General features: G+C 45.1%; 214 protein-coding genes and 1 tRNA gene (2 of these 215 running past the window's edge). 128 read left to right on the top strand and 87 right to left on the bottom strand.

Annotation, left to right across the window (positions count from 1 at the left end; translation table 11 throughout):
- Both AAA946_RS19780 and AAA946_RS19775 read right to left on the bottom strand, forming a co-directional pair.
- Positions 1-1,266, bottom strand: partial view of a formate--tetrahydrofolate ligase gene (locus AAA946_RS19780; protein ID WP_338166477.1) — the 5' portion only. 483 nt of this gene lie to the left of the window's left edge; the window shows 1,266 of its 1,749 coding nt (coding positions 1-1,266); it begins with the start codon at positions 1,264-1,266; its stop codon lies beyond the left edge, outside the window.
- Between the two features lie 165 nt (positions 1,267-1,431).
- The gene (locus AAA946_RS19775) at positions 1,432-2,739 is read right to left on the bottom strand and encodes an inosine/guanosine kinase (protein ID WP_338166476.1); all 1,308 of its coding nucleotides are present in this window, start codon (positions 2,737-2,739) and stop codon (positions 1,432-1,434) included.
- A 208-nt stretch (positions 2,740-2,947) separates the two neighbouring features.
- Here AAA946_RS19775 and AAA946_RS19770 point away from each other — a divergent pair, with 208 nt between their 5' ends.
- Positions 2,948-3,895 carry a sensor domain-containing diguanylate cyclase gene (locus AAA946_RS19770; RefSeq protein WP_338166475.1) on the top strand — a complete coding sequence of 316 codons (948 nt, stop codon included), beginning with the start codon at positions 2,948-2,950 and terminating at the stop codon, positions 3,893-3,895.
- A gap of 46 nt (positions 3,896-3,941) precedes the next feature.
- Here AAA946_RS19770 and AAA946_RS19765 read toward each other — a convergent pair whose 3' ends face one another.
- Entirely contained in the window at positions 3,942-4,418 is a 477-nt protein-coding gene (locus AAA946_RS19765) for a CreA family protein (protein ID WP_338166474.1), read from the bottom strand.
- A 72-nt stretch (positions 4,419-4,490) separates the two neighbouring features.
- Between AAA946_RS19765 and AAA946_RS19760 the strand changes: the two genes are divergently transcribed.
- Both AAA946_RS19760 and AAA946_RS19755 read left to right on the top strand, forming a co-directional pair.
- Positions 4,491-4,991, top strand: a complete 501-nt coding sequence (locus AAA946_RS19760) for a hypothetical protein (protein ID WP_338166473.1) — start codon at positions 4,491-4,493, stop codon at positions 4,989-4,991.
- Positions 4,992-5,116: 125 nt separating this feature from the next.
- Positions 5,117-5,767, top strand: coding sequence for an HAD-IA family hydrolase (locus AAA946_RS19755; protein ID WP_338166472.1), 651 nt, complete (start codon positions 5,117-5,119; stop codon positions 5,765-5,767).
- Positions 5,768-6,212: 445 nt separating this feature from the next.
- On the opposite strand, the gene AAA946_RS19750 is transcribed toward AAA946_RS19755, so the two are convergent.
- Together AAA946_RS19750 and AAA946_RS19745 are read right to left on the bottom strand one after the other, a co-directional pair.
- Positions 6,213-7,649, bottom strand: coding sequence for a methyl-accepting chemotaxis protein (locus tag AAA946_RS19750; RefSeq protein ID WP_338166471.1), 1,437 nt, complete (start codon positions 7,647-7,649; stop codon positions 6,213-6,215).
- Positions 7,650-7,794: 145 nt separating this feature from the next.
- Positions 7,795-9,036, bottom strand: coding sequence for an aromatic amino acid transport family protein (locus AAA946_RS19745; RefSeq protein WP_338166470.1), 1,242 nt, complete (start codon positions 9,034-9,036; stop codon positions 7,795-7,797).
- Positions 9,037-9,543: 507 nt separating this feature from the next.
- Here AAA946_RS19745 and AAA946_RS19740 point away from each other — a divergent pair.
- Complete coding sequence (locus tag AAA946_RS19740) at positions 9,544-10,482, top strand: endonuclease/exonuclease/phosphatase family protein (protein ID WP_338166469.1); 939 nt, start codon at positions 9,544-9,546, stop codon at positions 10,480-10,482.
- A gap of 83 nt (positions 10,483-10,565) precedes the next feature.
- Here AAA946_RS19740 and AAA946_RS19735 read toward each other — a convergent pair whose 3' ends face one another.
- The 4 genes from AAA946_RS19735 to AAA946_RS19720 all read right to left on the bottom strand — a co-directional run bounded on the left by AAA946_RS19735 (position 10,566) and on the right by AAA946_RS19720 (position 16,057).
- A complete protein-coding gene (locus tag AAA946_RS19735) occupies positions 10,566-11,132 on the bottom strand; it encodes a PhnA domain-containing protein (RefSeq protein ID WP_338166468.1) in 567 nt (188 codons plus the stop codon).
- 179 nt (positions 11,133-11,311) lie between these two features.
- Complete coding sequence (locus AAA946_RS19730) at positions 11,312-13,759, bottom strand: VolA/Pla-1 family phospholipase (RefSeq protein ID WP_338166467.1); 2,448 nt, start codon at positions 13,757-13,759, stop codon at positions 11,312-11,314.
- A 22-nt stretch (positions 13,760-13,781) separates the two neighbouring features.
- A complete protein-coding gene (locus tag AAA946_RS19725) occupies positions 13,782-15,032 on the bottom strand; it encodes an outer membrane protein transport protein (RefSeq protein WP_338166466.1) in 1,251 nt (416 codons plus the stop codon).
- A 236-nt stretch (positions 15,033-15,268) separates the two neighbouring features.
- Entirely contained in the window at positions 15,269-16,057 is a 789-nt protein-coding gene (locus tag AAA946_RS19720; protein ID WP_338166465.1) for a M48 family metallopeptidase, read from the bottom strand.
- Between the two features lie 96 nt (positions 16,058-16,153).
- Between AAA946_RS19720 and AAA946_RS19715 the strand changes: the two genes are divergently transcribed.
- From AAA946_RS19715 to cutA, 5 genes are all read left to right on the top strand, one after another.
- Positions 16,154-16,585 carry a hotdog fold thioesterase gene (locus AAA946_RS19715; protein ID WP_338166464.1) on the top strand — a complete coding sequence of 144 codons (432 nt, stop codon included), beginning with the start codon at positions 16,154-16,156 and terminating at the stop codon, positions 16,583-16,585.
- A complete protein-coding gene (locus tag AAA946_RS19710) occupies positions 16,585-16,818 on the top strand; it encodes a DUF3389 family protein (protein WP_338166463.1) in 234 nt (77 codons plus the stop codon). The genes AAA946_RS19715 and AAA946_RS19710 overlap by 1 nt, the downstream gene beginning before the upstream one ends.
- A 63-nt stretch (positions 16,819-16,881) precedes the next feature.
- On the top strand, positions 16,882-18,618 hold the full coding sequence (locus AAA946_RS19705; protein WP_338166462.1) for an SgrR family transcriptional regulator: 1,737 nt from the start codon (positions 16,882-16,884) through the stop codon (positions 18,616-18,618).
- A gap of 2 nt (positions 18,619-18,620) precedes the next feature.
- Complete coding sequence (locus tag AAA946_RS19700; RefSeq protein ID WP_338166461.1) at positions 18,621-18,872, top strand: hypothetical protein; 252 nt, start codon at positions 18,621-18,623, stop codon at positions 18,870-18,872.
- Positions 18,873-18,883: 11 nt separating this feature from the next.
- Positions 18,884-19,204, top strand: a complete 321-nt coding sequence (gene cutA, locus AAA946_RS19695; protein ID WP_338166460.1) for a divalent-cation tolerance protein CutA — start codon at positions 18,884-18,886, stop codon at positions 19,202-19,204.
- Here the strand turns inward: cutA and AAA946_RS19690 are convergent.
- Positions 19,194-19,802, bottom strand: coding sequence for a DUF2238 domain-containing protein (locus AAA946_RS19690; protein WP_338166459.1), 609 nt, complete (start codon positions 19,800-19,802; stop codon positions 19,194-19,196). The genes cutA and AAA946_RS19690 overlap by 11 nt on opposite strands.
- Before the next feature lie 199 nt (positions 19,803-20,001).
- Here AAA946_RS19690 and AAA946_RS19685 point away from each other — a divergent pair, with 199 nt between their 5' ends.
- Entirely contained in the window at positions 20,002-20,841 is an 840-nt protein-coding gene (locus tag AAA946_RS19685) for an isopenicillin N synthase family dioxygenase (protein ID WP_338166458.1), read from the top strand.
- Between the two features lie 70 nt (positions 20,842-20,911).
- Here AAA946_RS19685 and AAA946_RS19680 read toward each other — a convergent pair whose 3' ends face one another.
- Positions 20,912-22,009 (bottom strand): mechanosensitive ion channel family protein, encoded by a 1,098-nt coding sequence (locus AAA946_RS19680; protein ID WP_338166457.1) that lies wholly within the window; start codon positions 22,007-22,009, stop codon positions 20,912-20,914.
- A gap of 219 nt (positions 22,010-22,228) precedes the next feature.
- A complete protein-coding gene (msrB, locus tag AAA946_RS19675) occupies positions 22,229-23,362 on the bottom strand; it encodes a peptide-methionine (R)-S-oxide reductase MsrB (protein WP_338166456.1) in 1,134 nt (377 codons plus the stop codon).
- A gap of 127 nt (positions 23,363-23,489) precedes the next feature.
- On the opposite strand from msrB, the gene AAA946_RS19670 reads away from it, so the two are divergent.
- The 4 genes from AAA946_RS19670 to AAA946_RS19655 all read left to right on the top strand — a co-directional run bounded on the left by AAA946_RS19670 (position 23,490) and on the right by AAA946_RS19655 (position 29,201).
- Positions 23,490-23,888 (top strand): OsmC family protein, encoded by a 399-nt coding sequence (locus tag AAA946_RS19670; protein WP_338166455.1) that lies wholly within the window; start codon positions 23,490-23,492, stop codon positions 23,886-23,888.
- A 5-nt stretch (positions 23,889-23,893) separates the two neighbouring features.
- The gene (locus tag AAA946_RS19665) at positions 23,894-24,775 is read left to right on the top strand and encodes a YdcF family protein (RefSeq protein ID WP_338166454.1); all 882 of its coding nucleotides are present in this window, start codon (positions 23,894-23,896) and stop codon (positions 24,773-24,775) included.
- Between the two features lie 121 nt (positions 24,776-24,896).
- Entirely contained in the window at positions 24,897-28,115 is a 3,219-nt protein-coding gene (locus AAA946_RS19660) for a response regulator (RefSeq protein WP_338166453.1), read from the top strand.
- A gap of 168 nt (positions 28,116-28,283) precedes the next feature.
- The gene (locus AAA946_RS19655) at positions 28,284-29,201 is read left to right on the top strand and encodes an alpha/beta fold hydrolase (RefSeq protein ID WP_338166452.1); all 918 of its coding nucleotides are present in this window, start codon (positions 28,284-28,286) and stop codon (positions 29,199-29,201) included.
- 98 nt (positions 29,202-29,299) lie between these two features.
- Here the strand turns inward: AAA946_RS19655 and AAA946_RS19650 are convergent, their stop codons facing one another.
- The gene (locus AAA946_RS19650) at positions 29,300-30,682 is read right to left on the bottom strand and encodes an MATE family efflux transporter (protein ID WP_338166451.1); all 1,383 of its coding nucleotides are present in this window, start codon (positions 30,680-30,682) and stop codon (positions 29,300-29,302) included.
- A gap of 97 nt (positions 30,683-30,779) precedes the next feature.
- Here AAA946_RS19650 and AAA946_RS19645 point away from each other — a divergent pair, with 97 nt between their 5' ends.
- A complete protein-coding gene (locus AAA946_RS19645; RefSeq protein ID WP_338166450.1) occupies positions 30,780-31,685 on the top strand; it encodes a helix-turn-helix transcriptional regulator in 906 nt (301 codons plus the stop codon).
- Between the two features lie 14 nt (positions 31,686-31,699).
- On the opposite strand, the gene trxC is transcribed toward AAA946_RS19645, so the two are convergent.
- On the bottom strand, positions 31,700-32,137 hold the full coding sequence (gene trxC, locus AAA946_RS19640) for a thioredoxin TrxC (protein WP_338166449.1): 438 nt from the start codon (positions 32,135-32,137) through the stop codon (positions 31,700-31,702).
- A gap of 236 nt (positions 32,138-32,373) precedes the next feature.
- On the opposite strand from trxC, the gene AAA946_RS19635 reads away from it, so the two are divergent.
- A complete protein-coding gene (locus AAA946_RS19635; RefSeq protein ID WP_338166448.1) occupies positions 32,374-33,462 on the top strand; it encodes a ketoacyl-ACP synthase III in 1,089 nt (362 codons plus the stop codon).
- An 89-nt stretch (positions 33,463-33,551) separates the two neighbouring features.
- On the opposite strand, the gene AAA946_RS19630 is transcribed toward AAA946_RS19635, so the two are convergent.
- Together AAA946_RS19630 and AAA946_RS19625 are read right to left on the bottom strand one after the other, a co-directional pair.
- On the bottom strand, positions 33,552-33,806 hold the full coding sequence (locus tag AAA946_RS19630; protein WP_338166447.1) for a putative hemolysin: 255 nt from the start codon (positions 33,804-33,806) through the stop codon (positions 33,552-33,554).
- A 157-nt stretch (positions 33,807-33,963) separates the two neighbouring features.
- Positions 33,964-35,421 carry a DUF3943 domain-containing protein gene (locus AAA946_RS19625; protein WP_338166446.1) on the bottom strand — a complete coding sequence of 486 codons (1,458 nt, stop codon included), beginning with the start codon at positions 35,419-35,421 and terminating at the stop codon, positions 33,964-33,966.
- Between the two features lie 182 nt (positions 35,422-35,603).
- On the opposite strand from AAA946_RS19625, the gene AAA946_RS19620 reads away from it, so the two are divergent.
- Together AAA946_RS19620 and AAA946_RS19615 are read left to right on the top strand one after the other, a co-directional pair.
- Positions 35,604-36,122, top strand: a complete 519-nt coding sequence (locus AAA946_RS19620) for an NUDIX hydrolase (RefSeq protein ID WP_338166445.1) — start codon at positions 35,604-35,606, stop codon at positions 36,120-36,122.
- 21 nt (positions 36,123-36,143) lie between these two features.
- Positions 36,144-36,803, top strand: a complete 660-nt coding sequence (locus tag AAA946_RS19615; protein ID WP_338166444.1) for a potassium channel family protein — start codon at positions 36,144-36,146, stop codon at positions 36,801-36,803.
- 6 nt (positions 36,804-36,809) lie between these two features.
- On the opposite strand, the gene AAA946_RS19610 is transcribed toward AAA946_RS19615, so the two are convergent.
- Positions 36,810-37,334 carry a DUF4174 domain-containing protein gene (locus AAA946_RS19610; protein ID WP_338166443.1) on the bottom strand — a complete coding sequence of 175 codons (525 nt, stop codon included), beginning with the start codon at positions 37,332-37,334 and terminating at the stop codon, positions 36,810-36,812.
- 128 nt (positions 37,335-37,462) lie between these two features.
- On the opposite strand from AAA946_RS19610, the gene AAA946_RS19605 reads away from it, so the two are divergent.
- Positions 37,463-37,945 (top strand): LabA-like NYN domain-containing protein, encoded by a 483-nt coding sequence (locus AAA946_RS19605; protein WP_338166442.1) that lies wholly within the window; start codon positions 37,463-37,465, stop codon positions 37,943-37,945.
- A gap of 12 nt (positions 37,946-37,957) precedes the next feature.
- Entirely contained in the window at positions 37,958-38,347 is a 390-nt protein-coding gene (locus AAA946_RS19600) for a nitrous oxide-stimulated promoter family protein (protein WP_338166441.1), read from the top strand.
- Positions 38,348-38,351: 4 nt separating this feature from the next.
- Here AAA946_RS19600 and AAA946_RS19595 read toward each other — a convergent pair whose 3' ends face one another.
- Positions 38,352-38,822: a DUF3429 domain-containing protein gene (locus tag AAA946_RS19595; protein ID WP_338166440.1), complete on the bottom strand. Its 471-nt coding sequence runs from the start codon at positions 38,820-38,822 to the stop codon at positions 38,352-38,354.
- A gap of 307 nt (positions 38,823-39,129) precedes the next feature.
- On the opposite strand from AAA946_RS19595, the gene AAA946_RS19590 reads away from it, so the two are divergent.
- On the top strand, positions 39,130-39,954 hold the full coding sequence (locus tag AAA946_RS19590; protein WP_338166439.1) for a hypothetical protein: 825 nt from the start codon (positions 39,130-39,132) through the stop codon (positions 39,952-39,954).
- Here the strand turns inward: AAA946_RS19590 and AAA946_RS19585 are convergent.
- From AAA946_RS19585 to AAA946_RS19570, 4 genes are all read right to left on the bottom strand, one after another.
- Positions 39,951-40,646, bottom strand: coding sequence for an EAL domain-containing protein (locus AAA946_RS19585; protein WP_445206113.1), 696 nt, complete (start codon positions 40,644-40,646; stop codon positions 39,951-39,953). The two genes, AAA946_RS19590 and AAA946_RS19585, sit on opposite strands and share 4 nt — an antisense overlap.
- 396 nt (positions 40,647-41,042) lie before the next feature.
- Complete coding sequence (locus AAA946_RS19580; RefSeq protein WP_338166437.1) at positions 41,043-41,831, bottom strand: lipase family protein; 789 nt, start codon at positions 41,829-41,831, stop codon at positions 41,043-41,045.
- Positions 41,832-41,910: 79 nt separating this feature from the next.
- On the bottom strand, positions 41,911-42,543 hold the full coding sequence (locus AAA946_RS19575; protein ID WP_338166436.1) for a hypothetical protein: 633 nt from the start codon (positions 42,541-42,543) through the stop codon (positions 41,911-41,913).
- Between the two features lie 57 nt (positions 42,544-42,600).
- Positions 42,601-43,245, bottom strand: a complete 645-nt coding sequence (locus AAA946_RS19570) for a helix-turn-helix domain-containing protein (RefSeq protein WP_338166435.1) — start codon at positions 43,243-43,245, stop codon at positions 42,601-42,603.
- A gap of 199 nt (positions 43,246-43,444) precedes the next feature.
- On the opposite strand from AAA946_RS19570, the gene AAA946_RS19565 reads away from it, so the two are divergent.
- The 4 genes from AAA946_RS19565 (at position 43,445) to AAA946_RS19550 (ending at position 46,342) form a co-directional block, all read left to right on the top strand.
- A complete protein-coding gene (locus AAA946_RS19565; protein WP_338166434.1) occupies positions 43,445-43,681 on the top strand; it encodes a DUF2164 domain-containing protein in 237 nt (78 codons plus the stop codon).
- 167 nt (positions 43,682-43,848) lie between these two features.
- The gene (locus AAA946_RS19560; protein WP_338166433.1) at positions 43,849-44,391 is read left to right on the top strand and encodes a cytochrome b; all 543 of its coding nucleotides are present in this window, start codon (positions 43,849-43,851) and stop codon (positions 44,389-44,391) included.
- Positions 44,388-44,957 (top strand): YceI family protein, encoded by a 570-nt coding sequence (locus AAA946_RS19555; RefSeq protein ID WP_338166432.1) that lies wholly within the window; start codon positions 44,388-44,390, stop codon positions 44,955-44,957. The genes AAA946_RS19560 and AAA946_RS19555 overlap by 4 nt, the downstream gene beginning before the upstream one ends.
- A gap of 341 nt (positions 44,958-45,298) precedes the next feature.
- Positions 45,299-46,342, top strand: coding sequence for a YadA C-terminal domain-containing protein (locus AAA946_RS19550; RefSeq protein ID WP_338166431.1), 1,044 nt, complete (start codon positions 45,299-45,301; stop codon positions 46,340-46,342).
- Between the two features lie 100 nt (positions 46,343-46,442).
- Here the strand turns inward: AAA946_RS19550 and focA are convergent, their stop codons facing one another.
- The gene (focA, locus tag AAA946_RS19545; RefSeq protein WP_338166430.1) at positions 46,443-47,891 is read right to left on the bottom strand and encodes a formate transporter FocA; all 1,449 of its coding nucleotides are present in this window, start codon (positions 47,889-47,891) and stop codon (positions 46,443-46,445) included.
- Positions 47,892-48,270: 379 nt separating this feature from the next.
- On the opposite strand from focA, the gene AAA946_RS19540 reads away from it, so the two are divergent.
- Together AAA946_RS19540 and AAA946_RS19535 are read left to right on the top strand one after the other, a co-directional pair.
- Positions 48,271-49,176 carry a LysR substrate-binding domain-containing protein gene (locus AAA946_RS19540; protein WP_338166429.1) on the top strand — a complete coding sequence of 302 codons (906 nt, stop codon included), beginning with the start codon at positions 48,271-48,273 and terminating at the stop codon, positions 49,174-49,176.
- Between the two features lie 126 nt (positions 49,177-49,302).
- Positions 49,303-49,782: a DUF1097 domain-containing protein gene (locus AAA946_RS19535; protein ID WP_338166428.1), complete on the top strand. Its 480-nt coding sequence runs from the start codon at positions 49,303-49,305 to the stop codon at positions 49,780-49,782.
- A 57-nt stretch (positions 49,783-49,839) separates the two neighbouring features.
- On the opposite strand, the gene AAA946_RS19530 is transcribed toward AAA946_RS19535, so the two are convergent.
- Positions 49,840-51,495: an ATP-dependent endonuclease gene (locus AAA946_RS19530; RefSeq protein WP_338166427.1), complete on the bottom strand. Its 1,656-nt coding sequence runs from the start codon at positions 51,493-51,495 to the stop codon at positions 49,840-49,842.
- 251 nt (positions 51,496-51,746) lie between these two features.
- Here AAA946_RS19530 and AAA946_RS19525 point away from each other — a divergent pair, with 251 nt between their 5' ends.
- Entirely contained in the window at positions 51,747-53,459 is a 1,713-nt protein-coding gene (locus AAA946_RS19525; protein WP_338166426.1) for a bifunctional metallophosphatase/5'-nucleotidase, read from the top strand.
- 386 nt (positions 53,460-53,845) lie between these two features.
- Positions 53,846-54,418, top strand: coding sequence for an SOS response-associated peptidase (locus tag AAA946_RS19520; protein WP_338166425.1), 573 nt, complete (start codon positions 53,846-53,848; stop codon positions 54,416-54,418).
- A gap of 358 nt (positions 54,419-54,776) precedes the next feature.
- On the opposite strand, the gene AAA946_RS19515 is transcribed toward AAA946_RS19520, so the two are convergent.
- The gene (locus AAA946_RS19515) at positions 54,777-55,025 is read right to left on the bottom strand and encodes a YgjV family protein (RefSeq protein ID WP_042495801.1); all 249 of its coding nucleotides are present in this window, start codon (positions 55,023-55,025) and stop codon (positions 54,777-54,779) included.
- A gap of 295 nt (positions 55,026-55,320) precedes the next feature.
- A complete protein-coding gene (locus AAA946_RS19510) occupies positions 55,321-55,638 on the bottom strand; it encodes a DUF496 family protein (RefSeq protein ID WP_006072802.1) in 318 nt (105 codons plus the stop codon).
- Between the two features lie 190 nt (positions 55,639-55,828).
- Between AAA946_RS19510 and AAA946_RS19505 the strand changes: the two genes are divergently transcribed.
- The 5 genes from AAA946_RS19505 (at position 55,829) to luxQ (ending at position 60,852) form a co-directional block, all read left to right on the top strand.
- Entirely contained in the window at positions 55,829-56,038 is a 210-nt protein-coding gene (locus AAA946_RS19505; protein ID WP_338166424.1) for a hypothetical protein, read from the top strand.
- 43 nt (positions 56,039-56,081) lie between these two features.
- Positions 56,082-56,747, top strand: a complete 666-nt coding sequence (locus tag AAA946_RS19500) for a YceH family protein (protein WP_338166423.1) — start codon at positions 56,082-56,084, stop codon at positions 56,745-56,747.
- A 47-nt stretch (positions 56,748-56,794) separates the two neighbouring features.
- Entirely contained in the window at positions 56,795-57,088 is a 294-nt protein-coding gene (locus tag AAA946_RS19495) for a GIY-YIG nuclease family protein (RefSeq protein ID WP_338166422.1), read from the top strand.
- A 69-nt stretch (positions 57,089-57,157) separates the two neighbouring features.
- Positions 57,158-58,261, top strand: coding sequence for an autoinducer 2-binding periplasmic protein LuxP (locus tag AAA946_RS19490; RefSeq protein WP_338166421.1), 1,104 nt, complete (start codon positions 57,158-57,160; stop codon positions 58,259-58,261).
- A gap of 17 nt (positions 58,262-58,278) precedes the next feature.
- Positions 58,279-60,852 carry a quorum-sensing autoinducer 2 sensor kinase/phosphatase LuxQ gene (gene luxQ / locus AAA946_RS19485; protein ID WP_338166420.1) on the top strand — a complete coding sequence of 858 codons (2,574 nt, stop codon included), beginning with the start codon at positions 58,279-58,281 and terminating at the stop codon, positions 60,850-60,852.
- 55 nt (positions 60,853-60,907) lie between these two features.
- Here the strand turns inward: luxQ and AAA946_RS19480 are convergent, their stop codons facing one another.
- The 3 genes from AAA946_RS19480 to yccS form a co-directional block, all read right to left on the bottom strand.
- A complete protein-coding gene (locus AAA946_RS19480; RefSeq protein WP_338166419.1) occupies positions 60,908-62,167 on the bottom strand; it encodes a hydroxymethylglutaryl-CoA reductase in 1,260 nt (419 codons plus the stop codon).
- A gap of 158 nt (positions 62,168-62,325) precedes the next feature.
- Positions 62,326-62,487, bottom strand: coding sequence for a hypothetical protein (locus AAA946_RS19475; RefSeq protein WP_338166418.1), 162 nt, complete (start codon positions 62,485-62,487; stop codon positions 62,326-62,328).
- Between the two features lie 228 nt (positions 62,488-62,715).
- Positions 62,716-64,896 carry a YccS family putative transporter gene (gene yccS / locus AAA946_RS19470; protein ID WP_338166417.1) on the bottom strand — a complete coding sequence of 727 codons (2,181 nt, stop codon included), beginning with the start codon at positions 64,894-64,896 and terminating at the stop codon, positions 62,716-62,718.
- 791 nt (positions 64,897-65,687) lie between these two features.
- Here yccS and AAA946_RS19465 point away from each other — a divergent pair.
- Positions 65,688-66,932: an MFS transporter gene (locus tag AAA946_RS19465; protein WP_338166416.1), complete on the top strand. Its 1,245-nt coding sequence runs from the start codon at positions 65,688-65,690 to the stop codon at positions 66,930-66,932.
- Between the two features lie 79 nt (positions 66,933-67,011).
- Here AAA946_RS19465 and ylqF read toward each other — a convergent pair whose 3' ends face one another.
- Positions 67,012-67,950 (bottom strand): ribosome biogenesis GTPase YlqF, encoded by a 939-nt coding sequence (ylqF, locus tag AAA946_RS19460; protein ID WP_042495838.1) that lies wholly within the window; start codon positions 67,948-67,950, stop codon positions 67,012-67,014.
- 272 nt (positions 67,951-68,222) lie between these two features.
- On the opposite strand from ylqF, the gene AAA946_RS19455 reads away from it, so the two are divergent.
- From AAA946_RS19455 to AAA946_RS19445, 3 genes are read left to right on the top strand one after another with little or no spacing between them, the layout of a single operon-like run.
- Positions 68,223-70,370, top strand: a complete 2,148-nt coding sequence (locus AAA946_RS19455) for a TonB-dependent receptor plug domain-containing protein (protein WP_338166415.1) — start codon at positions 68,223-68,225, stop codon at positions 70,368-70,370.
- Entirely contained in the window at positions 70,370-70,894 is a 525-nt protein-coding gene (locus tag AAA946_RS19450) for a YfiR family protein (RefSeq protein ID WP_338166414.1), read from the top strand. Before AAA946_RS19455 ends, AAA946_RS19450 begins: the two co-directional genes overlap by 1 nt.
- Positions 70,895-70,935: 41 nt before the next feature.
- Positions 70,936-72,807, top strand: coding sequence for a diguanylate cyclase domain-containing protein (locus tag AAA946_RS19445; RefSeq protein WP_338166413.1), 1,872 nt, complete (start codon positions 70,936-70,938; stop codon positions 72,805-72,807).
- Positions 72,808-72,848: 41 nt separating this feature from the next.
- Here the strand turns inward: AAA946_RS19445 and AAA946_RS19440 are convergent, their stop codons facing one another.
- Positions 72,849-73,751, bottom strand: coding sequence for a LysR substrate-binding domain-containing protein (locus AAA946_RS19440; RefSeq protein WP_338166412.1), 903 nt, complete (start codon positions 73,749-73,751; stop codon positions 72,849-72,851).
- Positions 73,752-73,866: 115 nt separating this feature from the next.
- Between AAA946_RS19440 and AAA946_RS19435 the strand changes: the two genes are divergently transcribed.
- The 7 genes from AAA946_RS19435 (at position 73,867) to AAA946_RS19405 (ending at position 81,072) form a co-directional block, all read left to right on the top strand.
- On the top strand, positions 73,867-74,814 hold the full coding sequence (locus AAA946_RS19435) for a DMT family transporter (RefSeq protein ID WP_338166411.1): 948 nt from the start codon (positions 73,867-73,869) through the stop codon (positions 74,812-74,814).
- 115 nt (positions 74,815-74,929) lie between these two features.
- Positions 74,930-77,074: an LruC domain-containing protein gene (locus tag AAA946_RS19430; RefSeq protein ID WP_338166410.1), complete on the top strand. Its 2,145-nt coding sequence runs from the start codon at positions 74,930-74,932 to the stop codon at positions 77,072-77,074.
- A gap of 10 nt (positions 77,075-77,084) precedes the next feature.
- Positions 77,085-77,570, top strand: coding sequence for a hypothetical protein (locus AAA946_RS19425; protein ID WP_338166409.1), 486 nt, complete (start codon positions 77,085-77,087; stop codon positions 77,568-77,570).
- Between the two features lie 150 nt (positions 77,571-77,720).
- The gene (locus tag AAA946_RS19420; protein WP_338163367.1) at positions 77,721-79,058 is read left to right on the top strand and encodes an IS4 family transposase; all 1,338 of its coding nucleotides are present in this window, start codon (positions 77,721-77,723) and stop codon (positions 79,056-79,058) included.
- Positions 79,059-79,145: 87 nt separating this feature from the next.
- On the top strand, positions 79,146-79,661 hold the full coding sequence (locus AAA946_RS19415; protein ID WP_338167204.1) for an RNA-binding S4 domain-containing protein: 516 nt from the start codon (positions 79,146-79,148) through the stop codon (positions 79,659-79,661).
- Positions 79,662-79,767: 106 nt separating this feature from the next.
- On the top strand, positions 79,768-80,511 hold the full coding sequence (locus AAA946_RS19410) for a phosphatase (RefSeq protein ID WP_338166408.1): 744 nt from the start codon (positions 79,768-79,770) through the stop codon (positions 80,509-80,511).
- A 150-nt stretch (positions 80,512-80,661) separates the two neighbouring features.
- A complete protein-coding gene (locus tag AAA946_RS19405) occupies positions 80,662-81,072 on the top strand; it encodes a cytochrome b562 (protein WP_445206124.1) in 411 nt (136 codons plus the stop codon).
- Positions 81,073-81,153: 81 nt separating this feature from the next.
- Here the strand turns inward: AAA946_RS19405 and AAA946_RS19400 are convergent, their stop codons facing one another.
- Complete coding sequence (locus AAA946_RS19400; protein ID WP_338166407.1) at positions 81,154-82,827, bottom strand: FAD-dependent oxidoreductase; 1,674 nt, start codon at positions 82,825-82,827, stop codon at positions 81,154-81,156.
- A gap of 208 nt (positions 82,828-83,035) precedes the next feature.
- On the opposite strand from AAA946_RS19400, the gene AAA946_RS19395 reads away from it, so the two are divergent.
- The 8 genes from AAA946_RS19395 to AAA946_RS19360 all read left to right on the top strand — a co-directional run bounded on the left by AAA946_RS19395 (position 83,036) and on the right by AAA946_RS19360 (position 90,676).
- Entirely contained in the window at positions 83,036-83,314 is a 279-nt protein-coding gene (locus AAA946_RS19395; protein WP_112478084.1) for an ArsR/SmtB family transcription factor, read from the top strand.
- 102 nt (positions 83,315-83,416) lie between these two features.
- Positions 83,417-83,833, top strand: coding sequence for a YeeE/YedE family protein (locus AAA946_RS19390; protein WP_338166406.1), 417 nt, complete (start codon positions 83,417-83,419; stop codon positions 83,831-83,833).
- Positions 83,834-83,842: 9 nt separating this feature from the next.
- Positions 83,843-84,286: a YeeE/YedE family protein gene (locus AAA946_RS19385; protein ID WP_338166405.1), complete on the top strand. Its 444-nt coding sequence runs from the start codon at positions 83,843-83,845 to the stop codon at positions 84,284-84,286.
- A 213-nt stretch (positions 84,287-84,499) separates the two neighbouring features.
- Positions 84,500-85,504 (top strand): efflux RND transporter periplasmic adaptor subunit, encoded by a 1,005-nt coding sequence (locus tag AAA946_RS19380; protein WP_338166404.1) that lies wholly within the window; start codon positions 84,500-84,502, stop codon positions 85,502-85,504.
- Between the two features lie 8 nt (positions 85,505-85,512).
- A complete protein-coding gene (locus tag AAA946_RS19375) occupies positions 85,513-88,701 on the top strand; it encodes an efflux RND transporter permease subunit (protein ID WP_338166403.1) in 3,189 nt (1,062 codons plus the stop codon).
- An 88-nt stretch (positions 88,702-88,789) separates the two neighbouring features.
- On the top strand, positions 88,790-88,978 hold the full coding sequence (locus tag AAA946_RS19370; RefSeq protein WP_338166402.1) for a YgaP family membrane protein: 189 nt from the start codon (positions 88,790-88,792) through the stop codon (positions 88,976-88,978).
- A gap of 68 nt (positions 88,979-89,046) precedes the next feature.
- A complete protein-coding gene (locus AAA946_RS19365; protein WP_338166401.1) occupies positions 89,047-89,382 on the top strand; it encodes a rhodanese-like domain-containing protein in 336 nt (111 codons plus the stop codon).
- Entirely contained in the window at positions 89,372-90,676 is a 1,305-nt protein-coding gene (locus AAA946_RS19360; RefSeq protein WP_338166400.1) for a TolC family outer membrane protein, read from the top strand. Before AAA946_RS19365 ends, AAA946_RS19360 begins: the two co-directional genes overlap by 11 nt.
- 10 nt (positions 90,677-90,686) lie before the next feature.
- Here AAA946_RS19360 and AAA946_RS19355 read toward each other — a convergent pair whose 3' ends face one another.
- Positions 90,687-91,616 carry an endonuclease/exonuclease/phosphatase family protein gene (locus tag AAA946_RS19355; protein WP_338166399.1) on the bottom strand — a complete coding sequence of 310 codons (930 nt, stop codon included), beginning with the start codon at positions 91,614-91,616 and terminating at the stop codon, positions 90,687-90,689.
- 284 nt (positions 91,617-91,900) lie between these two features.
- Here AAA946_RS19355 and nrdD point away from each other — a divergent pair, with 284 nt between their 5' ends.
- From nrdD to AAA946_RS19335, 4 genes are all read left to right on the top strand, one after another.
- The gene (gene nrdD, locus AAA946_RS19350) at positions 91,901-94,021 is read left to right on the top strand and encodes an anaerobic ribonucleoside-triphosphate reductase (protein ID WP_338166398.1); all 2,121 of its coding nucleotides are present in this window, start codon (positions 91,901-91,903) and stop codon (positions 94,019-94,021) included.
- Between the two features lie 37 nt (positions 94,022-94,058).
- Positions 94,059-94,529, top strand: coding sequence for an anaerobic ribonucleoside-triphosphate reductase-activating protein (nrdG, locus tag AAA946_RS19345; RefSeq protein WP_338166397.1), 471 nt, complete (start codon positions 94,059-94,061; stop codon positions 94,527-94,529).
- Positions 94,530-94,756: 227 nt separating this feature from the next.
- Positions 94,757-95,944 (top strand): amino acid aminotransferase, encoded by a 1,188-nt coding sequence (locus AAA946_RS19340; protein WP_338166396.1) that lies wholly within the window; start codon positions 94,757-94,759, stop codon positions 95,942-95,944.
- 41 nt (positions 95,945-95,985) lie between these two features.
- Positions 95,986-96,678, top strand: coding sequence for a putative ATP-dependent zinc protease (locus AAA946_RS19335; protein ID WP_338166395.1), 693 nt, complete (start codon positions 95,986-95,988; stop codon positions 96,676-96,678).
- Between the two features lie 75 nt (positions 96,679-96,753).
- On the opposite strand, the gene AAA946_RS19330 is transcribed toward AAA946_RS19335, so the two are convergent.
- Positions 96,754-97,290 (bottom strand): hypothetical protein, encoded by a 537-nt coding sequence (locus AAA946_RS19330; RefSeq protein WP_338166394.1) that lies wholly within the window; start codon positions 97,288-97,290, stop codon positions 96,754-96,756.
- Between the two features lie 239 nt (positions 97,291-97,529).
- On the opposite strand from AAA946_RS19330, the gene AAA946_RS19325 reads away from it, so the two are divergent.
- The 4 genes from AAA946_RS19325 to modC are packed head-to-tail and all read left to right on the top strand — an operon-like array spanning position 97,530 to position 101,603.
- Positions 97,530-99,002 (top strand): cobyric acid synthase, encoded by a 1,473-nt coding sequence (locus AAA946_RS19325; RefSeq protein WP_338166393.1) that lies wholly within the window; start codon positions 97,530-97,532, stop codon positions 99,000-99,002.
- A gap of 33 nt (positions 99,003-99,035) precedes the next feature.
- Positions 99,036-99,800, top strand: coding sequence for a molybdate ABC transporter substrate-binding protein (modA, locus tag AAA946_RS19320; protein WP_338166392.1), 765 nt, complete (start codon positions 99,036-99,038; stop codon positions 99,798-99,800).
- Between the two features lies 1 nt (position 99,801).
- Positions 99,802-100,494, top strand: coding sequence for a molybdate ABC transporter permease subunit (gene modB, locus AAA946_RS19315; RefSeq protein ID WP_338167202.1), 693 nt, complete (start codon positions 99,802-99,804; stop codon positions 100,492-100,494).
- Positions 100,491-101,603 (top strand): molybdenum ABC transporter ATP-binding protein ModC, encoded by a 1,113-nt coding sequence (gene modC, locus AAA946_RS19310; RefSeq protein WP_338166391.1) that lies wholly within the window; start codon positions 100,491-100,493, stop codon positions 101,601-101,603. Before modB ends, modC begins: the two co-directional genes overlap by 4 nt.
- A 41-nt stretch (positions 101,604-101,644) precedes the next feature.
- On the opposite strand, the gene AAA946_RS19305 is transcribed toward modC, so the two are convergent.
- Positions 101,645-102,082 carry a DUF3069 domain-containing protein gene (locus AAA946_RS19305; RefSeq protein WP_338166390.1) on the bottom strand — a complete coding sequence of 146 codons (438 nt, stop codon included), beginning with the start codon at positions 102,080-102,082 and terminating at the stop codon, positions 101,645-101,647.
- A gap of 214 nt (positions 102,083-102,296) precedes the next feature.
- Between AAA946_RS19305 and AAA946_RS19300 the strand changes: the two genes are divergently transcribed.
- Both AAA946_RS19300 and AAA946_RS19295 read left to right on the top strand, forming a co-directional pair.
- A complete protein-coding gene (locus AAA946_RS19300) occupies positions 102,297-103,280 on the top strand; it encodes a GGDEF domain-containing protein (protein ID WP_338166389.1) in 984 nt (327 codons plus the stop codon).
- 188 nt (positions 103,281-103,468) lie between these two features.
- Positions 103,469-104,422 (top strand): Solitary outer membrane autotransporter beta-barrel domain, encoded by a 954-nt coding sequence (locus tag AAA946_RS19295; protein WP_338166388.1) that lies wholly within the window; start codon positions 103,469-103,471, stop codon positions 104,420-104,422.
- A 5-nt stretch (positions 104,423-104,427) separates the two neighbouring features.
- Here the strand turns inward: AAA946_RS19295 and AAA946_RS19290 are convergent, their stop codons facing one another.
- On the bottom strand, positions 104,428-105,666 hold the full coding sequence (locus AAA946_RS19290) for a GGDEF domain-containing protein (protein ID WP_338166387.1): 1,239 nt from the start codon (positions 105,664-105,666) through the stop codon (positions 104,428-104,430).
- A 307-nt stretch (positions 105,667-105,973) separates the two neighbouring features.
- Between AAA946_RS19290 and AAA946_RS19285 the strand changes: the two genes are divergently transcribed.
- The 8 genes from AAA946_RS19285 to AAA946_RS19250 all read left to right on the top strand — a co-directional run bounded on the left by AAA946_RS19285 (position 105,974) and on the right by AAA946_RS19250 (position 114,172).
- Positions 105,974-106,249, top strand: coding sequence for an HlyU family transcriptional regulator (locus AAA946_RS19285; RefSeq protein WP_338166386.1), 276 nt, complete (start codon positions 105,974-105,976; stop codon positions 106,247-106,249).
- 321 nt (positions 106,250-106,570) lie between these two features.
- Positions 106,571-108,109 (top strand): Re/Si-specific NAD(P)(+) transhydrogenase subunit alpha, encoded by a 1,539-nt coding sequence (locus AAA946_RS19280; RefSeq protein ID WP_338166385.1) that lies wholly within the window; start codon positions 106,571-106,573, stop codon positions 108,107-108,109.
- 9 nt (positions 108,110-108,118) lie between these two features.
- Positions 108,119-109,522 carry a Re/Si-specific NAD(P)(+) transhydrogenase subunit beta gene (pntB, locus tag AAA946_RS19275; protein ID WP_338166384.1) on the top strand — a complete coding sequence of 468 codons (1,404 nt, stop codon included), beginning with the start codon at positions 108,119-108,121 and terminating at the stop codon, positions 109,520-109,522.
- Between the two features lie 279 nt (positions 109,523-109,801).
- Positions 109,802-111,196, top strand: coding sequence for a sensor histidine kinase VxrA (vxrA, locus tag AAA946_RS19270; protein ID WP_338167201.1), 1,395 nt, complete (start codon positions 109,802-109,804; stop codon positions 111,194-111,196).
- Positions 111,171-111,830, top strand: coding sequence for a response regulator transcription factor VxrB (gene vxrB / locus AAA946_RS19265; RefSeq protein ID WP_338166383.1), 660 nt, complete (start codon positions 111,171-111,173; stop codon positions 111,828-111,830). The genes vxrA and vxrB overlap by 26 nt, the downstream gene beginning before the upstream one ends.
- On the top strand, positions 111,830-112,708 hold the full coding sequence (locus tag AAA946_RS19260) for a DUF2861 family protein (protein WP_338166382.1): 879 nt from the start codon (positions 111,830-111,832) through the stop codon (positions 112,706-112,708). Before vxrB ends, AAA946_RS19260 begins: the two co-directional genes overlap by 1 nt.
- Positions 112,709-112,797: 89 nt before the next feature.
- Positions 112,798-113,943, top strand: a complete 1,146-nt coding sequence (locus tag AAA946_RS19255) for a conjugal transfer protein TraF (protein WP_338166381.1) — start codon at positions 112,798-112,800, stop codon at positions 113,941-113,943.
- Between the two features lie 76 nt (positions 113,944-114,019).
- Complete coding sequence (locus AAA946_RS19250; protein ID WP_338166380.1) at positions 114,020-114,172, top strand: YoaH family protein; 153 nt, start codon at positions 114,020-114,022, stop codon at positions 114,170-114,172.
- Between the two features lie 1,369 nt (positions 114,173-115,541).
- Here AAA946_RS19250 and yciH read toward each other — a convergent pair.
- Both yciH and AAA946_RS19240 read right to left on the bottom strand, forming a co-directional pair.
- Positions 115,542-115,853, bottom strand: a complete 312-nt coding sequence (gene yciH / locus AAA946_RS19245; RefSeq protein WP_042495943.1) for a stress response translation initiation inhibitor YciH — start codon at positions 115,851-115,853, stop codon at positions 115,542-115,544.
- 1 nt (position 115,854) lies between these two features.
- Positions 115,855-116,223, bottom strand: a complete 369-nt coding sequence (locus tag AAA946_RS19240; protein WP_338166379.1) for a DUF3319 domain-containing protein — start codon at positions 116,221-116,223, stop codon at positions 115,855-115,857.
- A 93-nt stretch (positions 116,224-116,316) separates the two neighbouring features.
- On the opposite strand from AAA946_RS19240, the gene AAA946_RS19235 reads away from it, so the two are divergent.
- Positions 116,317-117,273, top strand: coding sequence for a tyrosine-type recombinase/integrase (locus tag AAA946_RS19235; protein ID WP_338166378.1), 957 nt, complete (start codon positions 116,317-116,319; stop codon positions 117,271-117,273).
- Here AAA946_RS19235 and AAA946_RS19230 read toward each other — a convergent pair.
- Positions 117,270-118,265: a D-alanine--D-alanine ligase gene (locus AAA946_RS19230; protein WP_338166377.1), complete on the bottom strand. Its 996-nt coding sequence runs from the start codon at positions 118,263-118,265 to the stop codon at positions 117,270-117,272. The two genes, AAA946_RS19235 and AAA946_RS19230, sit on opposite strands and share 4 nt — an antisense overlap.
- Positions 118,266-118,427: 162 nt before the next feature.
- Entirely contained in the window at positions 118,428-119,066 is a 639-nt protein-coding gene (locus tag AAA946_RS19225; protein WP_338166376.1) for an SPOR domain-containing protein, read from the bottom strand.
- 266 nt (positions 119,067-119,332) lie between these two features.
- Here AAA946_RS19225 and AAA946_RS19220 point away from each other — a divergent pair, with 266 nt between their 5' ends.
- Entirely contained in the window at positions 119,333-122,017 is a 2,685-nt protein-coding gene (locus AAA946_RS19220) for a bifunctional acetate--CoA ligase family protein/GNAT family N-acetyltransferase (protein ID WP_338166375.1), read from the top strand.
- A 25-nt stretch (positions 122,018-122,042) separates the two neighbouring features.
- Here the strand turns inward: AAA946_RS19220 and AAA946_RS19215 are convergent, their stop codons facing one another.
- Positions 122,043-122,930: a LysR substrate-binding domain-containing protein gene (locus AAA946_RS19215; RefSeq protein WP_338166374.1), complete on the bottom strand. Its 888-nt coding sequence runs from the start codon at positions 122,928-122,930 to the stop codon at positions 122,043-122,045.
- A gap of 192 nt (positions 122,931-123,122) precedes the next feature.
- On the opposite strand from AAA946_RS19215, the gene AAA946_RS19210 reads away from it, so the two are divergent.
- Positions 123,123-125,321, top strand: coding sequence for a TonB-dependent hemoglobin/transferrin/lactoferrin family receptor (locus tag AAA946_RS19210; protein WP_338166373.1), 2,199 nt, complete (start codon positions 123,123-123,125; stop codon positions 125,319-125,321).
- Between the two features lie 251 nt (positions 125,322-125,572).
- Here the strand turns inward: AAA946_RS19210 and AAA946_RS19205 are convergent, their stop codons facing one another.
- The gene (locus AAA946_RS19205) at positions 125,573-125,938 is read right to left on the bottom strand and encodes an NADH:ubiquinone oxidoreductase (protein ID WP_338166372.1); all 366 of its coding nucleotides are present in this window, start codon (positions 125,936-125,938) and stop codon (positions 125,573-125,575) included.
- A 505-nt stretch (positions 125,939-126,443) separates the two neighbouring features.
- Between AAA946_RS19205 and AAA946_RS19200 the strand changes: the two genes are divergently transcribed.
- From AAA946_RS19200 to AAA946_RS19190, 3 genes are all read left to right on the top strand, one after another.
- Positions 126,444-127,676, top strand: coding sequence for an L-lactate MFS transporter (locus AAA946_RS19200; RefSeq protein WP_338166371.1), 1,233 nt, complete (start codon positions 126,444-126,446; stop codon positions 127,674-127,676).
- Positions 127,677-127,861: 185 nt separating this feature from the next.
- Positions 127,862-130,216 (top strand): fatty acid cis/trans isomerase, encoded by a 2,355-nt coding sequence (locus AAA946_RS19195; RefSeq protein ID WP_338166370.1) that lies wholly within the window; start codon positions 127,862-127,864, stop codon positions 130,214-130,216.
- A 30-nt stretch (positions 130,217-130,246) separates the two neighbouring features.
- Positions 130,247-130,432: a hypothetical protein gene (locus tag AAA946_RS19190; protein WP_338166369.1), complete on the top strand. Its 186-nt coding sequence runs from the start codon at positions 130,247-130,249 to the stop codon at positions 130,430-130,432.
- 92 nt (positions 130,433-130,524) lie between these two features.
- Here AAA946_RS19190 and torS read toward each other — a convergent pair whose 3' ends face one another.
- A complete protein-coding gene (torS, locus tag AAA946_RS19185) occupies positions 130,525-133,446 on the bottom strand; it encodes a TMAO reductase system sensor histidine kinase/response regulator TorS (RefSeq protein WP_338166368.1) in 2,922 nt (973 codons plus the stop codon).
- Positions 133,447-133,637: 191 nt separating this feature from the next.
- Between torS and torT the strand changes: the two genes are divergently transcribed.
- The 3 genes from torT to AAA946_RS19170 all read left to right on the top strand — a co-directional run bounded on the left by torT (position 133,638) and on the right by AAA946_RS19170 (position 136,650).
- A complete protein-coding gene (gene torT / locus AAA946_RS19180) occupies positions 133,638-134,666 on the top strand; it encodes a TMAO reductase system periplasmic protein TorT (protein ID WP_338166367.1) in 1,029 nt (342 codons plus the stop codon).
- Positions 134,667-134,845: 179 nt separating this feature from the next.
- The gene (locus AAA946_RS19175; protein WP_338166366.1) at positions 134,846-135,301 is read left to right on the top strand and encodes a methylglyoxal synthase; all 456 of its coding nucleotides are present in this window, start codon (positions 134,846-134,848) and stop codon (positions 135,299-135,301) included.
- Positions 135,302-135,483: 182 nt separating this feature from the next.
- Complete coding sequence (locus AAA946_RS19170) at positions 135,484-136,650, top strand: ATP-binding protein (RefSeq protein WP_338166365.1); 1,167 nt, start codon at positions 135,484-135,486, stop codon at positions 136,648-136,650.
- A 49-nt stretch (positions 136,651-136,699) separates the two neighbouring features.
- Here AAA946_RS19170 and AAA946_RS19165 read toward each other — a convergent pair whose 3' ends face one another.
- The gene (locus tag AAA946_RS19165) at positions 136,700-137,587 is read right to left on the bottom strand and encodes a LysR family transcriptional regulator (RefSeq protein WP_338166364.1); all 888 of its coding nucleotides are present in this window, start codon (positions 137,585-137,587) and stop codon (positions 136,700-136,702) included.
- Between the two features lie 253 nt (positions 137,588-137,840).
- Here AAA946_RS19165 and AAA946_RS19160 point away from each other — a divergent pair, with 253 nt between their 5' ends.
- On the top strand, positions 137,841-138,209 hold the full coding sequence (locus AAA946_RS19160) for a DUF413 domain-containing protein (protein ID WP_338166363.1): 369 nt from the start codon (positions 137,841-137,843) through the stop codon (positions 138,207-138,209).
- 605 nt (positions 138,210-138,814) lie between these two features.
- Here the strand turns inward: AAA946_RS19160 and AAA946_RS19155 are convergent.
- From AAA946_RS19155 to AAA946_RS19125, 7 genes are all read right to left on the bottom strand, one after another.
- On the bottom strand, positions 138,815-139,252 hold the full coding sequence (locus tag AAA946_RS19155; RefSeq protein ID WP_112462695.1) for a putative ATP-dependent zinc protease: 438 nt from the start codon (positions 139,250-139,252) through the stop codon (positions 138,815-138,817).
- A 4-nt stretch (positions 139,253-139,256) separates the two neighbouring features.
- Entirely contained in the window at positions 139,257-140,276 is a 1,020-nt protein-coding gene (locus tag AAA946_RS19150) for a succinylglutamate desuccinylase/aspartoacylase family protein (RefSeq protein ID WP_338166362.1), read from the bottom strand.
- 2 nt (positions 140,277-140,278) lie between these two features.
- Positions 140,279-141,184: a 30S ribosomal protein S6--L-glutamate ligase gene (rimK, locus tag AAA946_RS19145; RefSeq protein ID WP_338166361.1), complete on the bottom strand. Its 906-nt coding sequence runs from the start codon at positions 141,182-141,184 to the stop codon at positions 140,279-140,281.
- Between the two features lie 485 nt (positions 141,185-141,669).
- Positions 141,670-142,683, bottom strand: a complete 1,014-nt coding sequence (gene galE, locus AAA946_RS19140; protein ID WP_338166360.1) for a UDP-glucose 4-epimerase GalE — start codon at positions 142,681-142,683, stop codon at positions 141,670-141,672.
- A gap of 102 nt (positions 142,684-142,785) precedes the next feature.
- Positions 142,786-144,195, bottom strand: coding sequence for an FAD-dependent oxidoreductase (locus AAA946_RS19135; protein ID WP_338166359.1), 1,410 nt, complete (start codon positions 144,193-144,195; stop codon positions 142,786-142,788).
- A gap of 254 nt (positions 144,196-144,449) precedes the next feature.
- A complete protein-coding gene (locus AAA946_RS19130; RefSeq protein WP_338166358.1) occupies positions 144,450-146,900 on the bottom strand; it encodes an ABC transporter permease in 2,451 nt (816 codons plus the stop codon).
- A 3-nt stretch (positions 146,901-146,903) separates the two neighbouring features.
- Positions 146,904-147,578 (bottom strand): ABC transporter ATP-binding protein, encoded by a 675-nt coding sequence (locus AAA946_RS19125; protein ID WP_338166357.1) that lies wholly within the window; start codon positions 147,576-147,578, stop codon positions 146,904-146,906.
- Here AAA946_RS19125 and AAA946_RS19120 point away from each other — a divergent pair.
- From AAA946_RS19120 to AAA946_RS19105, 4 genes are all read left to right on the top strand, one after another.
- Entirely contained in the window at positions 147,577-148,185 is a 609-nt protein-coding gene (locus AAA946_RS19120) for an arylesterase (protein ID WP_338166356.1), read from the top strand. The genes AAA946_RS19125 and AAA946_RS19120 overlap by 2 nt on opposite strands.
- Before the next feature lie 140 nt (positions 148,186-148,325).
- On the top strand, positions 148,326-149,522 hold the full coding sequence (gene fabV, locus AAA946_RS19115; RefSeq protein WP_338166355.1) for an enoyl-ACP reductase FabV: 1,197 nt from the start codon (positions 148,326-148,328) through the stop codon (positions 149,520-149,522).
- A gap of 228 nt (positions 149,523-149,750) precedes the next feature.
- Positions 149,751-151,607 (top strand): putative bifunctional diguanylate cyclase/phosphodiesterase, encoded by a 1,857-nt coding sequence (locus AAA946_RS19110; protein WP_338166354.1) that lies wholly within the window; start codon positions 149,751-149,753, stop codon positions 151,605-151,607.
- Positions 151,608-151,730: 123 nt separating this feature from the next.
- Positions 151,731-153,386, top strand: a complete 1,656-nt coding sequence (locus AAA946_RS19105) for an ABC-ATPase domain-containing protein (RefSeq protein WP_338166353.1) — start codon at positions 151,731-151,733, stop codon at positions 153,384-153,386.
- A gap of 41 nt (positions 153,387-153,427) precedes the next feature.
- Here the strand turns inward: AAA946_RS19105 and AAA946_RS19100 are convergent, their stop codons facing one another.
- The 4 genes from AAA946_RS19100 to AAA946_RS19085 all read right to left on the bottom strand — a co-directional run bounded on the left by AAA946_RS19100 (position 153,428) and on the right by AAA946_RS19085 (position 158,664).
- The gene (locus AAA946_RS19100; protein ID WP_338166352.1) at positions 153,428-154,039 is read right to left on the bottom strand and encodes a DNA-J related domain-containing protein; all 612 of its coding nucleotides are present in this window, start codon (positions 154,037-154,039) and stop codon (positions 153,428-153,430) included.
- Positions 154,040-154,160: 121 nt separating this feature from the next.
- The gene (locus AAA946_RS19095; RefSeq protein ID WP_338166351.1) at positions 154,161-154,556 is read right to left on the bottom strand and encodes a hypothetical protein; all 396 of its coding nucleotides are present in this window, start codon (positions 154,554-154,556) and stop codon (positions 154,161-154,163) included.
- Between the two features lie 105 nt (positions 154,557-154,661).
- Positions 154,662-155,714, bottom strand: a complete 1,053-nt coding sequence (gene aroG, locus AAA946_RS19090; protein ID WP_338166350.1) for a 3-deoxy-7-phosphoheptulonate synthase AroG — start codon at positions 155,712-155,714, stop codon at positions 154,662-154,664.
- 205 nt (positions 155,715-155,919) lie between these two features.
- Positions 155,920-158,664 carry a M16 family metallopeptidase gene (locus AAA946_RS19085; RefSeq protein WP_338166349.1) on the bottom strand — a complete coding sequence of 915 codons (2,745 nt, stop codon included), beginning with the start codon at positions 158,662-158,664 and terminating at the stop codon, positions 155,920-155,922.
- Positions 158,665-158,800: 136 nt separating this feature from the next.
- Here AAA946_RS19085 and AAA946_RS19080 point away from each other — a divergent pair, with 136 nt between their 5' ends.
- Positions 158,801-160,417 (top strand): VRR-NUC domain-containing protein, encoded by a 1,617-nt coding sequence (locus AAA946_RS19080; RefSeq protein ID WP_338166348.1) that lies wholly within the window; start codon positions 158,801-158,803, stop codon positions 160,415-160,417.
- Positions 160,418-160,512: 95 nt separating this feature from the next.
- On the opposite strand, the gene AAA946_RS19075 is transcribed toward AAA946_RS19080, so the two are convergent.
- Positions 160,513-161,193, bottom strand: coding sequence for a MaoC family dehydratase (locus AAA946_RS19075; RefSeq protein ID WP_338166347.1), 681 nt, complete (start codon positions 161,191-161,193; stop codon positions 160,513-160,515).
- A 329-nt stretch (positions 161,194-161,522) separates the two neighbouring features.
- Here AAA946_RS19075 and AAA946_RS19070 point away from each other — a divergent pair.
- From AAA946_RS19070 to AAA946_RS19055, 4 genes are all read left to right on the top strand, one after another.
- Positions 161,523-161,613 (top strand) — tRNA-Ser (locus AAA946_RS19070).
- A gap of 89 nt (positions 161,614-161,702) precedes the next feature.
- Positions 161,703-163,034: a tyrosine-type recombinase/integrase gene (locus AAA946_RS19065; protein WP_338166346.1), complete on the top strand. Its 1,332-nt coding sequence runs from the start codon at positions 161,703-161,705 to the stop codon at positions 163,032-163,034.
- Positions 163,027-163,809 carry a hypothetical protein gene (locus tag AAA946_RS19060; protein WP_338166345.1) on the top strand — a complete coding sequence of 261 codons (783 nt, stop codon included), beginning with the start codon at positions 163,027-163,029 and terminating at the stop codon, positions 163,807-163,809. The genes AAA946_RS19065 and AAA946_RS19060 overlap by 8 nt, the downstream gene beginning before the upstream one ends.
- 74 nt (positions 163,810-163,883) lie before the next feature.
- Positions 163,884-164,291, top strand: a complete 408-nt coding sequence (locus AAA946_RS19055; protein WP_338166344.1) for a hypothetical protein — start codon at positions 163,884-163,886, stop codon at positions 164,289-164,291.
- Positions 164,292-164,702: 411 nt separating this feature from the next.
- Here AAA946_RS19055 and AAA946_RS19050 read toward each other — a convergent pair whose 3' ends face one another.
- From AAA946_RS19050 to AAA946_RS19040, 3 genes are all read right to left on the bottom strand, one after another.
- Entirely contained in the window at positions 164,703-165,299 is a 597-nt protein-coding gene (locus tag AAA946_RS19050; protein ID WP_425514822.1) for a tyrosine-type recombinase/integrase, read from the bottom strand.
- An 89-nt stretch (positions 165,300-165,388) separates the two neighbouring features.
- Positions 165,389-165,940, bottom strand: coding sequence for a carboxymuconolactone decarboxylase family protein (locus tag AAA946_RS19045; RefSeq protein WP_042500184.1), 552 nt, complete (start codon positions 165,938-165,940; stop codon positions 165,389-165,391).
- A 36-nt stretch (positions 165,941-165,976) separates the two neighbouring features.
- On the bottom strand, positions 165,977-166,219 hold the full coding sequence (locus AAA946_RS19040; RefSeq protein WP_171356905.1) for a DUF2798 domain-containing protein: 243 nt from the start codon (positions 166,217-166,219) through the stop codon (positions 165,977-165,979).
- A gap of 147 nt (positions 166,220-166,366) precedes the next feature.
- Here AAA946_RS19040 and AAA946_RS19035 point away from each other — a divergent pair, with 147 nt between their 5' ends.
- Entirely contained in the window at positions 166,367-167,287 is a 921-nt protein-coding gene (locus tag AAA946_RS19035) for a LysR family transcriptional regulator (RefSeq protein WP_171356904.1), read from the top strand.
- Between the two features lie 63 nt (positions 167,288-167,350).
- Here the strand turns inward: AAA946_RS19035 and AAA946_RS19030 are convergent, their stop codons facing one another.
- Positions 167,351-167,866 (bottom strand): hypothetical protein, encoded by a 516-nt coding sequence (locus AAA946_RS19030; protein ID WP_171356903.1) that lies wholly within the window; start codon positions 167,864-167,866, stop codon positions 167,351-167,353.
- 602 nt (positions 167,867-168,468) lie between these two features.
- Between AAA946_RS19030 and AAA946_RS19025 the strand changes: the two genes are divergently transcribed.
- The 4 genes from AAA946_RS19025 to AAA946_RS19010 all read left to right on the top strand — a co-directional run bounded on the left by AAA946_RS19025 (position 168,469) and on the right by AAA946_RS19010 (position 173,553).
- Entirely contained in the window at positions 168,469-169,767 is a 1,299-nt protein-coding gene (locus AAA946_RS19025) for a tyrosine-type recombinase/integrase (RefSeq protein WP_338166343.1), read from the top strand.
- A 5-nt stretch (positions 169,768-169,772) separates the two neighbouring features.
- A complete protein-coding gene (locus tag AAA946_RS19020; protein WP_338166342.1) occupies positions 169,773-170,606 on the top strand; it encodes a hypothetical protein in 834 nt (277 codons plus the stop codon).
- Between the two features lie 358 nt (positions 170,607-170,964).
- Positions 170,965-172,608 (top strand): hypothetical protein, encoded by a 1,644-nt coding sequence (locus AAA946_RS19015; protein ID WP_338166341.1) that lies wholly within the window; start codon positions 170,965-170,967, stop codon positions 172,606-172,608.
- A gap of 159 nt (positions 172,609-172,767) precedes the next feature.
- Positions 172,768-173,553, top strand: coding sequence for a DUF2971 domain-containing protein (locus tag AAA946_RS19010; protein ID WP_338166340.1), 786 nt, complete (start codon positions 172,768-172,770; stop codon positions 173,551-173,553).
- Between the two features lie 199 nt (positions 173,554-173,752).
- On the opposite strand, the gene AAA946_RS19005 is transcribed toward AAA946_RS19010, so the two are convergent.
- The 4 genes from AAA946_RS19005 to AAA946_RS18990 form a co-directional block, all read right to left on the bottom strand.
- Complete coding sequence (locus tag AAA946_RS19005; protein ID WP_338166339.1) at positions 173,753-174,067, bottom strand: hypothetical protein; 315 nt, start codon at positions 174,065-174,067, stop codon at positions 173,753-173,755.
- 20 nt (positions 174,068-174,087) lie between these two features.
- Entirely contained in the window at positions 174,088-174,483 is a 396-nt protein-coding gene (locus tag AAA946_RS19000) for a hypothetical protein (protein WP_338166338.1), read from the bottom strand.
- A gap of 113 nt (positions 174,484-174,596) precedes the next feature.
- Positions 174,597-174,965, bottom strand: a complete 369-nt coding sequence (locus AAA946_RS18995; RefSeq protein ID WP_338166337.1) for a hypothetical protein — start codon at positions 174,963-174,965, stop codon at positions 174,597-174,599.
- Positions 174,966-175,190: 225 nt separating this feature from the next.
- Positions 175,191-175,553 carry a DUF2384 domain-containing protein gene (locus AAA946_RS18990; protein WP_338166336.1) on the bottom strand — a complete coding sequence of 121 codons (363 nt, stop codon included), beginning with the start codon at positions 175,551-175,553 and terminating at the stop codon, positions 175,191-175,193.
- A 384-nt stretch (positions 175,554-175,937) separates the two neighbouring features.
- Between AAA946_RS18990 and AAA946_RS18985 the strand changes: the two genes are divergently transcribed.
- A complete protein-coding gene (locus AAA946_RS18985) occupies positions 175,938-176,321 on the top strand; it encodes a 3D domain-containing protein (RefSeq protein WP_338166335.1) in 384 nt (127 codons plus the stop codon).
- A 63-nt stretch (positions 176,322-176,384) separates the two neighbouring features.
- Here the strand turns inward: AAA946_RS18985 and AAA946_RS18980 are convergent, their stop codons facing one another.
- From AAA946_RS18980 to dctP, 3 genes are all read right to left on the bottom strand, one after another.
- On the bottom strand, positions 176,385-177,794 hold the full coding sequence (locus AAA946_RS18980; RefSeq protein WP_338166334.1) for a TRAP transporter large permease: 1,410 nt from the start codon (positions 177,792-177,794) through the stop codon (positions 176,385-176,387).
- On the bottom strand, positions 177,791-178,414 hold the full coding sequence (locus AAA946_RS18975; RefSeq protein ID WP_338166333.1) for a TRAP transporter small permease subunit: 624 nt from the start codon (positions 178,412-178,414) through the stop codon (positions 177,791-177,793). The genes AAA946_RS18980 and AAA946_RS18975 overlap by 4 nt, the downstream gene beginning before the upstream one ends.
- Before the next feature lie 83 nt (positions 178,415-178,497).
- Positions 178,498-179,508, bottom strand: a complete 1,011-nt coding sequence (gene dctP / locus AAA946_RS18970) for a TRAP transporter substrate-binding protein DctP (protein ID WP_338166332.1) — start codon at positions 179,506-179,508, stop codon at positions 178,498-178,500.
- Between the two features lie 317 nt (positions 179,509-179,825).
- Here dctP and AAA946_RS18965 point away from each other — a divergent pair, with 317 nt between their 5' ends.
- Positions 179,826-181,139, top strand: a complete 1,314-nt coding sequence (locus tag AAA946_RS18965; RefSeq protein ID WP_338166331.1) for an MATE family efflux transporter — start codon at positions 179,826-179,828, stop codon at positions 181,137-181,139.
- 1 nt (position 181,140) lies between these two features.
- On the opposite strand, the gene AAA946_RS18960 is transcribed toward AAA946_RS18965, so the two are convergent.
- The 3 genes from AAA946_RS18960 to AAA946_RS18950 all read right to left on the bottom strand — a co-directional run bounded on the left by AAA946_RS18960 (position 181,141) and on the right by AAA946_RS18950 (position 183,967).
- Positions 181,141-181,539, bottom strand: coding sequence for an OsmC family protein (locus tag AAA946_RS18960; protein ID WP_338166330.1), 399 nt, complete (start codon positions 181,537-181,539; stop codon positions 181,141-181,143).
- A 123-nt stretch (positions 181,540-181,662) separates the two neighbouring features.
- Positions 181,663-182,694 (bottom strand): L-threonine 3-dehydrogenase, encoded by a 1,032-nt coding sequence (gene tdh / locus AAA946_RS18955; protein ID WP_338166329.1) that lies wholly within the window; start codon positions 182,692-182,694, stop codon positions 181,663-181,665.
- Positions 182,695-182,773: 79 nt separating this feature from the next.
- Positions 182,774-183,967: a glycine C-acetyltransferase gene (locus AAA946_RS18950; RefSeq protein ID WP_338166328.1), complete on the bottom strand. Its 1,194-nt coding sequence runs from the start codon at positions 183,965-183,967 to the stop codon at positions 182,774-182,776.
- A 166-nt stretch (positions 183,968-184,133) separates the two neighbouring features.
- Here AAA946_RS18950 and AAA946_RS18945 point away from each other — a divergent pair, with 166 nt between their 5' ends.
- The 5 genes from AAA946_RS18945 to AAA946_RS18925 all read left to right on the top strand — a co-directional run bounded on the left by AAA946_RS18945 (position 184,134) and on the right by AAA946_RS18925 (position 189,077).
- The gene (locus AAA946_RS18945) at positions 184,134-185,063 is read left to right on the top strand and encodes a LysR family transcriptional regulator (RefSeq protein WP_338166327.1); all 930 of its coding nucleotides are present in this window, start codon (positions 184,134-184,136) and stop codon (positions 185,061-185,063) included.
- Positions 185,064-185,072: 9 nt separating this feature from the next.
- The gene (gene gloA2, locus AAA946_RS18940; protein ID WP_338166326.1) at positions 185,073-185,465 is read left to right on the top strand and encodes an SMU1112c/YaeR family gloxylase I-like metalloprotein; all 393 of its coding nucleotides are present in this window, start codon (positions 185,073-185,075) and stop codon (positions 185,463-185,465) included.
- Between the two features lie 360 nt (positions 185,466-185,825).
- Positions 185,826-186,920: a pyruvate dehydrogenase (acetyl-transferring) E1 component subunit alpha gene (gene pdhA / locus AAA946_RS18935; RefSeq protein ID WP_338166325.1), complete on the top strand. Its 1,095-nt coding sequence runs from the start codon at positions 185,826-185,828 to the stop codon at positions 186,918-186,920.
- Complete coding sequence (locus AAA946_RS18930) at positions 186,913-187,941, top strand: alpha-ketoacid dehydrogenase subunit beta (RefSeq protein WP_338166324.1); 1,029 nt, start codon at positions 186,913-186,915, stop codon at positions 187,939-187,941. Before pdhA ends, AAA946_RS18930 begins: the two co-directional genes overlap by 8 nt.
- Positions 187,938-189,077: a dihydrolipoamide acetyltransferase family protein gene (locus tag AAA946_RS18925; protein ID WP_338166323.1), complete on the top strand. Its 1,140-nt coding sequence runs from the start codon at positions 187,938-187,940 to the stop codon at positions 189,075-189,077. Before AAA946_RS18930 ends, AAA946_RS18925 begins: the two co-directional genes overlap by 4 nt.
- A gap of 754 nt (positions 189,078-189,831) precedes the next feature.
- On the opposite strand, the gene AAA946_RS18920 is transcribed toward AAA946_RS18925, so the two are convergent.
- The 4 genes from AAA946_RS18920 to AAA946_RS18905 all read right to left on the bottom strand — a co-directional run bounded on the left by AAA946_RS18920 (position 189,832) and on the right by AAA946_RS18905 (position 194,474).
- Entirely contained in the window at positions 189,832-190,518 is a 687-nt protein-coding gene (locus AAA946_RS18920; RefSeq protein WP_222302112.1) for a hypothetical protein, read from the bottom strand.
- A gap of 159 nt (positions 190,519-190,677) precedes the next feature.
- The gene (locus tag AAA946_RS18915) at positions 190,678-191,013 is read right to left on the bottom strand and encodes a phasin family protein (RefSeq protein WP_222302115.1); all 336 of its coding nucleotides are present in this window, start codon (positions 191,011-191,013) and stop codon (positions 190,678-190,680) included.
- A 518-nt stretch (positions 191,014-191,531) separates the two neighbouring features.
- A complete protein-coding gene (locus AAA946_RS18910) occupies positions 191,532-193,814 on the bottom strand; it encodes an acyl-CoA dehydrogenase (RefSeq protein ID WP_338166322.1) in 2,283 nt (760 codons plus the stop codon).
- A 21-nt stretch (positions 193,815-193,835) separates the two neighbouring features.
- Entirely contained in the window at positions 193,836-194,474 is a 639-nt protein-coding gene (locus AAA946_RS18905) for a TetR/AcrR family transcriptional regulator (RefSeq protein WP_338166321.1), read from the bottom strand.
- 672 nt (positions 194,475-195,146) lie between these two features.
- Between AAA946_RS18905 and AAA946_RS18900 the strand changes: the two genes are divergently transcribed.
- The 7 genes from AAA946_RS18900 (at position 195,147) to AAA946_RS18870 (ending at position 201,217) form a co-directional block, all read left to right on the top strand.
- On the top strand, positions 195,147-195,497 hold the full coding sequence (locus tag AAA946_RS18900; protein ID WP_338166320.1) for a phasin family protein: 351 nt from the start codon (positions 195,147-195,149) through the stop codon (positions 195,495-195,497).
- Between the two features lie 57 nt (positions 195,498-195,554).
- Positions 195,555-197,315 carry a class I poly(R)-hydroxyalkanoic acid synthase gene (phaC, locus tag AAA946_RS18895; protein WP_222302125.1) on the top strand — a complete coding sequence of 587 codons (1,761 nt, stop codon included), beginning with the start codon at positions 195,555-195,557 and terminating at the stop codon, positions 197,313-197,315.
- Positions 197,305-197,703, top strand: coding sequence for a MaoC family dehydratase (locus AAA946_RS18890; protein ID WP_222302128.1), 399 nt, complete (start codon positions 197,305-197,307; stop codon positions 197,701-197,703). Before phaC ends, AAA946_RS18890 begins: the two co-directional genes overlap by 11 nt.
- A 127-nt stretch (positions 197,704-197,830) precedes the next feature.
- The gene (cydA, locus tag AAA946_RS18885) at positions 197,831-199,417 is read left to right on the top strand and encodes a cytochrome ubiquinol oxidase subunit I (protein ID WP_338166319.1); all 1,587 of its coding nucleotides are present in this window, start codon (positions 197,831-197,833) and stop codon (positions 199,415-199,417) included.
- Between the two features lie 15 nt (positions 199,418-199,432).
- The gene (gene cydB, locus AAA946_RS18880; RefSeq protein ID WP_338166318.1) at positions 199,433-200,569 is read left to right on the top strand and encodes a cytochrome d ubiquinol oxidase subunit II; all 1,137 of its coding nucleotides are present in this window, start codon (positions 199,433-199,435) and stop codon (positions 200,567-200,569) included.
- A gap of 12 nt (positions 200,570-200,581) precedes the next feature.
- Positions 200,582-200,689: a cytochrome bd-I oxidase subunit CydX gene (gene cydX, locus AAA946_RS18875; protein ID WP_102563364.1), complete on the top strand. Its 108-nt coding sequence runs from the start codon at positions 200,582-200,584 to the stop codon at positions 200,687-200,689.
- A gap of 111 nt (positions 200,690-200,800) precedes the next feature.
- Positions 200,801-201,217 carry an acyl-CoA thioesterase gene (locus AAA946_RS18870; RefSeq protein WP_222302135.1) on the top strand — a complete coding sequence of 139 codons (417 nt, stop codon included), beginning with the start codon at positions 200,801-200,803 and terminating at the stop codon, positions 201,215-201,217.
- A gap of 264 nt (positions 201,218-201,481) precedes the next feature.
- Here AAA946_RS18870 and AAA946_RS18865 read toward each other — a convergent pair whose 3' ends face one another.
- Positions 201,482-202,264, bottom strand: a complete 783-nt coding sequence (locus AAA946_RS18865) for an alpha/beta fold hydrolase (protein WP_338166317.1) — start codon at positions 202,262-202,264, stop codon at positions 201,482-201,484.
- Positions 202,265-202,814: 550 nt separating this feature from the next.
- Between AAA946_RS18865 and AAA946_RS18860 the strand changes: the two genes are divergently transcribed.
- The gene (locus AAA946_RS18860; RefSeq protein WP_338166316.1) at positions 202,815-202,955 is read left to right on the top strand and encodes a hypothetical protein; all 141 of its coding nucleotides are present in this window, start codon (positions 202,815-202,817) and stop codon (positions 202,953-202,955) included.
- Between the two features lie 342 nt (positions 202,956-203,297).
- Here AAA946_RS18860 and AAA946_RS18855 read toward each other — a convergent pair whose 3' ends face one another.
- From AAA946_RS18855 to AAA946_RS18845, 3 genes are all read right to left on the bottom strand, one after another.
- A complete protein-coding gene (locus AAA946_RS18855; protein ID WP_338166315.1) occupies positions 203,298-203,711 on the bottom strand; it encodes a globin in 414 nt (137 codons plus the stop codon).
- Positions 203,712-203,827: 116 nt separating this feature from the next.
- Positions 203,828-204,772, bottom strand: coding sequence for an electron transfer flavoprotein subunit alpha/FixB family protein (locus AAA946_RS18850; RefSeq protein ID WP_338166314.1), 945 nt, complete (start codon positions 204,770-204,772; stop codon positions 203,828-203,830).
- Positions 204,773-204,790: 18 nt separating this feature from the next.
- Positions 204,791-205,540, bottom strand: a complete 750-nt coding sequence (locus AAA946_RS18845; protein WP_338166313.1) for an electron transfer flavoprotein subunit beta/FixA family protein — start codon at positions 205,538-205,540, stop codon at positions 204,791-204,793.
- A gap of 114 nt (positions 205,541-205,654) precedes the next feature.
- Between AAA946_RS18845 and AAA946_RS18840 the strand changes: the two genes are divergently transcribed.
- Positions 205,655-207,343, top strand: a complete 1,689-nt coding sequence (locus tag AAA946_RS18840; RefSeq protein ID WP_338166312.1) for an electron transfer flavoprotein-ubiquinone oxidoreductase — start codon at positions 205,655-205,657, stop codon at positions 207,341-207,343.
- A 165-nt stretch (positions 207,344-207,508) separates the two neighbouring features.
- Positions 207,509-207,739: a PAS factor family protein gene (locus AAA946_RS18835; RefSeq protein WP_338166311.1), complete on the top strand. Its 231-nt coding sequence runs from the start codon at positions 207,509-207,511 to the stop codon at positions 207,737-207,739.
- 98 nt (positions 207,740-207,837) lie between these two features.
- Here the strand turns inward: AAA946_RS18835 and AAA946_RS18830 are convergent, their stop codons facing one another.
- Together AAA946_RS18830 and AAA946_RS18825 are read right to left on the bottom strand one after the other, a co-directional pair.
- Complete coding sequence (locus AAA946_RS18830; protein ID WP_338166310.1) at positions 207,838-208,101, bottom strand: hypothetical protein; 264 nt, start codon at positions 208,099-208,101, stop codon at positions 207,838-207,840.
- 78 nt (positions 208,102-208,179) lie between these two features.
- Positions 208,180-209,373, bottom strand: a complete 1,194-nt coding sequence (locus AAA946_RS18825) for a C45 family autoproteolytic acyltransferase/hydolase (RefSeq protein WP_338166309.1) — start codon at positions 209,371-209,373, stop codon at positions 208,180-208,182.
- Between the two features lie 135 nt (positions 209,374-209,508).
- Here AAA946_RS18825 and AAA946_RS18820 point away from each other — a divergent pair, with 135 nt between their 5' ends.
- From AAA946_RS18820 to AAA946_RS18810, 3 genes are all read left to right on the top strand, one after another.
- Positions 209,509-209,925, top strand: coding sequence for a helix-turn-helix domain-containing protein (locus AAA946_RS18820; RefSeq protein WP_338166308.1), 417 nt, complete (start codon positions 209,509-209,511; stop codon positions 209,923-209,925).
- A gap of 130 nt (positions 209,926-210,055) precedes the next feature.
- Complete coding sequence (locus AAA946_RS18815) at positions 210,056-210,433, top strand: hypothetical protein (protein ID WP_338166307.1); 378 nt, start codon at positions 210,056-210,058, stop codon at positions 210,431-210,433.
- 580 nt (positions 210,434-211,013) lie between these two features.
- Positions 211,014-211,511 (top strand): porin family protein, encoded by a 498-nt coding sequence (locus AAA946_RS18810; protein WP_338166306.1) that lies wholly within the window; start codon positions 211,014-211,016, stop codon positions 211,509-211,511.
- A 118-nt stretch (positions 211,512-211,629) separates the two neighbouring features.
- Here AAA946_RS18810 and AAA946_RS18805 read toward each other — a convergent pair whose 3' ends face one another.
- From AAA946_RS18805 to AAA946_RS18775, 7 genes are all read right to left on the bottom strand, one after another.
- Entirely contained in the window at positions 211,630-212,388 is a 759-nt protein-coding gene (locus tag AAA946_RS18805) for an SDR family oxidoreductase (RefSeq protein WP_338166305.1), read from the bottom strand.
- A gap of 13 nt (positions 212,389-212,401) precedes the next feature.
- On the bottom strand, positions 212,402-213,316 hold the full coding sequence (gene mmsB / locus AAA946_RS18800; RefSeq protein WP_445206112.1) for a 3-hydroxyisobutyrate dehydrogenase: 915 nt from the start codon (positions 213,314-213,316) through the stop codon (positions 212,402-212,404).
- An 86-nt stretch (positions 213,317-213,402) separates the two neighbouring features.
- The gene (locus tag AAA946_RS18795; protein ID WP_338166304.1) at positions 213,403-214,572 is read right to left on the bottom strand and encodes an enoyl-CoA hydratase/isomerase family protein; all 1,170 of its coding nucleotides are present in this window, start codon (positions 214,570-214,572) and stop codon (positions 213,403-213,405) included.
- Between the two features lie 8 nt (positions 214,573-214,580).
- A complete protein-coding gene (locus tag AAA946_RS18790; RefSeq protein WP_338166303.1) occupies positions 214,581-215,363 on the bottom strand; it encodes an enoyl-CoA hydratase in 783 nt (260 codons plus the stop codon).
- Positions 215,364-215,405: 42 nt separating this feature from the next.
- Positions 215,406-216,560, bottom strand: coding sequence for an acyl-CoA dehydrogenase family protein (locus AAA946_RS18785; RefSeq protein ID WP_338166302.1), 1,155 nt, complete (start codon positions 216,558-216,560; stop codon positions 215,406-215,408).
- 27 nt (positions 216,561-216,587) lie between these two features.
- Positions 216,588-218,078, bottom strand: a complete 1,491-nt coding sequence (locus AAA946_RS18780) for a CoA-acylating methylmalonate-semialdehyde dehydrogenase (protein WP_338166301.1) — start codon at positions 218,076-218,078, stop codon at positions 216,588-216,590.
- The gene (locus AAA946_RS18775) at positions 218,075-219,325 is read right to left on the bottom strand and encodes a thiolase family protein (protein WP_338166300.1); all 1,251 of its coding nucleotides are present in this window, start codon (positions 219,323-219,325) and stop codon (positions 218,075-218,077) included. The genes AAA946_RS18780 and AAA946_RS18775 overlap by 4 nt, the downstream gene beginning before the upstream one ends.
- Positions 219,326-219,519: 194 nt before the next feature.
- On the opposite strand from AAA946_RS18775, the gene AAA946_RS18770 reads away from it, so the two are divergent.
- The 13 genes from AAA946_RS18770 to vgrG form a co-directional block, all read left to right on the top strand.
- On the top strand, positions 219,520-219,891 hold the full coding sequence (locus AAA946_RS18770) for a MerR family transcriptional regulator (RefSeq protein WP_338166299.1): 372 nt from the start codon (positions 219,520-219,522) through the stop codon (positions 219,889-219,891).
- A gap of 36 nt (positions 219,892-219,927) precedes the next feature.
- A complete protein-coding gene (locus AAA946_RS18765) occupies positions 219,928-221,097 on the top strand; it encodes an isovaleryl-CoA dehydrogenase (RefSeq protein ID WP_338166298.1) in 1,170 nt (389 codons plus the stop codon).
- A gap of 9 nt (positions 221,098-221,106) precedes the next feature.
- A complete protein-coding gene (locus AAA946_RS18760; RefSeq protein ID WP_338166297.1) occupies positions 221,107-222,711 on the top strand; it encodes a carboxyl transferase domain-containing protein in 1,605 nt (534 codons plus the stop codon).
- 9 nt (positions 222,712-222,720) lie between these two features.
- Positions 222,721-223,518 (top strand): enoyl-CoA hydratase-related protein, encoded by a 798-nt coding sequence (locus AAA946_RS18755; protein ID WP_338166296.1) that lies wholly within the window; start codon positions 222,721-222,723, stop codon positions 223,516-223,518.
- 2 nt (positions 223,519-223,520) lie between these two features.
- Complete coding sequence (locus tag AAA946_RS18750; RefSeq protein WP_338167200.1) at positions 223,521-224,411, top strand: hydroxymethylglutaryl-CoA lyase; 891 nt, start codon at positions 223,521-223,523, stop codon at positions 224,409-224,411.
- 174 nt (positions 224,412-224,585) lie between these two features.
- Complete coding sequence (locus tag AAA946_RS18745; protein ID WP_338166295.1) at positions 224,586-225,167, top strand: DUF4255 domain-containing protein; 582 nt, start codon at positions 224,586-224,588, stop codon at positions 225,165-225,167.
- 2 nt (positions 225,168-225,169) lie between these two features.
- Entirely contained in the window at positions 225,170-225,976 is an 807-nt protein-coding gene (locus AAA946_RS18740) for a hypothetical protein (protein WP_338166294.1), read from the top strand.
- A gap of 227 nt (positions 225,977-226,203) precedes the next feature.
- On the top strand, positions 226,204-227,754 hold the full coding sequence (locus AAA946_RS18735) for a phage tail sheath family protein (RefSeq protein ID WP_338166293.1): 1,551 nt from the start codon (positions 226,204-226,206) through the stop codon (positions 227,752-227,754).
- Between the two features lie 77 nt (positions 227,755-227,831).
- Complete coding sequence (locus tag AAA946_RS18730) at positions 227,832-228,308, top strand: phage tail protein (protein ID WP_042497652.1); 477 nt, start codon at positions 227,832-227,834, stop codon at positions 228,306-228,308.
- Positions 228,309-228,431: 123 nt separating this feature from the next.
- The gene (locus AAA946_RS18725) at positions 228,432-228,875 is read left to right on the top strand and encodes a phage tail protein (RefSeq protein WP_338166292.1); all 444 of its coding nucleotides are present in this window, start codon (positions 228,432-228,434) and stop codon (positions 228,873-228,875) included.
- A 17-nt stretch (positions 228,876-228,892) separates the two neighbouring features.
- The gene (locus tag AAA946_RS18720) at positions 228,893-229,096 is read left to right on the top strand and encodes a hypothetical protein (protein ID WP_338166291.1); all 204 of its coding nucleotides are present in this window, start codon (positions 228,893-228,895) and stop codon (positions 229,094-229,096) included.
- A 2-nt stretch (positions 229,097-229,098) separates the two neighbouring features.
- The gene (locus AAA946_RS18715; RefSeq protein WP_338166290.1) at positions 229,099-229,761 is read left to right on the top strand and encodes a CIS tube protein; all 663 of its coding nucleotides are present in this window, start codon (positions 229,099-229,101) and stop codon (positions 229,759-229,761) included.
- A 12-nt stretch (positions 229,762-229,773) separates the two neighbouring features.
- Positions 229,774-230,686: the 5' portion of a type VI secretion system tip protein VgrG gene (gene vgrG / locus AAA946_RS18710; protein ID WP_338166289.1), read on the top strand. The gene runs 881 nt beyond the window's last position; 913 of the gene's 1,794 nt are visible here — the first part of the coding sequence; it begins with the start codon at positions 229,774-229,776; the stop codon falls past the right edge of the window.

The following is a 230,686-nucleotide window of genomic DNA, read 5'->3' as shown; positions in this document are numbered from 1 at the left end:
TTCTACCCATTGCTGCAACAATGCGAGCTCTTGCTCGCTGTCTTGCGGGAAGCGATTGATCGCGACGACAGCAGGTACACCGTATTTTGCCACGTTGTTGATATGCCATTTGAGGTTTTCAAATCCAGCTTTCAAAGCGGCGCTGTCTTCGCCGTAGATAGAGTCTGGAATAGGCGTGCCAGGTTTCAGGTCGTATAAACCAGAGTTGGCTTTCAGGCCGCGAAGTGTCGCCACAATGACTGCACAATCCGGCTTTTTGTCGGTAGCGGATGCTTTAATGTTACACGCTTTCTCAAACCCCATATCGGAGCCAAAACCGCCCTCTGTAACAGTAAAGTCACTAAGTTTTGTCGCTATGCTATCGGCAATGATAGACGAGTTACCATGAGCGATATTAGCAAATGGACCCGCATGAATAAGGGTAGGTACACCTTCAAGTGTTTGCATCAGTGTTGGTTCAATGGCCTCTTTCATGCTGACAGCCATTGCGCCCGCCACTTGCAGATCTTCGGTAGTTATCGGGGTACCGTCAATAGAATAGGCGACAACGATTTTTCCAATACGAGCTCGTAGGTCTTTTAAATCCTTAGACAGAGCTAAGATCGCCATCAGCTCAGAGGCGGCAGAGATGTCGAACCCGTCTTGACGCTCATAACCATTGATGGTTTTGTTCACTTCGTTTTGACCGACAGTGACCATACGCAGTGCGCGATCGTTATGGTCAACGACACGCTTCCATACAACGTTTTTGCTATCAATCTTAAGTGCTTTGAGACCAGTACGAGCCTCAAATGCTTCAAACCCTTGACGCTGTTCGTGGTAAATACGAGCATCGATCGCTGCTGCTGCAAGGTTATGCGCTGCAGTTACGGCGTGGATATCCCCAGTTAGGTGTAGGTTAAGCTCTTCCATTGGGGCAACTTGGGAGTAGCCGCCGCCTGCCGCACCGCCTTTCACACCAAAAATTGGTCCCATAGATGGCTGGCGGATACAAGCCATGACAGATTGGTTTAGCTTTTTGAGTCCTTGCGAAAGACCGATAGTTGTGACGGTTTTGCCTTCACCCAGCGGGGTTGGAGTAATAGCGGTGACAACGATGAGTTTACCGTCACGGTTATTTTTGAGGCGAGAAACTGCATCTAATGTGACTTTGGCTTTGTGATAACCTTGCGGATGATACTCATGCTCGAGCAAGCCTGCTTGCTTAGCAATGTCAGAAATAGCGGAGAGTGACGTCGTACGACAGATATCGATATCGGATAGCATTAACGGTCCTTAAAATCCACAAAATTGTTGAGGAAAACGTTTGCGTCAGGATAATACTGGTTAAAAATGCTTTGTAAAGCTAAATATTTGGTGTGTTGTACTAATATTGACCAGTACCTCAACAGTTGAATGATTTAGAAACAAAAAAAGGGCCGAAGCCCCTTTTTAACGATCCCAGTATGCTTCTTCTAGGCTGTCTTCCCTTTCTGGAAGGGCACGCGTCAGTCTAGGTGAGTGTTGTGTTAACACTTCATAGCTAACACGGTTTGCATATTTACAAATCTGAGAGAGCGACGAGTACGTCAAACATGGCGCCACATGCTTGTCGGAGTCAGGCACATTTTTGTTATGGAACGAGTTAGCCGTCATATCATGAAGTAACGCGGAAAGTGCGCCATCACCAGCTCCATTCGTGTTTTTGATCTCTAGCGGGCCACCTAGATAAGGGCCGATGTGCGAGTAGACTTTTTGTGGGTCAGTACAGTCTTGTTTGCGCATAGCACGGCTGAATTCGAACTGGTTGAATTCGGTAAAGTGTTCTGACGACAGTAAGTCATGGGTCGTTTCACGAAGGGTGACGTTGTCACAGTATCCAGCCATGTAAAGACCATCCGGACCTGCGGTGCACAGTACTAAATCAACCCAATCTAGTGCTTTGTCCGCCGCTTGTAATGGGTCGGCAAAGCCGGTGAGAGCCTGGCCTTCCTCTTCGTTCATCGCCAAAATGGTGACGTTCTCTTGGATGTAATCTTGCCAGAACTTTTCATTCCCTTCGATCACCCACTTGGTACCAAGAGTGAGAACCACAGGAACCGATTTTTGTTTTGCGATCTCAACTGCTCTAGCAACCGCTTGTGGCATTGGATCTTCTGGCTTACCGCGCATCAAATAAGAAGAAACCACGAGCGCAGACGCTTTATTAAATACGGATTCAGGAATACTTTCTGGACGCAGTTGGTTCATTTCACCTTCGTTGATGGCAAAAGTACGTTCGCCGTCATCAGTAATGAGGGTGTAACAACGTCCAATTGGGCCATCTACGGTTTGCAGGTGGTTAAGGTTCATTCTTGAAGATGTACGGCAAAGGTAACGATAGCCGTAAGAACCTACTTGGATGTTTTTCGACATGACGCCAAGTAACACAGATTTGCTGTCAGCAAGTACAGAGTAGTTGTGGAGCGTGTTGCCGATGGTATCACCAGGGAATTGGTGAGTGATCAGTTCTTTCTCAACCAGTTCAGCGTAAAGAGCGTCCGCTTTGCTCTCTTCTAATACTAGCGAGTGTCCTTTACTCAGTTCGTATTTAGCTAAGAAGTCATCATCGACACGAGCCTCGATATCAACGATGGTCTGACCGACACCAACGATCGTTGGGCGGTACAGTTTTGGCGCTGACTGCGCTTGACTGACCGAGAGGTCTTTCTTGCTGGTTGGGAAATAATGTTTTGACTTACGTTGTCCAGGAAATTTCATAATAAACGCTAGCGGATCAAAATTTGGCGGCATGATATCACAAGATGTTTACTTGTGTTTCATGAAATTGCATTGAATTTGTGAGTTGTTTCGGTTTTGGTTCGCTTTCTACCTAGGGCAGAGTTCACAAACTGAACCGATTGCCGTACGGAAAATGTGACAATATGCAATACTGTTCAATGTGAAGATACGGTAGGGGGCGCGAGTAATGGACATGAAAAATCTCAGTGTCGATGAAATTAGAGCGGTGTTAAGTCGTTTAGATTGCTACTTTTTTGTTAAAGATCAGCATGCTCGTTATACCTATGTCAATGAAGCCGTTTGTCGATTATTTGGTAAACCAGCAGAAGAGATTATTGGCGATGATGATACTCAGTTCTTTGATCTGCAACACAGCCATGACCTTATTCAACATGATCGAAAAGTGCTGGAAGGGGAGTCACTGTCTCAAGTCGAGAAAAGCATGGATATCCATGGTGAAGTTCATCACTATCAAACTCTAAAAACGCCTATCTATGATGATGAAGGCAATGTTTCTGGTATCTTCGGTTTGGCGATCGATATATCGGAGACGATTGCGAAGAGAGACGAGTATGAGTACCTAGCTATTCGAGATGTACTTACCGGCGTATACAATCGTCGCTTCTTAGAATTGCAGCTTAAAAGGGAAATCGCTTCCCACCTTAGACATAACAAACCATTGTCGTATGTCATGCTTGATATCGATAATTTCAAAAGCATCAATGATAACTACGGCCACAGTGTTGGCGACTACGTGTTAAGAAAAGTAGCAACGCTGATGGAGTCTTCTCTAAGAGAGGAAGATTATTGTTTTCGTTTTGGTGGTGATGAATTTGCCTTGCTGTTGCCCTTAACGCCGTTACTTGCTGCTTATCAAGTGGCAGAGCGTCTGCGAGCTGCCATTGCAGACTATCAATTTGTCTCTTCTGAAGGGCAGGCGTTTCCTATTAATATCAGTCTTGGCGTATCACAACTGACGGATGGTAACTCTGGCTTGCTCATTGCAAAAGCAGACGGTGCGTTGATGACGGTGAAACGTGAAAAGAAAGGCAAAAACATGACGTTGGTTTATTGTGATAAGCAATCGCACATTACCCACTGCGCTCAATGTGAGAGCAAACAGGCGTGCCGTTAGTGACATTAAGCCAGCCTTAATAAAGAGCTGGCTTAATGGAAAATGACTACTCGTCTACTGTTACAGGAGCGTCTTGGTAAGCCTTGGTTCCCCATAGGGGTACTGTCGATAGACTGTGTTTGAAGCTACCTGATGTTTCCTTTGTCGAGTAGGACAAATACATCAAGGTTTGGTTATCGGCATCGTAGATTCTACGTACTTTCATACTCTTGAAAAAAATACTTTTTGATTTCTTGAAGACAACTTCACCAGACTTGGATTTGTCTATTTGGGCGATCATATCTGAGGTGATTTCTCCCGTTTGGCGACACGAGATAGAACTGTCACTTGGGTCCGCGAGACTTAAATCTGCCTCAATGCTGGCAACATGGCAGGTGACACCAGTGACGATCGGATCATCAAGAGTGTTGAGTTTAATATCTTTTAATGTGAACATACCGAGCGACACGTCTCCCACCTCTTTGTCACCACAGCCAGATAAGGCCAACGTGACAAGCGGGACCAGCAAAAGCTTTTTAAGCATAAAGGATTCCTTTTTAAATTAGGCTTTTGTATACCATAACTAAGGTTACCCGAAAAATCGAATAGGATTGATATGAAAGACATAGCTACGCGCCTCCACAATCAAAAGAATCAGTGGCTGGCTAATCAAGTAGAAGGTGGGTACCCAACTAAAGAGAGCCTTAAAGGGCGAGATCTCTACCTAGCAGCAATTTCGAGCTGCTATCTTGAACCGTTTGACGTCCCAGTTGTTGTAGAGAGCCAGACAGAGTGGCACCTGGTCGATTTTCATCGCCTGACCATTATGTTCTCGTTACTGCATTCAAAGCGATGGGATAATGATGAGCATCAACAGCTTATCGTTGAGTTTCTCACTCAAATTATTGTGGAACCCAATCACGAACTTTATGTCGGTTTTCAAAACGGAGAGCCGGTTGCTGCTGCGATGCTAACTCGAGATCAGCAAGTCACGCTCGTTTCTGACGTCGCGATCGATGGGGTGTGCGATGATACAAAACTCACTGAGATAGTCGCTTCTTTAATACAAAGTGCCGAGATTGCAACTAATTCACAGGTTTGGTTGGAAAAACGGTGATCAATCACTGAGTTTCGAATTTTGCTGGCTTGAAACGTCTAAACTTTCGTTTCCATCGCCTTCTGAGACGCAGAAGTGTATTAATATTCAACGAAAATTAAGTGCAAAAGGTCGTTGAGTACATCATGTCTAGTATTAAATGTGTGTTGTTTGATTGTGATGGCACATTAGTGGATAGCGAGCGTTTGTGTTGCGTAGCAATAGTGGAAACTTTCGCTCAAGTCGGGGTGACACTCCGACTGGAAGCCGTATTGGATAATTTTTCAGGCGGGAAAATTGCGGACGTTTTGACGTCAGCTCAAGAACTGGCGGGCAGCCATGTTTCCCTCGACTTGCTAGAACCTATCTACAGAGAGCAAACGCAGCGCTTGTTTGAAGAACAGCTAAGACCCATGGAGGGGGCTGTTGAGTTGCTGGACTATCTTGAACAGTCGAATATTGAATACTGTGTTGTCACAAATAGTCCTACTGAAAAAGCAAAGAAAATGCTGGCGACGGTAGGTCTAGAACAGCGTTTTTGTAATCGTGTTATTTCGGCCTTTGATGCCAACAGTTGGAAGCCTGAACCGGATTTACTGCAATATGCCGTGACCATAATGGGATTTTTACCTGATGAGTGTTTGTATATCGACGATACTGCAAAAGGCGTCAAAATGGGCGTTGCTGCAGGCATTCAAACCATCCATTTTGCACTTTCATGTGACTATCAGCAAAATGCCAGTACCTGCCTGACCTCGATGAATGAGGTAATCAAATACATCGAGACGGCAGAGTAGTAGAGACAGCGAAACGTTAGTGCATCAGATGAACATGTTTGATGCGCGGGACATGATTCTGAAACTGTGTGCTTTGGTACACGATGAGACTATGTTGAGAAAATTGGCGAGTAAAATAGCCACAGTCTGCACATATAAATGTCTCAGCATCTTCAGATAGTAGTCCTTCATCAGAGCCACACACGGGACATAATCCCAGTGGCTGATGCGAAGGTTTAGATTTGCTCATAAAACCCCTCTTGTTTGAGGATTGGCTTGTTTTATTGATTGTAATACCGTTCAGTGTATCTCACTTGCATTACCCGTGAATTGAATGATGTAATGCGACTTATATCACTAATATTAGTGAATGACTCGAAATCATTGATGCTGTCAATGTGAGTGGATAAAAAAATAGACCAGCTGAACTGGTCTATTTTGGCTTTATGGCTAAACATTCTTTTTGTTAAGTGCGGTAGCGTGACAACACTTCACTCAGCACTCTTGTTGCCTTAGATAGGTTTGCTACACCAATTTCGCTGTTTTCAGCAACTTCACGGATCGTGGCAGATTGGGTACGAATATCACTAAGCTCAGTCGCAATTTCCGATGCGACACTGCTTTGCTCGGCGGCTGAAGTGGAGATCTGTGTGCTCATATCCATCACTGCGCGAGAAGAATCCGCAATTGAGTTCACGTCACTACCAATCTCACCAATTAAGCTACTACTGGATTGAGCTTGCTCAACGGTTTGCTGCGTGATTTCAGCGATGTTCTGACTTTCTGATTGCAACTTCTCAATCATGGCTTGAATTTCAACGGTAGCGGCTTGAGTACGACTAGCCAGTGTGCGAACTTCATCGGCAACAACGGCAAAACCACGACCTTGTTCACCAGCACGCGCTGCTTCGATAGCCGCATTAAGGGCCAGTAGGTTAGTCTGTTCAGAAATAGCGTTGATCGTGGTGATCACTTCGTTAATCTGCGTTGTGTTATCGGTAAGAGCCGCAACGGAGTGAGATGCCTCTTCGATATACGCTGAAAGCTGGTTGATGTCACCAATCGCTTGTTGAACACGTTGATAGCTTTGTTCAACTTGTTTGCTGTCTTCTTCTGCTTGCAGGTTGGACTGTGAAGAGATGTTAGACACTTCTTGTGCCGACGCCGTCATTTGCTCCATTGCCGTTGCAACAGAATCCAATGATGCATATTGGTTATTGATCTGGCTGTTACTGCGAGCCATCTCTTCATGGAATGAAGAGGCAGTCTCTTCCAAGCTGGTGGCAGACGTTTTTACGGTCGTGACAAGTTCGGTCAGCGTATCCATAGCTTGATCGAGCGCAACACCAATAGTGCCAAATTCATCACGGCCAGCAACAAAGTTAAGGCGAGAGGTTAAGTCACCATCGGCAATTTTATTGACTGTTGTGTAAAGCGTGAATAGGGCGCCGCCAAGGAAAGTCGCTAACCAATAGCTGAAAATACCAAATGGGATCACCCAAAGATAAGTCAGTGCCAGGCTAGTAAGCGCATCAGATTTTGCTTGTTCTAACTCGCTTTTCATTGGAATGCTTAACGAGTAATTTTTTCCGTCGCTTCCTCTTGCATTAGTAGACACGATGCCATTGTTTATACCAGCAGATTGAACATAACCCTCGGTTACACCAAGCTTTTTAAGTAGCGACATATCGCCGGCGGCGTTTGCTGTTTCTAAATACGCTGTAAGGCTCGACTCGACCTGACTGATAGCTTTGGATTCAGAATTTGAGATGGCATCTTGATAGCGGGAGACAGAGGAGAAGGAAAGTGCGGCAAAAAACAGTGCAAACACTATCCATACTTTGTCGTTGATCGACAGCTTAATAAAAAATGCGTCGATTTTTCTAAATTGTACTTCTCTCATGGGCGGCTCCGTGAGTGATATTGTTATTATTGAATTGAATAGACATGAAAAAGCCCCAGAGGGGCTTAATTAATGAGTATGATATCGACTTTTTATGAAATATCTTTAGTGCTATACATCATAGGTGTGATTTTGATCACTAAAACTAGCCGAGACTTGGGAGTACATGAAAGCTTACAAGTAATTGAGCCACAACGATAACCAGACCTACACTCATTGCGACGTACAGCGCAACTTGTCCACCACCAGTTTGATAGTGCGTTTCGGATTGAGTTTGAGCCAACTTGGCTTTGCGAGTCTTCGCTACCATGACAGTTGGCAAAAATATCGCCAGTATGGCTAGGGCAATTGCCGCGTATCCCAACGCCATAATAAAGCCTTGTGGGTAGAACAGAGCAAAACATAAAGGTGGCAAGAAGGTGATAAGTGCCGCCAGCGCACGATGAGTAAACGCGCTTTCTTTCTCTTTCTGTGTCTTTGCTGATGCTTTGCTTCCTAAATCTCGCAAGTATTCAAACAAGCCCAAACTCACACCTAAGAATGAGGTTACCAGCGCTAGGTCTGCGAAAACGCCAATAATGGTTGCCAATCGCTCGACATGAACTGTGCTTGAAAGTAGAGAAATCAAGTTAGACAAACCGCTGTTCTCTACCAGAGTTTGTTGCTGTACCACGCCTAGCGTCACTAGCTGCCAAAACACGTAAATGATCAACGGAAGGCTCGAACCGATAATGATGGCTTTACGCAGCGAAGCGGTATCGCCTTTTAGGTAGTTAACAATCGCTGGAATACTGCCGTGAAAACCAAATGAGGTGAAGACGACAGGGATCGCCGCGACGATCAAACCTTGTTGAAGCGGCAAGCTGGTTAGGTAGCCTTGTGTCACATTAGGTGCCAACAAAAAAAGCACACTACCCATGGCAACCAGTTTGATGGTGAACAACACTCGATTAAGTTTGTCCACCGCATGCGTACCGACGGTAACAGTTAATGCAACGATCAATGTAAACACAACAGTTGCCGTGGTCGATGACAACGATAGACCGAATACCATCTCTAAGCGCTCAGCAAATTGACCACCTCCACCTGCAATGTAAGCCGCGCACAATGCGTAAAACAAAAACAGCATAGCGAAGCTGGCGATGTACTTACCTTTCTTTCCAAGGATCTGTTTTGCAAGCGTATGTAATGTTGCCGAATGGTTAGCATATTGGTGTAACTCAACCATTAGCAGTGCGGTGTAGGCCATGAGTGCCCATAGACCAACCATTAATAACAGAGAGGTACCAAACCCGATGCCAGCAGAGGCGATAGGAAGGGCAAGCATACCCGCACCTATAGTGGTGCCGGCGATGATAAGAGTGCTTCCGAGAACTTTTGATTGCATTGTATATAATTCTTTACGCTTTGGTGGTGATTAGCGATATGTAAACTAAATTCGTCAAACTAATAGACGCTAATTCTAACTTTGGTGGGATTATGCAGTGCTAAAAGCTAACGATCAAGCACTTTGTACGATAATGTTTATACGTACGTAAAGTTAAGTTTACACCCAAGTGCTGAAGCACGAAGCAATCGTTTAACAATGACTTTGCTCAAGGAAATGGTATGAGTAAGTTGGGTTTCTTATTAATGTCATATAGCGTAACTACATTGTCGTTTAATGACATGATAAAGGAATACAAGCATGGAAAGAGATATCAACGAACATGAGCTTGAGTGGTTGGACGCAATTGAAATCGGTCTACTGCTCTCTGAATTTGAAACAACCGAGCAGAGTGAAGACCAATAGACTTTGCTCTATAAAAACTCGAAATAAAGGCGGTGCCCCCGCTAACTAGCGACTATTCTAATGTAACAGAAGGAGTGACAAGGGCAGTAAGGAGTCAATACGATGAGCGCGTTTATGTTGTTTGCGATCCTTATTCCGCTGCTATTTGCTTTCTATCTTAGGTACTTTGACCTGTCTTGGCAGCTAGAAAACCTTGCCGCATTTTTGCCTTTGTTTCCCATCTACTTCGCGCTTTTAGCGCTGATCTTCTTATTAATGCGCCGATGGTTAGTCTCCGCAGGCGTGTTCATTATGGCCATGGGGTCGTTACTCGGATTGAGTAGTAGCCCTGTGGTGACAATCGGCTCTTGCAGTCACCAACGATTGTCGGTGTTGCAATACAATGTTTATTTTGACAACCCTTCACTTAACTCTCTTATCGCTTATGCAAAAGGGCAACAGCCTAGTCTTATTGTTTTGCAAGAAGTCTCTCCCAGCCACGGTGAGGCCCTAACAACGCTGTTCAGTTTATATCCTTATTACTATGGTGGGCAAAGTCGAGTTGGTTTTCCTAGTGGGCAAATGGTGTTAAGTAAGACCCCTTTGTATGGGATGAGAACTTACCGCACGAAAGCGGGTCATGCTTATATTAGCCTTGTATGGCAAACCCCGTTTAAGCGAGATGTCATGGTGATCGCCGCGCATCCTCCATCCCCCAGAAACGAAAAACATTGGAACGAGAGAAACCAACTGCTGGTAGAAATAGAGTCTTTAGCGCTACGCTCGCCTCTAATGTTCAATATGGTGGTAGGGGACTTTAATCTTTCGAGCAGTACCCAACGTTTTGATAGGCTTCTCACATCGTTTCATACAGCCCCCGTTCATAGTTGGCCAGTGTTTATCAAACGTTGGCAATTGCCAAGTCACCCGGTGGTGGCTATTGATCACCTTTGGGTTCGAAATGAAAACAGCAACCAATCCCCGATATGCCAAAGAGACCGAGTAGTGGAGATCACAGGTTCCGATCATGCCGCAGTGCTGACGGTGTTGAATGTGGAATGAAGGATTGGAATGGCAGATATAAAAAAAGCGACCTTGTTGGTCGCTCTCTTATCTAGATGCCTTTGAGCACCCAAACTGTTCGATTACTTTTTACGGCAATACTCAGCAATCACATACATTGCTTGACCATTTGCACGGCCTTGAACGTGTTTTGGATCGTCAAGATTAACGCTGATACCGCGAATCACAGTACCTTGTTTGATTACTTGAGAAGAACCTTTGATTGGTAGATCTTTGATCACCGTTACGTCGTCACCTTTCTTAAGTTCAACGCCGTTCACGTCACGTGGTTTCTCTTGGTTTTCATCAAGACCAAGCTCAGCCCATTTTGCCACTTCTTCGTCCATGTACATCATGTCGACAAGATCTTGAGCCCAACCTTCAGCAGAAAGGCGCTTAAGTTGACGCCATGCCATTACTTGAACCGGAGCAACTTGGCTCCACATGCTGTCGTTCAGGCAACGCCAGTGATTAACGTCCATCGTTTCTGGGTTTTCAATCTGGCTTTGACATGTGTCGCAAAGCATAATCGCGTGATCAACCGTGATGTGTGTATGAGGGGCAACAGCGAATGGCGTGAGAGCGGTTTCGGCAGCACAAAGTTCACATTTGTTTTCACAGCGTTCAAGCATGGTTGCTTCAGTAGACATACATATACCTTATTTTGATATGACCAGCAGCATAGAGGCTGATGGTTAAGATGATGTGGTACTTAATTTTAGTATCACTGGTTTGATAGCCGCGCATTATACATGGTTTTACGGGAAAGTGTGATCTTGGGCATAAAAAAAAGCACGGTCGAAACCGTGCTTTTACTTGGAAAATGCCTTTATTCGAGCACGCTTGTGTCTTGCACTGTAGCCTTATCAATCTGTATGAAGCTAGCAACTTGCGCTTGCATCTCCGAGTGATGAGCGATGTCGCTACTGCCTTGTGGAATAACAAACGTTGAATGTTGTCCACTGTTATCAAACTTAACAAACGGTGAAGTCTTTTCACCAACGCCGCTACTAGCCACCACAGGCGTTAAAGCAAGCGCTGTTGCCAGCGGCTCGGTTCCAGCCAGTGGTGAACTTAAGGCGTATTTGGTTGCTGGAGTACCACTAGGACCGTTTACATTATTGGGCACTGTATCATCACCCAGTACTTGTGCCATGTAAGCGCTAGTCGCTGTCGTGTTGAGCGTGGCCGCATGGTTGATTGGGTCCGCTGTATCAAGCACGGTTTGCGCCGCGAAACTAAATTGTGACGTTGCCGAGATTAGTTCAGCGTAGTTCACTGCAGGGTCGAGACTCTCAAAGCCATTTAGACAATTTATCTCATAGTTTTCGGTACCCGGTGTGCCACAGTTCTCTGCTTCGTATGTAGCATATTTAGTGATACCACCTAGCGCGACGTTGTGAGTAACAACGGGACCAAATGCTTGTGAACCAAGCAAGAGATTTGCAATTTGCCCGCCAGCGTTCACAAACGAAGCATTTTTGAATGAGAACAATACATCGACTGATGGGTCGAGCGCAGCGCTTGATTGAGCGACCGCTGGAACACCTAAGATTCCGCCAAGTGAGTGACCGATAAAGCTTGGTGCGTTGGTCGCTAACGGTGGAAGTGCCGCGAGCGAAGTGCCGGCAAATTGCTGTGCTATCTGATTAGTACCAAGTGCTAAGCGTAAAGTAATCAGGTCTAGCATAGATTGGCGGATATTATCGCGAGCGACTGGAAGCACGGACAAGTTCATGTAAGCCAGAACATTCGCATTAGCCGAGCGTTGTTCGTCTAGACTTCTATCCCCATGGATGGGCGCATCAATGGCGATAACGGCATAACCTTGCAATGCGAGATTATTGGCAAAAAAGTAGCTGTTTTCTTTTGCCGATGTAATGCCGTGCTGATAGATGACCAGCCCTTTCAGCGGTATACCTGTGTCTGGGTCTTGGTTAGTAGGGGTGAACAACAGATAGTTGACCGCTTCGACTGACTTGATCACCGGTACCGGTGAGTATTGAGTCACGATACGCTCCACGTCGTAGCGAGAGCCATCAAGCTTAGTAAAACTGTCGCCGATGATGTCTTGAAGCTTTGACGCCGGGTCATTGAAGAAATCGGTAGGATCGAGTCCTTTATCTTCAAGTTGCTGTGAAAAATGTGCCTTTTCTGCGTCACTTTCTTTTGTCACAGAGGTGATGATCGCTAAACTGTCTGAGCCAGACTCAAAAGGTTGGGTATCCCAATTTGCCCCTTTCTCTAAGTAATACGGAAGGTTAACGGTTCCTCGACTTACTGTGACCATATTTGGCGTATTTAAGTTATAGAGGCCAATAACGTTGTCACGTTGTTCTGCTGTCGCAATGTACTTGGTAAAATTGGCATCATTTGCCAGCACTGTCGCATAATCTTCTCCTGTGCCAAAAGTCATTTGACCTATAGTTGCCACAGCTGCGTTATTGGGATTTGCACTGTCTTTCCATATTGTTGCGTAGCTGTAATCAGTTCCCTGTGCTAACGCCAACATGCCTTTTGTCGCCGCAAGCGTTGCTCCTACAGACTGGGTGCTAAACCATGCGGAATATACAATGCTTTCTGCGCTGACTGGGTTAGGACTTAGTGCAGTGGTAGCGCCTTCAACCAACGCCTCAACGCCATAGACAAGCTGCTGGGCAGCCACTAAATCACCCGATTGGTAAGGGCGTGACTTGGATTTCAATGAGGCGTAGCTCTGAGACATACCCACTTTTTCGCCGTCGCTATCTTGGAGCGAATCATTAACCGCGACCAGATATTCAGAAGCCGGATCCAATGGTTTGGTTGGCGTAATGACAAGGTTACCACCAGATACACTCACAAAATAATCGGTAGGGAATACCAAAACTTTCTCCGGTGCTGGATTACCGGTCATTTTATCTGAGATCTTAACAAGACTTACCGATGCGGCTGCAGTCGCGGCATCCAATTGTCCAGAAAAAGGAATAAGAAAGCTGGCAGTTGTCGACCAACCATCCATTTGTCCCATCGCAGCAATGGGGTTTGATAACGCACTATCATCGGTTGGAATTTCGATCGTCCCATCAACTGAGTTAAACAGTAGGTTGTTGGGTACAGGTACGGTGGCGTTACTGCCACTCAAAATAAACTCAAGCTGGGTTGGCTGTGCCAGCGATGCGGTGATAAATGATTCGTAGGTCGGCAGCGTCGCTTCACCACTTTGTGTGGCTTCACTACCACAACCGGAAAGCAAAAGAGCGCCAGACAGTGCGGTCGCAAGAATTGTTTTTTTCATTGTTGAATCCTTTCTCTGGCCATTAATTGAAGACATAGTTAACTTGAAGCGCACCAATGGCGGCAGACGATGAGGCATCGAAGGTTAATATTTCACCTGAGGCATTTTCTTCAGTAAAGGAGCCCGGCTTGCCATGGATGTAGGTGATGCCAGCATCAAAGGATAGGTTTGGATTCCATTGATAGGTTAAACCGGCAGAGTACCAATAGCGGTCAGTATCTGGGATGCTCAATGTGGTTTTGCCTGCTTGTTGGTCAAGAGCGAAACCGGCGCGAAGCGTCCAGTCTTGATTTAGGTAATGAGTAAAGCCCAAGGAGTAACGGTTATTATCTTCGTAATCTTCTTTCTTATAAAAACACTGGCCGGGTGTCCCATCATTACAATCGGGAGACGTGGCTTTCAGCTCCGTGAAGCTACTCCATTCTGTTCTAAACCAGCTGTAATGCAGTGCCCACTTGTCAGCGAACTTGTGATAACCAGAAAGCTCCCAAATTGCAGGAAGAGTGACATCCAAGCGGCCATCTACCGTTGGTTGAGTTGCAATACCTGAGTCATAGCTGGAAAACTCACCGTCTTTAAACTCGAGATCAACGGCTGAGCGGTAGGTGAGTGCTATGCGATTGTTGTTATTAATTTCGTAAAGCGCACCAAGATTCCAACCATAACCAAACGTATCGCCTTTAAGGCCGATAAGATTATCACTTGGGTTAGTACCTCCAAACCCTGGGGCTAAACCGCCTTTATGGCGAGTGAGCTCAGCTTCAGCATGAGTCAGATTAACGCCAGTACCAACGGAAAAAGACTCGTTAATGCGGTAAGCGATATTTGGGTTCAGGCTGACGGTAATGAGCGAGGTATCACCCGCTAGGTCCCCGGCATAAATACCGTCGGGATAGTCTGTTGCAACGCCATAGTTAGTAAATAGGCCAATGCCCCATGCCCATTGTTCGTTAATAGGGCTAATGTAATAGGCTCCGGGAACCAGCTGAGTTGGCGCAACATCTTTAGACGTTTGATTGATAGGGGAAGTTTGAGTCACGTCAACTTGTGGATCAACCACTGAAATAGCACCGGAGAACTGAGCTGTGTCAAATAAGGTCATCGCTGCAGGGTTGCGAGCGAGCACACTCGCATTATCGGCCACGGCACCTTCACCAGAAAAGGCGCGCCCTAAGCCGGAAGCGGAGTGTTCATTTGCCTGGAATCCAGCGGCAAACACTGAGGGTGCAGCAACAGCGATTGCTATTGGTGTCAGCAGCATTCTTCTTTTCATTTAGTCATCCTTTCGTAAATGTAGGGGATCTGCTCTGCCGCATCTTTGATTAGGTAGTCAGTGCGACTTGTCAGACCTGTTGTTAAATATATGTAAAGGATAGGTAAAATCAAAGAGCTTTTGCTCAAAAATGCTACAGCGGCACGTTATGATTTTGGTTGCATTTTGCAAGTGGAAGGAAATTGGAGAGGGAGAAGAGTCTGAAGCCGGAGAATTTTCTCCGGCAAAACCAGCCACTATGCTTTTTTGCAAGTCGGATGTGAGGTGTCGTAGTCAGGCAGTTGGTTAGCCTTAGCTTTCAAATCAGAAATACGAGTGTCGTGAGAGGGATGGGTTGAAAGTAGTTCCGGAGGTTGATTTCCACCGGAAGCCTTAGCCATGTTTTTCCAAAGTTCGACACTTTGAAATGGGTCAAAGCCGCTTTTGGCCATTAGCTCTAAACCAACAATATCGGCTTCTGACTCTTGCGTTCGCCCATAAGGGAGAATCACGCCGTATTGTACGCCCACACCCAGTGCTGCCATAGTGACATCTTTATGTTGAGAGCCTCCCAACGCGACGCTAGTGACTTGTAACCCGGCATTGGCTAGTTGAGATTGTGACAGACGCTCGTTGCTGTGATCGGCGAGCACATGTGCAACTTCATGACCAATAACGGTTGCCAGTTGATCCTGATTCACTGCGACATCCAATAGACCGGTATAAACGCCAATTTTTCCGCCGGGTAGAGCAAATGCATTCACTTGTTCAGAATCGAAAACGACAACTTCCCACTCGGCAAATTCAGGCTGAGGGGGCACGTGGTCAGTAATGGCTTTTGCAACGCACTGAACGTATTCATTAATGCGTTGGTTATTGCTGATTTTTAGTTGCTGTTTCATCTGCTCAAATGATTGAGAGCCGAGATCACTCATTTGGGCATCTGAGAACAGTATGATTTGATTACGTCCAGTTGGAGACGACGAACAAGCTGCGATGGCTGCAGTTATCGCAGCAGTGCAGCACACCTTTGTCCAACGTTTCATGATAATGACTCCCTTGTCCTTTGTGAGATGTTTGCCTTTCTGGATAACTGAAGGCATCATTCTTATCATTCAATCAGCTAAGTATAGGATTTATCGATGAGTATTTGGAAGAAGAATATATCTTTGGAGGCGCTTAATCGCACATCTAAGAATACGCTTATAGAGCATCTTCAAATCGAATACACCGACTTTAGCGACAATACCTTGTCAGCAACCATGCCGGTATGCAGTTTTACTCACCAGCCTTTGGGGATGCTTCATGGCGGTGCCTCGGTCGTATTGGCAGAAACATTGGGATCGCTAGCGGCTAATTTTTGTGTTGATGACAATCATTATTGTGTCGGCTTAGACATCAACGCTAATCACATTAGAGCCATGCGATCGGGTTATGTTGTTGGTACGGCCAAACCTATGCATTTGGGGGTATCCACACAAGTGTGGCAAATCGATATTACTGACGATAAACAACGTCTTGTTTGCACCAGCCGTTTAACGATTGCCGTTAAAAAGCACAAAAAGGGCAAATAATGGTTATTAATTTTTCCAGCGGTAAAGTCATCGCAACCCCCCACGAAGTGGTGGTTCGCTACTCAGTTGGACAGATCACATTACAGTCTCAAGTGGATGCATTACAGCTTATTTTACCTGCCTGCATACTGTCTGCTAATGGTGCGGAATGTAAATGGTCAGTGAAACTTGATGATGAAACCCAAGTTAACGCCATTTCTGAGGCATGCGGCATCGAGATCTTGCGCATGTAACTTGCTAATTACCCTTATAAAGAGGAAACTTAAAGGCAATAGCATTTATGGAATTTCCTCTTTATGAGTAGCCCTCGCCTTCGTAAGCAATTCGAAATCTTATTTGAGCACTTCTCTGGTCAAAATGCCGAGACCCAACTTGAGGACGTGACCGGCATTTTGTTTTGTACGCGCCGTAATGCTCGAATTGTATTGAACAAATTGGAAGAAGAGGGATGGATTGAGTGGCACCCGGCAGCGGGACGCGGCAAGTTATCTAAACTGATTTTTAAACAGAACCGAAATGACGTTAGTGAAACATTAGCGCGACGCTATTTAGAAGAAGGGCGTATTGGTCACGCGCTCAATGTCCTTGATAAAGACGCCAACCGCCTAACGAGTGTGATTCAAAGCTATTTAGGTGTTTCTCAGGCTGATGGTAAGCAAGTGATTCGCTTGCCATATTATCGCCCATTATCGATGCTAAACCCTAAAAAGCCGATGCGTCGTTCAGAAATTCATATCGCTCGTCAGGTCTTTAGCGGTCTGACCAAATTTGATGAAAATGATGAACTGCAACCCGATCTTGCCCACCATTGGCAACAAGTAAGTGAAACACAATGGCGATTCTATATTCGTCCTGGTGTACGTTTCCACAATGGCGAACTGCTTAAGATTGAACATATTATTAGCAGTATCGAATCGCTAAAATCCAATAATTTATTCCAACACTTAAGTCAGGTATTAACCCCTTCACCTTGGGTGATTGATATCTCTTTCACACAACCCGATCATCGTGTCCCACAATTGTTTGCCGAGAATATGGCGAAAATTTTGCCACCGGAAACTATGCGTGGGGACGATTTTGATCGCTACCCAATTGGCACTGGCCCTTATTCGGTGACGACCAATAATGACAAAAGGCTTATTTTATCTGCCTTTGACGGTTACTTTGGTTACCGACCTTTACTGGATACGGTTGAGGTATGGGTTATCGATGAAGTGCATTCCACTATGGTGTTTCCGAGCCTTGCCGATCCTATTGCTGGTGCTCGCTCCGACATTCATGATGGTATTGATCTCGATCCAGGCTGTACGTATCTATTGCTTAACCGAACGTCTGGTATTGCAAAACAAGATAGTTGGGCGCGCTACTTAACCAAAAGACTCAATTCATTGGCCATTTTCAGAATGTTGCCTGAAGAGACCATAAAAGAACTGGGTATGATTCCCGCACATGGCATTAAGCCTGGCTGGTACCATCAACCGATTAAGGGGCACGCTCAGGACAGCACAATTGGGTCAGAAGGTAGTGAGTCTGACCATGAACTAATGGGCGAAATTCGCATCGCCTATTACGCCGAGCATCCAACGTTCCCTGAGATTTCAGTCGCTATTGAAGCGCTGTTAAAGCAGGATGGAATACGTGCCAAATTTATTCGTTATGGTGTGGATGCGCCAAGCTTTGAAGATGTTGACATTTGGATCCGCCCTATGGGCATTGCCAGCAATCGAGAAGATGCCTTAGCAGGCTGGCTACTGGACTACAGTGACATTGAGAACATGGCTAAACCAGAGGAATTCGCTCGTTGGCGTGATCTCGTCACAGGCTGGCGTAGCCAAGTGAACACTAAGTTTCCAGCCCAGGAGATCGGCAAGCAATTGGTGCAGCATTATCAACTGATACCTTTGTTCCATTGCTGGCTTGGGATCAGCAAAGATCATTGTGGTAGCTTACAGAACGCGAAATGTAACGCGCTTGGCTGGTTTGATTTTAGTAAGGTGTGGGTAAAGCCTGACAATCTTGAGGTATCTGAGTAGCCATGGCAAAACCAAACAAAAAAGCGCCGGCTAAAGCAGTGAATATCTTTTGCGCAAAATGTGGCTGTAAGTTGTACCGTTATCGCAAGGGCGGTAAGGGGGCACTAGTGAAATGTTTTAAAGAACGCATCACCGAAGATTACACGACAACCATTGGCGTTTGTCCTGAATGCGAGAGTGTGTTTGGTAGAGAAACGCTGATAAGAGGCGCGCCATCGATTAAAATGATTGGCGGCAAAGTACGGATGAAATAGGGAAGGACTTGATGAAATCGAATGCAATCACGGTGCTCACGACTGTCGGCTCCAAACAGCAAGCAGATGGCTTGATTAAAGTGTTATTAGAATCGCGCCTTGCGGCTTGTATTCAAACGCAGCAGATAGAAAGCCACTATGTTTGGGATGGAGAGTTGTGCCAAGATGATGAGGTTTTAATGATCATCAAATCCACCAATGAGGCCTATTCTAAGTTAGAAAGAGCCATCATTGCTAACCATGATTACGAAGTACCACAAATTGTCGCGTTACCCATTGAGGCAGGTTATCGCCCATACCTCAATTGGTTAAAGCAACACGTTAATCCCTAGCAGACGACGTTAGCCAAAATAGCGTCAATGATGTTAAGGCTCCGAGCGTGTCACAAAGCATGTCCTTTTGGGCATCCCAGATATCTCCTTGGGAGCCTAGAAACGCGATCCCTTCATCGCCGCCCGCCAGTGCGGCGTACCACCATTCAATGATCTCATACGCGGCAGCCAAGCTCATAATGGCAAACAGGGCAAACATCGTTGCTGGCAGCTTACTCATAACACGTGTGCGGTAGACATACTCTGCGATGGGGAATGCATAAAGCCCTATAGAGAAATGAGCCACACGGTCAAAATTGTTGCGTTCCGATCCAATCAATTGATTAAACCAGTCGAACGGGACTTCTGCGAAGGTGTATTTAGCGCCGATCGTGTGCAAAGCCAACCATATGAACATCAATAGGTAAGCCAGTTTAGAGAATTGGAACCGTTTAGAGACAAGCCAGATACAGGCAAGAATACCAACGGCAGGAATGATTTCGGCAACCCATACGGCTCTCGAGCTGGGGGCGATAGCGGAAAATAGAAATACCAGACAGTAAAGCGCTGTCAGCAAGATCAGGGTCGGACAAAAACGGGTGGAAGTTGGATAATTCATGCGTTCAACTTATCGATACAGTATGGAGTAAGCTTAGTATAAGTATAATAAAACACTGTTCAATTACTGTTTGTGTTTATTTGGCGATCAAGCGCACAAAAGAGTGAATCCATGACAAACTCTGACATGAGAATCTTTGTAAAAGCGCGCACTTTTTTTTAACATCTGCGTCGCATCATAACGACAAGAAAGTAAAGTCATGAAATTAGAAACGGTTGATTATCAAGCGGCGGATGCTGCTGAGCAATTTGTCACATCACTACGCGAAACAGGCTTTGGGGTACTTAAAAACCATCCAATCCCACAGCAACTGGTAGAGTCTATCTATGAAAATTGGTATCAGTTTTTTATGTCTGAGCATAAAAGCGATTATCAGTTTAATGTGGAGACACAAGATGGTTACTTTCCTCCGAGTGTGTCGGAGGTAGCCAAAGGCCATAGTGTGAAAGACATCAAGGAGTACTTCCACGTCTACCCTTGGGGACAAATTCCACCGGAGCTTAGAGCACAGATCCTTGAGTACTACGACAAAGCTAATAGCTTTGCCAAAGAGTTGCTAGGTTGGGTTGAAGCGCATGCGCCTATTGAAGTACAAGAGAAGTTTTCTATCGCGCTATCTGAAATGATCAACGGCAGCGAGAAGACACTACTTCGCGTACTGCATTATCCACCAATGACAGGCGATGAAGAGCCTGGCGCGATTCGAGCGGCTGCGCATGAAGACATCAACCTATTAACAGTGTTACCTGCTGCGAATGAACCTGGTCTGCAAGTGTTGAGCAAAGAAGGGGATTGGTTAGATGTCCCTTGTGACTTTGGTAACCTTATTATTAACATCGGTGACATGCTTCAAGAAGCGAGTGGTGGTTATTTCCCATCAACGACACACCGTGTCATCAACCCAACCGGAGAAAAACAGGAAACGTCACGTATTTCGTTGCCTCTGTTCTTGCATCCAAACCCAGATGTAGTGCTATCTGAAAAATATACGGCGAACAGTTACCTAATGGAGCGCCTTCGAGAGCTTGGTGTGATCTAATCTCGCGTTTTGGTCTCTAGTGACAAACAGCAAAAAGGGCTCATAAGAGCCCTTTTCTATATCCGCTTGATTACGGCTGAATAATGTTTGTTGACTGAGCCTCGTTGTTAGCCATCTTGATGGGGTCAATTTTTAGCGTTTGCGTTGGATACGCGATGTCAGCACCATGGCTGTGAATAATCCCCATAATTTGCAGCAATACGTCTTGCTTCACTTCATGATAGCGTGCCCAGTTTACTGTCTTAGTAAAGGTATAAACAAAAAAGTTAAGTGATGATGGACCAAAGGCATCAAAGTTAACCATCAAGGTTTGGCGACTATCAATGTCTTTGTGGCTTTCTAGCATGAGTTTTACCTCGTCTACAATGGCCTCCAGCTTGTCACCATCGTCGTAACGCAGCCCAATGGTCTCGTAGATCCTGCGGTTCAGCATACGTGATGGGTTCTCAACCACAATATTACTGAAGACAGAGTTCGGCACGTACAGCGGTCTTTTATCAAAAGTGCGAATAATGGTCATGCGCCAACCAATGCGCTCAACCGTACCTTCAATAGCTCGGTCTGGAGAGCGGATCCAATCTCCGACTTTAAACGGGCGGTCGAAGTAAATCATCATACCGCCAAAAAAATTGGATAGCAGATCTTTAGCGGCCAAACCGACAATCAAACCACCGACACCACCAAACGTTAGCAGACCTGAAAGGCTTAGCCCCAATGCCTGCATGATGGTGAGAATACCAATAGTGACAAAAAACAATCGGGCAACTTTAGCAATGGCTTGTACTGTTGTTTCATCACGCTTTTTTTGCGCTAAAACATGCTCTTCCACATTCTGGATCAGCCGCAGCGCAATCCAAATAAAGGTCGAAATGACGAGGATAAGGTCGATTTTTCCCAGCCAAACCGTATCTTTATCTGAGTGTGAGGCAACAATAAGCCCCACGGATACCGTAGCGGGCCACACCCAAATGAGAGCACTGACTGGCGTCTTAACGGCGCGGATAACGAGATCATCCCACGCCAGCTTGGTCTTGGCGGTGATTGACTCGAGTCGGCCATAAACAATACGCCAGATAAGCCAAAGCACGAAGCTACCAGCTGTGATGAGTAACACATTGCTAAGCCAATCATAACCAAATGACTCAACATAGCGTTGTAAAAATTCCATAGAACCGTTCATAGAAACGACACTTGTTAATTATCAATGGGTTAATTATCTGTTATTGCGACGAAATTTCAAAGTAGTCATTTGCAATCACCCTCATTGTTAACGTGGTTGGAGTATGGCGGATAAAGAAACGCGACATCAGAAAGGATCTTCGATGTCGCGTGCGTTCAAGTTTTGTTGTCGGCGCAGCGCTTGCAGCATAGGTACGCGTTGCCAAACTTACTTGTCGAACAAAGGTAGGAACTCTTCATAGCCTTGCTGCGCGAGAAGCTTTTTCGGAACAAATCGCAACGCGGCAGAGTTCATACAGTAGCGTAGGCCTGTTGGAGCAGGACCATCTTTAAATACGTGCCCAAGGTGAGAGTCGCCATATCGACTCCGTACTTCCGTTCTTGGGTATAACAATTTGTAGTCAGTAGTAGTGACAATGTAACGCTCGTCAATGGGCTTGGTGAAGCTCGGCCAGCCCGTTCCTGACTTGTACTTATCTGTAGAGGAGAACAGAGGCTCCCCAGTGACAACATCAACGTAGATACCATCTTGTTTGTTGTCCCAATAAAGGTTATCGAACGGTCTTTCTGTACCATCCTCTTGCGTTACGTGAAACTGTAATGGCGTCAGAGCCTCCTTAATGTCTTTGTCCGCAGGGCGCACGTAAGCTTTGGCTGCAGGTTGATTGGCGCGGTCGATCATCTCTCTTAGCGTTACCGGCTTGTCATTACGATCATCACCGAAGATTTCATCTAAATACTGGTCTCGACCTGAGTTGTAGCGGTAGTACTTGTACTTCAAACTGCTGTTTTTGTAGTAGTCCTGATGGTAATCCTCCGCAGGCCAAAACGTCGTGTACTCAATCAGTTCGGTCGCTAGCGGCTTTTTAAACACGCCAAGTGCATCAATTTCAGCCATAAACGACTGGGCCACCACTTTCTGTTGTTCAGAATGGTAGAAAATGGCCGGGCGGTATTGAGCACCTCTGTCTACAAAAGATCCCTTATCATCTGTTGGGTCAATGTGTCTAAAGAAGTGGTCAAGGACTTGTTCGTAACTGACCACGTCAGCATCAAAGGTCACTTGAATGACTTCAATGTGTTTGGTTTTTCCACTGGCGACTTGGCGGTAGGAAGGGTTTTCCAACGTTCCCCCTGCATATCCTGACACCACTTCCACGACACCGTTGAGTTGTTCTAGGTCGGATTCAGTGCACCAGAAACACCCTCCTGCTAGAGTCGCTGTTTGCGGGGCAGTAACGCTGGTGCTCTGGCTATTTGCCATACCAGACTGGCTAGTCAACAGAAAGGCCGCAGGTATGGCGATGATGAGTGAAAGAAGCAGTTTAGCTAAGTTGGTCATAGTTACTCCTAAGACGTGGTGGTCTAATTTCTTAATAAGACACAACAAACGCGCTAAAAATTTCAAATTCACATCGTGTCGGGTTACTATCCTTGCCGTCATTCCTAATTACCATGCAGAGGTTTATATGCGAGCGGAAGTGAAATGGATCGAAGGATTCAAATTTTTAGGTCAATCTCAGTCTGGACATTCCATCGTAATGGACGGCAGTGGTGGTGAAACTGCGCCTAGTCCAATGGAGATGGTTCTAATGGCGGCGGGCGGCTGTAGTTCGGTTGATGTAGTTGATGGTCTTAAGTCTGCGAATCAGGATGTCACTGCGTGTACCGCGAAATTGTCAACAGAACGTCGTGAGACTGCGCCACGCATTTTCACTTCGGTTAATATCCACTTTGTTGTATCCGGCAACCAACTCGATGAAGCTTTGGTTGAGAAAGTCACTAAAGACTCGCTGGAAAAATATTGCTCAGTATGTTTGATGCTGGGTGAAGGCGTTACCATGACTCACTCTTGGGAAATCGCTTAGGACTCATGGTGTGCGAAAGGGAATTCGATAACCTACTTATCGTACTTGGTAAGCGGCTTAGTCAGGATACGTTAACGCCAGAAGGTGCCTCTCGCGTAGAGGCGCTTGTTGACATTGTTGGTAGCCAAAATATGTCGAGTACCATAGTTGCGTTTTGTGGCGGGATTACCGAAGGGCAGTCACGCTCTGAGGCTAGCGCGATGTTGGCCTATTTCGATACGCTGATATCAGATGTCGATAAACATGGCATTGGCGCCATTCTCATTGAAGATGCATCAACCAACACTGTCGAGAATATTCAATTGCTGGCTCGGGAGTTAGTTAACAGCGGGTTAGTCCAGCATGGTAGTAGGCCGATTAATGTCACTTTGCTTTCTAACGACTACCACCTTTTCAGAGTCTTCACCATACAACGCCTCATGGATCAGCAAGGCTTATTAAAGTACTTGATTCGTTGCTGTGAGCGCTCAGGTCTTGCTATTAACTTATCGTACGACTCCCGCCAACATGTGCTCGTACCGTACCCACATCAAGATGTTCGCGGACGCCTTTTTGCCCAATTTGATAGACTCACCATATTTAGAGTGTATCTCGAGGGGGCTGTGGCTCAAGTATTTAGTGAACCGCTATCTGAGCTTGTTGAGGGGCCACTTCGTATCGCACTGGCTTCCTTAGTCGAGATGGAGATACTGGTTGAAAAAGATAAAGCCGCATTCCAGCCGCTAAATGAACAGCTACCTATCATCCGACGTCTTATAGAAATGGCTTCTGACACCAGCGACCTCTCTCTTTTGAAAGCCTATCTAGAACAATTGGATACCTTGCTGACGTGTCTGAATCGATATCTCGATCCCGAGCAACTGTCGTTTAGGAATTGGCAAAGATGAGAGGTACGCCAGAAAACTTGATGGTTTTATAAATTTCCTCGCCATTTCATTCGACTAACCCAATAGTTTTCCTAGACTTACTTTATCTAAACTTTCGTAGTAGCAAGTATTGGGCAATGGAATGAACAGACTTGAGCTTTGGAACAACCTGTCAATAAAGAAAAAAATGCTGTTGTTAGTGCTATTGCCTATGGCGCTAATTATCTACCTGGCCACGAGGCAGATTGGCCTATTGAATGCTCAGCTCAGTGACCTTGAAAAGGTTGAACAATTGGTTCGATACTCAGAGGTACTGTCAGATATTCAGTCAAAATCTCATGACGCGCGTCCCACATCTGGATTAGTCGATATCGACACGTCATTGCAAACCCTCAAATCTTTGGGGCCAGAGATCTTTCCCTCCGATGTGGCGGTTCGTTTATCTGGCTTGCTTGATGATTACCAAGAAACCGTGGTGTCCATCGCTGAGGCGACAGATTTTGTCGAAAAACAAGAGTTGGTGGAATGGCAGGTTGATACCTACAAACAAATCATCATGATTATCGAGCAATCTCCTGCAAAGGGTGTGTTGCCTATCGTCAATGGTTACATGGTCGCTCTATCTCAACTTGAGTGGTTGGTGTTTTGGGCCGACGAAGAGATCTGGCAAACCCAAGCTTTGGTTCAAGCCTATCAAGAGGGTGAGCGTGGAGATCAATACAGTAAACAAGAGATAGCGAATTTAGTTCAAAACCAGCAGTTGTTTGTAGAGCGCTTTGTGGCAATCAATGCTGACCCTATGCAAGTGAACCTCTTGCTTGATTCTTTTTCTAATCCAGCGTTCGAAGAGAGCAGTATTTTTAGAAATATCTTGCTGAGTAATCAGGGTATTTTTACGCTAACTAGTCCTGAAATTAGAGCGGGATTAGATGCACTAAATTTGCGCTCGAATCTTATTCAGGGTGTTTCTTTGGCGATTGAGGAACAGTTAAGACAAGAAATTCGAACTCTAATCTCTGGGTTTGAACAGCAGCGTATCGCGTTTCTTTCTGCTGTCACATTGCTTACCGTCATGTTGATTGTCCTGGGTATCAGTTTTGCGTTGCGAGTGACTCGAAATCTCGGTCTAGTTTTGACGTTCTTGGAGCAAAAAGACGAAGGACAAGCCGTTTCGTTAAGTCGGAAAATCGGCGGTAAGGATGAGTTGAGCCGTTTTGCTAAAGAAGTTGAACGCCTCACTCATGAACGAAGGGAAGGGGAAAAGCGTCTTCTTGAGGCGAAAGAGGACGCAGAGCAAGCCAAAGAAGACGCAATTCAAGCAAGCAAAGCAAAAAGTAGCTTCTTAGCCAACATGTCACACGAAATTCGAACGCCACTTAACGGTGTGATTGGTATTTCTGAAGTGCTCTCAGATACAGACCTTACCGCAACGCAAAAAGATTATGTTGATACTATCGAAACATCCTCGCATTTGCTGCTAAGTCTTATCAATGACATTCTTGATTTCTCGAAAATTGAGTCGGGAATGCTGCAAATTAACCCTCACTCTACGTCTATTCGCGAGACTATTTACGACATCGCTTCCATTGTGGCACCGAAAGTTAAAGAAAAAGGTATTGAACTGAACGTCGACATTGATGCCAATGTACCGTTTCGAGTGCTTGCCGATGACCACCGCATGCGCCAAGTACTCATGAATTTTATGTCTAATGCGGTGAAATTTACTGAAGAAGGTAGCGTGACTATCGGGGTTCAATATCAAGGAGAGTCGGACAACCTCGCCAATCTACTGTTTGAAGTGAAAGACTCTGGGATAGGTATTGATAAACAGCGTCAAGCGAAGATTTTTGAAGCGTTTGCTCAAGAAGACGATTCAACGACGCGACAGTTTGGCGGCACAGGGCTTGGACTGGCGATCAGTACTCAGTTGATCGAACTTATGGGGGGCAAAATCCAGCTTGATTCAGTGAAAGGTGTTGGTAGTCGATTCTATTTCACCTTACCGCTGGCGATAGATGAAAGAGATTATCAACATCGTACTCCACTTAACTACGATGAGCTTGTCATGGTGTGTAATTCAAGCGCTTACGAGGAGCGAATTAAGCGTGACTTAGCGTTCTATGGTATGACCGTGGATAAGGTGGCACCCTCATTGGCAGAGCTCAACGTTGCGAGTTTGGAGACGAAGACCATCCTGATATATGTTGACGGTGGCAGTGTCTCTTCGGAAAAAGACAGTCAGCGTTTTGCCGAGATTAATGGGCTAGGTACCGCCATTTGTCTGATTCGACAGTTTGATTGTGCGAACAAAGACTTCGGGCGAAATATTTGCGCGTTGATTACCTATCCATTGTTGGGAAATAGATTACTAAAATCTATAGAAGCCTGCTGTAAGTCATTAGCGCAAGGCAGCATCCATGCAAGTAGTCAAAGTAGTGGGATCGATCATCGTATCAGCGTTTTGCTGGTGGAGGATAATCTGGTTAATCAAAAAGTCGCGACGCTGCATTTGAAGAAGATTGGCTGTGACTACGATATTGCCAACGATGGCCAGGAAGCGGTCACGCTGTTTGAAAAAAACCAGAACTATACCTTTATACTCATGGATTGCATGATGCCGGTGATGGATGGTTTTGAAGCAACGGAAATGATTCGGGCAACAGAGCAGAGATTGGAATTGGCTCGTACACCAATTATTGCTCTTACAGCGAGTGTCGTGGATGACGATATCCAAAAGTGCTTTGACTCAGGGATGGATGACTACGTCCCTAAACCGTTTAAAGCCGAGATCCTCAAAGAAAAGATTGTGACCGCCATTGAGTTAAAGCAGCAAGAACTGGGTAAGCAACAAAGCTCGATAGACGTTGCGCTCGATGTACCAGTGACTGCTATAGACTCAACTGAAGCGTTAAACGCCAGTTTTGAAACCACGGCCAACGATGGCAAGGATATCATTAGTCTTAAAAATCCGTCGGTTCAGGAAAGTAGCGTCACAGTACTGTTGGTTGAAGATAATCTCGTCAATCAAAAAGTGGCCTCACTTCACCTAGAAAAGGCAGGCTATCACTATGATATTGCGGAAAATGGCGCTGAGGCTGTGGAGCTGTTTCAGCGCAAAGGAAGCTACGACGTCATCCTTATGGATTGTATGATGCCTATAAAGGATGGATTTGAAGCAACGCAGGAAATTCGTGATTTTGAAAGGCAGCAAGGAATGGCTCCAACGCCAATCATAGCGCTGACGGCGAGTGTAGTGGATGACGATATTCAAAAATGCTTTGATGCCGGAATGGATGCGTATGTACCTAAACCTGTAAGGAGAGAGAAACTGCTTCATGAAATGAGTAACTATCTATCTTAGCTTACGCTTTAGCTCGTAATGTGTTGTGCCGCCCTAGTTATATGGCGGCATTATTGTTAGGAGTGAGGGTAAACTATGCCTTAGTCTCATAGCTTACCAACGGCCGCATCTAGTAAATTCACATCGGCTTTCTACAATACCCTTCCTTTTGTAAAACCGAGACTTGCAATGACTTTAATCGTGGCATTGATTGCTATCTTTTGTCTCTTGCTACTATTGCCGTTATTGGTGAATAAAGAGACTTACTCACTTAATGAAGTGCACCGTGCTGAAGCGCCTGGTCAATTCATCACTACTCAGTTGGGTCATGTTCATTATCAATTAGAAGGCGCACCAGACGCTCCTTTAGTCGTGTTTGTTCATGGGTTTTCTGCACCTTCATATATGTGGGATAACAATCGCAAAGTAGTGGCTGATGCTGGATATCGTGTTTTAACGTTTGACTTGTATGGTCGTGGCTATTCCGCACGCCCCAATGTGAAGTACGACAAGCAACTGTTTGTCGAGCAAATTCAGCAACTAACAGAGCAATTAGCCCCGAATACGCCATTCCACATTATAGGTTTGTCAATGGGCGGAGCGATCACATCGGCGTTTGTTGCTAAATACCCAAACAAAATTCTTAGTGTGGGCTACGTTGCCCCTTTTAATCAGCCAGTCGACATTGGCCCGTTAACACTACCTGTCATTGGTAAATGGCTTGGATACTTGTTATTTATTCCTAAGCTTCCTAGCAATCAGGCGAATGATCTTGTTAAGCCTGAACATTTTCCCTATTGGGCGGATAAGTTTAGTGAGCAGATGATGTATAAGGGTTTTCGGAGAGCGATTATCAGTACTGGACGTCATCTTATTGCTAAAGATCCGAGTGGCGATTTTGCGGCCGTTGGTGAACTGTCAATACCTAAACTCTTATTGTGGGGCACGGAAGATAAGGTGATTCCACTTTCAGATGCAGAACGTGTAGTGAGTTTGTTAGGCGATGACACTCGCCTGGAAGTCCTTGAGGAAGCTGGCCATGCCATGCAATACGAGTGCTATGACAGAGTTAACCCTAAAATTTTGGACCACCTTAATCGGGCATAGTAATAGCGTTAGTGCCCCGTGAGTTATGCTCAGAGAGAAACGAAGCAAAGCCCATGCGGGCTTTGCTTTTTTTATCGCTAAGATGCCCGTTATACAAGCTAAACGCTGGCGAGTGTCAGGTTATTCATCCAATACCGTTTGAGGTAGCGATGGAAGCACAGTGAAAATTTGACGACCTCTTCAAATAACATGCAAGCGTAGACCCATTTAAAATCGAGCCCCAGAACAAAAGCGGCATTTGCCGTTAATGGTAGCCCAACCATCCACATGGCAATGAAGTCCATCCTTAAACAAAACTTATTGTCACCGCCAGCCCTAAGAATGCCGTTAATAATGATCAAATTGAGCATCCTAAGCCAAATAGCACCACATAATATGGCCATAGCAGGTGAGGCGATAGGGTGAAGTTCAGGCGTGTCTAAGTTTAGCCAAGCGAGTATGCTGTCACGGCCTAATAGCAGCGCTGAACCAATCACCAGTCCAAACACAAATACCGCCTTAATAAAGGTTTGAGACATACTAAATGCCTGTTCAAACTCGTCTCTGCCTAAGGATTGACCGAGTAAAATAGAGCAAGCTACAGAGATGCCAAAGAACAGGGAGTAGCACAGTGATTCAAATGGACCCATCATGCTAAACACAGCCAATTCAGTTGTCCCCATATGACCAAAAATTACTTGGTACATCAGCGTACCCATCGCCCACAATACCGCGTTTAATGTGGTAGGGATGGCAAGTGACTTATAAGAGTTCCAAAGGCGTGACGAGTTATCTAAAACTTGCTCGGTTATTAGCCAATGGTGGCGTCTATTTAAGTAGCCCCAGATAAAGGCCACTTGCAATAGACGAGAAATGGTCGTCGCTAGTGCTGCCCCTGCAACCCCCATCGCCGGCACACCCAAGCCACCTTTGATGAGCCAAAAGTTAAGCGCAATATTAATGACTATTGTCAACGCGCCGAGTACGAGCGGCGTCACCGCATCTCCCGAAGAGCGCATGGCAGATTCAGCGACAATCACAATGTGCGTCAAGATGAGAACAGGGAAGGCATACCAAAGATAGGTCGCTCCAAGCTCGATAACACGGGCATCGGTCGTCTGTAGCATCATGATGTAGCCAGAGAACAAAGTAATGACGAGTGTTACTGGCACGAGTAACTTTGCACCAAAGATCATGGAGAGTTGGGTAATGGTTTTGGCGCTAGTTTTGTCATTGCGCCCCCAATATTGTGCAACAAGTACACCGTTCGCTGATGCCATCCCTGCCATGATCATGATGGCCACAAAATGCCACTTGGAGGCAATGCCAACTGCTGCTGTCGCTTCTTTACCAATATCACTTACCATTAGCACATCCGCGAGTGCCAAAATGGCGACGAGCGCACTTTGAATGGCGACTGGAAAGCCGAGTTTTACGACAGCGGACAAGAGTTGATTTTGAGCCACACCGTTAGATGACTTATGATGGTGGTGAGTTGTCATAGCTGCCTCCTAGTTTGTTCAATTAGGTAAAAGAAGATCACGGAATGTGAGTTGGGTAGAAACGTGGCTAATATAAAAAAAACGGCATTGTGAAACCATGTTCAAAAATAGACAAAACCTGTGCAAATCCGTCATTGACCAATTTGACAGCAAAAAGGATTGGGTGGACGAAGTCTACCTGTCAGAACTGTGTGAAGAGCGCTTTCTCTCAGCGAGTGATATTCCTGAGTTTGCGACTGAGGATATTTTTATGGCGGGGATGGCCAACCTAGTGGATGGTTACCATGTAGAGCGCCGAGGTGTGGATGTTCACACTATTCTCTTTACCATTGAAGGTGGCGGTATTTTGATTACTGAAACGGAAGTCACCGCGATTGAACCTTATTCAGTGGTGGTGCTCCCAGCACACACTTCGTTTCGGTTTGAGATAAACCCTCAGTATCAACATTGGCGAATGATTTGGTTTTTGCCTAAGCAATCTTCAAGATGGGCTATGTTTGCCAAAATTGGTCAGAAGGTATTACCTTTTAATGGCTGTGAACGCATTTGGGCTCTCATGACCTTGCTGTATGTGGAAATTGGTGGCCGGGCTAGTTATCGTAAACTGTTGGTGAGTGAAGTGTGCCGTGTCATTACTGGCTTTGAGTCACAAACCAATGACTCTACGGTGCGTGTTCAGGCATTATTCGCTCAGATAGAGGGGCAATTGCATTTGCCGTGGACGGTCAAAGATATGGCCACTAAAGCGTATTTAAGCGAGGAACAACTGGCAAGGATCTGCAAACAGCTATACGGTGTATCACCGCGGGCGAGGTTGATTAATTTGCGTATGGAAAAAGCGTGTGACCTTCTTGAGAACAATGATTGGTCCGTATCGATGATTGCCGAGCGCCTTGGCTACCGTGACCCGTTTAATTTCACTCACCGATTCACGAAACAGGTCGGTTGTTCTCCTTCGGCTTACCGCAAAAGAAAACTGTCGACACCGACCCTGAATGACTGAAGCGGAATTAAAGGTTAGCTTTTCATCAATGCTTGATTGAGCCATTGGTCAAATTGAGATTTTGGCAATGCCCCGTTAATGGTATCGAGTCTTTGACCGCCTTTAAATACCATGATGGTTGGGATACTGCGAATTTGAAACTGTGCTGCCAGTTGTTGTTGTGCTTCGGTATCGATTTTGACAAATCGGACTTCACCTTGACGCTCTTGAGCGACTTGTTGAAATATGGGGGCAAAGCCAACACATGGGTTACACCAGGTCGCCCAAAAATCGACCACAACGGGTTGTTTGCTGTTTAACAACGTTGAGAAGTTATCCGAAGTACCTTCTATAGGGGCGCCATCGAGCAGTGGTGACTTACAGCGGCCACAATTTGGTGACTCGGCGATTCGGTCGACGGGTAATCGATTCAAACCTTGGCAGTGTGGGCAGCGGGTGTTGATAGTGGACATGACTTTTCTCCTGTTGTTTTTATTTACAGACGAACAACTTACTGCGCATTATATTCCAATGATGGTGAATGGAAGTTCGAATTTTACAAATCAGACTTCTTTGCGCCAGTGAATGTGAGTATACTCAGTCGTCTATAGTCAAGATAAGCAAGAAATCATCCATCATTATTAATGCTTAGTGATTGATATGGCTTGTTTATCTTGATTGGCGAAAACTATAAAAAAATAGGTACACAATGACAACTTTTTACGCCGAAATTACTGGGTGGGGTAAGTGCCTTCCACCAGCAATTCTCTCAAACCATGACCTCAGCACAGTAATGGATACGTCAGACGAGTGGATTCGTACTCGTACCGGTATTGAAAATCGCCGTATTAGCCATGTCAATACGTCAGATATGGCGACAGTGGCAGCAAAACACGCGATGGCATGTGCGGGTATCTCGGCAGACGAGGTTGACCTGATTATCGTCGCGACATGTTCTCCCGATTCGTTGATTCCAAATACGGCTTCTCGCGTTCAGCAAAACTTGGGCGTACCAGCCGCCGCGGCCTTTGATTTAAATGCAGCATGTACAGGTTTTGTCTATGGCCTAGAAACTGCGACGAAAATGATTCAGTCTGGTAACTATCGAAATGCTATCGTTATCGGTGCAGAGCGTTTGTCTTTCTTTATTGACTGGACCGAGCGCGATACAGCGGTATTGTTTGGAGATGGCGCTGGTGCAGCGGTATTGTCACGCACAGAAAACAAAGTCGGTCTTCAAGATGCGCAAATTGGTTGTGACGCTAAAGGCCGCGATATTTTGGCTGTGCCAAAGTTTGGTACATCAATGGAGCGTTTTGCTGCGGACAATGGTTACTTCGAATTTGATTTCATCGGTAAAGAAATCTTCAAACGAGCAGTGAAAGGGATGGGCGCAGCGGCGAACACGGTACTGTCTCGTTCTAATTTGACCAAAGACGATATTGATGTGGTGATCCCACACCAAGCAAATATTCGCATCATTCAAACGCTGTGTGATTTGTCTGGTATCGAACAAGAAAAAGCGTTCGTGAACATTCAAAATTACGGCAATACGTCGGCAGCAACTGTGCCAATCGCCCTGTGTGAAGCGCTTGAGCAAGGCAAAATCAAGCCAAATGATGATCTATTATTGGCGGCATTCGGTGCTGGTCTTACTTGGGGTGCTGGTCACATCAAGTGGGGTGAACGAGTAACACCAGTTGCAACCAGTGATGCTGCATTGCCGGCGTGCGAGAGCTCTGCTCTTGAACTCATGGCGACAGCAATCGAGCATTGCAAAAACAAGCCAAGCAAATAATTGTAGCCTGAACTGACTATTATAAGTTGGTAAGATTGCAAAAAGGCCAGCTCGTCATCGACGGGCTGGCCTTTTGTTTGTGATTAGAATTAATTATCTTGTTGGTTACGTTTCTCGTAGAAATCCCATACAGTGTAACGCTCGTCGTCAGATAGCACGCAGTAAGGTACGCGTTTACCGTTCTCTGTTACACGTTCAAGCTTGTGGCCTTGTTCGACACAATAGACATAAGCAGGATCACTCTCTACGGTAATTTCATCCACATCATACTTATCAGGTTCACTGGCACAGCCTGCTAAAACACCCACTGCTACCGCGCCAATCATCCATTGTACTTTTTTCATTATCTCTCCTAGTTGGAAGTTAGGCTTTCGGTTAAGTGTAGGAGATTTCTAACAAAAAATGTTTTGATTTGGTCAAATTATCCGTAATTGCACTAAATAAAACGGATTAAAGGTTGCTGATGTCCCCAATTCCTACAAGTGCTATTTGCACGCTGCGTTAAATGTACTTGTTTCCTTCACCGAAACGGTAGATAAGTCGCGTTCCCCATAGGTGATCACGGGCGCCAGAGTTGCGATGATAATTGTATTTCCAATCAGCTTGGAGCGCCCAGTTGGCGTTGAGTGTGTAATGAAGGCCGGTACCAATGTTCCATTGAAGTTTTTTAGTGTCACGGTCTTTATTAATCATTGCTTCACCAACCCCGGCGTTTAGATAGGGTTTGAGTGCATGGTCTTCGAATAAGTAGTACTGAATGTCAAAACTGTAGTTTTCGTAGATATGCTTCTGATCATCTGTAGTGGACTCGTAGTTACCTTGCATGTAGCCAAGTCGAGCAGATAGCTGGTTGGTAAAATACAGACCCAAGGTAAACGCAGGTGCAAAGTCGTTCTTCAGGTTACGTTCTTTATCCAGTTGTGGGTAGGCAAAGCCAGCACTGACACCAACAATGCCGTAGGTGACCGGATCGTCGGTGTACTGTTGATAGCTCTTTCTCTGACGACGTTTGAGTCCATCTGCGGTTTCACCTGCACCAAACGCATACTGTACTTGCATTTGATATTTGGTTTCTACTTCACCGTTCCGCAAAACATTGGAATGCACGCCTACAAAACCAGTGCCGGCTTTAATGATTTCTTTCCCTGCGACTTGGTTTACACCACGACCCAGACTGTCCACTGGATCTAGGAAGAAGAGAGCGGTTGAGCCAAGAGCATCTGAGCCCATGACCGTGCCACCTCGTAAACGGATCTCTTTCTCTTTGTTGAATGCCCACTCGCCGTATACCCAGCCGAGTGTTGGAGTTACGACCAAATCTTGAATCGATGGAATCTCAGCAAATGCTTCGATACCATACTCCCAATAGAAGGTAGACATCAGTGCGGAGTACATAAAAGCATCCCATTGACGGTAACCGGACTTACGGGCTGCTTGATAGTAAACACCACCAAAGTAGGGGTGACCAACATAGTTAATGAGGTGATCATCCCTATCCCAAACAGGCCCAGAACGAACGTTGTCCCACCACTTGTTCATCAGCTTGATGTCTTGCTTTTCCCAGTTGGTGATCGATTCCGGCATTAAAGCCAGAACACCAGCAACCCCGATACCGTATCCAAAGATGGACTTAGTCTGAGACCAAAGTCGCTCGCTGTCCTCACCATTTTGGGGGCTAAATAGGGAAACACGATAAGGGTAATCATAGAAATCAACGGGCTCAATGCTGTCGTCTTGCCTTAGCTCCTCAAAGCTACTGTTCGTCGAGATAGAGCGATAACCCAGTGCGTTCATCGACTCACTGTAGGGTGCATTCAATTGTTCGTCGGTGCTGATCTGGTCGTCGCGCATCGCTTGTTCGAGCAAGTCCGCTTCGGTAAGCGTGGTATTGGTGGAATCTGCGAGCGCATAATGGCTTGAAGATAAAATGGCAGCAAAGAAAAGTATGGTTGATTTCATAGTAAAAGGGATAGTTTTGAATTTATGATGTTAGTTGCCTAACATCCCTTTAGGCAAGCTGGAGATGATAACATTCCGATAAATGCTTGTCTCATCACGATTTGACAAGAATTACAAGAGAACTGTAACTTGATATTTTTGTGGTAAACTTCACGAAAATTCGACTAAGTCAGAGCACAATAATGAGACAACTTACCACGGCCATTCACCCGGACATTGCCCACTTAGATGACAAAACGATTGTAAAACGAAATGCCACTCGATCTATTGTCATTGATGGCGAAGACATTCTTCTTCTGTATACGGAGCGTTATCATGATTACTCCCTCCCTGGAGGTGGTCTTGATGAGGGTGAAGACGTCATCGCTGGTATGGTTCGTGAATTAGAAGAAGAGACGGGCGCCAAAAACATCCATGCGATTAAACCATTCGGAATCTACGAAGAATTTAGACCTTGGTACAAAGACGACGCAGATGTGATGCACATGATCTCATATTGCTATTCTTGTAAGGTGGACCGGGAGCTAGGTGAGACCGCGTATGAAGATTACGAGGTAAAAAACGGCATGAAGCCGGTGTGGGTTAACATTCATGAAGCGATTGCTTTTAATGAAAAAACCATCGCAGAAAGTGATAAAAAGGGTATGAGTATCGAGCGAGAAACCTACCTGTTACATCTAATCGCGAAGGAAATGCTCTAGCATCAAGGAGATAGACATTCTATGAAATTGATGAGTAAAGACGATAATTTTTTCTTTCTACTGGGGTCACTGTTGGTGCTGTTTTTTGTCAGCGCTGTCGTGCATCAGTTTAAAGATGACGCTCAAGATTATGTGCTGGCGCTAATTATCTTGTGTATGAGTACGTCGATAGTGGGGGTACATAGAAAACAGACGTTTTACCGATCTTGGTACGCGGTGATGATCACGGTGGCCGTGACGTCTGGGGTGTTCTCTCTGTTCGAAGATTATGACTTGTCCCTAGTCACACTGTTTTCGTTGCTGTTTTTTGTGTTGGCACAGACCTTTTCAGCACTAAAACAAGTCATTATGCCGAAACAGGTCACGTTAAATCAGATTGTTGGCTCGATTTGCGTCTACTTACTTTTTGGGTTGTCGTTTTCTTTTATTTACTTGATCCAATTAGAGCTGTTCACTGCGCCGTTCAACGGATTGGAGGCTAAGCCATGGCTAGATAACTTGTTTGATGTTATTTACTTCAGCTTCGTGACCTTGACCACCGTTGGCTATGGGGATATCTCACCAGCGCTTGCGATTCCGCGTTTCTTTGTATTCTTGGAGTCAATCACCGGCAGTTTCTATTTAGCTATCATGGTTGCGAGTCTAGTCAGTAGCCATCTTGCGCAAAAAGAAAGTCAATAATTGGGTTTATATCGAGCAGCGACTGGCTGCTCGAGTCATTTCTGCTTGCCGCATTGGCATCTCATCGATGGCTTTTTTGACTTGATGCCAGTTAGTCGTCGCCCCCCAGCGCAGTTTTTCTGTTCCATCTTTGCCGATCAAAATCGCAGCATGATCACCTTCACGAATGTTGTACATCTCAAGCAGTTGGTTGTAGTTAAAAGTATCCTTCACCCAGCTTGGTGATGAGTAACCGTCTTTGGTTATGACCATAGTAACGACATCACGCTCATCTAGCGCACATTCGTTGATCAATGTCCCTAATAGAAACTCGTCTACGTGTACATCCTTGCTCGGTGCAAAAAACATCAAGCTACGATGTGACAAACTTAGAGAGTAGTCGCCATCGTGAAAGTCTGAGCCATGTGGATGCCCGCCAGGGTGTTCTTTGCTGAGATAATCATTTCCATGTCGCTCTTTCGCGTACTCAGGGTAGCCGCACGCGGTCGCGCTGAACAGTGCCGCAAGGGCAACAATACCTATGCCTTTCATAATTGCCTCCAAGCATACAACCAAAAGGTTATACGTTAAGTTTAGCTACTGAGATTCGTCTCACTTAGTTCCACTTGCGGACAATAATTTTGTTACACTGCCAACAACATAAAATGACAATCACGATTATGAACTCAGCAGCTATTTTCGTAGACGTACAAAACGTCTATTACACCACTAGGCAGGCGTTTGGTGCGCGCTTTGATTACAATGCGTTTTGGGCTTGGGCGAGTGCTCAATTCAATATCGACAGCGCTAGAGCGTATGCCATTGCGTCCCATGATCCAAAACAAAGGCAGTTTCATCATATCTTGCGTGGAATTGGCTTTGATGTGCAATTAAAACCTTTTATCCAGCGTTCTGATGGCAGTGCTAAAGGGGATTGGGATGTCGGCATTGCGCTTGATGTCTTTGAAATGGCCAAAGATGTCGACAACGTCATTCTGCTATCTGGTGATGGAGACTTTGAAATTCTCGTCGATCGTATTCAGCAGCGCTTTGGTACGCGCGTCACTGTTATTGGGGTGGCGGAACTTACCGCAAACCATTTAATAGACGCTGCCGACGAGTTTGTACCGATAGAAACTCCGTTTCTGCTTGGTGCGCGCTAAAGAGGGGCACATATGAAAAAAGCCAGTGATATCTTAATAGGCGCGCTTGAAACGGAGTTCAAAACCGTTAAGGCGATGATGGAAATTTATTGTAAGCAGCAGCATGGTTCGCATAGCCTTTGTGAACAGTGCCAAGCGCTGCTCAGTTATGCGGAAACAAAACTCGATCGCTGCCCCTATGGTGAAAGCAAACCAACGTGTAATAAATGTCCGATCCATTGCTACAAACCGGAACAAAAACAGCAAATGAAAGCCGTGATGCGTTATTCCGGGCCGAGAATGTTGCTGCCGCATCCTATTTTATCTATACGTCATCTTCTACATGAGAAACGTACTGTCCCGCCAAAACCGAAACCAGGTTGTTCCAATCGGGCGCGCCGCAAAGCGGGTCAAGCTAATTAAAACGTTATTGAGCCCCAGCGAAAGCAACAATATGCGCGACCGCTACACCAATGGTTAAGTGACTTCGTAGGCGTTGATAAGCCTCGGGAAACTCATTGCCTAACGCATTGAGTTTGATCTTCTCAACCAACCACACGCAGACATAACCCGCTAGCGCGACTAACACACCTAAACGAAACTGCTCAGGCGTAATGATAATCACCAACCAAGCGATCAAACAAATTAAGTTGCTTAGGACAAGAATTGGGAAGGAAAGTCTATGTGTGGCGTGAGCTAGCGCATGCGACCATAAGATCCCACATAGAAAGCTTAATATCACGGCGCTGTAGGCCAAAAAGATCACTCTGGTATTGGCGCCAAGGAAATTAGCCTCGGCAGTAAAAGTAGCAATACACAGCCCAAAAGGGATAAGACCGAGATAACCTAGCCAGGTCATTAGCGTAATAGTGTGACTACTTGAATGTTGATTCTCCATAATGTCTCAACGATTAATGGTTGAATACTCACAAGTTTAAGACGAGAAACAGCAAGATGCTAACTTGGGTCATGACATTTGCTGTATTGACCATGCGCGTTACTGACGTGGCAAGCTCTGTGCAGGGTAAATAGGATGGGTGATGAAAACGTGAGCCTACTAGCGCATAACAACCGACTTTCAGATGTGAGAAGGTGATATTGGATAGGGTGATTTTAGAGGGATGGAGTATATAAAATCGGAATTATTTTTGTCTGATGCTCCTTGATACTATCCCGCTCCCTGTTCCAATTTGAAACTCATACTCATGAAACGAGCACTTATTCCTTTGTTTATTTTGATGTCGTTCGTAAGCAACGCCTCTTCTTCAGTGTCGAATGATGCTACAGGCGTGAATGACGAAGACTATGGTCGTACGTTACCGTTTTTTGGCGATCGAGTACGAGATATGGGAATTAGGCTCCCAAAGCCAGTTGGTTTGTCACTGTTTACCCACCAACAAGAAGACTTGATGCAGCTCGGTGATTTCAAAATTGATGGTGAACCTGTTGATGACATCCTCCCAGATGGCGGGAGTAAAACCACCAATACCACGAGTATCGTCGCATTGCGTGGTGACGTTTGGGTATTACCGTTTTGGGGATTCAATGCCATGATTGGTAAAGCGGTGACGTCTTCCGATATTTCAATTGGTGTGAATGACTTTAAAAATGGAAATCTCGCCCGTCTTGAAGTCAATGGTATGGCGACATCTTCAACCATTACTGCCGTTGGTACGACGCTGGCTTATGGGCATAAGCAGTTTTTCACAACCATTGATGCACAATATGTCTCTACATCGGTCTCGGGCGTTGGAGTGAGCTTAGATGCGCTGGTTGTTACGCCGTTGGTTGGACTCAATATTGGCGATAGCGGTTGGCGCATAGTGGTGGGTGGTCAATATCAAGACTATCAGCGTCAGCTCAAAGGCCAGCTTGGGGACATTCGTTTTAGTGCCAAACAAACCTCAAGCCGATGGTCGACTATGGTGGGTATGCAAAAAGAATTTACCGATAACTGGGAGGCTTCTTTTATGGCCCAAAGTGGAAAAACCCGTGAAGGTTTTACTTTTATGTTAGGTAAACGATTCTAACTGACCAATTTGAGTCTAGGGTAGAGTGTTTGTGGCATTGCAAGGTGATACCCTTGGAAAAAATCGATATCAAGCGCTTTCATAGCCGCGAGTTGTTCTGCGGTCTCCACACCTTCGATCACGGTTTTGGCATTGCATTCATTCGCTACTGCAATGCCATTAATCAGTGGTTGAGTCGTCCCATCCATGTAATCGATAAGCAATTGGCGATCAAGCTTGAGGATATTTGGTTGAACCTGAGCAACGCGCTCTGGACTAGACTCTTTGCACCCGAAGTCATCAATAGCGATTAAAAACTCCTCACCGGTCAGATGTTTGGCCGCAGAAGCCAATGACTTTGGACTAAACGCCGTAAGCTCAACCAGCTCGACCACCACCCGACGACAATCAAGTTGCAAAGCTTTAAGCCGCGACATAAGCAAAGATGAGCGTATCCCTTCAGCCGCAAGACGCTCACTGGAAATAGGCAAAAAGTTAAGGAAGATCAGGCGCTCGCGGTACTGAGACATGCTGAAGTTACGAAGATGAATTGCACGACTTAATCTGTCAACGTTGAGCTGGTCGGCGAGTGTAATTTGATCGTTTTGGAAATAGAGGTTGGGTGGAATGGGATCGCCATTAAGATCGACCAATCTAACCAAGGCTTCCATACCGATAATCGCATTATTGGCGTTAAAAATGGGTTGAAACACACTTCTCAAGGTCAGATCTTTGTATTGGGCGATACAACAACCAGAGTCATCAGTCCGGATGCATTGATTGAATTGGTGTTTTTCGGTAAGGAGCATGGTCTAACAAAGAGTTTGTAATGTATCGATATCTTGTCATGGATACTGAACAAGTCAAATCGGCCCAGTGAATACAAAGTGAGACGAGGGTCACTTATTGTGTGGCCGTGATTGGGTTGTGTCCATAATGTGTACAGATTATTGGTTAAAATTGTGGCAAAAATAATGATAAATTAGATGGTTACACTTTTTATCAATGCGATGAGTGAGTTGGGTCATATAAGTTTAGGAAATATTAGTAATTGATGGTTTACTAAGTCGCTATAGGCTTTATACCTAATTTTTGAGCTGGCTCTCATTTTAACGGTCATCAAAGAAGTCTTTGTTGCGAATGTATTTGCTCATTAGGTGATAAGAGAAAGGGCGAATGACCCATGACACCAGTGAACGCCCTAAGCGAACAAGAGTGGGGGTGTTTTCATAAATACGTCCGTTGTAGAGCCACAATACCTTACCAACATGCCAGTATAGTAACGGCAGCGGGGGTAAGAAGGTTACAATGTCCAAATCACAGCAGATACGATAGGTTTTATGGGCCAGTTTGAAGCGTCGTTTAAACTGATGATTGCCAATGGCGGGCTGTCCAAACGTCACAATACGTTTGATTGACTTGGGATACTTCTTCTCCAATGCATCGGCAATAACGCAACCAATTGCTCCCCCAGAGGAGTGTCCGGTGATCGTGACTCGTTTGCCACTCTCTATCAATTCAGACGCAATCTCTACTGTGCGTTGAAACAAGCTGATCCCCAGTCGGTCCTTTTTATGGATAGGCTGACTTTCCTGATTGAGAATATAGTGGAAGCCAGCGTGGATGCGATAGCTCAAACCAAAGTGTTTACAGCTACGTTGCCACATAGCGAAAGTTAGCAGCCAGTCGGTAAGGCTGTGTGAACCTTTAATTACGATCACCGCCTCTTCCTTATCTTTGCTCCATAACACCCGAATAACGGTCTTGCCATAACGATTGGCGACGATGCGTTGACCGTTGGGGTCAAAACCATACCGTGTTTGTTTGAATACTCTCGGATAGGCTAGGTTGCATAGCACCGCGTATTTTTCATATTGGTAGCGTTTTAAACTTTTCACTATTTTGGCTATATCTCATGGGATATAGCTACTATGAAAAACCTTGATGAAGCTTTAATGACAAGTGTCGTGAAGGTGGTTACAAAGCGGAGACCGCGTAAAGCTGGACATATTTCAAAACGCGATCGCCAGAGCAGGGTTTGGTTAAAGGGTGAAGAAAGGTCACATAACTGGGATACAGCTGACAGCGCTGTGACAACTCCTGGCTCATCGATGTGTCTGACCCGAGCAATTTGACGCCCTGTTTGAGGTAGAGGGTATCGTCATCAGGTAGTGTGTCGCTCCACCAATTTATAAGTGCACGGCTTTGATGGCAGCGGCTCAACCAATGGTCCGCAAGTACAACCAAAAGATCACGTTTTTGGACGGCATATTGATACTCAGCCATCCATTCTTGTACCAAGGAAAACACATGCTCTCGACTGGTTTGATTGCCATTGACAAAGTGATAGGCCAGTACCCAAACCGTACCGTATGACGTTGTTACTCGATACGCACCACGTAGCTGGCTATTGTTCTCATCATCTAAAGCAGCAATGCTCACATCGAGCGCATGCTGCTCGAAATCGGATTTCAGTCTTCGAGAAAACGCTGCAGAAAGGTGACGGCTGGTAAGACCGCCATTATGTACAGCAGGGTAGTGTTGTAAGCACAGTGCCTGACAATCGGTCTGAAACCGTCGAAAACTCTGAACTACTGTGTCGAGAAGCATGACTCTTTCCTTGTCTCTGCATAGACGCCTAATTTTAGTTACGGTCGCCCTTGCTCTTTAAATACGCTTTTCCCAAGTGCCCCAACGAACGACACCTAAAATTTCGATCTCGTCATCTTGAACTTGATGAATGGCATTTTTAGATGTGTCGTCACCATACCAAACGTGAATAGTGGTACCAACTTTAACCAAAGTAAAAAAATCGGGGTGAGGATTGCCAGGCAGTCGAGCTAAGACAATGTCGTCATTGATCCACTCTAGCTCACGATTGACCAAAGCGACACAGTCCCACTTGTAAGAGACACTGCCGCCCACTGGATACAATACGCCGAAGCAATCTTTGTACTCTGGTGGTACCGGAATTGAGCCTTTGCTTGGCGCTTCGCCTGTTTCCAGAAGTTTACTCACCTCGGTGCGACTATAGACAGACACGGTTACGGCACTGGTGTTGGCTGCTTTTGTTAGTTCGTTAGGGTCCGTATGCTGGTCGCCAACACCAAAGCAGAGCCAGTGAGCTTGAACGTTAAAATAGGAGGCGATTAACGATAAGTCTTCGATGGATGGGTAAGTACGTGTTGGGCCTTTCGTTAGATATCGCCCAATGGTGGCTTTTCCTTTGCCGATAGCTTCAGCTAGTTCGTTGTTGGTAATTTTGTTCGCCTTGAGTAGCGCGATGATACGCTCTTGATAGCCGTAATCCATGAGTCCTCCGTAAGTTCGAAGATAGTTTAGTTTATGAGTATCAGAAATGAAACTAGGACTTTGAATAATGTTTGAAAATGAGACGTCTGCTAAACCTAAGTTCTGTGGCGCAGTATAAAAATTGATCATTTAGGTTGGAAATCATTACGTTATCGAACAAACTGGCATTCATATTTGTAACAAAAAATGAGATTTCACTATGTTTGATTCAAAGAAAAGGACGGCGATTGTGGCCGAGCTTCAAGATTATTTTGAACAAGAACTGGAGGTAGAACTCGGTCAATTTGATGCTGAGTTCTTGTTAGATTTTTTGATTAAGAAATTAGGCCCAGCTTTTTATAACAAGGGGCTAGAGGATGCAAAGGGGGTTCTTGATCGCCGTGTCGCCGATATCGCTGATGAGCTGTATGAAATAGAGATGGCTGACGATGTGTAACGTATTTTGCCATTAAAGATGACGTGTTTGATTCATGTTCGAAAATCTTGAATGACTTAATCAACAGAGCCGGGTCGCCAAAATGTCAATTTACGTAAATAATGTACTCCATAGGTTGATGACTTGTTAACATTGACAGCAAGAATAACAAAATCATGGAATTAGTGATGGCGCTTCAAGAAGTAAAGAATTACAACCCTTTAGCAAGAGCATTACATTGGCTCTCGGCAGTTGTGGTGATTGGTATGTTTGCTGTTGGTTTGTGGATGGTAGACCTTACCTACTACAGTCAATGGTACAAAACAGCGCCAGATTGGCACCGTTCGATTGGCATTTTGTTGGCGCTGGTGACGCTATTTAGGCTGGTGTGGAAACACGTTACGGTAGCTCCCAAAGTCGAAGGCAATCAATTTGAGAAAGTAGGCGCGAAAATAGGTCACCTAGCAATGTATATCGCATTGATAGTGATCTTTATCAGTGGTTACCTAATCTCGACCTCAGATGGTCGCGGTATCGAAGTATTTAACTGGTTTACAGTGCCTGGTTTGGGTGAATTATTCCCGAATCAATCAGACATTGCGGGCGAAGTGCATTTCTATGCGGCTTGGTTCGTCATACTTGCCGCCGCTGGGCATGCTCTGGCTGCGTTGAAACATCACTTTATAAACAAAGACAACACTCTTCGGAAAATGTTAGGAGTTTCGAAATGAAAAAGACACTAATCGCTACTGGAATGGCCGCGGCAATGCTTTTGCCTCTAGGTGCACACGCTGCTGACTACGCTATCGATACAAAAGGTGCGCACGCATCGATCAACTTTAAAGTTAGCCACTTAGGTTACAGCTTCATCAAGGGTCGTTTTAATACATTTTCTGGTGACTTTAGCTACGACCCTGCCAATATCGAAGCGTCAACAGTAAACGTTGTTGTTGATACAACAAGTCTTGATTCAAACCACGCAGAGCGTGATAAGCATATTCGTAGCTCAGACTTTATCGATGCTGGTAAGTTCAAAGAGGCAACGTTCAAGAGCACAAGCGTAAAAGATAAGGGTGATGGCAAGCTAGACGTAATGGGCGAGCTTACTCTACACGGTGTAACTCAGCCAATTACGATTGAAGCGGAGTTCATTGGTGCAGGTCAGGACCCTTGGGGCGGCCAACGCGCAGGCTTCAATGGCACTACTCGTCTAGAGCTGGCTGACTTCAAAATTCCAGTCATGGGCGCATCAAGCTATGTAGACATGGAACTTCATGTCGAAGGTGTTCAGAAGTAAAATCTCTAAACCATCTCGTATCAAGCCCTGAGCATTGTCTCAGGGCTTTTTTGTACCTATGGTATTGCCGATTGTCCGTTTACTGACTGTGCCCATTTTCCTCTCTTTTCTAACGCTTTTCTAAGCAATACAAACATTAGTGGGGTACTTGAGAAATCTGATTGTCACTAGGATGCGCACCGTGTTCAGGGCTGAGCACAACATAATTAGTGCCCTCAGTAGTGCTGGGGTAACTAACTAAGCTACCAGTTAACGTTGAGTGACTGACAGCTCAGTGGGCGAAAAGGAAAGTCGCCATAAAGCAGAACTTATATTCCTTATTGATACTGAGATTTCTCAAAATGAAAAAATCATATATTGCGATTGCTATAGCAGCGATTACTTCAACCTCTACTTTTGCTTCAACAGTTAACCATCACGATACCATTGCAATGGATAGTTCTTCTTTCCATGTTGAAAAAAGTGCAGACGGCAACGATTACTTGTTTGTAGACGGAAAACCTATTGGCAAAATCGAAGAATACAATGAAGAACAGGGTAAAGCAGTACTCTCGCCAATGCGAGGAGCAGGTGAAATCAGGCTTTCTACACATAAAAATGGCCATATTGACTATGTATCGTTCGATGGAGATGGTAATCAAGATCGCGGCTCCCTAATCGTAACTGAAAAAAATAAGATCATGGATGAGACCAGTGAAATTATGGACACGATCGATGAGAGCCAAAAGGTCGCAGAGAGAGTTGAAAGCGGTCAGTCAGTGGTTGAGTTTCGCGATGGTCAAGGCAATGTAGTTGAAACGATGGACGCTTCTAACGTTGAACAATATGTAGAAGCGTTCAGTAAGATGTCTGACGAAGACAAGATTGCAGCGCTAAAAGACATTAAACAAGCGGCAGCCAATGGTCAGATTGTTGAGGGGGATACGCCTTCTCCGCGTCCCGAGCCAGAAATCACTCCGGATGATGTTCAAGACTACATCAATACCCGTATTAATGGTGCTGCGAGTCAAGTAGTAGAGATTGGTGCGGAAGCATACTCTGATCTGGATAACAAAATTGCAAGCAACACTGCTCGCATCACTGGCCTAGAAACGGAAATGAAAAAGATGGGCGATAAAATGCTCGACTTGGAAGATCGCATGGACGGTGTCGTTGCAACGTCTCACGCGGTAACGAATGCTCGACCAATGGTTCAAGATGCGGGTGAGTTCGCAATGGGTGTTGGTATTGGTGCTGCGGGGTCGAAACAAGCACTCGCGCTAGGTGGGGCTTATCAATTTAGTCAAAACTGGTCTGCATCGACAACAGTTAACTATGAAACCGCTGGCAAGCGTTCTAAATCACAATTTTCTGCTGGCGCCGGCGTTCACTACCGCTTTAAATAAAAATAATAACAGTTGGCTAGAATAGGATTGCCCCGGTTTTTACACCGGGGCTTTTTTCGGCCAAACGACTTATTTCCTAGCCAAAAATGGGTGTGTTGTCTTACGCTGTTTCAAGTTCGCGCTCAACAACATTCAAGCGTTCGCCATAGATAGGGCGGACAGCTTTCATTACTTCAGCTCTTGATAGAACACCAACCAAGACACCATTTTCCAATACAGGCAACACGTGTGGTTTGTTTACCTTCATCGCTTTAGCACGCTCTTCTAGTGAAAGTGTCGTGAAGCTTGTTGCGATGCCCATTGAACTTACCGGATATAGCTGCTCTTTATCGATGCAAAGAAACTCTGCCACATCGACTAATTTCTCAGACGCATTGATTGCGACAACATCACGACTCATTAGATCAACCACTTTCTGACCTTGCTCTGGAATGTAGTCTTGGCACCAAAGATCAACCATCACATCGTGTACTGAGAAGAACCCAACCAAACGACCTTCAATATCTGTTACAGGGGCACTAGTTAGGTTGTGATCCAAAAGGGTATCGAGTGCGACTGATGTAGGCATTTCTACGCTTAGTGTTACTGGTTGAGTGTTCATGATGTCTTTTACGATGATGTTGTTGTTCATTTGCGTCTCCTTTACTGACGTAAGTTCAGTGGTTTGTGTTATTGCAGTTACGTTTGCTGCTTTTAGTTGTGGTCTGCGGTAGATACTCCAGTTAGCGAGTCCTACTAAAACCGAACCACCAATAATGTTTCCTAGCGTGACTGGTATAAGGTTGTTAGTTAAAAAATGCATGGGTGTTAGGTCGGCAAACTGAGTTTGTGTCGTGCCTGTTGCTGCCCAAAAATCCGCACCGGCAAAGTTTTGAATAACAATGCCTAGTGGCACCATGAACATGTTTGCGACGCAGTGTTCAAAACCGCTGCTGACAAACATGGCGACTGGTAACACCGTCATCGCCGCTTTGGTCATAGCATTGGCACTGCTAAACGTTAGCCAGATAGCTAAGCAAACGAGAAGGTTACAAAGCACGCCGAGCGCGAATGCTTGGACCCAGGTGTGGTGTAGCTTGTGCTGCGCAATATGCAGAGCATTTAAGCCCCATTGACCATTATCCATTTGGTATAAGCCGGCTGCGGAGACGATCAGTAGCAAGAACATTGCGCCGATAAAGTTTCCAACATAGACCTTTCCCCAAATTGATAGCATTTTGCTAAAGCTTATCTGCTTGTTCGCCCATGAAATGCTAGACAGCACTGAGCTAGTAAACAGTTCACCGCCGCATATCACTATGAGGATCAACCCCATACTGAATGCTAAGCCGCCAGCTAACCTGCTTAAGCCCCATCCTGCTTCTTCGCTGCCCGTTGTTACTGTGATGTAGAACAGGAATGCTAATCCGATAAAAGCGCCAGCCATCATGGCGAGGCTCATTGTCATTCCACTGGTTTTCTTTGCTTTACTCAGTGCGAATTTTTCAGCTTCGGCCATCATTTCGAGTGGCGAGAAAAGCAGATTATTGTCGGAGCTAGCTGATGCCATCCCTTACTCCTTAACCTTGTTATTGTGTGATTCGCCCATGTGTTAACTCCTCAGTGATTGCGAGATAAAGGTGCGAGAACATGACCCCTTGCCGTGTTCGAATCTAGATTAAGGGCATTGGTTGCTAGTGGTAAAATTGATAATTTTTAAAATCGAAATCAGAAATATTGATAACTTATCTGCACAAGGTAGAATAAGGCTTGAAGTCCATAACGTACTGTTTTTTGGTGAGAGATTAGCAAACGTTGAGATACGCAATAGGTGAAAAAAACAACACGACTACAGCACCTAATTCTCAACATAAGAGAAACTGATAAAGACAGTTCGGGATTTGCAATCAAACACAGTGTTTTAAGATTGAGTGGTGAAAGGAAAACGGATGCGATATTCATTAAAACAACTTGCCGTTTTTGATGCCGTAGCGGATACGGGGAGTGTGAGTCAGGCTGCGGATAAGCTGGCTTTAACACAGTCAGCAACGAGTATGTCATTGGCACAGTTAGAAAAAATGCTTGGTAGGCCACTGTTTGAAAGGCAGGGTAAACAGATGGCATTGACTCATTGGGGTGTCTGGTTAAGACCTAAAGCTAAGCGATTACTGCAAGATGCACAGCAAATCGAAATGGGGTTCTACGAGCAGCATTTGCTAAGTGGAGAGTTAAAGCTCGGTGCAAGTCAGACGCCAGCGGAGCACTTGGTACCCGATCTTATCAGCGCAATTGATAACGATTTTCCTGAGATGCGAATTTCACTGGGTGTAAAGAGTACCGACTCGGTGATTGAAGGTGTTTTGGACTATAAGTATGACCTAGGCATCATAGAAGGGCGCTGCGACGACAACCGGATTCACCAAGAAGTGTGGTGTCGTGATCACTTGACGGTTGTGGCCGCTGCACATCATCCATTTGCTCGTCGAGAACGTGTAAGTTTGGCTCAGCTTGAGCAGGCACGCTGGGTGTTGCGAGAGCATGGTTCGGGCACTCGAAAAATCTTTGATAGCTCCATTCACCATTTAATTGCTGACTTAGACGTATGGCGCGAATACGAACACGTACCTGTGTTACGAAGCATGGTCGCAAACGGTCAGTACTTGACCTGTTTGCCTTATTTGGATGTGGAACGATTTGTCGAGTCAGGCCAGTTAGTTGCACTTAATGTACCTGAGCTGGAAATGGAGCGTACCTTGTCTTTTATATGGCGTGCCGATATGACAGAAAACCCGCTGGTGGAATGTGTCAAACGAGAGGGGTTGCGTATGATGAAAGGCAAACCATCTGTGTTTTAGCGATCAGAATCACGTTTATAGTGAAATGAAATGTACGTAAATTCATTTGATGTGACTGTGATCGCTTAATTGTGGGGTTATATTCGTTACCTTAGGTTTAAATTGAATAAACCATCGGTTGACGAAATGAGTCCACTAATCGCTATTTCTATTACAACAGGCATTCTTTCAGGTATATGGGGCTGGGCAGCGTTATCATTGGGGCTGCTATCTTGGGCTGGTTTCCTTGGGTGTACCAGTTACTTTGCAGCGCCGAAAGATGGTATTGCAGGACTTGCACAAAGTTTGCTTACCAATATGTCTGGCGTAGTGTGGGCGATGGTGATAATTCATGGCTCATCACTGATCAATTTGGAAATCGCCGGTTATGTAATGACCGCGTTAGTGTCGTTTTTTATGTGCATCCAAGCTAAGCGAACTTGGCTACAGTACATCCCAGGTACATTCATTGGTGCCTGCGCTACATTCGCCGCAGATGGTGCGTGGCAAATAGTCGTTCCGTCATTGATTCTTGGTGGGATTTTTGGATTTACTATGAAAGCGAGCGGTCTTTGGTTGCATAAACAACTCGGCAGTGACACCAAGACAGCGCTTGCGAACGATTAAGCTAGCATAAAAACAGACCAGAAAGCCCCTATCAGAAATTCTGATAGGGGCTTTTTGTTAGGTATTGCCGTTGGCCATGGTAATAACTCTTCGCAGAATCCAACGAATCAAAACAGGAATACTCTCGATACCTTTCTCTTCGCATTCAGCGACGATGGCGAGTGCTAAGTCAGGCTTGGCAAACTTCTTAAGCACTCTTGCGACCACTTTTTTCGGTGGGATAGGGTGGTCATGAGGGATTTTGATAAGATCCCTAAAGAAAATTTCAAATCCGTTTACATACAGATAGTGTTCGATATCTCTGTCTGGTAATTCGGTTAAATGATGTCGCTCATGCTCTCCTTTTAATTGATGGAGTACGGTTGTTGCGTACTTTTTACCTGCGGCATCACCATCGGTGACAACATGCCAATCGATACCGAATGCTTTGGCGACTTTGATTAAGGACTTTAGCCCTGATTGGGCAAATTCGATAATTTGCACCCCTTCGGCTGCTAAGTTGTAGCCACATTGGTTGGCAAGCTCATTGAACAGCCAAACTTCAGTTTCTCCTTCTACTAGTAGCCAGCAGCGTGCGAACAAAGCTCGTGAGCGATGAAAGCGAATATGAAAGCCAACTCGTCTAAGCTCATCCTTTGTAAGGCTATTGGTAGCCAGTGCTTTAGTAATGGTTTTGTCCGATTGTCTCACTAAGCGGCGGATAGATTGTAAAGGCACAGCGCCGAGCAGATCGCTACTGTTGGTCGTCAGTATTTTTTGCATTGGCAACATTTGCAATAAGCTCCAGGCACGAGCTAGGTGCGTGGGGTGCAAACGACCTTCGGGATCTTCAATAATGAGTATGGGTCTCGCGCAACGACGCAATTCATGCGGCCCCTTTGCCTGCAGGTACGCATTTAGGAGGCCAAGCAATAACAAACGAGTTTGATGGTTTTTGGTTTCATCAATGACTTGTGCAAGATTCTGTTCACTGTTAGGGCGAGAGAAAAAGACGCCGTCTCGTTGACCTTTGGTTATTTTTTTTGAGTGACTTTTAAATGAAAAGTAGTGTTCTACGAGCGCTTTCATTGAGGTGAGACTGCTTTTGATCTCCCCTTTATTAACATGACCCGGTATAGCCATAAGCCGTCGAACGGTATTATTGATTCGCTTTTCGGAGCGGGAATTGATGCTATTGCCGTTCCCGTTCCCGTTCCCATTAGCGCTCGCCTCTTGTTGGTACAGTCGACGAGAGTCTCGTAAACGAATCACAGGGTGCAGAGTCATCAGTTCTTGCGCGATTTTTTCTGAATGGTGCAACCTAAGCGGAGCTCCCTCAGGGTCTAAGAAATTATATTTCTGGCTAATATCGTAGCCATCAAGTGTCGCACTGATGCGGTAGTAGAATCGGTTTATACCATTTTCATCTTGAAACCAAATGGGTTTGAGCTTTCGGTAGCGTCCAGAGAGAGTTTCATTGCGCTCGGTGGAGACGAAAGAGAGTACAATTTGCAAATGGCGTGTCTGTGGATGTGATGCGGCATGATCGACATGAAAATCTTTCATTTCGAATGGATAAATTCGTCCATCAGCCGGGAGTGCAACGCTTAACGCATCGAGCAGAGAGGATTTACCCCACGTGTTTTCACCAATCAGTGTCGTGAGGTCGTCCAGTGCAATGGATAGGCGTTTGATTCCGCGAAAGCCGGAAACATCAATTCGCTCTAGCTTCATCCATTTCCCCTAATTAGGTCATACTATCTACTTCAATTATAAGCTGCTTTTTCCAATTGGACTGTAATCAACCTCATAATTGGCCAAGTAATTTCAAGCTGTTATCTGCACTATTGAGTCGTTATCGTGCAGATAATCATGTGATGTCTATCATAAATAGACCCGTACAATCAGTATGTGATTTCATAAAATTCATTGGAATGTCACATAAAGCACGTTACCATCATGAGCAAGATAAAAGAGAAGATGCAATGACAAAAAACAATAAGCCTCTTTCGCTCACCGTAGCGCATATCAACGATACACACTCTTACTTTGACCCCTCGTCACTAGCTTTAAGCGTCAGCCACAATGGGCAACTCTATCAGCCGTACGTCAGTGCTGGGGGCTTTGCGCGAATTGCAGCGCGAGTAAAACAGCTTAAACAATCATACTCTAATGACGGCTTTCTATTTCTGCATGCCGGCGACTGTTTTCAGGGCACACTTTATTTTTCACTTTTTAAAGGTGAAGCCAATGCCGTGATGTTGAACTCACTTGGCATCGATGCGATGGCGCTCGGGAACCATGAGCTGGACATGGGTAATGAGCCCGTCGGAAAATTTGTTCGTGAAATAGACTTTCCGCTTCTTGCAGGCAATTGGAATGTGTCGGCCGAGCGGAGTAAGCAGAAGCAGTACCCACTGAAATCGCATCCAAATTTGATGGATTTTGATACGCAGCGGCAAGTCGCAAATTGGATAGAGAAGTCAGTCGGTGAAGAGCGAGTTGCTATCTTTGGTTTGTCACTAGATAAAATGGCCGACATCGCTAACCCAGATAGTGACACTACTTTTGAGCCATGCATCGCAACAGCACAGGCGACGGTGGATGCGATTCATGCTCGAGGCATTAATAAAATCATATTGCTCAGCCATATGGGCTATGAAGCCGATCTTGAGCTTGCTGACACAGTCACTGGTCTTGGGTTGATTATTGGAGGTCATAGTCATGTGTTACAGGGTGACTTTTCCTCGTTGGGGCTAAAATCTCAGCAACATTATGGTGTTGAGGTTAGTGGTACTTTTGTAGTTCAGGCTGGCCATCACGCAATGACGCTCGGTCATTGCCAGATAGAGTTTGCCGCCAACGGCAAAGTCACCAGCTTTGAAGGGCGAAATGAGTTATTAGTTGGACGTCGTGTATTTATGGATGTTCACGGAGAGCTTCACGCTTGCGTAATCGAGAAAATCAAACAGCAAATTCATGCTCATCCAAACGTGGTCGTGGTAAGAAAAGATCCGGTCGTTAAAGCCTTGCTGGCTGAAAAGTACCAGCCTCAAGTTAAGGCGTTGCAAACGCAGACAATAGCGAGCTTAGACCGCGAGTTGAGGCACGTCAGGTTGCCCGACGAACAGGGCCCAAGTCAACTTGCTCCATTAGTTGCGCATTCATTCTTGTACACCATGCAGTCACTTGGCCATCAAGTGGATTTTGCGATGCACAATGCCGGCGGTGTTCGAAATTCATTGGCAGCGGGCCCCGTTTCTGTTGCCGATGTAGCGGGAAAACTCTTGCCGTTTGCGGTACCGATTGGCGTGTACCGTATTAAAGGGAGCGATATTCCAAAAATTTTAGAGGGAGCGCTCGACAATGCATACAGCAATGGTGTGCAAGGCACGGGCTCAGGTAGCTATCCATATACCTCGCAACTTGAGTTTCAATATGACTCAACTTTACCAAAAGGACAAAGAGTCTCTAATGTGATCGTGGCCGGTGAAGTATTGGATGAACATCGTGTTTACATAGGTACATCAAGTGCTTACACCATGAAAGGGAAAGAGGGCTATGATGCTATTCGAAATATGCTAGACAGTGGCATTGTGACGACCTGGTCAATGGCGGACTGTTTTATCAAGCTGTTATCTGAACAACCTACCTCAGTGCGCTCAACCCCGAGCCAAAATGCGGGTCTGCTTCCATAACAAAGGAATGGTTTTTGCTTTAGTTGAATCAATCTACGTAAAGGTCGTCTGTTACTAATAGGTGACCACCACATTTCATCGGAGGAATTATGTGGGACAAAGATTGGTTTGATACTTTCATTGTGATTGGTTGGGTAGGTGCTTGGTCGTTACTCATATATTTGATCCCAAGCGGTGTAATTTGATCATCAGCGGCGATGGTGCCGCTGGTCAATCAAGAGTTGGGTTGAATACTAGAGGTATGGCCGAGTACAACATCCTCTCGGCCTATCCAGACGCGCAAGCAAAGGCGTTCCGTCCTAAAACTATGGGTGAATGGTAGGAGCGTCAAGAGTAAACAGACGCAATACGCTATAATAGAGCCGAACAAGGAGTTTATTTACTTAATGTGCGGCCGACTTAACATTATCGATGATCCTTTTAGTCACTACGTTTCAGAGCAGCTTGGCTTAGCGTTTTCAACACTGCCAAGAGACGAAGCTTACCCCTCTGAGCAGCTCGACTGTGTCGTCTCGGGTAACGATAATCAGCTATTCCAACTTCCACTATCATGGGGGATCAAACCGCAGTGGAGTAATAAGCTTATCATCAATGCTCAAGCAGAGTCGGTGCGATCCAAAACGACGTTCGCACACGCTTACGCGAATCATCGTGTCATTGTGCCTTGTTCAGGGTGGTTCGAATGGCGTACCCACGACAATGGGGAAAAATCAAAGTTTCTTTTTCAGTCGGTTAATGGTGAACCGCTATATATGGTGGGTATTGGCTATCCTGATACCCACCAGGTTGTCACGTTAACCACAGCACCTTCTCTATCTTATCGTGAATACCATCATAGAATGCCGTTGATTGTGTCGAGTGAGCAAGCCAAGCTTTGGTTATTGCCGATAACAACCGGGTATCCGTCGTTTTTAGACCAAGCCGTTAGTGATGCTTTTTGGAAGGTCAAAGGCTTGTAGGGGAGCTGGCCTGAGCACGATGGTTTGATTGGTTCCATTAATGGTTTTAATCCTACTATCAGCCGGATACACTATGCCTTTACTTAACTGACTGTTTGCTATAGAGAGAAACATGTTTATTTTGATTCGTTTGTTAAAGCTTGCTGTTATATCAGCGGTGTTTTTTACCATTTACGATCTAATCGCATTTGGTGAAATTACTTGGATTAGCCGGTTTTTTGGTTAGTTGAGTGTTTAGGGATTTAGACTAGTTTCTGAAACATGAAGATGTTGCTAAGTGTGGTCTGCCTTTTGCTAATAAAAAAGCCTCGACAGAGTCGAGGCTTTAAAAATGGGGGTTCTGATTGCAATCAGGCGACTAGGCGTTAGATTCAGCGCTCGTCCCACTTTTTTTTTGCATCTGCAACAAGAAGTAGACGTTAACACACGCAATGAAACCATTGGTGATTACAACTGGCATCGAGTCAATCGCTAAGCCGTATGCAGTAAATAGGGCACAGCCTACAAAGTTAAGTACTCTAAGTTTAACAATGTCTTTCATTGTTAATGAGATAGCGACCATGATCGATGCTGCGTAACCAAGTAATTCAACCATACTGAAGTCCATAATTTCCTCCTCAAATATTGCCAGGGGTGCTGGTACCTATTCTTCTCATCATGAGAATGTCGAGGAAGCTCCTTGCCTCGAATGGTGTTACCGTGATTTGCAGACACTATAACAGTCTAAATTCTGTGATGAAACCGTCAATTTTGCATACGGAGAAGGTTAGCGATTACGCAAACGTTTTAGTGGCTGGGAGTCTATAGTTGAGGACTAAAAATGTTGAAACTATCAATAGATTCGCTCGTGAAAATCAAAAAGAGCCTGCAAGGGCAGGCTCTTTAATGTCAGTCGTAAGATATTACTTCTTACCTTGAACCATTTGCTTGTCTTCTTCAGTCAGCTCGCGAATACGACGGCTGATGTCACGACGAGCTTTTGAAATCTCTGCGCTCTTGATGATGTGGTCATCAACACGGTCTTCGTAGTCTGCTTTCATGTTTTTGATGATGGTAACAATTTCATCATGCGTCATTTCTGGCTTGATGTAGTCCATCAAGTTTTCTAGAAGGTCGACACGCTTACGGTTGTCGCGAACCTTCTTTTCGTTGTCTAGCAGTTCACGCTTCAGTTTGTTCTTGCGGCGCGCTTGCGCAACGATTTCAAATACGCTACTCATAATCCTTTCCTAATTCGTGTGTGGTATCTGGTTTGATTAAAACACAACAAACTGATTGATAACAGACCTTAGATCAATACTCACGGGCTATTGCTTAGTTTGTCGCCACTCAGTCGAAGAAACAATTGAGTTGCAGTAAGGAATAGCGCTATGATTTCAAAACAGCAAGGTTTTAAACACAAAGTAATTCATGTCACTGTTATCTCAGACTTCAATCGACCCAAACAACGACATTGTCATCCCAGATGATAAGCCGTCACCGAAACAAAAGCTTAAAGGGGCGTACATCTGTGAACGTCGCAAGTTGGAGGTGGTTGAAGTCGAACTCAATCGAAGTAAAGTCGTCATGATCGACCAGGCTGGTAAGTTTATACGAGTACCGTTTTTGTCGGAGCACTAAACTCGCTTTGTGACACTGTAGCGGACTAGAAAGGAATACAATAATGAACATAGAATTGTCCCCAGTTGAGGCGCGCGTCATTGGCTGCCTTATCGAAAAAGAGATTACGACTCCCGATCAATACCCGTTGACGCTAAACAGCTTAACAACCGCGTGTAATCAGAAGAGTAACCGCGAGCCGGTTATGAGTCTTGGTGATGCGGAGGTTCAGGATGCGGCAACCGCTTTGATAAATCGCCGATTATTGAGTGATGAGAGTAGCTTCAACAGTCGAGTGTCAAAGTTTCAGCATCGTTTTTGTAACACCGAATTTGGCGATCTAAAACTCAACGAGCAAGAGAAAGGTATCGTGTGTTGTTTGCTACTCCGTGGAGCGCAAACACCAGGGGAGATCCGTACTCGAACTAACCGACTTTGCGCATTCACTGACGTGAAAGAGGTGGAAGCGGTACTGGATGCGATGGCAACCCGCGAAAGTGGAGCTTTAGTCGTTAAGCTACCGCGTGAAGCAGGTAAGCGTGAGTCGCGATATATGCATTTGTTTAGTGGTGAAGTCGATATTGAACAGCTTGTCCAAGAAGCTTCAACAGGCACTAGTCCTGTAGCGTCATCAGCAGGACAAGCTCGTATTGAAGCGCTTGAAAGTGAAGTTGAATCTCTTAAGCAAGAGCTCTTGGAGCTCAAAGCACTGGTTAACTCACTACTCTAGGTTTGTAAGGCGGTGAAAGCCGCCTTTTTAATTGGGAAAATTTGACGATGGCCGACACTTCTATCGCGAGTGGCTGGTATGTGTACTTGATCCGCACGGCTGAAAACAAACTTTATTGCGGTGTGACTAACGATTTAGAGCGTCGTTTTAAACAACACCAAACGGGTAAAGGCGCAAAAGCGTTACGAGGTCGAGGCCCATTAAAGTTGGTGTGGAGTCAACCCCAGCAGAGTAAAAGTGAAGCGCTGAAAACAGAAATTGCAATCAAGAAGCTGGATAAAAAACGTAAAGAGCGGTTAGTGGCCACAGGTGAAGAATTTGTCATTACCACACGTGTTTAATATCGAAAACTGGCTCTATTGAAATTCATTGTATACACTTGTTCTTAAACACAAAAATATACAGTGCAGATGCCTAAATTTCATACTTTGCTCATCGTAATACTATTTGCAGCGCCTTCATTCACAACCTCTGCAAATACCATCCTGTCTGATTATTGGAATTATCAACAGTTTCTTAAAACGCACCCAGAACAAAAGCAGCGAGCAGAACAATTGCAGCAAGCCGTTTTGGGTGGGCCCGTTCCTCTTGCTGTAAAGCAAAGTGAGCCCGTAACCATTTCCGTGGTTTATCCAGGACAACAAGTGTCCGACTACTGGGTAAGAAACATTAAGGCATTTGAACGAAGGTTAGAAGAACTCGGCGTAGTGTATGAACTAAACCAAGTTTTCACTCGACCTAATGAAGACTATCGTCAACAAAGCGTCTCACTCATGGAGGCGGTAAAAAACAATTCTGGATATCTGATTTTTACCTTAGACACCACCAGACACCGTAAATTTATAGAACATGTTTTGCACGCCACGGATATTAAATTGATCCTGCAGAACATTACGACCCCGGTAAAAGGTTGGGCGGAGAACCCGCCATTTATGTATGTTGGTTTCGATCATGTAAAAGGCAGTTTGTTACTCGCTGATTACTTCAAACAACGCTTTGGTGGAGCTCAAACGGATTACTCGGTACTGTATTTTTCCGAAGGTTATGTTAGTGACGCGCGGGGAGGAACTTTTATTGAGCAGATGGATGCTGAGAAGAGCTTTAATCTGACGACTTCCTATTACACTAAAGCCAATCGTGAAAGTGGCCGTGAAGCTGCGCTCAACGCCTTGGCACAGTTCCCAGATGTAGACTTTATTTACGCTTGTGCGACGGACGTAGCTTTAGGGGCGACGGATGCGCTGCGTGAGCTGGGTAAACAGCAAGTGGTAGTAAATGGCTGGGGCGGTGGTTCTGCCGAGTTGGACGCCATTCAACGTGGCGATCTCGATGTGACTGTGATGCGAATGAATGATGATACAGGCGTGGCCATGGCAGAGGCGATTAAATGGGATTTGGAACAAAAACCGGTACCACAGGTGTACTCAGGCAGCTTCGAGCTGGTCACTAGTGAAGATAGCACTCAACGTATTAATGAATTGAAAGCCAAAGCGTTTCGCTATTCTGACCAATAGTAGCGTGTGAAGAATTTATGCCATTAACGGATTTTAATAATCGTAAAACTCTTGCTACTTTAATCACCCGGACCGTGATTACGGTCGTGGGCGTGTTTACTTTCGCCATGTTATTGCAAAGTTGGCAGTTGAGCCGTGATATTGTTCGGGAAGAGGTTCAAAAAAGTGCTAGGCAAACTAGTACATTGGTCGTGAACTTTTTCAACTATCGCCTCGCGTCATTGCAAATATTGCAAGATAGCAACGCGAAGAGTGATGCGGTAGAGAGCTTTTTTCAAACACAGGATGCACGTTTACTCGATTACTTCTTTTTACGCGAAGACAATCTTCAACCTTCTCACGCGCCTGATTTTCGCTTTATCACCCGCAGCGAAGGGGTTGTCTGGGATGATGGAAACGCACTGTTTTATGGGCTAGATCGCAGCAGTCTCACGACCTTAAATGTCGTGGCAGGTAAAAGTAACAGCTGGAAAACAGTTGAGACGGACTCTCTGCTTGGCGAGCGGCACGTATTGCTACGTCGAACACCCATCGTGGATCGCTCGTCCGGTGAAGTGCTCGGTCAACTGTATGTAGGGGTGATCCTTGATGACAATGCTGGGCTGCTGACAAGCCTTTTACGCGGCAGCAACAGTGATGATGTCATTCTTAGTTTTGGTGATAAGGTCATCGCTTCCTCGATATCATCCGATGATAGTTATACTCAAGAATTTGTGGTCTCTGTTATTGAGAGTGGAGAAGCTGACTTAAACAAGATACTAGTGACCGAAACGCCATTGTTGGTTGGTACTCAGGTATCAAACTTGACGGTGTATTCGATTCAGCGAAACCCTGGTGTACTTGCCCTTCGAAATAGTTATCTATTCTGGATTTTTCTCTCGCTTGTAGTGATTACGATTACTTCGATGATTACTAGGCGCTGGCTAAATCGACGAGTCACAACGGAATTGGCGAAATTGATGGTGTATACTCGAATTGCAGGTAATACGCACAAATTTGAGCACTTTTCCGGCTCGACGATCCATGAATTCAACCATATCGGAAAAACCCTCAGCAATACATTCGAACGCCTTTCCGAACAAGAAAAGCTGTTTCAGGACTTATTTAATTTCTCTTTGTCCCCGATTATCGTTTGGACGGAGAATTCGACTATTCTGCAGATAAATCCAGCCGCGCGTAAAGCCCTCGGATTAGAGCGCAATGCAGATAGCAGCGACTCACTGTCATTCCGTCAATTCGTTGAGGAAATGAAATTGCAGGTTGATAAAGCGAATCATGGCGTCACCATCACGGGGATCGATGTGCCTATTGATGACATGGTTTACCGCTGGAACTTATCGTCGATACAAACCCGTAAAGACAAGAAGCTTGTACTGTCGCAAGGTTTGGATATTACTAAGTTGGTTGAAGCAGAAAAGCAAAGCGCCAAGGCGAGGCAAGAAGCAGAGCTTGCTGCAGTGGCGAGAACGGAGTTTTTGGCCAAAATGAGCCATGAAATACGAACACCACTCAATGGTATCCTGGGGATTTCACAACTGCTCAAGAAAGAAGCCAAACAGACGCGATATCAAGAGCAAATTGATGTGCTGTGTAATAGCGGTGAACATTTGCTAGCGGTGCTCAATGACATTCTTGATTTCTCAAAAATTGAAAATGGCAGCTTTAAACTTGAAAAACATAGATTCAGTTTTAAAGAGATAGTGACCGCGCTGGATGGTATTTATCGTCCGTTGTGTGATGACAAATCTATCGACTTAAAAATTGATAACCGACTGCCAGCTGAGACGGTGTTGTTTACCGATCAAGTTCGTTTGAATCAAATACTGTTCAACTTACTCAGCAATGCAATTAAGTTTACCCATGTCGGCCACGTGAAGGTCTCTTTTTCTTTGTCTCGCCATCATTCTGAGCAAACTTCTCAGTTATCCATCGAAGTTGAGGATACGGGTATTGGCATTCGCCAAGATCAGCTTGAACAAATCTTTGATCCCTTTGTGCAATCTGAGTCGACGTTGACCCGAGAATATGGTGGGAGCGGTTTAGGGCTAGCGATTGTTAGAAACCTGATCTCCATACTTGATGGGGATATTGCGTTGACGAGTGAAGTGGGCGTTGGCACTCAATTTAAGTTGACCTTGCCGATTGAGGTCGTCGAGGAGGTATCTTCTGTCGATGTCGAAGAGGCGGAGATTGACTTCAACCTGTTTGACCGTGAAGTGATGGTGCTGTTGGTTGAAGACAATCATACCAACGCATTTATTGCTAAAGCCTTTTGTGAGAAGTACGGAATGCATGTTGTGTGGGCAAAGGATGGTCAGGAAGCGCTAAATTGCATTGACAGTGCGCCGTTCGACTTAGTGTTAATGGATAACCAGCTTCCAAGTGTATCGGGCATAGAGATCACCAAGCAAATTCGTCAGGAGTTTAACAAGACTTTACCTATTTACGCTTGCACAGCAGATAATCAGACCTCCACACGTCAAGCGTTCTTCGCGGCTGGCGCAGATTTTGTTATTGTAAAGCCAATAAAAGAGAAAACGCTTAACGAAGCCCTACGTCATTTCAAGCAATTTCATTACTTAGCGGCGTAATAGCATGAGACGAAAAACAAAAAAGGATGCTTGCGCATCCTTTTTTGTTCATCATTTATCTTGCTAACTTATGATGGGCACGAGAAAAATGTCCCGCGCAAAATGCGCCGACAATCGACAGCTCACCAGCGAGACATAGCGACGCCGCCACCTCCGCTAGGGCTTGAGAATGTCCCGAACCGTGAAGGCCAAGTAAATCTAGACAAGCTTTTTGGCTTGGTAATCCGGTACCACCGCCGACCGTTCCGACCATTAAGTTAGGTAGTGTAACGCTGGCATAGAGTTCACCTTTTTCAGTAACTTCCATGCGAGTCATGCCGATAGCCGACTCTGCTACGCAAGCGGCATCTTGACCACAGGCAATGTACAGTGCCGCAAGCGCGTTGGCATAGTGAGCATTAATACCAATGGTTCCGCTGAGTGCACCGCCGACAGTTGTCATTTGGCCAAATTGCGCCATTTTCTTTGGTGTGGTGTGCAAGAATTTTTCAACAAGATCCGCTGGGATGGTCACTTCAGCAGTGACTTTTTTGCCACGCACACTGCGTAAGGTCTGTGAGTTCGCTTTTTTATCGCCAGACAGGTTACCGTCCAGAAATGCATAGTCGGGCTCGATAGGCGTGTTAGTTAGAATGTAGTCAAACACCACGTTTGTGGCGATCGTCACCATATTCTGACCTGACGCATCTCCTGTTAAATATTCAAACACCAAGTAGACGTGATTACCTTCGATGTTGACGCTTACGTCACTGAGTTTACCGTGGGAAGTGGTCGACTCGGCCAATGTTTTAAAGTGATCGAACTGGGTCACCAACCACGCCACAAATTGACCAGCCTCAATGAGTGACTTAAATGCAAAGCCAGGCGTTCGAGTGACCCCTTCATTGAGTAGCATCGCGCTAGCTCCACCACAGGCTGTAATTAGGTTGGCACCACGGTTGTATGATGCAACTAGAGCGGCTTCGGTAGTGGCAAGCGGAATTTGGTAATCCCCTTGGGCGAACAGACCATTCACTCTGAGCGGGCCGGCAGTGCCGATGGGCATTTTTAAAGTACCGACAAAAAACTCAATGTTTTTTTCGTAGGCTTCCATTTGCGATTCAGTGTGGGCATCGAGAAGCTGAGCTTGTGCGCTCGGATTTTTGAGAGTTTTCCAACGGTAGTCGACGTTGCGCTGGGTAAGGTAGGGACTACGATTCACTCGCTTTGCTGGTGAGTCAAACTTAGGAGTGAGTTTCTGCTCGAACTCAGACATTGCGAGCTCGTCACCTAAGTTATTTAGGTAGTTACGCTTGTGAAGATTTACTTTTGGCATGTCGATGTTTGTCAATCAATTTGAACGGGGATTCTACCCACATAGTTCAGAGATACAAGCCATGGCCGAAAACTTCTGTGACATCATATTACAGACGTACGCATGTTGAACCGACAACTGTTAGGGTAAGACATAGTTGTGCGCGGGAGGTTGGCAGATTAACGAAACAGTTGTGAAAGTGCCGCTAACTCTTCTTCGCTCAATAAATTATCAGAGCTTGGCTGTAGCTGTGAGCTGATTTCGCCTTGCAGTGCTTTGAGCTGCTGTGGCGATAGCTGCTTTAGCTGTTCTTTCAGTTTTTCAAATTGCTGTGTTGGCATAGTAACACCCGTTATGACGCAGTTTGGTTGATCGTGGTTGTCTCGTGTACACAAGCGGTTGAGTTCCTTTCGATCATCAATGATGAGTCGCTATATTGAGTATTCTATAAATTCAGTTTGTGAATTTTGTCCGAGAAATGTAAGAGGGCGTCAATAGGTTGGTTAACTAAGTCATGCTAATGCAAAGTCTGCATTAGCATGACGGTTATTGAGTGTAAGCGGTTGGGGTTAATCTTCCTGTTTTAATTGGGCTTTTTCAAGCTCAGCTGGTTTTAGGTGGCTTGATAGGCTTTGTAGCTCTGGTAGCATTCGATAAATTAGGTGCAGCTGTTGAAGTACCATACGTGCTGAACGGTCATCCTCGTCTCGCCATTCAGACAGGCGTCGATGGATATCAAACTGGTCTACGGTGGTGTGTGTGGCATCACTGATTGTGCCCGACAGGTTAGCTTCAATTATTTCAATATGGCGATTGATACTTCGATGCGCCTCAAGAACGAGCAAGTGGATGGACTCGTCATCCAGTCGTTGACGGTGCGCCCCCAGAGCTGAGATGTAACTAAGAAGCGCATGATTGAGCGTTAAAAAGCGAAAGCACTCATCGGTATCCAGTTGATAACGATCCGGTTCAGCCAGCATGTTAGAGATGGCCTTGGATAGGTTCGCATCCGCATTATGGGCGTCGCGTCTCGCGATTCTGTAGCTTAGGTCATCTTTCTTACCGACTCGATATTGGCCAATGATTTGTAGCAAATACAGGCGATTGGTTTTTAATGCTGAAACCATGATTTTCGATAAACGTTTGGATTCCCAATCCGGAAGAATGAAGTACACAGCACAAACGGCCAGTGCACAGCCAATGAGCGTATCCATTAAACGTGGTAGCACTACCGCGTAACCTTCACCAAGTTGATCGAAACAAAGCAGAACTAAGACGGTGATAAACCCTGTTGCATAGCCGTAATTGTTGAGTCGAAACGCAAAGAACATGACGCCAGAAATGACCAAAAGCACCAGCTGACTCTCTGTGGATGGAAATAGGGTAAGCAAAGGCACCCCAACCAGAAGGCCAACGACTGTACCTGCAATTCGTGCGGTGAGTTTTTGACGTGTTGCGCTGTAGTTTGGCTGACAAACAAACAATGTGGTTAGCAGGATCCAGTACCCACGTTCGAGTTCGAAAAACTGAATGATCCCGTAGCCCAAAGTCAATGCACAAGACAGGCGGATCGCATGGCGAAGCAATAAAGAATCTAACGTTAAGCTGGATTTTACTCTGCGCCACATGGCGAGTGGTGTGTGAGCGTTGGTATCGTCAAGCACGTTGTCATCTTGGTTGACTATGTCAGGGTTACTAACATTGCTGAGCAGTTTCTCAACCGTTGCTAGGTTATTAAATAGGTAGTGGATCTGTACCAATAATGGCTTCCACTCTGGACGGTTTTGCGTTTCCAAGTATTCGATAGAGTCTTGAAGCTCAACTAGTGCGTTAAGTGAATCATTACTGTGAGAATACTTGTTACCGAGTTTCAGAGCGTGCGCGATGTTCTTACAGGCGATGGATTGCATTTCGAGTAAATGCTTAAAGCGAAACAGCACATCCGAATGTGAAAAGGAGGTCGCTAGCTCTTGATAGCGGTAGTGACTGGAGCTCACTCGCTCATGGATATCTTGAGCGATAAAGTAAACTTGTAAAAAGCGATCACTTGGCCCGTCAACATGGCCGCGTTTCGAGCGATTAAGCAGCGTCGTTTTACACTCATTAAGCGCATATACGGTACAAGCATTCAGACTGGCTTCTTTGAGTCGATGCGGCTGAGGGATGAGGTTTCGTGTGGGATGAAACAGATTTCGCTTCGCGTCCAAATACAAGCTCAGCTCATTAAACACGTTCGAGAGGCTTTGTTGCACTGGTTGTAATGGCCATAGACTGTTCCAAACCAATGAAACAAGGTAATACCAAGAAGCACCGCCTAACAGCAGTGTAGGTTGCGTCCATAAATCACTGCTCTCACTTGCTCCTAACATGGTGTAGATAGCCACTAACAAAGAGCCAAAAGCAATGCTGGTATATCTCGGACCGATTGCACCCAAAAGTACAAAACCTAAGGTCGAAACAAACAGACCCGCAGCAAAAAGCCAGGGTGTATTAAATAATAGTTCGATTGAAAATGAGGCAATGGCAAAACAGATCATCGTGATGATGAGCGCTTTCAGTCTGCCAGTGAAGCTGTCGTCACTTTCTGCTAGTGCAGCCGCAATGACACCAAGAATTAACGGAGTAACCCAAGTTTGCTGCTCCAAATACCAAGCGGGAATGACCACGCCGAGCAGCGCAAACAGCATCAGAACGCTGTAATTAAATGTTTTGTTGGCCCATAGAAGGCGAAGTTGACCAAGAATGCTCACAATTGACACAGTGTAAGTGATAAGAAGCGTTATCTTAACAGAAACTTAGGGATAGTGGTGAGGCTAGCTGAGCTGATTTATGTGAATGAGTCTGACTGCAATGACTCTGTATATAATTCTGTGTAACTGACAGGTTGCCCTAAATTGGTTCTGCCCCTTTTCGTGTTTCACACCATCCTCAAAAAATCACTGTCATCCCCTTGAAAAAGGGGATCTCATTCAGCGCGTCGTGAAGCTGACTTACGTGATTTAGTCGAAGATTTTCAGTTACCTACATGCGGTAGGAGATCCTCACTTTCGTGAGGATGACGGCTATATGGGTATGTTAGAAATGAAGGGATGTAGAGCATTTCTGCCCCATTTGGTGCTTCAAGCCATACCAAAAATCACCGTCATCCCCTTGAAAAAGGGGATCTCATTTAGCGCGTTGAAAAGTTGAATTACGTGACTTAATCGAATATTTTCAGTTGCCTACACGTGGTGGGAGAACCTCACTTTCGTGAGGATGACGGCTACATGGGGCATGTTAAAAACGAGCGGACGTAGACTATTTCTGTCCAATGCTAAGCTACGATGCGACTAGAACGCATGTTCGATCTAGTCGTGACTAACCAGCGGATGTGTAAGCTCGAGTTTGAGTTACTAACGTTGATATTTTGGGTAAGTCGTGAAGATGTGAACCGCGTTATGAAAGTTAAATGCCATTTCAACGGTTGTAAATATCACGCAATAGGATGTTGCGCTATATGCATGCAGTTGATTTAATAGTCCGCTAGGCATTTCAAAGGACTTTGACTATAAAATTATTTTCTTCTCTTTCAATATATAGAAACTTACCATCGAGTATCTATGCTCTTGCGGCAGCGCGAGTCATATTAGGGATGGGCAACTTTATTATCCCTTTTCTTGTATTACTACTAACAGAAAAGCTGGGTTACTCTGTGACGCATGCAGGCTTAATAGCCATGTTTGTAAGCGCTACTTACTTTATCGGTGGTTTTGTCGGAGGAAAGTTCTCTGATTTGTTGGGTCACAAGCGAATCATTGTCGTTGGAGAGTTGTTCGGAGCGGGGCTTCTTATCCTCTGCGGTTTCTTTCCAGAGCAACCGACTGTAGTGCCAGCACTACTCTTCAGTGCTTACTTCTGTATGGGCATCGCATCTCCTGCGAGTAATGCTCTAGTAGCAGATTTGTCGATACCAAAGAATCGTGATGCTGTTATGTCGCTAAGTTATTTGGCTTACAATTTAGGGTCTGCGGTTGGGCCTGTCATTGCTGGTTACTTGTTTTGGTCAAATACAGAGTGGGTATTTTGGGGCAATGGTTTGGCCGCTTTGGTCGGTGTCATCATAATCAACTCATTTGTTAGTAACGAGCAGTCTGCGCAGCCAGATTGCGGTGATTTAGAGCGTGAATTCGAAGGGTCGGTATGGAAGGTATTATATGAGCGACCTAGACTGGTTGTTTTTACGTTACTTTGCGGCGCTCTTTGGTTCGTATTGCACCAAATGACGATGGTAAGTCCGCTCTATCTGAGTGAATTATTCGAACAACAAGGTGCTGTAATCTTTGGTCAGTTGATGACTTACGCTTGTATCGTCGTCGTTGTTATAACCCCGATACTGATGAAGCTTACAACGAATAAAACGGAAATGATTGCCATGGCTTATGCCGGATTGCTGTTTGCGGTTGGTTACGGTCTCATTTTGGCACTACCTACAGTACCAATCCATTTCTTTGCTTGGTTCTTTCTTGCTGCAGGTGAGGTTTTGCTTCTAACAAAAGAGGGGGTTTACTTAGCGAATAACTCTCCGAGCAGTCATCGCGGCAGAATCCAGGGTGTGTTGATTTCACTTAGGAGTATTTTGGTGATGCCTAGTTTTGTTATCGTTGGTTATATGATTGACAGCTATGGTTACAGTTCCACATGGAGTGTCGTTATTCTTTGTGCAGTTTTTGCCTCGATAGGCTTTTACAGCATGGAAAAATTCCGTAAAGCACCGAACACTCTTGAGGCTGACACTACTAATTGTTGATGTAAAAATGCCAAAGCTTCTTACTTTGAAGCTTTGGCATAAGATTTTAGCTGAGTTGTAGCTAAGCTTTAGCTAAGCTTTAGCGCTTGTTTTTCAAGTAACGTTTACGGCGTTCTTCTTTTTTCTTCGCTTTCTCTTCGGCTTTACGTGCGGCTTCAAGCTCCACTTCCACCAGCTCTTTGGTGATCATTTCTGGTAGCTCAAGTGTGAGTTGGCCTAAGGTACCGTTACGAAGTTCATGAAGTAGAATCTCAGAGGCTTTGTGTAGGTTTACACGACCACCAGATTGCAGGGCGCCACGTTTGCGGCCAATAAGCTCCATGATTTCTAGATCAGACTCAGGAAGCTCCTCGTCGATTTGATAGCGTTCTTTTAGACGCTCAGGATAGACCTCAGCAAGGTATTCAACCGTGTAAAACGCCACTTCATCATACTCAATCGCGGTGTCCTTAACTGCTCCAGTTGCAGCCAAGCGGAAACCACTGTGCGGATTTTCTACTTTAGGCCATAGGATCCCTGGAGTGTCAGACAGTACGATGCCGTTTTGTAGGTTAATTCGCTGTTGGCGACGTGTGACCGCTGGTTGGTTTCCAGTTACGGCAATAGTACGGCCAGCAAGTGTATTGATGATGGTTGACTTGCCAACGTTTGGGATACCCATAATCATGGTACGAATGTTCTTACCGATCTCTTCACGGTGAGGAGCAAGTTTACGACACAACTCTAGAATTTTATTCACTTCTTGCGGGTTTGAAGTGGTGATAGCCATCGCTTTTACACCTTGCTCTTTTTCTAGGTGAGCAATCCACAGTTCCGTTTTTTCTGGGTCAGCAAGATCTCGTTTGTTGAGTACTTTTACCACGGGCTTATCACCACGAAGTTCAGAGATCATTGGGTTTTCACTACTAAATGGGATACGAGCATCAAGAACTTCGATAATGACATCTACTTGCGGGATGACTTCTTCGATCTCTTTGCGAGCCTTGTGCATGTGGCCTGGAAACCATTGGATAGACATGTATGAAAACCTTTAACTTTGAAATTTGTGCACATTGTAGGAGCTTGGTGCAGATAGTAAAGCCTATCAAGCATTTAATCGTGCTTCTAGACCAGTTTTTGCACGCAACAGTGGTGCGGTAATGTACGGTGGTTAAATTAATTTTATCGTTACGATAAAATTAATTGCCTAAAAAACAATGAGTTAAAGTCGATATAATGCGCGGAATCCATATCACGTTAGGCGCTTTGCCTAGATATGGTGGCCCGTGTTGTCTTATATCGAGTTGGTCAATGAGTTCGCCTTTCCGTAACCGTCTGTTTTTATGTTGTTTGATTACTTCGTCTGCTACCGCCGATGAAGATCTGTTATCACTATTAGATATGCCGCTATCGTCACTGGCTGACACGAAAGTCATGTCGAGTACGCGAAGTGCGCAAAGCCTTGCTGACACACCCGCTGCGGTCTATGTGATCACCGCAAAAGAGATCAATCGCTCTGGTGCTCGCTCTGTTGCCGATGCCTTGGCGCTCGCTCCGGGTTTGCATGTTGCAAAATTTTCAAACTATGACTGGGGCATCTCTGCTCGAAGCTCCAATCAGGCGCTCACTAATAGTTTGCTGGTGATGGTCGATGGCCGTAGCGTACTGAATGCCATGTTTTCAGGCGTTGATTGGGATCTGATTCCCGTTAGCATGGACAATATTGCACAAATCGAAGTGGTGCTCGGACCCGTTGGAACGATTTGGGGCGGCAATGCAGTTAATGGTGTGATTAACATTATTACCTTAGATGCCGAAAACGCGCCTCAAGGAAAAGTGTCAGCCAGCATAGGGAACTACGGTTATAGAGAGCTCAAACTACATCACGGAACTCAATTGAGTGAAAAGTCACACCTCAGTGGCTACGCAGAGTACTTAGAGCATAAGCCTTGGGCCAGCACCGAAGAGCGGGTCAAATCCCAACAGCATTACAATGTAGTCACGGGGCGATTTGGTGGTCGCCTTGATTATCAGTTTTTAAATCACACTCTCAATCTTCAAGCTGGGGCTATCCGCTCAGAAGAAGATTATCTATGGGCTAACTATCATCCTCACCTGTTCTTTCCGCACCGTCCAGCACAGGAATACTATGAGCAAAAAATGATTGCCCAAGAATGGTTTGCGGGTGGCTCACATATTTACGAGCGCGCTAACCATGACAGGATCGAAAGTGATCTTTGGCTAACATACAGCGATAACAACGGCTCGGATAGAAATGCTTCCTTTGTTCGCTTTGATGTGGATAGTCGTTACTTGTTTGATAACTTGTGGGGAACCCAATTGATGATTGGCGGAAACGTACGCCTTATTCAAGAGCTATTCCACCAGTACTCAACCTATGATCAAATAACAGCGCCGTATTTACGCCTAGTAGAGCAATCGAGTTATCTAAACCAAAGCTATGGGGTATATGCAAACTGGACGATTCCACTGACCGAATCTACAACCTTTATGCTCGGTAATCGCTGGCAGTATCACAACATTACCGATGACATTTATGCTCAGCCACAGATACGTTTGAATCATAAACTGTCCGACAATCAGACATTTTGGGCCGGGTGGGGTTCTGCTGTAGTGACGCCGTCACGTTTGGAGCGTTCCACGACATTTCGCCAAAACGGTTATGTTGAAAATGCGTTGTTTAGTGATGGCAATCGTTATGACTACTACTACAGCTACCTATACAAAGGTAATGATCTGCTAGGGGTTGAAAAAGTCGATACGCTGGAAGCGGGTTATCGTTTTTGGCAGGGTGAGACAGTGCAACTCAGTGTGAATGGCTTTTATAGTACACACAAAAATATTCGTGCGTATGCAGGGACAGGTGCAAATCAATGGGTGATTCAAGGCGGCGAATCGGAAGGCAGCGTGGGTACTGTGATTGAGCAATATACCTCTGAATATGTCGATCCACTTTGGACTCAAACGTATGGGGGTGAGTTCGCAACGAAGTGGCAGCCAATGTCCAATCTCCAAGTGAATGCCAACTATAGCTACAAAAAAATCTTGGGACACTGCGATGGTAGTATTTGTGCGTCGAACTCCGCCGTCGCCCTGGCGTTGGAGAATCAACCAAATCACTTTGTGAATGCGCAGGTTATCTGGGACATAACGCCGCAATGGTGGTTAAGCAGCGCACTGCAATATGTATCCGCTTCAACGGTGCCTAGTGAAGTAGGAACACAGGCGCAAACTGGCTGGCCGAGCGTGGTGAATATGGATATGGCTCTGAGCTGGCAACGGTCTCGCCAATGGCCGCGAATTACCGCTACCGTTGAGAATATAGGTGCACGCGATAATTACGAGTATCCACAGGCTTACAATCCGTTTTTAAACGATACCCAATATTGGCTTCAGCTTGAGTGGATTTATAGTGATTCCCAACGAGAGCGCCGTTAATGAAATACCACCCAAGTTGGCGTTTAATTTTGATGGTCTTTCTCCTCGGCTGGTATCCGAAACAAACATGTTCACAAGTGAATGATGACCAGCTTAAAGCTGTGTATTTGTATCGCTTTCCGATGCTGGCCGATTGGTCTAGCGAGGTATCGAGTGATGTCACGCAGTATTGTATTACCCGTCCATCAGAGGTAGGCAACTTCTTGTCACAGATCATCACAACCAAATCAGCGTCGGCACTCTTTATGGACTTGTCGCAAAGTGACAAGGCAAATTCAGCAATTTGCCATATTTTGTATGTGGATTGGCAAGACCACCACAACATTAGTGAATTGTCGAAGCAGTACCCGTATGCACTGACAATAGGTACTGGAGTGCAGTTTGTATCATTAGGGGGCATGTTGGCGTTCATTAAAGTGAATAATCGTATTAAACCATTGGTATCGCAACAAAACATTGAAAAGTCGGGTGTGCGTCTACGTGCGCAGTTGCTTGCGATTTCGGAATTGGCAGAGGAAAAATAACAATGATAACTCGTATCGCCTCGTTGCCCTTAAGATACAAAATGATTTTGCCCACTTGGCTTATCTCGACTTTTTTGGTGTTCATTGTAGGTGTGGGCACGATATTGATTTTGGGTCATTACCAGAAGAAAGCATTAGATACCCGTGTCGCGATCCTGACTCAGGGGGTAGCGAATACACTACAGGCTGCCATGATGTTTGATGATGGCGTGTCAGCTGAGGAGCAACTTTCAAATTTGTCGTTTGATCCCGACATCTTAGCGGCCGTGGTAGCGGATACTGAGGTAAGCACACTTGCTAAGATTTTGCGCTTACCAACCGATTGTCACTGGTCAGCCGGTGCCGTGCATTGTGAAGAAATGCGAATCGAGCGTCAGACTCAGCTCATTCACTTGGGCGAGGAAAAACTGGGTGAGCTGCATGTTTGGGTTTCCCATGAGCGACTCATGCTAGAACAGCGTCAAATGTGGATCGTATTGCTGTCCACCTCGTTGTTGCTGTCACTGTTTGCTTGGCGTTTCGCAAAGGTCATGCACTCGCTGATTGTCATGCCACTGAACTCACTGCACCAATCGATGCAACAAGTGATTGAAGAGGGAATACGTCAGCGAGAACTCCCCGTCGTTCAAAATGATGAATTGGGCAAGTTAACGAGCTGCTTTAACGTGATGGTTGCAAGTCTGGTAGAACGGGAGCGAGAGTTAAGTCAGGCATTGGAAAAGCTTGAAGGCAAAAACCGTTACATCATTCGTGCTCTGGATGTGATGGAGAAGGGGATATTAGTGGTATCGCCAAGCCTTGAGGTGATTTACAGCAATCCATTTGCTGCTAATCAAATTCAAGATCTTGCCATTAGTCGAGATGCCAAAGCATTGTTGGAAAGTCGATTTAATCCCCGAGTTGGTACCGACAACATAGTCAACGCTATCACCAATCAAGCGGTGATCGAGTCGGTTGAACTGAACCAGCATCATTCGAATCGTCGCTATTTGGTCAGTTGCCACCCATTAGAAACCGAAGCGCATGCCTTGGTTCAGTTTGAAGACTTTACCGATCGTTACCTCAGCGAACAGAGACGATCTTTGATTGAACTGGTATTTGAACAGAACATGGACGCTATGTTGGTGTTAGACCGTCATGGGATGGTGTCAATGATGAACTCGGCTGCAGGAAAATGGTTCGGGCCCATCCAGTCTTTTACCGAAATTAAGCTGGAGCGAAATGAACGTGTGTCGCGCAGTGATATCAAGCGGCTACTTGCTAAAGAGCGCATTGAAAATCATGTTGATATCTCACTCTTTTCTGGCGGGCGAATTCCATGTCATGTTCAAGTTCGCGCACTGAAGTCTCAGAGAGGTCAAATAGAAGCCATCTTAGTCACTCTTAGAGATTTAACCCATGAACAAGAGCTAGCACGCCTTAATTATCAAGTGAGTCACGATGTGTTAACCGGGCTTAGCAATCGCACTGCCGCACTTAAGATACTTAAAGACAATCATATCAATCATCGTGATCAGTGGGTTTTGTTTATTGATCTTGATGGTTTCAAAGCAATAAACGATATGTATGGCCATGCGATCGGAGATGAGCTATTAAGGATAGTGGCAAACAGGCTTAAAGAGGGTGCGCCTGCCTACGCATTAGTGTCACGACTCTCGGGGGATGAGTTCTTAATTGGGCTTGAAGAGGATGGTAAGTTGGACGTCCACCTAGAACGCTTACTGTACCTCTTGAAAACACCAATCGTCATAGATGGGCATCGTTGTCATGTGTCGGCGAGTATTGGGGTGGTGCCATGGAAGAAAGAGTCGACAACGCCACTCACTTTGGTGGTGACTGCCGCCGATCAGGCTATGTATCACGCGAAACGAGCAGGAAAGAATCAATATTATCTTGCACAAGATGTAGTTTAGTCGACAGGGTTAACCAATGAAGACGCCGAAATATCGGCGCTTTATTGTTTGCTGGGGGCGAATTCATCTTTAAGCCAGCGCCTAAGTGCTAAAGTGCTCTCAAGTTTCAAACGATCGGGTGGACAGGCGAAGTAGTATTCTTGGTGAGGGTTAACCACAGGCTGGCTGACTTCGACCAACAGTTGATTATCGACTTCATCTTTAATGAATAGGCGATGAGTAACCAGTAATCCCAAGCTTCGTATCGCGGCGTGGATGGCTTGTATCGATGCATTGAACGTAAGTGAGCGGTGTGTATTAGGAACGGAGACGTTAAGCGCTTGACTCCACACATCCCAGTCATGTTTGCGCCTAGCATTGGTTACCCAAATAATGGGGTGTTGGTTGATCAATGCAGTTAAGTCCGATGATGGGAGCTGCTGGGCAAGGGTAGGGCTACATACCATAACCAGCTCGTCATCGCCGAGCTTTTCACAATGATACTCATTCCATTCGTCGACTTTACCGTGAACGAGCGCGACATCCACCCCCTCACGTTCTAAATCAAATGGTCCTATGAGATTTGATATCCTTGCGTCTAAATTTGGGATTGCTTGATGCAGTTTCTCCACGCGAGGAATCCACCAATGCAGCGCAAGAGAGTTGACCATGTTGATGGTCAGCCTTTCATCGTGTTTGCGTCTAATCATGGCTTCACTGGCTCGCACAATCTTCTCCAGTGCGGGAGCAACTTCGCGATAGTATGCTTTTCCTTCACGGGTAAGCTCAACTGCACGCCCAACACGATGGAATAACTTAGTATCGAGTTGTCTCTCTAAGCTTTTTACCGCTTGGCTTACCGCAGAATGACTGACAAACAGACGTTCTGCGGCTAGGGTCATGCTGCCTAACTCTGCGACGGCAACAAAAGAATAAAGAGATTTTAGTGCAACATGCTGCTTCATGGATTGTCTTCATGTGTAAGTTTTCTTAACAGTATAGTTCACAAAAACTCGCTATTTTTCAGTGACGCCTATCACTACAATGCCAATCAACGAATGGACGATAGTGAGTATCAAGATGAGAAGTAGTCCACGCAACAAAGCTGTTATTTATATGCTTTCATCAACGTTAAGTCTTGCTGTCACAGGACTGATTACTCAGTACTTAACCTCTTATTTTATCGCGCTCGACTTAGCGTTATTACGCTTTTTGGCTCCAGCGATTTTATTGTTCGCTTTTCTTACATTTTACGGGCTTAGAGTGCCGCCAAAAACAATGCGACGAGTATTGTTGAACCGGGCTGTTTGCATCGCAGCTTGTCAGTTATGTTTTATTTATGCGTTAGGAAAACTGTCACTCATAGAAAGTGTGGTGCTGTTTGCGACCGGGCCACTGTTTATCGCATTGTTTGAAAAAGTCATATCGCGTGTCCAGCTTCTTCCACAAACATTAGTTGCACTAGTACTTACCTTTGTCGGTGTGATTTTACTGGCGGGTGATCCCCAAGAGGCGACATTGAAGCCGGAGTTAATTATCGGCCTGATGGCTGGTGTGTTTAATGCGGGATCACAGCTTGGCTTGCATCGTGCGTCCAAAGGGACAATGACGGGAACGGAGAATAACGCATGGACGTTTCTACTCGCCAGCATCATTCTGATGCCTGTTGCACTGCTCTATCATACAACGATAGACACTGTGCAATTCACACCGGCGCTCACAGGATCCCCTTTGCTCTATCTGGCGATTTTTTTACTCACTTTAATGATAGTTAATACCCAAGTATGTCGATACAAGGCTTACAAAACAGCGGAAACGAATACGCAAGTCGCTCCATTGATTTATACCAACTTGATCTTTACTGCCGTGTTTCAATTTGCGTTATTTGATACGTCTTTTACTTCTATGCAGCTTTTGGGCATTGGACTAATTGTACTTGGTAATCTGATCCCCGCATTGTTTCCAGCGTTATTAAAATTTAAGCGTTTTCATATTCGACAATCACCGTCACATAGCACTTCAATTTGATTCTCAGAATAGAAAGATGAACTCTTTATGGTGTAAGTGACTGAATTTATGAAACAAATAAGTTGGCACGTGTTTTGTTTCTCTTTGGGTAAGCCATCAGCAAAGGGACAATCTCATGGTACCAACAAACAAGCTAACAAAACTCACAGGGATCGGAGGCAGCTTAGTCGCATCACTGCTCGCAACGAACGTTCAGGCAGCACCGTTCGATACCTGTCCAAGTAAAGCCTATCTTTTTCAGTCAAACCCAGTGCAAGTGTACGGGGTAAACCTAGTCACAGGCCAAACGAGCTTATTGCAAGGAGATACAGGCTTAGACGCAAATATTAATGGTGTGGGCTTTGATTTTGATGGGCGCTACATCTACGGCTATGACACTACCAACAAACGCTTGGTTCGACTTGGCGGGGATTTCCAGGCAGAAATACTCAATATAACCGGTCTACCTACGGATCACACTTTCTTTGTTGGCGATGTTTATGAAAGTGTTTATTACCTGTATCGAAAGAACAAAGGATTGTTTACCGTCGATCTTACCCCGTTGAATAGTGACCCGAGCGCAGTACTGGCCGTTGAGCGTGTGACAACTCGGGCCGTTGTCAATCTGACCGATTTCGCTTTCCACCCAAGTGACGGCAAACTTTATGGGGTCGATAACAACACTGGTGCACTTTACTCTTTTAATGTTGAAACAGGACAAGAGTCTTACGTTGGGGATACTGGAGTAACTGGGACGTTTGGTGCTGGCTATTTTGATGTTAATGGCTACTACTATGTATCACGTAATTCGGATGGCCACATTTTTCGAATCGACTTGTCGCCAGAGAACGCGACCGACGTTGGAAACGGGACAGTGCCTGCAGAATTGTTTGCTTTTGGACCGAATTCAAACCAAAACGATGGTGCACGCTGTGCCAATGCACCAATCATCGATGAAGACTCGCAAATTGATTTTGGTGATGCGCCAACAAGCTATCAAACCAAATTAGCAGACAATGGACCAAGGCACGGACGTGATGGTATCACTTGGCTTGGTGCCACAGAGCCAGATGGAGAGCAAGATGGTCGCGCCGATAACTTATCTGATGATGATACGGGTGTGGATGATGAAGATGGTGTGGGTTTTGTGACCGCTATCGAACCTGGTCTGGACAGCATTATCACGGTCAATGCCTCGACAACAGGCTACCTATCAGCATGGTTTGACTGGAACCAAGATGGTGACTTTGCTGATGAAGGAGAACAGGTGTTTGCAGACAGACAACTGCAAGCCGGAAACAACAACTTAGTGTTTACTGTCGATGCAGCTGCTTATATTGGTACGACGTGGAGCCGTTTCCGTTTTAGTCAACAAGAAGGGTTAAGTTACTCTGGCGGCGCACTATCGGGCGAGGTAGAGGATCATCCACTCACTGTCACAGGTGAAGGCTTATCAGTACGCTATTATCCGAACGCCACAGATTACACAACCGTTGCCTTTGAGGATCACTGGCCGTATACCGCTGACTACGACATGAATGATGTGGTTGTTAGCTATCGGATCACTGAAATCCTTCGTGATGGCAATGTCGTCAAATCTAAAATCGATGGATACTTAGGAGCGGTGGGTGCGTCTTACCGGAATGGATTCGCGATTCGTCTTAAAGGTCTCAACCGCAGCGATATAAATACGGATACAACCCGCTTGATCAAAAATGACGTTCAAGCCGATGCCAGCGGACTAGAGCAGATTTCGAACGAAGCCATTTTCGTGATTAGTGAAGATACTTCAGTTTACAAAGTTGATGGTTGCGACTTCCACCGAACATTAATGTCGTGTGGGGAACAAGACGTGCAACTGAACTTTACGCTTCACGTGAACATTAATGAAGGGACGAATACGGCCTCGATGATGTCTATGCCATATGACCCGTTTATCTTCGCTACGCCAAACTACTATCACGGTGAAGGGTACTTCCAACCAGGCAGAAAGTGGGAAGTGCACTTGCCAAATTATGAACCGACGGAGCAGTTTGATGCCGACCTATTTGCAGGTTTGGGACGAGATGTTAGTAACGCGTCAACGAATACCTACTTTAAAACGGCAGAAAACCTACCTTGGGCGATTATGGTGAATGACCAATGGCAGTGGCCTACGGAAAACACCGATCTGCTAGTCGCGTATCCAGAGTATGCAACCTACGCAGAATCGAGTGGTGAACAAGCGCAAAGCTGGTTTGAGTCTCAATTCGCAACCCCTGGCAAATGCTACATTCCATAGGAGAAATATCATGAAAGCACTTACAGTAACCTCAATTATCTCTCTTGGACTGCTAGTAGGATGTGGTGGCGGTGGTGGTGGCAGTGATTCAGGCGGTGGTACTTCGACTCCTCCGGCGGCAGTTCCGGACCCAGCACCCGAACCGACACCCACTCCGGTTGCCGAAGCTGAGAGGACAATGGAAGACTTATCAATCCCTGATGACTTTGACTATCAACCGATTGAAGAGTATTCATTAACGGTCGATGCAACCAATGACGTTAACGGTAGAGCCTTTATTTCGGTCTATACCGAGTACAACGAGAATGCATCTGGTGATTTAGAACCTAACTATGAAAGCAAAGTCGCATCGCAAGCTCTAAGCGATGGCAAAGGTGAACTGAGCTTCAATGCGGCAGAACATGTTGGTTCGTTTTTGGTGGAGATTTGGACCTATGATGGCAACGCTCCCGTGAAGAAACTGGTCAAAGCCTCAAACAAGAACCTTTCATGGTAGTGACCTAATATAGGGTTCGATAGTAATCACATTATCAGCAATAGATAAAAAGCCTCGCCATTGCGGCAATGTAGATCAGATAAGGATCGGTTGACCGATCCTTCTGATGAGAGACAATCGGAAACCTGTTTATAGGTTTCCGATTTTTTTATGTCTATTCAAAACTTCTTTGCCGACTTCCTCGAAGAAAACCCTGTCGATGTAGCTCAGCTCACCACATTCTCTGAACATATTCCTGATGAGTGGGTCGCTAAAGCAGCCTCTCTGTCTGATAAAGCGACAATCCGTCGACGCCGACTACCGAGTGATATGGTTTTGTGGTTAATTGTTGGTATGGCTTTTTTCCGTAATGAACCCATTGCCGAAGTCGCACGGAGAATGAACGTCTGTGCTGATGGCCTTGCTGATGAAGAACTGTTGGCAAAGAGCGCTTTAACCCAAGCAAGACAGCGCTTAGGTAAAGCAGCACCAGAATGGCTGTTTAAGCAATGCGGAAAAACATGGGGGCTTGAGCGATACCCTGATGATACTTGGCAAGGCCTACAGGTTTTTGCTGTAGATGGTGCTCTTTTTAGAACAGCTGACACACCCGAATTAAGAGAACATTTTGGCTCTGGTAATACGTCTAGCAACAGGCAAACACCTCATCCAGTATTGAGGGTTGTGACAATGATGAATGTTCGCTCTCATGTCATCGTTGATGCAGCGATAAGCCCGTATCGCCGAGGTGAAATCCCTCTAGCGATGCCCTTCATCAACGCTTTACCAGACAACTCTGTGACATTACTGGATAAAGGGTTTTATGGAGCAGATTTACTACTTTCTCTTCACAACAGTGGAATAAATAGACATTGGCTTCTCCCTGCAAAGAAAGGAGTCAAATATACCCTACTGGACGATAAAGAAAGCAGTGACATGCTAGTAGAGATGAAGACCTCTCCACAGGCTCGTAAGAAGAACCCTAATCTTCCTGAGAAATGGACAGTCAGGGCGGTCACTTACGAGGTCCAAGGTAAATCCAAGACGGTGTTTACCTCTCTTCCTAGAGACAAGTATGACGCTCAATCCGTGGCAGAGCTTTATCATGAAAGGTGGGAGATAGAATTAGGTTATCGTGATATCAAGAGTTCGATGCAACATAACGCTTTAGTGTTGAGAAGCAAAACAGTCGATCTCGTCTATCAAGAGCTATGGGGACTGCTACTTGGTTATAACTTGGTGAGACGAGAAGCTAGTCAAGCCGCAGTTGAACACGGGCGCTTACCTAATGAAATAAGTTTTAAGTATGCTTGCCAATTTATAGCCAGCCAGCTCAAAGTGATGAGTAAAGCGGTATCCTTAGGTAACACGCCGAAACGCTTAAAGAGCCTTCGAGGCGACCTATCCATCCTCTTTATAGACAAACGCCCTAAGCCAAACCGGCCTAGGGCGGTAAAAATATCAAAAACCCGATACCCTGTTAATCGCAACGCTGCTCCTCTTAAATGATCTACATTGCGCCATTGCGGGGCTTTTTAATAGCTTGTCGATAGCCAAGGCAGTACAATGCACAAAAAGCCACAAGCGATAAAGACCATGAATCAAGAATACCTAAACGAGCCTGAAGAATTTGACGATCAAGAAGGCGAAGAGATCGAAATTGAAGCCATTGGAATCGACGTCTCCAGCCATCCGATTGAGCTATATAAACTGTTCAAAGTTGCCAATTTAGTGGGCGGTGGCGGTGAAGCAAAACACTTTATTGCTGAAGGCTACGTGGCTGTTAATGGTGAACTGGAAACACGTAAACGTCGCAAGATGTACGATGGTGATTTCTTCGAATTCAACCAAGAGTACTACGTCGTAGTTTGCGACCAGCCACCTACCGAGTCAGAAGAGCTAAAGGTAGAAGCCAAACCTGCGCCGAAAGCTGCACAATCAAAGCAGGATAAGCCGCAAAAAGACAAACAAAAGAATAAAAAGACCAAGTCCAACAAGCCAGGTCAATCGTCAGCAAAAACCAATAAGTCGAACAAATCAAACTCAAGCAAATCGAACCAAAAGAGCAGTAAAGATCCGAATAGCGGACGCGGCTCTATCGATTTCTTCTAGTTGCTTATTGTCATCAATAGTAGCGCTGAGTAAAAGGATCTAGAACAAAACTGCAATATCAATGACCGATACTCAATCACAGTATCGGTTTATCGAGGAGAGAAGAATGAAGTTTGTGGTTGATACACACACGCATACCTACGCCAGCGGTCATGCTTACAGCACCATTACCGAGAATGCTCAGGCGGCAAAGGCGAACGGGTTAGAAATTCTATGCACCACGGATCACGCAGAGTCCATGCCTGGCGCTCCGCATTTTTGGTTTTTCTCAAACCAGCGAGTGATTCCTAGGTTTCTTTCTGGTGTCGCGATCATTCGTGGCATTGAAGCTAACATTCTCAATACTCAAGGTGATATTGACGTTAATCCGACGTCATACAAGGCACTCGACTGGATCATTGGTAGTTTTCATGAACCTGTGTTTAAACCGGCTAGCAAAGAAGAGCATACTGAAGCGCTCATCAACGTGATCAAAAGCGGCAATATAGATGCTTTAGGTCACTTAGGTAACCCAAACTTCGACTTTGATTTCGATGCGGTGGCTCAATGTGCCGCTGAAAACAATGTTGCGATTGAAATTAATAATTCAACGCTCAAAGGTCACAGCCGAGTAGGGAGTGTTGACCGTTGTTATGAGATTGCTAAAGCGGTGAAAGCGGCGGGCGGCTATATTACGACCGGGAGTGACTCTCATTTTTATGACACAATTGGTGGGTTCGAACTGACGCGCCAATTGTTAACCGAAGTAGAAATGCCAGTTGAAAAGATCATTACTGCATCAGCGCGTCAATTTCTCGACTTCTTAGCGCTGAGAGGCCGTGAGCCGATCGCCGAGTTCTGCGATTTATAAGTCAATCGGTGTAGCGTAAACGTTACATGTTTTGATGCAATTTTTTGTGCCGTTGTTGCAGGAACTTCGAGTACAATAGCCAAGACCTCAGGAAGCTGGGGTCTTTTGCAATCAAAAGGACATAGAATGACAACGACAGCGCTAACAAAAATGAAAACGCTCGCTAAACCAATCCAACTGCTCGGTTTGATGACTCTTTGCATCACTATCTCTACATCAGCGATGGCTTCAGGTGGTGTCGACCTTAAGAAGAACATGCAAGCGATGAAACTTGCGTTTAAGCAGGCCGCAGAAGCGCAATCTGTGGAAGCGATGCAGACACCGATTACTGAGCTTGATCAGCTGATCGCTGACTCTAAACAAGGCAATTACCCGCCAGAAAAAGCGGATCTTTACTTAGAAGGGTTCAAAAAGCTTTCGCAAGCGATTGATAATGTTGATGCGGATCTTAAAAAGGGCGATTTAGAGGCGGCTAAACAGTCTTTGCGTGAAGTCGATAGCCTACGCCTCGAATATCATGACAAGCGCAATCCTAGTATTTGGAAGAAGCTGTTTGGTTAATCGAGTCAGGTTTATACAAACTTAAAAGGAGCACCGAGGTGCTCCTTTTTTACGTTCAGTTAAAGTATGTTCGACTGACGATTAAGCTTGCGCAAACTTATAAGTGCGATAGCCACCAATCAAGTTACGAGCTTTGAAGCCATTGTTGACAAGCTGACGATAGGCAACGTTGCCACGAAGGCCTACTTGACAGTAGATCACGATCTCTTTGTCTTTTGGTAGCTCATTCATGCGTCCGCGCAGTTGATCGACAGGAATGTTAATCGCGCCTTCGATAAAACCAACGCTTTCGAGTTCGCCTGGGTTACGCACGTCCAGTAGGATCTGATCGTCCGTTAGGTTATCAATCTCATCGAAGTGAATAGGCGTTGCATCACCTTTAAGGATGTTGTTCGCTACAAATGCCGCCTGGTTAATCACGTCTTTAGCACTTCCGTAAGGTGGTGCATAGGTCAGTTCTAGGTGCTGAAGCTGCTCAACCGTCATGCCTGCGCGCTGCGCTACTGCAAGCACATCAATACGCTTATCAACGCCATCTTTACCCGCTGCTTGTGCACCGAGGATTTTTCCTGTCTCTGGGCTAAAGAGCATTTTCAATGAAACAATCTCCGCGCCAGGGTAGTAACCCGCGTGACTTGCTGTGTGCACGTAGACTTTTTCGTACGCGATGCCTTCACGTTTAAGTACTTTCTCGTTCTTACCGACTGAAGCCACCGCGAGATCGAAGATCTTAACAATCGACGTACCTTGTGTGCCTTGATATGTTTCAGAGCGGCCAAGCATGTTGTCTGCAGCCATGCGACCTTGGCGGTTCGCAGGTCCTGCTAAAGGAACAAAGCCAGATTTACCTGTGACAAAGTCAGTATCTTCAATCGCATCACCGACGGCGAAGATGGAAGGATCGCTGGTTTGCATGCTGGCGTTGGTATAAATACCGCCTAGTTCACCAAGTTGCAGGCCGGCTTCTTTTGCCAGTTTGGTTTCTGGACGAACACCGATAGACATGATCAGCAGTTCCGTCGTCAATGTTTCACCGTTGTTCAGTGATAAAGTCAGTTTACCTGTATTGCCATCTGCACTTTGCGCCGACGGAGTGAAATCGACAGATTCCAGTGCAGCGCCTAGACGAAGGTCAATGCCGCGCTGTTTGATCTCAGCGTGTGCAAATCCCGCCATCTCTTTATCTACTGGCGTCATGACTTGATCCGCCATTTCAATCAATGTGGTTTTAATACCAAGCTGATGGAAAGCTTCCATCATTTCTAGTCCAATGAAACCGCCACCAACAACCGTCGCGTGCTTTGGCTTGTTGGTCTGAATCGTCTGGATTATGCGATCCATATCAGGAATGTTACGCAATGAATGGGTCAGTGGGTTGTCAACACCAGGGATTGCAGGGATGAACGGTGCAGCGCCTGGACTTAGCAGCAGAAAGTCGTAAGACTCGGTATATTCGCTATTATCAATAAGGTTCTTGATGGTGACTGTTTTGTCAGCACGGTTAATGGATACCACTTCGTTCATCACACGCACATCGACATTAAATCGTGCTAAAAAGCTTTCAGGTGTTTGCAGCAGGAGCTTTGAGCGGTCTTTAATGTCACCGCCAATGTGATAAGGAAGGCCACAGTTTGCGAATGACACAAACGGTCCACGCTCCAGCATAATAATTTCAGCGTCTTCGCTTAAACGACGAGCACGAGCAGCCGCAGAAGCACCACCAGCCACACCACCTACAATTACGATCTTAGTCATACCTTACCTCATTACTTATCTTGGATACATGTCCAAAGATGCATGTTAATCGTGAATGACAGCCACTATAAACACTACAATTAGCTTTGTCTAATATATTTTAAACTAAATATAGTTTGGCTAATTAAGTATTGACTAATTTAATGGGTGTGTGGATAATGACGACATCAAATCAACACACAGAGGTAACAAAGTGAATTTACTGCAAATGAAAGATCGCGCAGTGGATGTAGCGGAAGTGCTTAAAACACTCGCCCATCCGGATCGCTTGTTCGTGTTGTGCCAACTAGTTGAAGGTGAACAGGGAGCTGGACAACTACAAGCAAATTCCAATTTAAGCCAATCGGCGTTTTCTCAGCATTTGTCTGTGCTGAAAAAAGCGGACTTGGTGACATCTCGTAAAGAGTCGCAACACGTTTACTACGCACTCAAAGACGATCGCGTTGTTGGGCTTATACAGCAACTTCATAGCCTCTACTGTCATTAAGTGTCCTCTTACTTTCTAGCTGTAGCTGGTTTAACTTGCAAAATTTTTGGGTGAATTTTGCAACTTAAATCAATTTTAAGTTTGAAATTCAAAGAGGTAGTTATGGAATTTTCCTTCCCTTGGGCGTCTCTGCTCGGCGGTATGCTGTTAGGTGTATCGGCAACCTTGTTACTGATGTTTAACGGCAAGATTGCCGGCATTAGTGGCATTGTTGGACGTATTTACAAAGGTCGCAAAGGCGATACTAGCTGGCGCGTTCTGTTTGTATTGGGCATGATCTTAGGTGGTGTTGTTGTCGCCAAAGTGCTCAATATCGAACCCGCAGCGATGGTGGTGCCGACGCCGCTTGTGCTCATTGCAGGTCTAATCGTGGGTATTGGTACTAAACTGGGCAACGGTTGTACCAGTGGGCATGGTATTTGTGGTATGGGGCGTTTGTCGAAACGTTCTATTGCGGCGACTATGACATTTATGGCCGTGGCAATGGCGACCACGACAATGATGCTACACGCACTTTAGGAGAAGACCATGTTTCGTATTATTGCTTTGATTAGTGGTTTTTTGTTTGGTGCGGGTATGATCGTTTCCGGTATGGGCGATCCGGCTAATGTGATGGCATTTCTCGATATCTTCGGCCAATGGTCTCCAGACCTTGCGTTTGTGATGGGGGGAGCACTTCTAGTTTTCGCGCCAAGCTATTGGTTGATTATCCGCCGAAAACCAGAGCCAGTGTGTACGGATCAGTTCTGTTTGACTGAAAACAAGAAAGTCGATGTTCAATTGCTAAGCGGTTCTGCACTATTTGGTTTGGGTTGGGGTATTGCGGGTATCTGTCCTGGACCTGCTATCTCATCCATTGCCAACGGTAACATTGGGGTGGTTGGCTTTGTTCTTGCGATGCTTGTGGGCATGTTGATTGGTGATGTGTTGCTAAGCAAAAAAACACAAGTCTCGATGGCAAAGCAATCGTAGTGTTACAAACTACGACGAATAACTTTCTGAAATAAAGTGGAAATTTAAAGCTCGGTTGCAAAACCGAGCTTTTTTATTGCCTATAATTTGAAGAGCGACATACAACTTCAGTCACAAAAGCACATAAATTAGCACTTTCTAAATAAAAGTATTAGACATTTCTAATTTACGCCTTTATATTAGGGTTAACTAATTAATGATAATGAGGTAAACATGAAAGTCAGCTTTCTCAAATGGGCAGTGATCGCCAGTGCTGTCATCGGTACAAGCGCCAATGCGTATGAAACCACCATTATTGAACGAAACACTATCGATTCGGTTGTAGAGTTAGATGCAACCGTTGAAGCCGTAAATCGAGGCACACTGTCAGCACAAACTTCGGGCCGCATTGTGGCTGTTAATGCGGATGTTAACGACATTGTCAAGCAGGGGGATGTGCTGCTGGAAATCAGTGCAGAGCAACAATCAGCTTCACTTGACGCTGCATTAGCGCAACTCAATAGTGCCAACGCCCAAAACATTAAAGCGACGGCTCAGGTAAAACGCTATCGTGAGCTGTTCCCTAAAGGTGCGATCTCCAGAGAGCGTCTCGATGCAGCAGAAGCCGAAGCGCGTTCATCTATTGCTGAAGTGAAGCAAGCGAAAGCGGCCGTGGCACAAGCAAAAGAGTCGCTAGGGTATACCAGCATTCGTGCGCCTTATACGGGTGTGGTTACTCATCGTTATGTCGAACTGGGTGAAACGGTAGCACCAGGTAGTCAGTTAATGGCTGGCTTTTCACTGTCGCCGCTTCGTGTCGTGACAGAGATCCCTCAGCGCTATCGCGAAAAAGTCCAAGATGCGAGTCAGTTTTCAATCACGACTCTAAATGGTGAAACGCTTGAGCCGTACGAGGCCAAACTGTTCAACTACGCTCATGAAAAATCTCGTACCTTCCATCTTCGTCTTGAGTTACTTGAACAGCCTAAAAACTTACTGCCTGGCGAGTGGGTAAAAGTGGCGTTTCAACATGATGAAAAGCCCTCTATACAGATCCCAGAGTCCGCAGTCATTCGCCGCGGTGAGCTCAGCGTTGTCTACCGTGTAGAAGGTGAGCAGGTTTCAATGAATCCGGTACGAGTGGGTCAATCACACAATGGTCAACTCGAAGTGCTCAGCGGTCTTGAAGTGGGTGATGAAATCGTCAGCGACGTGGTTAGCTATTTAGCTGAGAAGTAGGGGGCAGCATGAGTCACAATACACCAGATGAAAAATTGGGGATCTCCGGACGTATAGCGGCCGCATTCCAAGCTTCAGCGATGACCCCATTGCTGGCCTTGGTTGGTTTGCTGCTTGGTTTGATGGCGATTGCCGTGACGCCGAAAGAAGAGGAGCCTCAAATTGATGTGACCTTCGCGGATGTCTACATTCCGTTTCCGGGTGCCTCACCGAGAGAGGTTGAGAGCTTAGTCACCAACCCGGCTGAACAAATAGTGTCTGAGATTAACGGCATCGATAAGATCTATTCGTTCTCTCAGCCTGGCGGCGCAATGATTGTTGCAATCTTCGAAGTTGGCATCCCCAGAAACGAAGCCGTGGTGAAGATATACAACAAGCTTTATTCCAACAATGATTGGATGCCGGCAAACATGGGCGTTGGACAGCCAATTATTAAACCGCGTGGTATTGAAGATGTGCCGATTGTAAATGTGACCCTGTCACCTAAGTCGGAATCAGCAACCCTGCAGGAAATCACCAGTGTTGCTCATGGTTTGGAAACAGAGCTAAAGCGCATTCCAGGCACGCGAGATATCTACACGGTGGGTCGTCAGCCAACAATAGTGGATGTTAGGCTCGATCCTGCGAAAATGTCAGGTTACGGCGTAACAATCGATTCGCTCAACCAAATGCTGCCAGATGCCAACTCAGCATCTCCTATGCTGAGTCTGACGCAAGACAATCAATCGATCCCACTGCAAATTGGTGAGTTTCTCACCAATGTCGATGAGGTTAAGCAGTTAGTGGTTGGCTTACACGCCGGTCAGCCTGTTTACCTCGCTGACATTGCCGACATTAACTTGGGGACAGACACGCCAACGCAAGTGGTTTGGACCAGTGACAAGAGCGACATTAAACCAGCCGTGACCATCGCGATTGCCAAGAAAAGCGGTGAGAACGCCGTGGATGTGGCGAAAGCAGTGGAAGAGCGCTTAAGCGAACTGGAGAGCACGCTGATTCCCGATAACATTCAAGTGGATGTGACTCGTGACTATGGTCAGACTGCCGCGGATAAAGCCAATACATTGATTGGTAAGCTTGCCTTTGCCACCGGCGCCGTGGTGCTTCTGGTTCTAGTGACGATGGGCGTACGCGAAGCGGTTGTGGTTGGTGTCGCCGTTATTATCACTTTGCTTCTCACCTTGTTTGCGTCATGGGCTTGGGGCTTTACTCTTAACCGTGTTTCTTTGTTCGCGCTTATTTTCTCTATCGGTATTTTGGTCGATGACGCTATTGTTGTGGTGGAGAATATTCACCGTCATATGGTGAAAGGCAAACAGAAGCTGGCGGAGCTTATACCAGGTGCAGTCGATGAGGTTGGTGGGCCGACTATTTTGGCAACATTAACGGTTATCGCCGCTTTGCTACCGATGGCATTTGTTTCGGGCTTAATGGGGCCTTACATGAGCCCAATCCCAATCAATGCTTCAATGGGGATGTTGATCTCGCTGATCATCGCATTTGTATTAACGCCATGGTTAGCACGTATTCTGCTTAAAGAGGGTGATGCTCACGAAGAAGAGGTGAGCAGTAAACAGTCGGCTTTCTTTAAAAAGGTGATGTCACCGTTTGTCGTTAGCCGAGTGCAAAAACGCAACCGACTATTACTCGGTGTGGGCGTGTTAGTGGCGATTGCTGTCTCCATGTGGCTGCCAGTACAGCAGCTTGTGGTGATGAAAATGCTGCCGTTCGACAACAAGTCAGAGTTCCAAGTGATTTTGGATATGCCAGAAGGCAACTCGCTAGAGCGCACTCAACGTGTATTGTTTGAGCTCAGTGATGCGCTAAACGACGTCGAAGAAGTCAGTGATTACCAGATCTATGCAGGCACAGCAGCGCCAATTAATTTTAATGGCTTAGTACGCCACTACTTCATGCGCCAAGCGCCAGAGAAAGGCGATATCCAAGTTAACTTGGTGGATAAGTCGGAGCGTGATCGTTCAAGCCATGAGATTGCTGTTGCGGTGAGACCAAAGCTGGTCGAGATCGCTCAGAAATTTGGTGGCAAAGTTAAAGTGGTTGAAGTGCCGCCAGGTCCACCTGTTTGGTCACCAATATTGGCCGAAGTTTACGGTCCGACTCAAGAAGTTCGTGAGCAAGCTGCACTGCAACTTAGAGAGATTTTCCGTGAAACGGATGACATTGTTGATGTCGACCTCTACCTACCTGAAGCGCATCAGAAATGGCAGGTGGTGATTGATCGAAGTAAAGCATCGCGCCTTGGCGTGGCTTACTCATCGATTGTCGATTCTTTGGCGACCGCAGTAGGCGGCAAACCGGTAAGCTATTTGCACAGCGAGCAGAGCAAATATCCGATCCCAATCCAAATCCAGGCTAAAGAAAGTGCCAAAGTGCGTTTGGAGCAGGTGATGAATATGAAGATCAACTCTGCATCAGGCACACAGTACATTCTCGCGGATTTGATTAAGGTCCGAGAACAGGCAATGGACAACTACATTGTTCATAAAAACCTAGTGCCTATGATCATGGTTGTGGGTGATATGACCGGTGATCTTGATAGTCCTCTGTATGGTATGGCCGATATTTCATCGAGCCTTACCGACAAAGGAATGGATGTTGAGCAGTACTTCGTATCGCAACCGTCTGGGCTCAAAGGCATTGAAATCTTTTGGGATGGCGAGTGGACGATTACTTACGAAACGTTCCGCGACATGGGCATTGCGTATGCTGTCGGTATGGTCTTGATCTATCTGTTAGTGGTTGCGCAGTTTAAGTCTTACTTAGTGCCGCTGATTATTATGGCGCCCATCCCATTGACCATCATCGGTGTGATGCCAGGGCACGCATTGCTGGGTGCACAGTTCACGGCGACGTCGATGATCGGCATGATCGCCCTAGCGGGTATCATTGTTCGAAACTCGATACTGCTGGTGGACTTCATTAACCACCAGTTAAGAGATGGGATGGAGCTGGGTGAAGCGGTGATTGAGTCGGCTATCGTCCGTGCGAAACCTATCATGCTAACTGCACTGGCAGCGATGATTGGCGCCTTATTTATCCTAGATGATCCTATCTTTAATGGGTTAGCGATCAGTTTGATCTTCGGTATCTTCGTGTCGACAGTACTGACGTTATTGGTGATACCGATTCTGTATTACGTCGCATTAAAACGCGGCATTGTAAAGGCGGCGGTGTAGTCACATCGTCATAGCACAGAGCTCCGCGCTGGCTGCGGAGCTTTTATTTGCACATAAACATTAGCTATTTCTTATTAAGAGGTTGATTATGAAAGTTGAAAACGGTATTCGAATTCTCGCGGGGACCATGGTTTTGATCTCTCTATTACTGACTGCATACGTGAGCCATCATTTTGTCTGGTTTACTGTGTTTATCGGTCTTAACTTGATTCAAAGTGGCTTCACTGGCTTCTGCCCACCACGTAAATTGCTGCTAAAACTTGGTTTAAAAGAATGAGCCGTGCTTGCTAGTGATGACAACGCGTCACGCAACACCTGATAAAACAACGAAGTGGGGAAGTCACCATGTTTAATTGGATTACACGTCTTTTTGGATCCAACAATTATGCACAAACGATACAGGATTACTTAGATCAACAAGCGGTTCTGTTGGATGTGCGTTCGCCGCAAGAGTTTGCGAGTGGGCATATCGATAATGCCAAAAATATTCCACTGGATGCGCTAGCGACAAGAGCAAGCCGAGATCTTAAAACCTCGGTGCCGGTTATCGTTTATTGCGCGTCCGGAATGCGCTCTCGAGCGGCTGTTGGTGTACTAAAGAACCAAGGGTTTAACCAAGTCGTTAATGGTGGCGGCGTGCATAAGCTTGCCAGTGCGGTAAGGAGTTGGAATGCAAAGTAGGTTCTCGCTCGCAGCCTTAACGCTGTTACTTGCAAACACTGTGTATGCCGAAAGCATACTGGATGTTTACAATACGGCCAAAGTTTCTGACCCAATGCTGCTGCAAGCAAAAGCACAATCTGAGGAAGCTAAAGAAGGCATTAATAGCATGCGCAGTGTGTTATTGCCACAACTCGATTTAACAGCGGGCTATGACTATTACAATAGTGATAGACCGCTATTGAGCAGTGAACAGTGGCGTGCTGGTGTTCAGTTTTCGCAAGAGATCTACAACCCAGCAAGTTGGATTCACCTTGAACAAGCGGAAAAATCGGCGGTGAGAGGCGGCGTGATGTACGCGCAAGCTCAGCAAGGTTTGATTATTCGCGTTGCCGAAGCGTATTTCAATGTGCTTAAAGCAGAAGATGCACTTAAGCTGACACAAGCCGAGAAGGCCGCCATTGAAAAGTACGCCAGTACGATCAATGAAGCCTATCGTGTCGGTACTGCAGATTTAACAGACTTACAAGATGCTCGAGCTCAGCTTGATAGAGTCAGTGCGACTTTAGTTAAAATTCGAAATCAAGTTCGCAATAGTTATGAAGCACTGCGAAAGATCACCAAAGTCAGTTACCAAGATTTAGATACCTTGTCGGTTGAGCGCTTTTCCGCTTCTTTACCAACACTGTCTGCAGACTCGATGGTTGAACTGGCCTTGCAAGAAAACCTATCGATTCTTAGTGAAACAATGGCGAAAGATATCGCTAAGACTGATATCGAGCTTGCACAGTCTGGGCATTTACCGCATCTGTCTCTAAATGCGGGTTATCAATACTCAAACGAGCAGCGTGATGACTCCTTTTATTCCAAAGGGGGGAGTAATGACACCTATGGTGGACTCAATTTTGTTGTGCCTTTGTATAGTGGTGGAGGGACCAGTTCTCAGGTTAAACAAGCTGAGCTTAGATATGTTGCAGCATCACAAGGTCTAGAGAAGGTCTATCGGGATGTATCCAGTGATGTACGTGGTACCTACAACGACATCCTAGCGAGCTTAGAGGACATAAAGGCGCAGCAGCAATCGACAACGTCTGCTGAATTGGCACTGTCAACCCAACAGCTTGGCTTAGAAGTTGGAACCAGAACGATTGTAGATGTACTGCAAGCGACCAGTTTTTATTATGATGCTCAGCTTCGCTTATCGAATGCACGTTACAACTATATCTTGAACCGACTGTATCTTAAGCAGCTGGTCGGTAACCTGAATGAGGGAGACATCCTCTCAATTCATCAAGGGCTTTCACAAGTTCAATGATGGTTTTCGTTTAGTGATCACTGCCATACAGTGTTATCGACAATGGGCAGTGATCACTCATCTGATATTTAATCACTTTCGATGTAGGCATGACATTTTGTTTTGCAGGACTAGAGCGTAGGCTAGGACTCACCACAATATGATCAATCAATGAACGATATTGGTGAGTGCTATTGGGATTTCGTTTTGAGCGCACTTTACAGCGGGCTTTTGTGGATTCCGACGCAAGCCTTGGTGTCGTCGTTAACCCCTGCGTCATCAAAGTCCAAAGCCAATCTTCTCGATAGCTCAAGTTATGATTAAAGTCGCCAAGGATAAGATAAGATTCATTATTAACGTCTCGTTGCTGTAGCCAAGAGTTGATCACTTGGCCTTGCTGTTTGAGTTGCTTACAGGCGCTGTGCCGAGTCAGTTTGCCACTGCACCCAGCTTTTAGGTGAACAGAGAGCAGGTGAACTTGTTGGTTGCTTGCAAACTCGAGCGTCACAGCACTTGCAAATCGTAGCTTATTCGTTTGTAAGAGAGGGAAATCTGGCGAATCGGTGACTTTGATCGTTTCCTTTATTGCAAACCCTGTGTACTGATTGATGTCTGAAAACTGATGCTGACGATTATGGGCAGCAGAGCGCTCTGACAAGTATATACGGTATCCTTTGCCAACAACCCGCTTAATCGCTTGTACGCTGTCTACCTCTTGAAACGCGAGAATGTCTGGATTGACACTCTTGAAATGCAGATTTAGCGCATGAAAATCATCCTCACTTCGATAACTGGCTTTGAATTTAGCCGAAGGCGTCGTGGTAAGCCACTCTAAATTCCATGTCATCAATGTTAGAGATTGTCCTTGTGCAATACTCAATGTAGGAAAAAGTGCTATTCCAACAAGTAAGGTTGTTACGAAGTATTTATAACCGTTTGTTCTTATCATTGTGATTGCCATTTATAAACTTCCTTTCAAGCAATGTGCCGTAAGCCTTGGCAAAAAAGCAACTGTTTTTCCCTAAAACTTCGTGTCTGATTTTGAATTTGCTCGCTATGAGATCCATTTCATTTAGATCGAATTCTTCTTACACACTACCCAGCTTTTATTGATCTATATCAATACTTCTAGTTGGTGCTTTTCGTTAAATACACCACAATATATTGTGTCAGAATTAAATGTAACGACCCTATATAGTGTGTCTGTGGATAACTCTGTGAGTATGCTAGGGGTAAGGAGAAAGGGTGAAAACAATCGTAATCAAGAGAGATGGCTCTCGTGCTCCGTTTACAAAGGATCGTATTGAAGCTGCTGTGGTAAGTGCGGCGGAACGTGCAGATAAGGAACTCGAAATCTATGCTAAAAATGTAGCGGTAGCGGTCGAGCTCAAGCTGCAGGATTGCGAACATGTGGATATTCAGGAAATCCAAACTCTAGTCGAGAACGAGTTGATGCAAGGCCCATATAAGGGACTTGCACGTTCTTACATTGAGTACCGTCATGACCGCGACATTGCTCGCGAAAAGAAAAGCGCTCTGACGAAAGAGATCGAAGGCCTTATTGAAGAGAGCAATGCCGATCTTCTTAATGAGAACGCGAACAAAGACGGTAAAGTGATCCCAACTCAGCGTGACTTGCTTGCAGGCATCGTAGCGAAGCACTATGCGAAAACTCGCATTTTGCCACGTGATGTTGTGCAGGCACACGACGAAGGGGATATCCACTATCATGATTTGGATTACGCGCCTTTCTTCCCAATGTTTAACTGTATGCTTATCGATCTGAAAGGCATGCTGACTCATGGCTTTAAAATGGGTAATGCAGAGATTGACACACCTAAGTCAATTTCAACAGCAACCGCGGTAACTGCGCAAATTATTGCTCAGGTAGCGAGCCATATTTATGGTGGTACGACGATCAATCGTATCGATGAAGTGTTAGCACCTTATGTTAAGTCTAGCTACGACAAACACTTACAAATCGCTAAAGATTGGGATATCCACCAACCTGAAGCGTTCGCGCAAGCACGCACAGAAAAAGAGTGTTACGACGCATTCCAATCTCTTGAGTACGAAGTAAATACGCTTCATACAGCGAATGGCCAAACGCCGTTTGTCACATTTGGTTTTGGTTTAGGTACTAGCTGGGAATCGAAGTTGATCCAAACTTCGATCCTTAAAAACCGTATCGCTGGTCTTGGCAAAAACGCTAAAACGGCCGTATTCCCTAAACTGGTATTCGCGATCAAAGATGGTCTTAACCATAAGTCAGAGGATCCGAACTACGACGTGAAGCAGTTGGCATTAGAGTGTGCTTCTAAGCGTATGTACCCTGATATCTTGAACTACGACAAAGTGGTTGAAGTTACTGGCTCATTCAAAACGCCAATGGGCTGCCGCAGCTTCTTAAACACTTACGAAGAAAACGGTGAGCTGCAACATGAAGGTCGTAATAACCTGGGTGTTGTAAGCCTTAACCTGCCACGTATTGCAATTAAAGCAAAAGGCAGCGTTGATAAGTTTTATGAGTTGCTAAACGATCGTCTGTTGTTGGCACGTAAGGCCCTAGAAACGCGTATTAGCCGTTTAGAGAAAGTAAAAGCACGCGTTGCGCCAATCCTATATATGGAAGGTGCTTGTGGCGTTCGCCTAAAAGCGGATGATTCTATTGCGCCAATTTTCAAAAATGGCCGTGCTTCTATCTCACTTGGTTACATTGGTATCCACGAGACTATGACGGCACTGTTTGGTACTGAAACTCATATGTACGATGATAACGAAATGCGCGATATGGCGCTTGATATCATCAAACACATGAAAGAAGTTGTGAAGCAGTGGGCAGAAGAGACAGGCTATGCATTTAGCTTGTACGGCACACCTAGTGAAAACCTATGTAGCCGTTTCTGCCAAATCGATACGAAAGAGTTCGGTGTGATTGAAGGCGTCACTGACAAAGGTTACTACACCAATAGTTTCCACTTGGACGTTCAAAAGAAAGTCAATCCTTACGATAAGATCGACTTTGAGATGCCTTATCCAGAAATCTCGTCTGGTGGCTTTATCTGCTACGGTGAGTTCCCGAACATGCAGCGCAACATTGAAGCGCTAGAAAACGTATGGGACTACAGCTACAGCCGAGTGCCTTACTACGGTACAAACACACCAATTGATGAGTGTTACGAATGTGGCTACATGGGTGAGTTTGACTGCACCAGCAAAGGCTTTACTTGTCCGAAGTGTGGTAACCACGACTCTACTCGTGTGTCAGTTACGCGTCGTGTATGTGGCTATCTGGGTAGTCCTGATGCGCGTCCATTTAACTTCGGTAAACAAGAAGAAGTTAAGCGTCGCGTTAAACACCTGTAATTTGTAAATAGAGAAGTAATAAAGAGAGTTTCAATCCATGAATTATCATCAGTATCATCCAATCGATGTGGTCAATGGACCTGGTACGCGTTGTACTCTCTTTGTTTCTGGGTGCGTGCACCAATGTCGCGGTTGTTACAACCAGTCGACGCTATCATTACACTCTGGGCACTTGTTCACACAAGAGCTTGAAGATCAAATCATCGCGGATTTAAACGACACGCGCATAAAGAAGCGTGGGTTGTCTCTATCGGGTGGCGATCCACTGCATCCAGCAAACGTCAGTGCCGTGCTTAAACTGGTCGAGCGTGTTCGTGCTGAGTGCAAAGGCAAAGATATTTGGCTTTGGACAGGTTACGTGCTGGATGAACTTAGTGAAGAGCAAAAACAAGTGGTGTCACTGATCGATGTGCTGGTGGATGGTAAATTTGAGAAAGATCTTGCCGATCCCGAGCTGGAGTGGCGCGGTAGTGCAAACCAGGTTATACACCGGTTTACAAATCTGTAACATTAATTATAAATGATTAAGGAGCTTAGGCTCCTTTTTTAATGCGTTTGAGCCTCTGAGCTCAAAGGGGTTACTGATCTTTTATGCAACACAACGAGGTTAAATCATCGGGTTTACAGAAGGTTTACAGAATGAAACGCGCCCACCTACAACAAAACTATTTCAAAATTTTTAATCTAATGATAACGTGAAGGCCATTGCTTGAATTTCAAAGGGTTGTGACTTTCATGTTCTCTCAGTTACCCGAGCCAGCGCTCGATCCTATTCTTTCTCTTTCCGTCGCTTACCGAAATGATCCTCGTACTGATAAAGTCGATCTGGGGATCGGTGTATATAGAAACAGTGATGGACAAACACCAATCATGAAGGCCATTGCGGAAGCACAACGCATTGTGACTTCAGAGCAGCAGACTAAAGCCTATGTAGGCCTAGCTGGCTGCGAAGAGTTTAATCAAAGCATCGCGAAAGTCGTATTTGGTGAAACGCCAATTTACGATCGCATGTCTGTGATCCAAACACCAGGCGCCAGTGGCGGCCTGCGTATGCTGGGCGATCTTATAAACGTTGCGGCGCCAGGTACGACGGTTTGGTTGTCAAACCCAAGTTATGTAAACCATAAGCCCGTGATGGAAGCTGCGGGTCTTAACGTGAAGTTCTATCGTTATTTTGACGTGGCATCAAAGCAAGTCGACCGTGATGCGATGCTGACTGATTTGAGTCAAGCAGGTCAGGGCGATGTGGTTCTTCTGCATGGTTGCTGTCATAACCCAACAGGTGCTGATATTGCTTTGGATGACTGGAAAGCAATCACTGAGTTAAGCGTCAAAAATGGTTTTGTCCCTTTTGTTGATGTGGCTTATCAAGGGTTTGGTGACGGTTTAGAACAGGATGCATTCGGTCTTCGATACATGGCAGAAAACGTCGAAGAGATGCTGCTAACCACATCATGCTCGAAAAACTTTGGTCTATACCGTGAACGTACTGGCGCGGCAATTGTAATTGGTAAAAATGCCACTGAAGCAAACAACGCTAAAGGCAAATTACTGACACTGGCTCGTTCGACCTACACTATGCCACCAGACCATGGTGCCGCGTTGGTGAAAACCATTCTTGGAGACGATCACTTAACCACTATGTGGACCACAGAGCTTTCTGAGATGCAACAACGACTTGTATCATTGCGTGATGGTCTATGCAAAGCACTTAAAGAGACGAATTCATCTAACGATTTCGACTTTATCATGTCTCACAAAGGCATGTTTACTGTGCTAGGATTTACACCAGAGCAAATGCAACGACTGCGCTCGGACTTTGCAATATATGGTGTTGACGATGGCCGTATTAATATCGCAGGATTGTCTGAGTCGCAACTGCCATATGTAGCGGATGCATTGGCCGCTGTTAGCCAAAAATAATGACGACTATCGCAACGACTAAAAATAATAAAGGTGAATGAATGAAACCTTGGAAAGCAATTTTACCATTAATGTTATCCGGTGGTTTGGTCGCCTGTTCGACGACACCAACGGAAACGCCGCCACCCGTTGAGCCGCCAGCGACGGAAGTGACGCCAGAAGCACCAACAGCCCCAGAATCAGAGTCTGTGGAACCTGAAGTCAAACCGGAAGAAAAAGCAACGGAAGTGACTCCGGAGCAACCAAAAGAACCGGTTAAAGAAACTAAGCCAGCGGAGAAGCCGAAGCCAGCACCCGTGAAAAGTGATGATGGCAAGCTTATCTTAGGTGAGCAAGAATACGTGCGTTTGGTTGACATGAAAGTGACAACAAAAGCTCGTGTCGATACAGGTGCAACCACGTCTTCATTGAGTGCTGTAGATATCGTTCCGTTTGAACGTGACGGCAAAGATTGGGTGAAGTTTAAAATCAAGCACAACGGTGTGGAGTCGAAAGAAGTGTCGATGCCCGTTGAGCGTTGGGTAAAAGTGAAACAATCTAGCTCTGAAGAGAGTGACAAGCGTCCAGTTGTTGTATCCGTCATTAAAATTGGTGATATGACTAGCAAAACCGAGTTCACGCTTGCTGACAGAAACCACTTAAAATATCCGGTTCTGCTGGGAAGAAGTTTCTTCAGGGACGTGGCGATTGTCGATGTGAGTCGTAAATACGTTCAGCCGAAACCAACCAAATAATAAAAAGGGCTTTCCAAGATTGGAAAGCCCTTTTTACATGATCTGATTTAGCTTGTTCGGAGCGCGTGTGTGAATTTAGAAACCAAATTCAACCGACATCTGAACTTGTGGGCCATAAATTCCACCGTCTTTAATATCAGCACCAAGTGATAGGGCATCAGTAGAGTGGAAACGAGCACCAACACTCCAAACAAACACAGTATCGTCACGACGGTTCAACATACCTACTTGACCGACACCTTCAATATTTTGTAGTAACCAAATACGAGAGCCAATATTGAATTCTGACATAAATTCACTGTCGAACTTTTCATCATCTCTGGTTTTTACGTTGTGAACCAAAAGCTGACCGTATACATCGGCAAATTGGCCAACAGGGCCGTTGAAACCCAGGCCACCCGCAATATCCCAGTCTCCCTCAAAGCGACTGTCGGCGCGAGCAATAATATGAGTGTTTTCCGTAAAGAAGGTCGTAAACTCAGCACCTACTGTACCAGGGTTAGCACCTAAGCGGACTTCGAATGAGTTATAGTTAAAATTGTTAGCTTGAACCAGCGTAGGGGCGGCAACTGCCATTGTTAACAGCGCAGCACGACTTGCTTTACCTAGCATGAGAACTCCATGATAAAAAGATATCGATATAATCTCGAAATTTGAATTGACTCAGTATATAAAAAAACTAACTGCAAAATACAGACCATTTTGACGAGATCGAGAGCTTGTCGGCAGAAATGAACAAGGTTTAGACAAACAGGGCCTGAATAATTCGTTAAGTTTCAATGTGAAGCGTTGGTCACCCCAGCTAAAAAAGGTAAACTAATCGGATTATTGATTAAGGATATTGGGACAATATGCGCCTTACTTCACAAGCACTTATGGTTCAAGGTACAACTTCTGATGCAGGTAAAAGTGTATTAGTGGCAGGGTTGTGCCGGGTTTTAGCTCGTCAAGGGATAAAGGTTGCCCCATTCAAGCCACAGAATATGGCATTAAACAGTGCAGTGACTCAAGATGGAGGCGAAATTGGCCGTGCTCAAGCGGTTCAAGCGCAAGCGGCAAACGTATTGGCAACCGTCGATATGAACCCGGTGCTTATCAAGCCAAACTCAGATACGGGTGCGCAGATTATTATCCAAGGTAAAGCGTACGCGAATATGGATGCGGTTGGATTTCATGATTACAAGCGCTTTGCTATGCCATTTGTTATCGAATCATTTGAAAAGCTCACTAGCGCATTCGAATCCGTCGTTATTGAGGGGGCGGGCAGTCCAGCCGAAATTAATCTGAGAGCCAATGACATCGCTAATATGGGTTTCGCCGAAGAGGCGGATGTTCCAGTTATCATAGTTGCTGACATTGATCGAGGCGGCGTCTTTGCGCACCTGTATGGCACATTAGCTCTATTGTCCGAGTCTGAGCAAAAACGCGTGAAAGGCTTTGTGATTAACCGATTCCGCGGTGATATAGCCCTTTTGGAACCCGGCTTGGATTGGTTAGAACAAAAAACGGGTAAACCAGTCATTGGTGTATTGCCATTTTTGCATGGACTTAATATTGAAGCTGAGGACGCCATCGATGCGTCACATGATGTGAAGTCGAACACTAAACTTAGTGTCGTGGTACCAGTATTAACCCGAATTAGCAATCACACCGACTTTGATGCCCTTCGTTTACATCCAGATATCGACTTCCGTTACGTTGGAAAAGGTGAACGCTTAGACAAAGCCGATTTGATTATATTGCCAGGAACCAAGTCTGTGCGTGATGATCTTGCCTACTTACGCGAACAAGGTTGGGACAAAGATATTTATAAGCACTTACGTTTTGGCGGAAAAGTGATGGGCGTCTGTGGCGGTTATCAAATGCTGGGTAATACGATTGCTGACCCCGAAGGTATAGAAGGTACTGCAGGGAGTAGTGAAGGTTTGGCGCTGCTTCAATTGGATACCACATTAGAAAGTGAAAAACAGCTCACTAACGTCACAGGCTCGTTAACGTTGAACAGCGAATCCGCGCCATTTTCGGGATATGAAATTCACGCAGGACGTTCTACTGTTTCGGATAACCAGCCGGTTTGCTTTAGTAATGAGATATTGGATGGTGCCATTGGCCTAGATAATCAAGTATTCGGCACGTACGTTCATGGTATTTTCGATTCACCGGATATTGCACGGCTTATTGCTCGCTGGGTAAATGGTGCCAACATCGAGCAGTTCGCGATAAACGATGAAAAGGAAACAGCTATTGACAGAATTGCTGACGCGATCGAACAGCACCTTGACCTTGCCACTTTGTGGCCTGACCTCGAACTATCCGTGCGATAGAGATGTTAAAGTTCTGAGAAAGGAATACCGCTCATGCGTATCGTTCTTGCCTTACTTTTGGTTACGCTGTCACATATTGTCGTTGCGAAGCCGCTTACTGTCTTTGCGGCCAGCTCTATGACCAATGCAGTCAATGACTTAGCTCAGGAATTTGAGCGTACTCATAACATTAAAGTCAGAGCTGTGTATGCAGGCTCATCCTCTTTAGCACGACAAATACAAAGGCAAGCCCCAGCAGATGTCTTTATCTCTGCCAACGTACGTTGGGTAAACTACTTGGTGGAGCAGCAAGTGATAGACGCGAGCGATATTCGCCACATTGCTAGTAATGAGCTTGTTCTTATTACCAATGGTTCTAAAGGTAATGAAGAGTCGTCATTTAATATCTCCGCGGTCACTGATTGGCAAGGCTATTTACAGCAGGAAAGACTGGCCATAGGACAAGTCAACGCTGTACCAGCCGGCATATATGCCAAACAAGCTCTTGAGTCGCTGGGATTGTGGTCTGCGCTGAGAACTCAGTTAGCACCAGTCAATAATGTAAGGCAGGTTTTGGCATTGGTGGATAGAAAGGAAGTTCCGCTGGGTATCGTTTATGGCTCCGATCTATTGGCTAGTGACCGTGTCACAAAATTGGCTATTTTTCCAACATCGAGTCATGAGCCTATCGACTATCCTTTAGTTACTTTAAACACGGATCAGCCGACGCAAGATTTTGCGCAGTTCGTCAGCTCAGAACAAGGGCAGGCGATATTGAGACAGCATGGATTCATCACCGATAGGAAAGCAGATCTTTAATATGTTGACCGACTATGAAGTGGAAGCAATACAGTTAAGTGTAAAGGTCGCTGGTGTCGCCATACTTTGGTTGATCCCCATTGGCGTATTTTTCGCCTGGTTGCTAAGTAAAAAGCAATTCATTGGTAAAAGTGTCTTAGACAGTGTTATCCATCTGCCCTTGGTGTTGCCACCGGTGGTTGTCGGCTATTTGCTCTTGATATCAATGGGAAAGCAAGGCGTCATCGGCCAATTTATTTACCAACTCACAGGGGTAAGTTTTAGCTTTAGCTGGCGGGGCGCAGTACTGGCATGCATCATTGTCGCACTTCCGTTGATGGTTAGATCTATTCGTTTGTCGATGGACAGTGTGGACCATAAACTCGAACAAGCCGCCAGAACATTGGGCGCATCGCCATTGCGGGTATTTTGGACCATCACATTACCTTTGGTAATCCCCGGTATTATCAGTGGTACCATGCTGTCGTTTGCGAGGAGTCTGGGTGAGTTTGGTGCAACTATCAGTTTTGTATCTAATATTCCCGGCGAAACTCAAACTATCCCGTTGGCAATGTACAGCTTCCTAGAAACCCCAGGCGCGGAATCCGCCGCAATGAGGCTGTGCATTATTTCCATCGTAATTTCTCTTGCGTCACTCTATTTTTCTGAATCTATAAATCGTTGGGTGGGGCGCCGGCTGGGAGTGACTAAATGACGACGTTAGATATCGATGTGACAAAGCGTTTTGAGACGAGCTCATTTCATCTTAAGACGTCGTTACCATCTAGTGGCATTACTGCGATTTTTGGACGCTCAGGTGCGGGAAAAACGACGTTGATTAACCTTATCAGTGGCTTGACTCAGCCAGATTCAGGTGCAATCACCATCAATGGCCGCCCGTTATTTGATTCCAATCAGCATATTAATGTGCCTATCGAAAAACGTGAAATAGGTTACGTGTTTCAGGATGCGCGCTTGTTCCCACATTTGTCAGTAGAACGTAATTTGCGTTACGGTGTAACTGATAGTGATGAGGCGTATTTCCAAGTAGTAGTCGCACTACTGGCGATTGAGTCTCTACTTGAGCGTTATCCAAGTTCTTTGTCAGGAGGCGAGAAGCAACGAGTCGCCATTGGTCGGGCGCTACTCAGCAAGCCTAAAGTGTTGCTAATGGATGAGCCACTAGCATCTCTGGATAACCCAAGAAAGCGTGAGCTCATGCCTTTTTTGGAGGCATTATCGAGTCGTGTCGATATCCCGATTTTATATGTGACGCATAGTTTGAATGAAATTTTGCGCCTCGCACAACATCTTGTGATTATAGATAACGGTAAAGTCGTTGAATCGGGTCTGATTGAGCACGTTTGGGGTTCTAAAATCATGCAGTCATGGCAATCATTTTCGGATAAAAGTGCCTTGTTTAAAGGTGAAGTCGTGGCTCAGAATGACACTTATGGTTTGACGAAACTTGCCTTAACACCTGATCACTATTTGTGGGTTCAACGAACAGAAGCCGCTGTCGGCGAGGCTGTTCGCTTGCGAGTTAGAGCTAATGATGTTTCGATCGCGTTAAGCCGAGCACAGCGTACGTCTATTCGTAATATTTTACCCTGCACCGTAAAGGCGATTGCGCTTGGCGGACAAGGGACGCCGAGGCAGAGCGTAGAAGTGATTTTGTCGTTAGATGATCATTGTGAATTGGTCGCAACAGTAACCCAATGGGCTGTAGATGATCTTAAACTGCACGTCGGACAAGCAGTGTATGCTCAGATAAAAGGCGTCAGCGTGGCGCAGAAAGATGTCGCACTGGAGCCGCACTTATAAAAAAAGCCACATTGAGTGGCTTTTATACGATTCAGATCCGATTACTTTACGAATACTTCTTTAAAGTCACGCTTTAGAATCGCATCACGGCGTGCTTTCTTGATTTGCTTGACCATGTCTTTGATGCAGTTGCTCAAAACCTTATCAAGAAGTTCAGCTTTGTAAGCTTCTTTGTCGTCATCGCTCATGTCTGCTGGCAGTTCCATGGTAGTGAACTCTTCAAGTGCACTTACACCAGCGAAGGCTTGGCTTACCGAGATCAAAGCGTGGAACTGTTCAAAGTTGTCTAGAATGTTTTGTGCGCTAGCCGGTAGCGAGTCCCATGCTTCACGAACCGCTTCTTCCGTCACTTCGTGAATCGACACCACCATGTTGTAAAGCTCTTCTGGTACCTCATCAAATAGGATCACTTGTTTGAGTTCAGCGGATACCGTTTCTAGGTCTACAATTGGGGTTTCAGTGTTTTGTGTGTCAGACATACAGCTTTCTCTGTGTAACGATTACTGATAATCCTGCGATTACCTTACTAAAAGACAATAATAATCCAACTCATCCAATAATGCCCAGCTCAAAGTGCGTTTTCAGCGCAAACAAGCTGTTATTATTGTGATTTTTGTGGGACTGTTTGAATATTGTCCTAATATGTGGTTTATATTAACAATACATCGGCATAATACAAAGACAAGGATGCTTATGATGTCCATAGATTCTTCGATGAAAATACTTCTCGTTGATGACGCTCAGTTGGAAAGAATGCAGCTACAGATACGTCTCAAGCAGCTGGGGCACGAGGTTGAGGTGGCAGCCAGTGGGCGAGAGGCGCTAGCACTGTATCCATCGTTTGATCCTGAGCTTGTGCTTTTAGATATCTCCATGCCTGAAATGGATGGTTTTGAAGTCGCGTCTGAAATACGTCAGCGTTATAAAGCAGACTGGATACCCATCATATTCCTAAGTAGTCATGATGAACCTGAGATGATCGCCAAAGCGATAGAGGCGGGTGGTGATGACTACCTCGTAAAACCGGTAAATAAAATTGTGTTGCAGTCCAAATTGATTGCCATGCAGCGCATCGCTCATATGCGACGTGAGCTCAAACAGGCGAGCTCTCAGCTAGAAGAAGCGAATAGAGCGTTACAGCATCAAGCCAATGAAGATGGTCTAACCAAGCTGTTTAATCGCCGCTATATGGACCAAAAACTCACCGAGCTGATTCAATGGCACGGACGGCATCAAATGCCCCTGTCAGTCATACTCATGGACGTGGACCACTTTAAAGCGTTTAACGATAACTACGGACATACAGAAGGCGATCAATGCTTGATCAGTATCGCTCAGTTTTTAGATGTTATGTTCATTCGTTCTGGTGAGTACGTTGGTCGATACGGTGGAGAAGAGTTTGTCATTTTACTAAGCCGTGCTGATGCATCAGAGGCTGAAGAGAATGCCGCAAGAGTGAAAGATGGCATCGTCGGCCTGAATATCCCGCATGAGTTTTCTCAAACCTCGGATAGAGTGACCCTGTCACTTGGGGTGTATAGTACGATCCCAACCGGTACGGAATCGATTAATGAGCTGTATGAAAGAGCTGACAAGCTGCTGTATCAAGCGAAACGAAGTGGTCGTAATCGATACGTATTGGAGTTAGAAAGCGATATTATTAGCACTACTTCATAGGGTTTTTTATCCTAATAGTGGCACAGAAATCAACACGAAGGCGCGAAGCTAGACTGTTGATGAAAGTTGAGTGCCTCCCTTCTTACAAAACGTTACTCAAAGAGGTAACGCTTTTGTTATTCTCAAACTTCGACGGCACCGTGTTGACCAGTCGTATTGCTATATCGTTCGTTAATGAGGTTGTTTAGTTGAGAGTCTCTCAGACCCTAGTGGCTTCGGTTATTTTATGTCACGTTTCAGCTCATGCAGATCCAGAGTTTAGAGACATTTTTGAGGAAGATTTCGCAGCGGCAATCATACTGACGGATAGCGATGCATTAACGTTGGGTTTCAAAGATTTTGACCCAAACACGGTCTTCAATATCGATAACGAAGATATCGGCTCTCAAGAAGCACTTGATCGACGTAAGAGCATCGGTGTTTCAACGCTACCGTTAACGTTTGAACTTTCAAAAGACAACGCATTTCAACAGCGAGCAGTCGTGCGCTTCTCGGCACTAAGAATTGACGACCAAATCATTGATGGCCCAGATAGCCACAGAAAATACGTGCTAGGTGTGTTCAGTGGATACGAGCAAGAAATTCACTTTTCGCAGAACTGGACGTTTGAAACTGGCGTAGGGGTCCACCTTCAATATTTGAACAGTAACTACGATTTTCAATCGCAATTCTCTAAGCTTTTTCAACCTTTTATCGACGGGAAGTTGGTTAACACCACAGCTTGGGCGACATCATTTCAACCTAAAGTCGGTTTTAACTATACGGAAGATAAAGCTTGGGGCCAGGTGAAGTTTAAATCAAACTTTAACTACTTCTCCGGCTATGGATGGGGTCAGGCCAATGATGGTGATGTCGGCACACCGGAAGGGTGGTATTGGTCGAATGAAGCGAAACTATTCTACGATGTGACAGACTGGGGCCGCTCTATCCAAACTGTGTATACCAGTTTACGCAGAGTTGATATCGGGGGCGATACGCTCGGAATACTAGGCTCTAGTCATTATTACGAAGGAACACTTGGTTGGCTGTTAACACCGCCATTTCATATACCTATGGTGGACAATGTCGGGATTGGGTTGAGCATCAATTATGGTAGTGATTTAAAAGGTGGAAGTCTCGTGCTCTTCTTTAATCAAGAGTAGTCACATTAACGTGCGCACTGAACCTGGTTACGGCCTTTTTCCTTCGCGCTGTAGAGTGCTTTATCCGCCTTTTTCAATACATCCTCGGGTTTGCGTGTCGTTTTGCTGTCTGCGGCTCCAATACTTACCGTGACACTCACCGTAGATTTATTGCTATCAGAACCTCGTTTTTTGGCGCCTTGCTTATTGTTTACTGGGCGCTTCGCTTCATCCCGGATGACCATTTGATAGTTTTGAATTTGTTCACGCAGTTCTTCCAAATATGGCTTGCTGTCTTTTGCCGTCTTACCTTTAAACAAAATAGTGAATTCCTCACCGCCATACCGATACACTTTGGCATTGCCGCCAACCTCAGTCATACGTGATGCCACAAGTTTAAGTACATCGTCGCCTGTGTCGTGCCCGTACGTATCGTTAAAGGATTTAAAGTGGTCGACATCGAGCATAGCAATGGTGAACTTTCTTCCTAGATGTTTCATATCCATTTCAAGAGCTCGGCGACCCGGTATGTTAGTCAATCGGTCATTAAAGGCCATTTGATGGCTGGCGGAGATGACGTAGATAATGATCAATACACCAGCTAGAGAAAACAGAGTGCTGGAAATGTAGGGAACGTGGAATAGGATGAATGTACCACCGGCCATAAAGATCGACGCGTATACAGCGGCATCGATCGGTCGGTTGTAGTTCAACAGAAAAATGCCAGTGGCACCCACTATAGCTATAGTATAAAGCACCAATACCAGTGGTAAGCGTGAAAGCTGTGGAAATGCCATCAACAAATCGCTTTCAAACCCTAAAAATCCACCGCCTGCGAAGTGCGATAGTATCAATGCCGTCCATCCAACGAAGCTTGTAATGGTGATACCAAAGATAGCCATACCCCGACTGATAACGCCGGTATCAGAGAATAAGTAGGCTAGGCAGCAAGACACGGGAAGCAGCAGGCTCAATAACGATAATTCGAGAAGCGTCGTACCTGAACTAAGCGGACTTTGTAGTCTAAGTTGGATAACCAAATAGGCAAGAAGCATAGAAAAGGCAACCATAGCCATTCGAGACTGTTTGAAGGTATGACTCAAGGCAATTGCCGTACCAAACAGAATATAGGGAAGGTTGGTCACAAAGCCAGAATTTGCTTGAGTAGCATCAATGATATGATTTACACCAACTAACACACCAATCATCATCAACATAGGCATGAAGAGACGAAATAGATTCGAGCTGGTAAATGATGTCGCCATTAAATAAGAACTCAGGTACTTCGATTGAGGTTATCTTCCAACGCTTTAGCATACGGTAATTTAATGTTTTGCCAAGTATTTTGTCATTTAGGGGAGCAAAACCTGATCCTTCCCCGCAATGTTTATAAAAATAGTGTTTGCTATTAAATGTTTAGAAATTTTCTTCTGTTCAATGGGGCTTGGATTATCTTCCTATAGGTTGGGCTTATTCGGCAGTAACACGACAACTTCTAGAGATTCAAGTTGACCCTAAATTAGAAAATAGCGAACATGAGACTTTGATTGAAATTGTTGTTAAGGAAAGCCTGTGGGATTTTTTTCAAAGCTGTTTGGTGGTGGCAAAGCGCCGGAGCCAAAGCAAGTCGAACCTGTTGAGTACAAGGGGTTTCTTATCTACCAAGAGGCCATTGCAGAAAATGGTCAATATCGCATTGCGGGTCGGATCACTAAAGCATTTGGTGAAGAGATCAAAGAGCACCGATTTATTCGCTCAGATGTACTAGGAAGCGAAGGTGATGCTAATGAGATGATGCTCAAGAAAGCCAAAATGTTCATAGATCAAATGGGTGAAACGATTTTTTAACACCATTTTTTGATGCATTTTTGTTCTGGAAAGACCAGTTTGAGTCGATTGATTTAATTGACGTTGGTCATCTGTTTGCAGCAAATATTGTCATAATATGACCTACTTACACGAAAATTTCCCAAGTATAGGTAATATTGCACTGGTATGACCTCTAAATTGGGGTTTTCGTGTGGTTTTTTTACTAGATAAGTTTGTTTAAAAGTCATTACTTTCCGTTATATGTAATGAAATTATGTATTTCAGTTACAAATAGCTTGATGTTACGAACTCAGTTGGTTAAAAAAGAACAATACTTCTGCCAATAGTTAAGGAATAGCTATGCAAATTGGTGTGCCAAAAGAAACCCTCGCGGGAGAAACGCGAGTCGCTGCAACGCCGAAATCGGTCGAGCAGCTGTTAAAACTGGGATTCGATGTCTCAGTGGAATCGCAAGCGGGTTTGCTTGCAAGCTTCGACGATGCAGCGTATGAAGCTGCCGGAGCAACGATCATCTCATCACAAGAAGTGTGGCAGTCAGACTTAGTTCTGAAAGTTAATGCGCCAAGTGATGAAGAAATCGAATCACTTAAAGAAGGCGCGAGCCTGGTGAGCTTTGTCTGGCCTGCTCAAAACCCAGAGTTAATGGAAAAGCTTTCTAGCAAAAATATTAACGTCATGGCGATGGATGCGGTTCCTCGTATTTCTCGCGCTCAAGCACTTGATGCACTGAGCTCTATGGCGAACATTGCAGGTTATCGTGCAGTCGTTGAGGCAGCACACGAATTTGGTCGATTCTTTACAGGTCAAATCACTGCAGCAGGTAAAGTACCACCGGCGAAAGTTTTCGTTGCAGGTGCCGGTGTAGCGGGTCTTGCCGCAATCGGTGCTGCGGGTAGCCTTGGTGCTATTGTTCGTGCATTTGACGTTCGCCCAGAAGTAAAAGAGCAAGTAGAATCGATGGGTGCTGACTTCCTAGAAGTTGACTACCAAGAAAACACTGGCTCTGGTGATGGTTACGCCAAAGAGATGTCTGACGACTTCAATAAGAAAGCTGCTGAGCTTTATATGGAGCAAGCGAAAGACGTCGATATCATCATTACAACGGCACTTATTCCTGGCCGTCCTGCGCCAAAACTTGTTACCAAAGAAATGGTTGACGCGATGAAGCCGGGTAGCGTTATCGTTGACCTTGCTGCGGCAAACGGTGGTAACTGCGAATACACAGTAGCCGATAAAGTGATCACCACTGACAACGGTGTGAAAGTCATCGGTTATACCGATATGGTAGGTCGTCTGCCTACACAATCTTCTCAGCTATACGCAACCAACCTTGTTAACCTTCTAAAACTGCTTTGCAAAGAGAAAGATGGCAACATCGACATCAATTTTGAAGACGTGGTTCTTCGTGGTGTAACAGTCGTTAAGGAAGGCGAAGTCACCTGGCCTGCGCCACCAATTCAAGTCTCTGCTCAGCCAGAGGCACCAAAAGCGGAAGCGCCAAAACCGGCTGAAAAAGTAGAAGAACCGACTTCTCCAGTTAAAAAATTGGCTGGCCTTGTTGCGGCAGTAGGCGTGTTTGGTTGGGTTGCATCAGTTGCTCCCGCAGCATTCTTATCTCACTTTACGGTATTTGTACTAGCTTGTGTGGTTGGTTACTACGTTGTATGGAACGTGACGCACGCGCTACATACACCGCTTATGTCAGTAACAAATGCGATCTCAGGCATTATCGTTGTTGGTGCGTTGCTACAGATTGGGCAAGGCAATGGCGTTGTCTCTTTCTTGGCGTTCATCGCTGTTTTAATAGCCAGTATCAACATATTCGGTGGTTTCACCGTGACCAAGCGTATGCTTGAAATGTTCCGCAAAGATAAATAAGGAGTCACAATGTCTGCAGGATTAGTACAAGCAGCTTACATTGTAGCTGCACTATTTTTTATCATGAGTTTAGCGGGACTGTCTAAGCAAGAGTCTGCACGTAACGGTAACTACTACGGTATTGCGGGTATGACGATTGCGCTTATTGCGACAATCTTTAGCCCTGACGCTCAAGGCTTTGCATGGATCATCGTCGCGATGGTGATCGGTGCGGCAATCGGTATTTTCTACGCTAAAAAGGTAGAAATGACGGAAATGCCAGAGTTGGTAGCGATTCTCCACAGTTTTGTAGGTCTGGCAGCCGTGCTTGTTGGCTACAACAGCTACATCGATCCACCGGCAATTCCAAATGTTGAAACATTGGCAGCAGCTGAGGTTCACGCTCATCACGTTATTCACCTGGTAGAAGTATTCCTTGGTGTGTTTATCGGTGCGGTGACCTTTACTGGTTCTATTGTTGCTTTTGGTAAGCTGCGTGGTGTGATTTCATCGTCGCCACTCAATATTCCTCATAAGCACAAGTGGAATCTGGCAGCCGTTGTTGTTTCAACGCTACTTATGATCTACTTCGTAAAAGCTGACGGTAGCATGTTTGCGCTATTAGTGATGACGGCGATCGCGCTTGTATTTGGTTATCACTTGGTGGCATCTATTGGCGGTGCGGATATGCCGGTGGTTGTTTCGATGCTCAACTCTTATTCTGGTTGGGCAGCAGCGGCGGCTGGTTTCATGTTGTCGAACGACCTTTTAATCGTAACCGGTGCATTGGTAGGTTCGTCGGGTGCCATCCTTTCTTACATTATGTGCAAAGCAATGAACCGCTCGTTTATCAGTGTTATCGCAGGTGGCTTCGGTCAAGAAGTGGTCATTTCTAGTGATGAAGAGCAAGGCGAGCACCGCGAAACATCAGCTGAAGAAGTGGCAGAGATGTTGAAAAACAGCAAATCAGTTATCATCACTCCTGGATACGGCATGGCGGTTGCACAGGCTCAGTACCCGGTGCATGAAATCACTGAAAAGTTACGCGCTCAAGGTGTAGAAGTGCGATTTGGTATTCACCCAGTAGCAGGTCGTCTACCGGGTCATATGAACGTACTGCTCGCAGAAGCAAAAGTACCTTATGACATCGTTCTTGAAATGGACGAGCTAAATGATGACTTTGGCGAAACAGATACTGTTCTTGTTATCGGTGCTAACGATACGGTTAACCCAGCAGCGCTAGAAGATCCAAACAGTCCAATCGCTGGTATGCCAGTGCTTGAAGTTTGGAACGCACAAAACGTCATCGTGTTTAAGCGATCTATGAACACCGGTTACGCTGGTGTTCAGAATCCACTGTTCTTTAAAGAGAACACAGCAATGCTATTTGGTGACGCGAAAGAGTCCGTTGACAACATTAATAAGCATTTGTAGGGAACTCTCTATCCAAATAATAACGAAAGCCACCTTTGGGTGGCTTTTTTGTTGCCACACTTTTCTCGTTGTATCGTATTGAGAGGATTTTTGACGTCTTTTTTGTGCACATTTGCATCAACAAACAACGAATTAACAAAATAATTGCGTGCACTTAGCTTTGTTCTTGCCGATAATGTGTAAAAATCCATGCCACAAACGATCCACAAGACGCGTCTTTTGAAGAAAATACTTTACACCTTATTGCTGTCGTTACCACTGAGCTATTCCCATACGGTAATGGCTGAGTCTTTGCCCGAACGAATCGATAAGTTCGTAGAGTTTTTCGATTATGAACAGGCGACGGCATCATACGATGTTCGCGTTATTCAGGCGGATTACCCAACGCAGCTGCTTACGCCAGTGTCTATGCTGCCACAGACTACGAAATACCCACTTAAGGAAATTCAGCAGTTGTACCGTTTAGCTGAAAACTGCAGTGGTACTTTGCCTTTGAGCCCGTTGATTACGGAACCTTTGGTCTATACTCGAGCAATGTGTGGTGGAAGGAAGCTATCAACCAAATGGTTCGCACGTAGCGGTCTGATTCACCCTGGTGGTGGTACCTATGCGGCTCGCTACATCATAAAGTATCCGGATCAAAAAGATGTGCTGCAAAAATACATGCACATTAAAGAACGTGAACTTGCTGCACCAGGCTCATTGCTTGGACGTCTGCAAATCATGGATGAGGCGACGGTTATTTCACTGATTCGTGGATCCTCGATGTTTGTGGAAAACTCAGAGCTCTGGCTAAGGCGAGGGGACATTTATTATCTGTTCGACGCGGCTCAATGGAGGGAAAACGCCAAACAAGCAGGGTTGAACTTTAAATTAGCATCGCAAACGAATACCTGTTTTGTTCAGCGCGGCAACTTGTGTTGGGAAGTAGAAGATCATTCTGACGTTTTGAGAATCAGTATGATCGTCTTGATCATTGCTAACATTCTGTTGGTTATTGGTTGGTCTATCTACCGTTGGAACTCAAAGCGACAAGAAATGAAAAGCCGCATGCTGGTATTGCAAATATTGACGCATGAGCTTAGAACGCCTATCGCTAGTTTGTCGTTAACCGTTGAAGGGTTCCGCCGAGAGTTTGAGCACTTACCCGAAACTGTATATGATGAATTCAGACGCTTATGTGAAGATACTCGACGTTTGCGTCAACTAGCAGAGGCGAGTAAAGATTACTTGCAGTCAGACAATAAACCACTGGCCACTGAGTGGCTGCCTTCTGTACAAGACTGGCTAAGCTATAAAGCAGAAGAAGAGTTTGAAGCTGACGTAAAATTGACTATCAATCAAGATGTAGCCGCTAAAATTAACATCTATTGGCTGGGAACCTGCATCGATAATTTGATACGCAACGCGATTAAATATGGCGTTGCCCCAGTGAGCTTAAATGTCGTTACGTCATCAAACTCACTTAAAATTGAAGTGATAGACAATGGACAATTAACGGCTAAGGACTGGCGAGAGCTTCGTAAGCCATTTGTAAGTAAAGCCGGATTAGGGCTAGGGCTTACAATAGTAGAATCCATGGTTGGTCGAATGGGCGGTAAAATGTCACTCGTCGGCCCACCAACAACTTTTATATTGGAGATACCTTGTGAAACAGACACTGCTACTTGTTGAAGACGACAAGAATCTAGCTGATGGACTATTGGTAAGTTTGGAACTGGCGGGTTACAACGTCCTGCACGCCGAGCTTATTTCTCAGGTCGAACAGTATTGGGAACAAGCAGACTTGGTAATTCTCGACAGACAGCTTCCAGATGGTGATTCGGTAGAGCACCTTGCTGGTTGGAAGCAAACCAAAGATGTTCCGGTTATTTTGCTTACGGCATTGGTTACTGTTAAAGACAAAGTGACTGGCCTAGATGCTGGCGCAAACGACTATCTAACCAAACCATTCGCTGAAGCAGAGCTTTTTGCACGTATCCGTGCTCAGCTTCGTGCTCCTGAAGCCGATGCAGAAGATGCCTCTAAAGTAGTGACAGATAGCCTTGTTATCGACAAAGCCACTCGTGAAGTAAACTACAAAGGTGATCTTATCACGTTGACCCGTACTGAGTTCGATTTGCTGTTGTTCTTAGCTAGCAACTTAGGTCGTGTGTTTACTCGTGATGAATTGCTTGATCACGTATGGGGTTACAATCACTTCCCAACCACTCGTACTGTTGATACACACGTGCTTCAGCTTCGTCAAAAGCTTCCAGGGTTGGAAATTGAAACACTTCGCGGTGTTGGCTACAAAATGAAGGGCTAATGGTAAACGCACGTAAACTTGCAATCATAGCGTTACTGTCGGCATCAACCTCTGTTGGTGCCGATTGGTTTGAGGGGACCTCGACCATTTCTCAAGCGCATAAGCATTTACTCAATAATGATCTTGAATCCATGTTTCAATCATTAGTTGAAGAGTGGCAACAGCAGCCAAGTAAAAGCATACGATCGCATATTAACAAACTGTTTCTACAATCACTCAGTGTCGATTGCGGTAAAGGCTATTCATCCCAGCCTTTACCTGATTGGGTCGAAAATATTGTCGTCAAACAGCAAACAATCCAAAGTCCCGGTCGTGATACCTATCTCTCAACGATTGAGCTGGACTCAAACAAAGTCGTGTCAGAAATCAGCCTTAAGCGCTGGGTTGATAAGCGCGTGTCGAATGACAGCGAATTCTATATAAATGGAAGTAGTGACAGCGTCACTGATGTAACTACCTACGGAATTCGTTATAATCTTGCATCACCATTAGAAGTTGGCCTCTATCGATTAGATGTGTCCCTTGTTAACAGTGAGAGTTGGAGTCAATGGCTGATATTGACAAATCAACCCTTAAAACAGACGGTTAGATGGTCGTCGAAAGATAAGTGGCAAGTAAAGAAGAACGCGCTCCTCAACCCATACTGCCCATTGCCTAAGCTGGAAGTTGGGCTTTTTGACTATATCGACGGAAAATACACTCAGGTTTGGGGTCAGGAATATGAGTCCGACTATCCAACCACCCTGAACACCAAAGGCATAGCGCCTGATCGATATGTATTAGCCGTTTCCATGAAGCAAAGTCGCTGGCAAGGGCCTATTCGATTTGAACGCGCACAAATCATCAACAAAACGTTTGATGTTTCTGCTGACGAGTAGCACATTTTCAAACATTTCCTAGCCAACCGCTAAAGTATTTATAATTGACGCCGTTAATACCTACACAAAGGATTAACGGCGTTATTTTTATGAAGACTAAACTCAAACCCCTCGTTTTACTATCCGCAACGGCAATGGCCTCAAGCCATGCAGCCGCATCGACACTCTCAATAGATGCTCGAGGCGATGCAATGGGGGGCACAGGTGTTGTGTCTGCGTCATACTTAACCGCGCCTTTCTATAATCCAGCTCTAACGGCGATCTACCGACGCAATGACGATGCAGGAATGTTGGTGCCGAGTTTAGGGATCAGCTACGACGATCAAGACAAACTACTCGACAAAGTGGATGATGCAGTCAGTGCCGCCGAACGCGATGACTGGCCTGCAACGCAAGCGGCACTTCAAGCGCTTTCTGGTACCCAGGCCAAAGTCGATTTTGGGGGGGCTGTCGCCTTCGGCATCCCAAATCGATTTATTGCAGCGAACATTTTTGGTAAAGCGTACATCGAAAATGTGGCAACGCCTGATATCGCACCTGATAACCCAGACCCAATTCAACAGGCAGTAGATACAGCTATTAAGACAGCGTCTGTTGCCGTTACCGAAATTGGTATTTCATTAGCTAAATATCAGACACTATATGGCCAACACTTCTCGTTTGGACTGTCACCAAAAATCCAGAGAATTTACACGTATACCAGTGTAAATTCATTGCAAGACTTTAAGTTTGATAACATTCGTGAAGATGCTACCAGTGATGTAGCCTTTAATTTAGATGCGGGGGCGTTGTGGTTTCATGGTCCGTTCCGTGCTGGTATCTCTGCAAGAAACATGCTTTCAAGAAGCATTGATACCAAAAGTGGGTTCGTAACAGTAGGCGGGCGTGATGTCGCCTATGGCTACCAATACCAGTTACAGCCGCTCTATACGGTAGGTGCTGGCTTCATTGCTGACTATTTCCAGCTATCGGTGGACTATGATCTGAACAAAGAGAAAAAATTCACCCAGTTTGATGACGATGTACAAATGTTCCGTGCCGGTATTGAGGTCGATTTGGTTCGTCAAATACAGTTAAGGGGAGGGTATCACAAAAACCTCGCTCGAGATTCTGAAGGAACACTAACGGCTGGTATTGGACTAAGTCCACTTAATCTGTTTGAACTTTCTGTTGCAGCAAGCTATACATCTCCTCAAGCGATGGGAGCATCAGTCAATTTTCTTGCAACCTACTAATCTAAATCCCTTGCGCTTAACTTGAATTCGTCTATAGTCCTCCAATTACTCATGTCCGTAGTAATTGGAGGACTAAATGTTTGATGATTTACCAACACTAAGCCACGAAGAGCAACAAGCGGCCGTCGAAAAAATTCAAGAGCTCATGAAGCAGGGTATCAGTACTGCCCAAGCGATTAAGATGGTTGCAGAAGAAATTCGTTCAGAACAGAATAGTAAAGAAGACTGATAGTCGACACCGAATAGTTAGCCCACCAAATGGTGGGTTTTTTTGTGCCTGAAAAGCATGTATAAGCTTTTCGAATGGGTGGTCATATTGCGCTAAAACCATGGCTTGAAACCGCCGAAGTTAATTGAATTATATTATTTATCAGTAAGTTATGGCAGGATAAAGCACTTCGCCGAGCGTTAGCCTAAAGTGGTGCTGTAATTAAATTACATGCAGCGTTTGCCGGCGCGTAGAGTGTAGTGGATTATTCTGCCCGCTATATATAGCTTGTAATAACAGTAGGTATTTACCAACTTAATTAAGTTCTAAGTGAGTTAAAGGGTGTTTTTTTACTTAGACATTCATATTTCCAATAGCTCTAATGGTAGAGATAAACCAGTCTGCTGCGTTACAGTGTAATTTAAGCCCTTATGTGCAGCGTTATTATCAGTAGGAGAGAGAGAATTTAATGTGACGCCGTCACTACATGGCGCACTATAACTAAAAGTCTAATGAGTAAAAACACAAACAGTATCGAGTTCATAACTGTAAACATACAAAATTACTTAGTCTCATTAAGCTGAGCAAAGCTAATCACTCGGTTATTGTATTAACAGACGTTATATGGGGTGTCAGCCACTGAACCAACAATAAGAAAGAAACGTAAACTGATAGCAGTACATCGATGAAAGGTGATCAAGCGGGTTGGTTCGAACGTTTGTAACAAGTGACAATTGGTGATAAACCAGCTAGTTTCTCATACAGTCAAAATTCTTGAGGTCTGTTCATTATAGGTTTGCGAACCAAGATCTGGTGCTTCGTCAAGAGTAACAGAAAATAGTGAGTCTGATAGATACAGGCTGGCGGTGTGCGTATGGCGTCCACAAGTCATTCGAAATCGTGTAACTGTATAACGACTAGTTAGATATGGATAAGTTGTGCAGCCTGAACAGTTTCTATTGAGCAAGTGTCGGTGTTAAATCTGCGCCGTTATCACGAACTAGATTCAATTTAATATCTAGGTAGAGTCGTTCGGGTAACGATGATAGTCGAGCTTTTCGCGAGCTTAGTCAGCTAAACCGGCAGCGCCAATCTCACGAAGAGCTCGGGAAGACATTGTAACTGTGGTAGAGAGATCACTATCTAACTCTTACCATCCTTAGTACGCATTATGTATATTATGTTAAATAAACTGTAGCCGAGCTTCATTTCTTGTCAGTTTTTACCCCTCTTGCCTCCTGTAGGCATTCAATTTAACCATAACGTCGATTTACCATAAAATACCTAATAACCACATTATCTTAATCTGCGATTTAGATAATGTGGTTCTAGACACAAAAAAGTCAGCACTGAAATGCTGACTTTATGACGATGTCCAATGGTATTAACATTAACCGCCGGCTAACTTAACTGTGTAGCCTTTTTTCTCGAGTGCGGCCTTAATCTTATCTCGTGCATCACCTTGGATTTCGATATTACCGTCTTTCACAGAGCCGCCACAGCCACAGACTTTTTTCAGCTCTGCTGCTAACAGTTTGAGTGGCGCGTCATCGAGATCTAGTCCGGTAATGATAGAGACACCTTTTCCTTTACGGCCTTTGGTCTGTTTTTGGATTCGAACAATGCCGTCGCCCTTAGGACGTTCTGGCTTTTGTTTTTCTTCTTTGATACGGCCTGTTTCCGTTGAATATACGAGAGTCATATTATTTCTTTGCTAGTTCGGCTTTCTTTTTTGCAATTAGGTAAGCTTCGATATGTCGTTGGATAGCAAGCTTACCACCTTTGATAAGTTTACCATTAAACATGCAGTACCATGCGTTGTTTTCACCGGTGTCGTTACGAATGGTAAAACCGTTGAAATTTTCCTGGCTACCTTTGGCTGGTGCTTTTTCAGTACCAGCAGCTAGTGTAGCTGGGTCAATGATTGATGCGGTATCGCACCACCAGTCTATACTCTTCTTGACGGCAGCTAATGTGCCCTGAAGTTCACGGTTTTTAATAGTGACTTTCCATGTTTGATTGGAAGAGCCGATGGATTTAAGGGTAAACCCTCGATAACTCGCTAGAGCCATAAAGACTTTTCTCTTGTATCGTTGTAGTAACACTGTGCACCTGACATGTTATCAGGTATTGTAAGTCAATCAATTAAGTTATAGTGCATCAGTATGAAAAAAGACATCCCGCGTATTACAGAATCTGACCAAGCTAACAAATTTAAAGGGTTGCTACGCTCTTCCATTAGTTATCAAGAGTTTGGCGACATGACTTCAAATTGTTATTCACGTAGTACAAATCTGGCGATGTCCAAGGACTGGCGTACGTTTAATGAATTTTGCCAATTGCGTAGTCATCCTTCCTTGCCAGCATCGGAAGCGACAATGCTTGAATTTATCGACCACACTAAGCAGGAGAAAAAATACAGCAGTGTAAGACGTTACCTTGTCACTATATCGGTTGTTCACTATCTTTTTGATTATAAAGACCCTACCCGTTCACGCCATGTTGGCCTTGCCATGAACAAACTCAAAATAGACAGTTATAACAAGGTGAAGCAAACCACTGCGTTTACCACGGTGCACTTAGACCAGCTGTATCAGAAACTCATCAGGAGTGACGAAAAGAAAGATTGCCGCGATCTCGCCATTTACTTTTTGCTTTATGAGTGTGCTTTGAAGCGACGCGAATTGAAATCATTAATGGCGGAAGACATTAGCTCGACCGACAATAGTTACACGGTAACACTTGACGATAAAACCTATCCACTTAGCGAACAGGCTGGCGAGTGTGTAAAGCGTTGGATGGAACATGTTCCCTACTCTGTTCTATTCAGAGCTATCGACCGCCATGGCAATATTAGTGATTCCGCGCTGGACGACTCTTCAATTCATCGAGTGCTAAAGCGTGCTAGCAATTTACTTGGATTAGATGCCACACTGAGTTTGTCATCACAATCTGGACGGGTCGGCGTAGTTCAAGAACTAACGAAAGAAGGTCATAAAATCAGGGATATACAGGAATTTGGACGCTGGGCGAGTCCGGCAATGCCACTGCAATACAGTGGCAAAGCAACGCTGTCTGAAGAGGAAAAGTCTCTCTTCAAAACCAACAAAAATAACGATTAATCGAATGCAGACTCAATACAATCCGTTAAGAATTCAGAAAAAGCGATCCCTGAATGCTCTACCATCTTAGGGAACATAGAAATTGGTGTCATACCCGGGAATGTGTTCACTTCATTAAGGTAGATGTGATTGTCTTCGGTTAGGAAGAAATCAATTCGGGAAAGGTGTTTGAGCTTCATCTGTGTGAATACCTTTCGAGCAGACTCATGAATAATAACACGTTGTTCGTCAGTTAAATTTGTCGCTTCAACGGTTGTCGTTGAGTGACTGTCAGCGCTGTACTTCTCATCGTAGCTGTAAAACGCACCATCTGGCGCCGTTACTTCGCCTGGCTGTGTAATGACCAGTTTTCCTTGGTATTCATAAGCAGCAACTTCGAGTTCTCTTGGTTTAACAGCTTGCTCAACCACGACTTGATCGGAGTAACCAAACGCCGCATCGATCGCTTCATCGAGTCTCGCCTTGTCAGTGACACTGTAACAGCCAACAGATGAGCCCTGTTTAGCTGCTTTGACAAACACCTTACCCCATTTATCAAATGCTTCAGCAGCATCTTGATGGGCTTTATCGTCATTCTCGGTTAGAAATAGATACGGTGTGTTTGGGATATCGAGCGTGTCATACCAAAGTTTTGAGGTAATTTTGTTGAAGCTATTGCTGCTTGCTTCCGGGCCACAACCTAGATATGGAATGCTGGCCATTTCAAACAGCGATTGAATATCGCCAGTCTCGCCTGGGAAACCATGAATACATGGTACGACATAGTCGATATCGAGTTTAAGATGCTCTCCAACCAGTGCTTTTTGGTTTAGGTCCAATACGACGAGGTGCCCGTCGCTGCACTTCCAGCCGCCTGTGGTGATCTCTACTCTGGTGACATTGAACTTAGTGTTCAATTTTAGTTGGCTTTCGAGATAGTTTGCAGAGACGAGAGATACTTCATGTTCGGCAGATCCGCCACCACATAGAAGTAGGATATTGAGTTTTGACATCTTAAGCTTGTCCTTGGATTGCTTTCAACGAATCATAAACGATTGAACAGCAATATTCAGTTCTAAATCTGTTAAATTTGCTATTTATTCACTTGAATGAGCAGTTTACATACAAAAATGCCCAGCTCATCAAAGAGCTGGGCATTGTCGACATATATTGAACTAGTTAAGCTTGCTCAGCGTCGGATAGTCAGATTTTTTAATCTTGTCGATACTACGAACAAACGGTTTTAAATCTTGGAACTCTTTCGGTAACGTCTTAATCGCTTGTTGTGCTTTTACTTTAGACGCAAAGTCTCCATATAGTAGCGCGTACCATTTCGTACCGTTTACCACTTTGTAGTTTTGCCATACTGGTTGGCTGCTTGTCGGTAACTTATTCGCGAAGCTCTCAACTTTGTCTTGGCTGCCTACAGCAACAACTTGAATGGTGTAACCAAAACGAACATTTTGCTCAGCCTGCTTTTTGGTTGGCGGAACAATTTTCACGACCTTATTTTGCTGTGCAGGTTGCGCTTTTGCTGGCGCAGTTTTCTGCTTAGGAGCCGCGGAGGCTGTTTGAGCGGACGTTGACTGAACCTTTGGCTCTGCCGCTTTAGTTTCAACAGGTTTGCTCTTAGCCACTTTTTCTGGCTCTGCGCTCGCGGCAGTTGTTGTCGCTACTGCGACTGGCGCTGCTGTTTTTGCTGCTACCGGCTGATAATCTTCGCGATAACTTTCTGATTTGACTTCTGCTGTGTAATCACCAGAGGCACAAGCTGCCAACATGGCTGCTAAGCTCACTATCACCACTTTTTTCATCGTATCACTGCCTGAATTTGCTAATGTCTATCCTTTATCAGACAGGAATGTCATCTATCGATGATTCCAGAACCCTGTCTTAACTACCTGTGACATGTTACACAATAATTGAGGCACAGCAATACGTTATATCTAAATTTCAGAGCAAACCAACTTTAATCGATTTAAAGCTAGTCTACTATTGTTGGATAATGCATCTTATGTAACAAAGAAGCTGATAAGTCGCTTTTATTGGCTTAGTAGCAACCCACTGTCAGGGAGACGCTATGTCGTTGGACACTCTTTTCAAACCCAGCTCTATTGCCGTAATTGGCGCCTCTAGTAAACCGAATCGGGCGGGCAGCGTCGTGATAAAAAACCTTCTAATGGGAGGTTATCAAGGCACTATTTTACCCGTACACCCTAAATATAAATCAGTGAATGGCATTCTTTGTTACCGCTCGGTAAGTGAGCTGCCTTTAGTACCAGACATTGCCATTCTTTGTACAAGGGGCGATAGGAATGTCGATTTAATTAACGATTTGGCAGTAGCGGGTGTAAAAGTGGCCATAATCATGGCCTCTGATATGTCGGTGCCCTATGATGGCGACAACACGATTGAGCAAACCTGTTTACGTATTGCCCAACAAGCAGGAATGAAAATCATCGGCCCTAACAGTTTGGGGGTTTTACTGCCCTGGCAGCACTTTAACGCCTCTTTTTCACCCGTCGATTGTCTACCAGGAAAGCTCGCGTTTATTTCACAATCCTCTGCTGTTTGTACCACTATTTTAGATTGGGCTAATGATAAGAACATCGGGTTCTCAGCGTTTATCTCAATCGGCAACGGTAGTGACGTTGATTTCGATGACATTCTTGATTACTTATCGCGTGACAGTAAAACCGAAGCGATCTTACTTTATGTGGATTCCATCCGAGACGCCCGTCGCTTCCTTTCTGCCGCTCGTGCAGCGTCTCGCAATCGCCGTATCTTGGTACTGAAAGCAGGACGACATAGTGCTAGTGCCATTGCCCAGCCCCATCATGGTTTAGGATCGTTTGATATCGTTTACGACTCAGCCATTCAAAGAGCTGGAATGCTAAGAGTAAATAACACTCATGAGTTGTTTGCAGCGGTAGAAACGCTAACGCACTCTGTCCCACTTCGTGGTGAAAGACTGGCGGTTATTACCAACGGGATGGGCCCTGCTTTGATGGCGCTCGACACCTTGGCAGATAAAGGTGGTAGCTTAGCGCAGCTATCCACGTCGACCATCGATGAGTTAGATAAGATTTTACCCAGCAACTGGGCAAAATCGAACCCTGTCGATTTAGGAGGCGACGCCACGTCTACTCGATATTGTCAGGCGATAAAGATCATATTGGATAGTGAAGACATCGATGCGCTACTTATCATGCACAGTCCTTCCGCTACGGCTGAATCATCGCAAACGGCTCGTGAAGTGATTGAGACAGTTCATGCTCACCCTAAGTCGAAACGATTCAATATTTTGACTAATTGGTCAGGTGAAGCAACCGCGAAAGAAGCCAGATTGCAGTTTACGCGTCAAGGGATACCTACTTACCGAACACCAGAAAGTGCCGTCACTGCGTTCATGCACTTAGTGGAGTACAGGCGCAACCAATGGCAGTTAATGGAAACACCTACCACGACGGACTCCTACTCGACCGAACAGCTCGATAAAGCTCACGAATGGCTCGCGACACAGATTGCCACGTTGCCAGAAGCCACGGGTTCTTCTTCGTTAGAATCCCATGTTTGTGAGCAACTGTTTGATCTTCTTGATTTGCCAACATTACCAACATGGCTCGCGCATGACCAGTCAGAAGCGATTCATTTAGCGGATAAGATTGGATACCCAGTCGCCGTTAAACTTCGTTCACCAGATATCGCCCACAAATCAGACATCCACGGTGTCATGCTGAACTTAAAGGATGCTCCAGAAGTGTCCAATGCCGCCCAATCTATTCTCGATCGTACCAGGTTGTCATACCCAGATGCGCGTATTGAAGGTTTAACTGTGCAGCAAATGGCGAAAGTGGCAGGTGGACAAGAAATTCGTGTCAAAGTGCTTAGTGACCCAACCTTTGGCCCGGCGATCTTTATTGGTCAAGGCGGTTCCGAGTGGAACATCGAACGAGAGGCTGTGACTGCATTACCGCCTTTAAACATGGCACTGGCGCGTTACCTCATTATTAATGCGATCAATAAAGGAACACTCAAGTTCCAACAATCGCCCAATGCTATCAATCTCGCTAAGTTGGCGGGCTTTTTGGTGAAAATTTCGCAGATAGTGGTAGCTTGCCCTGAAATACATGAGCTGGATATTCATCCACTACTTCTAAATGGTGACGATATTACCATCCTTGATGCGTCTGTCGTGATTAAACGCTTTGAAGGAGAGCCTCAATCTAGGTTGGCCATTCGCCCTTACCCAACTGAGATGGAACAAACCTTAACTCTACGCGATGAAACTCAAATCTTACTGCGTCCTATCAGGCCTGAAGATGAACCTTATCACGCGGATTTTATCAATAATGTCACCAAGGAAGATCTGTATAAACGCTTTTTCTCTGATGTTGGCGAGTTTAATCATGAAGCTCTAGCCAACCTGACTCAAATTGATTATGACCGAGAAATGGCCTTTGTCGCCGTCGATTTGAGTTACCAAACGCCGCATATCATTGGTGTTTCTCGCGTTCTGGTTACGCCTGATAACAGCGACGCAGAATTCGCAATCCTAATTCGATCCGATCTTAAAGGAAACGGTCTAGGTCGTATCTTGATGAACAAGATCATTGATTACTGCAAAAATAAGGAAACCAAACAAATCTCAGGAATGACGATGCCAACCAATCGCGGTATGTTGACCCTTGCTCAAAAGCTGGGATTTGAGTTGGATGTACAGTTTGAAGATGGTGTCGCAGATATGGTGTTAAAGTTAGAATAGCAAGATTAAAAAGGGGCGCGAGCCCCTATTTTAGATCCCATGTTTTAGTAAGATGGCGTATACACCAGGATTTAGCTTCACCAATGTGATTTCGTTTCCATGCCAATATCACATCGATTTTACTTACCTCTGTGTCTTTGATGGCTTTGAGTTTTCCTTCAGCTATCAATCTATCCGCCACTTGGGATGGCAATGTACCAATACCTAACCCAGAAGTGAGAGCTTCGATTTTGGCATCCAGGCTTGATACTGTCAGCCTTGGTTGTTTCTCTAGAATATTAACGCTCAACGCCGGTTGTTCTCTTGCTGTATCTGCGATGGCTATCACTCTGTATTTGCTACGTGCTTCGCTGTCGAATTCACCCTTGCGTTTATGAACATAGTGATTTGTTGCTGCAACCCAAGTCATGGACATTTCCCCTAACCGCTCTGCCTTTACGCCTTGCGGTAACACTTCGGGTTGCGGACATACCAAGAGATCACAGCGGCCTGCATTCAAGGCCTCCCAACACCCTGCTAATACCTCTTCTTCTAACTTGACGCGCGTTTTACTCACATTGCCCAGTTTATCGACAAGGTCAAAAAAGTTAGCGACCGGGATAATGCTGTCGTACGCAATGGTTAAATCCAACTCCCAGCCATTCGCCAAAAGACGAGCTTCGTTAATCATGCTTTCCGTGGCTTGTAGAATCACTCGACCTCTTTCAAGAATCAATTTTCCTGCTTCCGTCAATGTGGCTTTGTGACCGGAACGGTCAAAAATCATGATATCCAAATCTTGTTCAAGTTTTTGCATTTGGTAACTCAAAGAAGATGTAGCGCGTTCAAACTCTGCTGCGGCCGCAGCAAATGAGCCTCTTCTCTCGATTGCGTCCAGAATGGTGAGTGCTTCTAAGGTAATCGACAACGACATTTCAGATCCTTGTGTTATTCGCTAACTATCTGTCAGTGATAGCAAAACTGGACAAGTTATACAAGCTGGATGTTTTTTGCTCTCTCGATCAATTATTTTGATGATAATAATAGTAATTATCATTTAGATCTGTATTATCACCTCCGAACCCTTTTTAGGCACTACTCACATTTATTATTATGGATTAAGTTGATGTACCAGTTCCCCTTCAAAAAGCAGCTCATCGCAACCTCAGTATTGTTAGCCCTATCCCCACAACTAAGAGCAGAAATTGACGCTAAGTCTTATGACGATGTCGTTGTGGTTTCAGGCACTAAAACACCTCAAGCCTATTCGGATGTGTCTACGTCAATCAGTAAGGTGACTAGCGAAGAATTCGAAAAAACAATGGCGAGTGATATCAAGCAAGCCGTGAAGTACTTACCTGGCGTGGAAGCTGAAGGTAGCGGACGCTTTGGTTTATCTGGCTTCAACATTCGGGGCATGAACGGGTCTAGAGTCAAGATAATGGTCGATGGTGTTCAACAGCCTGTCGCTTATAACCCCGGCGCTGGAGAACAACGTAAATATCCCAATGCTATCGAGGTCGACACGCTGGCAACGATTGAAGTCAATAAAGGCGCGTCTTCGTCCCTATTTGGTTCAGATGCAGTAGCGGGTGCAGTGGTTATGAGAACCAAGAACCCGGATGATGTGCTTGTCACGGAAGGTAACGAACATCGTTTTGGGATCAAAACAGGTTACAGCTCTGCAGATGAAAACTTTAAAACCACCGCTACGTGGGCTATGCGCCAGGACAAGCTTGAAACGCTGTTAATGCTCACCTACGCCGATGGCTCGGAAACGAAAACTCACGGCAGCGGTTCTGATGTTGTTGGTGATCAACGTGGTGCAGCAAACCCTGCCAGCAAACAGCTCGGCAATGTATTAGCAAAAGCGTTTTATCAGCTCAATGAGAATCACCGCATTGGATTGACGGGCGAGTATTACAACTATACCCACAAAGAAGATGAGCTCTCCTACTACGGTATTTCAATACCAATGGGGCCAATGGACTTTACCTACAACTCGCGAAATACCTCAGATGAGAACAAACGCTTGCGCTTAGGTTTTGAACATCAATGGCAACTGAATAGCGTAGTGGCCGATGATCTTAATTGGTCTATCAACTACCAAGATAGTCGTAGCCTAAATAAAAACTTTGATAACACCAACCTATACGGCGACCGATTAAGACAACGAGATGCGGAAGACCGCTCTTGGCAGTTTGATACTCAGCTCCACAAACAATTGGATTTCGATAGCCATTATCACTTATTAACATACGGCGCTAGCTACAAAGATAATCGCTTCCAACTGAATAACGATGATTACAAACAATCAGGGAATAGTGTTGGCTCGACTGGTGTGCCAGATGCCACAACAACCAACTTTGGCTTATTCATTGACGACCAAATTTTCTTGTTGAATGAACAACTCGTCCTTAATGCGGGTCTTCGTTATGACAGTTTCAAAACCGATCCAAAACAAAGTGATGGCTATAGCAATGAAGTCAGTGCTTATCAGGATGAGGATTTTTCTGCCAAGTTAGGTGCGGTTTATCACTTGACTCAGCAATACAGTGTATTCGGTCAAATTAGCCAAGGCTTTAAAGCGCCCACAGTTCATGATTTGTATTACACCTATAACCAAGGTGCCATCATTAAGGCTAACCCAAACCTAAAGTCGGAACGCAGCACATCGTATGAGGTTGGTTTCCGTAGCCAATCACAAAACGCGACCTATGAGCTTGTTGGTTTCTACAATCAGTACACCGATTTCATTTCTCAAAAAGATCTTGGAACGGATCCAGTCAGTGGTAAAGATGTGTACACCATGGTCAATCTAGACAATGTTGATATTCGCGGCGTTGAGTTCTCTACTAATGTGGCGCTTGATGAATGGTTAGGTGCTCCGCAAGGAATGTACTCGCGCTTTTCACTTACCTACACCGATGGTGAGGACAAAAATACAGGAGAGCAGCTCGACACTATTACCCCAGCTCGCTCCGTATTTGCACTTGGTTATGACAACGCAGCCAACAATTGGGGCATACTAAGCTCGGTAACAATGGCTAGTCGTAAAACCGAATGGCAAGACAAAGATGCAGAAGCAAGCAAAAAGAATGTTGATGCACCTGGTTATGCTGTTGTCGATCTGACTGCATACTACCGCCCGATGCAAGACCTTACCTTGCGAGCAGGCTTGTTTAACGCCTTTGATACCAAATACTGGTTGCATGACGATTTAAGATCGAAAACGGTAACGCCGGGCTCTATGTCTCCAAAAAACTATGACTTGTATACCCAACCTGGCAGAAACTGGTCCGTTACTTTGGAATATCTGTTCTAAACAAGAGGGGTTGTTGATTGGCGGCAAACTATTTTTTAGTCGCCAAACTTTCCCGCTTTCGAAATGAAATGTTAACCGCTCGCTACAAAAAACAAGGCACCAACGAGCATCAAAATCGGTTAAGTTACGCACAATTGATGTGCTCAACCAATGAAGGTTTTGAAAAAGGTAACATGTAAAATGAAAAAGCCGCCTGCTCTTCAATTCGAGCAGGCGGCTTTTGCGTTCAGGTAACATACCCTAACGGGTGATTATGCTGCGTGCGTTTTTAATCCTTTCGGCACAGGTGTGATGCTATCGCGATAGCTAAACCACAAGTAGCTCACTGCGATAATGTAGAACAAATAGGAAAGTGCAAACACAATTGGTGACGTAATCATGTCGTTCGAAATACTTAGGCCTACCCCTACCACAGTGACGACAAGCTTCGCCATAGACCCCAACAGCAGCAGCCCCATCGCAAACTGTGGGAAACGTGTGCTCGCAAATGCGATCATGTAACAAGCACCAACTGCAAGAGAAGCAATAGATAAACCAAGAAGATAAGAGTGGATGTGGTCCGCGGCTGCATAGCCCGCTCCAAGAGACACACCTAGCAACATTAGAATTTTGGTCATGAACATACGTCACCTCAACAAATAATTACAAACGCGTTTGAAATGTCCATTTTCAATTTTGAAATCTCATTTTACGGGTATTGTGATTCCTTATTAATGACATTTCAAGTGCGCTTTTTAGTCGTTTTTAGTGTGCTTTTTGTTCATTCATTTCTCGTTACATTTGCACAACAATCAAAAATAGAGATTACCAAGAGTAACAGTATGTTACGTATTTTACGCTCGATGAATTTTCGGTTGTAACAATGTATTTACATAAGATTTTTTTTTGATACTTGCTAAATTTGTGATCCCACGAAGATGGGAAATAATTCATACGTCAAATTAATATCTAATTTACATATCTGCTACATCAATAAATTAATTGAATTAAATCGAAAAAATCGATTCCAATCACATTATTATTGGTTATAATCCGCGCTCCTTTGCGTCATCTGTTGATAAACGCAAACTAAATTTGAGTGTTTAACCCCCCGAACGTTGTTCGACATATCAGAGAACAAAAATGAGCAAGATTGATAAAGCCATGCGTATCCTCATTGCAGGATTCTGTATCAACCTTTGTCTTGGCATCCTGTATGCTTGGAGTGTATTTAACAAAGCCCTAGTAAGTGAATGGGGTTGGAGCGCGGCAGATGCCTCTTCACCTTATGCGATTGCAACCATCACTTTCTCTATCTGCCTTCTTGTGGCTGGCGTACTTCAAGACCGTATGGGTCCACGTAACATCCTTATTCTGGGTGCAACGTTAACAGGCCTTGGTATGATTGCATCAAGCTTTGCTCAATCGGTAATGATGCTTAACATTACGTTCGGCATGATCACTGGTGCTGGTATCGGCTTTGGTTATGCATGTCTATCTCCTTCTGCAATGAAATGGTTCCACCCTTCTAAGAAAGGCATGGTAAATGGTTTAATTGCAGCAGGCTTTGGTCTAGCAGCTGTATACCTAGCTCCCCTAACCTCTTCTCTGATTGGTTCTATGGGTATTAGCTCTACTTTTATGGTGCTAGGTGTTGGCGTACTTGTTGTTGCAGTACCACTTGCAGCAACAATTAACAACCCACCAGCGGGTTATCAGCCACAAGAGCCAAAAGTAAAAGCGGGTAAAGCGCCTGTTCAAGTGAAAAAAGCGGCAGACATGAGCTGGAAAGCAATGCTTAAAACGCCTCAGTTCTATTCACTTTGGGTAATGTACGCATTTGCAGCAGCTGCCGGTCTTATGATCATCGGTAACATCACAAACATTGCAAGTGTACAAGCGAACCTACCAAATGCGGTTTACTTGGCTTCTCTACTGGCTATCTTCAACTCTGGCGGTCGTATCGCAGCAGGTATCCTTTCAGACAAGATCGGTGGTGTTCGTACGCTAATGCTCGCGTTCATCCTTCAAGGCGTAAACATGGTACTGTTCTCAACATTTACCTCTGAGTTCATGTTGATTATCGGTACAGCGGTTGCAGCAGTTGGTTACGGTACACTACTAGCGGTATTCCCATCGCTAACGGCTGAATACTATGGCCTTAAGAACTACGGCACTAACTACGGCGTGCTATACACGTCATGGGGTATCGGCGGCGCAATCGGTGCAGCTATCGTGGGTTACTCAATGACTCATGGTGGTGGTTACAACCTAGCGTACACGATTTCTGCAGTAATGATGGGCGTATGTGTTGTACTCTCACTGGTGACTAAACCAATTTCTGAACAGAAAGCGGCTGAGCTTAAAGCGGCATAACGCTCAAGCTAAAAAATATCGCATAAAGGCCTGACGACTTATCGTCAGGCCTTTTTTTGTTTACTTACCCTGCTATCAAACACCTCTTTTCCAATTAGAGTTGGAAAATTATCGTGTTATCCATGAAAATTAGCTTTATGCAAAAGGAAACACTCGCACTGTGTGCGATGCATTGAGAGCTAACTATGACATTAAGACGATTTTCACTTACCCTGCTTATCCTAGTTTTTTCAGGGTGTGCTACTTACGCAGGCCTCAACTATGACCAGTTATTTGGTGAACCCAAAGTTAGAGAACGTACCGTTCCTCTTTCTTCTCCGGACTCTGACTTCTTCCTCTCTGAGGTAAAACCCATCATAGACAATCGTTGTGTGGTATGTCATGCCTGTTACGATGCGCCTTGCCAACTCAAGCTATCTTCGGTAGATGGTATTGATCGTGGTTCAAGCAAAGAGTTGGTGTATCAAGGTACACGTTTAACTGCGTCACAGCCTACACGCTTGTTTGAAGATGCCCAAACGACCTATGAATGGCGTAAGCTCGGCTTTTTCCCCGCCCTTAACGAACGTGAGCAATCTTTGTCAGGAAATCTAGATGCCGGTCTTGTGGCTAGAATGCTGACCCAAAAAGCTCGTCATCCGCTACCAGAAACGGATCAACTTGAAGGTTTTGATTTTTCAATTGATCGTGAGCAAGTCTGTCCGACAATTGAAGAGTACGATTCGTACGAAGCTGACTATCCGTTATGGGGGATGCCATTTGGTATGCCTGGCATTAGCAACGACGAATATCAAACTTTGGTCGGTTGGCTCGGCAATGGTGCAAAAATGAATAAGCCGTTACCGCTCACGAATGAAGAACAAAGCTTGGTCAATGAGTATGAAAAACTGCTCAATCATGACGCATTAAAACACCAACTAACGGCCCGTTATATTTATGAGCACCTCTATTTAGCGCATCTTTACTTCTCTGAAGTTGAAACCGAACGCCGTTTTTTCACCATCGTTCGTTCTACAACACCACCAGGCAAACCGATTGAAAGAGTGGTCACGCGCCGACCTTATGATAACCCGGGAGTTGATCGCGTCTACTATCGCCTAGTACCCGTTAGAAGCACCATCGTTGACAAAACTCATATGCCCTTCGCGCTCAATACGCGCAGGTTAGAATCATGGTACCAGTGGTTTATTAAGCCTGACTATGAGGTAAATACACTGCCAAGTTACGATATTGCTGTAGCTGCAAATCCAATGACTGCTTTTAAAGATCTACCAGTCAATGCGCGTTTCAAGTTCATGCTTGATAACGCTCAGAATACGATCATGGCGTATATTAAAGGGCCAGTGTGCCGAGGTCAGCTCGCTCTTAACGTAATTAATGATCGCTTTTGGGTATTGTTCCTGGACCCAGACAAAGCCGACTTACCGGAAGTGAATGCTTTCTATCAACAACAAGCTGACAACCTAAAATTGCCGAGTGAGCTTGAAAGCAATACGGTACCTATTACCAATTGGGTGAAATACTCCAAGCAACAAACTCGCTATTTGGAAGCCAAGTCTGAGTTTATGAACAAGTGGTTCGAAGGCGGCAAACACCTGACAACCGATGTACTTTGGACGGGCAATGGTGATAACCCCAATGCTGCACTTACCGTATTCCGTCATTTTGATAGCGCGTCTGTGGTTCAAGGTTTAGTCGGCACACCTCCAAAAACGGCCTGGATCCTCGACTACGCTTTGCTAGAACGTATCCATTACTTGTTGGTCGCTGGGTTTGATGTTTACGGTAACTTTGGCCACCAGTTGATTACTCGTATGTTTATGGACTTCTTGCGTATGGAAGGTGAAAGTAACTTCCTCGCCCTACTTCCTAATACGGTTCGCCATAAAGAGTTCAGTAGCTGGTATCAAGAACAAAGCCCTCAATTTAGTGAGTTCTTACAGCGCAACATCCAACCGTTTAGTCAGCCAACTCAAGTGCTTTACCTTACTGAGGACTATAAACAGGAGCTGTACGACAAAATACAGAAGCAGTTGTCTCCTGTGTTGCATGACCGCTTTGATATCGTGAATACTGGCTTTTCAGCGGAAAATGAAGCGCTACTTAGAACCATCGATGACATAAAAGGTGAAGGCCTTGAGACCGTCCCACAAATCGTGATGGTGATGATTGAAGCTGAAAACGGCAACCAACAGCTGTTTACCCTGCTTCATAATAATGCACATATCAATATCTCGAGCTTGTTCTCAGAAGAGAAAAACCGTGACTATAAAAATGATGATTTGACCTTTGTACGCGGGGTGATCGGCAGCTATCCCGGTGCGTATTTAAGTCTCAAAGAGTCAGACATAGAAAATTTTGTCAATGCTCTTCGTAATATCAAAGGCGAAGAAGACTATGTAAAACTGCTCGACAATTATGCAGTTAGACGTAGTTCTCCAGACTTCTGGCAATTTAGCGATCAAGTTCATGAGTTTTACCAGCGAACACAACCTATCGAATTTGGACTCTTGGACTATAATCGATTTGAGAACAGATAGGTGCTCGCGGGAACTCTTAGGAGGTGTAAGATGAGCATTAAAGATAGCATTGAAGCCATCGAGCAACAGATTTATGTTGCCTGTTCGGACGGTGACTACGAGACCGTCAATATGTTGGAACACCAACTCGAACACTTGAGAGGACTCTCAAACAAAGGGTTAGATGATGACCCCTATGCAGTCGAACACCGAACCTATCTTGATGATGAATGGTGAGGGAAGACTAAACTGCATGATCACAAAGGGCTCAATATGAGCCCTTTGTCTATCTTCTTGTTCAAATCAGGTCAAAAAAGTGACGAAAAACGCTAACCTGTGTTTTTATCCAGTAGTGAGATTAGGTGCTCTATTGCTTGCTGCCTTGATTGAATAAGAAGCTCCAATAAAGAGAGTAATCGACCAATATGGTCATTCGCCGTTTCTATGGCAAGGCACACCTCGAACAATTGAGTAAGCCCGAGTGCCGCAGCACTGCCTTTGAGTTTATGGGCTAGTGCTTTTACCTCGCCTTCGTCGTCAATTTGTGCAGCCTGCTCAAGTTCCTCTATCGTCTGCTGACTGGATTCAATAAACGCATCAACGATTTTCTTCACGCGGTCATGGCCAAGTATCGCCAAATCTTCAAGCAACACTTTTTCTTCTATCACCGATGAGCTCTCCAGTGATTCTAACTCGCTCTGAGAAGGAAGCTCTTCGGTAGGTAAATACGTCGTCACCCTATTGGCAAGGTGGTGCTGTATCGTCTCTTTTAAATCTTCTCGGTCGACAGGTTTTGGTAGGTAACCATCAAATCCGGCATCAAGGTACGACTCCACCTCTTCATTGAAGACATGAGCTGATACTGCAATCATCGGCGTTGACTGACCGCTTGTTTTGTTCCGCTCAATCTCTCTGAACGCTTTAAGAAGGTCAATGCCACTACAATCAGGAAGATTGATATCGATTAGTACAATATCGAAATCATGTTCAGTAAACATCACTTTGGCGTCAGCACCTGTTTCTGCCGCTATAACATGATGCCCCATATTAACTAAAAACCCTTCCGCGACCATGAGGTTAACCGAGTTATCCTCGATCAATAACACTCGGCCATTCACGGTTTCCGTTCTACCTATCGGTGCGCTGATCTCTTGACCTTCCAACGCACATTGCTCCAGTGGAATCACAAACCAGAACCGGCTTCCCTCTCCAAGATACGAATCAACATAAATCTGACCGTTCATAGCATGAACCAATCTTTGACTTATTGCCAAGCCAAGCCCAGTACCACCAGTTGCGCTATGGGAGCCCTCTGCTTGAGTAAATGCCTCAAATAAGTGGAGCTGATCATCTGGGCTAATACCGACCCCTGTGTCAGAGACCTCAATCATCACACAACTTTCATCTTCAGGGTCGAGAGAAACGTATATATCAACTTGACCAGAAGGGGTGAATTTAATGGCATTACCAACGAGGTTATTGAGCACTTGGCTAAGCCTTGTAACGTCTCCGCAATACACGTCTGAGACATCATTCTCAATGTGAAATCGAAAGTCTAAATTCTTTTCGAGCGCCTTGCTCAGCATTAATTGATAGCAATCTTGTACCATTCGGTAGAGATCGAATGGTTTGTTTCTGATTTCAAGATGACCCGCCTCAATCTTTGAGTAATCCAAAATATCATTAAGAATAGCCAGCAAATTCTGTCCACTGCGGTTAATGACTTGCAAATAATGCCGTTGTTGGGTGTTTAGAGACGTATCTTCCATCAAGGCCGCCGTACCGAGCACACCGTTCATTGGAGTGCGGATCTCGTGACTCATCGTTGCCAAAAATGCCGATTTAGCACGGTTTGCTTGCTCGGCTGCATTCCGTGCTTTGGCGTGATTCAACACCTCTTGGTTCAGTTTTTCGTTGCTGGTCTGCAGCTGTAGCGTACGTTCCGTAACAATCTGTTCGAGTTGGTTTTTGTGGTTCTCAAGTTCTTTTTTCGCTTTCACTTCCGCTTCAGCAACCACCTTGAGTGCTTGTGCGGTGTTACGAGCTGTAATGATCGCTTGCCCCATATGCGCGAGCTCATCATTCCCTTTTACTTTAACATCGACATTAAGCTGGCCTTTCGCAATCGATAGTAATGCACTAGAATACTCGGCCAATCTTTTCACCACAGAGACATACACCACGCGCCAGACGATCAAAACTACAACGACAAAGCCTATGATGGAGAGTATCGCTAACGTCCATTGGGCGTACTTCAACGTTGAGGACAAATCGGCTACAGCGACCGTCGTCGCTGCATTGGATTGGTCAACGAGTTTTGAAATGGTTTCATTTAATCGAGTAAACAGCTCCAGCGTCTCTTGCATTAAACTTTGTGAGCGCTGTTTTTCATTATGTTTTTGCTTAAGTAACGTAAAAATGGTTTTTCCTGACCACAGTTCGTCCAGAAGCGAAGCCATTTGTTTAGAGCGTGTTGGATCTTCGACGCCTGGTACACGCCTTTGCATAATATTGATATTGGTTTGATACTGACGCTGCAATTCCTCAATACGTCCGGGGTCGGATACCGTTCTCGCTTCTTCAATTTGGTTTAACGTTTTAAACGCGAGAAGGTGCAGCTCATGCAATCGCTCTGACAAATCAAGATCGACTTCAACCAAACTGTCTAGAGCATCAAGTGCCTCCGCTTTTTTTTCCTTTTCCAATAGTCCATATATGTGGGTGACATTAGCGACAGCGATGGTGCTGGTATTGAGAACTTGAGTGCGGGTCAGCTGCTCTAACTCTTCTGCTTGAACTCGCAACTGAGTTGTCTGCTCTAAAATAGATTGGTCTAATGTGATAGTTTGCTCAACAGAGCTGCCTAATTCCGCCAGGCTATCAATGATTGACTGTACTGTTTGTTCAAGACTATCGAGCAGTTGGGAATCAAAAGAATCTGAGCCCAGAGACTTTATGTGCAGGAGCAAAGACTCAAGACGAGAGAATAAAACACGCCCTGCTTCTTGGTGCTGAGGTTTGGTTTTTGCGTTAGACAGCACCTGTACTGAGGCGATAATACGTGAACTTAACTCTGACACTTCGCGTGCTTCTAGCATTGATGGGATCGCCGTGTCGACAACATTGCGCTCCGTTTTGGCCACAAATGAAAAACCAGAAACACCAATCGCCGTCGACAACAGCACTAGCAGTGCCATTACCAGAAAAGAGAATAACAACTTACGGCCAATACTGGCTTTAGAGAGCAACATACCCACTCCATTACATTTTGCTTTGTTACCGTCTAGGCCACTATCTGATAATAGTTCGAAACCAGAGAGAACTGCGCTTACCACAAAAATACGCCCACTGACCGACACTTAGCGCTTGCCGAGGCTCATTGGACTGTATTACGCTATATTTTGCAGTGTAGCAGAGCTAGATACCACTAAACGTTGACGATATGCCTAATAAGACTCACTTTTTTTCTACAATTTGTGCGCTACTGATTGCCAGCGGTAGTCAATCGGCTATCAATCAAGCCCAGGCAACCCCGGTTAAGGCCACTTCGCGAGCCGAGAAAGTGTGTGCAATCTACCCTCATCTTAAAGACTCTTATTGGCTATCCGTTAATTACGGCATGGTGACCGAGGCGGAAAAACAACACGTTACGCTTAAGGTGTTAGAGTCTGGAGGCTATCCCAATATCGATAAACAACGTGCTCAGCTTGTTGCCTGCCGACAATGGGGCGCAGATGCCATCATTCTTGGTACAGTCTCGCCTACCGCATTCAGTGACGATTTAAGCCAGTACACACACGATACGCCGGTTTTCGCGACAGTGAATCACCTGATTGTCGATAAAACGCAGCGTCAGCATGTCAAAGGCGTCGTTGGCGTTGATTGGTATTGGATGGGATATAAAGTTGGCGAGCACCTAGCGAATCAACACCCGAAAGGCAGTGGTCAAGTGGATGTGGCCTTTTTACCTGGGCCAGAATCGAGTGGCGGTACTAAACCCGTCATTCTTGGTTTTCTGGAAGCCATAAAAAACAGCAACGTAAATGTGGTGAATACCCGCTGGGCTGACAACGACAAAGAGTTACAACGTAACCTTATTCAGGAGATCATTGAAACCTACCCCAAGCTTGACTATATCGTCGGCAGTGCGGTCGCCATAGAAGCAGCCATCAGCGAGCTTCGCGCCCAGCCAGAACATTCCAATATTAAACTGCTGTCGATTTACCTCAGTCACGGTGTCTACCGTGGGCTACTTCGAAACAAAGTCGAACTCGCACCTACTGACAAAATGGTAGAGCAAGGTCAATTGTCTATTCGGCAGGCTACGCACTATTTACGCGGTGAATCCTACCAAGTCGACCTGGCCCCTAACATTGAAGTGCTCTCACCTACCTCTCTTGATGAGCAAGTCATCGCAGAGTCCTTGTCGCCCAGTGCGTTCAGGCCTATTTTTAGTGTTGAAGAGCATTAATTGTCACAGATATCAATTATGTTAATTGCGGGCTCAGGCGGCCATGCGTAGTATAAAGCTTGATATGCATATCAATGGCTTAACAGTAGCTAATTCAAATGAGTATGGTGACTGTCATTCATGTTTATTCGAATTAGAAAAATCGGAATTAGAAGATAGATAATTAGGACACGAGTTAAATGCAGAAAACGATTCGCACAATGCCGGCACACAAGCACATCGCACTGGTTGCCCACGATCACTACAAGCCAGAGTTGCTTCGCTGGGTCAAAGAAAATAAAGAGAAGTTACAAGGTCACTTTCTATATGCCACTGGCACAACAGGAAACATGCTCAGCAAAGAGACAGGGCTTGCGATCAAAAGTATGATTAGCGGCCCAATGGGAGGCGACCAACAGATCGGCGCACTCATTTCTGAAGGTAAACTGGATATGTTGATTTTCTTCTGGGATCCACTCAATGCCGTTCCTCACGACCCAGATGTAAAAGCGCTACTGCGTATAGCGAGCGTGTGGAACATCCCGGTCGCTACCAATCGCGCTACAGCAAACTTCCTGTTTGAATCTAACCTACTTTCCCAAGAAGTGGACATTGAAATTCCAGACTATGACGCTTACCTAGCTGAGCGCATCTAGTGTCACGCATTGATACTTAATCGCAAACCGACATCATCCTCGCTCAAGCGGGGATGTTTCTTTTTATGCGAGTACCATTTCCCTTTCTGGCTTGCCCTCTCGTGTTTTACTGCCGCAGTTCTGCTAAACTTCACCCGAATTCATCACGACTTGATGAATTCATTATGCTATAGTGAATTTTAATGAAGAGTACACCGAGTCATACCACTATGAGTAAGCCCAGTTACATTCCTTATTCAGACCCATGGTTTTATCACCGCCCAGTGTTAGCGCAACACATAACAAATATGTGTAAAGACACGCTATTTTCTCGAATGGTGTACTTAGGTACGCGCAGGATTGGCAAAACGTCGTTCTTCTTAAGTGATTTAAGCCCAGAGCTTATCAACAACGGTCTGTTGCCTATCTATATCAACATGTGGGGCAACAAGAGCGCTCCTCATACCGAATTCGCTGAGCAACTGGCAAGCGCTCTTGATGAAATAAAGCAAGAAGGCGCGCTGAAGCGGCTCCTCAATACAGAAATTAAAAAACTCGCGATTGGCAATCAGATAGCCAAAGTTGAACTGGAATTCAAACCAAGATCGGCGAGCGACGCGGACCTACTCAACATTAAGAGTCTTCTTAAATCCGTGATAGAGGCTGCCGGCGGTTCTAAGGTGGTTTTCATATTGGATGAGTTCCAACACCTTTCTACATCGAGTGCGTTTGATAACTTCCTTTACACCCTGAGAACCCTGTTCGACTCTTACAGCTCTAGAATTACCGTGATCTTCACTGGTTCGAGCAGGACAGGCATGAAAGCGGCTTTTGAAGACGATAAAGTGCCTTTCTATCAGTCTGCACAAGTGAACGAATTTCCTGTGATTGATGACGGTTTCATTGAACATTGCACAAACCGGCTCAAGGATTCTTATAACATTCATATTAACCGCTTGGAGCTGCTCGACTTCTGGAACGAAATTGATCACTCACCACACTGGATAATAAACCTAATGCGTGAACTGGTCGCCAACCAAAGAACGCTTAACCAAGGTGTTAATTTTATCAGAGAAGCGATTCGTGCCGAAGAAGGACATGAGGACATCGTTAAGAACTTAACGCAAACTGACAAGGCGGTCTTGCTATTGCTCCATGCGCAGCGAGGGATTTACAGTGAAGCTTCTCAGGCGTTTGTAAAGAAAGTTGGCGGCAAAGCAACCCGAAGCGCGGTACAAGCCGCAGAGCGTAAATTAGAGTCAAAAATGATAATTAGCTCACTCCCCAATAAGAAAATCATTGTCGAGCTGTATGGGCTCATTGATGCCGTTTGGCAAGACATTGACATCCCTGAAAAGCGATTTGATTAACTCTAACGCCGAAGGAAAAAGCCTCTAGCAAGAGGCTTTTATAACAACTTTATTCCACACTTTCACCCGCCTGTTGTACGACGAATGAGGTGGTTGGCTCAACTGTGTTGATGAGTGATTCAACTTGTAATATCGCCTCTAGTGAGGTGCTGTTTTTACGATAGCTTATGTACAAAGGTCGTGCCCATTCATCCGCTCCCTCGACTCTAAATAGCTGCTCAGACTCAATGAACGGCTCAACCAGCGACGCAGGTAGATAGGCGCAACCACCCTTTTCCAAAACAAAATCCAGTGCAATACGACCCGTTGAGGTGCGCAGGTACGGCGCTGGAATATTTGGGTGACGATCGGCATGCTCAAACGCGAACTGAGTGCCCCAATCGACATACACATACTTGTTATTAAACGCCGATTCAATATTGCTTGGCTCTGTAGACACGAGTATCAACGGCAGCTCGGCAATTTGATGGCTTTTAAATTCTTCTACCTTGAATGGATCGAAGGAGAAAGCTACATCCAGAGTACGCTCCAGTAGTTTTCGGTTTAATTGTTCGCGACCTAGAGACTCAGCAACAAAGCCATAGCCGGTCAAAGAATCCGTGACCACACTCAAGCCATTTTGCAAATACGCATCCCAAATATTAGGTGTGCCACCAAGCGTGAGTTGCAATGCTTTATTGCTCTCAAGAGACAGATCAAATGTCGCCTGCTTAAGCGTCGACACCATCACTTCGGCATAACCCACTAGCCTTTGGCCAGCAGAGGTCAATTGGATGTTGTTACGATGTCGGGTGAACAATCGCGTATCAAAGTATTCTTCAAGTTGCTTGATGCGCGCACTCACCGCCGCCTGTGTAATGTAGAGGTTTTCGGATGCGCGACCAAAATGTTTCTCCTTTGCGACTTCAAGGAAGGTTTGGAATACTTTTACGTCCATAATATGACTCTTAAGATATTTCTAATAGGTTGAGCTAACGTTCTGGTTAGCCACGTATTCTTACACAAATAAGCTTAGTTAAGCATAAAGAAAATTTGTGACTTCGACAAAAACAATTCGTTTTCTTTATTGTCCATTTCCAACTATTTTCAGCATCGAACCAACACGGGATTCTAAGGCTTCTCGGCATCTTTGGATCGCAAAGAGCCCCCTGAATTACCTTGCTTTACTACCTATTTGCTTTGAGGTCTCTATGACTGAAACTCAATTTCGCCACGGCAAGAAACGTTTTTATGATGCAGTAAAGTTCCCACGCGGATTCGCGAAATCGGGTGACTTTACACTGATTGAAGAAGACATCTTGGTGACTTACGGAGAAACCATGTTAGCACTCGAACGTGGTGACATTACTCCAGAAAACGCCGAAGAAAAACACTTCACAAAAGTGATCGTTAACCCAAGCAAAGCGAAATCTAAACTGGAACACACCTGGCTTAAATACGTACGCTTGGCACGCGGAAGACGAGCTTTCCATACGTTGAATAGTAAATCTAAGTTTACCGAAACTGCGAAAGACTATGATTACGATATGGAAAACGACGACGTTTTAGAGCCAGCATAAGTATTGTGATCTTTCCTCCTAAACGCAAAAGTAGAGCCTAGTGCTCTGCTTTTTTTTGCCTATCGTTCAGCTAAACCGTATTTAGAATTTCTATAGTACAAACTATTCCAATGGAAACTTGTATCGGTGGACAGCAAAGATCGAAAACTGACAATAAAGCTCGAAACTTTTGGGGGAGCACGACTTACAGGGTAAGCACTGCTCCTGATAAAGATTGTTTAATCTCAAAATCGTTTTTGGACAGAAATGCTATACATCTCTTCATTTCAAACATGCCCCAGTAGCCGTCATCCTCACGAACGTGAGGATCTCCTGCCGCGTGTAGGTAACTGAAAACCTTCGACTAAGTCGCGTAAATCAGCTTCGCGACGCGCTGAATGAGATTCCCTTTTTCAAGGGAATGACGCTGTTATTTGTTGGGTTTGAAACGAGAAAAGGGGCAAATGATAGTTTCAAACGTTGTTCCACACTTTTGTTCGGTAGCCACGTTAATAGAACCTAAGTTTCAATCTTTAATGTCCTCCGAGAACTTGAACGTTGTGAAAAATAGGCGCGCAAGACAAAGCCGCCCTAAGGCGGCTAAGATGATTTGTTCGGCTGACTGTCTAATCAATCAGGAACGCTCGGCTTGGATCGACGTATACCTTATCGATCATCGCTTCACGTCCTAACAACATCATATAAGACATATCTTGACGATTACTCAAAGTGATCTCAATTGGCCACTCTCTATCACCAAGTCTGAACAAGGTTTGGATAACGCAGCGCTGCTCTGAGTCACCGTTAGATGATTTGATACGTCTAGAGTCGTAAATTAACGATTCACAGTGTACGATTTCATCCAAATGATAAATGTCTGGATGCAAGTCATACTGAACGTATAAACGACCATCTCGTTTCACACGTTGTAAGTTGTCTACGTGAAGCGAAGAGGTTTTTGCACCCGTATCAATGCGTACTTCTAAATCAAAAATACCCAACTCAGGAAGGCTACACACTTCTAAGTTGCCAATGATCATTCTGTCGTTATATGTGTTTGGCATAGTGTTACATGCTCGGTTCTACTGGAACAATCGACTCTTGCATGATTTCGATGTGTTCGAATACCTCTTCTGCGTTATCTCCAAAATACGCAATGTGATACATAGCTTCCCCTTCTTGAACCAGAGGAATGTTTTGCTTGCCGATAATGATACCAGTGCGGTTTGATGTAACCTGACCGATATTGTTACCAAGCGGGCCGTTAATGTCGGCTAGGACCTCGCCTTTTTCGACCATAGAGCCTAGTTGAACATATTCTTTAACGAATCCACTTGCATCGGCACGAGTCCAGTCACTGCGGTTGGCAATGAACGGCTCCGTTTTTGCCTTCGATACGCGTTTTCGGATCATTCCTAGTGCTTTGAGCACGCGAAGCACGCCCTTTACACCTGTCTGGATAGACAACTCGTCAAATCGTAGTGCTTCACCAGCTTCATAAAGCAGAACGCGAGCACCGTGGTTAACTGCCGCTTCACGCAATGAGCCATCGCGAATGTTGGCATTGAGTAAAACTGGCACGGCAAACGCCTCGGCAAGACGCTTCGTCTCTTCATCTTCTAGGTTTGCGCGAATTTGAGGCAAGTTAGAACGATGAATAGCGCCTGTGTGCAGGTCGATACCATAGTCACAATGAGAAACAATACTCTCTAGGAAAGTATGCGCTAGACGTCCTGCCAGCGACCCTTTCTTTGAACCAGGAAAACAACGGTTTAGATCTCGGCGGTCCGGCATATAACGACTCTGGTTGAGTACGCCATACACGTTGACCATAGGCACGTAAATCAAAGTACCGCATTGCAGTTTTAAGTTTTCTGCAATGAGGCGACTAATAATCTCTATGCCATTTAACTCATCCCCGTGGACAGCGGCGCTCACAAACACCACTGGCCCTTCTTTCTTTGCGCGAATGACTTGGACTGGGATACTTACTTCCGCGTCCGTGTATAATTTCGCAACTGGGATATCGATTTCTTTACGCTCACCTGGGCGTATTTCTACACCCGCTATGACAAGCTCTTTTGCCATTTTTAACCACGTCCTTTCGTTTTATTGTTGTTCGGCTTGGCATTTTTCTCGATAAACTCGTAAATAAGGCCCGCCACATCTTTACTTGTCGCGTTCTCAATTCCCTCTAGGCCTGGTGATGAGTTGACTTCCATAACCACTGGACCATTTTTTGACTGAAGGATATCCACCCCGCACAAGTTCAACCCCATCGCCTTAGCAGCGGCTACTGCTGTTGCACGCTCTTCTTTAGTGAGCTTGACTAGCTGAGCCGTACCACCACGATGCAGATTTGAACGGAATTCACCTTCGGCAGCTTGTCGCTTCATTGCCGCAATCACTTTTCCACCGACAACAAAACAACGAATATCAGCGCCGTTAGCTTCTTCGATAAACTCTTGAACCAAAATGTTGGCTTTTAGACCCATGAAAGCTTCGATAACGCTTTCTGCGGCTTTTTGTGTCTCTGCGAGTACCACACCTATGCCCTGAGTACCCTCAAGTAACTTGATAACTAGTGGCGCACCGCCAACGTTTTTAATCAAATCTGGTATATCGTCTGGCTTGCTTGCAAAACCAGTGCGAGGCAGACCAATGCCTTTACGTGATAACAGCTGTAATGAGCGCAGCTTGTCACGAGAACGGCTAATCGCTACGGACTCGTTAACACAGAAAGTGCCCATCATTTCAAACTGACGAACCACAGCGGTTCCGTAGAAAGTAATAGATGAACCAATTCGTGGAATCACCGCATCGTACTGAGGCAACTCCTCACCCATATAACGGACTTTAGAGTTACTACTAGTAATATCCATATAGCAATGCAGGGTATCAATGATATCCACTTGATGTCCCCTCGCTTCCCCTGCTTCTTTTAGGCGACGAGTTGAGTACAAGTTTTCGTTGCGAGATAGAATCGCAATGCGCATGGCAGTATCCTCTTTAAGGTATATTGTTTTATGAGTGTGAAAAGCCGGTTACGAACGACCGGAAGAGCGTGCACCTTAAGAGTTTAGCTGCAAAAAATAAAACGATAGTTTTTGGTCGTGACGATAAGAAAAGTTTATCGTTGAATACGCAAATTTCACGCATAAAAAAACCGACTTTCGTCGGTTTTTGTTAATAATTTCATTCAGTTAAAAGATTTGTAAATAAAATGTATGAATGAAGATTATTTTGCAGCCATTTCTTTCTTAACCATTACAACCGCGGCTACAACGAAAGTAATGATGAGTGCTAACTCCATGGAGTCCCCTTGTGGTTTAAGACTAATTTTACTGTTTAAATTAAGTGCTAGAACCATTTTAGCAAAAATTCAACAATATGATATTTTTTATTCAATAAATAAGGCGACATGGATCAAAAAAAGGCGCTTTTAGCGCCTTTTGTTAATTTTCTGCGACAAACGTCTAGATTAATCTGGATAACCAGTCGGATTCTGCGATTGCCAGCGCCACCCATCTTTCGTCATATCCACGAGGCTACGCGTTGCTTTCCAACCAAGCTCCTGATTGGCTTTACTCGGGTCTGCCCAGCATTCCGCGATATCACCTGGTCGACGTTCGACTACTTTGTAAGGAACTGGTTTACCTGAAGCTTGTTCAAATGCTTTCACCATTTCAAGCACGCTACTACCGTTGCCCGTACCTAGGTTATAAATTGACAGTGCTTCTTGACCATTTAAGGTTTTTAGAGCAGCAATATGACCATCGGCCAGATCCATAACGTGAATATAATCACGCACTCCAGTGCCATCTGGTGTTGGGTAATCATTACCAAATACAGACAAGCATTCACGGCGCCCTACCGCCACCTGTGACACAAATGGCATTAGGTTATTTGGGATCCCTTGAGGATCTTCACCCATTTCACCTGTAGGATGAGAACCGACCGGATTGAAGTAACGCAATAACGTTATCGTCCAGTCTGGGTTTGCTTTGTGAAAATCAGTCAAACACTCTTCCACCATCAACTTACTGCGGCCATAAGGGTTGGTCGCACTGGTTGGAAAAGATTCGGTAATTGGCACAGACGCTGGATCGCCGTAAACCGTTGCTGAAGAGCTAAATACGATATGCTTCACGCCCGCTTCACGCATTGCATCAACCAGTACCAGGGTGCCATTAACGTTGTTATCGTAGTACTCGAGAGGCTTCTCAACAGATTCACCGACCGCTTTCAGACCGGCAAAGTGGATCACGGAATCTATGTTGTGTGCTGTCATCACTTCGACAAGAGCTTGCTTATCACGCACATCACCTCTCACAAACACTGGGCGATGTTTCGTGATCTTCTCAATGCGATCAATCACCGCTGATTTAGCGTTGTACAGGTTGTCGAAAATAATCGGCGTCATACCGGCTTCAATCAACTGCACACATGTGTGACTTCCGATGTAGCCTGCGCCACCCGTTACTAATACGTTCATGATAAATTCCTTGTGTTTCTCTAAAGCGATTATATGCAATCAGTGCGAATTTGCGACTCTTTATTTTCTCTAATCGTTATAAACCAATGAATTAGGCGTAGATTAGTAGGCAACAGCGAGCGATTCCGGGTAGCCTCGGTCACGCGCAATGCGCTTTGCGACCTGCTCAACTTCGTTCGGCTCCAACGCTGTGTAATCGTTGCCGTGCTCGCCATGCTCCGAAAACCAATGAGTCATTATCTTTTTGGCTGCGAGCAACGCTGATGACGCTTTGACAATTTCTAACCGTGCGTATCGAGCGCCATCGAAGCTCACATCAGCAGAGCGAAGACTGGGCTCCTGCCCTGGAATTTGTTGTGCACCGTACAAAGGCTTTCCGGCAGGCTCTGCGGAAGAAAATTTTGGTACATACTGAGCAACGTGCTGAATGGCGCTTTGTGAGCGCGAGGTTTGAACCTGTGATGGCCAGCCATGGTCAATCTTGTCCACTAAGTGTTTCGGAAGCTGGGGTTGCGATGTCCCCTCTGTCGACTGCACCAACCCCTTATCAAACAGCGTTATGGACTTAGTCATTCCGTGAAGCTGAAAATACCCACCCGGGTATGGCGTCAACTGTGCCATACCTTGTGGTGTGCCACGTTTGCCATGAAAAATGACCTCTGGCCACTTCTCATCCTGATGCTGGGCCCATTTAGTCACATAGGCTGCTTTGAATTCAACCAGTCTTTGGCGAGGCTTTTCAAGTTGATCATCGATGGTGCCTGTGCGAAAGCCGCAGGCATTAACGACAAAATCAAACGACTGAGTCTCCCCGTTTGCGAGCTCGATTTCGTACTTATTACCTTTGTCGCGTATTTGTTTAACTCTCACGCCAATGTGTGTATGCAACGTATCAATTTGCTGCGCCCATAACTCTACTGACGACGCCACACGAAACAGGCTTAATCCATATTCTTGAACTACATAGACGGGGTATTTGAGCTTTTCTAGATCCGCATGCTTAGCAAAGGGTATCAGCCAATCTTCGAGAGTTAGTGGTATTTTAGGTGTCGGCTTTGTGGATAAAGCTACTAATGTTTGCTGATCGAATTCGTGATAATAATCATCCGGTGCACCGAGCACTTGGTTGGCGCTATCTGCATCAACGAGTTTCGCGTAAGCATTACGAAGCACCTTAAGGCGTGGTAATAAGGCGACTGGCTCGCCTTCGTCAGACTGCGGCACTGCTATTACTGTAGGGCGTTCATTAACTACGGATGGAAAAAAGCGCACAAACTCAATCGACTGTTGGAGTAAGTCGAGACAGTGCTGCTCCGAAATTTCACGATATAGATTGCCACCAGCATGCAAATGGCAAATGGGTGGTCCACTGACAAGACGCGGGTTCTTCTCATACACAGTGACATCTAGACCCTGTTTGGCAAGGTATAATGCGACGGTTGAGCCAGCAACGCCCCCACCAATGATGGCCACTCGTTGACCACTCTGCGCCTTTGCGAATTCTTGACTCATTTCTTATAGATTGGCGTGATAAAGATGCGACATTTTAGCCGTATCTAAGACTAAAAAAAATCCCATTTTTTGTGATGTTTTCCCTTGACAGTTAATCGGTGAATAAGTTTTCTGACAGCCTGATGACAATAAGATGACCCGCCACAACCGACAAATAAAAGGCTAACGATTTATGGCCCTGAGAATACTCTTGAGTTATCCAAAACTTTATCCACCGTTTTTGTGGATAACTTAACAAAAACGGTGGCTAAGTATTAGGCAAACTGCTCTTGAGTAGTAGTAAGCATCTGTCGTATCAATGAAAAAAGAACCAGTGCTAATGTCACGAAAGCGATTGCGGGTACCATGAACCAAGTGGATAAATGCCAGCTCCAAGGCAAGTCAAACCCGATCGTCATGATCGATCCTACGACCAGTTCTGCCCCTAATGTCGCAACAAACCCCGCGGTAATCGCCATGATCCCATACTCCGCCCAAATAGTCCGAACGATCCTTTTTCTACTTGCACCTAGGGTACGGTATAGACGTATCTCTGCCTGACGTTGAGACAGACTCAATCTAAGCAAAGTAAAGATGAGCAAAACACCTGACAGTACGCCTAAGGCCGCCAAAACGGTAATCGACCAAACAATCTGGCTAAGTAGACCTTGGATCTTCTCTCCCATTAAGCGAATATCCATCAAACTTACCGTTGGGTGATTCCGAGATAGCCCCGCTATCAAATCGTCATCCTTCTCTGCAAGTCTAAAGCTTACAAGCCATGCGCTTGGTATGTTTTCCAGCACATCCGGCGTAAAAATGAAATAGAAGTTTGGTTTCATATCACGCCACTCTACGAAGCGTATTGAGTTAACAACCGCAGTCACCTGTTGGCCATTAATGGTAAATCCAAGCTCATCACCGAGTTTGAGGCCGAGATTTTTCGCGACTTCTTGCTCTACCGAGACACCAGCACTTTGCGTCCACTCTCCTTCGAGCACCTCATTGTAGTCTGGCAAGACATCCGCATAAGTGAAGTTAAGCTCGCGGCTCAGAGCATCCTCTTCTTCTATGCCCGCTTTTTGCCTCGTCTGAGCATCTTCTCCGTTAATGAGGGTCAATCGACCACGAGAAATAGGAAAGGCTTGAGAGCGGTCAATACTGTTACTATCGAGCGCTTCCAAATATGCGTCCTTCTCATATTCAGCAATATTAAGCGCAAATGCATTGGGTGCATCGGCTGGCAAGGTACGCTGCCAATCACTCAATAAATCGTTTCTTACTAGCCAAATCGTCGTAAGTAACATGAGTGACAACCCAAGCGCCCCGTATTGCAATCCGGTATGACGTTTACTTCGGTTGATTCGACTGACCGCAAGTTTCATCGAGATTGGGAGCGACAAACGACTAAGGAGCAATGTAAATAGCACGCTAATCGCCGCCAACACCATAAACAGGCCGACAATTCCCGCAAGAACAATCCACACCAGATTGTTATCACGATACGCAATAAGCAGTGGAATGATAGGGACCAAAACTAGCAGGTAAATCCAGCCTCCCCGCTGCTCATCAGCACTTTGAAGCACCTCAACCGATGAAACAGAAATAAGCTTATAAAGAGGAATGCCCAGCGCCGGGACACCAATAAGAACACTAGAAGTAATGGCTATCAAAGCAGGCCTAACGCCATAACTAGGGAGTGGATCGGGCAGCAAATCGGTCAACGGTACTCGAAGCAGCGTCTCTAGTCCCATCCCCAGCAGTAACCCCGCCATCACTGACATGCTGAGTAACAGCAGTGTTTGGATAGAAAGCCAGCGAACCAACCACCGCCTACTAGCACCTAAGCTTTTAAGCATTGCCACAGTTTGCCTGCGGCTTTGTACGTAGTTTTGACAGGTTAACACTAAGGTTGTTGCTGCCATGATGATGATTATCGCGACCGTTAATGACAAGTATTGAGTGGTTCTATCGAAAATATCATTCGTCCTACTGCCTGACGATTGATCACGCCAGCGGTCACTAGGCGTCAACTCAATCTGGCTCTTCAATGCATCGATTTGGGATTCTTCACCCATCAGATAGGCACGGAATTGAACACGACTCCCAAGTTGGACTGCACCGGTTTGATCAACCGAAGTCTGATGGATATAGGCGGTCGGCATTTGTTGGAAAGGATTAAAACTGATGCCAGGCTCTTCTAATATAACTCCGCTTACCGCAAGTTCTGCGTCACCTATAGTGACAACGTCACCCTGCGAAACATTAAGCTGCTCAGCAATTCGGCTATCAAGCCACAGTTCGCCTTCTCGAACGCGATGTTGTGTGCCTTGGTTAGATCCTAAAGTTAGTGTGCCTCGCAAAGGAAACTTCGAATCCACGGCTTTGACCGTAATAAGCTGCATGCCTGTATCACTAAATGACATGGTCGCAAAACGCGTATACCATGACTTCTCAAGGCCCGAACTTTCGATAAATTGTGTGTTTTGTTCCGTAATGGGATTCGCCGATATATAAATACTATCCGCTGTTAATGCATCTTTTCCCTGCTTTACAATCACTTGCTCCATTCGCTCTGCCAGTGCGGCGAGGCCGAAAATGCAAGCAATAATCAAAGTCAGTGAAATGGCGATCGGCCATAATTGACCTTGTTTGATTTCGTCAAAGCTCCACTTTACTAGTCGACTATTCAGCGCTGATTCGGAGCTGGTTGCTTGATGTGACATTGGCTACTCCTGCTCCAATCGGCCTGCACTCATATGGAAAATGCGGTCGCAGCGCTTAGCTAACGTTAAATCATGAGTAACCAATACCAGTGTTGTTCCATGCTGTTGGTTAAGATCAAACAACAGCTCAACAATTTTATGAGCCGTATTTTGGTCTAAGTTTCCAGTGGGCTCATCAGCGAACAGTATTTTGGGGCTGGTCATGAATGCACGAGCAATTGCGACCCGCTGCTGCTCGCCACCAGAAAGTTGAGAAGGCAAATGATCAATACGATGCCCAAGCCCCACTGCTTCAAGCAATTGACGCGCTTTTGTTTCGTCTTCTGGATCGCCTTTTAGTAAACAAGGTAAGGTCACATTGCCGAGTGCTGTCAGGCTTGGTATCAGCAAAAAACTCTGAAACACAAAACCTAAATGTTCACTGCGTATGCTTGCACGTGCCTCATCGTCCAGTTTTGATATTGGGTTTGACAGTAATTGAATGTTGCCTGAACTGGGCACATCAAGGCCCGCCAGGAGTGTCATTAATGTTGATTTCCCAGCGCCTGACGTACCAACGATAGCAATAGACTCTCCTTCTTGAATAGACAAATTCACGTCCTCAAGGATTGTTAAATGCTCCGTTTTCGTAGACACTACTTTGGTCACTGATTCAGCTTTGATTATGGAAGAACTCATGATTCGGCAACTTTCCTCTCTGATTATTATTTTTGTTTCCTTGGCCTCTTTTCACGCAAAGGCGGCGTCTGTCCTTATACTCGGCGACAGTTTGAGTGCTGGTTACAACATGGCTGCCGAGCTGAGCTGGCCGACGATGCTGTCTCAACACCTTTCTGATGATGACAACCAATATGACATCATCAATGGCAGTGTGTCTGGTGATACCACCGGAAATGGTTTAGCCAAACTTCCTGGTTTACTTAGCGAGCACCAACCAGACTACGTATTAATAGAGCTTGGCGCTAATGATGGACTACGTGGCTTCCAGCCAGGCATCATCGAGCGCAATTTATCGACGCTCATTACGCAAAGCCAACAAGCTGGCGCGACCGTGTTTTTGATGCAAATTCGCGTGCCACCCAACTATGGCAAACGCTATGCCACCATGTTCGAAAACATCTATCCGACACTGGCAGCAAAACACGAGATCCCGCTTATTCCCTTCTTTCTTGAACAAGTCATTGTTAAGCCTGAATGGATGATGAAAGACGGACTCCACCCTAAACCCGATGCCCAACCTTTTATCGCACAATTCGTTGCTGAAGCCCTAAAGCCCCACCTCTAAGGCCTCCTTTGGCGATTTTAGCAACACGGTTGCTGAGTAAATACACTCAGAATCGCCATTTTGATGCCCTAGCTCAATATAATTTACAACACTTTACGCTATCTTGAGTTTTTATCATCGTCTTAGATAGGTTGTATAGAGTGATAGTTGAACCAGTTATCAGCGGTGTTGTCGCAAAAACCGCCCACCCAGAAGGGTGTAAGAAGGCAGTTGATGACCAAATCGCTTACGTGAAATCAGCAAGCCCGATCAAAAATGGCCCCAAACGTGTGCTTATTTTGGGCGCATCATCCGGCTTTGGGCTAGCAGCACGCATTGCACTGACATTTGGTGGTGCGGAGGCCGATACTATCGGTGTTTCTTTTGAGCGTGGCCCTTCTGAAAAAGGACTGGGTAGTGCTGGTTGGTACAACAACATCTATTTCAAGCAACGCGCCCAACAAGTAGGTCGCCGAGCCATCAACATTATTGGCGATGCATTCTCGCAAGACGTGCGCGAGCAAGTCATAGAAGCCGTTGAGACCTATTTCGAAGGTGAAGTCGACCTCGTAATCTACAGTTTGGCCACCGGTGTTAGACCCAAGGGCAATGGAGAATTTTGGCGCTCTGCGATCAAGCCCATTGGTGAGGCCGTGTCTGGTTCATTAATTAACCTTGAAACCCAGCAATGGGAAGACACTCTACTAGAGCCTGCCACTGATGAAGAGATCGAAGGCACTCACAAAGTAATGGGTGGTGAAGATTGGGAAAGCTGGATCGATGCGCTCGTCAACTCAGATTCCGTCGCTGATGGATTTAAAACGGTAGCGTTCTCTTACGTTGGTCCAGAAGTCACACACCCGATTTACCTTGATGGGACCTTAGGTCGTGCTAAAGTCGATTTACATCAAACAAGCCACGCTCTCAACCTCGAGTTATCTAACTTTAATGGTAACGCTTACGCCGCGGTCTGTAAGGCACTTGTCACAAAAGCCAGCGTGTTTATTCCCGGATTGTCACCGTACCTACTGGCGCTTTACAAAACCATGAAAGAGCAAGGCTCGCATGAAGAATGTATTGAGCAAATGCAACGCTTGTTCTCAACCAAACTCTATGGCCAGGACAAAGTACCACTCGACGGTGAACGTTTAATACGCATGGATGACTGGGAGCTCAATTCCAACGTTCAAGATAAGGTAAAACAACGCCTCGCTGAGATGAATCAGGACAACTTTAAGCAAGTCGGTGATTTTGATGGTTTCCAGCGCTCGTTCTTAAACCTTAACGGTTTTGGGTTTGATGGCATTGATTACAGCAAGCCACAAGATATTGAAGCATTAAAACGCCTCAAACCTTAACGTAAATGGTCGGCGAAAGAGAGCGGTTCTCTTTCGTCGCTACTCATTCCAGCACGCCTCCCTCCTCGACTGTTAACTCTCAAGTTTGAGAATACGTTTATTCTTCCAGCTTATTATCAAGCCCCGACAGACTATCTTCCACCTAATTTAAACTCAGCCCTTATACTGTAAGAACGACGTTTCGCTTCGACAATGACGACGAAGCACAACCACAGGATGTGGTAGACATTGAAGAAATCTATAAAGCGATCCACTCTGCAACGAATGAGTGACCAAGACCAAGCATGGGTGATTGAGCAAGCGCAGATACCAGCGACAACCTCAAGTTCCTTGCCTGTGTTTGGATGGTGCTCAATAGAGCGCAACTGCTTGAAGCTGCAATACATATCTCAATCACACGCCATGATCGCCAAGGTGGTCACACTCACTAACGCCGGTAACGCCGTCGTTCCAGATTCCGATGAACCTATCCTCGCAGCACTGTCGTCTATGCTTGCTCCTTTAACAACACTAACACTTGGGTTCCAGCGTGTTTATGCCTTGTCCAAGCACCCTTCTGGCATAGTGTTTTCAGCATCAGACACCTCATCCAACTCCTTAGAATTTCTGAACCGCTTACAACAGTCACTATCACTGTGGCTAGTAAGAAGAGAGTGCGCAGAAAAAGTGGCCCACACGCGGCACCATTATAAAAATCAAATGGCCAAATATCAGTGCAAACTAGACCAAATACACCAAGATAAGCATAAGCTCGAAAAGCAAATGCTGTACCAGCTCAGTCATGACTCAACGACAAATATGCTCAATCGAGCTGGGCTTGAAAACGCGCTATCTGCGTCATTCAATAGCACCCCTATCGTCAGTGGTGAAGCCTACCTAAGTGTCATTTTGGTTCAATTTACCAATGGAGAGCGCGTACAGGCGAGAATTGGTTGTGAAGGCTTAGATGAGCTACTCAAAGAGTTTGAGAGAAAAATATCCGACGTCACAGCTCAGATACATTATTTCGCTAGAATTTCTACCACGGAACTCGCCCTAGCAACGGTGATCCCATCATTCGATGAAAAAAGTCTACCGACGCTTTGTAAACAAATAGCCAATATCGCCAAGCAAGGCTTTTTTTATCAAGGGCAAGAAGTTCATCTTCACAGCTATATGGGTGTGGCGAACTCATTTCATACTCAAGAACCGAGTCAGCTTATTGATAACTCGTTTCATGCAGCGTTAGCGTGTAAGGAATCGGGAGAGCTGGTGAGTTTTTATACGCAAGCCGATCAGCAAAACCAAAAAGCCTTCAACCAACTTGAGCACTACCTACTACAAGCCGTACGCAACGACGATTTGATTTTATACTTTCAGCCCAAGGTCGACATAACGTCGCAAAAATGGGTCGGTGCCGAGGTGTTACTTCGTTGGAAGCACCCCGTAATGGGAGAAATGTCGAATGAAGCATTGATTCACATGGCCGAGCAAAATGGGTTAATTATCGAAGTCGGTTACTTTGTATTAAGTAACGCCATTGATCGCGCCTCAGAGTGGGCTGAGTTTGCTCCTGAGTTCTGCTTGTCAATAAATGTGTCTGCCAAGCAGATCTGCTTACCTGCATTTGCGAGCAAAGTCGCGGCGCTGCTTGAGCAATACGAACTCCCTGCGCACAACCTTGAACTTGAACTGACTGAAAGCAGCCTCGTCTCCAATTTTGACGTAGCCAAAGCGAATATAGACACGCTGACATCACTGGGCGTTAAGTTTGCGCTCGATGACTTTGGTACTGGATATGCCTCATTCAACTATCTTAGAAAATTGCCCTTTAGTGCCTTAAAAATAGACAAAGAGTTTTTGACTAACATTTTTGACAATCCACAAGACAAATCCATTTTCCGCTCTATTAGTACTATCGCCAGAAAACTCAATAAACAAGTCATCGTTGAAGGTGTTGAGACACAGGAGCAACATCTATTCATTACCCAAGAGCAGTGTGATGTCGGACAAGGCTTTTATTACGCCAAACCTATGCCACGCGATATCTTTGAAGTCGAGCTGAAAAAACAGTACCCGCCACCAGATACATTCATCATTCGTTAGCAAATGTTGATCGGTTTGGCTCTGAGGCCCTACGGATTTGCTATTATTCAAGCAAACCCTTTACCGACGATGGTTCGCCTCCTATAATCGCGCACCAACCTTTTGAAATTCGAGACATTCGACATGGATCTACTCATTGCCAAACTTAAAAAAATCGAAAAGCAAAACTATCGTGCTTACCAACAAATAAAAGGAAGTTACGATTTCACCGATTTTGAGTTTCATATCGATCACGTACAGTCGGATCCATACGCAGCGGCCTCCCGCGTGCGTGCATTTCGTCGCTGGGCACCAACAGGCCTTGAGTGGTTAAAGCAACAATCCCCTGCTTATCAAATTGCAGCACGTGATTACCTTGCGCGACAATTTGCACTCTTTGCCAAGCAAGAAAACAGCGTCTCGATTTCAATTACCGGTCAAACGGTGCTGGATTCTACGTCAGTGGTGTTTACAGAGGAAGGAATAGAACTGCGTTTTCGAATCAACCTTCCAGCAGAAGGTCGTAGCATTCTCGCTAAAAAAGCGATAAACATCATGACGTTCCACCTTCCAAAGTACATTCGTAAAGCGACCCTAGATCGCGAGCTAGATATCGATGCACTAAAGCACCATTGTGAAGTGGTCGAAGATCAGGTCATGCTACGTGAGCAGCTGCAAGCGAACAACTTGGTCGCCTTCGTCGCTAACGGCAGTGTTCTACCTCGTCTTGCCGGTAACTGTGATTTGCCTATGAAGGACGCGGTGGCCTTTACCTCTCCAGCCTCCCTAGAAGTCACACTGCATAGACCAAATCAAGGTTACATTAAAGGTATGGGCGTTCCTGCAGGCGTTACACTGATCGTCGGTGGTGGCTTCCATGGTAAGTCAACGCTACTAAATGCATTAGAAAAAGCAATTTACGATCATATTCCAGGTGATGGCCGTGAAGGTGTTGTTGCACTTAATGACGCTTGCAAAATCAAAGCAGAAGATGGACGCTCTATTCACAATCTGAACTTGAGTAACTATATCAATCACTTACCATTCGGAAAGCAAACCACTGACTTCAGTACCCAAGATGCGTCCGGCTCAACATCTCAAGCGGCTTGGTTACAAGAATCTATCGAGTCTGGTGCTACGGCAATTTTAATTGACGAAGATACCTCGGCAACAAACTTTATGATCCGCGACGAACGTATGCAGGCATTGGTTTCTAAGGGTGATGAACCTATTACTCCGTTTGTCGATCGCGTCGGTCAACTGCGTGACGAATTAAACATTTCTACCATTATCGTTATGGGTGGCTCAGGCGATTACTTAGATGTTGCCAATACCGTGATTCAAATGCATGACTATCAAGCGATTGATGTGACAGAGAAAGCACGTGAGGTCATTAAGCTTCACCCAACAGAACGCCAAAACGAGTGTGAGAAACCGCTTGAACTGATCCCGCCACGTCATGTGGATTGTGCTCACTTACAAAAATTGCTTATCGACGGTAAGTACCGAGTTTCTGGCAAAGGTGGCAACAACCTAAGGTTCGGTAAAGAACATATTGATGTACAAGCGCTTGAGCAACTAGAATCGAACTCAGAACTCAATGCAATTGGCTGGGCTCTTTTCCAGTTCGCGCAAAACCCTGGCTGGTCGATGCACCCACCAAAGGATATCGCTAAATTGCTAGAAGGTAATTGGAGCGATTCGATGCCAAACTCGGGCGATCTTGCTAAACCGCGACTCGTTGACGTATTGGCAACACTCAACCGTTTACGTGCGGGGAAAATGCGACAGCCTCGCTAGACACAAGCAACCAAAACTTGTCACATGAAATAGCGTGGTCATTACTCCTTCAGTATTGACCACGCTTCACAATAGACACGAAACTTTTCACTATCCCCACCCACTCTATCTGGGTGCCATTTTAATGCTAATCGGCGCCAAGCTTGACGGATTTCTTTTTGCGTTGCCGTTTCATCCAAATCAAAACAATCCAGAGCCTGCCGTTGTGACATTGTCACCTCTTGCACGCCCACGTGTTTTTGATATCGAGTCCAAAACTCTGCTAATAATCGTTTTACTTCACGGTTATCTGCTTCGTAATGTGACCAGTCGAGATAATACTCGCGCAGCGGGTCGTCACTGAAAACAGCATGTTGGGAAGGATTAAATGGCATAAGGCGGATATCCATTGCCTCGACTTGCAACCATTTTTCGGGGATGAGTATATCTTGAAGTTGATAGAGCGCGTTCATTAGCAAAAAATTGCGCTTAAATAGGTCTTTTTCAGCGCTGTCATCAAGAGTTGGGATCAAATCTTTTTCAGCTAATAATGAAAACAGCTTATGAATTTGTAGGCTTTCTGACTGACGTTCAAACACATTAAGCACTGACCACAACAGTGGGTTTTCCGCTTGACGCTGAATGTGTATTTGATGAGATTTAAGTTCCGTCAAGACTCACTCCCTGCCCAAACGATCATGTTCCTTTCTCTATGGTAGCATTACATCGTCAATAACAGGAAACGGCAAAGCATGCCAAATGCAATGCCCCTTCCGAAATGACCCAGTTATCGGTTTAACTTTTCAACTGAATCGCGTTGTAGGTTTCACTCTTAACGCCTGGTTGGCGCTTTTTCATGATCACTTCAATAGCTCGCGAACCGTTAGTGACCTTGTAACGAATGGATTGATTCAGATAAGTATCGTTTCGGCGCCCTTCTCTCGCTTCCAATTTTATGGTCTTCTTGTTTCTATTCACCTCGCATCGATAATCCCAGTCAGTTTCAAAGTCCTTTAATGACAATAGCACTCGCTTTCCTGCTCCAGTTTGCGTTTTAATGCCGCGCGGTTTCTTATCGATCGCTAACGCCAGACCAGCGGTACATATCTGTTCATTAGTTAATGTCGCCGCCATGGACGACGCTGACGTCATCAAAGCCAATCCAAACACCATCAAAGCCTTTACTTTCATTATCTTCCCCCATACAGTATGCTGCACATTAAAACACGGCGTACTGTAAACCGCAAATAAAAAAGCCTTCACCGAAGTAAAGGCTTAAATGCTTTAGGTTTTTAGTTAGCCTTTGCGACGCGCTTCTACCGCATCTGCAAGTTCACGCAGCACTTTCTCAGTGTCTTCCCAGCCGATACAAGCATCTGTAATTGACTGGCCGTAAGTTGGTGCGACACCATCAACCAGATCTTGACGACCTTCAACTAGGTGCGATTCGATCATGACACCAAAAATCGCGTCTTCACCGTTAGCCATTTGCTCAGCAACATCTGTCGATACGACTTTTTGACGCTGGAACTGTTTAGAGCTGTTAGCGTGACTAAAGTCGATCATCACTTTAGCTGGCAGACCGTTAGCTGTTAGCTCATCTTTAATCGCCTTCACATGTGATGCACTGTAGTTTGGCTCTTTACCACCGCGCAAAATGATGTGGCAATCTGGGTTACCCGCAGTTTCAATAATCGCAGAATGACCGTATTTAGTGACCGACAAGAAGTGGTGAGAAGCGCTTGCAGAACGAATAGCGTCTGATGCGATTTTGATGTTGCCATCTGTACCATTCTTAAAGCCAACTGGGCAAGAAATACCAGAAGCTAGCTCACGGTGAACCTGAGATTCCGTCGTACGTGCACCAATTGCACCCCAACTAATAAGATCTGCAACATACTGTGGCGTGATCATATCTAAGAATTCACTGGCTGTCGGCATACCCATATCAGTAAGATCAAGCAGAAGCTTACGACCCATGCGTAGACCGTCGTTAATTTTGAACGTGTCATTGAGGTAAGGGTCGTTGATTAGACCTTTCCAACCAACCGTAGTACGCGGCTTTTCAAAGTAAACTCGCATCACGATTTCCAGGCGATCACCAAGCTCGTCACGAAGTACTTTCAAACGCTTGCCATATTCAACGGCGGCTTCAGGATCATGGATTGAACAAGGACCAACGATTACTAGTAGTCGATCATCTTCGCCTTCAAGAATGTTATGGATCGCTTTACGTGCGTTAAACGTGGTAGAAGAAGCAACTTCAGTCGCTGGAAACTTCTCTAACACAGCAACAGGTGGTAAAAGTTCTTTTACTTTGTTAATTCTTACGTCATCAGTTTGGAACATCGCTTACTTCTTCCTATTCTTTATTTCTACATCTTGTTGAGCGCGACCATCACAATCCATTTTGTGATTTATATCGCGCTCTTTCCTGTAACTTATCCGCTTAGAACAAGAAGTGCAATCACTAATTTTAAAAAAAGGCAAATTTCCTCACCGTTTTTCCAAATTAACACCATGTAAACTTTTTAATACGGTCGATTTTTTATCCTTATGGATTGATTAACAAAGAGAATTTGTTGGAATTTCGACCGAACTCCTGTTTGGCCATACGATCGAGATCACTCAAAGTTACGCTCTCTGCCACCGATTCATAGTTATAAAGGGCCTCGGTGCCATAACCGAAGAGCCAATAACGGAACAGCATAAAACTCATATTTTCTGGATTATCTGACCAAGGCGATAGATCGCTTTTTAGCTGAGCAACCACTTTGTCACGCTCTTGAGCTTCGAACCCATTGAGTACATCTTTAGTGACGTCTTTAAACAAACTCATCGTCTTGGTTTCATCTTTTGGTTCTACGTGAGCATAAAACGACCAGCCGACTAGACCATTCCCTTCTTGGAGAAAACCATAGGCTTCTGGACTGTAGTCCAATGAGTTATCCACTCGAAGCGTTTGCATGACTCGTTCATTAAGTAACCTTTGCAACATATCCTCTGCAAACACATCTTTTGCGGTTCTCGGCTCATTTCGTTCGGCAACCGAGACCATGTACACTTTGGATTTACCGTCCTGAGAAGGGTAGTTGTCGATAGTTATCATACTTGCTGGCCCTGACGATTTAAGCGAGGCTGTAGGCCAAGAGTATGCAGCCTTATCCGTAAACTCTATGCTCGCAATATACTGCTCGATGATCGATTTAACCTCTGCTGCTGGTTTGCTCCCTACTAACACCATTTTGTAGCCTCGGTTAACTCGAACTAATTTATTGTAAGCCTCGAGTACACTTTCCTTATTCACCATCGCAACTTCTGATTCAGTCCTTGATTGCAAGTGACTGTATGTATCCAAACCAAGCCTAAACGCGTCGTTAAAAGTTTTGAATTCAGGCTCCTGCTCTAAACGCTTGAGCTCATTAATCAGCATCGTTTTCGCTTTATCCACTGCCAAGCCATCAACATCGGTCAAAGACATCGCGTGATGCATTACTGACATAACATCTGCGATACCTTTCTCATTGGTACCAAACACCATCCCGTGTTTAGCATCACGAATGAAAGGTTCAACGTAACTATTGGATCGACGAAACGATCGTTCTATTTGTTCTGGGGTTAAAGGGCCAATATGACTGTTAAGAGCAACGAGAGGAAAAAGTTGCCCAGAGGCCATCAACGCTTTATCTAATATCGCCGAGCCACCAAGCGACCCAAACCAGCCGTAAAATTTGTCTGCAGCCTTATCATGCTGAGCATAGAGTACTTCAATGTCATTGGATAATTTCCAAAGAACCAAGTCGTGCTCTTGCTTCTCTATCGATACAACACTTCCTTTAGTATCTGGAACAGCAAGCGTCTTGGAGACGACCATTTGAAGTGGTTTATCAGTTTTTTGTTTAAGTCCGGCCGTAATAGCACTTACATCAACAGACTCATGTTTGGTATTAACCGCAATAATAGGCGACTGTGAAAACAACTTTTTGATGGCTTTATTGGCGTGCCTTACCGTCATTTTGTCGACTAAACGACGGTGAACTGAGACATATTGATTAGGATCTTGAGCGATACTCTGAGCCTGCATCATGCCAAATTTATAATCGATGAGCTCCTTAGAAGTCCAAACCTGAATATCATTCAACAACTGGTCATTGAACGATACCCAACTGCGTTTTACCGTATCTAACTCATCTTCACTGATTCCGTGTTGGGTCAACGATGCAACAGCAGCAGTCACTGCTTGTTGGACTTTATCACGCTCTGACTCCTCAAATGCAGCCCCAATGAGCAACCAGCGATGACCATGCAAATCCATTGGATACGTGTTTAGCCCTTGCAGAGTAAACTCTGGAGAACGATTCAGCTCAGACAACCTGTTTGAAACCAAATCGCTAATGAAATACGTACCCAGTTGAACAAGCTGATCAGCCTCGGTAATCACTACAGGATTTGGCATTTGATAACCAAGATCCAGGGTGGCATACTCTTGCGGCAGAGCCTTAGCAACGAAAGGCTCATCATTAAATTCAATTGGATCAATCAGAGTTCGCCTTGGCTGCTCTCCTTTCTTTATTGAACCAAAATGACGGTTTATTGTGGTGAGTAAGTCGTTTTGTCCCCAGTCACCGACAATCCAGAGTTCCATGTTCTGAGGTTGGTACCATTGCTGATAAAACCCCTGAAGCTCCTTGATATCCATGTTCTCAATTGAAGATTTGCTGCCAAGTATGTCGTGAGACTCAAGCTCAGTTCCCTTGAGCAAATGTTGATACGCTTTATCAGCGTATGGCTGAGGATCCGGCCTTGTCACTCTCATTTCACCAATGACGACCCCTTTCTCTTGCTCGATCATCGCCTCGGTAACGGTCATACCCCCGGCGACATAAGCTAACCAAGAAAGAGCGGCATTTAGCGACTCGGCATCATCAATGGAGAGTTCATACGCCGTGTATTGATTGTATGTAAATGCATTGAGATCAGCGCCAAAACTTACCCCTGACTGGAACAAAGTTTCTTTCACTGCGTTTTGCTCCGGCACATTCTCCACTCGGAAGAATAAGTGCTCTAGAAAGTGGGCATAGCCTGATTGTTTTGCGGTCTCTTGAAGACTCCCGGCATGAACTACGAGCCTAAAGCTAAGTGGTTCACCTGTTTTTTGGTACTGACTGACGACCAGGCCATTTTCCAGCTCAGTCGTCGCCCACCCAATATCAGGTTTGATCGGAGCATCACTCTCAGGAGAGCAGCCAAACACCAACATTAATACCCCAAAGACACACCATAGTTGCAGTTTTTTCATACCAATACCTAGCTTGCGAGTAGTAACGCTAAACGCTACGATGTTTGATAAATCAATGAAATACTATTCAATCACTTGCAGTTAGTTTTCCAACTCAATGCGAGTCATTTCATAAAACCAACCTGAAGGCCATACCGTGAGTAAGATTTCTCCAATCACCCTCGAGCCAAAATACTACCTAAGCAATTTCATGACGTTGCTGCGCAGCGTAGAGCGATTGTATGGTGATTTATTAAATAAGATGGAGCACGACTGGTTCGCTCGCTTTTACGCCCTCGAACAAGATGAGCAGTGCCTTCTGATCCGTATGATGACTCGTAAGGGAGAGTGGTTTCGAAGTGACAAACTGACCTACCCTGAGCTTTCAGGCACAGAGCAATTACTTAGTAAACTTGAGCTTGCCGGTTTCCTCGATTTAACGCCACCGAGTTCGCCACGTGAATTAGCCGACAAACTCCTAACCAAACCAGAGCTATTGTCACTGTTCCCGGAGTTACCGAAGGCTCTTCGTAAACCAGAGCTTATTGCCCTGCTCCCTGAACAAATAGAAAGCACGGAAATCTCATTACCATTTACGCCCGTTAAGCTCATCGACAACGACAAACTGCCACTATTTTGTTTACTGTTCTTCGGTAATCGACATCAAGAGTTCGCTCAGTTTGTACTCGAAAACTTAGGGATCCATACTTTCGAACAATACGAGATTTCCACCGAAACACGCTTATTTCACTCTAGAGAGGAATTGCTTTCATCATTAGCCATTGGCGATCTCGCTGCCAGCTATGAAGAGATAGACCGTAAATCGCAACAAGCATTGCTCGATTTTTCTCAATCCCTACCACTACCACATGGCAAACACGCATCGCGCACATACCATAAGTTGGTTAATTCAGTTGCGCGCGACCTCGAACGAAATGGCGCATTCGACGACGCGTTAAACCTGTTTAACCAAACCATCACGCCACCTTCGAGGGAGCGTCAAGCACGCATACTGAAAGCTCAAGCCAAATTTGAAAATGCACTAGAGATCGTTGAATCAATGCTAGAGGGTCCACTCAGCATTGAAGAGTTTGAAGTGGCAGAACGTTTGTCAGCGCCTCTATACAAAGCATTGAGGATCCCAAAACCAAAGGCGGAAAAACTGTCTCCCCCAGAGACGCATCGCACGTTGGATCTTAACACGCATCGTGTTGAGCTTGCCGTTGTCGAAGCCCTTAAAAGCGAAGGCTGGCAGGCTTTTTATCTTGAGAATCAATTCCTAAACACCTTGTTTGGTCTCGCATTCTGGGACATTTTATTCGCTCCTATTGAGGGGGCCTTCGTAAATCCCTATCAACGGCAACCTTTGGACTTATATCGAAAAGATTTCGTTGAGAATCGTGAGCATATAGTTGAACGCAGGCTGCATGAGATCCGGCAACAAGGTATTGCCAATTTAGTTAACCGACACAAAAGCAAGGTTGGCCTCCAAAATCCGTTTATTATTTGGGAGTTACTGGATGAGTCATGGCTTTCACTAGCCCAGGAAAACATTAGCAACGAGCAGCTTGTTGGCCTTTTTACGGTGATGCTCGATGACATTCGCGCTTATCGCGCCGGTCAACCTGACGTTGTGGCGTTTAAAGATGGTGATTGGATGTGGTGTGAAGTGAAAGGACCCGGCGACAAATTACAGCACAACCAAATACGATGGATGAAGCAGTTCGAGGGGCTCAATATTCGCTATCAAGTATGCTACGTAAACCATAGATAAGTCATTACGCAGGAACAAAAAGTGCGTACATACCAAGTTTCAAGTACAAAAAAGCCCAGTGTCAAAACTGGGCTTTAGCAATTCGATATATTGAATTAGAAGTGCAAGTGAATAACCGATGTTGCGATACAAGCTGGGCGACGCACACCTTCGATCTGTACACGGATTTCTCGCTCGATCTCCAAACCTTTTTTGATCGGCGTTACTTTAACTAAAGTACTCTGTGCGCGCAGATTACTGCCAACCTTCACTGGGTAAGGAAAACGCACCTGGTTCAGACCAATATTGACCATCATCTTTGCCGTCGGGAACAGTGGCTTATCTGCGTCAACACTGTCTGTTAATACTGGCAACAGCGACAGCGTCAGGAAGCCGTGCGCAATGGTTGTTTTAAACGGTGACTCTTCAACAGCGCGCTCTGGATCGGTATGGATCCACTGGTTATCCTCGGTAATCGCACCAAACTGATTAATACGCTCTTGACCGACATGAATCCAGCTGCCTTCGTGAATAACGGTACCGATTTGCTCTTGTAACTCGTCATACAATGCTTGAGCTGCGGGTTTGAGCACAATTTCTGGTTCGACCTGTGCAACTTCTGGTTCATTAACCGCTGGCTTGTGATAGTCTCGAACCCACGCTAGAAAATTGCTGTGGTTCGTTTTATCAACAAACTCCGTCCAATACTCTCTAATCGCTGGCGACATCCATTGCATAAGCTCAGACTGATGCTTAATAGAATCAGCTCTTTGTTTAAACAATTTTACAACTTTCATCTTGACCTCAAATCACAGTTCGCGAGAACTAACCGTAATATTTTGAAGCAACACGCGAGATCACGCAAACATTTTCGAGCGAACAAGCGTATTCTGAATGGTGTTTTAATCTATTAATTCAACAACTTAAAGATAAAAAACAATATTTTATTTTACCCCATCTAATGCGCCACAAACACGTGTAAACGTTTGCGAAGCAGTTTTAATTCGGAACACATCTCTCATTGCACAGCAAACCATCAATCTGATCAGTTTTAAAGCAAACAAACCAAAAGACCAAATTTTCCCTTTACAGCTAACTCCTACCCCCCTATTATGAGCGCCAACACGGAGAGATGGCTGAGTGGTCGAAAGCACCGGTCTTGAAAACCGGCAACCGTTAATAGCGGTTCTAGGGTTCAAATCCCTATCTCTCCGCCACTATTCTTTACGCATTAAGCCCTTGTTTTACAAGGGCTTTTTCGTATCTATCGTACTGCAAATCACCTATCCCGCAGAGAGGTGAGACAATGTACTTACAAAAAGCGCCAAATGGTGTATATCAAACCCGCGTTTGCACTCCAAAAGAGCTTCGCTTCCATGGCTATCCGTACGATTTCAAATTCAGTTTGCTTACTCGCGATAGACAATTAGCTATCGAGCGTAACTTCGAGATTGCTCAGTGCATCCGCGCTGCTTATCGCATAGCAATGCAAGGCACTATACCTAGTGCGAAAACCTTCACGCATACTTTAAGGGAACAAATTAGAGTAATACGAATGGAGTATAATGAAGCGCAACAAACTGATTTCTCTCTCGAAGAATCAAGTAAGCCAGGTTTTAGTGACTTTCCTGAGCTTGACCACATCGATTTTCACACATTAGAACCTTACCCAGCTTCTCAGCAGCATCCAATTTCTCTTTATAGCGTAGAGAGCTTGCTGAGAGAGTTCTTAGCATCAAAGCGTGTAGAGAACGTCAGAGCGCTGACTGTACATCAACTCGAACAGCGCATATCTCATTTCTTGTCTTTTGCTCACAGTAATAACACTGTCTACATTACGTCAGCGACATTTATGCAATATGTGACTCAGCTTCACAGTGAAAAGCGGTCAATGAAGACAAACAAAGATTACTTTGCTTCAACGACTCAGTTCTTCGGGTGGCTGTATCAGATGGACTACATATCTCATAATCCAACGGATAAAGTATCGCCCAAATTTAGAGCTAAGCAACACGCTAGCACCGAGCGCGAACGCTGGACGGAGAAAGAACTCTTTGACTTTCTATCGAGTAAAGCTTTTCGTAATCAGTCACTCGATTTTCAGTGGATTACGCAACTTCAACTATTTCACGGACTGAGAACGGGAGAAGCTTGTCAACTCTATACAAATGACGTCACAGAGGTTGAAGGGATCTGGTGCCTGCACGTTAACGACAAGTCAACAGATCAGCACTTAAAGAATTCCCACGCTATTCGATTCGTCCCACTACATCCACATATACGGGAGGACTTTATAGCGTTTGTTCGTAGCCGCAGTAAACGCAATAACCGCCCTCTCTTTCATTACAAGCCCTTGTCAGTCGATAAAGATTGGACAAAGACTTATCGAACTCAGTTCGGTAAGGTGCAAACAAAGATTGGAATGAAACCCAAACATAGACCGACTTCTTATGGGTTACGCCACACATTCATTGACCAGCTTAAAATTGCAGACGAGGCGGAACATGTCGTCGCAGAAATTGTTGGTCATACCAATCCGCACATGACTTTTGGTCGCTACGGAAAAAAGCTAAAAGTCACTCGACTTCTTGAAGCCGTAGCTAAGTTTAATATGACGGTGGAGATATCTCATGATTAAGTTAACTGACCAAATACGGACGGATATCATAACTGCGCTGCTCGAAGGTGCGTCGTATCGAGAGAGCATCGACATGCAACAGTTTTTAAAGAGAGGAGTTACAGAGTCGGAAATCGGCTTAATCGACACTTCAATTCAGTTGCTTCATGAATCACCTTATCTCACAGACCGTGACTTTGAAAACCTTGGTTACAGCTATAAGAGCGTACAACGCATTTTAGGTGGCATCAGTCACTTTAAATCACTCTTAAATCTCGAGGAATATACGCTTCAGAACTGGATAGTAGATAACGGGCTTCAGTATGAAACTCCCATAACACTGCCTTACTTCATTTACCAACATTTCGTTGATGAAATAAGAACTCATCATATGAGTGGATTGATGCTCAGTTCAGACTTTGAAGTGGAACTTGGAGGGCACTCCGCCAGATCGATCATTTTTAAATGTGGAACGAGCCTTCTACTTCCCAAAGATGCCACCGAAATGGCCGCTTACATAATCCTTTCGAGATTTGGGCGGTATAAGTCGATGACGTTTGATTCCGAGACGAACACACTAACCGCAGAAACGGAACATTGCAGTCTAAATGTCGAAGTAAAGATCTTCGCGTCTCAACTTACTCGGCAAACTCCGATATCTGTCTGCTTGATTGATGATATCCCTGAGTGCGATTATTGTTCTCGTTCATCGACTAAAATTCTTAAACTAGGCGACTTTTCAATGAAACACGGAAACGGAGCTAATCGCGAGCTTTTGAAAGTGATGAAACTCTGACACTCAATCCACGCAACACGAGGTGGGCGTCAAATTAGTCCCCACCTCACCCCCTGACACTATGAGGAGTTTGCATGAGAATACTTTACGTCGATGTCTTTAGCCTGCTTCGCTCAAAATCAGATTCAATAGACATCGAATCTGCGCACAAGCTTGCTAAAGCGGCAGAAGAAGCGAATTTGATGCTATACCCAACATTAAGTAAATACACACGTGGTTGGCTTGTCGAGAACAAGATTTTTGATAACAACATTCTCGCTCCCGATATAGCAACGAGTCGTAGCTCGCGTCTTGATGACTCCCACCCAATTCGTCATTTAAGAGCGCACGCGCATGCTTTAAATGTCACAAACTGGTGGGTTTGTGGCGACTTTTCTGGTGATGAACTGCTAGCTGACTATTGTGAAAGATATTTATCTAGTAGGTACGGTGCGGGCGTAACGGATGAGCTGATTGAGAAGATAAAGATGCTCAGCTTATAGTAGAACAAAGCTATCTAACTAAGGCTAATTCAAAATTATTTGAATACAAAAAGACCAGCTATAGGCTGGTCTTTTTGTCGTGTATCAGCAGCATTCATACAAACTAAAGAGTAAAGTACTTCTGCCTGTCGCGATTGGTCGAGTGATACGCCCCCCCAACGCCAAATGTTAGGTTAGTTGGTTCGAGTAAAAGTGTCAACTTCATTACTCTTCTAGCTCGTATAGTCTTATTCAAACTCTCGACTCAGCGTCGGTGTAACCGACGAGCTGACTGATAAGATAAGGCTACTCAAATCATAACCGACGAGGTTTGTAGTGAACAGCAGTCAAAAGTCTCAGCACACTTGTGGACAAAAATGAGTCAGAGCAAAAGCTCTAATATGCCAATGTTTGATAATTAAATCTTGCCAATCAGCTCTCAATTTCTTCAGATAAACGTAGGGCATCTTCCAACTCAACACCCAAATATTTGATGGTATTTTCGATCTTGGTGTGCCCGAGTAAAAGCTGAATTGCTCGAATATTTTTAGTTTTCTGGTATATCAAGGTAGCCTTGGTTCGGCGCAATGAATGAGTGCCATAGAGATCAGGATTGTGGCCTAAAGCAAGTGCCCAACTCCGAATTATTCGGCGGTAATATGAATAGCTTAGAGATTGATGGGGCTTCCGTGGGCTTGGAAAAAGGTAGTCTTTAGGTTGAAGTTCTTGGTCTTTAATCCAATGACTCAGCGTTTGCTGTGTTCTCTGAGTGATTTCAAACTGAACGTCATTGCCAGTCTTTTTCTGAACATATTGAACACGGTTGAATACTAAGAAGTTAGATGAAACATCTGACACCCTTAATGATAAGAGGTCATTCGAACGTAGCTTGCTATCGATTGCAAGGTTAAGAAGAGATAGTTCCATCAGATTATTACTGAGCTCTAAGCGAGTTCTAATCCGCCAAATTTCCTCCAATCTAAATGGCTTTTTTACGCCCGTTTTCTTGCACTCCATATGCTCCCTCATTGTACTGTTGCTAACAGACGTCTAAATTGGAAGTTTTGTAAAGAAAGAGCGAACTTACTTGTTCGCTCTATGACATCTAGCTCGTGTGACTATTTTTTAGACCAAGCAAACTTTTCAAATACTTTGTCTACAGGTGTGTGAGCAACGTGGTTTACGTAGTTGCTGATCACCTTTTGCGATAGGCCAAGAATCACTTCAAGTACCTGCTGCTGACCGTAACCCGCTGAGAAGAATGCTGTTAGGTCTGCCTCTGATACATTGCCACGCTCACGCACTACCGCTAGAGTGAAGTCTTTAAGTGCTTGCAACTTTTCAGTTGGCATTGCTTCATCATTACGCAGTGCTTCAGTCAGTGCAGGGTCAACCTTCATCGAGTGTGCGATACCAGTGTGTGCAGGAACGCAGTAGTGACACTCGTGCTCAACGTTAATGGTTTGCCATACTACCGTTAGTTCTTCCGCATCAAATGACGTGTTAGTAAATTGCTGATGCAGTTGCGTGTATGCTGTTAGAATTTGAGGAGATTCTGCCATTACCGCGTAAAGACCCGGAACCATACCCATTTGCTTTTGTGCGCCCTCAAGGATTGCTTTGCTTTTCTCCGGTGCTGACTCAACAGTGTGTAGTTTAAATTCGCTCATTTTCTCTTTCCCATTCTCTGACTTATTAACGCTTACTTATTTTACTTCAGGCTCTAGCAGCACTTTGGTTACGAACAGGCGAACCGTTGGTGCAACAAGGGCTAAAACTAACAGTGCAGATGGCACCATTTGTGAAACTGCATTTAACCACGCATCAAAGAACACACCATTTGCAGGGAGTGTCTTAGCAACCATGATAGCTGGCATACTAAGAAGCATAGTAGGCAGAACCATAGAAACCATTAGTGGATATTGGAATTTACGTGGAAGTTTTTTCATGATTAACTCTCTATACTTAACCGAGTTTGGCTAACTGATGGGGTTATATTAGCCCTGAACTTCTCAATCAAAAATAGACAACATTGAACTTGAATCTTTCATATTTGAATGATTAACTCAGAGTACGACGCTCAAGAGTGATCAAATATGAAAGCAAAGGACATCTCTAACCTCTACCTGTTTTGCCAATCTGTCGAGTGCGGTGGTTTTGCAGCCGCGAGTCTTAAAACCCACGTTTCAGCACCAACACTATCAAGGGCAGTGGCAAGCCTTGAAGATAAGCTGGGTGAAAAACTGGTACACCGTAATGCAAAGCAGTTCCAACTCACCACAGCAGGTGACGAATACTACCAACGCTTTGCTGCTCTCTTTATGCAGCTAAATGATGAGTGGACGCAGCTTTCCAATAGCCAGCCAGTATTAACGGGCGAAATCCGAGTCTCTTGCCCAGAGCCATTTGCGGATAACTTTTTGCAAAAAATGGCGATTGAGTTTATGCAGAATCACCCAGAAGTCTCCGTCACGATTCAATTTAGTGCAGGCACAGAGCGTTTCTTTGATGAGCAGATAGATCTTGCGATTGTGACCATTCCACCTCATGCCAGTCACTTAATACAGCGCCAATTGTTTGAGTCACCATTAATGCTTGCAGCATCCCCAAACTATATCGAAAAGCATGGCCAGCCTGAGCGGGCAGAAGAGTTGATTGATCATCAGCTACTATCTGGGAATAACTTGCCATACTGGGAACTAAAAGAAGATGGCAAAGCGATCCGTATCCCCTATCAACCACGATATTCCGTTAGCAGTTTACGCTTGAATATTGATGCAACATTAGCAGGTGCGGGGATCTGTATGATGCCGAGAGCCGCCTTTGAAAAGCCTGCCGAAAGAAAAAAGTTAGTCGAGGTATTGCCAGACGTTGAATGCCCTACAGGTAAAGCATTCTTGGTGTGGGCAGACAGAAAACTGATAGCGACCAGAGTGGTAGCTTTTAGAGATATGATTTTTGAACGCTTTGGTCAATCGGCAGAGTTTTTAGCTTCGATAAACTCAGAACGAGATTAATCGTCACCAGAAAGAAAAAACGCCAGACTAGACGAACTAATCTGGCGCTTGTATTGTTAGTGATTACTTTTTACGAAAATATAGGAATGTATTCAACCACGCTAAACCAAGAATAATCAGTGTCATTACAGGCGGTTTAGACTGAAGTGGCAATACCTCCGCTGGCACACTTGGCAGCAGGTGAACATACACAGCCACAATCATAATTGCTGTCGTTAATAGCGTTGATAACTGCATCGCTTTATCTTTAATCGGCGCAGGTAGAACTTTATTACCAATCATCACTACAAGCAGCAGTAGACCTGCAAAAATCTCACCTAATTGCCCAGCCCAGCGAGACAAAGTTGGGAAAGGCAGTTCGCTCAGTGCAATTTGTTTTGCAAACATCGTCGTGAACGGGTCAAAGAATTTTACTGTTCCCGCCATCACCATAAAGGCACCAAGAAGACCCGTTAGTATCTTTTGAATTTTTGTGCCCACGCTGTCAGTTTTGTCATAACTACGAACCAAAAAAACACCCGTAACGAGTAGCATCGTGCCTATAAGAGATAACTCAAGAATTAGTTGTGATGTGCTCATTTCAAACCTTCATTATGTATTAGCAAGTTGATGACGCTATCCTACGAAACATTCTAAAGTTCAAAAATAGACAAGTTTGATTTTCATCCATGCAAAAATGAAAGATTGGATTATATAGATTTACTTCCTAGAACGTTTTGGGGCATTTTTGATTTAGGATATGAGGTCTTCAACACAGAGATGGAACTTCACAAACCATCAATCTCAACGCCAGTTTCTTAAGAACTTCTCTTTGCTTAAGTCTTAAAAAACGACAAGATAACGCGATGCGCATCACACTTTTCTCCAACGGTTGATTTTTCTTCAAAATTTATTAATCACTGAATAATTACTGCCTACTTTATCTAGTTCTTATAAATCAGACACTTAAATCGACTAAAATATACACACTAAAAATATACCTGAGTCATTAGATATCAACGCCACAAAAAGTCAACAAAACCTTAAATATCATGTACTTGCGATCATTTTTGATCTGTGATTTTATATAAGCACATTCACTAATGAGCAATCAAAAAATAATAATAACTAGTACAGAATGTACGCTCCGCGAGAAGAGCAACTCAATTTTTTTGATGGCCTTAATTTTGTAGGTCGAGGATATGAAGTCTGATAAACAAGAAACAAAGCAAGCCCCGCAAAAACGAAGAAAGTTAAAAGCCAGAACTGCGAAAAAGCGCAAAGGCACGCGATCTTCCGATGTATCTCTTAATGTTGATGACTACGAGCAATCTTCAGTTGCTAGAGCAGTTTGTCATGAGTTAAGCACCAAAGAACCGATCTTAGCTGAATCTACCGTCGTTTGTATGAAGACACATGCAAGGCACATCATTAGACAGCTTGGCACAAAATCCATTGATGAACTTTGCATAGAAGATATTGAAACTCTCAGGACGACTCTACTAAAAGCGGGTTGTAGAGCGAAAGTCATAAACGGCTGTTACACAATACTGCGAGCGATTTGCTCAAAAGCACAAACATCAGGTCACCAGAAATATGACCTCATGCAAACATTTAAAAATCTAAAAGTAGTCAATAAAGAGCCGCATCCTCTCAATGAAGAAGAAGTGAGAAAGCTGCTCTTAACTGAAACCGATGATCAGGTATCAAAGGACATGACTATATTTGGTCTTTTGACAGCGCTACGTATCAGCGAACTTATCTGTGCAACATGGGAGAACGTTGAGTTTTATGTCGAGGAAGGCGTTGAGAAGTGCCGACTCTTTGTCGATCTAGCTAAGCCGATCAATCAGTACAAAGTTACGAAGACAAAAGAATCTACCCGAATGATAGAGTTATCTTCAGAAGCTGCGAAGATTCTAAGACGTTTACAACCAATCACTGCTATGAAAGCTCCTATCTCAATAGATATCGTAGAGCGAGACAATATCACTGTTCGGAAAGACAAACGCAGGTTCATCTTTATCAATGATCGAACAGGCCGAGCATGGATCAATTCAAAACAGTTCGCGAAACAGTTTTTCACCGAATTTCTGACCAAAGCTAATGTGGCTCACCGCGGCCCAAACCAACTTCGCCACAGTTGTGCATCGGTTCATTATAACAGTGGCACCAGTGTTGCCTGGATCGCAGACTTATTAGGACACAAAGACGTAAGTATCGTTGAGCAACACTATGCGAAGCGCAACAAAGTTAGTTTAAAAAAAGAACAAAAGAAAGCAGAGAAAACAATTTCCGATCTCTTTAAGTTAACTGACGATAATTCTATTAAAGTGCCTGATCAGATAGTTACCCAAAAACAACGATCCCAAAATGCAACGAATAAAGATAATGATTTTATTATGACAATGCTCGAGCTGGCGGGAAACACAAATGATAAAACACACAGGGAGCAAATTCTTCAAGCTATCGCATACACGCTAGATCTCGACAAGGAGTAGTTAATATGAATGACACTACTCCCTACTCTGCCTCACTTCCTGCCCCGACAAGGCAGGAAGGAAGCTTGGCTAACTCGCTCAAAGACAAATGGAAGCTTGAACTTGAAAATTGTGGCTGCTCTATCGAAAAAGGCAAAACAATAGAAGATTATGCTCGTGCTTTTGACGACCCATCAACGGCACCGACTTCAGCTAAAGCACTTCAAAGTGTGGTCGGTGGTGATTTTAAGCGCGTGCGCATAGCATTTAAGTTGTTGATACAAGCAACTAGACCCACACCTCTCATTAGAGACAAATCGGCGTGGTTCGTCGATGCCGAGCAACGCATAAGTACTGCTTTGAAAAACGAAATGACGACCGTATGGCAAGCGTTTGACGCAGAAGTTCAGCACTTAGTCGACATCCGCACACAAGAGTCTTTAAACCAAATTTCTATGCTAGACAAAGAAAATGAAGACTTAGCTGAGTTAGTTGATGAGTTGCAACGCCAAACGGACGACGTCGAATACTATCGCAATCGAAATAAAGTACTAGAGGTTGAACTTGCTCGCACAGAGCAAGTTTATTCTGAGCTACGTGACAAATACGACTCGTCTCAAAGTGAGCTAAAGTCGATGCTTCTCATAAACAGCGAGTTAGCTACAGCAAAATCACGTAATGAGATGCTTAGTGAACACAACGCGTCACTCGATGATGATAAGAAGCGTTTGATCAATGAAAACCGACGATTATTAGACATCATTACTGAGTTTCAAAAACGAGAATCTATCGCGCTCAATAATCAAAGCGATGATTACGCGCATGCTAACTTCATAGACGAAGAACTATTGAAAGATTAGTTTTCCCTTGAAGAGCACCTGGGCTGCGCCCAAAGCCCAGTCAGACCGACCAACAAAATAATTAGACCTACTCTAGTAGGCGAAAATATGACAATGACAATACGCAACGCACTAAGGCGTTACACCTTTAATACTGTACAAATAGCAAAACTGAAGCGCGAAAGCGCTTCAGACTGCGTGTCAAAACACGTGCGCAGGCGGTTAAGTTTTCGACAAATAAGGAGAGGCGTAAAAACGCATCGGCTTAGTAACCAGCTACACCACTGTCACACTTTTGCGAAGCAAAAGATGAACAGTGGCTGCTGGCGAGAGAAGGCTCTCTCGACTCTCAAAATGCCATCCTCACAAGGAGGATGGCATGAATACTAACTTCAAACCAGTAAGGTTTTTTTACCGTCATTTTAACTACAACTCTACACCCTCTTCTCGAAAGAAGTGTGAGGTTTCTTTGCGTCATTCCTTGCGTATCTCCCCCAGTATGGACTCTGTAAAGAAACTTGAGTGGAACTCAGCGCTGTCTCGCAACAACTTAGCGATTGTAAATGGCAAAGACTTAAACCTGTCTCAATTAACCGAAGAAGAACGCTGGAAGATACTGTCTGATATCGCACCAGAAGCTAGGGTTAGAGATCACACGAGACTCAAAACCCAGCATCGCCAATACAAAGCTAAACTGAAGAAGGCCATCGACACCGAGTACAAGCTAGGACATTACGAAGCAGCGGATTTTATTCACTCTATTATCAACAACCCAAGTATTATCAGCCCTTTTGAACTAAACCGTGCTAAAGCATTTGAAATGGCTAGGCCAAAGCAGCGTCTCAATGCTATTAAAAAGTACATTAATGCCCATAACACTTTTGTTGGTAAGCCTAAGAGTGAGAGAGCAACATATATTCAAGAGGGAATATTTAAAATTCCAGCACACTGGGGCATCGGTTCGGATATCATTTCAATGCAAGAGTATATGCGTTTTACAGAACGATTCTTGCTGCATCACTTCCCACAATACTCAAACCCACTGATTGTCGGTCACGATGATGAGCGTTTAGAAGAGGAAAATACGGGACTGCATACTCATTATTTTATCAGTGGCCAAAATTTAACTACTGGCGAATATGACCTAAGACGAAGTGAAATTAAACTCGTCAATAAATACTTAGTATCGTGCGGTAGAGAGAGCGAAGTATTACCAGAAAATGGTAGGTTGAATCACCGTCAAACCATCCTCTTAGGGCGATATTTTCAGGAAGTAGTTCAGGCTTACACAAACAAGTGGTTGCTCAACCCAAAGGGCTACCATGCAGAGTTTTCCGAAGAGTCAGAGAAGCGCACTGAGCAATACCAGCGCATGATTAGACAAGCTAAACTGCCGAAGTCGCTGCGTGATTTCAACTACTATTCCCGAGGACTAGAGCAACTCAAATCACTGACCCAAGAGCTTAGAGTTCAAGAAGAAAAACGTACAGCTAAACTCCTAGAACTTGGTAAACAGGAGTCAAACGCTAAAGATGAACTCAAGTACACAAAAATAGAACATGAATTGCTCGTTGACCGTATGGATGATGTGATAAACAACATACTCCGCTTTGAAGAGCAACTCCGCGAAAAGCACTTTGAGCTTCAAGGTAAAGAACAAGAAATAGAGAAACTTAGACACGATACCGAATACTTGGCTCGCCAGTATTTGAGCATCGAAAAAGGCTTAGAACAACGGAAAGATGAACTCGAGCATGTAGAACAGCAACTAGAAAAACGAGAGCGCGAGTTAAGAATGATGAATGAAGATAGTCATCGCATCGCTGTTTCAATGATTGTAGATGCTTATATGCTAATGTTAGCCAAACATAAGAAGTTTGACAGCTCAGCGAGACGTTTTACTGACGCTATCGCAGAGAAGCTATCAAGCGACATGCCTCATTCTTTCAAGCAGATTGTGGATGTAGCTTTGGAACAGGCTGGCTTTGACTCACAGAAGCATCGAGGCCGCGAATTTGACTGAGAAGCTCTGTTCAAGAACGCGTCGGAGTGGTCGACACTAGCTCAATTCTGCCCCAAAGTTACTTAGAACAGACGCTCTCCGCCAAATGTCTCGGTTAGGTTTGACTTAACTTTTCTCATGCTGCAATGTACCTACAGATGCATACAAGGAAGGAAATATATGCTCATTGGTCACCATTACACGTCAATTGATACTTTTATTAGCATTCTTGAAAGTACGAATATTTGGGCTGCTAATCTACGGAACATGAATGATCCTAATGAGGGTGCTTTGGGTTTAGATAAGTTAAGAAACCTCATACGAAAGCAGTACGGTACTTGTCTCAGCAATTCAACATCTGATATAGATTGCTTCTCAGTATCTTTTTCTCTCGAAGATGATGTTCTAAGCCAGTGGCGAGCCTATGCAAATGACGGGACTGGTGTATCGATCGGGTTTGATTTAGATGTGCTAGACCAGTTTATCACACCAACTATCGATACAGTTCCGTTCACTTCGCAAATCATTAATGTTAAATATGGTGACGAAGATTTTCTCGGAAACGCCAACCGATTTTTGTCTGACAAAAATTTTCATGACAACCCTGATGAAATAAACTTGTTCGTGAGGTTTGAACAGTATGCTTATAAAGACCTTTTTTATAAAGAGGAAAGTGAAGTCAGGTTGGTAGCAGAATTACCAAACCCTTTGACGTTTGAAAGGGGCTGTTTATATCAAGAGCAATACAAAAAGACAGTCCATGAGAGAGTGTCTCCTTATGGGCTTACAAAGTACTTACATTTCCAGCACAGTTGTCGTTGCACAAATCAAACTGCCATAAAGTCAATTAGACTTGGGCCTAAATGCCCTCTGGGTGTCGAGGATGTAAAATATTTGCTGTTTAAGCATGGTGTTGGTGATTACAACACGATAAAGATTGCGCACTCCAACGGCAATTATCGCTAGTGTAAATGCCCGAAGATACGCAACATAAGAGTAACCCAAAGCTACTTAGATTGAGATGCTTTTCACCAAACCAGTGCAATCGAATTGACTAAAAATTTCTAATGTAAGACTCAGAGATATCGCCTGTGAGATTTTGCTATTTAAAAATATCGGATAATGTATTCTTATCATACCTTTAGTTCCGTTCTTGCATCGTATGTTAACTGCCATACTTATCATTTAATTCTTGGTTTACTTGTCGCTTGTATCTTCTATGGTGAATGTAATAAATTGGAGCGACGATAACAAAAATAGATGCGTACCCAGCTATAGTTCTATAGTAGAAATAGCCAAGTTCACTCGCAACATATGCACCTATAACACCAATGCAAGTAATCGGGATATAGAGAGCCATATTAAAATCATCAAGTCCCTTACCTGTGATGGGAAAGCGGCTAGATAGGAAGAAGCAATAAATAAAAAATGCAAATAAAAACTGATACATAGCTTCTATAATCAAATAAAAAACATCCATCTAATTCTCCTTGTCACAAGCTATTCTAAGGTCTTTATCTCACAATCACTATAACGCCCAATGAAACCAGCAAGTAATTGGCTATCTTCGATCTTAACTGAGTGAACCTCTAGATCTCGCTCGCTCGTCACTATATAGATGGAAACAAAAGATCCACCCTTGAACGCTCTGTATAATTCATGACCTACTTTGTTCGCACCATGATAGTTAATATCAAAGAACATCGAGTGATGATTATGTTTCTCTATGGGCGATTCTCCAATCGTTAGTGACAATTCATTCTTAGATTTATTAACATCTATAGATACATAATCACGGTTGTAATAATGATTTTGTTTAGTAAAACACTCGACGCTAGCAATATCCGCATGAGAAACTGTTGAAATAAAAAAATATAGAAAAAATAAGTACTGCATATGACCTCTCTGTAACCATTGTGAATTTTGAAGTTTAGTTAATCAATGGAAGGAACCTTATACGGAGTAATCCTTTATTAATCAGGAGATTATGCTAGTTGAAAGGGAGTCGATTATTGACGCTTGAACTCATTGACATGATGGTGATTGTTGAATATTTTGATAAAAGGGTCATCTTCATTCGTAGCATCTCCCTTGATATAGTTCGCTATCTGAACTGCTGCCGATTCAACGTACTTAGCAACCATAGCCTTTAATTCTAAAGTGCTTCTATTCGCTCCAAAGCTCGACATATCGATACTTAAGCGCACTATATCCTCTTTGACTGATGGTTTTAGTGTTCTATGATCAATGCCATTTTTACTCAAGGTTGAATCAAACAACTTGCTAGCGGTAACGGTGATAGGGGCCAAAAAGCCTAAGATAACTTTGATAACTATAAAAGTAACGAATATCCCAATAGCCCATAAAATTAATTCCATCTTCTTATTTTCCTTTGGTTTATCTACCTCTGAGTAGGTTACCGCAAACTAAACCAAACAAAAAGGGGTCAACTCAATTGTATGGAATCATAACCACTAGATCTGTGGTTTTGCTATACCCTAAGTAATCCGTTAAACGCTAATTTAGTAATGCATGTAACGCACTTTTGTCCAAAAACGTGTTTGAGCACAACAGTTTCAGCAATTAACATTAATACGAGAGATTTACTGTGCACTATAGCCGATAACCAGTTTTGCGATCTTTGATAGCGCACATTCGTTCCCTGACAGCATGTAATCCTTTGCTGAAGCACCCGACAAAGTGGGGTGATTATTAGCCTTGCGCACCCAATCATATATCGTTTCATCGCTACCAAAAGTCTGCCGTAATGCTTTGTGAATATTCAGAATATAGCTGATTCTCTCTAGTGTAGAGTCACTCACCTCTTCTCTGTCTTCCCGATCATGCTGCAAACCAAGCAACGTAGCTTTCTCACTGTAACTGAATTGCCACTTATCCAGAATACGCAGTGCAGCGTGAAGCGCCTTTATGCGCTGCTCAGAAGTAATATCAACCCCTACTTGCATCGTCAAACTCCCTTTACCCAGTACACCGTTAGTATTCACGGTCCTAGGCGCAACATCAACCTAGACGTTTAAATTTTAAACAGAAAACTTGACTTAAAGAGAGACGGATGTAAAACTCATAGTCAGTCAGGTGACTATCCCATACGTTTTAAGATTTGCAGTTTAAGGCGTTAAATACCCTGATAAAACAAAGGCTTACAAAGATTAAGCTCTGAGTGATTGGGTTCAAATCCCTATCTCTCCGCCACATTCTAAAAAGCCGCTGATAATTCAGCGGCTTTTTTCGTTCTAGTGTCTTACTAACCTGAACTCGCACTCCATTGGTGTTTACGGCCTATTAACAGCTAAACTTAGTCCAGATTGCTGTGAAATCTTTAGGTAACAATGAAAGCCATAATCTTTTTTCTCTCAATTCTTGTTGTGTCTTTTCATGGATTCGCCCATCAAGAGCACTCTCTAGTAGTTAAAGCCAGCGCTTATACTTCGGCAGTCGGTGAAACTGATTCCACTCCTAACATTGGTGCTTGGGGTGATACCCTTAAACCAGGAATGAAGTCCATCGCAGTGTCTAGAGATCTGCTCGATATGGGCTTAAATCACAATCAAGAAGTCAAAATTGAAGGGTTTGAAGGTACATACCGTGTTCTAGATAAAATGCATAAACGATGGAATAAGAAAATCGACATTTACATGGGAAACGATGTTGAGAAAGCAAAACAATGGGGAGTGCGAAACGTCACTATTTACTGGACTAGCGAAGAAAAGTAGACGGAACAAATATAAAAAAGAACGGCCGCCTCTCAGCTAGCCGTCCCTTTCTATTAAATCAAACTAGGCATACCCCATTAGGCTCGGCAGCCAAAGTACGATTCCAGGCATGACCAGTAGCACAGCTATAGTGATGACATCCGCAACAAAAAATGGCAAGCAGCCACGGAAGACATCTTGTACCGAACATTCAGGACGAACACCCGCGACCACGAAACAGTTTAGGCCAATAGGTGGCGTGATTAGACACAACTCAGCCATTTTTACCACGATAATGCCAAACCAAATCGCACACCCTACTCCTGACACCCCAAACGCAGAATCTACAGCAGCCACATCAGCACCACCATTGAGAGCAATTACAGCGGGATATACTACGGGCAATGTGAGCAGTAGCATCCCAATCGCATCCATAAACATACCAAGCACAGCATAGGCGCAAAGGATGAGTAGCAGCGTCAACATTGGGCTTTGTTCCAGACTCACTATCCAATCGGAAAAAGCCGTTGGCAAATCAGCAAATCCTAAGAAACGAACGTATATCAGCACGCCCCAGATAATCGCAAAGATCATTGCAGACAGCTTTGCTGTTTCCATCAAAGAGCTTTTGATTTCTTTCCAGCGACTACCATGAAAAATAGCCAGTGCCAGAATAAGCGAAGCGCCAAGCGCACCGGCCTCGGTTGGTGTGCCAACGCCGCCATAGATACAGACAACAATAATGCCCACTACAGCAAATATTGGCATTGCGCCCGGCAGCGTTTCAAACCTTTCCTTCCAAGTAAAACCTCTCACCGGCGGACCAAAATTTTTGCGCGTTAATGCCAGAAATACGACTAGCCCGCCGTAGATCAGTGCCGATACCGCTCCAGGTAAAAAGCCCGCCATCAACAGCGCCCCTACATCTTGCTCAACTATGATTGCGTAAATAACGAGAATGGCAGACGGTGGGATCAATGATGCGAGCGTGCCACCAGCTGCAACCACACCCGCGGCAAAGCGTTTGTCGTAACCCAGTTTCAGCATTTCCGGCACAGCAATGCGCGCAAATACCGCAGAGGTGGCGACTGAGGCACCCGACACGGCCGCAAAGCCAGCAGTAGAGAACACTGTAGCAACGCCCATACCACCGGGTAGCCAGCCTACCCAACGTTTGGCCGCTTCGAAGAGAGAGCGAGTTAAACCGGCATGGTAGGCAAGAAAGCCAATAAGAATAAAGGTTGGAATGAGTGATAGTGCCAATGATGACACTTTAGAATGCGGGATCGTCCCTGCCATTTTGATGGCAACCAGTAGACCTCGCTCAAAACCCAGCTTGGCGGAAAAGATCCAGACCAGTCCAAAGAAACCTGCAATTGCCGCGGCAAATGCCACTCGTACTCCAATTACGACCAAGAGTAACATAAAGCCCGAAACCCAAAGTCCAATTTCAATCGAGTCCATCGCGCCCATTACTTCAAAAAGAGACATCATTTAGAAGCCTCCTCATCAGCACCATTACTGACTGTTTCCGCTTCCTTCGCCGCCGTCTCAGCAGCAGATTCAATCATAGGTACAGCGACGGGTTCGACATCTCCTCGCTTAATAGCACGAAGATAAGCCCATATTTGTAAGATGAGTCTAAGTGCCAGTACCGACAAAGCAAAAGGCACCACAAATTTGGCTGGCCATGTGGGTAAGTTGATATCCACAGAGGAATCCCCGATAGAGTATGCGCGCCAAAAATGTAAATAAGAGCCGTAGATGAGCAGTAATGTCACCAATAACATAAATACGCTGGACAACAATTCGGTAAACCACAACCAGCGGCCCCTAAAGCGGCCAACTAGTATATCCATTCGTATGTGACCACCCATACGCTGTGTATAGGCAATACCAAGAAAGGCGATGAACGCCATGGCCTGCTCGACCCAATCGATATAACCACTAATTGGCATTGAAAACAGCCAACGACCTAAAATATTGGTCGTCGCAAGCGCAACAAGAGCGACGATTACGCATCCTGCGGCGAGATTCAGAAATGATTCAAATTTAAAAAATGCCCTATCGACCCGACTTACCGCCGAGCTGTCCTCTAATACTGACGCAGACATACTCGAAATCCTTTTGGTATTAACAACATAAAACGAGCGCTAGTATTAACTAGCGCTAGAGAATTTAAGTAGAAGTAATGGAATTAGTTTTGCTGTTTAAACAAAGCGTCGGTGTAGTCAAATAGCGCCTTGGCATCAAACTTCCCTTGGTATTTTTTCACCCAATCCTCGCGCACTGATGCCGCAAGATCATTCAACTGCGCTGTCTGTTCTGGAGTAAATGTCACTTGTTTCACCGATTCATCCGCAATAGCTTTATCGAATTTAGCGGTCGTATTTTGCTCATAATTAGAGACATAATAATCGAGCGCCTCTGGTACTGAGCTCAATAACGCTTCGCGGTGTTCCGGTTTTAGCATTTCCAGAGCTTCTGTGTTGACAACAACTGGGCAGTTAGCAGAACCCAGATTGAGGTTTGTCGTCACCCAGTTCGCCACTTTGTAGGTATTAGTCGCGAGATGAGCATGAGGCGCAAACGAAGCTGCATCAATTACCCCAGAATCCATTGATTGACGCACTTCAGAGAATGGTACCGTCGTTTTGACTGCGCCAAGTTTGCCCAACACGCTCATGATCCCGCCGGGACCGCGGACTCTTAGCCCCTTAAAGTCTTCCAAAGATTCGAGGTCGTCACTCTTACTAGCAATGTTGTACTGAGGGAGTGGCGTTGGCATTAACAAGGTGGCGTTCCATCTCGCTAAGTCTTTTTTAACCTCAGGGTGATTAAATACCTCGGTATAAATCTCCCCTACTCGCGCTAAAGACACATCTTGTGAAAATGGTAGTTCAGTCACCGTGATTGTCGGGTTTTTGTCGGTATGATAGAAAGAACAAAACTGTGCCATTTCAAATGCACCAAACGAAATACCATCTAGGTTTTCACGTGCCTTCGACAATCCACCATAGGAGAGCACCAACTTGAAATCGCCGTTGGTTTTTTGCTCTACCAATTCAGCTAACTTTTCAACATTCTCGGTAAACGCACGACGTTTACCCCATAAAGATACATTCCACTCAGTAGCAGCATGAACTTCTGCCGCGACGAATCCTGTCAAAATAAGTGATACTGTTAATGCTGCTTTTGTTGCTTTCATCGACAACTTCTCCTAGTCCTTTTTCTTATCTTTAGCGCGCGTTTGCCGCGACACTACGAGCCCAGAATCCACTGTTTACCTGGGTCTTAAGCTAACTCAATGATAAGAATAGAGTATTGTTAACATTTCGCTCAAAATGTTAACGTTTTTGCAGCGCAGGGCACGTTATCTTGGTTCAAACACACGTGAACTGGTCATTCATCACGATAGTCAATTTAAAACCCATTCATTTCCGAGGGTTATGATGATTGACCCACACCTACAGATACACTAGCATCGCCCTGATCTTACTCGACGCCTATTTTATTGAGTCTTTTATGAAGCACATTCTTTCTTTGGCTATTCCTCTTATTGTCTCTCAACTTATCTCAATGGCGCTGGTATTAACGGATGTCTGGATGATGGCAAGACTCAGCGTAGAAGATCTTGCGGGCGGAGGATTAGGCGCTTCCGTGTTTACATTCGTTTTTTTGGTTGCAGGAAGCATTGTCGGCTGCGTAGCAAACCTGATTGCGATAGCTTACGGGCAAAGCGTTGCGCGACCAGCCTTTGGTAACCAGCAAATAAGATTTGCCGTCAAAGGCGCACTCCTTCTCGCTTTCATAATAACGGCAGTTGCTAGCCTTGCTCTTAACTTCACGGATGAATTGCTCGTCCTAGCGAAGCAACCGGTTGACGCCATTCCCATAGCAACCAACTATCTTGATGCTCTTAAATGGGCAATGTTACCGACCTTATTACTGCTGATCCTACGCGGCCTGACTAGCACATTTGGCGATGCTAAATCGGTAATGTGGATGTCTCTCGCGACCGTTATGCTCAATGTGCCATTAAGTTATTGGTTTGCGTTTACCCTAGATGGCGGAATTGCGGGACTGGGATGGGGAACAACTCTTGCTGCGACGCTAATTCTGTTCGCTTACGGTACATGGGTGTTTCGCCAAGAAAAATACCGTCGGTTCGCGCCATGGGAATATGTTTCAGAGTATTCTTGGCGTTTAACACTGCCCCTGTTATCTCTCGGTTTACCGATAGCTGTAGCGAGCGCTTTAGAACTCAGCCTGATTTATGGCAGCACCATACTTGCTGGCATGTTGGGAGTTACAGCGTTAGCACTGCACCAAGTGCTTCTCCAGTGCTTGAACTTTAGTTTCAACATTAACTTTGGCTTTTCCCAAGCGGCTGCGATTTTGACCGGCAAGGACTTTGGTCAAGAACGATTTGACAGCATAAAAGTGACTGCGCTGCGTAGTTTCATTCTAGTCACCTTGATTAGCGCATTGCTGGCGATAACCTTTAGCACCTGGCCTCACCTTATCGCTGACATTTTTAAGTTTGATGGTTCAAACGGCAGCCTCAGCAATCAACTTGCTTCTATCATTTGGGTTGTTGCGCTTTGTTTCGTCGTCGATGGCTGGCAGCTCCTCACCATGAACCTATTACGCGGTATGAAAATCGTCAATGTACCAATGTTACTGACCGCGATTGGTTATTGGGGCTTTGGTATTAGCAGTGCGTGGTGGCTCATGGCACACTTTCAATTGGCTGGCGTCTGGGGCGGCGTGGCGATTGGGCTTGCGGCAACTGGTGTAATGCTAATAGGGCTTCTAGCCGTTACCTTTAAGCGTTGAGTTAGGGCTCCAGCCCTAACTCAATGCTCCCGGAAACACTGTTACTAATTGTGCATATTTTCTTGGCGTCTTTTAGTAGCATTTCTGCGCGCGCTCGGTCTGAATGGATGCCTTTACTTAACTGGATATTATAGTGGGTAAAGTGGGCCGGCAAAAACTCGCCTTTGTGCCCAGTAATTTGGATATGAAATGGCTGTATTTCGATTTTTCTTCGAAGCGCTAACTTTTGCAAAGAGACGGCCATACAAGCGCCCATTGAATACAGAAAAGTCTCTGCGGGATTATCTAAAACGGGTGCAACTGAAAGCTCACTCAGTACCCGGCCATATCTTAGACGTTCATGCTCATCGAACGAGACAAATATAGGGCCTTCACTTGATGGCTTCACTCTGAACGTCATTTCCTGCTCCGTTTGCGTCTGTCTAAGCAAACACTACTGGATCTTTTTATCATGAACAAGGAGAACAAACGTTTGATGTATAGATATAAAAAAAGCACCCCATCAGGAGTGCTTCTGCTTTTGCTATTCCCAATCAAGGATAACTTTGCCAGAAAGCCCGCTACGCATAGCATCGAAGCCTGCTTGGAAGTCATCAACTTTAAAGTGGTGAGTGATGATTGGCGTCAGATCCAGGCCAGATTGGATTAGTGAAGCCATCTTGTACCATGTTTCGAACATTTCACGGCCGTAGATGCCCTTGATTACCAGACCTTTGAAGATCACTTGGTTCCAATCAACCGCCATGTCTGATGGTGGAATACCTAATAGAGAGATCTTACCGCCGTGGTTCATGTTGGTTAGCATGCTGTTGAAGGCAGAAGGTACGCCTGACATTTCTAGACCTACATCGAAACCTTCTGTCATACCTAGCTCAGACATAACGTCTTCTAGTTTCTCTTCCATTACGTTTACTGCACGTGTAACACCCATCTTCTTAGCAAGATCTAAACGGTATTCGTTCACGTCAGTAATTACAACATGGCGTGCACCAACGTGCTTAGCAACTGCAGCTGCCATAATGCCGATTGGGCCTGCACCTGTAATTAGAACGTCTTCACCCACTAGATCGAAAGATAATGCAGTGTGTACTGCGTTACCAAACGGGTCAAAGATAGACGCTAGGTCATCAGAGATTTCAGCCGGGATCTTAAATGCGTTAAACGCTGGGATCACAAGGTACTCAGAAAACGCACCTGTGCGGTTTACACCAACACCTGTTGTGTTGCGGCATAGGTGAGTACGGCCACCACGACAGTTACGACAGTGACCACAAGTGATGTGACCTTCGCCCGATACGCGATCGCCAATGTTGAAGCCGCGAACCTCCTGGCCCATGCCTACAACTTCACCTACATACTCATGGCCAACAACCATTGGTACCGGGATAGTGTTTTGTGACCACTCATCCCAGTTGTAGATGTGTACGTCTGTACCACAGATCGCAGTTTTCTTAATTTTGATTAGAAGGTCGTTGTGGCCAACTTCAGGTTTCTCGACCTCAGTCATCCAGATGCCTTCTTCAGGCTTTAGCTTAGAAAGAGCTTTGATTTTCATATTGTTACCTAATTCATCTCGCCCAACTCTAGGGCGAGAATCAAAAATACTGGTTATCTAAATTCGACCTTGGCCAGAATTAGATGATGCCCATGTCTTTACCAACTGCGATGAATGCGTCGATCGCACGGTCTAGTTGCTCACGTGAGTGCGCCGCTGACATCTGAGTGCGGATACGTGCTTGACCCTTAGGTACAACTGGGAAAGAGAAACCAATAACGTAGATACCCTTCTCTAGTGCACGCTCAGCGAACTCAGCCGCTACTTTCGCATCGCCTAGCATGATTGGAATGATCGCGTGGTCTGCACCGCCCATAGTAAAGCCTGCGCCTTCCATACGAGTACGGAAGTGTGCTGCGTTTTCCCATAGACGGTCACGAAGATCGCCACTTTCTTGTAGCAGGTCTAGAACGCGGATAGACGCGTTAACAATGGCCGGTGCTACAGAGTTAGAGAATAGGTATGGACGAGAACGCTGACGCAACCAATCAATCACTTCTTTCTTACCAGAAGTATAGCCGCCTGACGCGCCGCCCATTGCTTTACCTAGCGTACCTGTGATGATATCGATACGGTCAACCACGTCATGGAACTCATGAGTACCTGCACCGTTTTTGCCCATAAAGCCAACAGCGTGAGAATCATCAACCATAACCAGTGCGCCGTACTTGTCAGCAAGGTCACAGATAGCTGGTAGGTTTGCGACTACGCCGTCCATTGAGAAAACGCCGTCAGTCACGATAAGCTTGTGGCGAGCACCTGCTTCAGTTGCCGCGATAAGTTGCTCTTCAAGCTCAGCCATGTTGTTGTTAGCGTAACGGTAACGCATCGCTTTACATAGACGAACGCCATCAATGATAGATGCGTGGTTTAGTGCGTCAGAGATGATTGCATCTTCTTTGCCTAGAATAGTTTCGAACAGGCCAGTGTTTGCATCGAAGCAAGACGTGTACAGAATCGTGTCTTCTTTTCCTAGGAATGTAGACAGTTTCTGCTCAAGCTCTTTGTGAATGTCTTGAGTACCACAGATAAAGCGTACCGACGCCATACCGAAACCATTTTTATCCATGCCTGCCTTACCCGCTTCGATAAGCGCTGGGTGGTTTGCTAGACCAAGATAGTTGTTCGCACAGAAGTTAAGTACTTCTTCGCCTGTTGAGATTTCAACAGCCGCTTGTTGTTGAGACGTGATAACACGCTCAGACTTGTACAAACCTTCCGCTTTTACTTCTTCAATCTGATCTTGGATTTGCTTATAAAACGAAGCAGACATAGTAGATTCCTTTTTCAATCCTATTTATCAATAGGTTATGTAGGGGATGAGATAGCCAAATTCTATTGATTGGGTGTATCTCACGAATGCAATCATTTTAGTTCATTGTGCTGCAAACGATTATCCCTTAACATGGAAAACCATTAGTGAATCTGAGGCACGAATCATGTTTAGCCAAAGGCTTATCGGGCTCCTACCCGATTTGGCATCGTATATTTTGGTGGTCAACGAGGGCAGTTTTACCGCTGCCGCCAAGAAGTTAGGTGTGACCCCCTCAGCACTCTCCAAGACAATCACTCGACTTGAAAGCGCCCTATCCGTAAAGCTGTTTGAACGGACCACTCGAAAGCTCGTCATTACTCAAGCTGGAAGAAAGGTTTATGATCAAAGCGTACTCATGGTCAATGCTGCTCAGCAAGCCATTGAAGTCTCTCAGTCGGATCATGCTGAACCCAGTGGGTCTCTTACCATTGCGGCACCAGAAGCCTTTCTAAACTCGGTATTGCAGCCATTTATAGCCCCGTTTTTGCAGCAATATCCAGAAATCCAACTCAAGGTACGCGCTATTGATGGCAACTATGACTTATTCAATTTAGGCATCGACGTGGCGTTCAAACTCACAGACAAGCCAGATGAAAACCTGGTGATGAAAGAGTTGGGTCCAACAAACTTGGTGCTATGCGCCAGCCCGGATTACATCAAAGCCAATGGCCTGCCTACTTCCCCTAGCGATCTAGAGCACCACGACTGTCTCTATTTGGCCGAAGTGGATAGAGACAATGTGTGGGACTTTCTCAAAGACGATGACTTTCACACGGTCACTGTGTCCGGTCGCTACGCCATTAACCACTCTCAAATGCGTCTTGGCGGTGTGAAACAAGGTCTGGGTATCGGTATTTTTCATGACTTCGTGATAAAAGAATCACTTGATGATGGAAGCGTAGTTCCTGTGCTTCCTGATTGGACAATAAAGAGTAACTACCATGGGGCGATTGCAATGCAGTACGCCCAGACCAAGTACATGCCCGCAAGGCTGCGCGTCTTCATCGACTATGTTGCCCGAGAGTTACCCTCTAAACTTATCAAACACAACTAGGATCCGACCATGCTCAAAGGAACGCATCACATTGCCATCATTTGTTCTGATTACCCGAGATCGAAGCGATTCTATACCGAAATTTTAGGGTTAACCGTATTGGCGGAGAACTACCGCGAGGCACGTGATTCTTACAAACTCGATCTCGAACTGCCTGATGGTACCCAGATTGAGCTGTTCTCTTTTCCTGGCTCGCCGTCACGTCCGAGCTTTCCTGAAGCACAAGGTTTAAGGCACCTTGCCTTTGTGGTTGATGATATGGATCAGGCCGTGAACAAACTCGTCGGCCATGGAATCTCAGTTGAGCCTATTCGCATCGATGAATACACGGGCAAGCGCTACACCTTTTTCCAAGATCCAGACGGACTGCCTTTAGAGCTCTGCGAAGAGGTGACATTGTAACATCCCTTCTATCAACAAACGAAAAAAAGGCCAACACCATTGGTCTTTTTTGCTCAAACCTCGATGAGTTTATCCGTTTTTCTCCAAATTCTCATTCAGTATCATATTTCAGTTCGAAAGATTTCACCCTTCAAAAACTAGAATGTATAACTAAATTATAGCCCTTAGGCAGCATTTAACATTTACAGATTAGCCCTGTAAGGTTTTATTTACTAAAAATCCATTTCACTTTTGAAGCAAAATTTAACAATTTGTTTACACTTATAGTATCCAAGCGTTTGAAACATTGCGTATAAACACGTACTGGTTTCAGCCTTATCGACATCACTCTTATCCAGAGTATGTGAAAAGGAGTTCGAGATGAACGTACAAGCATTACCCATGCATCGTTTTATCGACTACCAAGGACACTTAGTTAGCCCACTACCCGACTGGGCTGACGAAGCAACCCTAAAGAAGCTGTACCGCGACATGGTAGTCGCAAGAACGTACGATGCTAAAGCCGTTGCCCTGCAACGCACCGGCAAACTCGGCACCTACCCTTCGCACCTTGGTGCCGAAGCAATAGGCATCGCCATTGGCCACGCCCTGTCTCACCGAGATGTTTTTATCCCTTACTATCGCGACATGCCTGCCATGTGGGTTCGCGGCATTCCCATGGAAAAAAATCTGCAGTATTGGGGCGGCGACGAACGCGGTAGCGATTTCGAGTTCACCAATAGCGATAACCCATGCACCGACCTGCCTTTTTGTGTCCCAATCGCCACACAATGTACTCACGCCGTCGGTGTTGCTGCAGCGTTGAAGATTAAAGGCCATCACGATGTCGCGCTGGTGACGTGTGGTGACGGCGCCACTTCAAAAGGCGATTTTCTAGAATCCATTAACTGTGCAGGGGCTTGGAACATCCCTTTGGTATTTGTAGTGAACAACAACCAATGGGCAATCTCAGTCTCTAGAGCGCTGCAATGCGGGGCAGAATTTCTCGCAGATAAAGCCCAAGGCGCAGGCATTCCTGGACTCAAAGTCGATGGTAACGATGTCGTCGCCATGCTAGATGCAATCGGCAACGCCATTTCAAATGCGCGCAAAGGCAAAGGCGCTACGCTGATTGAAGCAATAAGCTATCGCCTTAGCGACCACACCACTGCCGATGACGCCACTCGCTATCGTAGCGATGATGAACTTGATACCGCTTGGGAATATGAGCCAATCCAACGACTCAAGACCTTCATGGAGGCTCAAGGTTGGTGGCAAAATTCAGACGAAGTCGAGCTTGCCTCAGAGAGCAAACAGCTGGTTGAGGAGGCCGTTGCTCGCTACCTCAATACTCCTGCTCAAGCGCCAGAGACCGCGTTTGATTATCTCTATGAGCAACCAACTAAAGAACTTCGTCCGCAACGCGATGAACTCATCAACAAATCGATGCGCATGCACGGAGGACAACATGGCTGATCAACTGCATATTGAACCCCTAGCAAGCCCTATCGCCGCAGTGGAATCCACTCTGGTCGATGCGGTGAATTTAGCACTCCATCATGAAATGGGCAGAGACAAACGCGTCGTACTGCTTGGAGAGGATGTTGGCGATAACGGCGGTGTATTCCGCGCAACAGTTGGCCTTAAAGAGCGCTTTGGGCTTAAACGCGTTATCGATACCCCACTTGCCGAGGCACTTATCGGAGGCGTTGCGGTAGGTATGGCGACTCAAGGGTTGCGACCTATTGCTGAATTCCAGTTTCAAGGTTTCGTGTTTCCTGCGATGGAGCACATTATTTGTCATGCGGCTCGAATGCGTAATCGCACCCGCGGGCGTTTGTCTTGCTCCATTGTGTTTCGCGCGCCATTTGGTGGTGGCATACATGCGCCAGAGCATCACTCCGAAAGTGTCGAAGCACTGTTTGCCCATATTCCAGGCTTGAGGGTCGTTATCCCGTCATCACCACAACGCGCCTATGGTTTGTTGTTGTCGGCGATACGCTGCAACGATCCGGTGATGTTCTTTGAGCCCAAACGCATCTATCGCACCGTTAAATCGAATGTGGTTGATAATGGTGAAGCCCTGCCTCTCGATACCTGCTACACCCTTCGCAAAGGACGGGATTTAACACTCGTAACTTGGGGAGCCTGTGTTGTTGAGTCACTTCAGGCAGCGGATACACTGTCTAAAGCTGGTATCGAGGTGGAAGTTATTGATCTTGCCAGCATCAAACCTATTGATATGGAAACGATATTAAAGTCACTTGAGAAAACGGGTCGCTTATTGGTGGTTCATGAAGCCAGCCGCAGTTGCGGCGTAGGTGCTGAAATCATCACACGGACTTCGGAACAAGCTATGTGCATGCTTAAAGCGCCACCTAAACGAGTAACCGGCCTTGATACCGTAATGCCTTACTACAAAAACGAAGACTACTTTTTGATCCAAGAGGCCGACATCGTACAAGCAGCAAGAGAGCTAGTGGAGGGTTGGAAATGAAGTCATTTTTGCTACCAGACTTAGGGGAAGGACTGGCCGAATCTGAGATTGTCGAATGGCATGTGAACGTCGGCGACGATGTCGAGTTAGACCAAGTTATCCTTACCGTTGAGACCGCTAAAGCCGTTGTCGAAGTCCCCGCGCCGTACAGCGGAAAAATCGTCAAACGTTATGGCGAAGAAGGCGATGTCATCAGTATTGGCAGCCTATTGATTGAAATCGAAGAGGCGGTCACGGAAGGCGCTAGCCTTAATGAGTCATCAAGCGACAATGATGCAGCAACCGTTGTCGGCAATGTCTCCAACCACACTCATCACGTTGAAGTCGATGACTTTTGGGTTGGCGCGGCGCACCACAACGCAGAGGAGAACGCGATCACTGCCATGCCCTCTGCTCGGCTGCTCGCCAAAAAGCTCGGAATCGATTTGCTTCGCGTCAAAGGCAGTGGCCAAGATGGCGTAATTACAGACAGTGACATTTACGAACAAATAGATAAACAAGCCCCCGGCACGGAAGTTCTTAAAGGCACACGTCGAACCATGGTTGGCACAATGTCGCAGTCGCACCACTCCGTTGCTTCTGTCACCATCACCGAAGAAGCCATGCTAGACAACTGGCAAAAAGATGAGGACATCTCAGGAAGGCTTATCAAAGCTGTGGTACATGCGTGCCAAACAGAACCCGCTCTTAATGCGTGGTTCGATGCAGAAACCATGACCCGATGTGTCCATTCCAACGTGAACATTGGTATTGCGGTAGACAGTAATCATGGGCTCTATGTCCCAGTGCTCAGAAATGCCAACGAATACGATCAAGCAGGCATCCGCCACTGGTTAAATGATACCGTCCAAGGCATAAGAGCCAGACGAATTCGACGAGAGCAGTTGCAACACGCCACCATCACGCTTTCTAATTTTGGGGCTATTGCTGGAATATTCGCGACACCCGTGGTGACACCACCTCAGGTCGCGATCGTGGGTGCGGGTCGAATTATTGAGAAAGTAATAATGAAGGATGGACAAGCGGTTGGAGTCAAAGCGTTGCCGCTTTCGATAACTTTTGACCATAGGGCGTGCACAGGTGGTGAAGCAGCTCGCTTTGTTAAGGTGTTGGTGGAGCACTTACAGCAAGGTTAGCGAGGCTAATTGGGCTTCCTCAATGTACCCGTCATTTCCTTGCAAAAGGGAATCTTGTACAGCTCTTTGGCTATCACCCCATAGACTTTGAATTTATACGGTGACGTGATTCAATTAGCACCTCTGAATTTGTGTTGAACATCACAAAACCCAAAATAACTACATTTTATTTTTTAGCCGAGAAAGGTAGTTGTTGCTGAGCCCGAAGAAATTAACGCCTGTTCTCATAGAGTTAAAAACCCTCCCGTTCAAAACTACGCCAAACCATCATTTAAGCAAATAACACCCCTAAAAACATAACATCAAACTATTGGTGTTTTTGTCACAAAAAGATATATTGCACCCAAAAGCAAACGTTTGCCAAACCTATAATACAACGTCAGTTAGGCTTATTAAATGACCAATTCAACATTTGATTTACTCAAAAATACCACGCGCGGAAAAATTAGAAATATTGAAAAGATTCCACCATGCAGCAAAGACTCCTTACTTGATGCTATCGATAATGTCTCTAGCATAGACGACATCATAATGATCAATAAAGCAATCAAGAGGCTGATTGCCATAGAAGAAAGTGTTAACTGTTCAATTTCAAGATTGTAGTTAGTGTGTGATACCCCACCGGCCTACTGAGGGTTTGGGGCTCAATTTCCTCAAACTCTTCAGTTACGGACATAAACAACCCACCCTAATTGTCCGCAAAACAACCGATTTGAATGACAACGCTAACTCCGCCAGTCTGTGACAACGAGATTTACTTCTTTTGTTTATTGGGGTTGCCCGATTCACATACGGTGATTAAGCGTTGGTCTTCTTTAGAAAATAGCAAACGCTTTTTATTATACATTACTGAGCTTTTCTCTTTATTCTGATCAAGCTTTGGAAGACTTTGCACTCGCACTTGTTCTAACCAGTCAACAATACCTTGGCCGGTATCTAAAAAATGAGAAAGAAAATCTTGTCTCAAATGCACTGAGGCACGGTTGAACGCATGGGCAGTAATTTGCAGCGATTGAAAACAGGCATCTAACGCCTGTGTGGTGTTCATCATGTCGATGCGCTCTAAACGAATCCGTTTAGTGCGTGGGTTAAATGTAAATTCGTGCAACAACCCGCGATACTTGGCGAACGCCTTACCATTTTGATCAAATTCAAGCTCGTCATAAAGGTGCATAAACTCATCATTCAACCAACTAATAAAACCGAGCTGCGCATCACTCAAACTCAGGTATGCGTGAAAGTATGACTGACTCGCTTCATTAAGAGCTTGCCAACTAAAGTAGATTTGCTCGTCGTTATCCTTTGAGATTTCTCTTCGAGCTAGTTCTTCTTCTGCTATTTTTTTGACTTGTATGTCTTTACTTTCAGATAGCTGACGTAATAAGTTAAAATCAATGAGCTTAACCGTATCTCTTTTATTAACGTCAACCCCAAGTTTCATTAGCTCCGCCTTAAGGAGCTCAACATCATTATTCAAGTTTAAGGTCCTCTTTAACTATTACTCCTGAGTGCAACGATAGATGCTCATTTTATAACACTTTATGCTTTGAGCAAAAAAAAAGGCGAAATATCGCCTTTTTTACTTTGATGATAAAACTAATTATTTAGTTTTGATAGCTGCAGCTGATAGCTCTTCAGCAGCCGCTTTAAATTCTGTGCCAATTTGGCTTAGCTTCTGGCCGTCTTCGATTAGACGCTGGCTAACCTTAGAGATAGCTTCAAGCTGCTTAGAACCAAGGTTAACAAGGTCTTGTGGTTGCTTAATTGCAACTAGTGACTGTAGGTTTTCATTGGTTAGTTGGCTATATGCTGCAACTGTTTCAATTTGCATCTTAGATACAGTTTCAACATTTTTAGCAATTAGTTCAGCAAAACCAGTTGCTGGATTCATGAAAGATTGTAGTTGAGCTGTTACAGCTTCGAATTGTTTTTGCATAATAACTTCCTTTTAGATTATTAATTTAATCATTCAAACGGCCGTTTGAATAGACTTATTCTCTAACATATATTCCTTATTGTCGAGAGCTAAAGAACACTATTTTCACATCATTTTTACACCATTTATCCAGCAGCGTTTGAATTCGAAAGTAATTATATTCTATCAGACTGCTATATATGAACTTTTACCAATTTTCCGTGTTTGAAAATACAAATTAGCTTAGGAATCCTTAACTTAAAAATGTGACTTAACTCAATATTTTTAGGGTGAGTGTGCTTTTCTAAAACAACCAAAAACAATCACACGACCAATTGTTCCTGTGGTTTATATATGTCAGAGATATGAGTTAATCCTGATTATTTGGTTACCCTACAACTTTGGATTTCAAGCCACATTTAATTGAAGGTGGCTTTCCTCGGCTTTGCTTTCTTTTTCCATAGAACAAAAAATCCTCGGACACAGTCCGAGGATTTTTTTATTATCTTTGAGGTAATAACTCACCCCAAATCAACACATCAAGCCACGTCAGCAAGTTTAGACTTAGAGTTTGTCCCTGTTAGGGTCGTTTTCATATCGTGACTAAAATGGTCAACTTGAATCGCTCGATAGCGCAATGAATCTGCAGCCTTGATTTGAGCCACTTCTTCATCAGTCAACACCTTAGCCTCAAGAGCTTGCTTCAAGCGTTCATCAAGTAAGCCTTTTCTAGCGACTTTACCGGCTTTAACCCCTGCAACAAGCTTTTTCTCAAGCCCTTTAACCTCATACATCGCGATGAAGGCACGCTCCAGTATGCCGATACTATCCTTGTCATCCTTACCAACATGACACAGGTGAGTTAGACGATCACGCGCTTCACCCGGCACCATCAGCTTGTCCGCAATACGCAATGTTAATTTATCGTCTGGTAGTTTGTAATGATTACCCAACGGGAACAAAAGTGTCTTCAGTGTTTTGCCTGCAAAACCACTTGGGAAGTTACGATAACCTTCATTAAGTGATTTAGCAGCATGGTAGAAGCAGTACTCTGCAGCAAAGTGAACATGATCTAGATCTGCTTCCAAACAGCCTTCATCTTGATATTTCTTCAATACCGCTGATGCCATATATAGATACGAGAGACCATCACCCAAACGTGCTGAAATCAACTCTTTACGCTTAAGCTCGCCGCCTAAAGTTAACATCGCAAAATCCGCGCTCACTGCTAATGCCTTGCTCAAACGCTTTAGATTCTTATAGTGACGTTTTGTCGGACCACTCACTGGAGAGCCAGTAAATGCTGAGCCTGTAATCGCTGCGAATAGTCCACCTATAGAGTTTTTCGTCGCATGGCCGATATGCTTGAACAGTAGCTTATCGAATGCTTTCACACCTTCTTGATGATCTGGGTTTGCTGCCGCCTCCATCTCTTGGAATACATATGGGTGACATCGGGTCGCACCCTGTCCAAAAATCATCAAGTTACGAGTTAGAATGTTAGCGCCTTCTACAGTCACTGCGATCGGGATTCCTAGGTAAGAGGAAGCCAAATAGTTCATTGGACCGCATTGAATCGCACGACCACCGTGGACATCAAACGAGTCGTTAATCAATTGTCTCGCAATTTCAGTCATATGGTATTTCGCAATTGCGGTAACGATGCCTGGCTTTTGACCTTGATCAAGTGCTGTCGTCGTTAACGTGCGTGTGGCTTCAAGCAGATAATTTAGTCCGCCAATTCGACCTAGTACCTCAGCAACACCTTCAAACTTACCAATAGACATGCCAAACTGTCTACGAACGTACGAATAAGCACCCGTCGTACGTGCGGTCAGATGGCCGATAGCAGTGCCTAAAGCTGGTAGAGAAATGCCTCGACCTGCTGATAAACACTCGACCAACATACGCCAGCCTTTGCCCGCATAGTCTTTACCACCGATGATCCATTCAAGCGGAATGAATACATCTTTACCTTGAATGGTGCCATTCATAAACGCAAGGTGCAGCGGATCATGACGTTGACCGATGGTGATGCCTTGCGTATCGGTAGGGATTAGCGCACAAGTGATACCCAGTTCTTTCTTGCTACCCAATAAGCCTTCTGGATCTTGCATCTTAAAGGCCAGACCCATTACCGTAGCGATAGGTGCAAGCGTAATGTAACGCTTGTTGAAGTTGAGACGCAGACCCAATACTTCTTTTCCTTCGTGCTCACCGTAACAAACCACACCCGTATCCGGAATACCACCCGCATCTGAACCCGCTTCAGGGCCTGTAAGCGCAAAACATGGTGTGTCAGTGCCATCCGCTAGACGAGGTAACCAATAGTCTTTTTGTTGTTGAGTACCGTAGTGAGAAAGCAACTCTCCTGGGCCTAATGAGTTTGGTACCATCGTTGTGATAGCCGCACTCATGCTGCGTGTCGCGATTTTTGCTACGATGGTTGAGTTAGCGTGTGAGGAAAACTCGCGACCACCATATTCTTTCGAAATAATTAGAGAGAAGAAGCGCTCCTTACGGAGAAAATCCCACACTTCTGGAGACAAATCTTTGTACTCTTTAACAAATTTGTGCTCATCTAACATTGAAAGCAACGTTTCTAACTCATTGTCGATAAATGACTGTTCCTCTGCCGTTAATGTTGGCTTTGGATACTGGTGCAATGTTTTGAAATCCGGACTTCCAGAAAATAGCTCACCATCCCACCAGACGCCGCCTGCTTCCATTGCTTCTCTTTCGGTATTTGATAGCGGTGGAAGCACTTTTTTAAATAAGCTGAACGCCGGTTCACTGACTAATTTTCGACTAACGAAACCCATGTTACCTTTCCTTTTGACTAGTTACGTTGTTTTATTTGGTTTTTCGATACCAGCGGTTATATAATTTATCGCTTGATCGACAATGTGTATTAACTTTGCATCATTTTCAAATGAACTTGACGCTAATTCGGACAAAGCTTCACTCGATATTGTGGCAAAAATGAATGCCCCTAATGAGAAATGCAATTTCCAAAATAAATCTTGATCGCTGATTTCAGGACAAGATTTTCGTACAGAGTTAATAAAGAGGTCTAACGTATCACCGTACTGATTGACGATAAACCACCTCAAATGACCTTGAATATCCATGTAGCCATTGGCTATTAGTAGCAGAAATCGATTCATCCCGTTTGGCGTCACTTGATTAAGGTTAATCAATGGCCGCCTAATAGCATAGAATACCTCTTCTAGAGTATATGTAGTGCTCTGATTTAATTTAATTAGTTCACTATCCACCTCGGGCATTAACTTTGTTAAGTAGCGATCCAATATTGCTCTAACAAGAGTTTTCTTATCTCCAAAATGATAGTTAACGGCGGCTAAATTAACACTGGCTTTAGCGGTAATATTTCTGAGTGATGTATTACTATATCCCTGTTCTACAAAAAGTTTCTCCGAAACTTCAAGTATCTTGCTTGTTGTAATTCCCTTTGCACTCATTACTTAAACGCCCGTTTGAAACATGCGTTTTAATATATATGTCAAATTACAAAGCAACAAGTGATTAACATCAAATTTTTGAAATTAACAATAACCCAGCCGCAAAATCGATAATAACATGCTGATTAATATAAACTTAATGCTTATGCCAGAGTAATGTAAAAATACAACATCAAACGCAAATCCTTTAAAAATCAAGTATTTAGACATGAATAACTCAAAGGTCACTCGAAAGATAAATATTCTACTTCTCGTTATTTATGTATGGTTGTATTCATCTTAATTGCATATGAATCACCTGCATGGCATTCACATTATCAATGTTACATTTAAGTTTACACTCTTTCCTTACTAAACAAAGTGTGAGTTTCATCATATTTATATAACTTGCCAAATCCAAGATCGATATCATTTTCAAACACTGAAAAATCAGACACATATTAATCATTACCTTTGTTTTCGGAAACTTATAAAGCATCACCCTCAGCGACATTAAACACTCCCCAAAAAAAATAGAGTTATAGCTCTATTATTTCATAATGCTTAAGTGATGACATTCTGCAGCAAATTATTCACAATACGCTCATTCAAACGGTTGTTTGAATTTTTCATTGATATAAGTCAAGGCCAAGTAACTTAGTGATTGGCCACCTACATAAAAAGGAATTAATCATGCAAAACCAAGCTGCGCTAGAAGCGGTAAATGCTCAACTACAAACTGTTCTTAACCCGTTCGCTAACTTTAGCCAACTCGTTGCAAAGAACGTTGAAACTCTATCAAAAATGCAATTAGAAACACTGACTGCATACAGCGAGCTAACTAACGAGAACCTACAAAGCCTTGTTGCAATCGAACAGCCACAAGACCTGATGAACCACGGTAGCAAGCAACTAGAAATCATCTCGAAAGTAAGCCAACGTCTTCTGGAAGATGGCCAAAAACTAAGCCAAATCGGTAACGACTTCAAAGCGGCTGTTGATGAGATCTCTGCATCAACAATCAAAGCTGACAAAAAAGCTTAATTTAAGAGGCGGTGATAATCACCGCCTGATTTAACCATACTTTACAAGGATGGGAAGATGGACAAAACACCTCCATTCCAAGACGTTATTGACAATTACTTTAAGGCCACTCAAGGTTGGTTTGGTTCGTTTCAGAAGCCTACACAATCCACCATCTTCAAATCTCAAATGGAAGATTGGAATCAGCTGGCACAATCTGTAGCAAAAGATCCAACCAACCTTTTAGAACAACAGATGAACTGGTGGAACCAGCAAATCAATCTGTTTAGCGACTGCGTACTGTCTACAAATGACTCTCAAGAAAAAGAGACAGATCCACGTTTTCGTGATGAAAGTTGGACAACGAACCCATTTTATAACTACATCAAACAAAGTTACAAAATGGTATGTAAGTCAATTCTAGAAACCATCAGCAACAATCAGGATATGGATCCTGATGCAAAAGAAAGATTGGAATTCTTCGCACGCCAGTTCCTGAACGCGATGTCACCAAGCAATTTCGTGACCACTAACCCTGAAGTCATGAAGCTGACACTTGAATCCAACGGCCAAAACCTTGTTAAAGGTCTAGAGCAACTGCAACAAGATATGAGCAAAAGTGTCGATATGCTCAATATCCGAATGACCGACAGCGAAGCGTTCAAAGTTGGCGAGAACATAGCTGCTACCGAAGGCAAAGTGGTCTATAAAAACCACATGTTTGAGTTGCTACAATATCAGGCAACTACCACAGAAGTTTACAAACGTCCGATGATGATTGTTCCTCCATTCGTGAACAAATACTACATCATGGATCTGAACCAACGTAAGTCGTTCGTTAAGTGGTTGGTCGATCAAGGCCACACGGTCTTTATGATTTCCTGGGTGAACCCTGACGCGAGCTACAGGGATACTGATTTCGGCACCTATATCACCGAAGGCATTATTCCTGCACTAGACGCCATTGAAAAAGAGACAGGCGAGCGCGAAGTTAACGGTCTGGGCTACTGCATTGGTGGCACACTACTCACTACCGCGATGGCCTACCTGGCAGGTAAAAAGCGCAAGCAACGTATTAAATCAGCAACACTGCTTACTACCATTCTTGATTTCCAGCAGCCAGGTGAGCTCGGCATCTTCATCAATGACCCTATGATTTCTGCTATCGAAACACAGAACAACATGCAGGGTTACATTGATGGGCGACAAATGGCAGTGTCATTCAGCCTGCTGCGCGAAAATAGCCTGTATTGGAACTACTATGTGACCAATTACCTCAAGGGCGAAAAGCCAATGGCATTTGATCTGTTGCACTGGAACAGTGACAACACTAACGTACCGGCTACATGCCATAACCAAATGCTACGTCAGTTCTATCTGGAGAACAAACTGAGCCAAGCGGGTGAGTTTGAAGTGGATGGTGTTTCAATTGACCTAAGCAAAGTGAAGTCTCCAACTTTCTTCCTGTCTGCGATTGAAGATCATATCGCCCTGTGGAAAGGCACATACAAAGGGACAGAACTGTTAGGTGGTCAAAACACGTTTGTTCTGGCAGAAAGCGGTCACATCGCTGGCCCAATGAACCATGCCGATTCGACCAAATATGGCTTCTGGACTAACGATGATGTGAAGTCTAACGCTGATACATGGTTGTCAAAAGCAGACAAACACACAGGCTCTTGGTGGAACCACTGGCAGGAGTGGCTGGATGCTCGAAACTTCTCACAAAAGCAAGAAGCTCGTATTCTTGAAGGCGAGTTGGATGCACCAGGCACTTACGTTAAACAACGAATCGAAGACGTACTAGCAAGTTCACAGGAGAATGCAGATGTCGCTTAGTATTGGACAACAGGCAAGCCTGACAAAAACTTTGGATAAAGCCGCTGTAGAGCAGTTCGCTTCTCTGGCTGAAGATTATAATCCAGTTCACTTAGACGAAGCTTTTGCTGCCATGACGCCTTTCGAGGTACCAATCGTGCATGGCATGTTGGGTGCAAGTCTGGTATCAGGTTTGCTGGCGTCGAAGATCCCAGGTCCAGGCGCAATCTACCTTGGTCAAACACTTCAGTTTACTAGTCCGATCCGTGTCGGTGAAACTGTTACAGCACGAGTAGAAGTCAAAGAAATCAGAGAAGACAAACCTATCGCGAAGCTAATTACCGAAGTTCTCAACGAGCAAGGTAAAGTGGCAATCAAAGGTGAAGCTACTGTGTTGCTTCCTAACTAATTTGTTATTTACTGAGTTCCCTACCAGTTTGGACGGCGTAAGCCGTCCTTTTTTTTAACAAACAAATCATTGCGCTGCTGGATATGACCAGCGCTTTCATAGAAAAAGCAAAGACAAAGGAGTTGTCATGATAGACGTTGTTGATCTGTCGAGATTGCAATTTGCAATTACGGCAATGTATCACTTCTTGTTCGTTCCATTGACTCTCGGTATGGCATTCTTACTTGCCATCATGGAGTCCCTCTACGTAATGACCAACAAGCAAATCTACAAGGACATGACCAAGTTCTGGGGTAAGCTATTTGGTATTAACTTCGCACTAGGTGTGGCTACTGGCCTAACCATGGAATTCCAGTTTGGTACCAACTGGTCTTACTATTCCCATTACGTGGGGGATATTTTCGGTGCGCCGCTAGCAATCGAAGCCCTCGTCGCTTTCTTCCTCGAATCCACCTTTGTCGGACTCTTCTTCTTCGGATGGGATAGGCTTTCTAAACGTCAACACTTAGCAGTTACCTGGTTGGTTGCATTAGGTTCTAACTTCTCAGCACTTTGGATCCTAGTTGCGAACGGTTGGATGCAGCACCCTGTGGGCGCAGAGTTCAACTTCGAAACCATGCGTATGGAAATGGTGAGCTTCGCAGAAGTGGTTCTCAACCCAGTGGCTCAGGTTAAGTTTGTTCACACAGTAGCATCGGGCTACACCACAGGTGCGATGTTCGTACTGGGTATCAGTGCTTACTACCTACTGAAAGGCCGTGATATCGCGTTTGCTCGTCGTTCATTCGCGATTGCAGCGTCATTCGGTATGGCTTCTATCCTTTCTGTTATCGTTCTTGGTGACGAATCTGGTTACGAGCTTGGTGATGTACAAAAAGTGAAACTCGCGGCTATCGAAGCGGAGTGGCACACAGAGCCGGCTCCAGCAGCATTTACTGTGTTTGGCCTGCCAAATCAGGACAACATGCACACCGATTATGCGATCAAAATTCCTTACGTAATGGGTATCATCGCAACACGTTCTATCGATACACCAGTTCAAGGTCTTCATGACTTACGTGAAGAGCACGTGGATCGTATACGTAACGGTATGTACGCGTACGAACTACTAGAAAAACTGCGTGCAGGTGAGCGTACAGACGCAAACCTAGAAGCATTTGATGACGTGAAGCAAGACCTTGGTTACGGTCTACTGCTTAAGCGTTATACAGACAAAGTGGTTGATGCCACTGAAGATCAAATCCAAGCCGCGGCGGATGACTCTATCCCAACAGTTTGGCCACTATTCTGGTCGTTCCGTATCATGGTTGCGTGTGGCTTCATCATGCTATTCGTCTTCGGTGCGGCGTTCATTCAGACATGTCGTCAGAAAATTGAACAGAAGAAATGGCTCCTTAAAGCCGCATTATTCAGCATTCCACTACCATGGATTGCAGTAGAAGCTGGTTGGTTTGTTGCTGAATTTGGTCGTCAGCCATGGGCCGTAGGTGAAATCCTGCCAGTACACGTGGCGGCATCAGCACTGACAGCGAGTCAGATCTGGACATCACTATTCGCAATCATCGCTCTATACACGGTGTTCCTAATTGCCGAAGTTTACCTAATGGTGAAATTTGCACGCAAAGGCCCAAGTAGCTTGAAGACAGGTCGCTACCACTTCGAACAAAATGTCGAAACGGTAGAGAACAAAGTTAGTCGTCAAGTAGAAGCGTAAGCAAGGAGAAAAAGAATGTTTGATTACGAAGTCTTACGATTCATCTGGTGGGTACTGATCGGCGTATTGTTCGCTGGTTTCGCCATCACCGATGGTTTTGATATGGGGGTGGGTGCACTCGTACCTATCCTAGGTAAAACGGACACTCAGCGCCGTGTAATGATTAACTCTATCGCCCCACACTGGGACGGTAACCAGGTATGGCTAATCACCGCTGGTGGTGCACTATTTGCCGCTTGGCCACTTGTGTACGCAACGTCGTTCTCTGGTTTCTACCTAGCGATGATCTTAACTCTAGCAGCGCTTTGGCTACGTCCAATCGGTCTAGATTACCGCTCTAAGCTAGAAGACAAGCAGTGGCGTAACGCTTGGGATATCGGTATCTCAATCAGTGGTTTCGTACCACCACTTATCTTCGGTGTGGCGTTTGGTAACTTGCTTCAAGGCGTGCCATTCCAGTTAAGCGATTTCATGATGCCGACTTACCACGGTTCATTCTTCGCACTGCTAAACCCTTTTGCATTGCTGTGTGGTCTAGTGAGCTTGTTCATGATCCTGCTTCAAGGTTCAACATGGCTACAAATGAAGACCACAGGTGACATCCATACTCGTGCTCGCAACACAGCGCAAATTATGGGTCTACTTACGGTAGTGGCATTTGTTGGTGCTGGTTTCTGGATCCAAGGCATCGATGGTTACCTAGTAGTAAGCAGCATCGACGGTAACGCTGCTTCAAACCCATTAGTGAAAGAAGTGGTTCGCGAAGCCGGTGCGTGGATGACGAATTTCGAGAAGTACCCACTACTATGGATTGCGCCAGCACTAGGTGTGGTTATGCCTCTACTGGCGGTGCTAGCCTCTCGTCTTGAGAAGTGTGCAATTTCATTTATTGCTTCTTCTCTAGCGAACGGCGGCATCATCTTTACTGCTGGCTTTGCAATGTTCCCATTTGTAATGCCTAGCAGCATGAATCCAAACCACAGTTTGACTATGTGGGATGCTACGTCAAGTGAGCTGACTCTGAACCTAATGACAGCTGTCGCGTTTGTAATGGTTCCAGTCATTCTGAGCTACACCGCCTGGACTTACTACAAAATGTTTGGTCGCCTTGATGACAAGTTCATCGAAGAAAACAAGAATTCACTTTATTAAGGAACATTGAATATGTGGTATTTCGCTTGGATCTTAGGTGTACTGCTAGCATGTGCATTTGGCATCATTAATGCACTTTGGCTTGAACACAGTGAGATGATGGATAACGACAGCGAGTGAGCGTAGTCAACACTTAAAAGGCCTCAATTTCCCTCAAATAGACCTAATGGTAGGCGTCATTAGGTCTATTTTCAAAATTCAATTCAGATGAAAATATTTAGGATAATGTACATGATCGAAACCTATCGCGGAAAGGTATATCCCAACCAACTAGACCATATGGGCCATATGAATGTTCAGTGGTATACCGCCAAATTTGATGAAGCCACTTGGCACCTTTTGTCTCATATAGGCATTAATAATCGCTACATTAGAGAAAGTCACTGCGGTATGGCGGCACTCGAACAGAAAATTAGCTACAAAGCCGAGGTAATGTCTGGGGATCTTCTCGTCGTTAAATCAGAAATCCTGGAAGTCGCGAACAAAACAGTTCGGTTTAAACATCATATGTTTAATGCCGAAACAGGCTCGCTTGCAGCCACATCTGAACTACTAGGTGTACACTTAGATAGAAATGAGCGTAAAAGCACCCCCTTGCCTGACTTCGCTAAGGCAAACTGTGACAAACTCATCACTACTGCAGAATGATCGCAGCCACAAGTTAAGTAACTAACCATCATACTTGACCAATCTAACACCAGAGTGAATACATGACCCTCGCATGTATTCACTATTTATATCTCAATTCTATGATTGTACTTGCATCGCAGTAAGGTCTTGAAGCAAGCGATTTACTCAGCTTTATTCACATATAATGTGGACAAATTCCATCCAACCTCCCTTTTCTGCTCAACTCGACATTGTCCCTTACAGCCTGCGCTGATTTTGTCGCCTAAACGTACCCGGAATCACTCAAACACAAAATTTTGCAATACTATCGCTCAGTTCCCGTGGGTGAGTCTTAATGATCAAATGTCCACCTTTTATTGTTTGCCAAAGACAGTTTTTAATCCCCAGATTTAACAGTTTCTGGTTAATGATAGGCAGCACTTTATCACCTTGCCCCGAAATGATGAGCGTCGGCTGATCAATCTTGTTCAATTGATGTAGGTGACTATGAGTATTGATAGTGATAACTTGGGAGCTTAGCCCCCATAATCGGAATAACATCTGTAGTTGCCTACACACAAAACTCTCATATGTCAGCGGCTTGTTATCTGGCTCAGCGATGATTTTCTGCCACACTTCTACTGTAAAAAAGAGGCTGTATACACTGGTTAAGCCGCCTGCGGAAGTCGCAATTAAAATGAGATTTCGCACTGGACTGTCTTTTTCCATGGCTAGACACTGAGCCAAGACGCCACCCCATGAATAACCGACAAGATCACATTGATGGATGCCAAGTTCAGCAAGAATGAGCAACACCAACTGACTATGTTGTTTCATCGACAATGGCACTAGAGACGCTGGCGATTGACCCGTGCCCGGCACATCAAAACTAATACAATCCCTATCAGGAAATTGAGTCAGCAAAGGGAGCGCTGCTTCGAAATTTGAACCCAGGCCATTACAAAATACAATGGGTGGATGACCTTGTGGTTCCTCAACACTCTGCCTAGTAACTCGATAAACGCAGATGGAATACCCCGCTACATCAACCATTCGTGCAGTAAATTTATGTTGATTAAACGTCACGTGAGAAGTCATCATCTAATTCACCCAAATAGTAGCAACACAAAAGTCTTATATAACCAGAATAGATGATTAACGGAGAAAATGAAGGACTCACCTATTCACACAAGTCACAGTTATAGCCTCGACGCTTTAGTGTTAGTCAACCACATTTCAATTTCTGTCGTTACTTTCCTTTACGAATCACTAACAGGTCACTTTTTTGCAACAATAATGCCATCCAGACAAACAAATCATTTACAAATTACACTCAGGACGATAACGTTAAGCTGAGAGCAGAATGGAGGACTCATGAACGACTTTAATTTTTATCTTGTTAACGATTATTGCCCTTGTTGTAATGCGGTTACACCTCATGAAGCCTATGAAGTTAAACACGAGGATCTGAGTCGCAATGAGAACAGCAACGCTGTTGTTGAGCATCATTGCGGACAGTGCCAGCAACGTAATAAATAAATTAATAAACTAATAAATAGCGACATTATACGCTAGCTAAATACCCTAATTAACTAAGGGTAACTTTTAATCCCAATGACAATACAGAGGTTTCATCATGATTGAGCATGACAACGAAAGTAAACATGGACAGTTAGATCAAGCGAACGAAATTATTCGACTTCAACAAGAGATTAAACAGCTCAGAAGTGAAAACGAAATTCTCAAACAGCACTTCGAACGTCATGACGAGCTTTAATTGAGACGGCCAAAAAATCCAATATTAACAACTTCATGAAATCGCGCTCCATTTTTAAGTAAATGTGTAGCAAGAGACTTTGTCTGAGTGTTTTTGTGAGTCATGTGCTTTAAAAGATCTTCACGTTCGTGAAGATGACGGTGTTTTGTGGATGTGGCTTTCCAAGGAAATTCTGTGTAAAAGCAGTGTCACTCCACAACAATACCCAACTCCACTCTCTTTCGCTTACTAAGCTCCATAGACACGGTTCGCTACGCGGGTAAGACATTGAAGGAGAACGACAAAGATGAGGCGCAATGAAAAAGACGCGAAATATTGATTGAGTTCCTCGCAATCTAAAACCTATCCCCGTCCATTGTCGCAGCTGACTTGCTTCATAATTGCTAGTCCAGATTTAAGAGTTTCACGCCAGGCGTTCTCGATACTTTGGTTAAATATCGGATCGTGAGTTGCTACGGTTGAAATCAAACTGTCGACCCAAAGATAAAACTCATATTCAGATATGTTGAGGTTCATTTCTTTATGGCGAACAGCTAAGTTTGTTACCGTAGATCTCACCGACACATTCCCTTTAGCGTTGTAGATAAGGATTATTGACGCTTTGAGCATCTTGGCCTGGCTTTCAATATCAACCTGCTCGAAACGCTCTTGAAACCGTGGGTTCTTATCGCAAAAATCACATAGAAAGTCCTCCAAAAACTCTTTATCAATGGCGCAGCGCTGATAACTTTCATAAAAGACTTCATCTACATTCATTTGAACTCCACTATATTGAGAACTCATTCAAAGTATAGGTCTAAAACTATATATTGGGCTCGAAGTAATCCAGATACGAATCGTTCACTATAACTCTTTGAGACGCTACTCAAGAGTTAAGGCAGTTTTTCAATAAGCTCTGGCATAATTTCGAACAGATCTCCAACCAACCCATAATCTGCCACCTCAAAAATCGCCGCGGCCGGATCGCTGTTAATCGCCACGATAACCTTGGAGTCTTTCATTCCCGCCATGTGCTGAATAGCGCCGGAAATACCTATGGCCATGTAGAGACCGGGTGCAACAATTTTACCCGTCTGCCCAACCTGAAGATCGTTAGAAACAAAGCCTGCATCCACTGCGGCTCTTGATGCGCCAATTGCGCCACCGAGTTTGTCGGCTAAACGCTCAACCAATGCAAAGTTCTCTTTACTACCTAAGCCTCGACCGCCTGATATGACGACTTTTGCCGACGATAAGTCGGGACGCTCTGATATTGTGTGTTGAGAGTCAACAAAACTAGCCAGAGTTTGTTGACAAGCCTGTGGCTCAACCACTTCAACAGGTGAACTTTCTTGGCTATCCGTATTAGCTGAATCAAACGCTGAACCACGAATCGTCATGACTAACTTAGAATCGTTGGACTTTATTCGCGCTAGCGCATTACCAGCATAAATCGGGCGAATAACGGTATCGGGCGATTCTATTTGAATAACATCAGACAATTGCCCAACATCAAGCATCGCCGCCACTCTCGGCATCAGGTTTTTACCAAATGTGGTTGCTGGTGCAAAAAAATGAGTAAACCCCTCGCTTAACTCAACAATGATAGGGGCGACATCTTCAGCGGTAGGATGTGTAAATTGCTCGGTATCGACAAGCAATACCTGTGTCACACCTTCCACCGTTGATAAGCATTCAGCTACTGCTGTGATTTCGTGTCCGACCACAAGAACATAGATTTCACCGCCTATCTGGCTTGCAGCAAAGAGCGTTTTCAGAGTATCTGGGGCGATTTGACGATTATCGTGCTCGGCAATGATCAGTGTTTTACTATCCATGATTTCCCCTCGCTTTAGTTAAAGCACTTTAGCTTCATTACGGAGCTTGTCCACCAGCTCATCGACACTCGCGACCAATTGACCCGCCGCGCGAGATTTCGGTGGCATCACTTCTAATACCTGATGTCTCGCATTAACATCGACCGACAATGCCTCAAGAGGCACGACATCTAGCGGCTTCTTCTTCGCTTTCATTATGTTGGGTAAAGAGGCATACCTCGGTTCATTAAGGCGTAAATCCGTGCTGATAATCGCTGGTAACTGCAACTTCAATGTTTCTAATCCGCCATCCACTTCTCGTGTCACTAATGCAGCTTCACCTTCGATGACAAGTTTCGATACGAATGTACCTTGTGGACGATCAGTCAGAGCGGCAAGCATCTGAGCCACTTGGTTGTTGTCAGTATCAATAGATTGTTTGCCCATTAACACCAATTGGGGTGCTTCTTTTGACATGATTTGTTTAAGCACTTTTGCTACCGCCAAGGGCTCTAACATTAAATCGGTTTCAACATGAATGGCGCGTTCAGCCCCTAAGGCAAGAGCATTACGAAGTGTCTCTTGCACCGCACTATCCCCAATACTAACCACCACGACTTCCGTTGCTAAACCTGCCTCTCTCAGCCGAATGGCTTCTTCCACAGCGATCTCGCAAAATGGGTTCATCGACATCTTGATATCGCTTGTTTCCACCCCAGTTCCGTCGGCATTTACTCGGATTTTTGCATAAGGGTCGATGACACGTTTAACCGCCACTAATACCTTCATATCCCCTCCTGTTTTGGCTCAAACGCCATAAAGTGGTGATAAATTGAGCTTAGCTAAGTTTACGTTTACGTCAACTGCACTATAGTTATACGTAACATTTTTAGGATCCGATGGATGGCAACCGAGGTGTACAACATGCAAAGAGAATCCATGGAATTTGACGTAGTGATTGTAGGCGCAGGCCCTGCTGGGCTCTCTGCGGCAATCCGACTCGCTCAATTGCAACAGCAGCAAGAAAAACCACTTTCAATCTGTGTAATAGAAAAAGGGGCAGAAGTCGGTGCACATATACTCTCCGGCGCCGTATTTGAAACTCGAGCGTTAGATGAGCTTATCCCTGACTGGATGAGCAAAGGCGCTCCAGTGAACAACCCCGTCACCCGCGATGAATGCTTGTTCCTCACCACTCATCTCAATCATGTCGTAATACCTGAACTTCTAACGCCAAACAGCATGAAAAACCATTCAAACAACCACGTCATAAGCCTTGGTAATTTATGTCGATGGTTAGCAGATCAAGCAGAGCAGTTAGGCGTCGAAGTCTTTCCCGGTTTCGCCGCGAGTAAGGTCTTATATGATTCAGATTACACCGTGACTGGTGTACAAACCGCTGACATGGGTCTCGACAAAAACGGAGAAAAAAAACCTAACTTCGAGCCCGGCATTGATCTCATCGCCCAATACACCATTTTTGCGGAAGGTGCCCGCGGCCACCTCGGTAAATCACTCATCGACAAGTATTCTCTCGACCAGAACAAACAGCCCCAACACTACGCGCTTGGCTTTAAAGAGCTGTGGCAGCTACCTAAAGGCCATCCGCATTATAAACAAGGCAATGTTACTCATGGTGTCGGTTGGCCGCTCAGTGAATCGAGTACAAATGGGGGGAGCTTTTTATACCACTTACCCGGTAATCAGCTGGCTGTCGGTTTAATTGTCGACCTCAATTACCGCAACCCTCATCTCAATCCTTTTGAAGAGTTCCAACGCTTTAAACATCATCGCGCGATTTTAAAATACCTATCCGGTGGCGAACGATTGTGTTTTGGAGCAAGAGCCATCGCCAAGGGCGGATTACGCTCACTACCTAAGCAACAATTTCCCGGAGGCCTGCTCATTGGCTGTGATGCTGGTACGCTCAATATGGGCAAACTTAAAGGCAGCCACACCGCTATGAAATCGGGCATGTTGGCAGCAGAAGCGGTATTTAAGTATCTAGTGGCACCTCAACCAGGGCGTGAGGCAGACTATCAAAGTGAATTCGAAGCTTCATGGCTTTATGATGAGCTGGAAAGCACCCAAAACTTTGGTGCTAACCTTCATCGGTTTGGTGAACCTGTTGGTGGTCTTATCAATGTGCTCGAACAAAACTGGTGGCCGAAACTATTTAAGAAGTCAGTGCCATGGAGAGTACTGGATCTTACCGAAGATCATATGTGCCTTGATGGAATCGACCAGTTTAAGACCATTGACTACCCTAAGCCAGACGGAAAGCTTAGCTTTGACAAGCCTTCCTCGCTGTTTCTCTCTGGCACCCAACATGAAGAAAACCAGCCGTGTCATCTTCTCCTGCGCGAACCCGCCTTAGTAACCGAGACTCACCTTCCTCTGTACAACGAGCCTAGCCAGCGTTACTGCCCAGCGGGTGTGTATGAGATTCTCAATACCGATGGACAGCCACAGTTACAAATCAACCCCACCAATTGCCTACACTGCAAGACATGCGACATAAAAGATCCATCAGCTAACATCGATTGGACAGCTCCAGAGGGGGGCGGAGGGCCAAGTTATCGCGGGATGTGAACAACAAAAACTTCACTGCAACACTTGTATAGGTGCCTGGCATTATGAGACCCGTAGGGTAAATAAATTCATTGACATTCAGTAGTGTGACAGTTGCATAAGAAACTCATTCTCAAGCCCGCTACAATCACACTCCCCCGTAGTAAAAAAGAAAATGGATACACCATGAAAGAGTTAATTTATCAAACGCTTGTTAGCCTCTCCAACAAAATGCCAGAAGAGCATGCTGAAATCAGACAGAACCTTTATGAGCAGTTAGAACTGCCTTTCAATAAGCAGGCCGATCTGTTTGCTAGCGTGCTTGGCCCTGCAGGTGCCGGTAAATTTGAAAATGACCAGGCAATGAATGCCGCTGTAGAAAGTGCCATTCGTTTGTTGGAGACGCCTGAGCACTAATCAAATAAAGGCAGCCCTCTGATAGGGCTGCTTTAACTCAGTTACGCTTCTTTTGAAGCGGCATACAAATGAGTACCCGACAGAGGAAACAGAAAAAACTAATCCACTTCATGTCTTAATGAGTGCTCTACACTCCATAGAAAACGCTTGACTTCGATTTCTTGGATCATTTCACGTTTGACATCTCCGCATTCTCTATCCGTTGCAGACTGCCCTCTTCTCGCTAGTTCTTGAACCACAACCTCATCGTAGCCATAAGCAAGCGTTTGACAGAGTTCATATGAGTCCTGATGTTCACTTGGCGTGCTAGCGCATCCAACCATCAATGTGGCGCTAAACCACATTAGAGATGTCAGTTTCATCATCGCTTCCTAAAACGCGCAATCCAGGGAAGGGTTGCGCGTTATGATTTTATTCAGTTTTACTAATGGAATTTGGAATTACTTCTCAAGACATACTCGCTGGAAATCATTCCAATCACCTACGCCCGGAGCCACCTCCATACAACCCTCTTTTGCATCCATGACTGCCGTCAGTGTGGAGATGAAATCAGAACCATAGGCAGCATGCTGCGCGATTGGCTTAGTATTCAGGACATATTTAGCAGCATCGACATTGCCCTCTGGCGTGTTGTCGATAAACTGCTGTGCGAACTCAGCACGCCACTCGGTATAAGCAGTAGCAACCGTGCGTTGCTTATTTTTCTCACCTAAACCAACAGATTCTGCGAAGGCTTGCATCACGCCTGGACGCTCAGAGTGGTTAGCGTGGCCAACACCAGCAGAACGTTTAATCACATAGTTCTCACCATCAAGCATTTCGACGCCAACGGTATTACCGTTACTATCCGCAAAGTTAAAGTGAGAAGCGACCACTGTGCGGTATTGGTCGAGGATCTTTTCGGCATCATCGACATTCTTGGCATTTCGCACGAGATAGTTTTGAAGCGCACCTAGCTCAATCGCACTGTCTGCATCAAGACCCACACCTTTAGAGTCAGTACCTTGGAAGTTAATCACAACGCCGATATCTTTACCGAGCGTCTGACCCGAGCCATAGAAGCCAGATGCCATCACCTGTACATAATCATCCGCTTGCAATACCCAGTAGTTACCCCCAGAAAGTGATGGCGTGTCGTTTACCTGACCAACAACACCGGTACCAGCGAAGCTTACTGTTGTACATCCACTAAGCGCAGACTGAGCTGCCGACGCCAACGCGGCATCTAACTGCGATAGAGTGAACATGGTTTCCAGTGAAATGCCACCTACTTTGGCCAGCGCCTCAACGATTTCAAAATATTCAGGGTTTAACTTTCGAGAGTTTTCTAACACCTTCATTGAGTTTTTCTCAAACTCGACCACATTGATCCCTGCTAGCTTATAAACGTATTGCGCTTCCTTAATACCACGTCGAACTTCTTCGCCTACCTGCTTTTCAAATAACTCAGCGTACTCTGCAGGCTTGACACCACGAATATCCACAATTGGTAAAGTTTCCTGCTGCACAAATGCTTGGGGAGCATAGTAAGGCTGGTTCACATCCAGACCTGGAGCAGGTTCAAGAGAAATCGCCTGAGCTGCGCCTGATAGTACTAGTGCAGTAGCTAGGATTGCGCGTTTCGTCGTTAGCATGATGTTTACCCTTATGTAGTTGGTTTATCAGTAGAGACGGTATGTGTCTTCGTGTCTGGCTATTAAATTATCATTTCAAATTTCCGAAATTCAGATACCATTAAGGGACTGATTCCAGAAAAACGGACAAACGCGATGGCAGAAATAGAAACGGAAGGGTTTGAGTTCTTTGGTGTCGAAGAGACAGTATTTCGCAAAATGGTGATAGAGCGAATCGAAGCGCTCATGGTTCAAGCAGGGCTCTCTAAGAATTCGCTGGCAAAAAAAGCCGACATAGGTCGCTCTGCGCTCTATGAAAAGATGGATCGTGAAGCAAAAAGTCATTTCACTATTTTGGATTTTTTCCGAATTGCTAAAGCGCTTGACGTCAGCTTATTACAATTGTTCCCAATGACTCAGTTAGAGCGTTTACATGGCGGACAGTTGCCTCTGTCGGCGAGTACGCTTAAGTTTCTCGATCTCATGCTGGCAGCGCCTAAAGAGGACATTGAGTTTCTCTCTAACTTCTATGCGTCTTTAAAAAAACGTGATGGCGTAAACGAAGACGAATAGCCAAAAGTCGTATCCATAATTCATACAATCCAAGCCATTCCTTTCCGAATTATGGAAAAGCACTCTAGTAATCTAAGCCTCAATCGCACACAACATGCTTACATTGAGATAGAGATTACTGGAGGCCCCCATGAAAGCGATTAATAAATTTTTTCTTACCCCAATACTGACACTCTTCCTGTGCTCGACTGCAATCGCTGCTAATTCGACTGAGTCTAATTCAAGAGCCAACCAAACAGAGCAATATGCCATGGTGATCGCCTCGGGAAAAATGCTTAGTCTTACCCAATGGAAAGTCGAAGTAGACTTTGGCCAAGAGTTACAAATCGGAATACGAAATCAAGACCTCCTTAGAGATGATGAAGGAAAAGTTATTCCTTTTAATTCGCCAATGGATGCTCTTAATTATATGAACAGCCAGGGCTGGGTTTTGGTCTCTGCCAATGCTTCCGATAATCGATTTACAGCAATTATTAAGAGAGAGATCCCTGAAAGGGACGTCGAATAATACTTGTTTCATTCAAGCACCAACTTTTCAATATTGAATTATTAAAAAGGGTTTCTTCTCATGAAACAACGACGAATTATACCTAGTAATTACGTATCAACTACGGATAACGGTTTATTGCAAGACCCTATGGGGAGCGATGTACGCATTCCTAATCTATGCGTTTTATCAGCCGAAAGTTATTCACAAAAAATGAGGTCATGCCATTTATTAAATCATACATACGCACCAGGCATGCAGTCAGATAGACGAAGGCTGATCGAATCTGACACAAACAGGCAAAGAATTAAAGCGCTAAGTTGCCTGATTCTAAAACATCAAAGGGAGTTTGAAGCCCTAAAGCTTCCGTTACTTCCAGCACTAAAAGGTGAAAGGCTCGCGGTTGAACCTTCATGGGAACTCGACCAGCAACGCAGACTATCACTGATCCAGATATTGCACTTACTTAGCAATATGGTTAGCCGAAGAGAGTATCTAAGTAGCTCTCTAATTCGTAGCGGTTTTACCGCCGCATACCAGATTTTTGAATCATTAGATTTAGAAAAAACATCAAAACACTATATCAATTAGGAAATTTTTCATGAAACTTAAAAATAGACTTTTATTACTAGCAACTCCACTGTTTGCGATGCCAGTTCTTGCCGAAGGTCTATATGCTGGCGCCAGTATTGGCTACGGTAATCAGAAAGGCGTGTTCAGTGACTTGAGCACTGCAAGTGGATATGTAATGGCTGGTTATCGATTCAATGACAATATTGCAGCTGAATATCGATTTGGTGGCGTTAATACTCATGACAGCTTTATCAATGATCTAAGATCATTCAACAGCCTATACGTTCGCGGTAGCTACGAAATCGATCCGGGTTTCGAAGTTTATGGCCTTGCTGGTTTTACTCATGCTAGAGGTGGCGACTATTTTTCAAATGGAAGCCGCAACGCAACCAGTCCTAGTTTTGGAATTGGCGCACGTTATGAAATTGCGGACGATCTGGGATTGAACGCGGAATACGTATCTGTTATTTCTAAACGCGATTATTCATTGTCAGCGGTTTATTTTGGTATTGATTACCGCTTCTAAAGCCTCTACGACTAAGTGCACGGATGCGCTTACCCTTTCAAAACGACCATCAACCATTGCGTTAAAAAAGCAGCCCCCAGAAATAATCCAGGGAACTGTACTCATCTTACGATTAGCCTTAGATCACCAAGCCACCATCCACTTCAATCACTCGGCCATTGACGTACTCATTTTCCAAAATGAAACGTACGGTATGAGCAATCTCAGTTGGATCCGCCATGCGGCGTACAGGCACCATATTTTCCAGACGCTCACGGGCTTCTGGTTTCATCGAGGCTGTCATCGAGGTCTCAACAACGCCTGGTGCAATAGCAACAGATCGGATGCCGTAGCGAGCAAGTTCTTTACCCCATACGGATGACATCGTCGCGACTGCGGCTTTGGAAGCCGCGTAGTTGGTTTGCCCCATGTTGCCTGCTCTCGACACACTGGAAATATTAATAATAACCCCACGTGAATCGGACTCAATCATCTGTACCGCCGCTTCACGGCCGCACAGAAACGTACCAGTAAGATTGACATTGATAACGGCATTAAAGTCATCCAGAGACATTTTACTGATTTCACCATCTCGAGATTTAACCAGCATTCCGTCTCGCAGGATACCGGCATTGTTGACTAACCCATTCAAAGAGCCGAATTCCGTGACAATGTCACGAAACACGCTTTCTACTTGCTCTTCATTGGTGACATCGACCTGATAAGTTTGCGCTTTCACCCCAAAGGCCTCACAAAGTTCTTGCGTCTCTGTTAAGGCGTCTTGATTGACATCGAGCAGTGCTAAGCTCGCTCCTTGCTGAGCTAAGCTAGTCGCCATAGTTTGACCTAATCCTTGTCCTGCACCAGTAATAGCGATAACGCCCTGTTCAAGTTCCATTTACTTCTCCCTTCTACTGCTTATTGCGAAAAAACTCAAAAAGACTCGAGAAATCCAACTCCGCATTTCCGTTTCGGTTATGGAGTGCGTAGAGACTATGAGCTAACGCTCCCATGGGCACCGAAGATTGACTCATTTTTGCCGCTTCTAGCCCAAGCCCCAAATCTTTTGACATCAACTTACACATAAAACCGGGAGTATATTGGGCACTCGCTGGCGCGTGCTCAATCACTCCCGGACAAGGGTTATATAGTTCTAAAACCCAGTTTCTGCCAGAACTTTGCAGAATAATATTCGATAACACCTCAGGATTGAGACCGTTATCCATACCAAGACTAAGGGATTCACAAGTCGCCGCCATGACAGAGCCGAGAATCAGATTGTTGCAGACTTTCGCCATTTGCCCATCGCCGGCTTTACCCGCATGAAACACATTTTTACCCATGAAAGACAGCAAGTTATTCGCTTTGGTAAAACCTTTATCGCTGCCACCTACGATAAACGTCAACGTACCAGCACTGGCAGCAGCAACACCTCCAGATACAGGTGCATCGACAAACTCCAGCCCCTTGTCCTGTGCGTTTTTCGACACCAGACGAGCAGAGTCCGGATCGATCGTCGAGCAATCGATCAGGAAGGCATTGTTCGATACCAAGTCAATAATCCCTGGCTCTTGCTCAGTGCCAAGATAGACCTGTTTGACATGCTCTCCAGCCGGTAACATGGTGACGACAACTTCTGCCGAATCTAACACTTGTTTTATGTTGTCGCAGACCTTGGCACCTTCATTTCCAAGCGCTTGTGAGAGTGCCTCAACACGGTCATGAACCCGAACATTAAAACCCGCTTTGAGCAGGTTACTCGCCATTGGGCTACCCATGTTGCCAAGTCCAATAAATGCGACCGTGGTTTGTTTTTCCTGACTCATCACAACCTCCTTGGCTGTTCGTAATGTTGGTAGATTTTCTGTACTGGTTTCATTTGAATGACAACGGGTTGCTGACGCTCATTAAACTAGTAGTGCCCGAGCATGGCCAGTGGATGTTCCTCTTCGCGCCAAAGAGAAGTAAACAGGTTATCAATCACTGATTTAGGTACTTGGCTGATATGCGGGTATGTCCAGTTGGGCATACCGTCTTTGTCCACTAAGCGCGCTCGCACCCCCTCCTGAAACTCACCAAATTCAACACTTCGTAGCCCTAAAATGAGTTCCAGACGAAAACAATCGGCGAGTGACAACTGGCGGTAGTGTTTAAGTTGTCGAAAACAAATATGCGCGGTTATCGGGCTACCATCGATCAGATTTTGCTGCGCCGCCTGCATCCACTTTTCGTGACAAGGTAACGCCTGTATATTGTTATAGACCTCTTCAAGGGAGTCAGGTGAACACGCTTGTTGAATATCAGGAATAAGCGGCAACAGACGCCCGGCGGGTTTGGCAATATTGGCGTTAGACGCCAGTTCGGATAGTACTTCTGTTAAATAGTCATAACTGTCTTCTATGCTATCCCAATCCGTTTGTTGTAATTCATTTATCAACTTTTGTTTATCAGATGGGGCATTCAAGTGATCAGCTAAGCCAATGTCTAAGGCATCGGTGCCATTCATCATTACGCCTGTCAGTCCTAAGAACAGCCCAATATCATCATCGAGTCGATTTAGAAAATACGTCGCACCCACATCGGGAAATAAACCAATATGAATTTCTGGCATCGCTAAGCGTGAGTCCGGCGTAACTACTTTATGGCTTGCTCCCATAAAGAGCCCCATACCTCCACCCATCACAATCCCCTCGCCCCAAGCAACGATTGGTTTTGTGTAGGTGTGAATCAAGTAATCGCACTGATATTCCGTACCAAAAAACGCTTCTGCATACGCTTTGGCATCTTCTAAAGTGCCATGTTTCATTTTGCTATGTAGGGAACGAACATCCCCTCCTGCGCAAAATGCTTTCTCGCCATCACCATCAAGTATCACACACAGGATCTTGTCGTCCTCGTGCCATGTCTCAAGCTGGTTATTAAGCAACACCAACATATCGTGAGTTAATGCGTTTAGTGCTTTCGGATTGGATAACGTGGCCACCGCAATTTTGAATTGATTGTCAGCACACACGTATTCCTGAAATCGGACCGTATCGTGCGCTACGTCGGGCGAATTTGATGATGAAGTTAATGATGACATAGCGCCTCCTAGCGATTTTTCCATTGTGGTGAACGCTTCTCTAAAAACGCATTCACCCCTTCGCGCTGATCTTCAGTGTCAAACAGTTGAATAAACAGCTCTCGCTCTTTTACCAAACCATGCGACATAAAGTGTTGACGGTTATTTTGAATCAATGCTTTACAGGCGGTAACCGATGAAGGCGATTGATTGGCGACTTTCCTAGCAAGCTCAGTGGCAACCGTTAATGCTTCGCCTTTCTCCACCACCTTTTCTACAAGCTTGATCTGATAAGCTCGAGCAGCATCAACCTGTTCGCCACATAGAATGATCCGTTTGGCCCAACCTTCTCCCACCAAAGCCGTTAAATTTTGCGTGCCACCAGCACAAGGTAGCAAACCGACTTTCGCTTCCGGCAGAGCCAACACCGCTTGTTGTTCTGCGATTCGAATATCACAAGCCAGAGCAACCTCAAGGCCGCCTCCCATGGCATAGCCATTAATCGCTGCTATCGACACACCACGAAAATTCGACAGCGCTTCAAAAGCCTCACCAAACACACGCGACATCAAATAAGCACTTTCTTTGTCTCCATCGGCAAAGACTTTCAAATCCGCCCCTGCCGAAAAGAACTTTTCACCTTGTCCTGTGATGACCAACGCATAGACATCGAGATTTTGACTGAGCTCTTCGATAAGCCGCTTCAGGATCACCAAACTGTCTGCAGTCCACGTATTTGCTGGCGGATTATTTATCGTAATCGTAGCTATGTGCTGTTCTATCGTATGAGGAATCAAAGATTTTTCTGACATGGATGCTCTCCTTTTAGCAAATCCGTATCCACAAACTCGATATCACTGTATTGAGCCGCCATCACTGAGAACGCGTCTAGCAATGATTAAGCGCATGATTTCGTTAGTACCCTCTAAAATTTGATGCACGCGAACATCACGGAAGTGTCGCTCTAACGAATATTCCTTGATATAGCCGTAGCCCCCAAATAACTGCAACACTCCATCACAAACTTTAAAGCCAACGTCGGTAGCAAAGCGTTTGGCCATTGCGCAATAAGTGGTGGCATCAGCATGTCCATGGTCAAGCTTAAAGGCGGCCAATCTCACCATTTGCCTTGCGGCTACAAGCTCAGTCACCATATCTGCCATTGAGAATTGCAGCGCTTGAAAGCTCGCAAGAGGCTTGCCAAATTGTCGACGTTCGTGCAGATAGTTTGTTGCGAGGTTGAGGGCATGTTGCGCGGTACCAACAGAACAGGTGGCAATGTTGATGCGACCACCATCAAGTCCTTTCATCGCAAAGGTAAAGCCTTCACCTTCACGCCCTAAAATTTGCGATGCTGGCACAAGAACATTATCGAACGTTATCGCTCTTGTCGGTTGGCTGTTCCAACCCATCTTAGGCTCTTTTCGGCCATAGCTGATCCCCTCGCTCTCGGCATCTAATACAAATGCAGAGATGCCTTTTGCGCCCGGTTCACCGGTTCGCGCCATGACCACCAATACCTCAGTTTCTCCTGCACCAGAGATGAACGCTTTCGTACCGTTTATAATATAGTTGTCACCCTCTCTTACTGCCGAAGTTGTCAACGACGCGGCATCCGAGCCGGCACCGGGTTCAGTTAAGCAATAAGAACCCAACCATTCGCCGGTAAGCAGTTTAGGTACAAAACGTTGGCAAGTATCCTCGTTGGCAAAGCTTGCCACCATCCAGGTCACCATATTATGAATAGTCATAAACGCCGTCGTAGAGGTACAGCCCATCGCGAGCTGTTCAAAAATGATCGAAGAGTCAAGGCGACTCAGACCCAATCCCCCCTGCTCCTCACGAGTGTAAAGACTCAAAAATCCTAATTCGCCTGCCTGCTTGAGCACTTGTTTGGGAAAGTGACACTCGGCATCCCAGCGGCTCGCATTGGGCAATAGGTTATCGACAGCAAATTGTTGAGCGGTATCGGCAAACGCCCTCTGATCTTCGTTGAGTTCAAAATCCATCACCTACTCCTTGTTTCGATATCCAGATTAACGAAGCTGAATGGTCAGGTTCGGCCCATCTGGAATGTCATCGTCGAACCAACGTGCCGTGACCGTTTTGGTCTCCGTATAAAAACGCACAGCCTGCTTTCCATAAGCATGCAAATCACCATAGAAACTGCCTCGCCAGCCGGTAAATGAGAAAAATGGTAAGGGCACAGGTATCGACACATTAATGCCAACTTGTCCCACCAAAACCTGGTGCTGATATTTGCGTGCCGCCGCACCATTTGCGGTAAAAATGGACGTTCCATTGCCGTAAGGATTAGCATTCACCAGTGAAATCGCTTCATCTAAAGAGTCCACCTCAATACAAACCAGTACCGGGCCAAAAATCTCTTGCTGGTAAATAGCCATCTCGGTAGTCACACCACTAAATAATGTTGGCCCTAACCAGTTACCTTCAGGGCAACCATCAACTTGGCAATCGGAACCATCAAGCAGACATTGCGCGCCTGCTTGTTTTCCCGATTCAATCAGACTCAGCACTCGCTGTTTAGCTTGTTGACTGATCAATGGACCATACGCCGCATCCGGGTCGTCCCAGCGCCCTGGTTTCACCTTGGCCATTGCGCTGCCAAGTTCTGTTATCCACTGTTTAGAGCTACCCACAAACACCGCCACCGAAATTGCCATGCAGCGCTGGCCAGCGGCACCTACCGAAGAGCCGACTAAATTGTTTATCACTTGCTCTTTATTTGCATCCGGCATCACCACCATATGATTTTTCGCTCCGGCAAAGGCTTGCACTCGCTTGTGGTTTGCCGTCGCGGTTTGATAGATATATTGCGCTGTGGGTACCGAACCGACAAAAGAGACGGCACGAATCGCATGATGAGTAAGCAGGAAGTCGACTTGCGCTTTGCCGCCGTGTACAACCTGCAGCAGGCTCGGTGGCGCGCCCGCTTGATGAAACAGCTCCGCTAAACGAACCGCCGTTAATGGAACTTGTTCCGACGGTTTTAAAATAAACGCATTACCTGCAGCGATGGCGATAGGAAACATCCACAAAGGGATCATTGCAGGAAAATTAAACGGCGTTATCCCACAGCATACGCCTAGAGGCTGAATCAGCGAGTAGCTATCTATGTCAGTGGCTACGTTTTCTACTGTTTCCCCCATCATGTTGCTGGCGATATTAGCCGCTTGTTCAACAACCTCAATACCACGCCACACATCACCTTTTGCGTCCGCTATCGTTTTACCAGTCTCTTTAGACAACAAATGCGCGATCTCATCATGTTGCTCCTTGAGCAAATGTTGGTAGCGCAGCATCAGTCTCGCCCGTTCAGATATCGCCTCTTCTTTCCAATCTATTTGAGCGCTGACTGCGTGTTCAATCGCCGCTTGCATCTCTGTTTCTGGCGTCAACGGCACCATACCCAGTAACTCATTGGTGGCAGGATTAGTGACATCCAGCCACTCATTTGACATCGATATGACCGCTTTACCATCGATGAAGTTGGCTACCTTGTTCATGATTGACCTTCCTTATGCGTATGGTTTTTGGGTGGTACTTCTATTGCGATCGCAGTGGCTTCACCCCCACCAATGCACAGCGTCGCGATGCCTTTCAGGGGCTCCTTGCTCGTCGCTTGGTCGGCTTTCGCCCTTAACGCATGAATCAAAGTAACCAGTATTCGTGCACCACTGGCACCGATAGGGTGTCCCAATGCACACGCGCCACCATTCACATTGACTCGCTCTTCGTTCAAACCCAGTGAATCAACAGCAATCTGAGTAACCACAGCAAACGCTTCGTTTATCTCCCAAAGATCCACCTCATCAATTTGCCATTGCATCGCGTCGAGCAGTGTCCGTATCGCGTCAACCGGTGCCAAGGTGAACTCCGAAGGTTGACGCGCCTGAGTGGTAAAACCTTTGATGATAGCGAGAGGTGCTAAACCCAACGCCTGCATTTTTGCTTCGCTCATAAGCAGAAGCGCAGCAGCGCCGTCCGATATTGCACTAGAGTTGGCCGCCGTAATGGTTCCATTGGCATCAAAGGCAGGCTTTAACGTCGCGATTTTGTCGAGCTTGATGGTACCGGGTAGTTCATCGTCACGAACCACATCACCGGTTTGAAGCGTGATGTCACAGGTTTCAAGTTGGAAACGTTGTTCTTCAAGTGCACGCTTAGCTCTGGATGCAGAGCGCGTCGCCCAGTTGTCCATCTGCTCACGCGTGTATTCAAGCTGGTCCGCAATACGCTGGCCATAAACGCCCATCAGTTCACCCTCATAGGCATCTTGCAAACCATCAACAAACATATGGTCAAGGGTATGACGGTGGCCAATGCGAAAACCCGATCGAGCACCTTCAAGAAGATACGGTGCGTTACTCATGCTCTCCATCCCGCCCGCAATCACACACTCCGCTTGTCCTGCCTGGATTTGCGTGCTGCCAAGCATCACAGCTTTCATGCCGGAGCCACAGACCTTGTTAACGGTTGAGCAAGGCGTGGCGTATTCTAGCCCTGCGCCAAGAGCAGCCTGTCGTGCTGGCGCTTGCCCCAAGCCGGCGCTTAGCACGCAGCCCATTAAAACTTCATCCACGGCTGCTGGCTCTAATCCAACACTGGCAATGACGCTCTCTATCGCGGAACTGCCAAGTGCGGTTGCGGTTAAGCTTGCAAGTGCTCCTTGAAACTTCCCCATAGGCGTGCGCTGTGCTGCCACAATGTAGACATTGTTTTGACCTGAGACTGATTCCGGCGTTCGTTTCATCTTTGGTCTCCTCCTTGAAAGTCTGTCCGTTCGACTTCTCAACGATTACCTTGACGTTTTAGTAAGCATAGCACTAACATTTACGTAAACGTAAAGAAACGAATTTAAAAACCAAGCTCAAAGAACGCCGTGATTGCGTAACACCGTCATTGAGCGCAAACGGATTAAGACCTTAGAACCCGGAGAGTTGTAACGTGGACACCTATAAGATCAGTGAACTGGCAAAAGAATTTGATATCACCACAAGAAGTATCCGTTTTTACGAAGATGAAGGTCTGATCCAACCAGACAGAAAAGGGAGTATGCGCATTTATCAACGTCGCGACAAAATACGCTTAAAGCTTATCTTGCGTGGGAAACGCCTCGGTTTTTCCCTCGCTGAAATCAGGGAACTGTTCGAGCTATACGACACCCATCAGGAAGATGACCAGCTAACCAAAATGCTCAAAATCATTGATGAAAAGGAAGCCGTACTCAAAAGGCAGCTCGACGATATCAATACACTACTGGAAGACTTAACCATTGCGCGTCAACGATGTGAAACCGCGCTCTCCAAAACGGAGTAACCGACGTTAAGCCCTTGTCCAGTATGAGGAGGATCCATGTTCACTCACTATCGTCCCATGGACTTTGGTTTAGACGAATCGGTCAATTTACTTCGTGACCACGTGGGCAACTTTGCACGCGAATGCATTGCCCCACTTGCCAGCGACATCGATAACAATAACGCCTTCCCCAATGAGTTGTGGTCACAGTTTGGTGAGATGGGCTTACTCGGCGTGACCGTCAGCGAACAATATGGCGGAGCGGGCATGGGGTATCTGGCTCATGTTGTCGCCCTCGAAGAGATCAGTCGCGCTTCGGCTTCTGTCGCCCTTTCCTACGGAGCACACTCCAACCTATGTGTGAATCAGATATACCGTAACGGCAACCAAGCACAAAAGGACAAATACCTTCCTAAACTTGTTGATGGGTCCCATGTGGGTGCCCTTGCTATGAGTGAAGCCAATGCGGGCTCTGATGTTATCAGTATGCAGCTCAGAGCAGAGCGTTATGATGACCACTTTATTCTAAACGGTAGCAAAATGTGGATCACCAATGGACCCGACGCAGACGTATTAGTGGTATACGCAAAGACAGACCCCAACGCGGCTCAGCATGGTATTACGGCCTTCATCATCGAAAAGAAGTTTGATGGATTTAGCCATGCTCAAAAGCTGGATAAACTCGGCATGCGCGGCTCCAACACCTGTGAGCTGGTGTTTCAAAATTGTAAGGTGCCTATCGAGAATGTGCTCGGTGACGTCAACCGTGGCGTGGAGGTGTTGATGAGCGGCCTGAACTACGAACGCGTCGTACTCGCCGCAGGCCCGCTTGGCATAATGCAAGCATGCTTAGATCTTGTTGTCCCCTATGTCCACGAACGCAAACAATTTGGTAAAGCCATCGGTCAGTTCCAATTGGTACAAGCAAAACTTGCCGACATGTACACCCGTGGCAATGCAGCACGTGCCTACCTGTATGCCGTTGCCAGCGCGTGTGATAGAGGCGATATTACGCGAAAAGACTCCGCTGGTGTCATTCTTTACACCGCAGAACTTGCTACTCAGATGGCGTTGGATGCAATCCAACTGCTTGGTGGTAATGGCTACATCAATGAATACCCCGCAGGACGATTGCTGAGAGATGCCAAGTTATATGAAATTGGCGCTGGGACCTCAGAGATTCGTCGCATGTTGATTGGTCGCGAACTGTTTGATGAGTCGAAGTAAGGAGCCCCTATGCCACAAATCGTCACAAAGATTAAACGCGACTCTGAACTCTACCAAGACAATGTCGATGCTATGACAACATTAGTTGAGGAGATGCAAACACACCTCGAACTTATCAAACAAGGTGGTGGAGAAAGAGCGATTGAACGCCAAAGGAAGAAAGGCAAACTCCCTGTTCGCGAACGGATTGAAACTCTACTGGATCAAGGTGCTGATTTTCTCGAAATTGGTCAATTTGCAGCATGGGATGTCTATGACGAGGCTATCCCCTGCGCGGGCGTCGTCGCGGGTATTGGTCGTGTCAGTGGCGCTCTGTGTATGATTATCGCCAACGATCCATCAGTCAAAGGCGGCACCTACTACCCGTTAACCGTAAAGAAGCACCTCAGAGCACAAGAAATTGCGGCGAAATGCCAGCTTCCGTGTATTTATCTGGTCGACTCTGGCGGGGCGAACCTTCCTCATCAAGCGGAAGTTTTTCCAGATAAAGAACACTTTGGGCGCATCTTTTTTAATCAAGCACGTATGTCTGCCCAAGGTATTCCCCAAATAGCCGTGGTGCTTGGACTGTGTACCGCTGGTGGCGCTTATGTACCTGCTATGGCCGACGTGGCAATTATGGTGAAACAACAAAGCACCATTTTTTTAGCCGGTCCTCCTTTGGTTAAAGCAGCCACTGGCGAACAAGTATCTGAAGAAACCCTAGGCGGCGCCGATGTTCACTGCAAAAAGTCCGGAGTTGCCGATTACTATGCGGACAATGAACGGCACGCATTAGAGATAGCCAGACAAGCCATCGCCAATACAAATCAGAAACTCCCAAGTGACATTACATCTGAAGTTTTGCAGCCCAAGTACGATGCTCAAGAGCTCTATGGCATTGTTAATCGTGATTTACGCTTGTCATTTGATGTGCGCGAAGTGATCGCTCGGTTGGTGGACAACTCTGAATTTGATGAGTTCAAAGCGCTGTTTGGCACGACCTTAGTATGCGGCTTTGCTCGCATTGACGGGCAGCTCATCGGGGTGGTGGCAAACAACGGCATTTTGTTTTCAGAATCCGCTCAAAAAGGCGCGCATTTTATTGAGTTGTGTGCCAAGCGGAAAATTCCGCTTCTATTTTTGCAAAACATCACCGGTTTCATGGTGGGGAAACAAGCGGAAGAAGGCGGCATTGCAAAGCATGGTGCCAAACTCGTCATGGCCGTATCTTGTGCTGATGTACCTAAATTTACGGTCATTATTGGCGGCTCTTACGGTGCGGGCAACTATGGCATGTGTGGCCGAGCCTACGACCCAACCATGATGTGGATTTGGCCGAACGCTCGTATTTCAGTGATGGGCGGTATTCAAGCAGCTAACGTACTGGCTCAGGTAAAGCGCGAGGTAAAACAGCGCCAAGATCTTACTTGGGAGCCAGAGCAAGAACACCATTTTAAGCAACAGATTATCGACAATTATGAGCGTGAAGGCAGCCCCTACTATGCCAGTGCTCGGCTTTGGGACGATGGCATCATCGACCCCAAAGATACACGGCATGTCATAAGCCAAGCACTAAACGCTGCACTCAACGCACCGATAGCAGACAGTGAATTTGGAATTTTCCGAATGTGAGGCAAAACGATGAGCGAACATATATTACTCGAAGTCACTCAATCTGGCGTTGCCACTATCACGCTCAATCGACCAGATAAAGGCAATGCATTCTCGGACGAGACCATTGAAGCGTTGCTACAAGCACTAGAGACCATTAAGAGCCAGCCTGCGGTTCGCTGTTTGCTCCTCAAAGGGAAAGGCAAACATTTTTCAACTGGCGCTGATCTCAACTGGATGAAATCTATTGCAAATAGCAGCTATGAGGACAACCTAGCCGATGCCAAACGACTGGCGTTGCTTATGTCGACCCTCAACGAGCTACCTGTCCCTACCCTCGCTGCCGTGCAAGGTTGTGCTTTTGGTGGCGCACTCGGTTTGATCTGCTGTTGTGATATCGTCATTGCAGCGCCCAACAGTGTGGCATGTTTTAGCGAGGTAAAACTTGGGCTTATCCCAGCGACAATCTCCCCTTACGCTGTTCAAGCGATAGGTGTAAGAGCGTCACGACGCTATATGCTCACAGCCGAAAGAATTTCTGCACAAACAGCTCTGGAGTTAGGATTGTTTCACCAAGTCTGTGAATCCACAGACTTGGATGAGGTGCTCACAGACATCATTAACCATGTACTCAGCAATAGTCCGATTGCCGTAGCTGAAACCAAAGCACTCATAGAGCGCTGCACTGACAGCATAGACGATGGATTAATTCTTCATACCGCCACTCTAATTGCCAATGCGCGTGCCTCAGAACATGGACAGCAAGGTTTAAGCGCGTTTTTAAACAAAACGGAGCCTAATTGGCACTCTAAGGTAGATAGGCCATGAGTATGACGCTGCCTACATCAGTTAATATTGTTGAAGTTGGCGCAAGAGATGGGCTGCAAAATGAAACGCAAGTTTCACTAAATGCTAAAGTCGAGCTCATCAATGCCTTATCGCAAACTGGCCTGCGTTATATTGAAGCTGGCGCGTTTGTTTCAGCGAAACGCATTCCTCAAATGAGTGACTCCGATCAGGTCTTTGCCCGTATTCAACGCCATCCTGACATCACCTATTCTGCATTAACACCCAATGTGAGAGGGTTCGAAGCCGCTTTAGAGGCCAATGCCACCGAAGTGGCGGTATTTGCCTCTGCCTCAGAAACATTTAGTCAAAACAACATCCATTGTTCCATTACCGAGAGTTTAACGCGCTTTGAACCTGTCATAGCACTCGCAAAACAACACAATATTAGGGTGCGTGGATATCTGTCCTGCGTGGCTGACTGCCCTTACGAAGGCGCAACCCCCGCCAGTCAAGTTGCGTTGATCGCGAAAGCGATGCACGACATGGGCTGCTACCAAGTGTCTCTGGGCGACACTATAGGCACTGGAACACCACTTCGCATTGCGGCAATGATAGACGCTGTTTCAAAAGATGTTCCGCTCTCTCAACTTGCTGTCCATTTTCACGACACCTATGGCCAAGCCATTGCGAATATCTATCAAGCCCTGACGATGGGCATTAATACCATTGATAGCAGTGTCGCCGGTCTCGGTGGTTGCCCATACGCCCCTGGTGCAAGTGGCAATGTCGCAACAGAAGATGTGCTATATCTTTGTCACGGTTTAGGCATTCATACCGGGGTTGAGTTAAATAGTGTTATCAAAGCTGCGAAAGTAATCTGTCAAACACTCAATAAGACACCTCAATCAAAAGTAACTCAGTCATCAAAATAGAGTAAACAGCCCACATCATTAAATAACAGAAAAGACACACGGTATTATGGGAACGCTCATTTAAAGTTACTGATTAGTCTACATAATAAATCATACTAATTTGCCGGATAAAAACAAATATCACTTTCTGTTGAGTTGCACTACACTAGACTCATCTAATTTATGAGGTTGTTTATGCTGGATAATTGTCTTGAATATCTCTGTCAACGAATTAATCAATCATTACATACAACATTCGATTTATCAGAAGACCTTGCCATTGTTTCTGCCCCTAGTGATTCCAATAAGAATTCAGCAGGTCAAAATGATAATAAGGTATTGATATTTCTTAGTGGTATTGAACGAGACCCTTATTCAAAACCTGGGCAAATGGCCGCCTTTTCGTCACAACCTGGTGGCGCTATTACTGGCAAACCTCTGTACTTATCCATTTCTGTCGTCGTGGCTTCAAATTTTTCTTCAACAAACTATACCGACGGATTAAAAATTCTTTCTCACGTGCTGGCTTTTTTTCATAGAAATCCAATATTTAATCGTCAGAATTCCCCTGACATGCCTGAATTTGTTGAACAAATAGGCCTCGAGATGGACGTGATACCCGAAGGACAATTAAGCCATATGTGGAGCATGTTAGGTTCTAACTATTTACCTTCCTGCGTGTATCAAGTTCGCGTTGCAATACCCAATAGCGATACGCTATTACGCCAAGCGGGTCGATTGTCTTCTATCAAACCTAAGCTGTCCAATGAGGTGTGATCATGTCCAACTACACGCCATTCCTCACCATCAGAGTCGACCATGACTACTTTACAAATGCCACCGGCTCAGCACTGCTCTCCCTTATACCGACAAACAAGTCATTGGAGTGGTTACGTCAGCACCATATGTTTGCGAAGCAATCACCTGACGGGCTGACTATTTTTTGTGACCCAGAGCGCATTGATGACATCTCTCCCGCAGACGAAGAGTATCGCTTACAGTTTCATATCACCTCTGCTGATCCCTACTTTAGAAATTATACTCAAATTGATGATCTCGATATCAAGTCATTAGCACTCTTCAATTGCCAGTCGAGCGATATTAACAACCCTATCACTGAGGTGGCCCAGTGGATAAACTCTACCAAAATCAACAACCTTAATTATATAGAGCCCATTACTGAGCGTGATATAATCAAAAATCTCGTAGGAGTAATTAATTTTTTGGAACCAAGTTCACAGTTTGGGAATTTAAAAAAGGCAATCAATCTTCGATTCCGGAATAACTCTGCAATTTGGCAGTACTTTATTCCTGCATATTTAGCTGATAAAAACATCAGTATAATAGATATCAAAAGCAATTATTCCTTTCATAAGAAAAGTGAAATTCTGTTAGGAAAGACTAGGTTTATGATTTTTGAATCAGACACTAAACTCCCTATACACAAACGCTCAGAGCTTAATTTACAACTACGAAGTGACCAGAGAATATTATTGAGAAGATTAGCAACAGCAAGTCCAGAACATATGAAATGGCTTGATACTGAACCACAAAAAACGCCCCTATGCCATATCTACATCCAGTAGGTAAATACTAATAAAAATGTAATGAAAGCAATACCTTGCTATTTTTTACTTTTCTTGACAGCCTAATTAGCACCATCTATACCTAAGACTAAAGTTAATTACATACAACTTTTCTAGTACTTGTGTATTAGTAATTAGACTCGCAACAACGTCAGTACTGAGCCAGGCTTTCTCAGGGTAAACGCGAGCGTGAAATATTCATAAATGAAACCAAAAAGGAATTCACTATGGGTGTAATGAAGACCCCAGGCGTTTACATCGTCGAGAAAAATGCCTTTCCCAACTCCGTCGTTGAGGTCGCGACCGCTGTACCTGCGTTTATCGGCTATACGCAAAAAGCGGACAATGGCGGCAAGTCATTAAAAAATGTCCCTTGGCGAATCACATCCATGTCGGAATTTCGTCAGTATTTTGGTGACGCACCAGCACCAGCTTTCGAAATCGCCGATGCGGCTGACGGAGCGACAGAGATTGCGTTTAGCCAACAAGATAAGTCTTATCAGATCAGCCAATCAAACACCAAATATACGCTCTATTACAACATGCTGTTCTTCTTTCAGAACGGTGGTGGCCCTTGTTATATCGTTTCTGTCGGGTCATACAGTGACGATATTGACCCTGGGGTGCTCAAAGGTGGTATCGACCCACTAATTAAAGAGCCCGAAGCCACCATGCTAGTGATCCCGGAGAGTGTGCAGCTTGCCGAAGCAGACTGCATTAATGTCCAGCAAGCCATGCTTGGGCACTGCGGCGGAAAGATGAAGAACCGTGTTGCCATCCTGGATATTTGGGGGGGCTTCAAAGATCGCCAACATCCAGATGGCGATTGTGTTGAGAACTTCCGCTCCGATCTTGGTATTAACTACCTCGATTACGCCGCTTCTTACTACCCTTGGCTCAACACTTCTATCGTTCAAGACAGCGACGTCGACTTTCATAACATCAGTAATCCGGACAAATTGACTGAACTCCTTACCAATGAGGTCAACGCTGCCTTTCAAGATCTCGAAGGTCTGTCAGAAGAAGACCTAAATAGCGGCGGCAATAAGCTGCGCGCGACACGCAAACAACAGATGTTGGATGAAATTGCCAAACTGGGCACTGAGCTCTCCGACACTGAACAGGTTCTTCTAAACAAAGTACTGCAAACCATCAGTCCGCTTTATCAAACCATCATGGCAGAAGTTAAACATCAACTTAACGTACTGCCACCTGCTTCGGCAATGGCGGGTATCTATACCATGGTTGATAACTCACGTGGGGTTTGGAAAGCACCAGCTAACGTCAGCATGAATGCGGTGATCTCGCCAACCGTAAACATCAGCGATGACGAGCAAGAAGATCTCAACGTCACGACACAGGGCAAGTCCATCAACGCAATTCGACCGTTTGTTGGTGAAGGTACCTTGGTTTGGGGTGGCCGAACCCTAGATGGCAATAGTCTGGATTGGCGATACATCAACGTTCGCCGCACCATGATCATGCTTGAAGAGTCTATCAAACTCGCTTCCAAAGCTTATGTATTCGAGCCAAACGTCGCCAGTACTTGGGTTTCGATGGAGAGCATGATCAGTAACTTCCTATACGGTATTTGGAAGCGTGGTGGTCTTGCTGGTGCTGCACCTGCTGAGGCTTACAGCGTGAGCGTCGGTCTCGGCAAAACAATGACGGGAGACGACATACTAGAAGGCATCTTGCGCATCACTGTTTTGGTCGCAATTACCCGTCCAGCCGAATTTATTGAAATCACGTTCCAGCAAAAAATGCAGGAATCGTAACGTATTGCACTCAAAGCGTAGAGGACGTCTTGTCGTCCTTTGAACTTTAAAAATCGAATTATCGAAAGGAGATAACCATGGCAGATGATGGTTCAGCTCAATCAGAAACCGTATGGCCGATGCCGAAGTTCCACTTTGAAGTGAAATGGGACGGTGGCGCAGGCTCTGATGCAAAAATGGTCGCAGCATTTCAAGAGATCTCAGGTCTAGATACCGAAGCGCAACCTATCGAATACCGCGCTGGTAACAGCAAAGTGTTCTCAACAGTAAAAATGCCAGGCATCGTCAAAACCAGCAATGTCACCATGAAAAAAGGCATTTTCAAGAGCGATAACAAGTTCTATGACTGGTACAGCAAGATCAAGATGAACACCATTGCTCGTACCGGTGTGACGATCAACCTATTAGATGAAAGCGGCTCACCCGTCATGAGTTGGAAGCTAAAAAATGCATGGCCAACCAAAGTGACCGGTACCGACTTGAAATCTGATGGTAACGAAGTTGCAGTTGAGACCATTGAGCTCGCTCACGAAGGGTTGGAGATTTCAACTTAATCAATTTGCACTCCCCTGCCAAATCATGGGCTTGTCCCTATAAACGCATTGAATGCAGCTGTAAGCGCACGTCCGTGATTTGGCAACAAGTAACAATAATAATCATAAGAGAACAAGGTTTACATGGCAGACGAATGGCCGCTTCCGGCATTTTATTTTTCCGTTGTGATTGATAGCAACGACGATGATTCCGCTTTCCAAGAAGTGTCTGGTATCGAAACTCAGGTAGAAACCGAAGAGTATCGAGAAGGTGGCAACAATCTTACCTATCACCTGCCTAAAGCCATTAAAAGCTCAAATCTAACGCTTAAACGCGGTATCGCTGATTCCAGCTCTGCGCTCATTCAGTGGTGCCAAGAAATATTAGATGCTCAATTATCGAGCGCAATCACCACCAAAACTGTATCGGTGCGACTGCTGGATGAAACCGGGAGCCCATGCCGAGTGTGGGAGCTATACAACGCCTACCCAGTGAAATGGCGCGTCGAAGGGTTTAACTCCACCAAAAATGAAGTCGCCATTGAAGAAATCGAGATCTGCTATAGCCGATCATCCAGAACTCAATAACCGCGAGCTAAAGCGTTATGCCAATAGAAATCAAGCAACTGTCCGTCAAATCGAATGTCGTTTCTCCAAAAGAGAGTGACGTCAATGCGTCAAAAAAAAGTTGTGGCAACGAACCCTCTAGCCAACTAACCGGTAGTGCCGATTCAGCTCGCACAGCGCCACAGTTTGCACTGTTGAAATGGACACACCGCAAGCTACAGCAGGAAGCGAGAGAGCGTTAGTTATGGTCGATAAACTCAAAATAGTGTCTATGCCGAGTTCTGGTTCATCACAAACCTTTACCGCTATGCTCAATCCAAACTCGATCAAACATGACTTTGGTATTGGCTACACCGATGACCCTTGCAAACATCAGCAGTCACAGGGGGATATCGCTCCAACGGTTCAGTTTCAAGGCTATCAAAGTGAAAAATTGGATTTTGAAATCATGATCGACGCGACGGGCGTCGTTGAATACAAGGGAGGAGAATCGGTTCAGGATCAGCTTACGCAGCTAAAAGACGTGGCTTATGCCTACAACGGCAAGCAGCACGAACCTAACCCTGTCAAAATTACTTGGGGTAGCACCCTTAGCTTTCGGGGCCGTCTAACGTCAATGGCGGTTTCCTACGTACTGTTTGACTCCAGTGGTGTCCCATTGCGTGCTACTGTCACCATGAATTTCACACAGTTTCTCACCGAACAGGAAAAGGAAGCGCTAGCGAAAAAATCGTCCCCTGATCTGACTCACCACGTGATATTTAAAGCAGGAGATACACTGCCAAGTCTTTGCCATCAGATATACAACGACAGCTCTTACTATCCGGAAGTCGCTGCCTACAATCAATTGTCGAGCGTGCGTGGTATTCGCCCTGGCACCAAACTCTATTTTCCCCCTCTTGGTTAACGGAAACCTAGTATGGCTGAATCTCCAACTGTCACTAACTCTGACGTCACTACCTTTACTATCAAAGCCAATGGCAACGCTATCGACAGTGCTATCGGTGTGATCTCAGTAAATGTTTTTTATCAGGTGAATCACGTCGCTTACGCGGAACTGGAAATTGTTGATGGCAGCGTTGCAAAGCAAACATTTACCACAAGCACGAGTGATACCTTTAAGCCAGGAACTACGATTTCAATCAGTGCTGGCTACAACAGTGAAGAAGAAACCCTCTACGAAGGCGTGATCATTAGCCACGCCGTTCGCATTACTGACAGTAACCAAACAACGTTAAACATAACGTGTAAAGATCAAGCCGTTGCTCTGACCATCGCTCGAAACAGTAAGTCTTATTTACAGCAAACAGACAGTGATGTGATGCAGTCAATTATCGGTAACTACTCGAATGTCAGCAGCGATAAAGTCGACTCTACCTCCACCAAACATGACGAGTTGGTGCAATTTCACTGCACCGATTGGGACTTTGTACTTGCTCGAGCCGAAGCGAATGGCATGGTGGTTATCAATCAGCAAAACAAGCTTTCTATTACCACGCCGTCCACCAGCGACTCTGCACCACTCGTGGTCACCTACGGCACTGACCTATTCAACCTCTCTGCGGAGATTGATGCCAGAACACAGCTGAGCCAAGTGACGAGTGTTGGTTGGGATCCTAGCCAACAAAAAATGCTGTCAGAGCAAACTGCGGCATTGTCGATTTCAGATCAAGGCAACCTTAGTGCCAGTGATCTTGCTGCCGTTTTGGGTATCTCCGATTTTCGAATGCAGAGTTCGGCAACGTATCCACAAGACGCTCTCACCAGTTGGGCCAAAGGTCAACGAACCAAGTCTATGCTCTCCAAAGTTCGCGGCACGGTGACATTTCAGG

Origin of the sequence: Vibrio sp. 10N (assembly GCF_036245475.1) — a bacterium.
Classification (GTDB): Bacteria; Pseudomonadota; Gammaproteobacteria; order Enterobacterales; family Vibrionaceae; genus Vibrio.
Note: the sequence above shows the minus strand (reverse complement) of the source record. Positions and strands in the feature narration are given on the sequence as shown.

What these genes read in the sequence shown, in the direction of transcription:
- AAA946_RS19775 (WP_338166476.1), bottom strand. Translation starts at nt 2,739, where the DNA reads ATGAAATTTCCTGGACAACGTAAGTCAAAACATTATTTCCCAACCAGC.
- AAA946_RS19770 (WP_338166475.1), top strand. Translation starts at nt 2,948, where the DNA reads ATGGACATGAAAAATCTCAGTGTCGATGAAATTAGAGCGGTGTTAAGT.
- AAA946_RS19765 (WP_338166474.1), bottom strand. Translation starts at nt 4,418, where the DNA reads ATGCTTAAAAAGCTTTTGCTGGTCCCGCTTGTCACGTTGGCCTTATCT.
- AAA946_RS19760 (WP_338166473.1), top strand. Translation starts at nt 4,491, where the DNA reads ATGAAAGACATAGCTACGCGCCTCCACAATCAAAAGAATCAGTGGCTG.
- AAA946_RS19755 (WP_338166472.1), top strand. Translation starts at nt 5,117, where the DNA reads ATGTCTAGTATTAAATGTGTGTTGTTTGATTGTGATGGCACATTAGTG.
- AAA946_RS19750 (WP_338166471.1), bottom strand. Translation starts at nt 7,649, where the DNA reads ATGAGAGAAGTACAATTTAGAAAAATCGACGCATTTTTTATTAAGCTG.
- AAA946_RS19745 (WP_338166470.1), bottom strand. Translation starts at nt 9,036, where the DNA reads ATGCAATCAAAAGTTCTCGGAAGCACTCTTATCATCGCCGGCACCACT.
- AAA946_RS19740 (WP_338166469.1), top strand. Translation starts at nt 9,544, where the DNA reads ATGAGCGCGTTTATGTTGTTTGCGATCCTTATTCCGCTGCTATTTGCT.
- AAA946_RS19735 (WP_338166468.1), bottom strand. Translation starts at nt 11,132, where the DNA reads ATGTCTACTGAAGCAACCATGCTTGAACGCTGTGAAAACAAATGTGAA.
- AAA946_RS19730 (WP_338166467.1), bottom strand. Translation starts at nt 13,759, where the DNA reads ATGAAAAAAACAATTCTTGCGACCGCACTGTCTGGCGCTCTTTTGCTT.
- AAA946_RS19725 (WP_338166466.1), bottom strand. Translation starts at nt 15,032, where the DNA reads ATGAAAAGAAGAATGCTGCTGACACCAATAGCAATCGCTGTTGCTGCA.
- AAA946_RS19720 (WP_338166465.1), bottom strand. Translation starts at nt 16,057, where the DNA reads ATGAAACGTTGGACAAAGGTGTGCTGCACTGCTGCGATAACTGCAGCC.
- AAA946_RS19715 (WP_338166464.1), top strand. Translation starts at nt 16,154, where the DNA reads ATGAGTATTTGGAAGAAGAATATATCTTTGGAGGCGCTTAATCGCACA.
- AAA946_RS19710 (WP_338166463.1), top strand. Translation starts at nt 16,585, where the DNA reads ATGGTTATTAATTTTTCCAGCGGTAAAGTCATCGCAACCCCCCACGAA.
- AAA946_RS19705 (WP_338166462.1), top strand. Translation starts at nt 16,882, where the DNA reads ATGAGTAGCCCTCGCCTTCGTAAGCAATTCGAAATCTTATTTGAGCAC.
- AAA946_RS19700 (WP_338166461.1), top strand. Translation starts at nt 18,621, where the DNA reads ATGGCAAAACCAAACAAAAAAGCGCCGGCTAAAGCAGTGAATATCTTT.
- cutA (WP_338166460.1), top strand. Translation starts at nt 18,884, where the DNA reads ATGAAATCGAATGCAATCACGGTGCTCACGACTGTCGGCTCCAAACAG.
- AAA946_RS19690 (WP_338166459.1), bottom strand. Translation starts at nt 19,802, where the DNA reads ATGAATTATCCAACTTCCACCCGTTTTTGTCCGACCCTGATCTTGCTG.
- AAA946_RS19685 (WP_338166458.1), top strand. Translation starts at nt 20,002, where the DNA reads ATGAAATTAGAAACGGTTGATTATCAAGCGGCGGATGCTGCTGAGCAA.
- AAA946_RS19680 (WP_338166457.1), bottom strand. Translation starts at nt 22,009, where the DNA reads ATGGAATTTTTACAACGCTATGTTGAGTCATTTGGTTATGATTGGCTT.
- msrB (WP_338166456.1), bottom strand. Translation starts at nt 23,362, where the DNA reads ATGACCAACTTAGCTAAACTGCTTCTTTCACTCATCATCGCCATACCT.
- AAA946_RS19670 (WP_338166455.1), top strand. Translation starts at nt 23,490, where the DNA reads ATGCGAGCGGAAGTGAAATGGATCGAAGGATTCAAATTTTTAGGTCAA.
- AAA946_RS19665 (WP_338166454.1), top strand. Translation starts at nt 23,894, where the DNA reads ATGGTGTGCGAAAGGGAATTCGATAACCTACTTATCGTACTTGGTAAG.
- AAA946_RS19660 (WP_338166453.1), top strand. Translation starts at nt 24,897, where the DNA reads ATGAACAGACTTGAGCTTTGGAACAACCTGTCAATAAAGAAAAAAATG.
- AAA946_RS19655 (WP_338166452.1), top strand. Translation starts at nt 28,284, where the DNA reads ATGACTTTAATCGTGGCATTGATTGCTATCTTTTGTCTCTTGCTACTA.
- AAA946_RS19650 (WP_338166451.1), bottom strand. Translation starts at nt 30,682, where the DNA reads ATGACAACTCACCACCATCATAAGTCATCTAACGGTGTGGCTCAAAAT.
- AAA946_RS19645 (WP_338166450.1), top strand. Translation starts at nt 30,780, where the DNA reads ATGTTCAAAAATAGACAAAACCTGTGCAAATCCGTCATTGACCAATTT.
- trxC (WP_338166449.1), bottom strand. Translation starts at nt 32,137, where the DNA reads ATGTCCACTATCAACACCCGCTGCCCACACTGCCAAGGTTTGAATCGA.
- AAA946_RS19635 (WP_338166448.1), top strand. Translation starts at nt 32,374, where the DNA reads ATGACAACTTTTTACGCCGAAATTACTGGGTGGGGTAAGTGCCTTCCA.
- AAA946_RS19630 (WP_338166447.1), bottom strand. Translation starts at nt 33,806, where the DNA reads ATGAAAAAAGTACAATGGATGATTGGCGCGGTAGCAGTGGGTGTTTTA.
- AAA946_RS19625 (WP_338166446.1), bottom strand. Translation starts at nt 35,421, where the DNA reads ATGAAATCAACCATACTTTTCTTTGCTGCCATTTTATCTTCAAGCCAT.
- AAA946_RS19620 (WP_338166445.1), top strand. Translation starts at nt 35,604, where the DNA reads ATGAGACAACTTACCACGGCCATTCACCCGGACATTGCCCACTTAGAT.
- AAA946_RS19615 (WP_338166444.1), top strand. Translation starts at nt 36,144, where the DNA reads ATGAAATTGATGAGTAAAGACGATAATTTTTTCTTTCTACTGGGGTCA.
- AAA946_RS19610 (WP_338166443.1), bottom strand. Translation starts at nt 37,334, where the DNA reads ATGAAAGGCATAGGTATTGTTGCCCTTGCGGCACTGTTCAGCGCGACC.
- AAA946_RS19605 (WP_338166442.1), top strand. Translation starts at nt 37,463, where the DNA reads ATGAACTCAGCAGCTATTTTCGTAGACGTACAAAACGTCTATTACACC.
- AAA946_RS19600 (WP_338166441.1), top strand. Translation starts at nt 37,958, where the DNA reads ATGAAAAAAGCCAGTGATATCTTAATAGGCGCGCTTGAAACGGAGTTC.
- AAA946_RS19595 (WP_338166440.1), bottom strand. Translation starts at nt 38,822, where the DNA reads ATGGAGAATCAACATTCAAGTAGTCACACTATTACGCTAATGACCTGG.
- AAA946_RS19590 (WP_338166439.1), top strand. Translation starts at nt 39,130, where the DNA reads ATGAAACGAGCACTTATTCCTTTGTTTATTTTGATGTCGTTCGTAAGC.
- AAA946_RS19575 (WP_338166436.1), bottom strand. Translation starts at nt 42,543, where the DNA reads ATGCTTCTCGACACAGTAGTTCAGAGTTTTCGACGGTTTCAGACCGAT.
- AAA946_RS19570 (WP_338166435.1), bottom strand. Translation starts at nt 43,245, where the DNA reads ATGGATTACGGCTATCAAGAGCGTATCATCGCGCTACTCAAGGCGAAC.
- AAA946_RS19565 (WP_338166434.1), top strand. Translation starts at nt 43,445, where the DNA reads ATGTTTGATTCAAAGAAAAGGACGGCGATTGTGGCCGAGCTTCAAGAT.
- AAA946_RS19560 (WP_338166433.1), top strand. Translation starts at nt 43,849, where the DNA reads ATGGCGCTTCAAGAAGTAAAGAATTACAACCCTTTAGCAAGAGCATTA.
- AAA946_RS19555 (WP_338166432.1), top strand. Translation starts at nt 44,388, where the DNA reads ATGAAAAAGACACTAATCGCTACTGGAATGGCCGCGGCAATGCTTTTG.
- AAA946_RS19550 (WP_338166431.1), top strand. Translation starts at nt 45,299, where the DNA reads ATGAAAAAATCATATATTGCGATTGCTATAGCAGCGATTACTTCAACC.
- focA (WP_338166430.1), bottom strand. Translation starts at nt 47,891, where the DNA reads ATGGCATCAGCTAGCTCCGACAATAATCTGCTTTTCTCGCCACTCGAA.
- AAA946_RS19540 (WP_338166429.1), top strand. Translation starts at nt 48,271, where the DNA reads ATGCGATATTCATTAAAACAACTTGCCGTTTTTGATGCCGTAGCGGAT.
- AAA946_RS19535 (WP_338166428.1), top strand. Translation starts at nt 49,303, where the DNA reads ATGAGTCCACTAATCGCTATTTCTATTACAACAGGCATTCTTTCAGGT.
- AAA946_RS19530 (WP_338166427.1), bottom strand. Translation starts at nt 51,495, where the DNA reads ATGAAGCTAGAGCGAATTGATGTTTCCGGCTTTCGCGGAATCAAACGC.
- AAA946_RS19525 (WP_338166426.1), top strand. Translation starts at nt 51,747, where the DNA reads ATGACAAAAAACAATAAGCCTCTTTCGCTCACCGTAGCGCATATCAAC.
- AAA946_RS19520 (WP_338166425.1), top strand. Translation starts at nt 53,846, where the DNA reads ATGTGCGGCCGACTTAACATTATCGATGATCCTTTTAGTCACTACGTT.
- AAA946_RS19515 (WP_042495801.1), bottom strand. Translation starts at nt 55,025, where the DNA reads ATGGACTTCAGTATGGTTGAATTACTTGGTTACGCAGCATCGATCATG.
- AAA946_RS19510 (WP_006072802.1), bottom strand. Translation starts at nt 55,638, where the DNA reads ATGAGTAGCGTATTTGAAATCGTTGCGCAAGCGCGCCGCAAGAACAAA.
- AAA946_RS19505 (WP_338166424.1), top strand. Translation starts at nt 55,829, where the DNA reads ATGTCACTGTTATCTCAGACTTCAATCGACCCAAACAACGACATTGTC.
- AAA946_RS19500 (WP_338166423.1), top strand. Translation starts at nt 56,082, where the DNA reads ATGAACATAGAATTGTCCCCAGTTGAGGCGCGCGTCATTGGCTGCCTT.
- AAA946_RS19495 (WP_338166422.1), top strand. Translation starts at nt 56,795, where the DNA reads ATGGCCGACACTTCTATCGCGAGTGGCTGGTATGTGTACTTGATCCGC.
- AAA946_RS19490 (WP_338166421.1), top strand. Translation starts at nt 57,158, where the DNA reads ATGCCTAAATTTCATACTTTGCTCATCGTAATACTATTTGCAGCGCCT.
- luxQ (WP_338166420.1), top strand. Translation starts at nt 58,279, where the DNA reads ATGCCATTAACGGATTTTAATAATCGTAAAACTCTTGCTACTTTAATC.
- AAA946_RS19480 (WP_338166419.1), bottom strand. Translation starts at nt 62,167, where the DNA reads ATGCCAAAAGTAAATCTTCACAAGCGTAACTACCTAAATAACTTAGGT.
- AAA946_RS19475 (WP_338166418.1), bottom strand. Translation starts at nt 62,487, where the DNA reads ATGCCAACACAGCAATTTGAAAAACTGAAAGAACAGCTAAAGCAGCTA.
- ylqF (WP_042495838.1), bottom strand. Translation starts at nt 67,950, where the DNA reads ATGTCTATCCAATGGTTTCCAGGCCACATGCACAAGGCTCGCAAAGAG.
- AAA946_RS19455 (WP_338166415.1), top strand. Translation starts at nt 68,223, where the DNA reads ATGAGTTCGCCTTTCCGTAACCGTCTGTTTTTATGTTGTTTGATTACT.
- AAA946_RS19450 (WP_338166414.1), top strand. Translation starts at nt 70,370, where the DNA reads ATGAAATACCACCCAAGTTGGCGTTTAATTTTGATGGTCTTTCTCCTC.
- AAA946_RS19445 (WP_338166413.1), top strand. Translation starts at nt 70,936, where the DNA reads ATGATTTTGCCCACTTGGCTTATCTCGACTTTTTTGGTGTTCATTGTA.
- AAA946_RS19440 (WP_338166412.1), bottom strand. Translation starts at nt 73,751, where the DNA reads ATGAAGCAGCATGTTGCACTAAAATCTCTTTATTCTTTTGTTGCCGTC.
- AAA946_RS19435 (WP_338166411.1), top strand. Translation starts at nt 73,867, where the DNA reads ATGAGAAGTAGTCCACGCAACAAAGCTGTTATTTATATGCTTTCATCA.
- AAA946_RS19430 (WP_338166410.1), top strand. Translation starts at nt 74,930, where the DNA reads ATGGTACCAACAAACAAGCTAACAAAACTCACAGGGATCGGAGGCAGC.
- AAA946_RS19425 (WP_338166409.1), top strand. Translation starts at nt 77,085, where the DNA reads ATGAAAGCACTTACAGTAACCTCAATTATCTCTCTTGGACTGCTAGTA.
- AAA946_RS19420 (WP_338163367.1), top strand. Translation starts at nt 77,721, where the DNA reads ATGTCTATTCAAAACTTCTTTGCCGACTTCCTCGAAGAAAACCCTGTC.
- AAA946_RS19415 (WP_338167204.1), top strand. Translation starts at nt 79,146, where the DNA reads ATGAATCAAGAATACCTAAACGAGCCTGAAGAATTTGACGATCAAGAA.
- AAA946_RS19410 (WP_338166408.1), top strand. Translation starts at nt 79,768, where the DNA reads ATGAAGTTTGTGGTTGATACACACACGCATACCTACGCCAGCGGTCAT.
- AAA946_RS19405 (WP_445206124.1), top strand. Translation starts at nt 80,662, where the DNA reads ATGAAAACGCTCGCTAAACCAATCCAACTGCTCGGTTTGATGACTCTT.
- AAA946_RS19400 (WP_338166407.1), bottom strand. Translation starts at nt 82,827, where the DNA reads ATGACTAAGATCGTAATTGTAGGTGGTGTGGCTGGTGGTGCTTCTGCG.
- AAA946_RS19395 (WP_112478084.1), top strand. Translation starts at nt 83,036, where the DNA reads ATGAAAGATCGCGCAGTGGATGTAGCGGAAGTGCTTAAAACACTCGCC.
- AAA946_RS19390 (WP_338166406.1), top strand. Translation starts at nt 83,417, where the DNA reads ATGGAATTTTCCTTCCCTTGGGCGTCTCTGCTCGGCGGTATGCTGTTA.
- AAA946_RS19385 (WP_338166405.1), top strand. Translation starts at nt 83,843, where the DNA reads ATGTTTCGTATTATTGCTTTGATTAGTGGTTTTTTGTTTGGTGCGGGT.
- AAA946_RS19380 (WP_338166404.1), top strand. Translation starts at nt 84,500, where the DNA reads ATGAAAGTCAGCTTTCTCAAATGGGCAGTGATCGCCAGTGCTGTCATC.
- AAA946_RS19375 (WP_338166403.1), top strand. Translation starts at nt 85,513, where the DNA reads ATGAGTCACAATACACCAGATGAAAAATTGGGGATCTCCGGACGTATA.
- AAA946_RS19370 (WP_338166402.1), top strand. Translation starts at nt 88,790, where the DNA reads ATGAAAGTTGAAAACGGTATTCGAATTCTCGCGGGGACCATGGTTTTG.
- AAA946_RS19365 (WP_338166401.1), top strand. Translation starts at nt 89,047, where the DNA reads ATGTTTAATTGGATTACACGTCTTTTTGGATCCAACAATTATGCACAA.
- AAA946_RS19360 (WP_338166400.1), top strand. Translation starts at nt 89,372, where the DNA reads ATGCAAAGTAGGTTCTCGCTCGCAGCCTTAACGCTGTTACTTGCAAAC.
- AAA946_RS19355 (WP_338166399.1), bottom strand. Translation starts at nt 91,616, where the DNA reads ATGGCAATCACAATGATAAGAACAAACGGTTATAAATACTTCGTAACA.
- nrdG (WP_338166397.1), top strand. Translation starts at nt 94,059, where the DNA reads ATGAATTATCATCAGTATCATCCAATCGATGTGGTCAATGGACCTGGT.
- AAA946_RS19340 (WP_338166396.1), top strand. Translation starts at nt 94,757, where the DNA reads ATGTTCTCTCAGTTACCCGAGCCAGCGCTCGATCCTATTCTTTCTCTT.
- AAA946_RS19335 (WP_338166395.1), top strand. Translation starts at nt 95,986, where the DNA reads ATGAAACCTTGGAAAGCAATTTTACCATTAATGTTATCCGGTGGTTTG.
- AAA946_RS19330 (WP_338166394.1), bottom strand. Translation starts at nt 97,290, where the DNA reads ATGCTAGGTAAAGCAAGTCGTGCTGCGCTGTTAACAATGGCAGTTGCC.
- AAA946_RS19325 (WP_338166393.1), top strand. Translation starts at nt 97,530, where the DNA reads ATGCGCCTTACTTCACAAGCACTTATGGTTCAAGGTACAACTTCTGAT.
- modA (WP_338166392.1), top strand. Translation starts at nt 99,036, where the DNA reads ATGCGTATCGTTCTTGCCTTACTTTTGGTTACGCTGTCACATATTGTC.
- modB (WP_338167202.1), top strand. Translation starts at nt 99,802, where the DNA reads ATGTTGACCGACTATGAAGTGGAAGCAATACAGTTAAGTGTAAAGGTC.
- modC (WP_338166391.1), top strand. Translation starts at nt 100,491, where the DNA reads ATGACGACGTTAGATATCGATGTGACAAAGCGTTTTGAGACGAGCTCA.
- AAA946_RS19305 (WP_338166390.1), bottom strand. Translation starts at nt 102,082, where the DNA reads ATGTCTGACACACAAAACACTGAAACCCCAATTGTAGACCTAGAAACG.
- AAA946_RS19300 (WP_338166389.1), top strand. Translation starts at nt 102,297, where the DNA reads ATGATGTCCATAGATTCTTCGATGAAAATACTTCTCGTTGATGACGCT.
- AAA946_RS19290 (WP_338166387.1), bottom strand. Translation starts at nt 105,666, where the DNA reads ATGGCGACATCATTTACCAGCTCGAATCTATTTCGTCTCTTCATGCCT.
- AAA946_RS19280 (WP_338166385.1), top strand. Translation starts at nt 106,571, where the DNA reads ATGCAAATTGGTGTGCCAAAAGAAACCCTCGCGGGAGAAACGCGAGTC.
- pntB (WP_338166384.1), top strand. Translation starts at nt 108,119, where the DNA reads ATGTCTGCAGGATTAGTACAAGCAGCTTACATTGTAGCTGCACTATTT.
- vxrA (WP_338167201.1), top strand. Translation starts at nt 109,802, where the DNA reads ATGGCTGAGTCTTTGCCCGAACGAATCGATAAGTTCGTAGAGTTTTTC.
- AAA946_RS19260 (WP_338166382.1), top strand. Translation starts at nt 111,830, where the DNA reads ATGGTAAACGCACGTAAACTTGCAATCATAGCGTTACTGTCGGCATCA.
- AAA946_RS19255 (WP_338166381.1), top strand. Translation starts at nt 112,798, where the DNA reads ATGAAGACTAAACTCAAACCCCTCGTTTTACTATCCGCAACGGCAATG.
- AAA946_RS19250 (WP_338166380.1), top strand. Translation starts at nt 114,020, where the DNA reads ATGTTTGATGATTTACCAACACTAAGCCACGAAGAGCAACAAGCGGCC.
- yciH (WP_042495943.1), bottom strand. Translation starts at nt 115,853, where the DNA reads ATGACTCTCGTATATTCAACGGAAACAGGCCGTATCAAAGAAGAAAAA.
- AAA946_RS19240 (WP_338166379.1), bottom strand. Translation starts at nt 116,223, where the DNA reads ATGGCTCTAGCGAGTTATCGAGGGTTTACCCTTAAATCCATCGGCTCT.
- AAA946_RS19235 (WP_338166378.1), top strand. Translation starts at nt 116,317, where the DNA reads ATGAAAAAAGACATCCCGCGTATTACAGAATCTGACCAAGCTAACAAA.
- AAA946_RS19230 (WP_338166377.1), bottom strand. Translation starts at nt 118,265, where the DNA reads ATGTCAAAACTCAATATCCTACTTCTATGTGGTGGCGGATCTGCCGAA.
- AAA946_RS19225 (WP_338166376.1), bottom strand. Translation starts at nt 119,066, where the DNA reads ATGAAAAAAGTGGTGATAGTGAGCTTAGCAGCCATGTTGGCAGCTTGT.
- AAA946_RS19220 (WP_338166375.1), top strand. Translation starts at nt 119,333, where the DNA reads ATGTCGTTGGACACTCTTTTCAAACCCAGCTCTATTGCCGTAATTGGC.
- AAA946_RS19215 (WP_338166374.1), bottom strand. Translation starts at nt 122,930, where the DNA reads ATGTCGTTGTCGATTACCTTAGAAGCACTCACCATTCTGGACGCAATC.
- AAA946_RS19210 (WP_338166373.1), top strand. Translation starts at nt 123,123, where the DNA reads ATGTACCAGTTCCCCTTCAAAAAGCAGCTCATCGCAACCTCAGTATTG.
- AAA946_RS19205 (WP_338166372.1), bottom strand. Translation starts at nt 125,938, where the DNA reads ATGACCAAAATTCTAATGTTGCTAGGTGTGTCTCTTGGAGCGGGCTAT.
- AAA946_RS19200 (WP_338166371.1), top strand. Translation starts at nt 126,444, where the DNA reads ATGAGCAAGATTGATAAAGCCATGCGTATCCTCATTGCAGGATTCTGT.
- AAA946_RS19195 (WP_338166370.1), top strand. Translation starts at nt 127,862, where the DNA reads ATGACATTAAGACGATTTTCACTTACCCTGCTTATCCTAGTTTTTTCA.
- AAA946_RS19190 (WP_338166369.1), top strand. Translation starts at nt 130,247, where the DNA reads ATGAGCATTAAAGATAGCATTGAAGCCATCGAGCAACAGATTTATGTT.
- torS (WP_338166368.1), bottom strand. Translation starts at nt 133,446, where the DNA reads ATGTTGCTCTCTAAAGCCAGTATTGGCCGTAAGTTGTTATTCTCTTTT.
- torT (WP_338166367.1), top strand. Translation starts at nt 133,638, where the DNA reads ATGCCTAATAAGACTCACTTTTTTTCTACAATTTGTGCGCTACTGATT.
- AAA946_RS19175 (WP_338166366.1), top strand. Translation starts at nt 134,846, where the DNA reads ATGCAGAAAACGATTCGCACAATGCCGGCACACAAGCACATCGCACTG.
- AAA946_RS19170 (WP_338166365.1), top strand. Translation starts at nt 135,484, where the DNA reads ATGAAGAGTACACCGAGTCATACCACTATGAGTAAGCCCAGTTACATT.
- AAA946_RS19165 (WP_338166364.1), bottom strand. Translation starts at nt 137,587, where the DNA reads ATGGACGTAAAAGTATTCCAAACCTTCCTTGAAGTCGCAAAGGAGAAA.
- AAA946_RS19160 (WP_338166363.1), top strand. Translation starts at nt 137,841, where the DNA reads ATGACTGAAACTCAATTTCGCCACGGCAAGAAACGTTTTTATGATGCA.
- AAA946_RS19155 (WP_112462695.1), bottom strand. Translation starts at nt 139,252, where the DNA reads ATGCCAAACACATATAACGACAGAATGATCATTGGCAACTTAGAAGTG.
- AAA946_RS19150 (WP_338166362.1), bottom strand. Translation starts at nt 140,276, where the DNA reads ATGGCAAAAGAGCTTGTCATAGCGGGTGTAGAAATACGCCCAGGTGAG.
- rimK (WP_338166361.1), bottom strand. Translation starts at nt 141,184, where the DNA reads ATGCGCATTGCGATTCTATCTCGCAACGAAAACTTGTACTCAACTCGT.
- galE (WP_338166360.1), bottom strand. Translation starts at nt 142,683, where the DNA reads ATGAACGTATTAGTAACGGGTGGCGCAGGCTACATCGGAAGTCACACA.
- AAA946_RS19135 (WP_338166359.1), bottom strand. Translation starts at nt 144,195, where the DNA reads ATGAGTCAAGAATTCGCAAAGGCGCAGAGTGGTCAACGAGTGGCCATC.
- AAA946_RS19130 (WP_338166358.1), bottom strand. Translation starts at nt 146,900, where the DNA reads ATGTCACATCAAGCAACCAGCTCCGAATCAGCGCTGAATAGTCGACTA.
- AAA946_RS19120 (WP_338166356.1), top strand. Translation starts at nt 147,577, where the DNA reads ATGATTCGGCAACTTTCCTCTCTGATTATTATTTTTGTTTCCTTGGCC.
- AAA946_RS19125 (WP_338166357.1), bottom strand. Translation starts at nt 147,578, where the DNA reads ATGAGTTCTTCCATAATCAAAGCTGAATCAGTGACCAAAGTAGTGTCT.
- AAA946_RS19105 (WP_338166353.1), top strand. Translation starts at nt 151,731, where the DNA reads ATGGATCTACTCATTGCCAAACTTAAAAAAATCGAAAAGCAAAACTAT.
- AAA946_RS19095 (WP_338166351.1), bottom strand. Translation starts at nt 154,556, where the DNA reads ATGAAAGTAAAGGCTTTGATGGTGTTTGGATTGGCTTTGATGACGTCA.
- aroG (WP_338166350.1), bottom strand. Translation starts at nt 155,714, where the DNA reads ATGTTCCAAACTGATGACGTAAGAATTAACAAAGTAAAAGAACTTTTA.
- AAA946_RS19085 (WP_338166349.1), bottom strand. Translation starts at nt 158,664, where the DNA reads ATGAAAAAACTGCAACTATGGTGTGTCTTTGGGGTATTAATGTTGGTG.
- AAA946_RS19075 (WP_338166347.1), bottom strand. Translation starts at nt 161,193, where the DNA reads ATGAAAGTTGTAAAATTGTTTAAACAAAGAGCTGATTCTATTAAGCAT.
- AAA946_RS19065 (WP_338166346.1), top strand. Translation starts at nt 161,703, where the DNA reads ATGTACTTACAAAAAGCGCCAAATGGTGTATATCAAACCCGCGTTTGC.
- AAA946_RS19060 (WP_338166345.1), top strand. Translation starts at nt 163,027, where the DNA reads ATGATTAAGTTAACTGACCAAATACGGACGGATATCATAACTGCGCTG.
- AAA946_RS19055 (WP_338166344.1), top strand. Translation starts at nt 163,884, where the DNA reads ATGAGAATACTTTACGTCGATGTCTTTAGCCTGCTTCGCTCAAAATCA.
- AAA946_RS19050 (WP_425514822.1), bottom strand. Translation starts at nt 165,299, where the DNA reads ATGAGGGAGCATATGGAGTGCAAGAAAACGGGCGTAAAAAAGCCATTT.
- AAA946_RS19045 (WP_042500184.1), bottom strand. Translation starts at nt 165,940, where the DNA reads ATGAGCGAATTTAAACTACACACTGTTGAGTCAGCACCGGAGAAAAGC.
- AAA946_RS19040 (WP_171356905.1), bottom strand. Translation starts at nt 166,219, where the DNA reads ATGAAAAAACTTCCACGTAAATTCCAATATCCACTAATGGTTTCTATG.
- AAA946_RS19035 (WP_171356904.1), top strand. Translation starts at nt 166,367, where the DNA reads ATGAAAGCAAAGGACATCTCTAACCTCTACCTGTTTTGCCAATCTGTC.
- AAA946_RS19030 (WP_171356903.1), bottom strand. Translation starts at nt 167,866, where the DNA reads ATGAGCACATCACAACTAATTCTTGAGTTATCTCTTATAGGCACGATG.
- AAA946_RS19025 (WP_338166343.1), top strand. Translation starts at nt 168,469, where the DNA reads ATGAAGTCTGATAAACAAGAAACAAAGCAAGCCCCGCAAAAACGAAGA.
- AAA946_RS19020 (WP_338166342.1), top strand. Translation starts at nt 169,773, where the DNA reads ATGAATGACACTACTCCCTACTCTGCCTCACTTCCTGCCCCGACAAGG.
- AAA946_RS19015 (WP_338166341.1), top strand. Translation starts at nt 170,965, where the DNA reads ATGAATACTAACTTCAAACCAGTAAGGTTTTTTTACCGTCATTTTAAC.
- AAA946_RS19010 (WP_338166340.1), top strand. Translation starts at nt 172,768, where the DNA reads ATGCTCATTGGTCACCATTACACGTCAATTGATACTTTTATTAGCATT.
- AAA946_RS19005 (WP_338166339.1), bottom strand. Translation starts at nt 174,067, where the DNA reads ATGGATGTTTTTTATTTGATTATAGAAGCTATGTATCAGTTTTTATTT.
- AAA946_RS19000 (WP_338166338.1), bottom strand. Translation starts at nt 174,483, where the DNA reads ATGCAGTACTTATTTTTTCTATATTTTTTTATTTCAACAGTTTCTCAT.
- AAA946_RS18995 (WP_338166337.1), bottom strand. Translation starts at nt 174,965, where the DNA reads ATGGAATTAATTTTATGGGCTATTGGGATATTCGTTACTTTTATAGTT.
- AAA946_RS18990 (WP_338166336.1), bottom strand. Translation starts at nt 175,553, where the DNA reads ATGCAAGTAGGGGTTGATATTACTTCTGAGCAGCGCATAAAGGCGCTT.
- AAA946_RS18985 (WP_338166335.1), top strand. Translation starts at nt 175,938, where the DNA reads ATGAAAGCCATAATCTTTTTTCTCTCAATTCTTGTTGTGTCTTTTCAT.
- AAA946_RS18980 (WP_338166334.1), bottom strand. Translation starts at nt 177,794, where the DNA reads ATGATGTCTCTTTTTGAAGTAATGGGCGCGATGGACTCGATTGAAATT.
- AAA946_RS18975 (WP_338166333.1), bottom strand. Translation starts at nt 178,414, where the DNA reads ATGTCTGCGTCAGTATTAGAGGACAGCTCGGCGGTAAGTCGGGTCGAT.
- dctP (WP_338166332.1), bottom strand. Translation starts at nt 179,508, where the DNA reads ATGAAAGCAACAAAAGCAGCATTAACAGTATCACTTATTTTGACAGGA.
- AAA946_RS18965 (WP_338166331.1), top strand. Translation starts at nt 179,826, where the DNA reads ATGAAGCACATTCTTTCTTTGGCTATTCCTCTTATTGTCTCTCAACTT.
- AAA946_RS18960 (WP_338166330.1), bottom strand. Translation starts at nt 181,539, where the DNA reads ATGACGTTCAGAGTGAAGCCATCAAGTGAAGGCCCTATATTTGTCTCG.
- tdh (WP_338166329.1), bottom strand. Translation starts at nt 182,694, where the DNA reads ATGAAAATCAAAGCTCTTTCTAAGCTAAAGCCTGAAGAAGGCATCTGG.
- AAA946_RS18950 (WP_338166328.1), bottom strand. Translation starts at nt 183,967, where the DNA reads ATGTCTGCTTCGTTTTATAAGCAAATCCAAGATCAGATTGAAGAAGTA.
- AAA946_RS18945 (WP_338166327.1), top strand. Translation starts at nt 184,134, where the DNA reads ATGTTTAGCCAAAGGCTTATCGGGCTCCTACCCGATTTGGCATCGTAT.
- gloA2 (WP_338166326.1), top strand. Translation starts at nt 185,073, where the DNA reads ATGCTCAAAGGAACGCATCACATTGCCATCATTTGTTCTGATTACCCG.
- pdhA (WP_338166325.1), top strand. Translation starts at nt 185,826, where the DNA reads ATGAACGTACAAGCATTACCCATGCATCGTTTTATCGACTACCAAGGA.
- AAA946_RS18930 (WP_338166324.1), top strand. Translation starts at nt 186,913, where the DNA reads ATGGCTGATCAACTGCATATTGAACCCCTAGCAAGCCCTATCGCCGCA.
- AAA946_RS18925 (WP_338166323.1), top strand. Translation starts at nt 187,938, where the DNA reads ATGAAGTCATTTTTGCTACCAGACTTAGGGGAAGGACTGGCCGAATCT.
- AAA946_RS18920 (WP_222302112.1), bottom strand. Translation starts at nt 190,518, where the DNA reads ATGAAACTTGGGGTTGACGTTAATAAAAGAGATACGGTTAAGCTCATT.
- AAA946_RS18915 (WP_222302115.1), bottom strand. Translation starts at nt 191,013, where the DNA reads ATGCAAAAACAATTCGAAGCTGTAACAGCTCAACTACAATCTTTCATG.
- AAA946_RS18910 (WP_338166322.1), bottom strand. Translation starts at nt 193,814, where the DNA reads ATGGGTTTCGTTAGTCGAAAATTAGTCAGTGAACCGGCGTTCAGCTTA.
- AAA946_RS18905 (WP_338166321.1), bottom strand. Translation starts at nt 194,474, where the DNA reads ATGAGTGCAAAGGGAATTACAACAAGCAAGATACTTGAAGTTTCGGAG.
- AAA946_RS18900 (WP_338166320.1), top strand. Translation starts at nt 195,147, where the DNA reads ATGCAAAACCAAGCTGCGCTAGAAGCGGTAAATGCTCAACTACAAACT.
- phaC (WP_222302125.1), top strand. Translation starts at nt 195,555, where the DNA reads ATGGACAAAACACCTCCATTCCAAGACGTTATTGACAATTACTTTAAG.
- AAA946_RS18890 (WP_222302128.1), top strand. Translation starts at nt 197,305, where the DNA reads ATGTCGCTTAGTATTGGACAACAGGCAAGCCTGACAAAAACTTTGGAT.
- cydA (WP_338166319.1), top strand. Translation starts at nt 197,831, where the DNA reads ATGATAGACGTTGTTGATCTGTCGAGATTGCAATTTGCAATTACGGCA.
- cydB (WP_338166318.1), top strand. Translation starts at nt 199,433, where the DNA reads ATGTTTGATTACGAAGTCTTACGATTCATCTGGTGGGTACTGATCGGC.
- cydX (WP_102563364.1), top strand. Translation starts at nt 200,582, where the DNA reads ATGTGGTATTTCGCTTGGATCTTAGGTGTACTGCTAGCATGTGCATTT.
- AAA946_RS18870 (WP_222302135.1), top strand. Translation starts at nt 200,801, where the DNA reads ATGATCGAAACCTATCGCGGAAAGGTATATCCCAACCAACTAGACCAT.
- AAA946_RS18860 (WP_338166316.1), top strand. Translation starts at nt 202,815, where the DNA reads ATGATTGAGCATGACAACGAAAGTAAACATGGACAGTTAGATCAAGCG.
- AAA946_RS18855 (WP_338166315.1), bottom strand. Translation starts at nt 203,711, where the DNA reads ATGAATGTAGATGAAGTCTTTTATGAAAGTTATCAGCGCTGCGCCATT.
- AAA946_RS18850 (WP_338166314.1), bottom strand. Translation starts at nt 204,772, where the DNA reads ATGGATAGTAAAACACTGATCATTGCCGAGCACGATAATCGTCAAATC.
- AAA946_RS18845 (WP_338166313.1), bottom strand. Translation starts at nt 205,540, where the DNA reads ATGAAGGTATTAGTGGCGGTTAAACGTGTCATCGACCCTTATGCAAAA.
- AAA946_RS18840 (WP_338166312.1), top strand. Translation starts at nt 205,655, where the DNA reads ATGGCAACCGAGGTGTACAACATGCAAAGAGAATCCATGGAATTTGAC.
- AAA946_RS18835 (WP_338166311.1), top strand. Translation starts at nt 207,509, where the DNA reads ATGAAAGAGTTAATTTATCAAACGCTTGTTAGCCTCTCCAACAAAATG.
- AAA946_RS18830 (WP_338166310.1), bottom strand. Translation starts at nt 208,101, where the DNA reads ATGAAACTGACATCTCTAATGTGGTTTAGCGCCACATTGATGGTTGGA.
- AAA946_RS18825 (WP_338166309.1), bottom strand. Translation starts at nt 209,373, where the DNA reads ATGCTAACGACGAAACGCGCAATCCTAGCTACTGCACTAGTACTATCA.
- AAA946_RS18820 (WP_338166308.1), top strand. Translation starts at nt 209,509, where the DNA reads ATGGCAGAAATAGAAACGGAAGGGTTTGAGTTCTTTGGTGTCGAAGAG.
- AAA946_RS18815 (WP_338166307.1), top strand. Translation starts at nt 210,056, where the DNA reads ATGAAAGCGATTAATAAATTTTTTCTTACCCCAATACTGACACTCTTC.
- AAA946_RS18810 (WP_338166306.1), top strand. Translation starts at nt 211,014, where the DNA reads ATGAAACTTAAAAATAGACTTTTATTACTAGCAACTCCACTGTTTGCG.
- AAA946_RS18805 (WP_338166305.1), bottom strand. Translation starts at nt 212,388, where the DNA reads ATGGAACTTGAACAGGGCGTTATCGCTATTACTGGTGCAGGACAAGGA.
- mmsB (WP_445206112.1), bottom strand. Translation starts at nt 213,316, where the DNA reads ATGAGTCAGGAAAAACAAACCACGGTCGCATTTATTGGACTTGGCAAC.
- AAA946_RS18795 (WP_338166304.1), bottom strand. Translation starts at nt 214,572, where the DNA reads ATGTCATCATTAACTTCATCATCAAATTCGCCCGACGTAGCGCACGAT.
- AAA946_RS18790 (WP_338166303.1), bottom strand. Translation starts at nt 215,363, where the DNA reads ATGTCAGAAAAATCTTTGATTCCTCATACGATAGAACAGCACATAGCT.
- AAA946_RS18785 (WP_338166302.1), bottom strand. Translation starts at nt 216,560, where the DNA reads ATGGATTTTGAACTCAACGAAGATCAGAGGGCGTTTGCCGATACCGCT.
- AAA946_RS18780 (WP_338166301.1), bottom strand. Translation starts at nt 218,078, where the DNA reads ATGAACAAGGTAGCCAACTTCATCGATGGTAAAGCGGTCATATCGATG.
- AAA946_RS18775 (WP_338166300.1), bottom strand. Translation starts at nt 219,325, where the DNA reads ATGAAACGAACGCCGGAATCAGTCTCAGGTCAAAACAATGTCTACATT.
- AAA946_RS18765 (WP_338166298.1), top strand. Translation starts at nt 219,928, where the DNA reads ATGTTCACTCACTATCGTCCCATGGACTTTGGTTTAGACGAATCGGTC.
- AAA946_RS18760 (WP_338166297.1), top strand. Translation starts at nt 221,107, where the DNA reads ATGCCACAAATCGTCACAAAGATTAAACGCGACTCTGAACTCTACCAA.
- AAA946_RS18755 (WP_338166296.1), top strand. Translation starts at nt 222,721, where the DNA reads ATGAGCGAACATATATTACTCGAAGTCACTCAATCTGGCGTTGCCACT.
- AAA946_RS18750 (WP_338167200.1), top strand. Translation starts at nt 223,521, where the DNA reads ATGACGCTGCCTACATCAGTTAATATTGTTGAAGTTGGCGCAAGAGAT.
- AAA946_RS18745 (WP_338166295.1), top strand. Translation starts at nt 224,586, where the DNA reads ATGCTGGATAATTGTCTTGAATATCTCTGTCAACGAATTAATCAATCA.
- AAA946_RS18740 (WP_338166294.1), top strand. Translation starts at nt 225,170, where the DNA reads ATGTCCAACTACACGCCATTCCTCACCATCAGAGTCGACCATGACTAC.
- AAA946_RS18735 (WP_338166293.1), top strand. Translation starts at nt 226,204, where the DNA reads ATGGGTGTAATGAAGACCCCAGGCGTTTACATCGTCGAGAAAAATGCC.
- AAA946_RS18730 (WP_042497652.1), top strand. Translation starts at nt 227,832, where the DNA reads ATGGCAGATGATGGTTCAGCTCAATCAGAAACCGTATGGCCGATGCCG.
- AAA946_RS18725 (WP_338166292.1), top strand. Translation starts at nt 228,432, where the DNA reads ATGGCAGACGAATGGCCGCTTCCGGCATTTTATTTTTCCGTTGTGATT.
- AAA946_RS18720 (WP_338166291.1), top strand. Translation starts at nt 228,893, where the DNA reads ATGCCAATAGAAATCAAGCAACTGTCCGTCAAATCGAATGTCGTTTCT.
- AAA946_RS18715 (WP_338166290.1), top strand. Translation starts at nt 229,099, where the DNA reads ATGGTCGATAAACTCAAAATAGTGTCTATGCCGAGTTCTGGTTCATCA.